Below are 228,624 nucleotides of genomic sequence, written 5' to 3' on the forward strand. Positions count from 1 at the left end.
GCAGTCACTGGCGACCTTGGGGTAGAAATACATGTCGGAGAAGCAGGTGATGCCGCCCTTGAGCTGTTCGGCGATGGCCAGGTCGGTGCCGTCGCGTACGAAGGCTTCGTCGACCCACTTGGCCTCGGCGGGCCAGATATGTTTTTCCAGCCAGGTCATCAGCGGCAGGTCGTCGGCCAGGCCCCGGAACAGGCTCATTGCCGCGTGCCCGTGGGCGTTGATCAGACCGGGGCTGAGCAGCATGCCGGGCAGTTCGCGCACTTCGTTGGCTGAAAGCTTCAGCGCTGCGGCCCGTGGGCCGATAAACGCAATGCGCCCGTCGCGGATGCCCAGACCGTGCTCCTTGAGCACCACGCCAGCGGGTTCGACCGGTACCAGCCAGGTTGGCAGCAACAATAAGTCGAGCGGGGCGGCAGTGGCAGTCATCGCAGGCTTCTTCCCAGGCAGCTATAAAAGAAGGGCGAAGTATACCCGAGCGTCCTGGCTGGCGGATCGCTATAATCGGCGGCTTTGTTTATGAGTGCGGAGTAAGGGATGCGCGATCGACTGTTGGCAGCGGAGAAAGTGAAGGCCATCGATTGGCGTGATGGCGCGCTGTACCTGCTCGATCAGCGTGCCTTGCCGTCCCGGGAAAGCTGGGTGGCCTGCGTGACGGTCGATGAAGTGGCGGCCGCCATTCGTTCGATGGTGGTGCGCGGTGCGCCGGCCATTGGCATCAGTGCCGCCTATGGCTTGGTGCTGGCCGCCCGTGAGCGCATCGCCGAGGGTGGTGACTGGCAGGCCGCATGGGAAGACGACTATGCACTGCTGGCCGATACCCGACCCACCGCGTCGAATCTGTTCTGGGCGTTGAAACGCATGCGCGACCGCCTGGACCGCGTCAAAAAACACGCCGATCCGCTGGCGGTGCTGGAGGCGGAAGCGATTGCCATCCATGAAAGTGATCGCGAAGCCAACCTCACCATGGCGCAGTTGGGTGTCGAGCTGATCCGCAAGCACCAGGGCAATGCCCAGGCCATCCTCACTCACGGCAACGCAGGCGCCCTGGCGACCGGCGGTGTCGGTACGGCGCTCGGGGTGATTCGTGCGGCCTATCTGGAAGGCATGGTCGAGCAGGTCTACGCCAATGAAACCCGGCCCTGGCTGCAAGGTTCGCGGCTGACCGCCTGGGAGCTGGCGGGCGAGGGCATTCCGGTGACGGTGAATGCCGACTCGGCCGGCGCGCACATCCTCAAGACCAAAGGCGTGACCTGGGTGATCGTCGGCGCCGATTGCATTGCCGCCAATGGCGATGTGATCAGCAAGATCGGCACCTACCAGTTGGCCGTGTGTGCAATGCACCACGGCGTGCGCTTCATGGTGGTGGCGCCGAGTTCGACCCTGGACCTGATGATGGCCACTGGCGATGATGTCGCCCTGGAAGAGCGCGATACCGGCGAGTTGCTGGAAGTCGCCGGCCAGCGTTTCGCAGCCGATGTGAGCGCCTACAATCCGGTGTTTGACGTGACTCCGGCCGACCTGATCGACGTGATCGTGACCGAAAAAGGCGTGGTCGAGCGGCCGGACACCGCCAAGCTGGCCAAGTTGATGTGCCGTAAGCGCCTGCATTAAGCCAATTTGCCTCCGGAAACGGGCATGGATCCAGCTCTGAGCCCCTCTCGTCGCCCTCAAGCCTGTCACCCGTCAACTTACTATGCTCCATGCGCATCAGGGGGATAGGTGCGTGGCGGCGATTGTGATAACATCCGGCGGTTTCCAGGGTTGCCCCGAGGGGTGGCCTATAACGTGCAGATCCGTGTCATAACTCGTTGATTTGTCGTAAGTCGTTGTCAGGCACTCTGCCGGCAGCGGCGAGCTTCGTTCGTCCCATATGGATGTGACGAGGTTTCACCCGAAAAAGGAATCAGGCTTCTCATGGGCGAACTGGCCAAAGAAATCCTCCCGGTCAATATCGAAGACGAGCTGAAACAGTCCTACCTCGACTACGCGATGAGCGTAATTGTCGGTCGGGCACTGCCTGATGCGCGCGATGGCTTGAAGCCCGTGCACCGGCGTGTGCTGTTCGCGATGAGCGAGCTGGGTAACGATTGGAACAAGCCGTACAAGAAATCTGCCCGTGTTGTCGGTGACGTGATCGGTAAGTATCACCCCCACGGCGACACTGCGGTGTACGACACCATCGTTCGGATGGCCCAGCCGTTTTCCCTGCGCTACCTGCTGGTAGACGGCCAGGGTAACTTCGGTTCGGTCGACGGCGACAACGCCGCGGCCATGCGATACACCGAAGTGCGCATGACCAAGCTGGCGCACGAGCTGCTGGCCGACCTGCATAAAGAAACCGTGGACTGGGTGCCGAACTACGACGGCACCGAAATGATCCCGGCGGTCATGCCGACCAAGATCCCCAACCTGCTGGTCAACGGTTCCAGCGGTATCGCCGTGGGCATGGCGACCAACATCCCGCCGCACAACCTCGGTGAAGTCATCGACGGTTGCCTGGCGCTCATCGACAACCCTGAGCTGACCGTTGATGAGCTGATGCAATACATTCCTGGTCCGGACTTCCCGACCGCGGCGATCATCAACGGTCGCGCCGGCATCATCGAAGCCTACCGCACCGGTCGTGGCCGCATTTACATGCGCGCCCGCTCGATAATCGAAGACATCGACAAGGTCGGTGGCCGCCAGCAGATCGTCATCACCGAACTCCCGTACCAGTTGAACAAAGCGCGTCTGATCGAAAAGATCGCCGAGCTGGTCAAAGAGAAGAAGCTCGAAGGCATTACCGAGCTGCGCGACGAGTCCGACAAAGACGGTATGCGCGTGGTGATCGAGCTGCGTCGTGGCGAAGTGCCTGAGGTGATCCTCAACAACCTCTACGCCCAGACCCAGTTGCAAAGCGTGTTTGGTATCAACGTGGTTGCGCTGATCGACGGCCGCCCGCGCATCCTGAACCTCAAGGATCTGCTGGAAGCCTTCGTCCGTCACCGCCGCGAAGTGGTCACCCGCCGTACCGTGTTCGAACTGCGCAAGGCCCGCGAGCGTGGGCACATCCTGGAAGGTCAGGCTGTGGCGTTGTCGAATATCGACCCGGTTATCGCCTTGATCAAGGCTTCGCCAACCCCGTCGGAAGCCAAGGAAGCGCTGATCAGCACGCCTTGGGAATCCAGCGCCGTGGTGGCCATGGTTGAACGTGCCGGCGCCGATTCGTGCCGTCCAGAGACCCTGGACCCGCAATACGGTCTGCGCGAAGGCAAGTACTTCCTGTCGCCAGAGCAAGCCCAGGCCATCCTGGAGCTGCGCCTGCACCGCCTGACCGGCCTGGAGCACGAAAAGCTGCTGGCCGAGTACCAAGAGATTCTCAACCAGATCGGCGAGTTGATCCGCATCCTCAGCAGCGCCGTGCGCCTGATGGAAGTGATCCGCGAAGAACTGGAAGTGATCCGCGCCGAATACGGCGACGTGCGTCGCACCGAGATCCTTGATGCCCGCCTCGACCTGACCCTGGGTGACATGATCCCGGAAGAAGAGCGCGTGGTGACCATCTCCCACGGCGGTTATGCCAAGACCCAGCCATTGGCTGCGTACCAGGCCCAGCGCCGTGGCGGTAAAGGTAAATCGGCTACCGGCGTGAAGGATGAGGACTACATCGCTCACCTGCTGGTCGCCAACAGCCACACCACGCTCCTGCTGTTCTCCAGCAAGGGCAAGGTGTACTGGCTGAAAACCTACGAGATCCCGGAAGCGTCCCGCGCTGCCCGTGGTCGTCCGCTGGTCAACCTGCTGCCGCTGGACAGTGATGAGTACATCACCACCATGCTGCCGGTCGAGGAATACACCGAAGGTCACTTCATCTTCATGGCTACCGCCAAAGGCACCGTGAAGAAGACCCCGCTGGAATCCTTCAGCCGTCAGCGCAGTGTGGGCCTGATCGCCCTGGAGCTGGACGAGGGTGACGTACTGATCTCCGCTGCCATCACTGATGGCGAGCGTGAAGTCATGCTGTTCTCCGACGGCGGCAAGGTCACGCGCTTCAAGGAATCCGACGTTCGCGCCATGGGCCGTACCGCTCGCGGTGTGCGCGGCATGCGCCTGCCGGAAGGGCAGAAGCTGATTTCGATGCTGATCCCGGAAGAAGGCAGCCAGATCCTCACCGCTTCCGAGCGTGGTTATGGCAAGCGTACAGCCATCAGCGAGTTCCCGGAGTACAAGCGTGGCGGCCAGGGCGTGATCGCCATGGTCAGCAACGACCGCAACGGCCGTCTGGTCGGCGCGGTCCAGGTGCTCGATGGCGAGGAAATCATGCTGATTTCCGACCAGGGCACCCTGGTACGTACCCGTGTGGCCGAAGTGTCGAGCCTGGGCCGTAACACCCAGGGCGTGACCCTGATCAAGCTGGCCAAGGACGAGAAACTGGTCGGCCTGGAGCGTGTCCAGGAGCCGTCGGAAGTCGAAGGCGAGGAGCTGGAAGGTGAGGAGTTTGACGGCGAGGTGATCGCAGCCGGCGATGACAACGTCGACGAGCCCACCCTCGATGCTGCCGCAGACGAAGAAGAACCGCAGGAATAAGCGGACACACAGGGGGCGGATGAAGATTCGCCCCCTTGTTGTTTGTCCCCTTTGAAACATGTGGAAGCTGGCTTGCCTGCGATGGCATCACCACGGTATCACTGACGTACCGAGGCGCCTGTATCGCAGGCAAGCCAGCTCCCACAACGGTCCGCTCCGGAAACAGAGCGTTACCGAACATGATTGCAGCCCCACCAGATCAGAGTGAGATTGGATGTGAGCAAGAGAGCCTATAACTTCTGTGCCGGTCCCGCGGCGCTTCCTGAAGCAGTCCTGCAGCGTGCGCAGGGTGAACTCCTCGACTGGCATGGAAAAGGCCTCTCCGTGATGGAAATGAGCCATCGCAGCGATGAGTTCGTGTCCATCGCCACCAAGGCCGAGCAGGATCTGCGCGACTTGCTGGACATCCCATCCAACTACAAAGTGCTGTTCCTGCAGGGCGGCGCCAGCCAGCAGTTCGCCCAGATCCCGCTGAACCTGCTGCCGGAAGACGGCACGGCTGACTATATCGACACGGGCATCTGGGGCCAGAAGGCCATTGAAGAGGCTTCCCGTTACGGTCACGTGAACGTCGCGGGTACCGCCAAGCCTTACGACTACTTCGCCATTCCCGGTCAGAACGAGTGGAAGCTGTCGAAGGACGCTGCCTACGTTCACTACGTTGCCAACGAAACCATCGGCGGCCTGGAGTTTGACTGGGTGCCGGAAGTGGGTGACGTGCCGCTGGTGTGCGACATGTCCTCGGACATCCTCTCGCGTCCTATCGATGTGTCCAAATACGGCATGATCTACGCCGGCGCGCAGAAGAACATCGGTCCGAGCGGCATCCTGGTCAACATCATCCGTGAAGATCTGCTCGGTCGCGCCCGTTCGCTGTGCCCGACCATGCTCAACTACAAGGTCGCGGCCGATAACGGCTCGATGTACAACACCCCGCCGGCGTTCGCCTGGTACCTGTCCGGCCTGGTCTTCGAGTGGCTGAAGGAGCAGGGCGGCGTCGCCGCCATGGGCAAGCTGAACGAAGAGAAGAAGCGCACCCTGTACGACTTCATCGACGCCAGCGGCCTGTACAGCAACCCGATCAATCTGACTGACCGCTCGTGGATGAACGTGCCGTTCCGGCTGGCTGACGACCGTCTGGACAAGCCATTCCTGGCCGGTGCCGACGAGCGTGGCCTGCTGAACCTCAAGGGTCACCGTTCGGTCGGTGGCATGCGCGCGTCCATTTACAACGCCGTCGACATCCACGCGATCAACGCGCTGGTTGCCTACATGGCGGAGTTCGAAAAGGAACACGGCTAATGTCTGAGCAAGAACTCAAGGCGCTGCGCGTACGCATTGACAGCCTGGACGAGAAAGTCCTGGAACTGATCAGCGAGCGCGCGCGGTGCGCCCAGGAAGTGGCACGGGTGAAGATGGCGTCCCTGGCTGAAGGCGAAGTGCCGGTGTTCTACCGTCCGGAGCGTGAAGCCCAGGTGCTCAAGCGTGTCATGGAGCGCAATAAAGGCCCGCTGGGCAACGAAGAGATGGCGCGGTTGTTCCGTGAAATCATGTCTTCGTGCCTGGCCCTGGAGCAGCCGCTGAAAGTGGCTTACCTCGGTCCTGAGGGTACTTTTACCCAAGCGGCGGCCATGAAGCACTTCGGCCACGCGGTGATCAGCAAGCCAATGGCGGCGATCGACGAAGTGTTCCGTGAAGTGGCGGCCGGTGCGGTGAACTTTGGCGTGGTGCCGGTGGAAAACTCCACCGAAGGCGCGGTCAACCACACGCTGGACAGCTTCCTCGAACATGACATGGTGATCTGCGGCGAAGTCGAGCTGCGTATCCACCATCACCTGTTGGTGGGCGAGAACACCAAGACCGACAGCATCAGCCGTATCTACTCCCACGCCCAGTCCCTGGCCCAGTGCCGCAAGTGGCTGGACGCGCATTACCCGAATGTCGAGCGCGTGGCGGTCTCCAGCAATGCCGAGGCGGCCAAGCGGGTCAAGGGTGAGTGGAACTCGGCGGCCATCGCCGGTGATATGGCAGCGGGCCTGTATGGCCTGACGCGCCTGGCCGAGAAAATCGAGGATCGCCCGGACAACTCCACGCGTTTCCTGATGATCGGCAGCCAGGAAGTGCCGCCAACGGGCGACGACAAGACGTCCATCATCGTCTCCATGAGCAACAAGCCCGGCGCGCTGCATGAGCTGCTGGTGCCGTTCCACGACAACGGGATTGACCTGACGCGCATCGAGACTCGTCCTTCGCGCAGCGGTAAATGGACTTACGTGTTCTTTATCGACTTCATCGGCCACCACCGCGACCCGCTGGTCAAAGGTGTGCTGGAGAAAATCAGTCAGGAGGCCGTGGCACTCAAAGTGCTGGGCTCTTACCCGAAAGCGGTTTTGTGAGGCTTTAACATGAGTGGCAACTTCCTCGCCCTGGCTCAGCCGGGCGTGCAACAACTGTCGCCTTACGTTCCGGGCAAGCCTGTGGACGAGTTGGCGCGTGAGTTGAACCTGGATCCGGCGAACATCGTCAAGCTGGCCAGCAACGAAAACCCGCTGGGTCCGAGCCCTAAAGTGTTGGCGGCGATTCGTGAAGAGCTGGCTGAGCTGACCCGCTACCCCGATGGCAACGGTTTTGCCCTCAAGTCGCTGTTGGCGCAAAAGTGCCGGGTCGAGTTGAACCAGGTCACCTTGGGCAATGGCTCCAACGACATTCTTGAGCTGGTGGGTCGTGCGTACCTGGCCCCAGGCTTGAATGCGGTGTTCAGCGAGCACGCGTTTGCGGTCTATCCGATCGTGACCCAGGCGGTCGGTGCTGATGCGCGCGTTGTTCCTGCGAAGGATTGGGGGCACGACCTGCCAGCCATGCTGGCGGCGATCGACGCCCAGACCCGCGTGGTGTTTATCGCCAACCCGAACAACCCGACCGGCACCTGGTTCGATGCGCAAGCGCTGAATGACTTCCTGCAAGACGTGCCGGAACACGTGCTGGTTGTGCTGGACGAGGCCTACATCGAATACGCCGAAGGCAGTGATTTGCCGAACGGCCTGGATTACCTGGCGGCGTACCCGAACCTGCTGGTCTCGCGTACGTTCTCCAAGGCGTATGGCCTGGCGTCGCTGCGGGTCGGCTATGGCCTGTCCACCGCTGTAGTTGCCGATGTGCTGAACCGTGTGCGCCAGCCGTTCAACGTCAACAGCCTCGCCCTGGCGGCGGCCTGTGCGGCGGTGAAGGATGCCGAGTACCTGGAAGAAGGTCGTCGCATCAACGAAAGCGGCATGTTGCAACTGCAGGAAGGCTTCCGTGAGTTGGGCCTGGGTTGGATTCCGTCCAAGGGCAACTTCATTTGTGTCGACCTCGGCCAAGTGGCTGCGCCGGTATTCCAAGGGCTGTTGCGCGAAGGCGTGATCGTGCGTCCGACCGCCAACTACGGCATGCCGAACCACCTGCGCATCACCATCGGCCTGCCGGCAGAAAACGCCCGCTTCCTGGAGGCACTGGCCAAGGTTCTGGTCCGTGGTTGATGTCACTGCATTGCAACCTGCTGTGCCTATGATCGGTCGCCTGGTGGTGGTCGGTCTGGGATTGATCGGCGGCTCCTTTGCCAAAGGCCTGCGTGAAAGCGGGCTGTGTGGCGAAGTGGTCGGTGTGGACCTGGACCCACAATCGCGCAAGTTGGCGGTTGAGTTGGGCGTGGTGGATCGCTGTGAGGCGGACCTGGCGCTCGCGTGCCAGGGCGCAGACGTGATTCAGTTGGCCGTTCCGATCCTGGCCATGGAGAAATTGCTCGCCGTACTGGCGGGTATGGACCTGGGCCAGGCGATCCTGACGGACGTCGGGAGTGCCAAAGGCAATGTGGTGCGCGCGGCGCAACGGGCCTTTGGTGGTATGCCGGCGCGTTTTGTGCCCGGGCATCCGATTGCCGGCTCCGAGCAGAGCGGGGTGGAGGCGTCCAATGCGCAGTTGTTCCGTCGCCATAAAGTCATCCTGACGCCGCTGGAGCAAACCGATCCGGCTGCATTGGCGGTGGTGGATCGTTTGTGGCGTGAGTTGGGTGCGGATGTCGAGCATATGCAGGTCGAGCGTCATGACGAAGTGCTGGCCGCGACCAGTCATCTGCCGCATTTGCTCGCATTCGGCCTGGTGGACTCCTTGGCCAAACGCAACGAAAACCTCGAGATTTTCCGATACGCCGCCGGTGGCTTCCGTGATTTCACGCGTATTGCCGGCAGCGACCCGGTGATGTGGCACGACATCTTCCTCGCCAATCGCGAAGCGGTGTTGCGCACCCTGGACACCTTCCGCAGCGACCTCGACGCCTTGCGCGACGCGGTTGATGCCGGAGATGGCCATCAATTATTGGGTGTGTTCACCCGTGCGCGGGTGGCGCGTGAGCATTTCAGCAAGATCCTGGCGCGCCGGGCCTACATGGAAACCGCAGTGAACGCTGATGAGTTGACCTTCCTCGCCGAACCGGGTGGCCGCTTGAGCGGGCGTATTCGGGTGCCGGGCGACAAGTCAATCTCCCACCGTTCGATCATGCTGGGTTCGTTGGCTGAGGGTGTGACTGAGGTCGAAGGTTTCCTTGAAGGTGAAGATGCCCTGGCGACCTTGCAGGCATTTCGCGACATGGGCGTGGTGATTGAGGGCCCGCACCATGGGCGCGTGACCATTCATGGCGTAGGGCTGCATGGCCTGAGACCGGCGCCGGGGCCGATTTACCTGGGTAACTCCGGCACTTCCATGCGGCTGCTGTCGGGTTTGCTGGCCGCGCAGAGTTTCGACAGTGTGCTGACTGGCGATGCGTCCCTTTCCAAGCGCCCGATGAATCGCGTAGCCAAGCCCCTACGGGAAATGGGTGCAGTGATCGAGACCGGGCCAGAAGGGCGTCCGCCGCTGACCATTCGTGGTGGCCAGTCGTTGAAAGGCCTGGCTTACGCGATGCCGATGGCCAGTGCCCAGGTCAAATCCTGCCTGTTGCTGGCCGGGTTGTACGCTGAAGGCAAAACCGCGGTGACCGAGCCTGCGCCGACCCGCGACCATACCGAGCGCATGTTGCGTGGCTTTGGCTATCCGGTGGCGGTGGAGGGCGCGACGGCATCGCTGGAGTCCGGTCATGCGCTGACGGCTGCCCATATAGAAGTGCCGGGGGATATTTCTTCTTCGGCGTTCTTTCTGGTGGCAGCTTCGATTGCCGAGGGTTCTGAGTTGCTGCTGGAGCATGTGGGTGTCAATCCGACGCGTACCGGCGTGATCGATATCCTGCGGCTGATGGGCGCGGATATCACCTTGGAAAACCAGCGTGAGGTGGGTGGAGAGCCTGTCGCGGATCTGCGCGTAAGAGCGGCAGCGTTGAAGGGTATCGAGATTCCTGAAGCGTTGGTGCCGTTGGCGATCGATGAGTTTCCAGTGTTGTTCGTCGCCGCGGCCTGTGCCCAGGGACGAACGGTGTTGCGTGGCGCTTCAGAGCTGCGTGTGAAGGAGTCCGACCGTATCCAGGTCATGGCCGACGGTCTGTTGGCGCTGGGCGTTAAGTGTGAACCGACCCCTGATGGGATTATCATTGAGGGTGGCCTGATGGGCGGTGGTGAAGTGCATGCCCATGGTGATCACCGGATTGCCATGGCATTCAGCGTGGCTTCCCTACGGGCGGCGGCGCCGATTCGTATCCGTGACTGCGCCAATGTTGCTACGTCTTTTCCGAATTTTCTTACACTGTGTGCCCACGTCGGCATCCGTGTTGCCCAAGAGGCTCAATTGTGAATATCAAAGCACCGGTGATTACCATCGACGGGCCAAGCGGCTCGGGCAAAGGCACGATCGCCGGCATCCTGGCCAAGCGCCTGGGCTGGTGCCTGCTGGATTCTGGCGCGCTGTACCGCCTGCTGGCGTTCGCCGCGCGCAACCATGGCGTCGACCTGACCAACGAAGAATCCCTGAAGCTGCTGGCGGCGCATCTGGATGTGCAGTTTGTCGGCGCGACGGAAGGTCATCCCCAGCGCATCATCCTTGAAGGGGACGATGTGACGGATGACCTGCGCAACGAGCAGGTCGGCTCGTGGGCGTCCCAGGTTGCCGCGCTGCCGGCCGTGCGTGATGCGCTGCTGCAGCGTCAGCGGGCTTTTCAAGAGCCGCCGGGCCTGGTGGCTGATGGCCGTGATATGGGAACCGTAGTGTTTCCCGAGGCGCCATTGAAGATTTTCCTGACCGCCAGCGCCGAGGAACGGGCTCGCCGCCGCTACTTGCAGTTGAAGGGCAAAGTCGATGGTGTTAGTCTGTCGAGTCTGCTAGATGAGATCCGTGCACGCGATGAGCGTGATACCCAGCGCGCAGTAGCCCCGCTCAAACCGGCGGCTGATGCCATACAGCTGGATTCCACGGAGTTGTCCATCGAGCAGGTGCTGGAACGCATCTTGAGTGAAATCGCCATTCGCGATATCACCGGGTGATCAAGAAGGCCGCAGGGGACCAGTCATAGTCCTGCGGTGGCTTCTTTTAACTGAAACTGACCCACACCGTCTGGGGTGTGGAGATGGGCGTATTCTTCGCCCTTATCAACAGGAATTAAAATGAGCGAAAGCTTTGCGGAACTCTTTGAAGAAAGCCTAAAAACCCTGAACCTTCAGGCAGGCTCCATCATCACCGGTGTTATCGTTGATATCGATTACCAAGCTCGCTGGGTAACCGTTCACGCTGGTCTGAAGTCTGAAGCTCTGATCCCGCTGGAACAGTTCTACAACGATGCTGGTGATCTGACAATCAATGTCGGTGACGAAGTTCACGTTGCTCTGGACTCGGTTGAAGACGGTTTCGGTGAAACCAAGCTGTCCCGTGAAAAAGCCAAGCGCGCTGAATGCTGGATTGTTCTCGAAGCAGCCTTCGCAGCTGAAGAAGTGGTCAAGGGCGTTATCAACGGTAAGGTTAAAGGCGGCTTCACTGTCGACGTTAACGGCATCCGTGCGTTCCTGCCAGGTTCTTTGGTCGACGTTCGTCCTGTGCGCGACACCACGCACCTGGAAGGCAAAGAACTCGAATTCAAGGTCATCAAGCTCGACCAGAAGCGCAACAACGTTGTCGTTTCCCGTCGCAGCGTCCTGGAAGCAGAGAACTCCGCCGAGCGTGAAGCTCTGCTGGAATCCCTGCAGGAAGGCCAACAAGTCAAAGGTATCGTCAAAAACCTCACCGACTACGGCGCATTCGTCGACCTGGGTGGCGTGGATGGCCTGCTGCACATTACCGACATGGCTTGGAAGCGTATCAAGCATCCTTCCGAAATCGTCAACGTTGGCGACGAGATTGATGTCAAGGTTCTGAAATACGATCGCGAGCGCAACCGTGTTTCCCTGGGCCTGAAGCAACTGGGTGAAGATCCATGGGTTGCTATCAAAGCCCGTTACCCAGAAAGCACTCGCGTTACCGCGCGTGTTACCAACCTGACCGACTACGGCTGCTTCGCTGAGCTGGAAGAAGGCGTGGAAGGCCTGGTACACGTTTCCGAAATGGACTGGACCAACAAAAACATCCACCCTTCGAAAGTCGTACAAGTCGGCGACGAAGTGGAAGTTATGGTTCTGGACATCGACGAAGAGCGTCGTCGTATCTCTCTGGGCATCAAGCAGTGCAAATCTAACCCATGGGAAGATTTCTCTGGCCAGTTCAACAAGGGCGATAAAATCTCCGGCACCATCAAGTCGATCACCGATTTCGGTATCTTCATTGGTCTGGACGGCGGCATCGACGGCCTGGTTCACCTGTCCGACATCTCCTGGAACGAAGTGGGCGAAGAAGCTGTTCGTCGTTTCAAGAAGGGCGACGAGCTGGACACCGTTATCCTGTCGGTTGACCCAGAGCGCGAGCGTATCTCCCTGGGTATCAAGCAACTGGAAAGCGATCCGTTCTCCGAGTACGTTCAAGAGAACGACAAAGGCGCAATCGTTAAAGGCACTGTGAAAGAAGTTGACGCCAAAGGCGCCATCATCGTTCTGGCCGACGATATCGAAGCGACTCTGAAAGCCTCCGAAATCAGCCGTGACCGCGTTGAAGATGCGCGTAACGTTCTGAAAGAAGGCCAGGAAGTAGAAGCCAAGATCATCAGCGTTGATCGCAAGAGCCGCGTAATCCAACTCTCCATCAAGTCGAAAGACGAAGTTGAAGAGAAAGAAGCTATTCAGAGCCTGAAATCTGCTCCGGAAGCTGCACAAGGCGAGACCACCATGGCCTCCCTGCTGCGCGAAGCAATGGCTAAGCAGAACTAAGTTCTGTAAAGCTGTAGAAAAAGGGCGACTTCGGTCGCCCTTTTTTGTGCTTGAAATTCGTTGAATCAACAACCTAGAACCAAGGCGTTCAGCTCAGTGTCAGAACTGGCTATAGTCTTAAGAAAAAAGCGGTTCCCGTGTTGTAGCTTCAGTAAGGATTTGAATGAACAGGCTTATCGTAGTACTCGCCGTGGTAATGCTCGCAGGCTGCTCCGCTACCAGCGCCAAGACCCATGCCAAGCGCGGCGTCAGTGGCATCGAGATCGACTGCTCAGGGCTTGGCAACAACTGGCAGAAGTGCGAGAAGCGCGCCACTCGAGAGTGCAAGATGCAGGGCTACAAGGTCATCACCAGGTCCAGTGATGCCCAGGATGAAGAGGGTGACTCTCTCTTCGGCTGGAACCCCGCCGGTGCAGTGACGCGGACGATGCTGGTGATCTGCAATTGAACGAATAGCACCTTCAATGCGGGGGTTTATTCAACCGGCAGATAAGTTTATGCATGGGCTGTTCAAATTCATCAAGTCATGCTAAAACCTTCGGAGCGCTTTTCCTAGCTGCTTGAAAAAGAAGGGAAAAATATGACGAAGTCGGAGTTGATCGAACGAATTGTCACCCATCAAGGGCTGCTCTCATCCAAAGATGTCGAGCTGGCTATCAAGACCATGCTTGAGCAAATGTCCCAATGCCTGGCGACCGGGGATCGCATTGAGATCCGTGGGTTTGGGAGCTTTTCCCTTCACTATCGCGCGCCGCGTGTGGGCCGTAACCCGAAAACCGGCCAGTCCGTCAGTCTTGACGGCAAGTTCGTACCTCACTTCAAGCCGGGTAAGGAATTGCGTGATCGTGTGAACGAAGACGAGGAAGAAGGCGTCTGATCGACTTTCAGGAGAATGTTATGTCTAGACTTGCGCGCTTTGCATCGATTGTATCTGTTTTGTTCTTCGCGCTCGTTGTCGTTTTTTTTGTGCTCGAGAATCAGCAAGGTGCGACACTGTCGTTTTTAGGCTGGTCCACGGTTGAGCTACCTGTTTCAGTTTTCACCTTACTGGCGTTACTCGTGGGAATGATTGTTGGGCCTGCACTAGGTGTGGTGCTTGGCCGTAAGAGAATACGTCAGAAGGCCTGATCGATATGTGCTTTAGGGCTGCCGTAGTCTTATGCTCGAACCATGCGGCATTTTATCCTCTCGGCAAGCGAAGCCTGACATAAGGGCGAGCTAGTCCTCCTATTTTAAGGTGGGGCTTTTTACTGCTCTGACGAAGTCTTTAAGCGCTTATCTGTATGAAATCTTCCGTCATGTCACTTCAATAACCAGTCAGCGTTAATCTCCCTAGGGTGTCGAGTCTGGTGCCCATCCTCTCATTGCCGTTTGGGCATGTCCTCACGCATCCGTGTTCGCTTTTGACTTTAAGGATGCAGGCCTTAAAATAGCCACCAATTTCCATGCCCTTCATCTTTAACTGCACCACACCAAGCTTATTTTTCGGGCTGTTTGCTAACGAGCTTCGACGTTTTCCTTGAACCTCTTCACCGTTGAGCATTCCGGGGCGGCAGGTTGGCTTTGTTGGTCTGCAGGCATTGAGGTGAGTGGCCGACTAGAAGCTTGTCGTGATGTGCGCGTTGCTTTAGGACTTACTATGTTCAGCGGAAAAACGCTTCTAATCACCGGTGGCACCGGTTCATTCGGCAACGCCGTCCTCAAGCGTTTCCTCGACAGTGGTATCGCAGAAATCCGCATCTTCAGTCGCGACGAGAAGAAGCAGGACGACATGCGTAAGCGTTATGCCGACACCAAGCTGAAGTTTTACATAGGTGATGTGCGCGACTACCAGAGCGTTCTCAATGCCACGCGCGGCGTGGATTACATTTTTCACGCTGCTGCTCTGAAACAGGTGCCTTCCTGCGAGTTTCATCCCATGGAGGCGGTCAAGACCAACGTTATTGGCACTGAGAATGTCCTGGAAGCCGCTATCCAGAATTCGGTCAAGCGAGTGGTTTGCCTGAGCACCGACAAGGCTGTCTACCCGATCAATGCCATGGGTATCTCCAAGGCAATGATGGAAAAAGTCATGGTTGCCAAATCCCGTAACGTGGATGATGCCAAGACGGTTATCTGCGGTACTCGCTACGGTAACGTCATGGCTTCACGAGGTTCTGTGATTCCTCTGTTCATCGAACAGATTCGTGCAGGTCAGGCATTGACGTTGACTGATCCGAGCATGACGCGCTTCATGATGACGCTGTCGGACGCCGTGGACTTGGTGTTGTATGCTTTCGAGCACGGCTGCAATGGTGATCTTTTTGTTCAGAAGGCACCAGCGGCGACAGTTGAAACCCTGGCCAAGGCTTTGACCGCAATGGTCGGTAAGCCTGAGCATCCTATCCAGGTCATCGGTACTCGTCATGGCGAAAAGCTGTTTGAAGCGCTGCTGAGCCGTGAAGAAATGGCTTGCGCTGAAGACAGGGGCGATTACTACCGCATTCCGCCCGACCTGCGTGACTTGAACTACTCAAAATTTGTAGAGCAGGGCGAAGAAAAAATCTCTCGCACAGAAGACTACAACTCTCATAACACTGAGCGGTTGGATGTGGCCGGCATGCAACGGCTGCTGCTCAAACTCGAGTTCATGAAGGCAATCCAGCGTGGCGAACTCGCTACGCCGGAGGAGTGAGTGATGAAGGTACTGATCACCGGCGCCAACGGGTTTGTCGGTAAGAACCTGATAGCGCATTTAAGTGAGCGCAGTGATATCGACGTGGTTGCCTTTACCCGTGATAACAACATCGCTCAATTGCCCGCGCTGGTTGCCGAAGTTGATTTTGTCTTCCACCTTGCGGGGGTTAATCGTCCGCAATCGTCCGAGGAGTTCAAGGTTGGCAACGCTGATTTGACCCTGGCTCTGTGCGACGCAATCAAGATGAGTGGCAAGCCCACTCCCGTGCTTTATACCTCCTCGACCCAGGCTGATCGCGATAATCCCTACGGCATCAGCAAACTGGCTGCTGAGCATGCATTGCATGATCTACAGGCGAGCCACGGTTCCAGGGTTCATGTTCTGCGCCTGCCCAACGTGTTCGGAAAATGGGCGCGGCCTGATTACAACTCGGCCGTGGCGACTTTCTGCCATAACATCACCCGAGGCCTGCCGATCCAAGTCAATGATCGACACGCGATGGTCAGCCTGGTTTACATCGACGATGTGGTCGACTATTTCACCCAGCTAATGGACACGGGCTCGCCTCACGATTCAGTTGATCAGGTGGCCCCGGTGTATAGCATTTCTGTGGGGGAGTTAGCGGATCAGCTGCATGCGTTTCGCGACAGTCGCGACACGCTGATCAGCGAGGCCGTTGGCACAGGCCTGGTGCGAGCACTTTATTCCACCTACGTCAGTTACCTGCCGGTCGAGCAATTTACCTACGACGTTCCGAAGTACGGTGATCCACGCGGCGTTTTTGTTGAAATGCTGAAGACCCGGGACAGTGGGCAGTTTTCCTATTTCACCGCCCACCCTGGCGTGACACGGGGCGGTCATTATCACCACTCCAAGACCGAGAAATTCCTGGTAATCAAAGGCAAGGCCTGCTTTCGCTTTCGCCATATAGTATCTGGGGAGTTTTATGAGCTGCTTACTGAGGGTGAGCAACCGCGGATAGTGGAAACGGTGCCTGGCTGGACTCACGACATTACCAATGTCGGGGAGGAAGAGATGATCGTCATGCTCTGGGCCAATGAGATCTTTGATCGTGAGCGCCCGGACACCTTTGCAATGCCGGTGGGTACTCAAGCCTGAGCATGGGCGCGTCAGGCAATGCATGGGGCGGACGGCTCCGATGCCAATGATTCTGGAAGAGTGTTGAAATGAAAAAAATGAAAGTTGTCACGGTTGTGGGGACGCGCCCTGAAATCATTCGCCTGTCGCGGGTGATAGCCAAGCTTGACGAGCACTGTGAACACATCCTGGTGCATACCGGGCAGAACTACGATTACGAATTGAACGAGATTTTTTTCCAGGATCTTGGCATTCGCAAGCCTGACCATTTTCTCAACGCTGCCGGCGCAAGTGGTGCGCAAACGATCGGCAACGTGATCATTGCGGTGGATCAGGTGCTGGAGGACGTGAAGCCCGAAGCCCTCCTGATCCTCGGTGACACCAACAGCTGCATGGCTGTGATTCCGGCCAAGCGCCGCAAGATCCCGACATTTCACATGGAAGCCGGCAATCGCTGTTTTGACATGCGCGTGCCTGAAGAAATCAATCGCCGCATCGTTGATCATACCGCTGACATCAACCTGACCTACAGCAGCATTGCGCGTGATTATCTGTTGAGCGAAGGGCTGCCGCCGGACAGGGTGATCAAGACGGGCAGTCCTATGTTTGAAGTGCTCAATTACTACCGCGATGGCATCGAGGCCTCGGATGTACTGGAGCGGCTTGGCCTGGAGGCCGGCAAGTTTTTCGTCGTGAGTGCGCATCGCGAAGAGAATATCGATTCCGACAAGAACTTCCTCAAGTTGGTCGAAGTGTTGAACACCGTCGCTGCCCATTACGACTTGCCGGTGATCGTAACCACTCACCCTCGTACGCAAAAGCGCGTCGATGCCATGGGTGTGAAGTTCCACAAGAATGTGCAATTGCTCAAGCCGTTGGGGTTCAAGGATTACAATAAGTTGCAACTGACAGCCAAAGCGGTGCTGTCGGACAGCGGCACCATCAACGAAGAGTCATCGATTCTCAATTTCCCCGCGCTGAATCTGCGAGAAGCCCATGAGCGGCCGGAAGGGATGGAAGAGGCGGCTGTCATGATGGTCGGCCTGGAGGTCGAGCGTGCCATGCAAGGCTTGCAGCTTCTGGAAAGCCAGGCATCGGGGCAAGAGCGGACGCTACGGCTTGTCGCCGATTACAGCATGCCCAATGTCGCTGAAAAGGTCGTGCGGATTATCCATAGCTACCGTGACTACGTCATGCGCACCGTATGGAAGCAATATTGATTGGACAGGCTCTCCCAGGAAAAGCCACTCAAGATATTGGTGGTGACCCAATACTTTTGGCCCGAAAACATGCGCATCAACAACATGGTCGAAGGCTTTGTCGCCAAAGGCCATGAGGTGACGGTGCTCACCGGCTTGCCTAATTATCCGGAAGGGCAGGTCTTTGCTGATTTTCGGCGTGATCCCACGCAGTTCTCCAGTTATCGGGGGGCTCGCGTTATCCGAGTGCCGATGCTGGCGCGAGGCAAGGGCAACTTCACGCTGGCCATGAATTACCTCTCGTTTTTCAGCAGTGCCTCTATCGTTGGCAGTTACAAACTGCGCGGCCAGTCGTTCGATTCGATCTTTGTATATGGTGTGTCGCCAATCATGGGGGCAATCCCAGCCCTGGTGCTGGGTCGCTTGAAAAAGGCCCCGGTGTTCATCTGGGTACTGGACCTGTGGCCGGAAAGTCTCAGGGCGGTGGGGGTTATCGAAAGCCCTCGGCTGCTTAGACTGGTTGGCAAGGTGGTCTCCTGGATCTACAACCGTACCGATTACTTGCTGTTGCAGTCACGTTCGTTCGACGAGAACGTCAAGCAATACTGCACGCGTGCGATGGGCACAGATCGGTTGGTGTATTTCCCCAGCTGGGCCGAGGATGATTTTTCGGGGGAGGTGCAAGCGCCTTCTGAGCTGCTGCAGCGCGACGATACGGTGTTTACGATCCTCTTTGCCGGCAACATTGGTGACGCGCAGGATTTTCCAGCGATCATGGCGGCAGTCAATGCGGTCAAGGCGGACCTGCCTGTGCGCTGGGTGATTGTGGGGGATGGCCGGGCCAGTCAATGGCTGACCAAGCATGTGGCGGAGAACCGAATGGATAACGTCCTGCTGCTCGGAAGGCATCCGCTGGAAAAAATGCCGGCACTGTTCGCCGCTGCGGACGCTTTGTTGGTGTCGTTGAGGACTAATGACGTTTTCGAGAAAACCATCCCGGGTAAGGTCCAGGCTTATCTGGCATCGGGAAAACCCGTGATTGCCATGATTGACGGCGAGGCGGCCAACGTTGTTGCCGGGTCGGGAGCTGGCATGGTGTGTGGTTCTGGCGATGCCCTGGGACTCGCGAATATTGTGCGCACCATGGGGGCGTTGCCCAAGCCCGAGCTCGAGAGTATGGGCTTGTTGGGCAGACGTTATTATCTTGAGCATTTTTCCAAGGAGACCTTGTTCGACCGTCTTGAGGCGCTTTTCCGGAAGGCTACCCTGAGGCGCAACGAAAAATGACCGCAAGCCTTCATTCATCGATGCCGTTCCTGGCTGTGCTGCCTGAACGATGTCGAGTACCAGGCAGTGCCGACCAGTGATGAACGCTGAACCCTTTTGCCCGCATCTGTTTCAGGAACTGTTTCCTACATGACCATTTGGTTGGTGTTTTCCGCGGTGCTTTCAGCATCGCTTCTATTGACTTGGGTCCTACGCCGTTATGCCTTGTCGCGTAGTTTGATGGACATTCCCAATGGCCGCAGTTCGCACTCTGTACCGACGCCACGAGGTGGTGGTGTCGCAATCGTACTGACGTACCTGGTGACGTTGGTGCTGGTGGCGTTTGCTGGTTGGGTCAGTTGGAGTGCCGCATTGCCATTATTGGGGGCTGGGGCGTTGATCGCGGTCGTTGGTTTTCTCGACGATCATGGTCATATCGCAGCACGCTGGCGTCTATTGGCCCACTTTGGCGCAGCCCTCTGGGCGTTGCTCTGGATGGGAGGGCTTCCCACGATCAGCCTCGTCGGCGTTGAGGTGGACCTTGGCTGGTTGGGTCACGTACTGGCAGCCTTGTATCTGGTCTGGATGCTGAATTTGTACAACTTCATGGACGGTATTGACGGCATTGCTAGCATTGAGGCCGTGTGCGCTTGTGCTGGCGCATGCCTGGTGTACTGGCTGACGGGTCATGAAAACCTCATGATTGCACCGATGCTGTTAGCGGTCGCGGTGCTTGGGTTTTTATACTGGAACTTCCCTCCTGCCCGCATTTTCATGGGCGATGCTGGGAGTGGCTTCCTGGGGGTAGTGATTGGCATCCTGTCGCTTCAGGCTGCGTGGGCGGCACCTGAGATGCTTTGGGTCTGGTTGATTTTGCTGGGTGTATTCATCGTTGATGCGACCTTCACCCTGGGGCGACGCCTGTTGCGCGGAGACAAGGTGTATGAAGCGCATCGAAGTCATGCCTATCAATATGCATCACGCCTGGCGGGGCGTCATTTGCCGGTTACGCTGACGGTGATGGCTATCAATCTGTTGTGGTTGTTGCCCATCGCGCTCTTTGTCGGCCTAGGGTTTGACGGCGTTCTGGGCTTGATGGTGGCCTATATTCCATTGGTGTTGCTCGCGATTAAGTTTCATGCGGGTGAGCTTGAAAAAGCGTGATAATTGATGGGCAATGGAGATTCAAGGGTTTGTTGCACACTCACATGACTGTCATTTTTTTGCTGGCAGTGCTAGGGACTGAGGTATAAAAGGGTTTATGGATAGTTTACGTACCCGGTTGGTGGGCTTGCCGCGCAGGCATAAACGTTTCTTGCAAGTGGCGACCGACATCGTTCTGGTATGGACGGCGTTGTGGTTGGCATTTGTTGTGCGCCTGGGGTTTGATGACCTCAACAACCCCTTTGTAGTCCATTTGTGGCTGTTTCTCAGTGCGCCGGTGATTGCCATCCCGCTTTTTATCCACTTTGGCATGTACCGGGCAGTGATGCGTTATTTCGGCAATGATGCGCTGATTGCAATCATCAAGGCCGTCAGCCTCTCCGCATTGTTGCTGGCTCTGGTGGTGTATTTGTACAGCAATCATCAGACGGTGGTGCCCCGTTCAATCGTATTCAACTATTGGTGGCTGAGCATGGTCATCATTGGCGGCTTGCGCTTGGCGATGCGTCAATACTTTCAGGGGGACTGGTTTACCGCCGCGCAGCATGTGCCTTTCACCAGTCGTGATGATGGCCTTATCAAGGTGGCTATCTACGGGGCCGGGGCGGCGGGCAATCAATTGGTAGCGGCCTTGCGCATGGGCCGGGTGATGCGTCCGGTGGCTTTTATCGATGACGACAGCGGCATCTCGGATCGCATCATCTCAGGGCTGAAGGTCTACAAGCCTAAGCGCATCCAGCAGATGATCGATGAGACCGGTGCTGAAGAGCTGCTGCTGGCAATACCGTCATCCACACGATCTCGCCGTAGAGAAATACTGGGTTATCTGGAAGGATACCCGTTGCATGTGCGCAGTGTTCCCGGATTCATGGACCTGGCCAGTGGTCGAGTCAAAGTCGATGATATCCAGGAAGTGGACATCGCCGACCTGCTCGGTAGAGATCCGGTACCTGCGCAGCCTGAGTTGCTGGAGCGATGCATCAAGCACCGTGTAGTGCTGGTTTCCGGTGCGGGCGGTTCGATTGGATCGGAACTTTGTCGTCAGATCCTCACGCTGGAACCCACCAGCCTATTGTTGTTCGATCATAGTGAGTACAACCTTTATTGCATCCTGTCCGAACTTGAACAGCGTGTTGAATCAGAGTCGTTGAATGTAACGCTGCTGCCGATCCTTGGTTCGGTGCGACATCCCGGCAAGCTGTTGGAGGTTATGAATACCTGGTCAGTCGATACGGTTTACCATGCAGCAGCCTACAAGCACGTACCCATGGTGGAGCACAATATTGCCGAGGGTATTCTTAATAATGTGATCGGCACCCTCAATACCGCGCAGGCTGCACTGCAGGCAGGTGTCGAGAACTTCGTGCTCATTTCGACCGACAAGGCTGTGCGGCCAACCAACGTGATGGGCAGCACCAAGCGGCTGGCGGAGCTTGTATTACAAGCTTTGAGCAAGGAGTTGGCGCCGAGGTTGTTTGGTGATGCGTCAAATATCTCGCGGGTCAATAAAACCCGTTTCACCATGGTTCGATTTGGTAACGTGCTGGGCTCGTCAGGTTCGGTTATCCCGTTGTTCCATAAGCAGATCCAGGCGGGTGGGCCGCTGACGGTGACCCACCCGAAAATAACCCGCTATTTCATGACGATACCTGAAGCGGCGCAGTTGGTTATCCAGGCGGGTTCGATGGGGCAGGGGGGAGATGTCTTCGTGCTCGATATGGGCGAGCCTGTGAAAATCGTGGAGCTTGCCGAAAAGATGATTCACTTATCAGGCCTGAGTATCCGCTCCGAGAAAAACCCGCACGGAGATATCCTGATCAATTTCAGTGGGCTGCGTCCGGGTGAAAAGCTCTATGAAGAGTTGTTGATTGGCGACAACGTCGCTGCCACGAGTCATCCGATGATCATGCGAGCCAATGAGGAACTCTTGGACTGGGAAGTGCTCAAGGGCCGGTTGCAAGGCTTGTTGGCGGCTGTTGAGGAGGGGGATTTTTCGCTCGTCAGGCAGCTGTTGAAAGACACCGTCAGCGGCTACGCCCCAGAGGGTGAGATCGTTGACTGGGTGCATATTCAGCGACACCGCGAAGTCTGATCAGCGCATTGCCGCTCTGATGGACCTGTTTGCCGGTTCATCAGAGCTCGCAATAGGGCCTTGTATTAGAGCTTCCAGAGCTTCTTGTTCAGCCTGAAGCTCGAGAGGTAGACAAACAGTCTCGATATGTTCATGAACCGGTTGGGGCCTACAACGTAAAGAATCCCCTTTAGCACTGAGTTAATGATCTGGAGCTTTCCAGAGTGAGTTTGCGCATCACCAAACCCGGCCGGTTTGTATTGTCCGCCCGCCTCGAACAAGAAGTTCTTCCTGGCAAAAGTATAAACGGGGCCGCTGGCATCAAAAGGGTCATGGCCGGCAGGTAACTCATCCAGCACGCTGGCGTAGGCCCTTCTCAGCGTAGGCGATATGTATTTTCCATCGCTCATGTAATCAAATGCATAGGCGGCGCTGGAAGGGAAGGATGAGAAGTTGGAGAGTCGTTCCTTGTAATAGAAACTGACTTCCTGAAGGTCCTCACGTTGTTTCTCTCTTCCCGCAAATGCACGCTTGCTCAACAGTGCCGGGTTCTTCTCATCAAACGAACTGAAGTGGAAGAAAACCAATGGGCACTCCCCGTTTACCGTATAGCCACCCTGGCCGTCAGGCGAGAGGGTTCGCTCATGGCTATTCCAAAAAGCTACGTTGTAGCCAAGATTGAACGATACGTGCAGGGTCGGGAAGAAGCAGGGAGCAATACTGACCCATTTCTGATCAGTCGAAAGTCCGAATTGCGTTTCGAAATAGCAGTGCTCCAGGCAGCGCTCATTCCACCACTGAAGAAACCGTATGCCTTCTGAGGTATTGGAAACTGCGTAGAAGCCCAGGTTGAAGGAGCCAAAGCGCAGCATCCCGATATCACCTTCAACATGAGGCGTGACGTAGTGGGGCGTTAGAATGATGTCGCGCGTGTCGAGCTCGCCCCATAAACCATCGAGGCGGCTGAACACGCAGGTATCCGGGTCCAGGAACACCACCTTATCGTGCTGCTCAAGGAGCTTTAAGGTGATCCAGGGCTTGAGGCTGGTACTGAACTCGACGATGTCGTATTTGAAGGCGTAGTGCCGGACGTCAGCCAATCCGATCTCTTCAACCCAATAGAACTCTGCCAGGTCGGTCGGGAGGTCCATTTCGACCTTACGATCAAAAATATAGATCTTCAGTTTCGGCTGGTCGAATTTTACCAATGACTCGGCCAGCACCAGCGCCTTTGATAAGTAAGCCAGGTTGCACACGGTAAAAATGGCTGAGCGCTCGCCGGTCATGCCTTTTTCATCAGTCACGTTTAAAAATTCCTAATGTATTGATTACCCTGACGAGGATCTGAGAGGCGCAATAGAGCGTCAGTAGTCTTGTTATTCTGAGCGCGAAGCCAACCTGGCGGCTCTTGAGCGCAGAAAAAATAAGTTTGAGATTCGACGAAACAGTGTCTTTTATTCTGGAACCTGAATACGCCCGCATTGAATACGTACGACCCGCGATGCGATAGCGACTATCAGCCTGCTCCGTGACATGATCGAACCCCGGTGTGGCACCACAGGCGCCAATGCGATAGCCCTTATTTAACGAGTCCAAACACAGCTTATAATCCACACTGTCAACGAAATAGCTGCAGTCCATCCAGTCAAGGGCTTTGAGTTTGTCCAGGAAATAAAGGCTGCCACTGTTGATCAGTAAAGGCACATCCTGTACCTGAGCATTTCCGCCGGCTTTGAAGGCGATTGCGCTGAACTCGTTGTATGCGTCGCTGTTGTCGGCATAGTTATTCTCTATGTAAGACAGTGTTTCGCTGCTGAATCCGGTGTCCTGATCAAAAAACAGAAGTGCTGAGTGGCCCTGTTGATAGGCATTGGCACACACTGTTGAAATGCCGATGCCCAATCCCAGATTTTTGCCACAGGTAAAATAGTGGATGCGCGGGTCAAGCTCCGCGAGTTCTCGCACGTTGGTAACGTCAGGTGAGTTGTCGAATACGTAGACTTCAAATCCATCCGACGACGTTAATTCGAGCCTACGCAATAACTCAGCACCTGCGTGATAGACAACAATACCTACTGCAATCTTACGCGTCATGCCATGCCTTTGATGTGTGGAGCCGCCCATGCTGAGTCACGTTTAAATATTTAACCATTTGCTCTCTTTATCGCTCCAGACTTTCACTACCCTGGCAGGGCAGCCCACGGCAATGACGTTACTGGGGATATCTTTGGCGACAACGCTGTTGGCGCCGATGATCGCCCCATCGCCGATAGAGGTGTTCGGCAGTACGACGACATTGTCCCCGATCCATACATTATCGCCAATGGTCACGGGGCCGCTGCTGGCCAGTTTTCGTTCAAAAGGTGTTTCGTAGGGGCTGGATTGGTTTTCCCCCGAGTAGTCGCCGTGGGAGTGGTCGGTGATGTGAATCTTGCTGCCCATCAAGACATTGCGGCCAATCGTTATTCTGTTGCAGCACGCTATATGCAAATGGTCGCTGGCGGAAAAGTTCTCACCAATGTCGACCTGCGGCTGATACATGAACTTGAGATATTGAGAGACCGCGTGCAGCCAGAGCCCTTCACCTACTCTGAAATTATTACCCAGCGTGATGTGTTCCAGGCCAAAGACCTTGGGCGCACGACCAAGATAGGCACGTTTCCCGGGGGCAGGGAGCGCTCTGAGGTGAATAAAGGCTCGCCATACAAACAGAAATTGCCCGATCACCATGGGGACGATGAAGACGTGATGTTGCTTAAGTTTTTTAAAAAAATAGGACACCGCGGTCTACTCGTGTTGGCGTATGTAAACAGGTGGAAGCAAACTAGTGGTCTGCCACCGGTAGAGTGCGTGCGCGTTTGAGGTACAGGTTGACTGCCTTACTGAGCATCGATCTTGGAATGACTGATATCACCATGACGATCCAACTAGGGTAGCCCACGGACAGCCTGAGATCCGTTCGGTACGCTTTATAGACGCCGTAGTTTAACAACCCTCTGGCCCTCAGAGACAGCATGCCTTTGATCGTGAACGCGCCGGATACTTCGCCAAAACGGGTGCAGGCTTTAAGTTTTCCTTTCAGCGAATAGCTGACGGGTAACGAAAATATAAAGTTAACCCAGCAGGTCAGGCCGATCTTGAATATTTTGTCTGTGTGGGCCCAACTGGTTTTCGTGAGATGTGGGCTTTCAAGGGATGTGACGGATGCCTGGGGTAGCCAATGAATTTGAAAGGGGCGGTTCGCAATAGACTCGAAGAGGATGCCTGTTTGTATGAAGTTAGAATTGTGATAGCGGGAAAAGTCTGCATCATTTATCAGCGCTTTGCTATAGATCAAGCAGCTCATGCAGCTCATGAGCCCTGCGAGATCTTCCAGTAATGCATTGGCGTCTTGATAGGTGGCTTCCGGCGTTTCAATCTTGTTTACGAGGTTTACCAATACGGCGTCATAAGGGATGTTTGTTTTTAAAAGATTCAATACCTTGTCGAGATCGTCGGCACAGAATTGTGAAGTGTCGCCCAGTAGCCATGTGTATGCGGTGTCCGATAAAGACAGCGCTTTTTCAAAGTTTAAATCCGCGCCCAGATTTTCGTGGTTGCGCGAGTAGTGCAGCAGCGGGTATTCCGCTTTCCATTTTTCGACAATCTTGAAGGTTTCATCTGTCGAGGCATTGTCGGAAATGAAAATTTGAATGTTATGGCGCCTTAGTATCGGCAGGTGCGCCGCTAGCGAGCTGTCAAGGAAGTCCGCTCGATTGTAGGTAGGCAGTGCAATGGACAATACAGGATTAGGCTGAAAACTCATGATGAACGCCTTTTGAAAGATCTAAAAATCCAATAAACCCATGGTAAGACCAATACGTACGCACTTGTAAAACCAGAAAAAAGGTATTCGAACGGAAGGTACTTCGCGGCCAGCAAAGTTGTGATCGCAACATACAGCCCATTGAGGACCGATACCACGACCAGTGGCTCTTTTTTATAAGCCCTCATATAGATCGCCATTGCATTGATGATCAGCTGCATCAGCCATCCTATGCTGACCATCAACAGAGGGAGGGTCGGCAGCAGGCGGTTCTCTATCAAGGGGTGGCCCTCCATCAGCCAGAGGCCGGTGAAGAGCGCTACCATGCCCGCGGCATAAGTGGCTATTGCCAGCGCTACGCCTTTTCTGAAGGCTTGATCGAGCGCAGTGGTATTACGATGGGCCGCATACATATTTATTTTTGGGGTGATAATGGTTATCCAAATGTTGGCGATACTGAACATTGCCATGCAAATGGCCATTGAGAAGCCAACTTGGCCTGCTTGTACGGCCCCGTGATAGCTGAAAGAGAGAGGGGTGAATATAGACAGTACAAAATAGCCGCTGACCCAACTCAATGCGAAACGCCAAAGGAGCGGCATTATTTCCTTGAACCAAGGGTGGCTGTTGAGTTTTGTCAGTTTATAAAGCTGTCCCAGCACGGCTTTGTAGCGATGAAGGATTATTGAGGTGCCTGCCAGTGCGCCGGCTAATAATGAAAAGGCCAGAGCATACAGATCTGCGCCGCTGATCAGCAGGATAACGGTCACGCATACACTGATCACGCTGACATGGAAACGAATTTTCTGAACGTCACCCACGCTGTCGCATCCTTCTATGAAGGACAGTGCAATGCTATTGATGAATACAATGACGGATGCCACACCGTATACCAGCCACGGAAGTTGCCAGTTTATCTGGGACGTCTTGCCATTCAGTATGAAATACCCGATCAAGAGCACGGCCGGGAAAACAACGAGCGCCATGCCGCTGGCCCAGCGCATGGCGAAAGATAATAACGTCGCCAGTCGACTGATGTGCTCAGGTGCGCCGCAAAGTTCTTTCTGATTATTGAACTTGAGGTGTGCAAATTCATGCGAGGCGAACAATAGCAGCACGGCAGAAAACCCCATGTCTGCGAACACCGCGAGTGCGGCCATGCTGATGAAGGTGTACCAGTATCCTTGGGCTTCGGATGACAGGTAAAGGGGGACCAGGATGAGCAGGGCAGGTCCCGAGAGTAATCGCCATAACTGATTTATTGCAGTGTTGCGAAAGTCGTGATTGAATATTTTTCTATAATTCATTTAATGAATTGACATCTTTCGATTTCATGAGTCAATCCTTCAATGGAGTTGAAGTGTGGTGCGTAGCCCAATGTCGATGCCATTCTGTTTTCGGAATAATAGTGCTGTTTAGCACCTGTTGCATTGATGTGTTGAGTGGTTTTTTCGACGGTGAATTGTAGGCCGAAATTGTTCCGAAGATGATCGAGTATTGAAAACTTGTCGGTTGGGGCATTGGTATAGCAATCGACAGCTACGTTGAGGTCTCCGTTGAATGTCAATGCTTTTGATATAAGCGTGTAAAAGTCCAGGGGCGTTATGTAGTCACGAAACATGTTCGCGGGAGACGTCGTCAGAACGGTGTTGTCCTTGATGGCGCGGACAGCGTCGGTTATAAAATAACGTGCGCTCAAATCTTGTGTGTGACTGAAGTAGTTGAATACCCGGATATCCACGATGCTAAGGCCCTGATGCGCTCGGTGCCTCGCCTCTGCGTAAAACTTTGCGGCAGCGTACCAATCCGTTGATTTCAAGTTGTTTATGTCAAACGTGGCGAGGGTCTGAGCCTGTGCGGGGGTTGCGAAATCACCGCCATAGGCAGCACCACTGCTCAGGAATATATAGCGGCACTCGGTGTTGGCTTTAAGGTATTCAAGTGCGAGCTTGTCATACTCATAGGTGATGTCGAAAATGGCAGATCCCATTCTCGATGCCATTGCGGGGTCGCCGACCCCTACAAAGTTGATGATTGCATCGAACGGAGTGTTTTGATCGAACTTGGCGTACTCAAAGATTTTGATACTTCGCTGTTCTGCGGATATCAATGCCGATATGTCGAGTTTGTTTTTGTCCCGCACAAACAGGCTCAGCTCGAATGTTCGAGCTGCGGCGAGTGAACGTGTCAGGTCTTGGGCAATTTGGCTGTTCGCGCCGAATATTGCGATGTGCATCAGCGTGATGTCCGCGTTTTTTCAGGCAACTGCTGATCAATCGAGCGACCAAATTCTAGCCGTGGACGGCATTCTCGGGCGTCAGGCATCATCAGTTCGATCAGCGCGGGACGGGGTGATTCAATGAACATTCTGACCTGCGTCGCAAATTCATCATGGGTGCTCACGACCGCGGAGTTGATGCCGTAGGCCTCACCAATGGCTTTGAACTGTGAGGTGTAGCCATTCCAGTAGGTCGAAGAGTTGCGTCCCTCGAAGTACATTTCCTGGAACCCGCGGACCATTCCCAGGGAGTGGTTGTTAAGCACAATGATCAAGACGGGCAGTTGGTCGCGGGCGATGATATCCAGTTCCTGGATATTGAGCTGAGCCCCGCCGTCACCTGTAATGACAATGACAGGCTTGTTGCCCGCGTTGCAGGCGCCAATGGCCGCCGGGATCGCGAACCCCATGGTGCCGAGACCGCCGGAATGGTGCATGGATTGACCCTGGCTCAATCGCAACGTATGCGCCGCCCACATCTGATTGTTGCCGACGTCGGCAACAAAATCGACAGCACGCCCTCTGGTCAAAGCACTCAGGGTTGAGCAGATGACGAAAGGGCTCACCGACCAATCAGTGTACTCATCGACGAAGCTCTGATCGAAATCAGCTCGTAAATCAGCAGCCCAGGTAGCCCATGCCGTATTTTCTTGCACTTTGGAAAGAGGGAACCGTGCGAAAAACGTGTTCAGTTCCATCACGTAGGAAGAATGCGCCTTAACGCGGTTGTTCAGTTGCCCCTCCATCAGGTCGATCTGGAAAACCTGGGCTTTGCGGGCAAAATCTTCGGGTTTGGCACCGGTTTGTCGAACATCCAGGCGGCTACCCAGCACCAGCAGGAAATCGCAATTCTGCACGGCATAGTTGGCGGTACGCGTTCCGTAGGCGCCGAGCATGCCCAGGTAGTTCGCGCTCGCCGGGACCTTTTCTGCTCCCTTCAGACTGGCGACGTAAGGTATGCCCGACGCTTCCAGTTGATCGAGCCACGGTGTGAAGTTACGTGCGTTGACAGCCCCTCCACCCAACAGAATCAAAGGATTTTGGGCAGATGCCAGCGCGTTTTTGATCGCTTCCAGGTCGGACTCCTGTAAGGAAGCCTCGACCCGCTCCGGCTGTGGTACCAAAAGCGCGTGTACGACGGCGTCATCAATGTCGCTTCGCTGGATATCCATAGGGATGTCCAGCAGAACCGGGCCTGGGCGTCCCTCTCTGGCAGTGTCGATCGCCTTTTGCAGGCACGGGAGCAACTCGTCCACGTGCCTGATCTGGTAGGCATATTTGGTAATACTGCTGACCAGCGCCACGCTATCAAGCTCTTGGAAACCCTGTTGGCGGATATTCCTGTCGCCCTTGAGTTCGTAGGTATTCACCTGGCCCGTCAGGAAAAGGCAGGGATGGCTATCAAGCCAGCAGTCAGCAATACCGGTAATCAGGTTGGTTGCGCCAGGGCCGCTTGTGCCCAAGGCGACACCAAGTACCTCATGGTGTGTCGCGCGAGAAACCGCGGATGCAGCAAACGCTGCCCCTTGCTCATGGTGGACCGAGACTAGCTTGGTCTCACCCAACTGATTGATGCTGTCAACCAGGTGGGTGATCATCCCTCCGATCAACTCGTAGCCATACAACACCTTGTTCTGAGCAAGAACTAACGCAACCGCATCCGATGCTTTCATTGTTTAGAAACCAATCCCAAAGAATTCTTCCAGCTTCTCACCGACAAACTCAAAATGCTCCTGGCCTAGCGACGGCTGTACGCCGAGCCAGAAAGTCTGGTTCATGGTGCGGTCGGTATTCGTCAATTCACCCACTACACGGTACTCCAGGTTCTGGAAGTACGGTTGGCGAGTCAAATTGCCTGCAAATAGCAGGCGTGTGCCGATTTTGTGCTGGTCAAGGTACTTCAACAAATCAACACGGTTGACGCCACTGCTTTCCTTGAGTGTCACCGGGAAGCCGAACCACGATGGGTCACTGTTGGGAGTTGCTTCGGCGATTTCGAGGAACTCGGACAGGCTGGACAGTCGGTCCTTGAGCAGTTTGAAGTTGCGCTTGCGAGTATCGATGAAGTCTTGGGCTCGTTCGAGTTGGGCCAGGCCGCAGGCGGCTTGCATGTCGGTGATTTTCAGGTTGTAGCCCAAATGCGCGTATACGTACTTGTGGTCATAACCTTGAGGCAGGCTGCCATATTGCTGGCCGAAACGGTCGCCGCAAGTGTTGTCGCAACCGGGTGCGCAGTAGCAATCGCGGCCCCAGTCGCGGAACGACTCGGCAATCACCTTGAGCATCGGGTTGTTGGTGAACACTGCACCACCTTCACCCATGGTGATGTGGTGCGCAGGGTAGAAGCTGAGGGTGGCGATGTCGCCGAAAGTACCTACCAGCTTGCCGTCATACGTCGCACCGAGGGCGTCACAGCAGTCCTCCACCAGCCACAGGTTGTACTTTTCGCACAGCGCCTTGACCTTGCCCAGGTTGAACGGGTTGCCCAGGGTGTGGGCCAGCATGATCGCCTTGGTTTTCGGTGTGATGGCCGCTTCGATCAGGTCAGCGTTGATGTTGTGGGTAGCCATGTCAACGTCAACGAACACCGGGATCGCGCCAAATTGAACGATTGGGTTGACCGTGGTTGGGAAGCCCGCGGCCACGCCAATCACTTCATCGCCTTTCTTGATCGCGCGCTCACCGAGTTTGGGTGAGGTCAGCGTGCTGAAAGCAACCAGGTTGGCGGAAGAGCCGGAGTTGACCGACAGCAGGAATTTGACACCGAGGAATTCTGCCAGCTTTTTCTCGAATTCGGCATTGAAACGGCCAGTGGTCAGCCAGCCATCCAGGGAGGCTTCGACCATCAACTGCAACTCACGCGCACCGATCACTTTGCCGGACGGCGGGATAATGGTTTCGCCAGCCACGAACGGCTTGCTCGCCAATGCAACGTTGGCGTACTGCTCGACGAGCTTGCTGATTTCCTGGCGGAGCATATCGGGGGTCATGAAAAATCCTGCTAAAAAATAGAGTTAGTTGTTGCCGGCCTGCATGGCGAGCATGTAGGCATTGATTTCTTCCAGGCAATGGGCCTGCATGTCGTTGCCGCTCAACCAGGCGCGATGCCAGTTAACTATTCGGGCGAGCGTGGTCTCGAGGTTCCAGCTGGGTGCCCAGTGCAAGTGGGCGCGCGCCTTGGAAATATCCAGCTTGAGGTAGTTGGCCTCATGCGGTTGCGCGTCCTGATCCAGTTGCCAATGGGCGTCTTTACCCCAAGCCTGCACCATGTGGTCAAGGATCCACTCCACTGGGCGTGCGTCTTCATCCTTGGGGCCGAAGTTCCAGCCCTGGGCAAAACGATGCCCATGGGTCCAGAGATGTTCAGCCAACACAAGGTAACCACTCAGCGGTTCCAGCACGTGTTGCCATGGCCGGGTCGATTTTGGATTGCGTATTGTGACGGGTTGACCTTTCTCGAAGGCACTGAGGATATCAGGTATCAGCCGGTCCTCTGCCCAATCGCCGCCGCCAATCACGTTGCCGGCCCTGCCGGACGCCAGCGCGGTACCTTGCGGGTTGTTGAAAAACGATTTGCGGTAGGCGCTGGTGATCAGTTCCACGCACCCCTTGCTGTTGCTGTACGGGTCATGGCCGCCCATGGGTTCGTCTTCACGATAACCCCATTCCCATTCACGGTTTTCGTAGCATTTGTCGGTGGTGACGTTGACGATAGCCCGCAGGTTCGGGCATTGGCGGGCGGCTTCCAGCACATGCAGGGTGCCCATCACGTTGGTAGCGTAGGTCTCGACCGGTTCGCGGTAGGACAAACGGACCAACGGTTGCGCTGCCATATGGATCAGCACGTCGGGGTTAAAGCTCACCATGCTTTGGGCGATTACCGCGCGATCACGAATATCGCCTTGCTCCGACTCCATGCCTTGGGCCACCTTGGCCTCGACGAACAGGGCAGGGTGGGTCGGTGGTGCCAGGGAAAAACCTTTCACCTGTGCGCCCATGCTGGTCAGCCATAAAGACAGCCAACTGCCCTTGAATCCAGTGTGGCCGGTCAGGAAGACTTTTTTGCCTCGCCAAAAGGCTGGGGAAACGGTCGACGTCATGTTCAAGCCCAGGTTTTCCAAGGGGCTTTGCCGGACTGCCAAAGCTCTTCCAAGTAGTGTTTGTCGCGCAGCGTGTCCATCGGTTGCCAGAACCCTGGGTGTTCATAGGCCATCAGTTGGCCCTCTGCTGCCAGGTTCATCAGTGGTTCCTGTTCCCAGGTCGTACTGTCGTCCTTCAGGTACTGGAGTACTTCAGGCTTCAACACGAAAAAACCGCCGTTGATCAGTGCGCCATCACCTTTGGGTTTTTCCTTGAAATTCATCACTTGGCCCTGCTGGATATCCAAGGCACCGAAACGACCAGGCGGATAGGTCGCGGTAAGTGTCGCGGCCTTGCCATGTGACTTGTGGAAGTCCAGGGTGGCGCTGATATTGATGTCGCTGACGCCGTCACCATACGTGAAGCAAAAAGCTTCTTCGTCCTTGACATAGTCGGCGACACGACGCAGGCGACCACCGGTCATGGACTCGTCGCCGGTGTCGACCAGAGTGATGTTCCAGTCTTCAGCACGTTGGTCGTGCACCTTCATGGTGTTGTCGCGCATGTTGAAAGTGACGTCGGACATGTGGAGGAAGTAGTTGGCAAAGTACTCCTTGATCACATATCCCTTGTAGCCACAGCAGATAATGAAGTCATTGATGCCGTGTGCGGAGTACATCTTCATGATGTGCCAGAGGATAGGCTTGCCGCCGATTTCCACCATTGGTTTTGGGCGCAAACTGGTTTCTTCGCTGAGCCGTGTTCCCAGGCCACCGGCCAAAATAACTGCTTTCATGCTGTCTCCGGTTCAATTCGAGCTTACAAAGGCATCAGAATGGAAATGTTTGAGGGGCAGGCCAGCCTGTGTCAGCACTTCGCGCGCCGTATGAATCATGGCTTCAGAGCCACACGCGTAGACCGAGGTATCCGCGAGGTCAAGGTTTTCTGCAAGTACTGCTTGTTGGATGTAGCCCGTTGCACCTGACCACTGTGCATTCGCACGAGAAAGAGTGGGCCGGTAGATCAGGTCCAGTGTCGGGAAGTCGAGGTGCCAATACAGGTCTGCCTCCGTGCGACCGCCCCAATATACATAGATACGCTTATTGCTAATTGATTCAGGCGCGGCCGCCAATGCTTCGAGCATGGCCTTGACAGGTGCAATCCCCGTTCCGGTAGCCATGAACACCAGGTTCGTAGTCCGGGCATCGCGCAGGCAGAACGTTCCCAGAGGGCCTTCCAGCCGCAGTAGATCGTTGGCTTGGGCTTCGTCAAACCAATATTGACTCATGACCCCATTGGCGACTTGGCGAATATGCAGTTCGAGCTTGGCATCCTCACGGACGGCGTTGGCAATGGAGTAACTACGGCGTACGCCGTCCTTTCCAATGACATCGATGTATTGCCCGGGAAGGTAGAACAACGCACTTCTGGGCGGTGTTCTAAGCACTACTCGTACGACATCGTCTGCAAGGCGTTCCAAGGTGTCGAGGCGACAAGGCATGGTTTTGATCTGAATATCAGCCAATAACCCAAGGTCTTCGATATCCAGTTCAACGTCGGTGATCGCGGCTCGGCAGCATGTCAGGATGGTTCCCGAAGAACGCTCTTCTTCCGTCAGTGCCAGTTCGGGCTGAACCAGCTCAGTTTCGCCCTGGATAACGTTAGCCTTGCATACGCCGCATCGACCGTTACGGCAGCTATACTCGAGTACAGTCCCTTGGGACTTCGCACAATCCAGAAGGCTTTTTCCGGATTCCGCCGTAAATGTCTTGTGGTTCGAGAGCGTGACAATCGACATGTGTCAGACACCACGCTCGGGGAGGGCGTCATAAGAGATCCGTCCATCCCATTGGACGTAGGCTCTTGCACACACCTGCGACATACTTTTGATACCCATGTACGTTTACATCTCCTCTCGTCGTTGCGCTGAAAGTGCGAAGGCATAAGGCATTCAGCGCGCAGACTACATACCCAGGCCTAGGGCATTTTTGATATAGGTTAAGGCAGAAAACCAGGCTGCCCGGGAACGGTTGTTCCATGGCGGCATTTGGCCGTCAGTGTACTGTCCGACGGACGGTGTTTTTAATGTGCCTAGCGCCGGATATTCAAACGCCCGGCTGCCAGAAGTAATAGGTTTCAAGATCAGCACGATCGCACAAGGGGGCAATTTTCATGTGCGTTCGAGCTGATTTTTCCGTAAGTAATCGCGATTCTACCTGCTTGGGGCCTTAACTGGAAATGCAGGCTCTACTGACTGCAGGGTCGGCAGAGTAATACCCAGTAATCTTCCCATTTTTGACTCGTCCCAAACATGACCTAACGTAGAAAGGCAGCTTCGGAAAAGCTGCTTTTCTCTTATCGATGTCATGGAGCGTCACCAATGCAAAACATCTATATTTCCTCCCTTATCTTTGCCTTTCTCACCAGCATCTCCGTAGCCACCACCGCAGCGCCGTCCATCAAGCCTGAAGCGCCAGCCCCCCTCTCCGCGCAAACGCGTCAGGCCGAGCAATCCGCCAAGGTCAACCTGAACGCCGCCGATGCTGAAACCCTGCGCCGTGATCTCTTCGGCATCGGGGCTGCCAAGGCCAAGGCGATCATCGCCTATCGCGAAAGCAACGGTCCGTTCACCGCGGTGGACGAGTTACTGGAAGTAAAAGGTATCGGCAAGGCTTTGCTGGAGAAGAACCGCGAAAGGATCGTGATCAAGTAAGGCAAGAAACGAGGCCGGTCATTGATCGGCCTTTTCAACATTGTGCACTTGCGTCTTCAAGCTTTCCCGCACCACGTCCATGATGCGCGTCGCCAACTCTGTGCTTTTGACACTTCTAGCCAGCACCAATGCACCCACCAGCGTCGACATCATTACCAGGCTCTGCCGATCGGCATTCGGGTTTTCCAGCGCGGCTTCAATCTGATTCAGTCGAGCCTTAAGCACCGCATCCGTCGTCGGACTGTGCTGGCCCCTCAGGCCCAGTTCGGACGACATGGTCGGCAGCGGGCAGCCTTGGTCTGGAGACGTCAGGTGCCATTCCGAGAGGTAACTGTCAATAAATGCTTCCAGCGGCCGTTCCTGGCTGAACAGCATTTCGCAATGGGCATCCAGCTCTGCCGCAGCCGACTGCAGCGCCTTCTCCACCAACTCATCCTTGGATTTGAAATGCGCATAAAACCCACCATGAGTAAGGTTCAGCGCCTTCATCAGCGGCTGTAAGCCAGTCGCGCAAATACCGTCGCGACGAAAGCGGACGGAGGCTTCTTTGATTATGCGTTGGTGAGTCTGGGCTTTGTGGTCGGATGAATAACGCATGGGGTGGCCTCGGTTACAGGCTGGCATCTTAACCAACTTGGGCCTTTTTTCATCCATGCACATTGGCATGAAACGTGATTACCTCTAACGCAGAAGATTGTTCAACAATCGCGAGGTGGTCATGACACTCAGCTTGTCTTTAGCCGACCAGATCGCCCTGGAGCTGCGTGCTGACATCATCGGTGGGCGGTTGCTGCCCGGCATGCCGTTGGTCGAAGTGGAGCTGGTGAAGGCCTACAACGCCTCACGCAACACCATCCGCGAGGCGTTGCACCGTTTGGGGCAAGAAGGGTTGACCCGCTATGTGCGCAACAAAGGGGTCATGGTCCGACGACTGGAACGAGAGGAAGTGCGTGATTTGTTCGTAGTCCGTCGCACCTTGGAACTGCAGTCCATCGCCCAAAGCGGTCCTTTGACAGCGGCCCAATCCGAACACATGCAAAACGCCATCGACGCAACCACCCTGGCCCGTGAGCGCGAGGACTGGCGTGCGGTCGCCACTCACAGCCTGGTGTTTCACCAGCAGATTGTCGGGTTGATGCGCAGCCCTTTGTTCGATGAGTTTTTTGCCCAAGTCATCGCTCAACTGCGTCTGGTGTTTTGCGCCGCGCCTGATGAACAGCGTTTTCAATCACCGTGGTTGGAGCGCGATCGTGAAATTTTTACCTTATTGGCCCAGCAGGATAAACCGGCGGCAGGGGAGGCAATGAGCCTGTACCTGGATGATTCGGAACGCCTGTCTTTAACCGCCCCTGATTGAGGATCTGCACCATGTACAAAGACTACCCGGCCGCGTACCAAGTCAGTAAAGGTTCGGCGCTGCAGGTCGACACGGCGTTTTACGAGCGTATTCGTGATCGAAAACAGCAACGCACATTGATCGAGCAGTTCGAAGTGCCGATCCGTACGGGCAGGGCGTGGAAAGTGCCGGCCGGGCACGTGTTCCGCGTGACCACGCCGGTCGGCCCGCAGGTGGGTGATTTCAATGTTTGGAACGCCAACGACCCTCGCGAGCGATTGTGGGCTGCACGTACACGCCAATTGCAGGGCGCCCATGTCAGCACCCATGACCGGCTATGGTCGAACCTGCCATTTCTGCGGCCTTTGGTGACAATCACTGACGATAGCCTGGCCAGCTACGGTATAGACGAACATGGCGGGCGCTTGCACGACTTGCTGGGTACGCGTTGCGATCCCTATGTGAACCGCATGCTCACCGGCGAAGACTTCCACCACCATTGCCATTCGAACCTGACCCGCGCGGTTTTGCCCCACGGTCTGACCGAGTTCGACGTGCATGACGTATTGAATATTTTCCAGTGCACCGGCCTCAATCATGACGACATGTATTTCATGAAGGCTTGCCCGGCACAGAAGGGCGATTACCTTGAGTTCTTTGCCGAGATTGATTTGCTGTGTGCGTTGTCGACGTGCCCCGGCGGGGACCTGTCGCTGCCGATGTGGGGGCCGCAGGCACAGGATCCGCTGACGGTGTGCCGTCCGCTGGGGGTTGAGATATACAAGCTGGAGGATGAGTTGCTTAACGGCTGGAGCCAGCCGGAACGTGCCGCCTATAAGGGGCAGCACGGGTTGCATATTGCCAAGGCGGCTTGGGAGTAACCCAAGGTTCAGCGGTCCTGCGCGTCCTTGGCATCCGCCTGGGCGTTGCGCTCGGCCACGCGCTTGCGCTGTTCGTCGGTGAGTTCGACTTTGTTGGCGCTGTCTCGCAGCATCATCAGCCCACCGACGATCGATCCGATCGCAACTACCATAATCAACCACGCATACCACGGCATAAGGCTCTCCTTGAGGCAGATTGCCGTGGGAGAACTTTCCCACGGGAATAACTGCTTTGAGTGACGGGCTTTCTTACTAGTTCAGTGTAGGCCCGTTCTGCCTCTCAGTAGATCAGAGCCCGGTCAACATCGCATCTGCCGGCGCATCGGCACGGTCTTGCGCAGTCATCTGGAAGTAGGCAAACCCCACCACCATAAAGCCCAGGAAGATCAGCCCGATCAGCGCGTTGAACCAGGCCATGGCTACCAGGCACACCACCGCCAGTACCAATGCAATGCCCGGCACGATGGGGTAACCCGGTGCGCGGAAGGTACGCTCCAGCAGCGGTTCGCTCTTACGCAGTTTGAACAGGCTGAGCATGCTCATGATGTACATCACGATGGCGCCGAACACTGCCATGGTGATCATCGCTGCGGTCAACGTCATGCCGCCCAGGTTGATCAGGCCGTCGCTATAGATCGCTGCGATGCCGACCACGCCCCCGGCGATAATTGCCCGGTGCGGTGTCTGAAAACGCGACAGTTTGGCGAGGAAAGACGGCAGGTAGCCGGCGCGTGCCAGGGCGAAGAACTGCCGCGAGTAGCCGAGGATGATGCCGTGGAAACTGGCTACCAGGCCAAACAGGCCGATCCACACCAGCATGTGCAGCCAGCCGGAGCTGTCACCCACCACGGTTTTCATGGCTTGTGGCAAGGGATCGTTGATGTTGGACAGGGTGCGCCAGTCGCCCACGCCGCCCGCGAAGAACATCACGCCCATGGCCAGGATCACCAGGGTCAGGATGCCGCTGATGTAGGCTTTTGGAATGGTGCGCTTCGGATCTTTCGCTTCTTCAGCCGCCATGGCCGCGCCTTCAATGGCGAGGAAGAACCAGATAGCGAACGGAATCGCGGCAAACATTCCGGCAATCGCGGGTGCGCCAAAGGAGTCTGAGCCGGCCCAGCCGTTCAGGGCGAAGTTGCTGAAGCTGAACGCAGGTGCGACGACGCCCATGAACACCAGCAACTCGGCGACGGCGAGCACACACACCACCAGTTCAAAGGTGGCGGCGAGTTTGACGCCGAGGATGTTCAGGCCCATGAACACAATATAAGCACCGACGGCCGCATGTTTCGGGTCCAGCGCCGGAAATTGCACATTAAGATAGGCGCCGATGGCCAAGGCGATCGCAGGTGGTGCGAAGACAAATTCGATCAAGGTTGCGAGTCCCGCGATCAGTCCGCCTTTTTCACCAAAAGCGCGACGGCTGTAGGCAAAAGGCCCTCCTGCGTGAGGAATCGCCGTAGTCAGTTCGGTGAAACTGAAGATAAAGCAGGTATACATCGCAGCGACCATCAAGGACGTGACCAGAAAGCCCAGGGTCCCTGCGACGCCCCAGCCATAGCTCCAGCCGAAGTATTCGCCGGAAATCACCAGCCCGACGGCGATGCCCCATAAATGCAGGGTGCCCAAGGTGGGTTTGAGTTGTGTATTCATTGTGTTGCTCCCTGAACGGTTTGGAATGATTCAAGGTGTTGCAGCGTGCATGCCAGCCTGAGAATCATTGTCGTAAAGCGGAGCAACTGTCGTGTGGGGGATGGTTTAGCGTTTGAATCTTTCCAGCCTTGCACCAGTTGAGTGCGGTGGTGTTGCAACTGTCGTCATCGCGGGCAAGCCCGGCTCCCACACTTGAGCGCATTCCGCTGTGGGAGACGGGCTTGCCCGCGATGAGGCCTTCCCATCCACTACAAATCTCCCTGTAAACCCCGCATAAACCCACTCTTTACGCCGTCTTTACGCCCCGCCCATACCCTCGCTCTCGTTCCTTTACACCACTCCTGCCGACAATTGCCACACACGCGGCACTCGCCGCTAAACGGAGAGACTTCCATGAGCGTTCTGGACGGGGTGTCACTGCTATTGGCCGTGGCGCTGTTCATTTATCTGCTGGTTGCGCTATTACGCGCGGATCGGAACTAGGAGCGGGCCATGCACAGTTATGACTATTGGCTGATCATTGCCTTCTTTGCGGTGGTGCTGGTGCCGGCCCCGTTCCTGGGGCGGTTCTATTACAAGGTGATGGAAGGGCAGCGCACCTGGCTCACGCCGTTATTTGGCCCGGTGGAGCGTGCCTGTTATCGCCTGTCCGGCGTGGATGAGCATCAAGAACAAAGCTGGCAGAAATACATGCTGGCCTTGCTTGCGTTCAACCTCGCAGGCTTTGTGCTGTTGTTCGCGATCCTGTTGTTCCAGGACTATCTCCCACTGAACCCGCAGAAATTGCCAGGTCAGGAATGGACCTTGGCCTTCAACACGGCGGTCAGTTTCATGACCAACACCAACTGGCAGTCCTACAGCGGTGAGGCGTCCCTGAGTTATCTCAGCCAGATGGCGGGCCTGACCGTGCAGAACTTCGTCAGTGCGGCCACCGGTCTGGCAGTGCTGGTCGCTTTGTGTCGTGGGATCGGTCGCAAATCCACCAAGACCTTGGGTAACTTCTGGGTTGATATGACACGCGCCACCCTCTATGGCCTGCTGCCGTTGTGCCTGGTGCTGGCGTTGTTCCTGGTGTGGCAGGGCGTACCGCAAACCTTCGCTCACTATGTAGATGCCGTGACGATGCAAGGTGCGGATCAAGTGATCCCCCTGGGCCCGGCGGCCAGCCAGATTGCGATCAAGCAATTGGGCACCAACGGCGGTGGCTTCTTTGGCGTCAACTCGGCGCATCCGTTTGAAGACCCGACTGCCTGGGCCAACCTGTTCGAGCTGGCCGCAATCATCCTGATCCCGGTGGCCCTGGTGTTCACCTTCGGCCACTACGTGAAGGACCTGCGCCAAAGCCGCGCGATCCTTGGCTGCATGCTGGCTCTGTTCCTGATTGGCGGCGCGACCTCGCTGTGGGCCGAATACCAGCCCAACCCGACCCTGAACAATCCCGCCGTGGAGCAAACCGCGCCGCTGGAAGGCAAGGAAGCACGCTTTGGCACCACCGGTACGGTGCTGTGGTCGGTGACCACGACGGCGGCGTCCAACGGTTCGGTCAACGGCATGCAGGACAGCCTCAGCCCCCTTAGCGGAATGGTTGCGCTGGTCAACATGATGGTCGGCGAAGTGATCTTTGGCGGCGTCGGCGCAGGTATGTACGGCATGTTGCTCAACGTGCTGATCGCGGTGTTCCTCGCCGGCCTGATGATTGGTCGCACGCCGGAATACCTGGGCAAGAAACTGCAGGCCAAGGAAGTGCAATTGCTGGTGGTGACCTTGCTGGTCATGCCGGTGGGCGTGCTGGTGCTCGGCGCCATTGCCGCGAGCCTGCCAGGTCCGGCCGGTGCCATCAGTAACCCTGGCCCTCATGGTTTCAGCCAGTTGCTTTATGCCTACACCTCGGCCAGTGCCAACAACGGCTCGGCGTTCGGCGGCTTCAGTGCCAACACGCCGTTTCACAACTTGATGTTGGGCCTGGGCATGTTGATCGGCCGCTTCGGCTACATCCTCCCGGTACTGGCCCTGGCCGGCAGCCTGGCGATGAAGAAGACCGCACCGATTGGCCAGAACAGCTTCCCAACCCACGGCCCGCTGTTCGTGACCCTGTTGACCGTGACCATTTTGCTGGTGGGCGGCCTGACCTTCCTGCCGACGCTGGCACTGGGGCCAATTGCTGAACACTTGAGCATGGCTGCTCCTAAATAAAGAGCTAAAGGGGATATGAAAATGAATATGCCTGCAAAAAATGCGGCTCCGGTGCAAACCCAGGAGCCTGCCAAAACTGCCATCTCCGCCCTGTGGCGTCCGGCGCTGGTCCAGGCGTTCGTCAAGCTGGATCCGCGTCAACTGCAACGCTCGCCGGTGATGCTGGTGGTCGAGTTGACGGCCATTCTCACCACCGTGCTGTGCTTCGTGCCTGACACCGCCGTGCCCACCTATGTCGCGGTGCAAATCGCGGTCTGGCTGTGGTTCACCGTGCTGTTCGCCAACTTCGCCGAAGCCTTGGCCGAAGGGCGTGGCAAGGCCCGTGCCGACAGCCTCAAGGCTGGCAGTGAAGGCCTGAGCGCTCGCCGCAAAGAGGCCGATGGCAGCTTCAAGGTCGTACCGGCCACCAGCCTGCGCAAAGGCGACGTGGTGCGCGTTGCCGCCGGGGAAATGATCCCCGGTGACGGCGAAGTCATCGAAGGGATCGCGGCGGTCAACGAAGCGGCGATCACCGGCGAATCCGCACCGGTGATCCGCGAGTCCGGTGGCGACCGTTCGGCCGTCACCGGCAACACCCGCCTGGTGTCGGACTGGCTGCTGATCCGCATCACCGCCAACCCGGGTGAGTCGACCCTGGACCGCATGATCGCCTTGGTGGAAGGTGCCAAACGCCAGAAAACCCTTAACGAAGTCGCGCTGGATATCCTGCTGATCGGCCTGACCCTGATCTTCCTGTTGGTGGTGGTGACCCTGCAACCCTTCGCCCACTTCGCCAATGGCAGCTTGCCCCTGGTGTTCCTAGTCGCACTGCTGGTCACGCTGATTCCTACAACCATTGGTGGTTTGCTGTCGGCCATCGGCATCGCCGGCATGGACCGCCTGGTGCGCCTCAATGTGATCGCCAAGTCCGGCCGCGCCGTGGAAGCGGCGGGTGACGTGCATGTGTTGCTGCTGGACAAGACCGGCACTATCACTTTTGGTAACCGTCGGTGTGCGGCGGTGGTCGCAGCGCCTGGCGTCACCGGCAAGGAAGTGGCCGAAGGCGCGTTGTTTGCGTCCTTGGCGGATGACACGGCGGAAGGTAAATCCATTGTCGAATACCTGCGCGCCTTGCATCCGCAGGCCGAGCCCTCTGCGGATGAGCTGACCGCTGTGCCGTTCAGTGCGGAAACCCGTTTGTCCGGGGTCGACTACCAGGGCCGTGTGTTCCGCAAAGGCGCGGTGGATTCGCTGCTGGCGTTCATCGGTCAGCAACGGCGCGACTTGCTGCCAGCACTGTCGCGGGAAATCGACAAGATCGCCCAAAGCGGCGGTACACCGTTGCTGGTGTGTGCTGATGGCAAGTTGCTCGGTGCGATTCACCTGAAGGACGTGGTCAAGCCCGGCATCCGTGAGCGTTTCGCCGAGCTGCGCAAGCTGGGCATTCGCACCGTGATGGTCACTGGCGACAACCCGCTGACCGCTGCAGCGATTGCTGCCGAAGCGGGCGTCGACGACGTGCTGGCCGAAGCCACCCCGGAGAAAAAACTCGCGCGCATTCGTCATGAACAGAACGACGGCCGCTTGGTGGCAATGTGTGGCGACGGCGCCAACGACGCCCCGGCGCTGGCCCAGGCTGACGTCGGCATGGCAATGAATGACGGCACCCAGGCCGCCCGCGAGGCCGCCAACATGGTCGACCTCGACAGCGATCCGACCAAGCTGCTGGACGTGGTGCAGATCGGCAAGGAATTGCTGGTGACCCGTGGCGCGCTGACCACCTTCTCCATTGCCAACGACGTGGCCAAGTACTTCGCGATCTTGCCGGCGCTGTTCGCCTCGATCTACCCACAATTGGGCGTGCTCAACGTGATGCACCTGCAGAGCCCACAGAGCGCGATTCTCTCGGCCATTGTGTTCAACGCATTGATCATCGTGGTGCTGATTCCGTTGGCGCTGCGCGGTGTGCGTGTGCAAGCGGCGAGTGCGGCGGCGTTGCTGCGCCGCAACCTGCTGATCTACGGGCTGGGCGGGATCCTGGTGCCATTCGTGGGCATCAAGGCGATCGACATGCTGCTGACTGCGTTGCACCTGGTTTGACCCGAATCCTGTGGGTGCCAGCTGGGTGCCCACAGGTTGCAATGACCGAATTGAGGAATCCGAAATGTCCAACATGATCCGCCCGGCCCTGAGCCTGCTGGTACTCATGACCCTGATCACCGGCGTCGCCTACCCACTGGTCGTGACTGGCGTCGCCCAAGTCGCCTTCCCGGACCAGGCCAATGGCAGCCTGGTACGCGATGACAGTGGCAAGGTGCGCGGCTCCAGCCTGATCGCCCAGGATTTTACCGGTGACAGCTGGTTCCACCCACGCCCATCTGCGGGCGCTTACGCGACGGTTTCCAGCAGTGCCAGCAACCTTGGTCCCAGTAACCCGGCGCTGGCGACGCGCATCTTCGATGACGCAAACAAGCAGTTGGTACCCGGCCAGGGGCCCGTACCTTTGGCGTCGCTGACTACCTCTGGCAGCGGTCTTGATCCACACTTGCCACCACAAGCGATTGGCTATCAACTGGCGCGGGTGGCGGCGGCACGGAATGTGCCGGTGTCGACCTTGCAGCGCTTGCTCGATGAGCATATCGAAAGCCCGTTGGTGGGGCCGCCGGTGGTGAATGTGCTGGCGCTGAACATGGCCCTGGAAAAGCTGTAACCCGATCAATACCTGAAGGACACTGCCCGCATGAGCGACTCCGGCCGCGCCGATGCCTTGTTAGCCGATCTGCCACGGGACGGCCGTGGCCGGCTCAAAGTCTTCCTCGGGGCCGCACCGGGGGTGGGCAAGACCTACGCCATGCTCCAGGCTGCGCACACTCAGTTGCGCCAAGGCGTGCGGCTGATTGCCGGTGTGGTCGAGACCCATGGCCGCGCCGAGACCGAGGCCTTGCTCAGCGGCCTGCCGCAACAGCCTTTGCTGCGCAGCGAATACCGTGGCGTGATGCTTGAAGAAATGGACCTCGACGGCCTGCTCGCCGCCAAGCCCAAGCTGGTGCTGGTGGACGAGCTGGCCCACAGTAACGCGCCCGGTAGTCGCCATGAAAAGCGCTGGCAAGACATTCAGGAACTGCTTGCCGCCGGCATCAACGTATTCACCACGGTCAACGTCCAGCACCTGGAAAGCCTCAACGACCAAGTGCGCGGCATTACCGGCGTGCAGGTGCGTGAAACCCTGCCGGACTGGGTGTTGCAAGAGGCTGACGAACTGCTGCTGATCGACCTGCCTTCCCGCGAGCTGCTGGAGCGCCTGCGCGACGGCAAGGTCTATGTGCCCGAACAGGCCCGCGCGGCCATCGATGCGTTTTTCACCCAGACCAACCTCATGGCCTTGCGCGAGTTGGCGATGCAAACCGCCGCCGCCCATGTGGATGACGATTTGGCCCAGGGCTATCGCCAACTCGGCCAGGCCGCTCCGGCGGTGCGTGGTCGCTTGTTGGTGGGGGTGGATGGCGATGCACAGGCCGAGCGCCTGGTGCGGCATGCCAGCCGGGTTGCCCAGCGTCGGCATTTGCCGTGGAGCCTGGTGCATATCGATAACGGCCGTGCGCGCGATGAGCAGTCCCGGTTGCGTTTGCAGAATGCTCAGCAACTGGCCGAGCGTCTAGGGGGCGAGGTAGTGCTGCTGCGGGCGGGGGAGGTGGCCAAGACGCTGATCCAGCACGCCGCTGAACGTCGCGCCAGCCTGTTGCTGGTGGGACAGTCGCGGATGCGTTGGCGGCGTCGCTTGTTTGGCGGTGGCTTGGCTGCGCGGTTGTTGCGCAATGCACGCGGCCTGGAAATCAACGTCCTCGACAGCGATGACGTCCCGGCACCGCCGCGCTTGCCGGATGTACGGGGGCTGGTGTGGTTCGACTATGCACTGGCGATCGTAGCGACGGTGGTGGCGGCTGCGGTGGCGTGGGCGGTGTCCAGCGTCTTGCCGCTGCCGAATATCTCGCTGGTGTTTCTCGCCGCCGTGTTGCTGGTGGCGGTGCGCAGTAGTTTGGGGCCATCGCTGGTGTGCGCGGCGTTGTCGTTCCTGACCTATGACTTTCTGTTTATCCCGCCGAATTTTTCCTTCGCCATCCAGCGTGAAGAAGACGTATTGACGCTGTTGTTCTTCCTGCTGATGGCGGCGCTGACTGGCAACCTGGCCGCGCGCCAACGCCGCCAATTGCAGGCGTTGCGCGACACTCAGGAAGAAACCAGCGAGCTGCTCGACCTGTCGCGCAAACTCACCGCTGCCACCGATCGCCAGGCGGTGGTCAGCGCGGCTGCGCATCATTTGGAAGGCTGGAGCGACCTGGACCTGTGCCTGGTCAATCGTGATGGGCAGGGTGGTTGGACGATCGAAACTGGCGGCCCGCTGACCCTCACCGAGGCCGAGCGCGCCGCGGCTGATTGGGCTTGGCAGCATGATCAGCCGGCGGGTATGGGCACCGGCACCTTGCCGTTCGGGCGTTGGTGGTGGTGGCCGTTGTCGGGCGAAGAGGGCCCGCTGGGGTTGCTGGGCGTCAGTCCAAAACCCGGCCTGGAGCTGAGCGGACAACGTCGTCGATTGCTCACGGCCTTGAGCCAACCGCTGGCCCAGGCTCTGGCGCGTGCGCAACTGGCCCAAGAGCTGGAATCCGCTCGATTGCACGGCGAAACCGAGCAACTGCGCAGTGCCTTGCTGGCCTCGGTGTCCCACGATTTGCGCACGCCGCTGACGTCCATGCGCGGTAGCATCGACAGCCTGCTGGCGCTCGGTGAAGCCATCCCGCTGGAGGATCGCCGCGAGTTGCTTGAAGGCACCCGTGATGAGGCTGAGCGCCTGGACCGCTATATCCAGAACTTGCTCGACATGACACGCCTCGGCCATGGCGCGTTGAAACTGGCACGGGACTGGGTGTCACCGGGCGATATCGTCGGCAGCGCCCTCGGCCGTCTGCGTGCGGTGCTGGCGCCGTTGCAGGTGAGCACCGATGTGCCACCTGAGTTGCCCTTGTTGTATGTGCATGCCGCGTTGATCGAGCAAGCGTTGGTCAATGTGCTGGAAAACGCCGCACGTTTCTCACCCCCGCAAGGCCGCTTGCAACTGAGCGCCGGCGTTACGGAAAATCAGCTGTTTTTTGCCGTGGCCGATGAGGGGCCAGGCATTCCCGAGGAAGAACGGGCAAAGATCTTCGACATGTTCTACACCGCCGCCCGTGGCGATCGTGGTGGGCAGGGCACGGGCCTGGGCCTGGCGATCTGCCAGGGCATGGTCGGGGCCCACGGCGGACATATCAGTGTGGCCGACGGTATCGACGGGCGTGGCACCTGCATCACCTTGTTCCTGCCGCTGCCGACGCAGCCTGGCCTGGAGCGCGAGGCATGAGCTACCCTGTTTTCTTCACGGATTTTGATGGGACACCATGAGCCAGACCGCGACGATTTTAGTCATTGATGACGAACCGCAGATCCGCAAATTCCTGCGCATCAGCCTGGCCTCCCAGGGTTACAAAGTGATCGAGGCTGGCACTGGCAACGAAGGCTTGGCCCAGGCCGCGTTGAGCAAACCGGACCTGCTGGTGCTCGACCTCGGCCTGCCGGACATGGATGGCCAGCAAGTGCTGCGTGAATTTCGAGAATGGTCGACGGTGCCGGTGCTGGTGCTGTCAGTACGCGCGAGCGAAGTGCAGAAAGTCGAAGCTCTCGACGGTGGCGCCAATGACTACGTCACCAAACCCTTCGGCATTCAGGAGTTTCTCGCCCGCGTGCGCGCCTTGCTACGCCAGGCGCCAGCGGGCGAAGCCCAGGAAGCGGCCTTGCGTTTTGGCCCGCTGACGGTAGACCTGGCTTATCGCCGCGTGCTGCTGGACGGTGCCGAAGTGGCGCTGACCCGCAAGGAGTACGCGGTGCTGGCGCAATTGGCGCGGTATCCAGGGCGGGTGATTACCCAGCAACAATTGCTCAAGGACATCTGGGGGCCGACTCATACCGAGGACAGCCACTACCTGCGCATTGTCGTGGGCCACCTGCGGCAGAAACTGGCAGATGATCCGACCCAGCCGCGGTTTATCGTGACCGAGGCGGGAGTGGGGTATCGGTTGTTGAGTGCTTAGCTTGTAGGCGTCTGGGCGGGCCTCTTTGCGAGCAAGCCCGCTCCCACATTCGACCGAGTTTCTTCAGGCTGTACGCGGTCAACTGTGGGAGCGGGCTTGCCCGCGAAGAGGCCATCAGCAACACCAACTCTTTCAGCTCTGCTCACTTTCATACCGGTCCAACGTGTCACTGGCGATTTCCCGCCCGAGCGCGATCAGCTCCGGCGCTTTGTAGAACTCGAAAAACCGACAGACCCGCTTCGGTACGTTGATCAGCACGTCGGGTGGGTAGCCGGCAATCTTGTACTGCGCCAGCGACGTCTGCATCACCTCGAAGCTCTGGTTGATCAAATCCAGCAGTGACGCCGGGCCGACGTTATCGATGATGAACGAGCCGGTCGCTGATTTTGGTGCTCCCGGCTTTTCCGGTGCGGCGGCGGGTTGTTGGGATTCCGGCTCGGCCGACTCCAACCACGGGTTGATCTCCGCCGCTTGGGCTTCTAAGGCTTCCTGCTCCAACTTCATTAATTGTTCGGCCTGTTTGCGGCGAAATGGCAGGTGCGAGCCGAGTGATTTGGCCAGGTTATTAAAGCGGCTCTTGAAGGCGGGCGGGCGCTGGATCACCGGCAGATGGTAGTGCTTCTGGTTGGTGGCGTTGAGGTTGACCGCGATGATCAAGTCGCAATGGCTCGACACCACCGGCACGATGGGCAGCGGGTTGAGCAGGCCGCCGTCGACCAGCATGCGGTTGCCTTGCATCACCGGGGTGAACAGGCTGGGAATCGCCGCCGAGGCGCGCATGGCCTGATGCAGGCAACCTTCCTGGAACCAGATTTCCTGCTGGTTGGTCAGGTCTGTGGCGACGGCGGTGTAGGGAATGCGCAGCTCTTCGATGTTGATCTCGCCGACAATCTTGCGGATCTGCCCGAATACTTTCTCACCGCGAATCGCCCCCAGGCGAAAACTCACGTCCACCAGGCGCAGCACGTCGAGGTAATCGAGGCTTTCAATCCAGTTCCGATAATCATCCAGCTTACCGGCGGCGTAGATCCCGCCGACCACGGCTCCCATGGAACAGCCGGCGATACAAGCGATGTCGTAGCCGCGCCGCTCGATTTCTTCGATCACGCCGATGTGGGCGTAGCCCCGGGCCCCGCCGGAACCCAGCACCAAGGCAACACGCTTCTTCATGGTCCATGTCCTCCCCAAGGCAGGGTCTCACAATGCACCCATTGAGGGGGCGGCTTCAATCTTCGCGGGCGACCTGCGAAATTTTTCCAGAATAGCCACGGTGCTCGGGTATGCTCTGGTCTGTAGGTACAATCGATTTCAGGCTAAGGACAGGCACTTTTCCATGTAGGCAACGTCTACAACGTACGACTGTTTTTTTCTTTTTGAGGTGTCATCGATGAAAGCCTGGATGTGTGTACCTGTGATCATGCTGGCCCTGGCCGGTTGTGCCGGGAAGACCGCATACCGCGACAGCTGCGGCAGCCAATTGGACGCTGCCTGGAAGGAGCTGGATCTTGCCAAGGCTGAAGGCTTTGCTGGCACGGTGAGCTACTCTAAAGCCTTGTCGCTGCTGACGGGCGCCAAGACCCAGCAACAGTTTGAAGCGTTTGAAGGCTGCTCCAACAAAGCCGAGAAAGCGCGGTTCTATATTCGTGAGTCTCGCGCCGGGCGTTGACCTGCAGCAGCGAGTAGGATTTTTTATCAGGCAGTGAGGGCAGGATGTCAGCTTTGGTCGATCAGTTAGTCGCTCAGGTCATTGGCCTGGAAGTAGGGTTACTGAGCTGCCAGGCTCGCCTCGCCGCCGTCACCGACGATGAAGCCTTGCATGACCTGCGCACCACCGTGCGCCGTCTGCGCAGCTTGTTGCGCCCCTTGCGGGGGTTGCCAGGGGTGGAACAGCTTGAGTTGGCCGCCAGCACTGTCGGCCAATTGACGACGCCGCTACGTGACCGTGAGGTCCTGGCGGCGTATTTGCACCAGCATGGTCATCACGAGGCCGCCAACCGGCGCCTGCGTCTGCAATCTGAGGCCTATCGTCAGGTAGCGCAAAGCCCGGAGCTTGCGCATTTGCTGCTGATCCTAGATGCCTTTCCGCGTTTCATCCGTGCATCTGAACATCAGAGATTGCTCAAAGGCCTGCGCCCACGCATTGAAAAACGTCTGGCTAAACAATGGCAGAAACTCGGTGAGGCCTTGAAAGACCCTGATCATGACCGACACCGCCTGCGGTTGTTGATCAAGCGGGTGCGTTATGCCGCCGAAGCCTATCCCGAATTGGATAAGTTGCCGGCCAACGCGATGTCGCGCCTGAAAAAAGCCCAGGGTGCTTTAGGAGATTGGCACGATTGCTGGCAATGGTTGGTCCAGGCCGAGCATCAGGCGGACCTGCAACCTTGTGTTGCGGTGTGGCATCGCACCATGGCCAAGGCAGAAGGGCAGGCGGACCGCGTGCTGGACAAACTCAGCGCCGATTGTTTCTAAACCGGTCCGGCTTTTGGCCGGAATAGGCGCTGTACCTGGCTGGCCCGATGGTTAAGATTCCTCACCTGTTTCTTTTGATGTGAGACCGCCATGCGCTTTAGTGATTTGCTCGACGCCGCCCGCAGCAACCCGCTGGATGTCACCATCCCCGCCGAATGGGCCCAGGGCCGCGCGACCTTTGGTGGCCTGGTGGCTGCGTTACAATACGAAGCCCTGCGCGCCCAGGTGCCTGCCGATCGTCCGCTACGGTCGCTGGCTATCACCTTCGTCGGCCCTGTAGCGCCAGACGTTCCTGCCTGTTATCAAGTCGAAGTGTTGCGCGAAGGCAAGGCCGTCAGCCAATTGCTTGGCCGTGTGGTGCAGAACGGTGAAGTGGCGACACTGGTACAGGCCAGTTTCGGTGCGTCCCGCGAGTCGGAAATCGCGGTTGAAAGCGAAGCGCCGCCGGTGTTCAAACATTGGGATGAATGCCAGGAACTGCCCTATATAAAGGGCGTTACCCCCGAGTTCATGCGTCATTTGGCGATGCGCTGGAGTGTCGGCGGCTTACCCTTTACCGGCAATAAATCCCGAGACATGGGCGGTTGGGTTCGCTTACGCGGCGATGTCAAAGAAGAGCCACTGACTGAGGCGCATATCCTCGCCCTGGTTGACGCCTGGCCCCCAGCCTTGCTGCCGCACCTGAAAAAACCAGCACCCGGCAGCACCCTGACCTGGACCATCGAATTCATCCAGCCCTTGCAGGATCTGACGACCCTCGACTGGTGCCAGTATTACGTCAACATCGAACACGCCCGCGATGGCTACGGCCATGCCGCTGCCGCCCTTTGGAGCCCGGCCGGCGAGTTGATCGCCATCAGCCGCCAGACCGTGGTGGTCTTCGCCTGACCTCAATGTCGGTGGCGCTGCCGCCAGGCGCGCCACCAGCCGCCGCTTAGTACAAAGCGCGGAAAAGTCACGAACTGCTCGACCACCAGGCGCTGCACCGCATCTTTACGGTCACTGAACGGCTCACTAGCCTGGGCTTCCAGGCTATGGCCATGACGCTGCAACGCCAAGCCGGCCAGGATCCCGACCACACCCACGGCAAAACTGGCCAGGCTCAGGCTGAAAACCCCGGACACGATCAACAGAAACCCGATGATGAACAGCGGCACGGCAATCAGGTGCAACGCCAGGTTGGTCGGGTGTTGGTGGTTCTGCGGGTAGTTACGCCATTGCCAGGCGGGGAGATTGGGGTGACGTTTGCCCATGATGGTGAATCCTCTGTCCGTTGAAATAGCATGGAGAGAGTTTAGGTGGGGTTGGGGGGAGGGGCGAATTGGGGCTGGCTATTGGGGTCATAGAAGGCAATTTGTGGCAGTCACGCTCATGCCCAAATAACGCAGTCATGATCGTCCATGTGCACTAGAAACGTGAGGTCCTGATCGGTTACCCAGAATGGGTATCCGGTCGTTTCACCCAGAATCTCTGCAACGTCTTGTGCATCATGGATTTTCCATGCCCGGTATGCCGAGTCGAACACCAAGAACACCAGGTTTTCTTGACTAACCCGATGCTGTATTTCCTGCCAAAAGTTAGGGTTGTGTTCTGTGCTTTTTTCGTTCAGTTCGACTGGGTCGAGTACGTTGCTTTCTGACGTGAAGAACTTCTTAGTCAGAGAGTTAATCAAAGTTGCGAGTTCGGACGATTCTATTTTTTAGCGTGGATGTCTAAGATTTTGAATGAGCTGTCTATCTCTTTTTCAAGATGATGCATTAGGTAGCACCGCCTAGGGGTATCCTTGGGGAGTATTTATATTGGTTTTGGCTTGTTTAGAAGTAATAGTCATCCGGATCGTTAATGTAAGCATTTGGCCCGTTAAGTGAAATGAATTTTGCGTTGAATTCTATAGATGCATTTTCGCTGGTAGCTTTAAAAGTAAAGTAGTCTGTTTTTTTATTGTTTTTTACTGTAAATACCTCATGCGCAGGAGTGTTAAGGGTTTTCAGATTATCAATGTCGTTGCAAGTTACTCCAAGCCTGCACATGTTATATCCTTTTTTTTCCATTTTTCTGGCAAATTATCTGGAAATTCGGGTATGTCGAAACCTATTCCAACACACGGTTGATCATTTTCTACCCTTAATGAAAAAAGAGCTATTTTTCTAATTTCAACAGGATGGCTGAAGATTTTACTGAGAAATATACTTCCGTCTAACTCGTTCCAGTATTTTATTTTTTCTGGTGGGCGTATGTTTTTTGTTATTGATGCCATCATTCTAAAAGTTATCATCGTTTCCTTTGATGTAAATATTTGGGTCGCAAAGTGAAATCGACTGTGCTTTAAATTCGACTAAGGAGTCATTGTTGGTAGCTTGGAATAGAACGTGGTTTTGCTCTTTTGTTATTTTTACATAAAGCTTTTTGTGGGTCGGTATATTCAGTATTTTAAGATCTCTAATTTCGTAGCAGTCAATGCCAAATCTACAAACGTTGTAGCCTTTGTTCTCCCATTTTTTCGGTAGTCTATCTGGGAATTCAGGTATGTCGAAACCAACTCCTAGGCTCGGGCGGTCATTATCTATCTGTAGAGAGGTTAGAGTGATTTCGCCGATTTCAACAGGCTGGCTGAAAATCATCTCAAAAAATATATTCTTATCGAGTTCGTTCCAGTATTTCATTTTTTTCTCCTGAAGAAATAATGTGATTCAGCATCGATGAATTTGCCGTTTCGGGGTTGTTCAATTGGTCGTAAGTTGAAGTGTGTTGTTTGATCTCCAACGCCATCTGCTCTGCCGAATTTGTGCCCTGCTGAGTGATCCTGGATAAGTACTTGTGAACCATCCTCTCTTGTGAACTGATATACCCTAGTCGCTATCGGTTGGCCGGCGGCATTGAGTATTTTTTTGTTACTTTTATCAGTCATTGGTTCTATTTTGTACTGTGTCGCTCGTCCTGTTTTCGGGTGGGTAGACACATCAGGGCTTTGATTCATCGGTATATGGGCGTCCCTTTTAGCTTGCCTGAACGCCCCCTTTCGAGAAACTTCCGGGACGTCCGGTTCACTTGGAGTAGAACAAGCAGGATTTTTCTTTATCGATCCAGGGCAGTTTGCGTTTAGCCCTAAAGGATCGACCCATCCCGTCGGGTTGGGCACGTACTGGTACGCATTGATCCCACCCGCCAACTTTACCGGGTCCGGCGTCAGGTAGCGGCCAACATCCGGATTGTAGTAGCGATGACGGTTGTAGTGCAGTCCGCTTTCATGGTCGAAGTATTGGCCTTGGAAGCGCAGCGGGTTGTCGATTTTTCCTATGTCGAGGCGGCTGATTTCGCCGTATGCGCGGTAGTGGGCGGACCAGACGATTTCGCCATCGGAGGCGGTGAGTTCCTGTGGGGTGCCAAGGTGGTCGAGTTGGTAATGGTAGGGCTTGATTTCCTTCGGGCCGAAGCCTTCCAGTAAGGCCAACGGCCGGAAGGTGTCGGGTTCGTAGAGATAGCTGCGATGGCGCTCCGCGTGGTGTTCGGCGATGAGCTTGTCGCCCTGCCAGAAGAACTCGGTGGACACGCCGTCCACGGTTTTGCTGATGCGACGGCCAAACGGGTCGTAGCGATAGCTGGCGGTCTGGCCGTTGGGTTGGGTGATGCCGATCAAGCGGTGCTGGCAGTCGTAGCGGTATTCGGTGACGAGTTGATGGCCTTTGCCGCGTCGTTCGCGGATGAGGTTGCCGAAGGCGTCGTAGTCGTAATGGTTGTCGCCTTGGATCATCAGGCGGTTGCCGGCCACGATGTCGGGGCCGGGGCGGTTTTGCATGAGCAGGTTGCCGGCCGGGTCGTGGCCGAAGCGTTCTTGCTCGCCTTGGGAGTGGTCGGCGCGGGTGAGGCGGTTTAGCGGGTCGTAGTGGTAGTGCTGTTCGCCTTTGCGGGTGTCGAGCAGGCGGGTGAGGTTGCCGGATTTGTCGTAGTCGTATTGGCGTTGGTAAAGCGTGTGTTGCTGTTGGGTAACGGCGTGGGCGTGCAGGCGTTGTTGATCGTCGTAGTGGTAGTGGCTGATCAGTTGGCCTTGTTGGCGTTGGTGTTCCTGGCCGGCTTTGAACAGGTGGGAGGTAAGGGTTTCACTGTTCAGTTCGACGGTGGCGAGGTGGCCGCCTTTGCCGTGGTTGAACGCCACCCGATTGTTGTCGGGCAGGCGCAGGTTTTGCAGGTGGCCGCAGGCGTCGTAGCCATAGCGCAGCGTGCCCCAGCCTTGGTGTTCGGCGGTGAGGCGGTTTTGGCTGTCGTACTCGTAGGCCAACGCCCAGTGGCCATCTTCGACGCTTAAGAGATTGCCCTGACGGTCGTAGGCGTAATCGACCAGGTTGCCGTCGGGCAGGGTTTTTCTTACGAGTCGTCCGGCGTAGTCGCGCTCGTAACGGGTAACTAACTGACTGCCATCATCGCCATGCTCGGTCTTTTCCTGCAGGTTGCCGTTGAGGTCGTAGAGGTAAGCTGTGCGCTGGCCATCAAAGCCGATTTCTTGCTGGATCAGGCCGTTGCTGTGGTACTGGAGCCGGTAGGTCTCGCCCACCTCATTTTCGATCTCGGTCAGCAATAACCGCACATTGTCGTAACGGTATTTGACCTGGGTGCCATCAGCGTTGATGCGGCGGCTGATCAGGTGCAGGCCGTCTGCGTATTCGTAGCGGGTGACGTGGCCGAGCTCATCGCGCTCGGAGGTGATTTTTCCGTAAGCGTTGTAGCTGTATTCCCGTGTGGCACCGCCGGGCTGAGTCAGTTTCAGCAAGCGGCCTGCGGCGTCCCATTGATACTGGGTCAGCGCGCCATGTTCATCCTCGTGGACAACCTGTTGCCCCAGATCGTCATAGCGATAACGCTTGACTCCGCCATTCGGCAACTGTTCCTCAAGCAATTGCCCACGCTCATTCCAAACCAGCCGATGACAGCTGTGGTCCGGCAGCCAAACCTGCGTCAGTTGCCCGCGTTTGTTGTAGCTGTACTCAGTCGAATGGCCGTCAGGATCGGTCCTACGCGTAACGTCGCCCTGGTCATTACGCTCATACTTCCAAACCGACTGACCCCGCCTTACAACCCGTACGAACCCGTTGTCATGCTCGTAGGTCGTCGGCTCATCATCCCCAGGAAACACCGCCACCAAACGTCCGGCTTCGTCGTACTGGTAGGCTGTGATCGCCCCCAACGGATCTTGCTCAACCGTCAGCCGGCCTTTCTCATCGTAGGATTTGAAGTGCTCAGCACCGTCAGGATCCACCCGCTGCACCAGCCGCGCCCGCTGGTCATGCACATAGACTTCCTGGCTGCCATCGGCGTTAAACACCGTGACCTGCCCGTTATCGTCCCAGGCATAGCGTGTGTCCATCTGCGAAAAACTGGCCCAATGCCGGACACATCGCGCCGCCTTACCAGACCTTTCCCACTCCCAAAAGAAACTCGCGCCACCGGCCAAGCCACGCTCAAGAATGACGTGTTGCTCGTCGTACCGATAAACCTCGCTTTCGCCTACCGCATTGGTCGCAGAAACCAACCGACCCGTCGCGTCATAGGCGTAGGAAACAACGTTCTGCTCCGTCACCCAGACAAACGGACCGTCATCGACGGCCCGCTCAATCTGGTAGTCCACCGCCACAATGCGACCCAACGCATAGCGCAAAAACAACGAGCGCCCGACGCCGTTATCCAGCCGCTCAATCTGCCCCAGATAATTCCGGGAAATGCGCAACCGGTTGTCATACGCATCGCTGATCGCCGTCAGCACACCGTCGCGAAAATGGTAGAAGCGCGCCCCTTGCGACAGGACTAACTCATCGGGCAACGACCCCAAGTAGATCGCCGCTTCGGCCAGGCTGTTGGTAATCGCCGGTCGAGAGTCAGAAGGCAGGGGCAGGGTAGTCGACCGATTCTCATGATCCGTCCACACCACCGAATCCCCGGAAACACTCAGCCGATGCGCCAGCGAGTGACTCCAGCCAAACCCCAACCCACAATCCACTTCCACCGCGCTGGTGCGATACAACCGGGTCCACTCAAACGGCAAGATCCCATCCAGCGCGCCATCGGTGAGCGTCAGCAACTCCTCGCCCGTGACCATCGACACCGGGCAGCCGTTAGTGGCCGTCTTGTCCGACGACGCCGCCGCATCCCCAGCCGGATTCTTCCCAACAGCAGGCGCATCATCCACATGTTCCTGGCGCACCAACACCGTCCGCTGGGACTTGTCCCGCACCACCGGCACCGCGTTGGAAACCACCTGATCCCCAGCCTTCAACGGCACATCCGGAACCGTCCGAATCGGCGTCGCCGAGCTACCCAACAACATGGGCTTGGCCGTTTCGACATGCACGTCCAACCGAGGCCCGACCAACTGATCGGCCAACATCGCCAGCCACTTGCGCACCCGACCCGACTTGATATGCCCCAACACCTGCATACCCAGCCGAACCTGCACGCCCATGCCCCGTGTCGCCCAGATCAAAAACAGATTGATCAGAATCTCGCCGGTAATCTCGCCCACCAGTTCATACATATCCGGCGGCGGTAGCATGCGTGTCCAGGCGACCATTGCCGACAGATAGATGAACAGCAGCGGCTCATCGCTGAGCACCAGCAGGCCATGGGCGATGGCGTCCTTGCCCAGTTTCAGTAGCTCGTCCAGCTCGACCTGGGTGATGTACTTCAGCAACTTCTCGCTATTGGCCTCGAGGTCCGCCAACAGGTCGTACAGCTGTGTGACGTTATCCCAGAGGTTATAGAGCGCCTTGCCAATCCCACCCGCCAACGCCACGCCTTGCATCGCACTGCGCTCGAACGGCGTGGCGTTGGCGAAGTCCTTCCATCGCGGTTTGAAGGTCTTCGTCCATTCATCACGCAAACGCTCTTCCAGCCCGGCGATCACCGACTGATAAGACGCATACAGCGCTTTGACATGTGCCTTGGAAACGTTGGGGTAAAAAGTGATCTGGTAACGCTGGTCGCGGATGCAATCGTTGACTTCAAGAATGCCGCTGGCGTCGATGGTTCGACGGATAGGGTCTCCGAATGGCGTGCCGTCCGACCCGATGGTTTGCAGCATCACCGGCGTATTGCCGATGGGCACAAACCGCGTACTTTCAAACATATGCACCAGGGTCAACGAGCCCTGGGCCTTGCAAACGGCCACGGTGCGATTGGGTTTTTTGGAAGACGCGGGAGCGACGAGGGAAACTTCCTGGCCGACCTTGAACACCTGCTCCACGTCCAGCGCCGAGCCGCTCCAGAAGCTCTCGGCCCATTCGTCAAATGAGCTCAAGCACGCGCTGAAGTCACGAAAGACGCTTTCCACGTCCGGCTTTTCGGCATTCATGGGTGACAGGACGAACTGCGCGATAACCGGAATCATGAAACGACCCCATTGGGTGGGGCACTGATAGAAAGGTGCATCGGCGGTCCCTCGCGCTGATTGGTCAGGCGAGAGACTTTGGAGAGGTTGGCTGAGAAAAGAAGTCGGCGTTATTCGCCGGGAGGGCTAGGAAGTTTCGCCAAAACTTCGGGCAAACCGAGGCTATGTTGTAGGCGGTGGATTACAGGGTGAACAGTCCTACAGCTTCAACTGCCCAATCGCTTTGCTCAACTCCCCGGCCAGGGTGGCCAGTTCATTGCTGGTGGTCGCCGAGTCAACGGTCTGTTGCACGGTGTTCTCTGTTACGTCGCGAATGCTGACGACCGCGCGGTTCATTTCTTCGGCTACGTGGCTTTGCTGTTCGGCGGCGACAGCGATCTGGGTGTTGCTTTCGCGCATCTGCGCCACGGCACCGGTGATTTCGGCGAGGGCGGCGCCCGCTTCCTGGGCCTGCTGCACGCAGTCGTCGGCCTTGAACGAGCTTTCCTGCATGAAGTCCACCGCGTCGCGGGTGCCGGCTTGCAGGGCCGAGACCATGCGGGTGATTTCGTCGGTGGAACTTTGCACGCGCTTGGCCAGGTTGCGCACTTCGTCGGCGACCACGGCAAAGCCACGGCCCATTTCCCCGGCGCGGGCGGCCTCGATGGCGGCGTTGAGGGCGAGCAGGTTGGTTTGCTCGGCGATGCTGTGGATCACGCTGACCACGCCGTTGATTTTCTGGCTGTCCTCGGCAAGCTTCTGAATCATTTCGGCGGTTTGTTGCACACCGGTGGACAGGCCGGCAATCGAACGTTGCACGCGGGTGACCACTTCCTGGCCGCTACCGGCAAGGGTGTCGGCGGTCTGGGACAGATCCCTTGTGGCGCCTGCGTGCTGGGCAATGTGATAAACCGTTGCAGTCATTTCGTTGATGGCGGTGGCGGCCTGGTCGGTTTCGCTTTGCTGGCCGAGCATGCCGTGTTGCACCTCGTTCATGCTGCTGGCGAGGCGCGCGGCGCCGTCGTCCAGCTGTTGGGCAGTACGCGCTACGGTGCTGACCACTCTCTGGTAGCCGGCCTGCATTGCGTTGAACGCGCTGGCCATCTGGCCGACTTCGTCCTTGCACGCCAAAGGCACGCGGGCCGACAGGTCGCCGGTTTTCTCTACGTGCAGCATCACGTCCTTGAGAGTGTTGAGTTGGCTGAGCAGGAAGCGGATCAGCAATTGCGAGGCACCGAGCATCGCCAGCATCAGGATCATGACCGCCACCGCATAGTTGGCGAAGCGCTCTTCGAACACCTGGCTCAGGCTGGGCGCGTAGGCAAGGACGGCAGCATATTGACCATCAGGGCGGGCGACGACTTCGGCGCCCATCAGCGGGTTCTCGCCGAACACAGGCATGTGATTGAGCTCGATCCAGCCCGTGGCGCTGCCAAGGGCTGACAGATCCTGGTCGGCCAGTTGTGGGACTTGGCCGCGTTTGAACGTCAGCCAGTGCTCGCCCTTGGGCAGCGCTTCCCCAGCCGGCCAGGCGCCAAGCAGCCGCGCTTGTGCCTGCGCCGAGGCGTGGGAGGCTGTGCTGCGCGCCTGTTGTTCAAGCTGCACGGCATACAGCACCAGCAGTAGGGTCGTAATGAACGCGACCGCGTTGACGGCCCAGAATTTATATTTCAGCGAGATATTGCTAAGCCAGGCACCCATGGAAGGTTTTCTCTGATAGCGGAAACAGCATTGGCAAGGTGCCATTATTGTGCCGCTATTCAGGGAGACGGTTTTGACGTGGGTCAATGCGCCGCATCAAACCACTTCAGGCAGCCCAAAGAAGCGGCGGGCGCATGCCGTGCTGTTACGGGCGAGGTCTTCCATGCTTTCGTTGCGGTGCAGGGCGACTTCGCGCAGGACTTCCGGCAGATATGCCGGCTCATTCCGGCCATTTTTCGGCTTGGGGCGCAGGGTGCGCGGCAGCAGATAGGGGGCGTCGCTCTCCAGCATCAGACGGTCACGGGGAATTTCCCTGACCAGTGGATGCAGGTGTGTCCCACGGCGTTCGTCGCAAATCCAGCCGGTGATGCCGATGTACAAGTCGAGGTCGAGGTAGCTGAACAACGCCGCCTGTTCACCGGTGAAGCAATGCACCACGGCGGCGGTGAGGTGGTCGCGGTAGTCCTTGAGAATTTCCAGCAGGCGCTGGTTGGCGTCACGTTCGTGGAGAAACACCGGCAATTTCAGCTCGACGGCCAGGGCCAAGTGTTCTTCCAGGACTTTTTCCTGCTGCGGGCGCGGGGAAAAGTCCCGGTTGAAGTCCAGCCCGCATTCACCCACCGCACGCACGCGGCTTTCGCTGAGCAAAGCGCGCAGACGCTGGGCGCTGTCGCCGTTCCAGTCGCTGGCGGAGTGGGGGTGGATACCGGCGGTGCTGAACAGGCGTTGGCCGCTGTCATCGAGTTTTTCGCACAACGCCAGGGCCTGTTCGCTGCCCTCGATGCTGGTGCCGGTGAGCACTAATTGCTGTACGCCGGCAGCATAGGCGCGGTCGAGTACCGCTTGGTGCTTCTCGTCGAAACTGGGGTTGGTCAGGTTGACGCCGATATCAATGAGTTGCATGGTGCTATCTCCGCCTGCGGCCGGAAAGCATATCAGAGCTGTAGATTTATAAGAAAAACGAAGAACTACAACGAGTTATAGCTGTCTTTGAACGTCGCAAGTGACATTGTGGTCGGCCAGCCGCCTTTCACCCTGCCACCGTTGCGCGCCTTGCCAGCGCATAAAGCGCTCTGTTTCTGACTCCCACCGCCTCGTTTTTCGCGAGGGCGTTGGCCAGTATTCTTTTCCGGAGAGCGGATGATCCGACCCTCGGCGTTGCTTATGTTGTGCCTGACGTTGCTGCTGCCCATGGCGGCGGTCGCGCGTCTGGACGGGCCGCTGGAAGTCACCAAGCCCAGCAAGGTTCGCGACCTGGCGGAGATTCGCTCCAGCCGCACCCTGCGCGTATTGGTCAACCAGAGCCGTAACAGTTCCGGCGAGGTCCAGGGCCAGGCTATTGGTGTCGAATACCATCGCCTGCGCGCTTTCGAGCAATACCTCAATGGTCATGCCCGCGATGGCCAGGAAATCAACCTCAAGATCATTCCCAAGGCCAAGGACCAGTTGCTCGGCGCGCTGGCCCGTGGCGAAGGCGACCTAGTGGCGCCGGGTGAATTGCTCGATGTGAAGGCTGCGCACAAGATCAGCGCCAGCGACCCGATTGTCAGCGATGTACCGCTCTGGCTGGTGGGTGTGAAGGGCGAGCGGCGGTTTACCAAATTGGAACAACTGTCCGGTCGCACCCTGGCATTGACCACCGGCAGCGCGGCGGCGGACGCCATCAGCCAGGTCAACCAGAAACTGGCCCTGCACAAGCAACCGCCGGTGAAAGTGGAGTGGGTGGACCCGACACTGGCGGTGGAAGACGTACTGGAAATGGTCCAGGCCGGCATTTTTCACCTGACGATTGTTGAAAAGCCGATTGCTGAACGCTGGTCGAAAATCCTGCCCAAGTTGCGCTTCGATAAGCAGGTGGCGATCAGCGAGCCGGGCGACGAGTACTGGTTCGTGCGCCAGGATGCCTCAATGCTGCGGGCCAGTATTGATCGATTCCTCAAGACCTACCGGACGCCTTCCGACCAGGATGTGGCTTTCCAACGTATCTACCGTCGCCTCTATCAAGTACGCAATCCACTGGCCCGCGTCGACCGTCAGCGCCTGGAAAAACTGCGCCCGGTGTTGCAAAAGCACGCCCGTGAGCAGGGCATGGATTGGCTGAACCTGGCGGCACTCGCTTTCAAAGAGTCGGCGCTTGATCCTGGCGCCCGCAACAGTGGCGGTCCCACCGGCCTGATGCAGATCACGCCCTCGGCAGCGCAGCGAGTGGGAGTCAACAATATCGAGAGCCTCGACAGTAACGTGCAGGCGGGCGCGCGCTACTTGGCGATGATCCGCCGCAAGTTCTTCGCCAGCCCCAAGCTCAACGAGCGCGAGCGCATGGCGTTCGTGCTGGCGGCCTACAACATGGGGCCGGAGCGGGTGCAGGGTATGCGCACCGAAGCCAAGCGCCGGGGGCTGAACCCCAATCAGTGGTTCTTCCAGGTTGAGCGTATTGCCATGGAGCAGGTAGGGATGGGCGGCGTCAGCTATGTTAATAGCGTCAACAAGTACTATTTGGCGTTCGATCGGGAGCGGGAGTCTCTGGAGCCGCCAACGCCGAAAATCGCCTCACGGAAGTAATCGATTTTATCGATGTTAATCAGGCATTTTTTCGGCTTTTATCATTGCCTAAACTGATTAATATAGCGGCCAACCAACCCCTACTTAGAAAAGGATTATCACGATGAGCCCACTGATCAAAAGCATCCTGTCCACCCGCGCCGGTTACGGCCTGACCATTCTGCGCATCGTTGTCGGCATAATCTTTGCCGCCCACGGTTCGCAAAAACTCTTTGGCTGGTTTGGCGGCTACGGCCTGGCGGGTACTGCCCAGTGGATGGAAAGCATTGGCCTGGCGCCAGGCACCCTGATGGCATTGCTGTCGGGCGGCACCGAATTCTTTGCTGGTTTGGCTTTGATCATCGGCCTGCTGGCCCGGCCTGCGGCATTGGGCCTGACCATTCTGTCGCTGGTGGCGATCTTCTCGGTGCACATCCATAACGGCCTGTTCATGGCCAACAACGGTTATGAGTTCGCCCTGGCCTTGCTCGGTGGCTCGCTGGCGGTACTGCTGGAAGGTGCCGGCAAGCTGTCTGCGGATCGCGTCATCGCCAACTGATCCCCGTAGAACCTTCAAGAGGCCCGCCCTGTGCGGGCTTTTTGCTGATCGGGATTCTTGACACCGCCCCACCGGCTTCTCTAGGATGCCGCTCATGCGCCGATTTAAACAGCTAATTGCGGGGCGCCATGGGTGATCGTTATCGGTCCCGACAGAAGCATGTTCCATGCTTCGAAATTCCGCTAAAGCGCTGGTTCGGTGTTGCCTCTCACCTGCCCGCAGACTTTTGAGGCAGAGACACGACACGATGAATGCACTACGCCCCCTGATACGCCTGGCCCCGATCACCGCGGACCTCACTCAACGCAATCCTAAAATTCTCTTGGGCGGCAAACACCAGCCGACGCTGTTGCGCTACCTGGACGGCTGGCCGCGTCGTACGGGCCGACCATCCGCGTTCCTGATCCAGTTTGTCGAAGATGGCGATTCTCTTGCGCGGTTTGCCAGCAACAGTTTTGACCTTGCGGTTATCCAGGCGCCCAGTGCTGGCGACGCCGATGAGGTCATCCGTCAGTTGACTCGCATTGCCCGGCAAGGGCTGATCGCCCGTCGTTGAGCGTTCAGTGAATGAGGTTGCCGGCTTTCAGCCGGCGACGGCGTTGGCCCAGAAAGACCAGCCAGGCGATCAGGCATAAGGTCACGGGTATCGCAAAGGTCACCGTCAGTTTTATAACCCACTCCAATCGACGCACCTGGGCATAGGCTTCGTGCTCCAGGGTATGCAGTTCCATGGGCAAGCGCAGACGTTCCTTGTTGAGTGCCTGCAGCTGAGTGGTGGTGTCCACTGGCTGGGTGCCAAGGGCGGTTGTCCACGGACTAAGCCGCTGCCATTCCTGCTCAGTGCGTTGCAGGCGCCGCTCCAGCTCGCCGGCTTTCAGACGATAGGCCTGTTTCGCGACGTTGCGCATGCGCTCCAACCTGTTTGGCGACGTTTCCTGAGGCGCGCGCGGGCGAATGGCGGCGAGTGTGTCGGGGACGGACAGATTGTCGAGGGTATTCAAGACAAACAGCGCGTTGCCGTCGGGCGCCGAATCGTTGACCTTATCCATGAGCATGTCCGTATCGGCAACCACTACACCATGAATCTGTGCCGCTTTCTGCAAACCGGGCGGCTGCCCCTTGATGCCATCGGGAAACACCGAATAGCTCGGCCCCTCGATACGCGCAGCAATCACATGCTGTCGTTCCTGCTTCGATGCCTCTTCAATCAATGCGTCGATCGCAGCCGCGCTTGTGAGGCCATTAACGTCCAACAGGACAGACTGTTCGGAACTGTGCAGGAGCGGGGTGAAGGTCGTGCGGCTCTTGCTCAAGGGGGAGAGGGCGCCACTGCTCGATACCGTCACCCTGCTGAGGTTCCATGTGCTGATGTCATGGGTGTTCATTGCCTGGCGAGGCAGGTTCAATCGGACCTGATTGGGCGCACCCTGTGTCTCCCTTGGCGTGTAGACGTCGTCCACCACCAGCTGGTCCGCCGGCATCTGGATACCCCAGGCGGCCAGTAACTCGCTCAGCCGAGTGTTGCCTGAAGGGAGGTTTGGGCGTTGTTCAGTCAAAGGGTCGATAAACATCATCAACCTGCCGCCCTTCAATACAAATTGTTCAATGGCATACACAGTTCGCTCAGGCAACACCTGAGGATGCACGACCATCAGTGTTTTGATCTGCTGGGGGACGGATGCGGCAGCCGGTTCCAGATTGACCAGGTCGAATTCCTGCTGCAGTTCCTGCAACAGCCGGCTTGCGGATTTGTCCATCGCTAATCCCGACAATAGCGCGATGACCGGGCGCTCGGGGTGCTGCAATTTATACAGCAGATGGCCGATTTCATACTCAAGCAAGGGCTCCTGGTCGAGGCTGAAGGAGCCAATACGTCGTACACCGTGACCAACACGGGTGCCGATAAGGCCGAGAAACCCAGCATTGTCGTCTAGCCCGGACAGTCGGGCCTTGTAGGCATCCTCCGAAAAAGGGGCCGGCTCAATAAGGTGCAGGTTAATCATGCCGTTGGCCGTTTTCTCGTACTCCTTGAGCAGGTCTTCAATACGCTTGCTGTAGCGTTGCACCGCGTATCTTCTTTTCGGGTCGTTGCTGGAGTTGAAGTAATACAAGTCCACTGGGTCTTCCAGCGTAGTGAGCAGCTGTTTTACCGCAGGCGCGAAGGTATGAATTTTGTGTTCAGAAAGATCCCACCGTATATCAGGAAGTTTGCCTATCCAAACCAGGTTGAACGCCAGGAAAAGCAGGAAGGTGACGGCGAGTGTCATGCTGGTGCGCAGCGAGGACCGCATTGAGGATTTCCCTTCTCAGCTGTGTGTATAGTTGAGTTTGACTATCGTCGCAGTGAGAAAGGCGAGGATCATACTGATGAAGTAAAGCGTGTCACGAAGTGTGAGTTTCCCATCATCAATGCTGCTGAATCGCATAGTAGGGCTGAGGGCGGCCAAGCTGTCGATCAATCCGATAGGCGCTTGATGTTCAAGTGAGTCCAAGATGGAAGAAAGACCACTGGCTGTCAGAAGCAGGCCCAGGGTCAGTACGAAGATAACTGTGCGCTGGCGTACAAGCGTACAGATAAAACAACCGACCGACAGATAACTGCCCGCCAGCAACCAACTTGCGAAAAATTGCGAAGCAATAACACTGTTATCGATCTTGCCCAAGTAATTGGCAATGATGACGAGAGGAAGCATCAGCAATAGGGCTGTGCCTACCACCAGCCAGGCAGCGAGGAATTTTCCAATCACCCATTCATAGGTAGTGATGGGCATGGTTTTCATCAGCCCGAGAAACCCTGCACTGCACTCATCCGCCCAGAGTCGCGTGGCCAAGGCGGGAATCAGCAATAAGTACAACCAGGGGTGAAATTGGAAGAATACCTGCAAGTCACTGCTGTTCTGTTCCGGCCACGGGCTCACGTATCTTGCCAATGTCACTGACAGGATGAGAAAGGCGGCAATGTGCAGGTAAGTACTGGGTGTGCAGGCATAGCTGGCGAGCTGGCGCTTTAAAATGATGGGCAGTAGTTTCAAAGGGGCGCCTCCTGGCTCAGGTGGTGGACCACATCATTCAGGCGACCTGGTTCCAGGCTCAATGAGTTGATTTTCCAGCGGCGACTGGCAATCAGCGTGTTGATATGGGGATAGATGGTGTGCCCCGGCATGGCGAGTACCGTCACTGTACCGGGTGCATGTCGATGCTCTTCGATGCCAGCCACGCCGGGCAGTACGGCCAAGGCCAGCAGATCCAGTGGAGTGTCCGCGGCCAGGGTCACTGCCTGGAAATGACGTGAGTCGCGTTGTAGATCGGGCAGTGGGGTGTCGGCGACCAGGCGACCGCCCGCGATGACGAGTGCGCGTTTGCACAACTCGGACAGTTCATCGCAGTGACGAGAGGCGATGATCACTGTCATTTCTTGCGTCAATGACTGGATAAGTGCCCTGAAGGAATGCTTCTGTTCAGGTGCGAGCCCTTCGGTTGGCTCATCCAGCAGCAACAAGGCAGGGTTATGCAGGACGGCCTGGGCGATGGCGACTTTGCGTTTCCAGCCGATGGAGAGGGCATCGAGGGGGGCATCGAGCACCGGAAACAGATCCAGTCGCGCGACAGCCTGCTCCAGCCGCGCGCGTTTTTCGGCGCCGTGGAAGCCGCGAACGGCGGCGATGAATCCAAGGAACACTTTGACGGACATCGTGGGATGGCCAAGGTCCATGGACAGTTGATAGCCAACGAGTTGCTTTGCTTTAAGTGCACGGGTTTGGATATCCAAACCCTGGATGTTTATATAACCGCTGGACGGCTGCGTTGAACCTGCCATTAGGTCGAGCAGAGTTGTTTTGGCCCTATGATCCTTTCCGAACAATCCCAGGCATTCTTGTTGATTGGCGCTGAATGAAAGGTCGCTGAGTATAGTTGTGTTACCCGTGTGTTTTGTCAGATTGCTTATTTCGATCATTTTTTTACCGAAAAAGTTTGGCATGACGTAGGGGGCGTTAAAAAAGGGTACGGGTAATGGCCGTTTTTGGGAACGCCGATAACTCTTAATAAGAGAAGTCCTACGCGCCAGTTGGGCAGGCCGCTGAAACAATGTGATAGGTTGCGGAATGTCAAATTTTTGAATGTTTATCTGTTATTTAGATAAATTTCTGCCCTGCTCAGTGAGGTCTAATAGCATGATGCTGCTACGTACCCTTGTTCTTGAACGCGATGGCCAAGATGCTCCGGTTAACGGTGCATTGCTCTGTGGCTTTGCCATAGGTCAGACGGCCTCCAACTTTCTTGTCTATAGTCTGGATGAGGAAGTTGAACCGGAAAGTTCCAGGGTTTATATCGCCTCGTTACGTAAGAAAGTTGACCGATACTTCCTGGGTGGAGTTGAGTCAAGAGAAGATTTGCAGTTGGCATTGCATGTGTTTAAGCAAATTCTGACGTTGGCCGCTTCGGGGATGAAGGCGGGCGGAGTGACGGAAACCCAGGTGCCCTATCATTTTGTCGATTTGAAAGGTTGCAAGCTGCCGCCTGCCAGGCCCGAGGACCATCATTCGGTAATCATCAAGAAGGCGCTGGTGATGAAATTGATCACCCTGGGCATGTCTGCGCCGACACTGCCGGCGATTGAAAACGCCTCAGTGATCGTGCCGTCCATTCGTTTCTCGTCGCAAATGACCTCTCCTCCTGCTAGACGGGGCAGCGCATCCGAGACTCCCCATATGCCTGTGGATGAACATCCCGTTGAGGAGATTCGACAGAGGCCTGTCGAAGCGCCCATCGTCAGGGCGCACGCCTCACCCGCTATCCAGCCTGAACTCGATGTACCTGCGCCACCGAAGCGCTCGCCAGCCGCGGACCACAGCACGTTGTTCGAAGTGGACAGCACGTTGACCAACCTTGCCCGTGTAGCCCAAGAGTTGACCCAGCAAAAACTCGCGGCAATCGAACGGGAGACGGCACTTGAGGAATGGCAGGCGCGATTGCAGCAGGAGCAAGGCCAGTTGGAAGAGAAGGTTCGAGCACTGGAGCAGCGCATCACTCAACTGCAAGAACAGTCGCTCGCGGTCAGCCAGAGAACAGAGTCTTTGAAGGTGATGACGTCGCACGTGTCGGGCTTGCGACAGAACCTGCGGGGCATTCTGCTTGAGCTGGACCAGGTGTTGGATAACTAGACTGGTCTGGCTACTTTCACGGGTTCATTTATCATCAACGCCAGCCAGCCGAAGGCCAGGTTTGAAATCCGGGCGTATCGGCACCTGTGGACACTGCCTGGGGATGTGAGCGTTTGAGTACCAAGCTGATTACCAAAGAAGGTCATGAAGCGCTGAAGAAGGAGCTGGATTACCTGTGGCGCGAAAAGCGCCCGGACACCACGCGCAAAGTGACCTGGGCGGCCTCGCTGGGAGATCGCAGCGAAAACGCCGATTACCAGTACAACAAGAAACTGTTGCGTGAGATCGACCGTCGCGTGCGTTACCTGCGCAAGCGCCTGGAAGACATGCGGGTGGTGGAGTACATGCCCGAGCAAGAGGGCAAGGTGTTCTTCGGCGCCTGGGTGGACATCGAGAACGAGCAAGGTGAGACCAAACGTTTTCGCATCGTCGGATATGACGAAATTTATGATCGCATGGACTACATCTCCATCGACTCACCCATGGCCCGCGCGTTGTTGCGCAAGGAAGTAGACGATGAGGCCATCGTGCAGACCCCGGGTGGAGAAGTGTGCTGGTGGATCACCGGCATCGAGTATGTGAAGTGAGCAAAATCGGTCCGCGTTCAGTGATGAACGCGGACCGACTGTTTCATCCTTCGCGTAGCACGGTCAGCGGGCTGGCGTTGAGTGCGCGGCGAGTGCCGAATACACCGGCACCGCCGATCAATACGGCACCGATTACCGGCAGCAACAACAGCCACGGATGAGGCTGCCAAGCCAGGTCAAACGCATAGCGATACAGTACAAAGGTCACCAGTTCGGTCCCCAGCGCTGCGAGCAGGCCACTCACGGCACCCAGCAAACCGAACTCAATACGCCTGGCCTTGACCAGCAGCTTGCGTTCCGCGCCCAGTGCACGTAACAGCGCCCCTTGGCGGATACGCTCATCGAGGGTGGCTTGGAGGCCGGAGAACAGCACCGCCATCCCCGCCGCCAAGACAAACAGCAGTACGTATTCCACCGCCAGGGTCACTTGGGCGAGGATGCTGCGCAATTGTTCCAAGAGTGCTTCGACTTGCAGGATGGTCACCGCCGGGAAAGCACGGGACAGGTCGACGATCTGCTGGTCGTGCCCAGGCGCCAGGTAAAAGCTGGTCAGGTAGGTGGCGGGCAGGTCCTTCAAGGTGCCTGGTTGGAAAATCATGAAGAAGTTGGGCTGGAAGTTATCCCAGTTGATGGTCCGCAGGCTGGTCACCCGCGCTTCACGGTTTTCGCCGCCTACCGTGAACACCAGGTGATCATCGAGTTTGAGCTTGAGGCTTTGCGCCACCTTGGCCTCGACCGATACGCCGGGGATTTCATCGGTGGGTTGCTGTGACCACCACGAACCGGCGGTCAGGGCGTTGCCTGGTGGCAGGTCGGCAGCCCAGGTCAGGCTCAGGTCACGTTGTACCGCGCGATCGCCGCTGGAGTCCTTGCTGACGATTTCCTGCACGGGCTCGCCATTGATACTGATCAAGCGACCTGGCACCACCGGATACAACGGCGCGGACTGTGCCTGCAGTTCCAGCAGGCGGGCGCCGAACGCGTCCTTGTCGGCCGGCAGGATATTCAAGGCGAAATAGTTGGGAGCGTCCTTGGGCAGTTGGTTTTGCCAGGTGTCGAGCAGCTCGCCACGCAGCAGGGCGATCAAGCCCATGGAGAGCAGGATCAAACCGAATGCCAGGGATTGACCGGCTGCCGCCAGTGGATGACGCAACAGTTGGCCCAGGCCCAGTCGCCACGGCAACGAGGCGCGCGCCAGCAAGCGACGCAGGCTTTGCAACAGCAGCAGGAGCAGGCCGCCGAGTACCAGCGCAGCCACCACGCCGCCGCCGAGCAGGGCGAAGGTCAGCACCAGGTCGAGGCTCAGGCGCCACATGATCAGGCCCAAGGCAAACAGCGCCGCGCCATAGACCATCCAGGTACTGGAAGGGATCGGCAGCAGGTCGCGCCGCAAGACCCGCAGCGGTGGCACGCGACCCAGCGCAGCCAGGGGCGGTAGGGCGAAGCCGGCGAGGGCGACCAGCCCGGTGCCGATCCCGGCGATTGCCGGTAGCAGCCCGCCGGGAGGTACGTCTGCCGGCAGCAGGTCATGGAGGAAATAGAACAGGCCAAACTGCGCCAGCCAGCCGAGCAGGGCGCCGGTGAGGCTCGCCAGCAGTCCCAGTACGCTCAGTTGCAGGCTGAACAGCAACATGGCTTCACGTCGCGACAATCCCAGGCAACGCAGCAAGGCACTGGCGTCGAAGCGTCGGGTGGCGAAGCGATTGGCCGACAGCGCCACGGCCACACCGGCCAACAGCACTGCCACCAGGCTGGCCATGTTCAGGTAACGCTCGGCCTTGCCCAAGGCACCGCCGATCTGCTGGTTGCCGTCCCGCGAGTCCTGCAAGCGTTGGTTTGCGGCGAGCCCCGGCTTGACCAGGTCACGATAGGTTTGCAGCACGGTGCTGCCCTGTGGCCCGCGCCACAGTTCGCGATAACTCACGCGGCTGCCGGGCTGCACCACACCGGTGGCGTCCAAGTCTGCCAGATTGATCATCACCCTCGGTGTGAGGCTGTAGAAGTTGCCGGCACGGTCCGGCTCGTAGGTCAGCACGCGGGCCAGGCGCAGTGTCTTCATGCCCACATCGATGCTGTCGCCGACCTTGAGGTCCAGTGCCGTCAGCAGTCGCGCTTCCACCCAGGCTTCGCCGGGTTTCGGTCCGCCGCCTGGAGTTTCATCACCAAAGGGCGCAGCCGCGCTTTTCAGTTCGCCACGCAGCGGGTACTGCTCGTTGACCGCCTTGATGCTGGAGAGCTGGATGCCGTTATCGGTGGCAATGACGCTGGAAAATTCCACGACGCGGGCGTGATCCAGGCCCAGTTCAGTGCCTGAGCGGATTTGCTCTGGCCGTGCTGGCGAGCTGCCTTCAAGTACCAGGTCGGCGCCGAGGAACTCGGTGGCGCGCAACAGCATCGCACCATTGAGGCGCGCACCGAAATAGCCGATGGCGGTGCTGGCGGCCACGGCCACCAGCAAGGCGAAGAACAACACGCGCAATTCGCCGGCGCGGGCGTCGCGCAGCAGTTGGCGCATGGCAAGGCTGAACAGGCGCAATAGCGGCAAACGTGCCATCAAGGCTCCAGGGGCGCGACCATCAGGCCGGCTTCAAGGCGGATCAGGCGTCGGCAACGATGGGCCAGGCGCTCGTCGTGGGTGACCAGCACCAAGGTCGTGCCGCTCTCTTTGTTGAGTTCGAACAACAGGTCGCTGATGCGCTCGCCGGTGTGGCTGTCGAGGTTGCCGGTGGGTTCATCGGCAAACAGCACGTCCGGCTCCGCGGCAAAGGCGCGGGCAATGGCTACCCGTTGTTGCTCGCCACCGGAGAGTTGGCGTGGCGAGTGAGTCAGGCGTTGGCCCAGCCCGACACGCTCCAGCAGGTGCCGGGCGCGTTCGCGGGCATCTTTGCGGCCGTCCAGCTCCAGCGGCAGCATGACGTTTTCCAGGGCGTTGAGGCTGTCGAGCAGTTGGAAGGACTGGAACACGAACCCTACGTGCTCGGCACGGATGCGCGCGCGCTGGTCTTCGTCGAGGGTACTGAGCGCCTGTCCAGCCAGGGTGACTTCGCCGCTACTGGGCAGGTCGAGGCCGGCCAGCAGGCCGAGGAGGGTGGATTTGCCGGAGCCGGAGCTGCCGACGATAGCCAGGCTATCGCCCTTGTTCAGTTCCAGGCTCAGTTCGTGCAGGATAGTCAGTTCACCTTCCGCGCTGGGAACCACTTTGCTAAGGTTCCGCGCGGTGAGAATGCTTGCGCCCATGGAGAATCCGATGCGAATGTGGTTTTTGAGTGCTGGCCTGGCCTTGATGTGCATGGCCCAGAACGCAGCGGCGGGTACAGTCCTGATCGTTGGCGATAGTATCAGTGCCGGTTTCGGCCTGGATACCAGCAAAGGGTGGGTTGCCCTGTTGCAGCAACGGCTCAAGCAGGAAGGTTTCGACGATAAAGTGGTCAATGCTTCCATCAGTGGCGATACCAGTGCCGGAGGCCTGGCGCGGCTGCCGGCGGCGCTTGCAGAGCATAAACCGGACGTGGTGGTGATCGAGTTGGGCGGTAACGATGGCCTGCGCGGGCAGCCGCCTGCGCAATTGCAACAAAATCTTGCGTCGATGATTGACCAGTCCAAGGCCGGTGGGGCGAAGGTGTTGTTGTTGGGGATGCAGTTGCCACCCAATTATGGCCCGCGATACACCACTGCATTTGCCGAAGTCTATGGTGTGCTGGCCAAGGAAAAAAACGTTCCACTGGTGCCGTTTTTTCTGGATGGCGTGGGTGGCCACCCGGACCTGATGCAGGCCGATCAACTGCACCCGGCGGTCGGCGCTCAGAGCAAGTTGCTGGAAAATGTCTGGCCGACGCTAAAACCGCTGCTATGACGCTTTTCTACCGGCAGGCTTTCGGCTAAGGTGGCGCCCCCCCGATTTGGAGCCCCTGATGTCGCGTCCTGCCTGGTCCCTGTTTAACTACCAACTGATCGAGCCGGACGAGCAGCTGGATCTGTTCGCCTGCCAGGAAGTGCGGGTGCATCTGGTGGCGCGTCAACTGGAACTGGGCGGCTCCATTGATCGCACACTGTGCGGCACATTATTGCCTGCGCAACCGCGTTGGTCGCGGGTCGATCGTTCGATCTTCCAGGACCAGCGCCTGTGCCCTTTGTGCCGCGCCATCCTGGAGTCCCAGAAGCGGGGCACGCCGCCGATCTGGCCGGAGCTGCGTTTCGAGTTGTAGGGGGCAGCTAGAAGCGCGCTTCACGTATACAATCGATGTTTACCTACCCGTCGTTCTGCGAAGGATTTACCGGATGTTGTCGCGCCTTTCCGTCGTCACCTGCTGCCTGTCTCTCGCTGCACTCTGTGCGGCCGGTTCTGCGTCAGCCCTGCAGTTGCCCTTGCCACCACCAGGTGAAGACATCGTCGGCCAGGTCCAGGTGATCAAGGCCAAGTACGAAGACACCTTTGCCGACCTGGGCACCGCCTATGACCTGGGTTACTCGGAGATGGTCGCGGCCAACCCAGGCGTGGATGCCTGGTTGCCGGGAGCGGGCACCGAGATCGTATTGCCGACGCGCTTCATCCTGCCGCCGGGCCCGCGTGAAGGCATTGTGATCAACCTGGCGGAATATCGACTCTATTACTTCCCCAAGGGCCAGAACGTGGTCTACACGTTCCCTCTGGGGATCGGTCGTGAAGGCTGGGGTTCGCCCATCGCCCACACCAGCATCATTGCCAAGACACCCAACCCGACCTGGACGCCGCCTGCGTCGATCAAGGCCGAGCACGCCGCCAACGGCGACCCGCTGCCCAACGTGGTGCCGGCCGGTCCGGACAACCCGCTGGGCCCGTTCAAGTTCACCCTGGGTACGCCGGGTTACCTGATCCACGGTTCCAACATGAAATTTGGTATCGGCACGCGTACAAGCCACGGCTGCTTCCGCATGTTCAACAACAACGTGCTGGAGATGGCGGGCATGGTGCCGGTGGGGACGTCGGTGCGCATCATCAACGACGCCTACAAGTTCGGTCGCAGTGGCGGCAAGGTCTACCTTGAAGCGCATACGCCGTTGAATGATGACGGGACGCCGTCGGTGGTCGACAAACACACCGCCGTCATCAACGCTTTGCTCAAGCGTGAAGACTTGGCCAACCAATTGCGCGTGAACTGGGATCAGGTGCGTGACGTGGTTGCGGCGGAAGACGGCTTGCCGACGGAAATCGGCGTGCCTGGCGCAGCCTCGGTGGCCGCCAGTGCGCCGATCGATCTGCAGCAGTAACGCTGTTTGATCAACAGCCCGCTACGGCGGGCTTTTTATTGCCCGCGATTCGGGCACAAACCCCAGGCAATAAAAAAGCCGACCCATAAATGGATCGGCTTGATAACAACCCCGAAGGATTATTACTTGCGGCTAGCTTTTTCAAGCATACGCAGAGCGCGCTCGTTAGCTTCGTCAGCAGTCTGTTGTGCTTTTTGAGCAGCAGCCAGAGCTTCATCAGCTTTACGGTAGGCTTCGTCTGCACGGGCCTGGGAGCGAGCTGCTGCGTCTTCAGTTGCAGTCAGACGAGCTTCGGTTTCTTTGGAGACGCTGCTGCAACCGGTAGCCAGAACTGCGGCCAGAGCCAGAGCAGAGAATTTCAGAACGTTGTTCATCGTGTTCCCCTTCAAGGACTTTCTATTAGATGGCTAGTTCGCCCAGAGTGAGCCAATAGCCGGCGTACATACTACCCATTACTTGTAGTAAGTAAACTGACGTAGCGCAAGAAGCAAAAAAAATTCTCGCGCCGAATCTATTTTGGCTAATCTTTTGGAGGTTTGTATAAAAACCGTCCAATTTTTTTCAAACAGGCAAGAATTGGATCCAGGCTGAAAGGGCCGGCCCGCATGTGTTAAGCCTTGTAAACAGATGAAAGTTTATATATCCACGCTGACACTTTCGTTCAGCCTGGCTTTGCGTTGCCCAGCATCTTTTACGCATGTAGAGGTGACTTTAAGAGCGCCTGTTCGTCTTAAGGTTCAACTGCCGGCAATGTTCAGGCTTTCGATCCCAGGTTGATCGGAGCCCTTTCTATATCCACCAGCGGTAGGGGATGACGAGTGCGCCTTGAGCAATTGCAGGATTGGTGCCTACTATTCCCTACGTGCTGGTTGTAAGCGCTCAGGGTTTTCTCGTTGTCGAAACCGGCACGGGGTGGCGTAGATGTTCCTTCGCCGGAAAAACATCGGTAAGGTAGGGGTCAGAAACCAAGACCCGCGAGGAGTAGTGATGAGCGAGGCGTTGTCCATCCACCATGACCAGGCTGGTCATCAGTTCGAGACCAATGTGGACGGTCATCGTGCCTATCTGACCTATATGGACCTCGGCAAACAGACCCTGGATATCTATCGGACCTTCGTGCCTAACGCACTGCGGGGCCGGGGGATTGCGGCGGCACTGACCGAGGAAGCCTTGAAGTTCGCCGAAGAGGCTGGCTACACGGTGATCCCGTCCTGCTCCTATGTCGAACGCTACATGGAGCGCCATCAGCGCCATGCAGCGAAGCTGTAAACCGTAAACAACACCATGAAAAACGCCGGGCTTAGCCCGGCGTTTTTGTGTGCGCAGTTTAAAGTCAGGTGCGTTTGCGTTTAGGCAGAACGTCCTTGAGCTTGGCATGCATGCTGCGCAGCGTGTTTTCGGTGGCGGCCCAGTCGATGCAGGCATCGGTGATCGACACGCCATACTGCAAGTCGGCCAGGTCTTTAGGAATCGCCTGGCAGCCCCAGTTCAGATGGCTCTCGACCATCAGGCCGATGATCGACTGGTTGCCTTCCAGGATCTGGTTGGCGACGTTCTCCATCACCAGCGGCTGCAGGGCCGGGTCCTTGTTGGAGTTGGCGTGGCTGCAATCGACCATGATGTTCGGCTTGATCTTGGCCTTGTTCAGTGCCTGTTCGCACAGCGCAACGCTGACCGAGTCATAGTTGGGCTTGCCGTTGCCGCCGCGCAGCACCACGTGACCGTAGGCGTTGCCCTTGGTGGTGACGATGGACACGCCACCTTCCTGGTTGATACCCAGGAAACGGTGCGGGCTGGAGACCGATTGCAGCGCGTTGATCGCCACGGTGAGGCCACCGTCGGTGCCGTTCTTGAAGCCCACTGCCGAAGACAGGCCGGACGCCATTTCACGGTGAGTCTGGGATTCAGTGGTGCGTGCGCCGATGGCCGACCAACTGATCAGGTCCTGCAGGTACTGCGGGGAGATCGGGTCCAGGGCTTCGGTGGCGGTGGGCAGGCCCATCTCGGCCAGGTCCAGCAACAACTGACGACCAATGTGCAGGCCGTCCTGGATCTTGAACGAGTCGTCCAGGTACGGGTCGTTGATCAAGCCTTTCCAGCCGACGGTGGTGCGTGGTTTTTCAAAATAGACGCGCATCACCAGGTAGAGGGTGTCGGACACTTCCGCCGCCAGCACTTTGAGGCGCTCGGCGTACTCGTGGGCAGCCTTGAGGTCGTGGATCGAGCAAGGCCCGATGACGACAAACAGGCGGTGGTCGGTGCCGTCGAGAATGTCACGGATGACTTCGCGGCCCTTGGTGACGGTCTGCAGGGCAGCGTCGCTCAGAGGGATCTCGCGCTTGAGCTGATCGGGCGTGATCAGAGTCTCGTTGGATTCGACGTTTAGGTCATTGATCGGTAAATCAGCCATCGTGTTACTCGTCAGGGTCACGGGTGCCGGCCGCCAGCCATCCCCGTGCGGCGGAGCACAGCATGATTTGAATGCAGGGGGGAGGAACCTTAGCGCGTAACACGGGCCCGCGACAATGGGCAAAGCCCGCTTTAATCCAGCGCTGGCGCCACAAAGGCCTCATGGGAGAACTCGCTGGCATGGCGCGATACCCACTCGCGGGCCAAGGCTTCGAGTTGCTGGGGAGTGGGTTTGGCGTCTTCGTGCTGGCGGCAGTAGCGCTCTATCCGGCATGCTTGTTCACCCATGCGTGCACCAAACAGCGCATGTTCATCGGTAAACGAGACACCCACACGGTAGCCGTTCTCCACCTTGCGGCACCATGCCACGTAGCCCGGATAACGCGCGCTGGCGCCGAGGGAGGGAATATGCAGATCAACCGCCGTGCCTTCGCGCCAGGCACGTGGCCAATGGCAAGCGATGCCGCCCAAACCGGCCGTGTGCAGGCGTTGGCGGGGGATGGCAGGAGAGGGACGTTGGATTAACTCGACAGCGACATCATCAGGGTGAGGTAAAAAACGACCCATGTACACGGACTCCGAGCACCGTCCAATTGACGGCGGTGGCAGCAGTATAGTGAAGGAACTGGAATTGACCGACCTGGATATTGACCAGCAATTGCTGGGATTGCCAGGTATTTCGCTGGTTGTGTTTACGAGCCATGGGTGTTCCAGTTGCCGGTGGGCGCGCCAGCAGTTGCCGGGGTGGCCGTTGCCAGTGGACCGGGTGTGTTGGGTGGACGCCGGGCATAACGGTGGGGCGGTCGAACGCTACCAGATCTTTCATTTGCCGGCGCTGTTCGTGGTGTGCGAGGGTCAATTCCTTGGGCAATTACAGACGCGTCTTACACCTACCGATCTAAACGACTCCATCCATCAAGCGCTTACCCGCACTCCAGAGGATCTGCCATGACCGCACAAGCCCCCCGCATTGGCATCATCGGCACCGGCGCCATCGGTGGTTTTTATGGATTGATGCTGGCGCGTGCCGGTTTCGATGTGCACTTCCTGTTGCGCAGTGAATACGCGGCGGTCAGCGAGCACGGCCTGCAACTGAATAGCACGGTGCATGGCCCTTTGCACCTGCACCCGGTGCAGGCATATGCCCGCGCCGCCGATATGCCGTCGTGCGACTGGTTGCTGGTGGGCACCAAGTCCACCGGCAATGTCGACCTCGCCCCCACCATCGCCCAAGTGGCGGCGCCGGACGCCAAGGTGGTGCTGCTGCAAAACGGCCTCGATGTCGAAGACAGTCTGCGTGAACACCTGCCAGCGTCGCTGCACCTGCTTGGCGGCCTGTGCTACATCGGCGTGCACCGCTCTGCCCCCGGCGTGATCGAGCACCAGGCGTTAGGCCGGGTCAACCTGGGTTATCACAGCGGCACGGCGGCCAATCATGAGGATGCGCAAAAGGCGATTGTCGAAGCCGGGGCAGCGCTGTTTCACGCGGCCGGCATCGAGTCCCAGGCCATGGCCAATGTGCATCAGGCCCGTTGGCACAAACTGGTGTGGAACGTGCCCTACAACGGCCTCTCCGTGTTGCTCGGGACAGGCACCACGGCGATGATGGCTGACGAATCCAGCCGCGAGCTGATCCAGGCGCTGATGGCTGAAGTGGTTCAGGGCGCTCACGCCTGCGGCCATGAAATCCCCAAGAGTTACGCCGAGCAGATGTTCACCATGACCGAAACCATGAACGACTACCTGCCGAGCATGTATCACGACCACGTGCACAAGCGCCCGCTTGAACTGGAGGCGATCTACGCAAGGCCACTCGCTGCCGCCAAGGCTGCAGGTTGCGAACTGCCGCGGATGCAGGCGCTGTACCAGGCCTTGAGTTTCATTGATCGGCATAACCGCTGAGTCGGGGGGGACACGTTATGGCAAAGGGTTTGGGCGACAAACTGGTGCTGGCGATTTCATCGAGGGCACTCTTCGATTTGAGTGAAAGCCACAAGGTCTACCTGGCCGAAGGGGTCGAGACCTACCGCCAGTACCAGATCGAACACGAGGAGGAAATCCTCGAGCCCGGTGACGCCTTCCCGCTTGTCAAGAAGCTGCTCAGCCTCAATGCCAGCCTCGGCCGTGCCCGGGTCGAAGTAGTGCTGGTGTCGCGCAACAGCGCGGACACCGGCCTGCGCGTGTTCAATTCAATCCAGCATTACGGCCTGGACATTTCCCGCGCCGCTTTCGTAGGCGGGCGTAGTCCTTATCCTTATCTGGCGGCGTTTGGCTGTCATCTGTTTCTCTCGACCCATGCTGAAGATGTGCGCAGTGCCCTCGATGCCGGGTTTGCGGCGGCGACGATTCTGTCCGGCGGCCCGAACCGCGCCTCCAGCGAAGAACTGCGCATTGCCTTCGACGGCGACGCGGTGTTGTTTTCCGATGAGTCCGAACGGGTCTATCAGGCTGGCGGACTGGAAGCATTCCAGGCCAATGAACGGGAGTCGGCGCGCCAGCCTTTGCATGGCGGCCCTTTCAAAGGTTTCCTGGCAGCGCTCAACCTGTTGCAGCGCGAGTTTGCGGACGAAGCCTGTCCGATCCGCACCGCGCTGGTCACGGCCCGTTCCGCGCCGTCCCATGAGCGGGTGATTCGCACCTTGCGCGAGTGGGATATCCGCCTGGACGAATCGTTGTTCCTCGGTGGCCTGGAAAAATCCGCATTTTTGGAAGCCTTCGCCGCCGATGTGTTTTTTGATGACCAGGCCGGGCATTGCGAGAAGGCCATGGAGTTCGTCGCCACCGGGCATGTTCCCCATGGCATCAGTAATGAGGTGAAGTGCTAAGTCAGTCGAAGTCAGCAAGGCACTGCTAAGCTGATTTCATCTCCGCCATCCTGGCAGTTCCAGGGGGTTCTATGATCCGTTCGATGCTGTACGCCACAGACCTCGGTCTGTACGCGCCTTATGTGATGCAACATGCGCTGGCGCTGGCCCGAACGTTCAAGGCGGACCTGTATGTGATCCATGTGGTCGAGCCCATTGGGCTGTTCGCCGAATCGGTGCTACAGAGCTACCTTGATGAGAAGGCCCTGAATGAGTGGCAGAGCCAGGGGCTGACCACGGTGATGGCGACGATCGAGCAACGGGTGCTGGACAGTTTTCGCGAGGAGTTGGGGGAAGGCGAGCAAGACCTGAAGTTGATTCGCTCGGTACGGGTGATCCAGGGGGATCCGTGCGAGGTGATTCTCGACCAACTGCGCAAACTTTCCGTGGACCTGTTGATCGTCGGCAGTCATAGCCATGCAACCGCAGCGGCTACCCCGTTGGGGCGCACCGCTGCACGGGTGCTGCAGCTGTCTACGGTGCCGGTTTACCTGGTGCCTTCATTGCAACGTCGCCGCAGTGATGACGTGTGATGGGTGAAAACGATAAAAAGTTCTAGATTTATCCATCGAACCTTTAATATAGTTATATACCGTCGCTGATACCCGTGGCGTCTATCTGCTTTGAGGGACACATATGAAGCTTCAACAACTGCGCTACATCTGGGAAGTGGCGCACCACGACCTCAACGTTTCCGCTACCGCTCAAAGCCTGTACACCTCGCAACCCGGTATCAGCAAGCAGATTCGCCTGCTCGAAGACGAGCTGGGCGTCGAAGTGTTCGCGCGCAGCGGCAAGCACCTGACCCGCGTCACCCCGGCCGGTGAGCGCATTATCACCACCGCTGGCGAGATCCTGCGCAAAGTCGAAAGCATCAAGCAGATCGCCCAGGAATTCTCCAACGAGAAGAAAGGCACCCTGTCCATCGCTACCACCCACACCCAGGCGCGTTATGCATTGCCGCCGGTGATCCGCGATTTCATCAAGCAGTACCCGGATGTGGCGCTGCACATGCACCAGGGCTCGCCGATGCAGATCGCCGAGATGGCCGCTGATGGCACTGTCGATTTCGCCATCGCCACCGAGGCCTTGGAGCTGTTCGGTGATCTGGTGATGATGCCGTGCTATCGCTGGAACCGTTGCGTGGTCGTGCCTCAAGGTCATCCGTTGGCCAAGCTGCCGAAGTTGACCCTGGAAGCCTTGGCTGAATACCCGATCGTGACTTATGTGTTCGGTTTCACTGGCCGCTCCAAGCTCGACGAAGCCTTCAGCCATCGCGGCCTTACGCCTAAAGTGGTGTTCACTGCGGCCGACGCCGACGTGATCAAGACTTACGTGCGCCTGGGTCTGGGCGTGGGTATCGTCGCCAAAATGGCGGTCGACACGGCGCTCGACAAAGATCTGGTGGTGCTGGATGCCAGCGAACTGTTCGAGTCCAGCGTGACCAAGATCGGTTTCCGTCGTGGCACCTTCCTGCGTGGATTCATGTGCGATTTCATCGAGAAATTTGCGCCGCACCTGACCCGTGAAGTCATGGCCAAGGCGATCCAGTGCCACAACAAGCAGGAACTGGAAGCGTTGTTTGATGGCGTTGAGCTGCCCGTTCATTAAGTGAATGAATGCGCTCCTACAGGTTATTTGGCGTCGGTAACCGTGAAGTGTTGCCGAGCGCCCGCCACCAGAATCTCCACCTCATCGCCTTCGAACTTGCCCAGCAGGCTTTTGCCCAGCGGCGAGCGCGGGGTGATGACGGTGACCGGTTGCCCGACCACATCCACTTTCAAACCTGCCGCATCTGGCGCCAAAAACAGCCATTGCTGGCGACCGTTCTCGTCTTCCAGCCCCAGTAGCGCGCCAATTTCTATACCGCGTTGATCATCAAAGGCCCGCAGCTGCATGCTCTGGCATAACGCCAACGCCTGCTTGATCTCCTCCACGCGTTTGGCTTGCCCCGCCGCCAGGTAGGAAGCCTCCAACCCCAGGGTGTCGTATTTGTTCTCCGCGATGTTTTCTTCGTGGGTCGCGGTTTCGTAAGCGGTCTGCGCTGCGCGTAGGGCAATATCGAGATCGAGGGCGAGCTTCTCTAATACAAGCTGGTGTACGGCATGTTTATTCATTGGTCATCAATCGCAGAATTGCAGGACATTGGCCCGGGTCTTTTCGTTGGGGGCGTTCTGGTCCTGTTGCAGCCAGAACTGGCATTTGGGGTTGGACAGGTTGCGCGCATTGTTGCGGGCCTGGTCCAGGGTTTGCTGCTGTTCCTGCTTCTGCAGGTTCTGCTGGTACTGCTCGAACATGCGGTTTGGCGGTTCAGGTGCCACCACCGCAGGCTTGCCCAATTGCTGCACGGCCTGGGCCACCGGCGCCAGGCTTTGCGGGAACAGGTAGCGCGAGGCCAACCAAGCCGTCAGCGCGAGGGCGATAAACCCCAGCCACACGCCAAACGCGATAGCAGCGCTTAGCTTGAACAGCGATAACGGACGATCGGACATGATGGCCTCCTGGCGGGCATAAACGGCGTGGCGGCGATTGTCGCACAGCCACCGTGCAGAATAATCGCGATCAAGCCTTCTGCATCCGCGCATTTATGCGGACAATCGAGCCTTTGAGCATTGGAGCCCGGAATGAAAGCCCGCTGGGATATTTTTTGTAGCGTCGTCGACAACTACGGCGATATCGGCGTGACCTGGCGCCTGGCTCGGCAATTGGTGGCGGAGCACGCCTGCGATGTGTGCTTGTGGGTCGATGACCTGCGGGCATTCGAGCGCATGTGCCCGCAAATCGATGTGCAGCAAGACCTGCAATGGCAGGAAGGCGTCGAAGTGCGCCACTGGCCCGCCAAGTGGGTGAAGGTGCCGGCAGCCGACGTAGTGATTGCCGCGTTCGCCTGTCAGTTGCCGCCCGACTATATGGAAGCCATGGCCGAGCGCGAACGTGTGCCGTTGTGGATGAACCTGGATTACCTGAGTGCCGAAGACTGGGTGGTGGGCTGTCATCGACTGCCGTCGGTGAAATTCAAGGGCGTGCAGAAGTACTTCTTCTTTCCTGGGTTCCGACCCGGCACCGGCGGCCTGTTGCGTGAGGCGGGATTGCTGGAGCGGCGTAGGGCGTTTCAGCAGGATGCCGGCGCGCAGCGAGACTTCCTGCAAGCCTTGGGCATAGTTCCCGCACTGGATGCGCGGCTGATCTCACTTTTCGCCTACGAAAACGCGGGGCTCGCCAGTTGGCTGGATGTGTTATCGACGGACGGGTGTGCCACTCATCTGTTGGTCCCCGAGGGACGTATCCTGGGCGACGTGCAGCGCTGGCTCGGTGTGGACCGGCTGGTCGCAGGGGATATCCAGCAACGCGGATCGCTGACGGTGCAGGTCATCGCTTTCGTGCGCCAGGAACAATACGACCGCTTGCTGTGGTGCTGCGACTTCAATGCCGTGCGCGGCGAAGACTCGTTCGTGCGTGCCCAATGGGCCGGGCGTCCGCTGCTCTGGCACATTTACCGACAGGACGAAGACATCCATCTCGACAAACTCGATGCCTTCCTGGAGCTGTACACCGCCGACTTGTCTCCAGCGGCAAGCGCTGCTTTGATCGGTCTCTGGCAGGCCTGGAACACGGAGGGCGACATGGCCCAACCGTGGAAAATGCTGCTGGAACACTGGCCGGAAGTGAATCTGCACGCCGAAGCATGGTGTCTGGAACAGGGTTTGCAGGCCGATCTTGCGACGGCGCTGGTGCAGTTTTATGAAAGTTGGATATGATACGCCACCTTGAATTTTGTAAATCCCATCCAAATTTCGGATATATGCAATGAAAACTGGTAAAGAACTGAAACCCGGTACAGTGATCCGTCTCGAAAACGACCCTTGGCTGGTTCAGAAAGCTGAGTTCACCAAGTCTGGTCGTAACAGCGCAATCATGAAGACCAAGCTGAAGAACCTGCTGACCGGTTACAAGACCGAGATCGTATACAGCGCCGATGACAAGCTGGACGACGTGATCCTCGACCGCAAAGAAGCGACCCTGTCCTTCATCAGCGGCGACACCTACACGTTCATGGATACCACCGACTACACCATGTACGAGCTGAACGCTGAAGATATCGAAGCCGTTCTGCCGTTCATCGAAGAAGGCATGGAAGACGTCTGCGAAGCTATTTTCTTCGAAGAGCGCCTGGTTTCCGTAGAGCTGCCGACCACCATCGTGCGTAAAGTGGCCTACACCGAAGGTTCCGCTCGCGGCGACACTTCGGGCAAAGTCATGAAGCCTGCCAAGCTGGCTAACGGCACCGAGCTGCAAGTCGCTGACTTCATCGAAATCGACGACCTGATCGAGATCGACACCCGCGAAGGCGGTTCGTACAAAGGTCGCGCCAAGAAGTAATTCTGGCCCTGCCGATACGAAAAAAAGCCCGACCTTGAGTCGGGCTTTTTCGTGGGCGTTACGTTTTACTTCAGGTGTTGCTTCAATTCATCCGAGGCCTGGAGCAGTGCCGAACGCACCGCTGGGACTTGGCTGACCACGTTGAGCAAACCGTAGTCGTGGATCATGCCGTTGTAGCGCACGGCGGTCACCGGCACACCGGCGGCGTCCAGCTTGCGGGCGTAGGCTTCGCCCTCATCACGCAGCACGTCGGCGCCGGCGGTCTGGATCAGGGCGGGCGGCAGGCCCTTCAACTGATCAATGCTGGCCCGCAGCGGCGAGGCGTAGATCTCGGCGCGTTGCTTGGCGTCGGTGGTGTAGTTGTCCCAGAACCACTTCATCATGTTGCGGGTGAGGAAGTGACCTTCGGCATATTGGTTGTAGGAACCGGTGTCGAAGTTGGCGTCGGTCACTGGCCATAACAGCACTTGGAACTTGATGGCCGGGGTGCCCTTGTCCTTGGCCATCAGGCTGACCACCGCTGCCATATTGCCGCCGACACTGTTGCCCGCGACCGCCAGGCGCTTGCCATCGACGTTAATCTCTTGGCCATGCTCGGCCACCCATTTTGTGGCGCCGTAGGCCTGGTTGATCGCCACCGGATAATGCGCTTCCGGCGAAGGCGTGTAATTGACGAACACCGCCACCGCCCCCGAACCCACGACCAGGTCCCGCACCAGGCGTTCATGCGTCGGGTAATCCCCCAGCACCCAGCCGCCGCCGTGGAAGAACATGAACACAGGTAAGGTGCCCTTGACCCCGGCCGGACGCACGATGGTCAGGTCCAGCGGCTTGCCATCGACCTGGATGGTCTTCTGGCTCACATCTGCGGCTGGCAAGGTCAGCTTCACACCCGCCTGGGCGCCGGTCAGAACAGCACGGGCGTCCTTGGGCGTCAGTTGTTCCATCGGTTTGCCGGTGCCGGCGTTCAACACATCCAGAAAGGCTTGGGTGTTGTGTTCAACTTCACCTGGCGCCGCAAAGGCGTGGGTGACGGACAGGGCGAGCAGGGTGCCGGTGAGTGCTTTACCAATTGTGTTCATTGCGTTCTCCAGGGGCGGCCGAGGTCATTTAGACAGTCACGTGCAGGCGTACATCGACGTTGCCACGGGTGGCGTTGGAGTACGGGCAGACTTGGTGAGCGGCGTCGACCAGGCTTTGCGCGTCGTCTTGAGCCAGTCCGGGCAGGCTGATGTGCAGGTCAATATCCAGGCCGAAACCACCGGGGATCTGGCCGATGCCGACGTGGGCAGTGATCGAGGCGTCATCCGGGATTTTGCGTTTGGTCTGGCTGGCGACGAATTTCAGAGCGCCGATGAAGCAAGCCGAGTAGCCGGCAGCGAACAGTTGTTCAGGGTTGGTGGCCTGGCCACCGGTACCGCCCAGTTCTTTGGGGGTGGAGAGCTTGACGTCGAGGATGTTGTCGCTGGAAACAGCACGACCATCACGGCCGCCGGTGGCGGTAGCTACTGCGGTATAGAGCGTTTGCATGGTGTTTTCCTTTTTGGTTATTAGCGCTAAATGTTTGCGCGCTAAGTAGTTGGTGAGACGAATGTATAGCGCTAATGTTTTGCGCGCAAGATAAATTTATAGAAATATTCTGAGGCGGGGACGAACGGTCATTTTCTGCGGGCGCTGCGGACGCGACGCCCTTGATGGGAGAGGTTAAATGTTGCCTTGCAGGTTGGCGCGCAAGGCAATCAGGTCGCCCTGCAACTTGCGCAATTGCTCCAGCTCCAGGCCGCTGGCGCCGAGGATGCACTGGGGTATGCCCATGGCCTTGTCCTGCAGGGCGCGGCCGGCGTCAGTCAATTCCACGACCACCACGCGTTCATCTTCGCGGCTGCGGGTGCGACTGAGCAGGCCTTCAGCTTCCAGGCGCTTGAGTAGCGGCGTGAGCGAACCCGGATCGGTCAGCAGGCGACTGCTGATTTCGCCGACAGTCAAACCATCCTCTTCCCACAGCACCATCATGGCCAGGTACTGCGGGTAGGTCAGGCCGAGTGCTTGCAGCAGTGGCTTGTAGACCTTGGTCATCAGCAGCGAGGTGGAGTGCAGGGCGAAGCACAGCTGGTTGTCCAGCATCAGGGATTCGCACGGGTCGGGATTTTTGCTCATGGCGGTGCCTCCGGAAAACGTATCTGTGCTGGAATCTAGCGGGCAAATCTTTAATGCGCCAGATAATTCTGTCCGAGCGGTCAGACCAAGCCACTTTGCAAGGCCAGGTCCCAGGGCGGCACGGGGCTGAAACGGGTTTTGAGGTATTCCAGCAACAAGCGGCTGCGTGCGTTGGGTTGCTGTTCCAGGCGCAGCGCATAGATCCCGGTGGTTTCCGGGCTAGGCAGGCCATTTTCGCAAAACAGTGGTAGCAATTCGCCGCGCACCAGGTATTCACTGGCCAGCCACGTGGGCAGGTGGGCAATGCCCAGTCCGGCCAGGGCGCCGGACAGCAAGGCTTCGGCGTTGTTGGCACTCATGCGGATGCGACGTGGACGATAGGTCGCGCGGCGTCCATCCAGCTCGAAGCGCCAGGCGAACGTGGGCGCCAGGCCATCCCAGTCCAGCCCGTCGTGCTCGCTCAGCTCCCGAGGGTGGTTTGGCGTGCCACGGCTTTTCAGGTAGGCCGGGCTGGCACAGGCGATACGCACGATGCTCGCCAGGGGCGTGGCGATCAGCCGCGTGTCGACGAGATGCCCGGCACGCAGCACCAGATCAACCTTGCCCAGGTGTGCGCCTTGCATGTCCACAAAGCTGTCGATCAGATGCAGGTGCACGTCCAGCCCGGGGTACACATTCAGGAAGTCGGCAATCACTGGCGCCAGGTGCCGTCGACCAAATGCTGCCGGCGCATCCACCCGAATCAGGCCCTCCGGGGCATGGCTCAAAGACACCGCCTCGGCTCGCGCCAACTGCAATTCGCTGACGATCCGCCGCGCCCGCTCGGCAAAGGCCAAACCCGCCGGGGTCGCCACCACCGCGTGGGTGCTGCGCTGGAACAAGCGGCTGCCCACCGAGCTTTCCAGGCTGTCGATACGCCGCGCCACGGCAGAGGGCGTCAACGGATGACGGCGTGCGGCAGCGGAAAAACTGCCGGTTTCCAGCACGTCGAGAAACAGGCTCAGTTGATCAGTCAGGGTATTCGGGTTCATCGAAAGATCGCTTATGCGAGATTGGCACAACCATTGTGCGTTGCTGTGCGTTTCCGTGCCAGCGTCGACTGCGTAGCATGCAATTCCTGGGATTGTGGAGTGACAAGCGGTGTTGGATTTAGCGATGTACCTGGTATTGGGCGCTGCCCTCGGCACGGTGGGCGGCCTGTTTGGCATTGGCGGCGGGCTGATCGCGATCCCGGTGCTGGGCGTGTTGTTCGGCCTGGATCAGCAGTTGGCCCAGGGCACGGCGCTGGTGATGGTGGTGCCTAACGTAATGCTGGCGCTGTGGCGCTACCACCAACGCAACCGTATCGAACTACGCCATGCGCTGCCGTTGGGCGTCATGGGATTTAGTTTCGCCTGGCTCGGGTCGATCTGGGCGGTAGGCCTGGACGCTGGCGCGATGCGCATTGGTTTTATTGTCTTCCTGATGACGCTTTCGGCCTACAACCTGGTGCGCATGTTCACCCGCAATGCGCCACCAACGGCGCAGATGCGTTACTCCTGGCCATGGCTCGGGGTGCTGGGGGCGGCGTCCGGCTCCATGGGCGGTCTGTTCGGTGTGGGTGGCGCAGTGGTTGCTACGCCCGTGCTGACCAGTGTGTTCGGCACCACCCAAGTGGTTGCCCAAGGCCTGTCCCTGGCCCTGGCATTGCCGAGTACCGGCGTGACACTGGTGACCTACGCTTGGCACCAGGAAGTGGATTGGATGATCGGCGTGCCCTTGGCCGTCGGTGGTCTGCTCAGTATCAGTTGGGGCGTGAAAGTCGCCCATGCCCTGCCAGAGCGCGTACTGCGCGGCCTGTTCTGCGGCTTCTTGGTGGTGTGCGCGGTGATGCTGACCTTTAAAGTCTGAAACCTTCGATGATGTAGTCCGCCAGGCAATCGGTGATGGGCGAATTCATCCGCGTGTTACGCAGCAAATGCAGATTCATTGACGGCAATGGCGGGAAACCCTCGTCGCGGCCGAGTATGCGCAGGTCATCGGTCACCAGGCTCTCCATGCTGACCATCACCGCCAGGCCCGCATTGACCACGGCCTGGATCGCCGACACGTTGGAGCTGTGGTAGGCCAGGCGGTAATCGCGCCCGGCCGCGTCCAGTGCCGAGCGGGCCCACTGGGTGTACAGGCAGTCGGCGCCGGACATCGCCAGGGGCAGCGAGTCGTGCTCATCGCTGCAGAAGCACGGCGCTGCCGCCCACACCATGCGCTCGGTGCGCAACAGTTCACCGATCTCATTGCCAGGCTCGCGACTGACAACGGTCAGTGCCAAATCCCGGCGCTGCATCAAAACCGTGGACGCCTCGCAGTGCATCTCGATCTGGATCAGCGGGTACGCCTTGGAAAACTGCTTGAGGATGCCCGGCAGGAACCGCATCACGTAGTCGTCTGGTGTACCGATGCGCACCAATCCCACCATGTGCGGCTCACGCAGGGTATTGAACACCTCGCTGTGCAGTTTCAAGATGCGCCGCGCATACCCCAACAACACCTGGCCTTCGGGTGTCAGCCGAACCTGCCGGCCATCGCGCTCGAACAGCTTGCGCTGCAATACGTCTTCCTCCAGGCGCTTCATCTGCATGCTCACCGCCGACTGGGTGCGGTTTACGAGTTCGCCAGCGCGGGTGAAACCGCCTTGGTCGGCGATGGCGACGAAGGTGCGCAGGACTTCAGTGTCGATGCTCGGGAAGCTGGACAATTGATCAATCTCTGAGATGTATTGCATAAGAAACATTCGTTGGATTGATCTTAAGCCCAGGCACACACTTGCGCCATCCCCACTGGAGGGCGAGAAGATGAAAGGTCAAAGAGGTTTTGTGTTGATGGCGAAACGTCCGTTTGCCGGGCTGGTTCACAAGATTGTCCGGTGGCAGGCGCTGCATGAGGAGCGCCAGATGCTGGCGACCTTGAGTGATGATGCGCTCAAGGATATCGGCCTCAGCCGCGGCGATGTCGAGCACGAGCGCCACCTGCATTTCTGGCAGGATCCGCTGCGAAAATGATCGCGGATGCAGTAGGGTAGTCGGCGAGCCCACACGGAGAGCCCCATGCCCGCCGATCTGTCTTTTTCACTCAAGCAAGCTCGACGCATGGCGCTGGCGGCCCAGGGATTTTCCGGGCGCCAGGCGCCGGCACTGATCAAGGCTGTGCACCTCAACCGCATGATCGAACGCCTAGGGGTGTTGCAGATCGATTCGGTCAATGCCGTGGTACGTTCCCATTACCTGCCGCTGTTTTCCCGCTTGGGCAACTACTCCCCGTCGATCCTTGAGCAGGCTGCCTGGAGCCAGGGTCGACGGCGTTCCCTGTTTGAGTATTGGGGGCATGAAGCCTCTTTGCTGCCGATGGCGTTGTACCCGTTGATGCGCTGGCGTATGCAGCGGGCGCAGCAGGGGCGGGGCATCTATTCGCAAATGGCGCGTTTTGGCCGTGAGCAGCAAGCCACCATTCAGCGGGTGTTGCAGACGGTCGAGCAGCAAGGCGCATTGGGGGCTGGTAGTTTGTCGACCCGTGAGGAGCGCGCCGGTCCGTGGTGGGATTGGAGCGATGAAAAACATGCACTGGAATGGCTGTTTGCCGCCGGCTTGGTGACGGTCGCCGGCCGACGCGGTTTTGAACGGCTATACGACTTGCCGGAGCGGGTCATCCCCAGCGATATCCTTCAAACCGCTGTGACTGAAGCCCAAGCCCAGCGTGGTTTGTTGCTGCACAGCGCCACCGCGTTGGGCGTGGGGACTGAAAAAGACCTGCGCGACTACTTCCGCCTCGATCCGGCCGACAGCGGCATTCGTCTTGCCGAACTGGTGGAGGACGGTCAACTGCGGGTTTGCCAAGTGCAAGGCTGGAAACAGCTGGCTTACTGCCTGCCCGATCCGAAAGTGCCGCGCAAAGTGCCGGCCAGTGCGTTGCTGTCGCCGTTCGATTCGTTGGTCTGGGAGCGCAGCCGTACTGAGCGACTGTTCGATTTCCGCTACCGCCTCGAGATCTACACCCCACAAGACAAGCGGGTGTACGGCTACTACGTGCTGCCGTTTCTGCACAACGAGCGGATTGCTGCGCGTGTGGACCTGCGCGCCGAACGCGCCAATGGGCGCCTCGCGGTGCACGCCGTGCATGAGGAGGAACCGGGATTGGATGATGAGGGGATGGCGGCGCTGGCGTCGAACCTGTTGCAAATGGCCGACTGGCTTGGACTGGAACAGGTCCAGCTCAATTGCCAGCGGCCAAGTGCCGACAGGTTGCGGGTGGCAATGTTGCTGTGAGCGGGCTTTTTGTGGTGAGCGGGCTTGCCCCGCGCTGGGCTGCGAAGCAGCCCCAGTAAGACCCCTAAATTTCTTCAGATAGAACACAGTGACTGGTTTGGGGCCGCTGCGCAGCCCAGCGCGGGGCAAGCCCGCTCACCACAAGAGGCCCGTTCGCTCAAAGGTCAGCGCTTGACTTGCTTTAGTGTCTCGGCAATCAGAAACGCCAATTCCAGCGACTGATCGGCATTCATCCGAGGATCGCAGTGGGTGTGATACCGATCCGACAAGCCATCTTCGGTGATCGGTCGCGCGCCGCCGATGCATTCGGTGACGTTCTGCCCGGTCATCTCGATATGGATCCCGCCGGCATATGTGCCCTCGGCCTGATGCACCTGGAAGAAATCCTTCACTTCACCCAGGATCTGCGCAAAGTCGCGAGTCTTGTAGCCGCTGCTGGCCTTGATGGTGTTGCCGTGCATCGGGTCGGAACTCCATAGCACCTGCTTGCCTTCGCGCTGCACGGCACGGATCAAGCCTGGCAAATGATCACCGACCTTGCCCGCACCCATGCGCGCAATGAGGTTGAGGCGGCCAGGGTCGTTGTCCGGGTTGAGGATGTCGATCAGGCGGATCAGGTCATCCGAGTTCATGCTCGGGCCGACCTTGACCCCGATCGGGTTGTTTACTCCGCGCAGGAACTCGACGTGGGCACCGTCCAGTTGGCGGGTGCGGTCGCCGATCCAGAGCATGTGCGCCGAGCAATCGTAGTAATCGTTGGTCAGGCTGTCGCGGCGCACAAAGGCTTGCTCGTAGTTGAGCAGCAGCGCTTCGTGGGCAGTGAAGAAGCTGGTTTCGCGCAGTTGCGGCGAGCTGTCCATGCCGCAGGCGCGCATGAAGGCCAGGGTTTCGTCGATACGGTCGGCCAGTTGGCTGTACTTCTCGGCCAGAGCGGAGTTGGCGATGAAATCCAGGTTCCATTTGTGCACCTGGTGCAGGTCGGCAAAACCGCCTTGGGCAAAGGCGCGCAGCAGGTTGAGGGTGGCGGTGGACTGGTGGTAGGACTGCAACAGGCGGTCCGGGTCCGGCACACGGCTTTTTTCGTCGAAACCAATACCGTTGACGATGTCGCCACGGTAGGCGGGCAGGGTGATGCCGTCGATGGTTTCATCGTTGGCCGAGCGCGGCTTGGCGAACTGGCCCGCCATGCGCCCGACTTTCACCACCGGGCAGCCGGCGGCAAAGGTCATCACGATCGCCATCTGCAGCAGCACCTTGAAGGTGTCGCGGATCTTCGCCGCAGAGAACTCGGCAAAGCTCTCGGCGCAATCGCCGCCTTGCAGCAGGAACGCACGGCCCTGGGTCACTTCGGCAAACTGACGACGCAACTCGCGGGCTTCCCCGGCAAACACCAGTGGCGGGTAGCTGGCCAGGTTCTGCTCCACTTGCAACAAGTGCGCAGCGTCCGGGTACTGGGGTTGTTGCTGGATCGGCAGGGCGCGCCAGCTGTCGGGGCTCCAGGGTTGGCTCATCATGAACTCGATTGGCTGATTGACGGTGGGGCGCCAATGTTATCAGCAATTAGTGCGTGACCTGTTGCCGCCGGTTGGCCGACAATCGCGCTTTTGCCGTGCGGTAAACCCTTTAGGAGTAGTGATGACCGAGGAGCGTGTCGAGCGCCTGCTGGCTGAAGTCCATGATGACTTCGGCATGATCCGTGTGCTCGAAGTGGCCGATTACCGTTTTCTCGAGTTCGGCGATGCCATCGAGCAAAGCTGTGTGTTCACTGCTGACCCGAGCTGGCTGGAGTACGACTACACCCGTGCCATGCTGATCGGCGCGTTGTGCCATGAACAGCCGGAAAGCGCGCTGTTCCTCGGCTTGGGGGCCGGCACGTTGACCCAGGCGTGCCTGAAGTTCCTGCCGTTGGAGGACGTGGAAGCCATCGAGTTGCGCCCCGACGTGCCGCGCCTGGCTATCGAGTACCTGGGGCTGGACGACGACCCGCGTTTGTACATCCGCATTGGCGATGCCCTGCAATTGCTCGACAGTGCCGAATCGGCCGACCTGATCTTCGTTGACCTCTATACCGACGTCGGTCCCGGCGTCGGGCACCTGGCCTGGACCTTCCTGGAAAGCTGCCAGAAAAAGCTCAACCCCGGTGGCTGGCTGGTGATCAACCAGTGGGCCACCGATGATGGCAAGCCTCTGGGCGCCGCGTTGTTACGTGGCTTGTATCACCGGCATTATTGGGAACTGCCGGTGAAGGAGGGCAATGTGATTTTGCTGGTGCCGTCGGAGCTGGATCAGGCGCTGGACCTGGAGTCGCTGTCCGCTCGCGCTGAAGCCTTGGCACCGCGCCTTGGGTATTCGTTGCAACCGCTGATCAAGGCGATTCGGCCGGCGACTTAGTCGCCTGTCACGACGATGGCGTTGGTACTGCCAACTCAAATACCTTTGAATACGCCGGGCCGCTTCTCGATCATCGCCCGCACGCCTTCCTTGGCATCTTCGCTGTTGAGCAGTTTATCCACCATCGGCGGCAACGCCGCTGCCGCCACGGTTTCGCCTTCCATCCGCGCCAACCGCGCCGACATCAACGTGGCTTGAACGCCCAGCGGCGCCTGGCGGGCGATGCGGTTGGCCAGTTCGACGGCACGGGGCAGCAGGTCTTCGCTGGCCATTACTTCCTGCACCAGGCCCAGGCGCAGGGCGTCATGGGCGTCGAATTCATCGCCGGTCAGCAGCCAGCGCATCGCGTTGCCCCAGCCGGCAATCTGATGAAAGCGCAGCGTCGCGCCGCCAAACGGAAAGATCCCACGCTGTACTTCCATCTGCGCAAAACGCGTGTTGCTGGCGCAGAGGTTGATGTCCGCGGCCAGCATCAGCTCAATCCCGATGGTCAGGCAGTAACCCTGGGCCGCGACGATCACCGGTTTGCTCACACGCGGGCCGGCAAATACGCCCCAGGGATCGCAACCTCCCAACGGCGGCTGCCAGCCACCGGCCATCACACCGCTGACATTGGCCAGGTCGAGCCCGGCGGTGAAGTGGTCGCCATGGGCAAACACCACCGCGACCCGCGCGTCGGTATTTCGATCAAATTCGCCATACGCCAGGCTCAGCTCATTGAGCAGGTCCAGGTCGAACGCGTTGCGTTTGGCGACCCGGTCCAGACCCAAAAGCAAGACATGACCCTGGAGTTCACGGCTGACGCGGCTGCTACTGGCTTGATTCATCGGGTGTGCCCTCGGGCGCGGGAAAAGGTTTCGGACCAAAGGTCTGAGATGTCAGGTGAACCGTTTAAGCGTTATGACCAGCAGGGCCGGGCCTTTGAAAAATAGACCTTGCCGGTGTTATCTGCAAAGACTGTGACACAGCGCGGTTTATCGGTACTTTCCGATAAAAAAAGCTCCCTTTTTCAGCTATTTCCGGTATAGTGCGCGCCGGCCTTTAACCGGGCCGCGTTTAGGTAGCGCAATTCCCCGAAGTCAGCTTCGGCTGCACGTCCGCACAGCGGACTCTCCCTTGACGAATCTTTTTCATTCATTCGTTTTCGCAAATCCCCGCCGACAAAGCAGCCAGGGCGACTCTTGAGTCTCAACACGGCATGCGCAGCTTTGGAGCATGGGTCTTTGCGGATGCACTTAGAGGCAGACCCATGACCCAGGAAACCGGCGGCTTCGCCGCTTTTAATCTGAACCCGAATATTCTTGCAGCCGTCGCAGCGACTGGCTACGAAGAGCCTTCGGCGATTCAGCAGCAATCGATCCCGATCATCATGGCCGGTAAGGACATGATTGGCCAGGCGCAAACCGGTACCGGCAAAACTGCCGCGTTCGCTTTGCCAATCCTGCACTGCATCGATCCTGCCAAGCGCGAACCGCAAGCCCTGATCCTGGCGCCAACCCGTGAGTTGGCGCTGCAAGTAGCAACCGCTTTTGAAACCTACGCCAAGCAAATGCCAGGCGTAACCGTTGTGGCCGTTTACGGCGGCGCGCCTATGGGCCCACAACTCAAAGCAATCCGTAATGGCGCACAGATCGTTGTTGCCACCCCGGGCCGTCTGTGCGACCACCTGCGTCGTGACGAGAAAGTCCTGTCGACCGTGAACCACCTGGTTCTGGACGAAGCTGACGAAATGCTCAAGCTGGGCTTCATGGATGACCTGGAGGTCATCTTCAAGGCACTGCCACCAACCCGTCAAACCGTACTGTTCTCGGCTACCCTGCCACAGTCGATCCGTGCCATCGCCGAGCGTCACCTGCGCGATCCTGAGCACGTGAAGATCCAGACCAAGACTCAGACCGTTACCGCGATCGAACAGGCTCACCTGTTGGTTCACGCTGACCAGAAGACCTCGGCTGTATTGAGCCTGCTGGAAGTCGAAGACTTCGACGCCCTGATCATGTTCGTGCGCACCAAGCAAGCGACCCTGGACCTGGCCAGCGCCCTGGAAGCCAAAGGCTACAAAGCCGCTGCGCTGAACGGTGACATTGCCCAGAACCAACGTGAGCGCGTGATCGACTCCCTCAAGGATGGCCGTCTGGACATCGTTGTGGCGACCGACGTTGCTGCCCGTGGCCTTGACGTTCCACGTATCACCCACGTGTTCAACGTTGACATGCCTTACGATCCAGAGTCCTACGTTCACCGTATCGGCCGTACCGGCCGTGCGGGTCGCGAAGGTCGTGCACTGCTGCTGGTGACTCCACGTGAGCGCCGCATGCTGCAAGTGATCGAGCGTGTAACCGGTCAGAAAGTTGCCGAAGTCCGCCTGCCGGATGCCCAGGCCGTTCTCGATGCGCGCATCAAGAAACTGACCAACAGCCTGTCGCCGCTGGTGGCTGACGCTGAATCGACCCACGGCGACCTGCTGGACCGCCTGACCGCCGATATCGGTTGCACCCCGCGTGCCCTGGCTGCAGCCTTGCTGCGTAAAGCCACCAACGGTCAAGCATTGACGCTTGCAGCCATCGAGAAAGAACGTCCACTGGTTCCGAACAGCGCGCCACGCGGTGATCGTCCAGAGCGTACTGGCGACCGTCTAGACCGTGGTGATCGTGAGCGTCGCGCTCCGGTGCCATTGGCTGAAGGCCGTGCTCGTTGCCGTACCGCGCTGGGCGCGCGTGATGGTATCGCTGCCAAGAACCTGCTGGGCGCTATCCTCAATGAGGGTGGCCTGGCACGCGAGGCCATTGGTCGTATCCAAGTCCGTGACAGCTTCTCCCTGGTGGAGCTGCCAGAAGACGGTCTGGAAAAACTGCTGGCCAAGCTGAAAGACACTCGCGTTGCCGGTAAGCAGCTGAAGCTGCGTCGCTACCGCGAAGATTGATCTGCCCTTGGGCTGATTGATCGCAAGTAAAAAATCCCCGACTGGTTCGGGGATTTTTTTTGGCTGGCGTTCGGTAGGCGCGCAAGGGCTGCTCACGTGGTGGGGTAGCGCTTCATATGAGGCGTACTCTGGTGACGCAGTTCAGAAAGGTCGGTTTTCGTTGTCAGGTAATGATCAAATCAGGTTTAAGTAAATTCCGAGCGCATGAGTGACCTGTCTGACAGTCTGCTTGTAAGTGAGTCACTACTGTTGAGTGATGTTTGAACTCACTGGAAAGAGGCTGCAGCTGTTATGCGCATTGATTACACACTCCGTCCCCCATCAAGAATGCCTGAGCCTGATATTCATCCTCCTGTGCAACCGTCCATTAATAGGAAGGACGAGCCACGTGTTGATCACTTCCAAGAAGATGAAAATAGTCTTCCGTCGTCAGGGAGGGCTAGCCTATTGAGTGATGCACTAGTGCGTCTGAAAAAAGAAACCAGCCCAGGCGCTGTACCATCATCGATCACAAGCCATAACTCAGCGCTTGATAAGGTGAGCGATCCAAAACTCGAAATCAAGAAAGAAGCCACAGCACCGAATGGGCTGTATGGTGTGAGTTACTCACTTCCCGCACCATCCCCTGGGTTAAACAACATTACGTTTCCAATGAGTATCGATGAAGGCCTTCAAAGAAAAACAGGCAAGGATGCGGGTATTTATTACGCGATGATGTTTGGACTCAATGACGACAGTGGTAAGCCTCTCGGCCGTGGCTATATAGGGCTGCAGCCACGTGGGGACGGCAAAGCGTTGGTGGTGTTTTCTGGACACGGTCCGCATTTCAAAGCGCCACAGGGTCGCGCTGAGTTTGATGGGGAAAAGGGTGCCAGCAATAGCACATTGGTCGATTTCAAGTTTGGGCATAAGTATAATCTGACGATAGTGCGAGACCCTGAAGATCCCCAGAAGTTGAGCGCTTATATCCAGGATGTCACGGATCCGAATAATCCGGGTCCCAAACAGCACGTCAAAGATCTTTATGTCGACAGAAAGGTTGCGCTGGCCGGTAGAGACACTGGGTTTGTCGAACACTATGGCGCAAAGATAAACAAAAGTTCACAGATTGCTCCAACGACCGGCAGTTTTTCAGCGCCCTTTACTACAGATGATAAGGGCGCTGTTAAAGTGGGCGAAATCAACAGTAGCGGTTTATACGGTAGGTATAAGAACTCGATAGTAGGTACCCAGCAGATTACCAAAGACTCGGGTGTAGGAAAGGAAATCCACTTCTCCTTAAAAGGAGTGGGTTATGAGAAGAAGGCCTAGGCCGCGGACTGGGTAGTTGCCGGGCTAGCGCATTAGTGCCTATCACCTGCGGACTGTCCCATTCCTGCGATGGGCGCTGTTAGCCGAAGCGGTAGATATCCATGCCTAGTGCGCCCAGGGTGAAACCTTGGTGCGCGATGCTGAAATCACCACCGGCTCCACGTGCAAAGTACAACGGCAACAGGTGCTCATCACTGGGATGGTTGCGCACGGCATTCGGCGCCTGGCGGCGGTAGTCGTGCAGCGCCTTTTCATCGTCGGCGGCCAGCTTATCGACCACCCAGTCCCGGAAGTCTCGCGCCCAAGGCTCGATGCTCTCGGGCCCCGCACGCCAGTCCAGCTCGCCCAGGTTGTGGGTGATGCTGCCTGAGCCGATCAGAAGCACGTCATGCTCGCGCAGGCTGGCAAGGGCGTGCCCGACGCGGGTCTGCAGGGCAGGGCCCATGCTACTGGGCAACGACACCTGCACCACCGGGATATTCGCCGCCGGGTACATCAGCGACAGCGGCACCCAGGTGCCATGGTCGAAGGGGCGACGGTCATCAGTGCGTGCATTCAAGCCGTCGGCCTTCAACAACTCGACAATTTCAGCGGCCAGTTGCGGGTCACCCTGTGCCGGGTACTGCACGGCAAACAACTCGCGGGGGAAGCCGCCGAAGTCGTGCCAGGTTTCGGGCGCGGCGCTGCCGCTGACCAGGAGTTCGTGACTTTCCCAGTGTGCCGACACCACCACGATTGCCTTCGGGCGTGGCATCTCGGCAGCGAGTCGCTGGAGGGCCGGGCCGCTGGCGCCGGGTTGCAGGGCAAGCATGGGCGAGCCGTGGGAGATAAACAGGCTGGGGAGCATAAGGGGGGTCCTGAGCGTTAACATGGGCCCATCTTCAGTCAGATCATTGATCTAAATCTAATATAAGTTTTAGTACCATTTGATCGAATTTTATGGAGGATCTATGGAGCCTGAGTTTTGGCAGGAACGCTGGGCACGCAATCAGATCGGCTTTCATTTGTCCGAGGTCAACCCTTACCTGCAACGACATTGGCCGCAACTGGCGGTTGCTGAGGGCTCCAAGGTGCTGGTGCCCTTGTGTGGCAAGAGCCTGGACCTGGTGTGGCTGGCCAGTCATGGGCTGCGGGTTATGGGCGTGGAGCTGTCAGAGCAGGCCGTCGAGGCGTTTTTCAGCGAGCAGAACCTCGTGCCACTTATCACTCGGCGAAGTGCCTTTACGGTGTACCAGGCTGATTTGATCGAAGTGTGGTGCGGCGACTTCTTCGCCCTGGATGCCGAAGCTTTGGTGGGTTGCGCCGCGTTGTATGACCGCGCCGCCCTGATCGCCTTGCCACCGCTGATGCGGGCGCAGTATGCCGAGCATTTGAGCCGCCTGCTGCCGTCGGGTTGCCAGGGGCTGCTGATCACCCTTGATTACGATCAGACGCAAAAGGCCGGGCCACCGTTTGCAGTGACTAATGATGAGGTGAAGGTGTTGTTCGGTTCGGACTGGACCTTGCGGGCGCTGCAAGAGCAAGACGTCTTGGAGGAGAGCTGGAAGTTTGTGCAGGAGGGTGTCACGCGGCTCGATGAGCGGGTTTATCGGCTGACCAAGGCCTAAATTGTGTCCACAAAAAAGGGGCGATCCAATCGCCCCTTTTTTTGCCTTGCGGGTTATCAGCCCATGCGACGCAGTGCGTCGATACGCTCTTCCAGCGGTGGGTGGCTCATGAACAGGCGAGCCATGCCCTGCTTGATGCCGCCGTTGATGCCGAAGGCGGTCAGGCTGTCCGGCATGTGCACCGGCAGGCCTTGCTCGGAGCGCAGGTGTTGCAGCGCCGCGATCATCGCCCCGGTACCGGCCAGGCGGGCACCGGCTTCATCTGCACGGAACTCTCTCTTGCGAGAGAACCACATAGTGATTGCACTGGCCAGGAAGCCCAGCACCAACTCGGCGAAGATGGTCGCCACGAAGTAGGCAATACCGCGTCCACCTTCGTTCTTGAAGATCACTTTATCGACAAAGTTGCCGATGATCCGCGCAAAGAACATCACGAAGGTGTTCACCACGCCTTGTACCAAGGCCAGGGTGACCATGTCACCGTTGGCCACGTGGCCGATCTCGTGGGCCAGCACGGCCTTCACTTCATCGTACGAGAAGCGTTCCAGCATGCCCTGGCTCACCGCAACGAGCGCGTCGTTCTTGTTCCAGCCGGTGGCAAAGGCGTTGGCTTCATAAGCCGGGAAGATCCCGACTTCAGGCATTTTAATGCCGGCTTGGCGGGATAGCTCCTCGACGGTCTGCAGCAACCATTGTTCATGCCGGGTACGGGGTTGGGTGATCACCTGGGTGCTGGTGCTCATCTTCGCCATCCACTTGGAGATGAACAGCGAGAACAGCGAGCCGGCAAAACCAAAGACCGCACAGAAAACCAGCAGCTGATTGAGGTTCAGGTCAACCCCGTTGGCCGCCATGAACCCATTGAAGCCGAAAAGGCTCAAGGTGATGCTGGCAATCAGCACGACCGCAAGGTTAGTGGCCAAGAACAGCAGGATGCGCATCATGGTTGTAGAATTCTCCTCATGCTTAATATATCGCGTACTGCGGGGTATATAAGGTGCGGCATGGGGTGATTCAACCGAGCGACTATTTCAAACTGTGTCCTACAGCCTGAATGTAGAGCCTTGAAGGGCATTTCCGATAGGGAAAACAGGGCTGAATCGGTTCGCCGGTACCTCGCTGTCCCGTGAATACAGGGGGTCGCTGGCGTTTTCAGTGACGGCGAAGGGCCTGTACGGGGAAAAGCCAGAGAAGTGTTGCTAGATACTCGCTGTACGACCGATTGTCGGCCGTACAGCGTCGTTCGCGTTACTGGCGATAGGACTTGAGGAAGTTGCCGATGCGACCAATGGCCATGTCCAGGTCATCCACGCGTGGCAATGTCACTACACGGAAGTGATCTGGCCACGGCCAGTTGAACGCCGTGCCTTGCACCACCAGCAGCTTTTCCGACAGCAGCAGGTCGAGCACGAATTTCTCATCGTTGAGGATCGGACACACTTTTGGGTCGATCCGCGGAAAGGCATACAACGCACCCATGGGTTTCACGCAGCTCACGCCGGGAATGGCGTTGAGCAGTTCCCAGGTGCGATTGCGCTGTTCCAGCAAGCGGCCTTGAGGCAGGACCAGGTCATTGATGCTCTGGTAGCCGCCCAAGGCGGTCTGGATCGCGTGCTGGCTCGGCACGTTGGCACACAGGCGCATGTTGGCCAGCATGTCGATGCCTTCGATGTAGCTCTGGGCGTTGTGTTTGGGACCAGAGATGGCGATCCAGCCCGAACGGAAACCCGCCACGCGGTAGGACTTGGACAGGCCGTTGAAGGTCAGGCACAGCAGGTCCGGCGCCAGGGAGGCGGTGCACACGTGCACGGCGTCGTCGTAGAGGATCTTGTCGTAGATCTCGTCGGAGAACACCACCAGGTTGTGCTGGCGCGCCAGTTCCAGCATGCCCAGCAGGACTTCCTTGGAATACACCGCGCCGGTCGGGTTGTTCGGGTTGATGATCACCAGGGCCTTGGTGTTCGGGGTGATCTTGGCCTTGATGTCGGCCAGGTCCGGGAACCAGTCCGCGCCTTCGTCACACAGGTAGTGCACCGGGTGGCCGCCTGCCAGGGTCACGGCGGCGGTCCACAACGGGTAATCCGGCGCCGGCACCAGCACTTCGTCGCCGTTGTTGAGCAGGGCCTGCATGGACATCACGATCAGCTCGGACACGCCATTGCCCAGGTAGATGTCTTCGATGCCGACACCTTCGACCTGCTTTTGCTGGTAGTACTGCATCACCGCCTTGCGCGCGCTGAACAGGCCTTTGGAGTCGCTGTAGCCCTGGGCGGTGGGCAGGTTGCGGATCACGTCCTGGAGGATTTCGTCCGGCGCTTCGAAACCAAAGGGCGCCGGGTTGCCGATGTTCAGCTTGAGGATGCGATGGCCTTCCTCTTCCAGGCGTTTGGCGTGCTTGAGCACTGGGCCGCGAATGTCGTAGCAGACGTTGGCGAGCTTGTTCGATTTGCTGACCTGCATGGCGATGTGATCCTGAAAATGAACGATCCAGACGGTGGGGACACTACCGTACTGCGAATCCTGCGGGGCCCGCACCCATAAATACGTTTGAATGCCGGTAGCGCGGGTGCCAGACTGGCGTTTTGAAGAGGCGCAATCATACGTGCCGCCTGATCCATGGAAAAGACACAGATCAGGCTTTTTTAGTTGCCGAGGTGTACCGATGGAAAAGTTGCAGAAAACCGTTGATGAGTGGAAGGCGATGCTCGATCCAGAGCAGTACAACGTATGCCGTCTCAAGGGCACCGAGCGTCCTTTCAGCGGCAAGTACAATGCCACCAAGACCGACGGCGTGTATCACTGCATCTGCTGCAATGAGCCGTTGTTCGACTCCAAGACCAAGTTCGACTCCGGCTGCGGCTGGCCGAGCTTCTACGCGCCAATCGCCGACAGCGCGATGATCGAGATCCGTGACGTCAGCCACGGCATGATCCGCACCGAAGTGACCTGCGCCAAATGCGATGCTCACTTGGGGCACGTGTTCCCGGATGGTCCGCCGCCGACCGGCCTGCGTTACTGCATCAACTCGGTGTGCCTGGACCTCGTTCCGCGATAAACATATCTTCTGTGGCGAGGGAGCAAGTTCCCTCGCCACAGAAGCGGTTATCGTTTGATATCGGCCTATCATTCTGGTCAATTAAATTGCACGCAATTGAATTGACCACTATGTTTATCCTTTCTTTCCGTTATCGAGACACTGCCATGAGCAACAACCTGCTGAGCATCCCTTGCACCACCATCAAAGGTGAGCAAAAGACCTTGGCCGATTTCGCCGGCAAGGCCATCCTGGTGGTCAACACCGCCAGCAAGTGCGGCTTCACCCCACAGTACAAGGGCCTGGAACAGCTCTGGCAGCAGTACAAGGACCAGGGATTGGTGGTGTTGGGCTTCCCCTGCAACCAGTTCGGCAAGCAGGAACCCGGTAACGAAGGCGCGATTTCCGAGTTTTGCGAGCTGAACTTCGGTGTCAGCTTCCCGCTGTTCAAGAAGATTGACGTGAATGGCAGCGATGCCCACCCGTTGTTTGTGCAACTGAAACAACAGGCGCCGGGTTTGCTCGGTTCCAAGGGTATCAAGTGGAACTTCACCAAGTTCCTCATCGGCCGCGACGGCCAGGTAGTCAAGCGCTTTGCGCCGACCACCAAGCCGCAGGACCTGACCCAAGAGATCGAAGCCCTGCTCAAATGACCGTCTCCCTGGCGCTCGATAATCAACTGTGTTTCAAGCTTTACGCCGCCTCCAGGGCGGTGACCCGCGCGTACAAGCCGATGCTCGATCAGTTGGGTCTGACCTACCCGCAATACCTAGTGATGCTGGTGTTGTGGGAGTGGCACGCCACAGCGCCGGCGCAGCCCACGGTCAAGGCGTTGGGGGAGCGCTTGATGCTGGATTCGGGCACGTTGACGCCGCTGCTCAAGCGCCTTGAGCAACTCAGTCTGGTCAAGCGTCAGCGCAGCGCCAAGGATGAGCGGGAGGTGCACCTGAGCCTGAGCGAAACCGGTGTGCGGCTGCGTGACCGGACCCATGGCCTCAAGACCCGGCTGCTGTGCGACAGCGGCATCGACCTGAACCAGGCTGACGCCTTGCGCGCGGGCTTGGACCAGTTGCTTCGACAGATCAGAGAGTTGTCGTCTTCGGCACCCACAGCTCAAGCAGACCACTGAGTTCCTCACGACGGAACGGCTTGGCCAGGTAGTCATTCATGCCCGCGGCCCGGCAACGCTCGCGCTCTTCGGAGAGCGCGTTGGCGGTCAAGGCAACGATCGGCAGGTCCGGCCAGCGCCCGCTGCGACGGATCTGCCGACTGGCCTCGTAGCCGTCCATCACCGGCATATTGCAGTCCATCAACACCAGGTCGAAGCGTTGTTCCTCAAGGAGTTTGAGCGCCTCGCCACCATGGGCTGCGACGATTACCTCACATCCCAGTTTGCTGAGCATGCCCTTGGCCACCAGTTGGTTGACCGGATTGTCCTCCACCAGCAGGATGCGCGCCCTGTGCGCCAGGGGCGCGGCTTCCATCTGGATCGGGTCGAGGACCAGTTGCGTATCGCTGCGCAGGTTACGGTGCAGGATCTGATACAGCGCATTGCGGCTCAGCGGTCGCGCCTGTTGTTGCAGCGGCGCGAGTGCGGCGACTTCCTCGCTGGGCATGAAGTTGCCATAGGCGGTCACCAGCAGGATTGGCGCGCTGAGGGTGGGGCGCAGGCGAAACAGGCATTCCGGGCAGTCGGTGATCAGCAGGTCCGGGGTTTGCCCGCTCACGTCATCGTCTTGCGAGTAGCAGCGGGGTGTCAGCCCCCAGTGAGGCAGCAGGGTGGTAAGCAGTTCGGTGAGGCCGCTGCCGGCATGGGTAATGGCGATGACCTCACCCTTGAGCGGCAGTGGCTGGACGGCGGGCAAATGGGTTGGCAGCGGCAGATCGGCGCAGAACTGGCTACCGAAGCCCACTTCCGAGCTGATGCTCAGTCGGCCTTTCATGGCTTCACACAGGTTGTGCGTCAGCGCCAGGCCCAGGCCCGTGCCGCCGAACTGGCGAGTGATGCCGGCACCGGCCTGGGTGAAGGGCTGGAAGATCTTTACCTGGGCTTCCTGCGCAATGCCGATGCCGGTATCGCAGACCTCGATGCGTACCTGGCCCTCCCGCGCGCTGAGGCGAACATCTACCCGTCCGAAGCGCGTGAATTTGAGGGCGTTGGACAGCAGGTTGCTGACGATCTGTCGCACACGGGTCGGGTCGCCCAGGACCTGGGCGGGAAACTGCGGGTCGATCAGGCACGTCAGTTCGACGCTCGGCGCGGCGTTCTGCGACAACAGGTTCGCGGTGTCTTCCACCAGAGAACCCAGGTCGAACGGGATGCGCTCCAACTCCAATTGGCCAGCGTCGAACTTGGACAGGTCGAGGATATCGTTGAGCAACTCCACCAGCACTTTGCCCGAGTCATGGGCAATGGACAGTTGCTGACGCTGCTCGGCGTTGAGTGGGCTGTCGAGTGACAGCGCGATCATCCCCAGCAGGCCGTTGAGCGGTGTGCGGATTTCGTGGCTCATGTTGGCCAGGAATGCCGCCCGTGCTTGGGCCATGCCAAGCGCGTGGATCTTCGCCGCTTCCAATTCATCGTTGGACTGGCTCAGCCGCTGGTTGCTGGCCTTGAGCTCCAGGGTGCGTGCGGACACGATGTCCTCCAGTTGCCCCAGGTATTCGGTCAGCCGATCTTCGGCGTGGCGGCGTTGCTGGATCTCCGTCTCCATGTTTTCGAATTGCTGGTTGGCAACGTTCACCAACACGCCGATTTCATCGTGCTCGTGGCCGGGCGGGCAGTCCAGGCGTGCCTGTCGGCGGTTGCTCAGCTCGCGGATGATGCGCACCAACGGCTGGGTCAGCATCACGTAGAACAAGCCCAACAGAATGCCGGTCAGCAACAGGCTGCGGACGAAGCCGTTTAGCAAGGTGATCTCGGCACGGCGCAGGAAGCGACTGCCAAAGGCATAGGTGTCCACGTCCAGGCGCAGCACACCGAGGGACTCGTTGGGCATGTGGCTGAGGAACAACCGGTCTTCAAACTGACGGTTGGCGCCGAAGAGGAAATCGCTGACGGGGCGGTAAGTGCTTTCTTTACGCGGGCGGTCGACATCGGCCAGCACCACGCCGTTGTTGTCGATCAACTGGGCATGAATGATGGCGGGGGAGTGCAGCAGGCCCAAGGTCAGTTCCTGGGCCAGTTCGGCGTCGATGTTATAGGCGATGCGTGAGGCGGGGTTGTGGCTGATTTCGATCAGCGAGCGAATTTCACGGTTGATGGATGCGTCTTCGCTGGCATAATCAATGCCGATTTGGATCAGGCTGAGCAAGGTTCCCAAGACGAAACCGACCAGCACAGTCAATCTGGCTTGTTTATAAGACAAGCGGTGGGCGAACTTGATATCCATTGAGTGTCGAACCACTTCACGTTTCCCTTCGCCCGGCAAGCATAGCTGAACATCCACAGGCTCTGGCTTACCCGGCATGAATCGTTTTTTTACGCAGCCTCGTGCGGTCTGCCGCAGGGTTGCCAATACGCCATCTTTTGCAAGAACTTGCCAGAGGAATAATTGTGGATTCTCGATTGAGTGCTTTTCTTGAGCGAGCCGATGCAGTGCTCGCCCGCCTGGAACCCCTGTTGCCCGCGCCCCGCCAAACCATCGATTGGAACCAATGCCTGGCTGCCCGCTGGCAGCGTGAAGGGCGCAGTGGTTTCCTGCTGCCGCTGGACGTGAGCCTGGAGATGCGCCTGTCCGACCTGATCGGCGTGGACAAACAACGTGAAACACTGGCGCGCAACACCCAGCAATTCATCGACGGTCTGCCCGCCAACCATGCACTGCTGTGGGGGTCGCGGGGCACCGGTAAATCGTCCATGGTGCGCGCCTTGCTGGCCCAGCACGCCAAGGCCGGTTTGCGCCTGATCGAAATCGAGCGCGACCATTTGGCCGACCTGCCGCGTGTGGTCGAGCAACTGGTCAAGCTGCCGCAGCGGTTTATCCTGTTCTGCGACGACCTGTCGTTCGAGGCCGGCGAAGGTGATTACCGCGTGCTTAAAAGCGTGCTCGACGGCTCCCTGGAGCAAGCCCCGGAAAACGTGCTGTTGTATGCCACCTCCAACCGCCGCCACCTTGTGCCGGAAAACCAGAGTGACAACGATAACTGGAAGCGCGTGGATGGCGAGTTGCACCCAAGCGAAGCGGTGGAGGACAAGATTGCCCTATCCGACCGTTTTGGCTTGTGGCTGTCGTTCTACCCCTTCACACAAGAGCATTTCCTGGATGTGGTGGAGCACTGGATCGGCGAACTGGCGAACAAGGCTGGTTTGCAGTGGCAGCGCGATGAAGCCCTCGACATCCTGGCCGTACGCTGGGCCACCGGTCGCGGCAACCGCAACGGCCGTTGTGCTTATCAGTTCGCTCGTTACTGGGTGGGCCTCAAATTGCTGGAGCGTCAATCATGATCGACCTACAAAGCGCCGGCACGGGCCTGGACGGCTATGCCATGCTCTGCGCGCAGTTGGAGTCGCTGCTCGCCGATGAGCGGGACTTCATCGCCAATAGCGCGCAGTTCTCAGCGTTCCTGTTCAACCAGTTGGATGACTTGAATTGGGCCGGCTTCTATCTCAATCGCAATGAAGAACTGGTGCTCGGCCCGTTCCAGGGCCAGATCGCCTGTGTGCGCATTCCGTTTGGCCGTGGAGTGTGCGGTGCCGCGGCCGCCTCGCGGCAGACCCAGCGCGTGGAGGATGTGCATGAGTTCCCAGGGCATATCGCCTGTGACAGCGCGTCCAACAGCGAGCTGGTGGTGCCCCTGGTCAAGGACGGCAAACTGATTGGCGTCCTTGACCTCGACAGCCCGTCGCTGGCGCGTTTTACCCTCGAGGATCAGACCGGTATTGAACAACTGGCGACGATTTTCCTTCGCTCGACCGACTGCTGATCATGGGAGGGGCGGTTCCCGCCCCTCTACTGTCCCTTCAGACCGTGAAGTTGCATTTTCAGCAACCTCTCCAATTCCAGCATGAGCTTTTCCAGGGATTTCGCGCCGGCTTCGATCAACGCCCAGTCATCGCCGCGGGTACACGCCTGTTCAAGGGTTTCGCACTGCCTGGCAAGGGGACCTGCCTGGACAATGCGTGCAGCACCCTTGATTTTGTGAGCCTGTTCGGTGATCTCCTGAAGCGGGGCGTGAGCGCTGATCAGCGCCGTCATTTCCTGGCGATCGTGCTGACTGCTGCTCAACAGTTCTTGCAGTAAACGCCAGCTCAACTGCGGGTCGCCGCCGGTCAGCGCCTCGAAGTTGCCAAGGTCCAGGTGCAGGTCAGTGGCTTGCGGGGCTATCTTCGCCAGTTGCCGTTCCAGTGCCGTGAGGCTGATCGGTTTGAACAGGCAGTCGTTCATGCCTGCTTCGGCGCAGCGTTGCTTCTCTTCAGGTTGGGCATTGGCGGTAAAACCCAGTACCACACAGGACGCCAGTTGCTCGCGTTGTTCGAACTCGCGGATCGTGCGACTCAGCTCGTAGCCATTCATGATGGGCATGTTGCAGTCGGCGATCACCAAATCGAAGTGTTCCTGGCGCCAGGCCTGGAACCCGGCGGCACCATTCTGGGCGGCGGTGAACTGATGTCCCAGGTAGCCTAGTTGCTGACACATCAGCAGTCGGTTTGCGGGGTGGTCGTCCACCACCAGCACGTTGAGTACGGGCGCCACTACGGGCGCCTCGGGTTTCTGCTCAGCCGCTGGCTGTTCCGGCTGCAGGCGGGTCATGTTGAGGCTGACATGCGCCTGGGTGCCCACCATGGGCACGCTGCTCAGGCTTAACTGCCCACCCATCATTGCGCAAAGACTGCGGCAGATCACTAGCCCCAGGCCTGCGCCACTCCTGGCCAGTTGTCCGGAGTTGTCGGCTTGGGCAAAGGGTTCGAACAGGCGCAACTGATCATCCCGGCTGATGCCTATCCCGGTATCCTCGACCACCAGTTTCATCTCGACCTGCTGCGCCAAATCGGTAGGCAATACCTGCACCTTGATTTTCACCTGGCCGCGCTCGGTGAACTTGATCGCGTTGCTGACCAGGTTCGACAGTACTTGCTTGAAGCGCAGCGGGTCGATCAGGACCTCGGTGTTATCCAGGTCAGGTAGGAACTCAAGGGACAGGCTGAGGGTTTTCTGACGTGCCAGGCCATCGAAAACACGCACCACCGACTCGATCACTTCTCGCAGATTGACACGCTCCGGCGCAAGGCTCAGGCGGCCTGACTCGATGCGTGCGATGTCGAGGATATCGCCGATCAGCTCTAGCAGGTCCTTGGCCGAGTTGTATGCCACCTCGATAGCGGGGCGATCAAGATGGCCCTGATCGGCTCGCTTGAGCGTCAGTTCGAGCATGCCGATCACTGCGTTCATCGGCGTGCGAATTTCATGACTCATGGTGGCGAGGAACGTGCTTTTGGCTCGATTGGCTTCATCGGCGCGTTCTTTGGCGGCGCGGATTTCATCGAACAGCTGGCGTCGTTCGCTGATGTCGATCCAGCCGCCAATGATGCCTTGCACTTCCCCGGTAGAGTCACGGTAGGGCAGGATCCAGTGGTAGATCGTCAGTTTCTTCCCCTGGATATGCAGGGTGCGGTCCAGGATCAGCGGGTTGCCCTCAGCCATCACCCGCTGGTAATCGGCATGGTACTGCGTCGCGTCGGTTTCAAGGGCCGTGCTCATCTGGAGGGCGTTTTTGCCGATCACGTCTTCGCGCTTGACGTTGAACACCTGCAAGTAGCTGTCGTTGCAGGTCTGCAACAGGCCTTTGCGGTCACGTACATAGATCGGGTGTGGGGTTTCATTGACCAGCGCACGCATGAACTCGAATTGGTCACTGAGGGCGCGCTCGGCCATCTTGCGGTGCTTGATCTGGCGGCGCATGTAGGCGTTCCAGCTCAGGGATATCAACAGTAAAAGCCCGGTGCCGATGATGATACGGGCGATCAATTGGTGATAGTTGCGCCAGTAGCTATCGGAGGCTGCCGTATAACCTCGCCAGCGACTGTTGATGATGCCCAATTCATCCGGAGCGATACTCAGCATGGCCTTGTCGAGAATTGAGCTGAGTTCGGTGGCGTTGCGCGAGGTAGCCAGTGAATAGGTAGCGGGCATCGTGCCGATACTGAAGCTGATCTGGACCTTATCCTGAAAAATGGAGGAAGAGAGGTAATAGTTGGCGATCACCAAGCTGTTTACCGCGCCGTCGACCTGCCCTTGCACCAACAACTCGGCGGCCTTGAAATTGTCGCCTGTTTCCACCAATTGAATCGTTGGTAAGTTCTCGCGCAGGAACCTTGCCATTGGGCTGCCTTGGGTGACGGCCACACGTCTGCCTTCCATTCCCTCCAGACTGGTTGGTGCCTGGTTTTCCTTGCGTGTCAACATCACGTAGGAGTTTTCCAGATAGGGGCGACTGAAGTTTAACTGGGCCTCCCGTTCGGCGGTGGGAATGATAGCGCCGATGATGTCGGCCTTGCCGGCGTCGACCTGTTCGATCATTGACTGAACGACGCGCTCACGCTGGATCTCGAAACGTAACCCTGTACGCAGGCGAACCAGTTCCAGCAAGTCAGCGGTGATGCCGCGAAAGTTGCCGTCGGCATCGAAGAACGTCAGTGGCGCGAAGGTTTCGTTCACGGTCACCTTGACCACCGGGTGGTCCTTCAGCCAGCGCTCCTCACGCGCGGTCAATTGCAGCTTCTGGTCAGTCAGTAGGATATCGCTGCCAGCGCTCCAACGTTTGGCGATCGCTTCCCGTTCGCTGGTGGGCACGGCCGTCAGCACGGCGTCGACAATACTCAACAGCGTCTGCTGGTGCTGGGGCATGGCAAAGCTGAATCCATAGGCCTCATGCTTGCCGAAATTGGCCATGCGGATGTTCTTCAGGTAGCCCTTGTTGATCATGTAATGGGTGGAAATGGTATCGCCCAGGAACACATCCGCCTGGTCGAATGCCACCGCATTCAAGGCATTTTGATAAGAAGGGTAGATGCGGATGATCGCCTCGGGGTACAGCTTTTCCACCTCGCTCAGCGGCAGGTAGTGGTAGACCAGCGCCAGGCGCATCCCGGCCAACCCATTGTTCAGGCTGCGGGTCTCACCTTCGCGGGTGACCAGGACCGGCTGGTCCACTGCGTAGGGCTCGGACAACGTGAGGTTCGGGTTTTCCGCCTCAAAACCGTTGGAAGATCCCAGCAAATCGATATCTCCCGCTTCAAGCGCGCGGATCGCGGCCTCTCGGGAGGGGTAGCGCAAGACTTTCACCGGCAAGGCCAGCGCCTTGGCCAGCAGGCCGGCGTAATCGGCGGTGATCCCCTCATAGTCGCGACCGCTGGAGGTGAGGTCGAAAGGGGGATAATCAGGCGCCGCAGTGCCCAGCACCAACGCGCGCTTGTTTTGCAACCATTGGCGTTGAGCCTTGTTCAGGTGGGTTTCCAGTTGAACCGAGCCTGCACGGCTCAACAAGGAGAAATGTTCCGAGCCCGTCGGCTGGTTCGCAAGTACGACGGCGCTGAAGCACAAGCCGGCACTTAATGTAATCAGATAGTCCTTTATACGCCTGGGCATCCGCTTTCTCACACTAGCGCGTTTCGTTTTGCCATCTCGATAAGTTCTACCAAGGATTTGGCTTGAAGTTTCTGCATCAGCCTTTTTTTATAAGTGCTTACTGTTTTGTTACTTAAAAACATGCCTTTGGCAATTTCCTTGTTGGTTCGCCCTTGTGCAAAAAGTTGCAAGACCATGAGTTCCCGGTCATTGACGGTTTTGAATAATTCAAGTTCTTGGGATTCCACGCCGTCTGCACCATTGGTATTCAGTGCCTGGCTGGGAAAATAGTTGTAGCCGGATAATACCGCGCGAATGGCGCTCAGCAATTCACTCAGGTCGCCTTCCTTGCACACGTACCCGTCCGCGCCGGAGCGCATGCAGCGTGTAGCGAACAGGGTCGGTGACTGGGCTGTCAGGATCAGGGTTTTCATCGGCGTGTTCATGGCATTGAAGCGGCAGAGCACCTCGAGCCCATCCAGCTTGGGAATGCTGATATCCAGAATAATCAGGTCAGGCAGGCATTCGCGGACCATTTGTATGGCGTCGCACCCGTTATCTGTTTCGCCCACTACTTTGTAGCCTTCGTGCTCCAATAACATTCGAATGGCGAGCCGTATAACCGGGTGGTCATCGATAATAAAAACTGAGTTCATGATCACATTCCGTACAAGTGCAAATAAAGCGGGCACATTAGCTCAGAAGAGGAGGGAGGAGCATGAGTCAAGGGCTGAGTAGATATAAAACAGGAAAAGTCCTACATCAAAAAAGGTAACGGCCTACTAGTTTGCGAGGCTTAGTGAAGCGCTACCTCACGGCTTTGGACGTGAACAAGCTAGAGGCTGCCGTTGTGGATTTAACTGGCTCTTTGCAGTCATATTTCGTCTGCACATGATGTTTAATTCCTACATTTTTAATTTGAAGAGTGGACGGAGCAAGTGCGCAAACTCTTCCTTGTTCAGCGGTTTTGATAAATAACCGAGTAGAGGCAGGCCACGTTCCATGGCTTGGGTTATCAGGCCGGCAAGTTCTGTCACCGGTAAACCACTCAACAGGATGGCGGTCGTGGTAAGGCGTCGGCGACTGGCGATTTCAATCAGTTCGAGCCCCGGTAAGTCGGGTAGGCATTGGTCACACAAGATAATGTCGAAGGGCACTTCGGCCTGCGACATCAAGCAGATTGCCTGCTCGGCGCTTTCGGCCGGAGTCAGTAGTGCGAACCCGAAGCTTCTGAGCAGGCATTGGGTGGCGAGGAGTTGAAACGGATGATCCTCAACCAGCAGGATACGGAGCGGGTAACTGGGCATTGGGGCCACACGGTGAGTCAAGCATCGAGGGAGGGCGTGTAGGAACAGTTGGCCCGGATCGCCCAGAGCGTGCGTGATTATTCATCGGGTGGTTGTGCGAATTCGATCAGGCTGCTCTGTTACCGTCGTAGGTCGATTCTCCATTAAGGGGCAGGCAGCTTGATCGTGTTCGTTATTGAGGACTGGAACGCCCGGTCATTTCCCGCGCCATTTCGGTTGCATAGCTGTCGGTCATGCCAGCGATGAAGTCGATCATGCGCAGGAACGAAGTGTGCAACCGCCATTCGGGGTTCGGCGCGTTGTTGCCCAGCAGATCGAGAATACGTCGGTTCTTGAACGACGGCGTGCGTCCGCCATGCTGCTCCAGTGCCGCACCGCAGAACGCATTCAAGAGAATTTCCAGGGTGGTGTAGGCGCCAATCTCATGCAAGGTCTTGCGCTTGTCCTGGAAGATCTTCTTGCGCGCCATGTCTTTGGCATCCAGCACACAGCGCTTGGCTGGGCCATGCATGTGTTCAACCAGGTCGCCGGGCAGTGTGCCGGCGAGCAAGGCGTCCTGTTGCTCGACGAAGGCGCTCGCTGCGGCGTTGGTCAAATGTTCGATGGCCTTGCCACGCAGGATCGCCAGCTTGCGTCGGCGCGAGTCCTGGGCGCCGAGTTGACGATAGGTCTGGGGTAGGTCATCGCCCACCAGGTTGAGCAGCAGCGACTCGACTTCGGCGTACTCCAGCAACTCCATTTCCAGGCCGTCTTCCAGGTCGATCAGGGCGTAGCAGATGTCATCTGCCGCCTCCATCAGATACACCAGCGGGTGCCGGGCCCAGCGTTGCTCTTCGAGTTGCGGCAGGCCGAGCTTGTGGGCGATCTGCTCGAGGATTGGCAGTTCGCTCTGGTAGCAGCCGAACTTGTGCTTCTTGTAACCCAGGGAGTCGGCGTGCCGGGCAGTCCAGGGGTATTTCAGGTAGGTGCCCAGGGTGGCGTAGGTCAGCCGGGTGCCGCCGTCGAACTGGTGGTACTCAAGCTGGGTCAGCACCCGAAAGCCCTGGGCGTTGCCTTCGAAGTTCAGGAAGTCATTGCGCTCGGCGCTGCTCATGTCATCCAGCCAGCCACGTCCTGCTGCTTGTTGGAACCAGTGGCGGATGGCGTCTTCGCCGGAGTGCCCGAATGGTGGGTTGCCGATGTCATGGGCCAGGCAGGCCGACTGCACCACCATGCCCAGGTCGCTCGGGTCGCACCAGTCGGGCAGGGCGCTGCGCAGGGTTTCGCCGACGCGCATACCGAGGGAGCGACCTACGCAGCTCACTTCCAGGGAATGGGTCAGACGCGTGTGAATATGGTCGTTGCTGGAGACCGGGTGCACTTGGGTCTTGCGGCCCAGGCGACGAAACGCGCCGGAGAAGATAATACGGTCATGGTCTTTGTGAAACGGGCTACGCCCCAGTTCTTCCGGGCTGTGCAGCGGTTTGCCAAGACGTTCGCGAGTCAACAGGGTGGGCCAATCCAAGGCGGGTACTCTCCGTGCGGTGAATGACCCTCCCAGCTTCCCGGTTCAGCGCGGCCTGGGCAAGCGAAAATCTACAGCCCGGCCGCATCGATATCGATTAACAGTAAGCGCTGACCGTTATCGAAGAATTGTCCGGCGGTGAGGCAATACTGGTTGGTGGTGGCGTCGCGGTAGGTCGAGGACAGGGTCAGGCGGCGCTCTTCCCAGCCCTCGGCCAGCAGATGATAGAAGTACGGGCGCCACGACCAGTTGTGACCCAGGTAGCGGCTGTCGGATTGCCACGCGTCCTGGCGCCACTCGAAGTTCGGTGTGAGTTGGGTGCCATGCCGGTCGCACTGATAGAAGCGCAGCAGCCAGGGAAACGCCGGCAGTTGCGGCAGTTGGTTCAGCGGCGATTGCCCCTGGGCCCAGGTTTGCAGGATCTTCATCAGTTCGGCCAATTGTTGGCGCAGTTGCATGACGCGCCCGCGTTCCGCCAGCTTCTGCTGGACGTAGGTTGTGCGCAACTGGGCGAAACGCGGCACGAAGGCCTCGGCGGCGAACCAGTCCAACTGCGCCTGGGCAAACAGATAGCCCTGCACATAGCGCGAGCCGCACTCCAGGGCGAAGCTCAACTGGGCCTCGGTTTCCACGCCTTCGGCAATGATCCAGCAGCCGGTCTTCTCGGCCATCTGCGCCAGGGCTCGCACCACTTCACTGCTCGGCCCACCACGCGCGGCGTCCTGGAACAGGCGCATGTCCAGCTTGAGGATATCCGGCTGCAACGCCAGCACCCGGTCGAGCTGGGAATAGCCGGCGCCAAAGTCGTCGATGGCGATGCGCGCACCGGCTTCGCGGTAGCGCGCCACCACGTCTGCCAGGCGCCGGATGTCGCCACCCAGTTCGGTGATCTCGAACACAATGCGCTGCGGGTCGACGCCATGGTGGTGGATCTGTTTCAGGCTTGGCAGGGCTTGACCTGGACGCAGCCGATTGATCCAACGCGGCGAGATGTTCAGGCTCAGGAACCAGTCTTCGGGCGCTTCGTGCAAGCGGCTCAGCGCATTGTCGCGAATCTGCCGGTCGAGCCGGCGCAAGGTTACGCCCGGCGTGCGCGGGTCAGCGAACAGCGGACCCACGGATTGCAGGCGGCCGTCAGCCTGGCGCAGACGGCCCAGGGCCTCGACGCCGGCAATGCGGCCGGTGGCGGTGTCGATAAACGGCTGGAAGCAGGCGAGCGGTTGCCCGTCGATCACGGGGCCTCCTTAAGAACGGTGGCGAAAAAAGGCCCGGCCCTCGAAAACGAGGGCCGGGCCGATTCTGTTAGCAAGAATGCAGCCAGCCAGGCTCAACTTTTACGCGAAGAGCCCTGCATGGCCAGTTTGATCAGTGGGATCAAGCCGGCGCCTAGGCGCACCAGGCGCGTCAGGCTGCTGATGCCGCCGCCCTTGGCGCCTTTGCCGGTAAAGAAACCCATCAGCGTCACCGCGGCCACGCCCCACAGCGGCGCGTGCTTGATGCCCAGGCTGTCCTGCCAGTTGCTCCCCAGGTTGCGCACCTTGTTCAGGGGCAGCATCAGTTGCTGGGACTCGTGGCGGATCTCCTGACGGTGCATTTCCATGCGCAGGCGGATCAACGCCTTGCGCATTTCCCGGCGGGAAGTGGTTTGCGGGATTTCAGTGATGCTCATGGCAGCAGGCGCTCCCGGTCATTGGCCAGCTCTTCGAGGGTGGCGTGGAACGGCGTGGATTCATCGAACACCGCCGCCTTCAAGCGCACCCCGCAGAACGCGGCGGCCAAGCTGTAGAACACGCAGAGGCAGATGATCCCGGTCAGTCGGTAGCCGGTGTCCCACACCAGGATCATCACCAGGGTCGACAGCCCCACCAGCAACAACAGCGCAAACACTAGTGCCAGGCCGGCAAACAGCAACAGGCTGACGGTGCGGGCTTTCTGTTCCTGCAATTCAATGCCAAACAATTCGACGTGGCTATGCAGCAAGCCCAGCACGGCCGCGCCCAGACGTCTTGAGGTGGTGCCCGTGGACGAGCCCGTTTCGCCGATAGACATGATTAGCGCCTTGTGGCCAGCAGGCCGATCAGAAAGCCCACGCCGGCAGCAATGCCCACCGACTGCCAAGGGTTGGCCTGCACATAATCTTCGGTCGCAGTGACCGCCGCCTGACCGCGTTCGCGCAGCGAATCTTCGGTCAGTTGCAGGGTTTCGCGAGCCTTGAGCAGGCTTTCGTGGATCTTGCTGCGCAGCTCGTCAGCTTGGTCACCCGCCAGCACCTTGGTGTCATCCAGCAACTTTTCGGTGTCGCTGACCAGGGTTTGAAAATCCGCCATCAGTATTTCTTGAGCAGTCTTTGCAGTTCTTCTGGCCATGGTTATCTCCGTGATTGGCTGATCTGTAGGTTTCGAGTCACCGGCTTCGGTGAAGGTTCAGTGCAATTGTGTGGTACAGCTTTTGCTTTGCCTTGGTGCGCAGGCCCGAAGGCTTGCGCTGAATCTGGGCGGTCAGGCAGGAAGCCTTGAAAAACCTTACCCTAAATAACTGAAATTCGCGGAAAAACCCTATCGGCAACGGCCTGTTGTGTTGATCGCTGCGCTAAAGCGGTTCACGCCCTCTAAAGAGGGGGGGGGCCGGCGGTGCCAATTTAGTGCGCGCAATTGAGGCTTGAACCGCTTTGGTGCTTTTTGCCTTTATCGCAGGCCTGCCAATCTCCATGGAAAATGTGCAAAGTGCAGTGGACACCCTCGTCCATAGTTCCAATACCCTGTTTATCCTGATCGGCGCGGTCATGGTCCTGGCCATGCACGCCGGCTTCGCCTTCCTCGAAGTCGGTACGGTGCGCCAGAAGAATCAGGTCAACGCCTTGTCGAAGATCCTCAGCGACTTCGCCATCTCCACTCTGGCCTATTTCTTTATAGGCTATTGGATCTCTTATGGCGTGAGCTTCATGCAACCGGCGGCGGTGATCAGCACCGATCACGGCTATGGCCTGGTGAAGTTTTTCTTCCTGCTGACCTTTGCGGCGGCGATCCCGGCGATCATTTCCGGGGGCATTGCCGAGCGTGCAAGGTTTGCTCCACAGCTCTGCGCGACCGCGTTGATCGTGGCGTTTATCTATCCGTTTTTCGAAGGCATGGTGTGGAACGGCAATTTCGGTCTGCAGGCCTGGTTGCTCGCGACCTTTGGCGCCAGCTTCCATGACTTCGCGGGTTCCGTGGTGGTGCACGCCATGGGGGGATGGCTGGCGTTGGCGGCGGTGTTGCTGCTGGGCCCGCGCAACGGGCGTTATCGAGAAGGGCGCCTGGTGGCGTTTGCACCTTCGAGCATTCCATTCCTGGCGTTGGGGTCGTGGATCCTGATCGTCGGCTGGTTCGGCTTCAACGTGATGAGCGCGCAGACGTTGAACGGCGTCAGCGGCCTGGTCGCCGTCAACTCGCTGATGGCCATGGTCGGAGGTACGGTTGCGGCCCTGATCATCGGCCGCAACGACCCAGGCTTCCTGCACAACGGCCCGTTGGCCGGGTTGGTGGCGATTTGCGCCGGCTCCGACCTGATGCACCCGGTAGGCGCGCTGGTCACGGGTGCCATCGCTGGTGGCCTGTTTGTGTGGTTTTTTATTGCAGCCCAAGACCGCTGGAAGATCGACGATGTGCTGGGTGTGTGGCCCCTGCACGGTCTGTGCGGAGTGTGGGGCGGCATCGCCTGCGGCATATTTGGCCAGACCGCCCTGGGTGGCCTGGGCGGCGTGAGCCTGATCAGCCAGTTGATCGGCACCGCCCTCGGCGTGCTGGTGGCGCTGGCCGGCGGCCTATTGGTGTATGGCGTGATCAAGCGCGTCACCGGGCTGCGCTTGAGCCAGGAGCAGGAGTATTACGGCGCGGATCTGTCGATCCACAAGATCGGCGCGGTCAGTCAGGATTGATCGGCTCGTCTACCTGCCGATAAAAACCGTGCAGCAGGCGATAGCGGTTCTGCCGCACTTCATCCACCCGCGCCTGCACCTGTTGGTCCGGCAGGCCCAGCAGGATCAGGGCGTGGGAGGCGAGCATCAGGCTCGACTCCAGCAACTCGGGCACTACTTCACTGGCGCCCGCGGCTTTCAGTTCAGCTAACTGGCTGTCATCGCGGGTGCGCACCAGGATCGGCACGTCGGCGTTGATCCGACGCGCTTCCTTCAACACCACCAGTGCGACATCGGTGTTGTCCACCGCAATTACCACCAATCGCGCACGTTCCAGGCCTACTGCGCTGAGCAATGCGCCACGCCGACAATCGCCGTAATGCACGCTGCTGTCTTCGGTGGCGGCTTCCTGCACGCGTTCCGGGTCGTCGTCCAATGCAATGAACACCTGTTGCTCTTTGCGCAGAAAACGTCCGATGGATTGGCCGACGCGTCCATAGCCACAAATCACCGCGTGCCCGCGCAACTCAGCGTTGAGCGCGGTGATTTCTTCCAACTGCACCTGCTGGTTGGGCTTGCGATGCAGCCGCAGGGCGATGCCGGGTGCGGCGCGCAACAGCAGCGGTGTGAGCAACATCGAGCAAAAGGTGGCCGCGAGCAGCAAGCCGTTGAATTCGTCAGGTATCAACCGGCTCTGCTGCATCTGTGCCATCAACGCAAAGCAGAACTCGCCGCCCTGGGCCAGGGCCAGGCCGCTGCGCCAGGCGGTTTCACTGTCGCTGCCGCGCAACTTGACCAGCACGGCGACCACACAACCTTTGACCAGCATCAGCGTTAGCGTTAGCCCGAGGATCAGCAGGCTATGGCTGACAAACAATTGCAGGTCGATCAGCATGCCGATGCTGACAAAAAACAACCCCAGCAGGATGTCGCGAAATGGCCGGATATCCGCCTCGATCTGGTGGCGGTAGTGGCTTTCGCCCAGCAGCATGCCGGCCAGGAAGGCCCCCAGAGCCGGGGAGAGCCCTAGCAGGTGAGTGAGCCAGGCGGTCAACAACACAATCACCAGTGCCAGCAGCACGAACAGCTCCGCTGAATGGGAGGCGGCCACTTCATGAAACAGGCGCGGCAACAACCAGCGACTGGCCAATAGCAGGCCGACAAACAGCACCACGGTCTTGCCCAGTGTCAGGGGCAGCGCCCAATACCAGGCTTGCTCGCCAGTGCCAGCGAACACCGGCACCAGGGTCAGCAGCAATACTGCCACCACATCCTGGAACAGCAACACGCCAATCGCGTTCTGGCCATGGCTACTGAAGATTTCCCCGAGGCTGGTCAGCTCCTTGCTGACGATGGCTGTAGACGACAGTGCCAGTCCTGCACCCAGCAATAATGCGATCCCAGGCGCCACCCCCAGGACCATCAACAAAAGTCCCAGCAACACGCCGCAGCCCAGCACCTGCAAGCTGCCCAGGCCAAACACCACACGGCGCAAGGCAAGCATCTTGGTCAGGGAAAACTCCAGGCCCAGGGAAAACAGCAGGAACACCACGCCCAGTTCGGCCAGGTCGGGCAGTTCTTCGCTGTCATTCACCCAATCCAATGCAGTGGGCCCCACGGCCAGGCCGACGCACAGGTAGCCCAGCACGGGTGGCAATTGCAGGCGACGAAACAGCGCAATCACCACCAAGGATGAGGCCAGGATAATCAGCAGGTTGGCAAACACACGCATCTCCGTTGCAGGTGGGCAGGCAAAAAGCCGCGAGAATCGCTGAAACAGTTATAGGCCATGGTGACCTGGGTCAGGGTTTATAGAGTGGGCTTCGGCGGTCACCGGGCTTAGAATGTGTGCCTGTTTTCTGATCAGGTCCATTCGTCATGCTTCCTGAATGCCAGTTGTTCGGCACCCTGGGTTGCCACCTGTGTGAGATTGCCGAAGTCGAAATCATGCCGCTCGTCGAACACGGGTTGCTGGTGGAATTGGTGGACATCACCGATCCCGAGGACCTGACCGATGCCTACGGCCTGCGGATTCCGGTACTTCGCCGAATAGACACCGGGGCGGAACTGGATTGGCCATTCGACACACAACAGGTTGTTGCCTTCCTTCGTTAGGTTTATGCGATGGCAGGTTTCCAAATATTAAGTTACTGTATGTTTGTACAGCGATTGAATTGAGGGAACGCCCGTGGTGAATGTCGAACAACTGAAAAGCAGCGTCAATCGCATGTCCGCCAACGTCGTGCGCGACGCGGTGAACGAGCTGCGCCTCGATGGCTTGGTCACGGAAGGCAAGACGCCGTTTAACAAAGTGCATTTCAATACCTGCTTTGCCGAGATCGAGGCGCTGTTCCAGCGCGCCGGTTACCACAAGCAGTTGGATGTGGTGGGTTACCAGGGCTTGTTGTACGCGTTGTACGATCCGGGCCGCTGGGAAGCGGTTGACGTGTTGCGTTGGCTCAAGGAATTCACCGAGGCCGCCAGTGCCTCGAAGATTCTGCGCGCAGAGTTGGCCAAGGCCTGAGATCCGCCCTAGGCTCAATCCCGCGCAATGCGGGATAATGCCCGCCTGTTAGGTCAAAGGCTTTGAGCATTTCATGTCCACCTCCGGTTTTTCCGCGTCCCAGCACCAAGCCAGCACCTTGTATCTGCCGCCCGGCCCTTGGGCGACAGTGCTGGATTGTCTGTGCGAGCACTTCACGGCGATCAGCCGCGAACACTGGCTGGACCGCATCGCCCGGGGGCGGGTGCTGGATATCAACGGCAACCCGATCAGGCTGGACCTGGGCTACAAGGAAGGCCTGTGCATTTATTACTTCCGCGAAGTGCCGAATGAGAAAGTCATCCCGGTGCAGGAAACCATTCTGTATGCCGACGAGCATCTGCTGGTCGCTGATAAACCACACTTCCTGCCGGTGACTCCGGCAGGCGAGTACGTCGAGCAAACCCTGCTGCGCCGCCTGATTCGTCGGCTGGATAATCCCTCACTGGTGCCCTTGCACCGCATCGACCGGCACACGGCGGGGCTGGTACTGTTTTCGGTCAATCCGGCCAGTCGTTCCGCGTATCAGCAACTGTTTCCCACGCGTCAGATCGATAAATTCTACGAAGCCATCGCCCCAGCGTTGCCTGACCTGACCTTTCCCAGGGTGCATAAAAGCCGACTGGTCGATGGCGAGCCGTTCTTTCGCATGCAGGAAGGCCCTGGCACCGCCAACACCGAAACGGCGGTGGAGGTGCGCGAGAAAAACGGCGATCTGTGGCGCTACGGCCTGTTCCCGGTGACCGGCAAGAAGCACCAGTTGCGTGTGCACATGAGCGCCCTCGGCGCGAGTATTTGCAACGACCCGTTCTACCCCGGCGTGATCAAGGATGCGGTAGACGACTACGCCAACCCCCTCAAACTCCTCGCCCAGGGAGTGCGGTTCATCGACCCGGTTACGGGTGAAGAACGCAGTTTCCGCAGCCAGATCACCCTCGACTGGTAACCGCCAGAAACGACAAGGCCCGCGCGAGGCGGGCCTTGTTGGCAAACGCTAAGATTTACAGGTCTTTAACGGTGCGAACCTGATCTTTGTTGATGCGGGTGCGCTTGCCGTCAAGTTGTTCGAATTCGTAGAAACCCGAATCTTCGTTGTATTTCGGGGTGTCGACGGCCTGGATTTCGCGACCGTCATTCAGGGTGATCACTGTTGGCGAAGCGCAACCGGCGAGGGTGGCGAGGCCCAGTGCAAGCATGAGAGCGGCGATGGTCCGTTGAGTCATGAGTTTGTCTCCGAGAGAATACTTTTTAATTGCTGACATTGTGACGCGCGGGGCGCCGACAAAGTTCCTTGTGCGAGGTTCATTCTGACACGCCCGACGGCGTCTGTAACAGCGCTGGCGTATTAAGGTTGGCCAGGCGCGGGTCATCTGCCGGGCACTCCAAGCCTACGCCGCCCAGTTGCAGGAGGACCTTGCGCGGGCTGCGCTCGCCGGCGTGCCAGGCCCTGTCCACCGCATCGCGCAGGCCGGTGGGGACGATGCAGATCAACGGTTCCCAGTACGCACCATGGCGCACCATCACCGGCAGCAGCGGGTTGCGTTGCGCGGTCTCACGCAGCGCCTGGATCAGCCCCGCGTCGATAAGCGGCACATCGCACGGCAAAATCAGCAGGTGCGCATGGCGTGCGGCGGCGAGTCCCGCACGGATACCGGCGAGCGGGCCGGGAAAGTCCGGGCTGTCGTCATTCACCAACTGGTCGGCATAGAGGGCATAGTGCTCCGTGTTGCGGTTGCACGAGATGATCAGGTCATCCGTGAGCGGCCGCACCAGGCCCTGTAAATGTGCAATCAACGGCTGGCCGCGCCATTCCAGCAGGCCTTTGTCCTGGCCGCCCATACGCTGGCCGCGCCCACCGGACAGCAGCAAAACCGAACAGGGCAGGGGGGACGAATCGATAGGCATGGCAGTTCCGCAGCGGCAGCAAAAGGGGGGGCTGTGATATAACATCGGGCTGTTCCTTCGACAACCGGACCGTGCCATGAAAGCCAAGGCAGATGCGCCCTTCGTACCCCTGAATATCGCGGTATTGACCGTCAGCGACACCCGCACCCTCGAAACCGATACCTCCGGCCAGGTCTTCGTTGACCGACTGACAGCCGCCGGCCATAACCTGGCCGAGCGCGTGCTGCTCAAGGATGACCTCTACAAAATTCGCGCCCAGGTCGCCCACTGGATCGCCGAAGATGTGGTGCAAGTCGTGCTGATCACCGGCGGCACCGGTTTCACCGGCCGTGACAGCACCCCCGAGGCGGTGAGCTGCCTGCTGGATAAGCAGGTCGACGGCTTTGGCGAACTGTTCCGCCAGATTTCCGTGGCCGACATCGGCACGTCCACTGTGCAGTCCCGCGCCCTGGCCGGTCTGGCCAATGGCACCCTGGTGTGCTGCCTGCCGGGCTCTACCAATGCGGTGCGTACCGGCTGGGACGGCATCCTCGCCGAGCAACTGGACAACCGTCACCGCCCATGCAACTTCGTCCCGCACCTGAAACAGGCCGAACCCTGTGAATCCCGTGGGTAAGCCCGGCAAGACCGGCGCGCTGCTGCCGGTGGAGGACGCTTTGGCCCAACTGCTGGCCATGGCCGAAGCCGCGCCGATTCGTGAGCAGGACGCCCTGCTGCTGGCGGAGTGCGACGGCCGTGTACTGGCGCAAGACTTGATCTCAACCCTCGACCTGCCGCCGTGGCCAAACAGTGCCATGGACGGTTATGCCGTGCGCCTGGCGGATTGGACCGGCGAACCGCTGGTGGTCAGCCAACGCATTTTCGCAGGCCAGGCGCCACAACCCCTGGCCGCCGGCACCTGCGCCCGCATCTTCACCGGCGCCCCGGTACCGGAAGGGGCAGACTGCGTGGAAATGCAGGAGAACGCCGTGGTCCACGCCGATGAGCGCGTGAGCTTCACCGAGCCCCTGCACCTCGACCAGAACATCCGTCCCCAGGGCCAGGAAACTACCGTAGGCGAGTTGGTATTGTCGGCCGGCACGCGTCTGGGCCCGATTGAACTGGGACTGGCGGCGTCCCTCGGCCATGATCGCTTGGCGGTGATACGTCGCCCGCGCGTGGCGGTGTTGTCGACCGGCGATGAATTGATCGAACCCGGCTTACCGCTCGGGCCGGGGCAGATCTACAACAGTAACCGACGCGTGCTGTGCTCATGGCTTACGCGCATGGGGTGCGAAGTGATTGACGCTGGCATCCTGCCTGACGACCTGGAGCAAACCCGCGCGCGCCTGGGCGGTTTGGGCCGTGTCGACTTGATCCTGTCCACGGGCGGTGTGTCGGTGGGCGAGGCGGACTTCCTTGGGATCGCCCTGCGTGAAGAGGGTGAGTTGGCGTTGTGGAAACTCGCGATCAAACCCGGCAAGCCGCTGACCTTTGGCCACTTCCGTGGCGTGCCGGTGATCGGCCTGCCCGGCAACCCGGCGTCGACGCTGGTCACGTTCGCACTGCTGGCACGCCCTTATCTGCTGCGCCGCCAAGGGGTGCAAGACGTCGAGCCGCTACGCTTTGAAGTGCCGGTAGGATTCGAGTGGCCCAAGCCAGGCAACCGCCGTGAATACCTGCGCGGTCGCGTCGAGCAAGGCAAAGCGATCATCTACCGCAACCAGAGCTCCGGTGTGCTGCGCAGTGCGGCGTGGGCGGAAGGGTTTGTGGAGGTGTTGGAAGGCACGACGCTGGCTATCGGCGATCGGGTCAACTTCATTCCGTTGAGTGAGGTATTTAGCTGACACACAATTCACCGGTGGCGGGGGCACAGTCAAGATAAGTCCTATGAGCCATCCAGAACGGGCAGGTTAATTTTCTGGGTCTTGGTTACTGGAGGCCTGACGATGACTATCCAACCTGCTACTTCCGTTCCTGGCGTGGCGGCACCCGCTCTCGCCGAACCCGGCTTGCCCACTGCAGCGTCGATCAACTCAAGCACTGCACGTGGGGTTTTGAATCAACTGATCGGCACGCCGCTTTCCGAGAATACTTATCGGGAGCGGCTTGCCTGCATGATCGCCGATCCGAGCATTACCTCCTGGCAGGCGCTGACGCGTGATCCTGGGCAGTTGCAACGATTGCAGGACAATGAACGGCTGCGGTGGGCCGACCCGGCTGCGGCTGACGAAACCTTGCCGACACTTGCACAGGCTCTGGGCAAGAAAAATGTCTGGCTGCCCGAGGTGGATAGCCTCAATGCCAACATCCTGAAGCACCTGACCGCACAGGTGGCAGAAAAATACCTGACGCAATTCCAGTCCATTCTTCAAGACCCGGCACCTGCCTTGTCGCAGGATGTCTCGATAGTTCGGGGTGCGCCATCAGCGGGTAAAACCACCTTTCTCACCGGCCAGTTCGCGCTCAACACCGATGTTGTCAAGAACATGATCCAAAACCGCATGCCCGGCACGAGCATGTTGCAGGTGCACGACCAGGGCGCGGCGTTGGTTCAGCAGTTCATGAGCCCCATGGAAAAGCGCCTGGGGCAGCCACTGACGCGGGATGCGTTGTACCTGTGGCCAAACGATTTCAACCAGAAAATCGCCGATATCGCACGCTTGAGCCAGGAACCCAAGTTGCATTTCCACGATATTCAGGTGGACCTCGCGACTTTGTGCTGTCGGATTCTCAAGCGCGGCACCGATGAGGCGGTGATGGACTTCAATGTCCTGAGCCAGTTTTTCAGTGCCGGTCTGGAGCATCGTGGCCCGAGTATCGAGTCGGTCAAGAACAGTCAGGACAGGCTTAAGGAGTATTCACTGTCGGCCTGGAACGGTCAGCAGAATGTGCTCGTTGCTCAACGCGCACCCGGTGCCAAGGATTTTGTGATCAAGGATCAAGCCCTGTTCGATAAGGTCACTGCCCGGGATAGCCGTTCCGTACAGGCAGAGGTAGAGCGTGTTCGCAACACCGTGATTGACGCGCCGTTCATCGAGGCCTTCAGCGCTCCACTTACGCCTGCGCAGGCGAGTGCGTTTGGTGCGGCATTGCGGCGGTATGAGGGGCAGACGTTCGAGCAGGCGTTGAAACAGCACGCTCAGCGCAAGCCGGTTGCCACCTCGGTAGCGGCCCGCGTGTTGGCCAGTGTGGTGCCGGGCTGATTCAGTAGTCATCCCCGCGTTCGGTCACGTCGCGCTCTACCGGCGCGGCGTGCGGGTCATACCCCACCGGGAACTTGCCCTTCAGCGTCCAGGCAAACGCAATGATCTCGGCAATCGTGCGGTACAGCTCTTCCGGGATACTGTCGCCCAGCTCCATCCGCGCCAGCAGCTTCACCAGCTCGGCGTTTTCATAGATCGGCACTTCATTTTCCCGCGCCAGCTTCAGGATGGCTTCGGCCAGGGCATCGTCGCCCTTGGCGGTCAGGGTCGGCGCCTGCTGGCCGTCGTACTTGAGGGCAATCGCCTGGCGCGGTGGGTTGGCATTTTTCATGCAGTTTCATCCACCCAGCGTTGCTCCAGTCCGGTCTTCGGCCCGCGCGGCGGCGTGCCGAGGTGGCAATCGAGGTCGCCGACATTGATGCCCGATGTCACCAGGCGCTCGCGCAAGCTGCCCAAGTGACTCTCGATCAAACTGGCGGTGAACGGCCGCGAGGCCCATAGCTGGCTGGACAGTTTGCCCTGGCTTAATTGCGCCTGCACCTGCAGCGGCCCCAGCGGCTCCATGTCGAAAGCCAGTTCGACGCGCCAGAGCATCTGCTTGGCGTCCTTTTTCTCTTTGCGCTCAGGCTGATCCTTGTCCGGCGCCGGCTCTTCGCGCTGGAACTTGACCTGCAACGGCACGATGTCTTGCAACGTGCGCATGGGGATCTCCAACTGCCAGGTGGTTTGCAGGCGGCCATCGGCGGTGGTGCCGGTCTGTTCCAGGCTCGACAGCTGATGGCTCTGCAACCGCGAGATGGCACCAGCGGCCAGGCGCAGCAGGTTTTCCAGGTCGCCTTCGCCTTCCAGTTTCGCCATCAGCCGCTCGGGTAGCGGGAAGCCTGCGGGTATCTGTCGGGCGCTGACCTGGCCGAGGGTGCTCAAAGGGCTGCGCACGAAGTTGGGCAGCACTTGGGCCAGGGTGTTGGCAGCGAGGATGGCATTGATGTTGGTGCTGGCGGGCAGGGCCGGCAGCAAGTCGGCGACCAGGCGCAGCAAGGCGCCTTTCATGTCCAGCGGTGGGATTTGCGGGTTTTGCCCGGCGAGTAGCTTGGCTTCCAGAAACGCACCGCTGTTCTGGATGACTTGCGCCAATACCTTGGGATTGCTGACCTGCGCCAGGTCGGGCAGGGCAGCGAGTAAACGCTCGGCGGCGCCGCGCAGCTCGGCGGAAGTACTGTCGCCGCGTGGCAGGTTCTGCAGCGCAGTGAAGACGGCATCCAGCGAGCCCTGGCGACTTTGCTGGGTCGACAGTTGTTGGGTGACGGCCAACTGATCCTTGAGTCCGCTCAACGGCACAAAGCTTAAAGTCTGCGCGTTCTGTACCACGGCACTGAGCAGGCTGCCGACGCGCAACGGCTGCGGGCTCTCCACGGTCAGGGTCGCGCCGGTCAGTGCGCTGTTGAGCACGGTCACCAGCGAGCGATAGATCGCCGGTTGCGCCGTGCCCTGGGGCAACATCTGGGTGGTCAGCACCTTGGCCTGAAGCAGCGTGCCCACCGGCATCTGGTTCGTGTCGATGCGGGTGAGGGCGGCGACATTGGCGCTCAAGGCCTGTTGCAGGCTGAGGGTCAGGTTGCCGGTGGGCGTCTGGCTCACCGCCACATTGCTGCCCAACGGCAGCGGCTGTGGGCTGCTGGCCTGCACCAGCGTCTGACGGCCGCCTTCAAGGGTCAACTTGAGCAGCAACTGAAAGGCTTCACCGCCTTGTTTCAGGGCGATGACTTCGGCGTTCGCGGTTTTCCCAGGGTCGATCAGGCCGATCTGCGGCTCCAGCAGTTTCAGCAACTCACCGGCCGCAGGCGCAGGGCCGGGCCCGGCTGCCGGGGCGGGTGGAAGCGTAGGAAGGTTGATCTCACCGGTCATCGCGCGCATGGTCTCTGGGGAAATTGCCCTCTTTAGAGTAGGGCATCACATGTATAATGCCGCCCGTCTGCAAAGAGAGCGGTAAAAACCTCACAACTATTTGATCCAGCTCTCTAAAATCGGTCGCCAAAGCCGTTATTGTGCATTTCTCTTTAACGGCCGCTGCACCGCCGACTTGAACCGTAAAGGCCCGCGATCTTTTGACCAGCCCTCTTCTTGAAGCCGTAGCGCTCTCCTGTGAACGCGACCTGCGCCTGCTGTTCGAGCACCTCGAACTGCGGCTGGCGGGCGGCGACATGGTGCAGGTCAGCGGCCCCAACGGCAGCGGCAAGACCAGTTTGCTGCGCCTGTTGGCCGGGCTGATGCAGCCGACGGCAGGCGAAGTTCGGCTCAATGGCAAGCCCCTCCACGAACAACGTACCGAACTTGCGCGCAACTTGATCTGGATCGGCCACGCCGCCGGCATCAAGGACGTGCTCACCGCCGAAGAAAACCTCAGCTGGCTCAGCGCCCTGCATCATCGCGCGTCGCGCGACGCCATTTGGCAGGCTCTGGCCGCTGTCGGCCTCAAGGGTTTTGAAGACGTTCCCTGCCACACCTTGTCCGCCGGCCAGCAGCGCCGCGTGGCCCTGGCACGTCTGTATCTGCCGGGCCCGCCGTTGTGGATTCTCGACGAACCGTTCACCGCCCTCGACAAACAAGGTGTGGCTCAGTTGGAAGAACACCTGGCCCAACATTGCGAGCGGGGCGGTCTGGTCGTTCTCACGACCCACCACACGTTGACGCGTATGCCCGCCGGCTATCGTGATCTTGACCTGGGGCGGTGGTCGGCATGAGTGTATTCGCCCTGTTAGTCGCTCGTGAAGCGCGCTTGCTCTGCCGTCGCCCGGCTGAACTGGCCAACCCGCTGGTGTTCTTCGCGATTGTCATCGCGCTGTTCCCGTTGGCGGTCGGCCCCGAGACTAAACTGTTGCAAACCTTGTCCCCAGGACTGGTGTGGGTGGCTGCGCTTTTATCGGTCCTGCTCTCGCTGGACGGGCTGTTTCGCAGTGATTTTGAAGACGGTTCCCTGGAACAGTGGGTCCTTTCGTCGCACCCTCTGCCACTTCTGGTACTGGCCAAGGTACTGGCACACTGGGCTTTTTCCGGCTTGGCGCTAGTCTTGCTCTCGCCGCTGCTGGCGATGATGCTGGGCTTGCCCGTCGAATGCCTGCCGGTGTTGCTCCTGTCCTTGTTGCTCGGTACGCCGGTGCTCAGCCTGTTGGGGGCGGTGGGCGCAGCGTTGACCGTGGGCTTGAAGCGGGGTGGCCTGTTACTGGCCCTGTTGATTCTGCCTCTGTATATCCCGGTGTTGATCCTGGGCAGCGGTGCTTTGCAGGCCGCGCTCATGGGCATGCCGGCGACCGGTTACCTCTTGTGGCTTGGTAGCCTGACCGCCCTGGCGGTAACCCTGACACCCTTTGCTATAGCGGCCGGCCTGAAGATCAGCGTCGGCGAATAATGAGGTCTGGTTAAGCGTTGTCTTAACCAGTAAAGACCCTAAGCTTTTCGCAACGACGAAAAGCTACCGTGATGGAAACAGCAATGAACTGGACCTGGTTTCACAAGCTCGGCTCGCCCAAATGGTTCTATGGCATCAGCGGCAAGCTGCTGCCGTGGTTGAGCGTCGCCGCCGTGTTGCTGATTGGCATCGGCCTGGTCTGGGGCCTGGCCTTCGCGCCGCCGGATTACCAGCAAGGCAACAGCTTTCGCATCATCTATATCCACGTGCCTGCCGCGATGCTGGCCCAGTCCTGCTACGTGATGCTGGCGGTGTGCGGCATCGTCGGCCTGGTGTGGAAGATGAAGCTCGCGGACGTGGCCCTGCAATGCGCCGCGCCCATCGGTGCGTGGATGACCGCCGTGGCGCTGGTCACCGGTGCGATCTGGGGCAAACCCACGTGGGGCTCGTGGTGGGTGTGGGATGCACGACTAACGTCCATGTTGATCCTGCTGTTCCTGTACTTCGGTCTGATTGCCCTGGGCAACGCGATCAGCAATCGTGACAGCGCGGCCAAGGCTTGCGCGGTGCTGGCGATTGTCGGCGTGATCAACATCCCGATCATCAAATACTCGGTGGAGTGGTGGAATACCCTGCACCAGGGCGCCACCTTCACCCTCACCGAAAAACCGGCGATGCCGGTAGAGATGTGGGCGCCGCTGCTATTGATGGTGCTGGGGTTCTACTGCTTCTTCGGCGCCGTGCTGCTGATGCGCATGCGCCTCGAAGTGCTCAAGCGTGAAGCCCGCGCCAGCTGGGTCAAGGCCGAAGTGCAAAACAGCCTGGGAGCGCGCGCATGAGTTTTGCTTCTTTCAGCGAGTTTCTCGCCATGGGCCATCACGGCCTCTATGTCTGGACGGCCTATGGCATCTGCCTGGCGGTGCTGGCCCTCAACGTCGCCGCGCCGATCCTGGCCCGCAAGCGTTACCTGCAACAAGAGGCGCGTCGTCTGCGCCGGGAGACCGATAAGTGAATCCGCTGCGTAGAAAGCGTCTGTTGATCATCCTTGCCATCCTGGCCGGCGTTGGCATTGCCGTGGCCCTGGCCTTGAGTGCCCTGCAGCAGAACATCAACCTGTTCTACACCCCGACCCAGATCGCCAATGGCGAAGCCCCTGTCGATACACGGATTCGCGCCGGCGGCATGGTGGAGCAAGGCTCGCTGAAGCGTTCCGGTGATTCCCTCGACGTGACCTTTGTTGTCACCGACTTCAACAAAGCCGTGACCATCACCTATCGCGGCATCCTCCCGGACTTGTTCCGCGAAGGCCAAGGTATCGTCGCCCTGGGCAAGCTCAACGCCGACGGCGTGGTGGTGGCCGATGAAGTGCTGGCCAAGCACGATGAGAAATACATGCCGCCGGAAGTCACCAAGGCCCTGAAAGACAGCGGCCAATCCGCGCCAACGCCTGCCAAGGAGGGCTAAGCCATGACGTCCGCACTGTTTATTCCGGAGCTGGGCCAGTTGGCGATGATCCTCGCCCTGTGCTTTGCCGTCGTCCAGGCCGTGGTGCCGCTGCTCGGCGCCTGGCGCGGCGACCGCCTGTGGATGAGCCTGGCGCAACCGGCGGCCTGGGGCCAATTTGCGTTCCTGTTGTTCGCCTTTGGCTGCCTGACCTACGCCTTCATGACTGACGATTTTTCCGTCGCCTACGTGGCCAATAACTCCAACAGCGCGCTGCCCTGGTACTACAAGTTCAGCGCCGTGTGGGGCGCCCACGAAGGTTCGCTGCTGCTGTGGGCGCTGATTCTCGGCGGCTGGACCTTTGCCGTGTCGGTGTTCTCGCGCCAACTGCCGCAAGTCATGCTGGCGCGGGTGCTGGCGGTGATGGGCATGATCAGCATCGGCTTCCTGCTGTTCCTGATCATGACGTCCAACCCGTTCAGCCGCATCCTGCCGCAGATTCCTACGGACGGGCATGACCTCAACCCGCTGCTGCAAGACATCGGCCTGATCGTGCACCCGCCGATGCTCTACATGGGTTACGTCGGTTTCTCGGTGGCCTTCGCCTTCGCCATCGCCGCCCTGCTCGGCGGGCGTCTCGATGCGGCCTGGGCGCGCTGGTCGCGGCCGTGGACCATCGTCGCCTGGGCGTTCCTCGGGATTGGTATCACGCTTGGCTCCTGGTGGGCTTATTACGAACTCGGCTGGGGCGGCTGGTGGTTTTGGGACCCGGTGGAAAACGCCTCCTTTATGCCATGGCTGGTGGGCACGGCGCTGATTCACTCGCTGGCCGTCACCGAAAAACGCGGCGTGTTCAAAAGCTGGACCGTGTTGCTGGCCATCGCGGCATTTTCCCTCAGCCTGCTTGGCACTTTCCTGGTGCGTTCGGGCGTGCTGACCTCCGTGCATGCGTTCGCCTCCGACCCGGAACGTGGTGTGTACATCCTGATCTTCCTGCTGTTTGTGGTCGGTGGCTCCCTGACGCTGTTTGCCCTGCGCGCGCCAGTGGTCAAGAGCCAGGTCGGTTTCAACCTGTGGTCGCGGGAAACCCTGTTGCTGGGCAATAACCTGGTGCTGGTAGTGGCCGCGTCGATGATCCTGCTCGGCACGCTGTACCCGTTGGTACTGGATGCCCTGAGCGGCGCCAAACTGTCCGTCGGCCCGCCGTACTTCAACGCGTTGTTCATTCCATTGATGGGCTTGTTGATGGTGGTGATGGCCGTCGGCGTGCTGGTGCGCTGGAAAGACACCCCGGTGAAATGGCTGGCGGGCATGCTGATGCCGGTGCTGCTGGGCAGCGTGGTTTTGGCGGTGTTCGCCGGGTTTGCCTACGGCGACTTCAACTGGGCCGTACTCGCCACCTTCCTGCTCGCCGCCTGGGTATTGCTGGCCGGCGTGCGCGACCTCTTCGACAAGACCCGCCACAAAGGCCTGATCAAAGGCCTGCCAACCCTGACCCGCAGCTACTGGGGCATGCAGATCGCCCATATCGGCATCGCCGTGTGTGCCCTAGGCGTGGTGCTCTCCAGCCAGAACAGCGCCGAGCGCGACCTGCGCCTGGCGCCGGGTGAGTCCATGGACCTGGCCGGTTACCACTTCATCTTCGAGGGTGCCAAGCACTTCGAAGGGCCGAATTTCACGTCGGACAAAGGCACGGTGCGCGTCGTCCGTAACGGTAAGGAAATCGCTGTGCTGCACCCGGAAAAACGCCTGTACACCGTGCAGAGTTCGATGATGACCGAAGCCGGCATCGACGCCGGTTTCACCCGCGACCTGTATGTGGCGTTGGGCGAACCCTTGGGCGACGGCGCCTGGGCCGTGCGCGTGCACGTCAAACCGTTCGTTCGTTGGATCTGGTTCGGCGGCCTGCTCACCGGTTTCGGTGGTTTGCTGGCCGCGCTGGACCGGCGTTATCGGGTCAAGGTCAAGAGCCGGGTGCGTGAAGCGCTGGGCCTGCAAGGAGCGGCGGTATGAAGCGTTGGTTGATGGTTGTGCCGCTGGCGATGTTTCTGCTGGTGGCCGTGTTCCTTTACCGCGGTCTGTACCTGGACCCGGCCGAGCTGCCTTCGGCGATGATCGGCAAACCGTTCCCAGCGTTTTCGTTGCCGGCCGTGCAGGGCGATAAAACCCTTACCCAGGCCGACCTGCTGGGCAAACCGGCACTGGTCAACGTGTGGGGCACCTGGTGCATCTCCTGCCGCGTCGAACACCCGGTGCTGAATAAGCTCGCTGAGAAGGGCGTAGTGATCTACGGCATCAACTACAAGGACGACAATGCGGCGGCCTTGAAGTGGCTGGCCGAGTTCCACAACCCGTACCAGCTGGATATCCGTGATGAAGACGGCAACCTCGGCCTGAACCTCGGCGTCTATGGCGCCCCGGAAACCTTCTTCATCGATGCCAAAGGCGTGATCCGCGACAAGTACGTCGGCGTGATCGACGAGGTGGTGTGGCGCGAGCAACTGGCCGCCAAGTACCAGGCGCTGGTCGATGAGGCCAAGCCATGAAGCGTCTGTTAGCCGCTGCGGTGCTGGCGCTTGGACTGGTCGGCGTCGCCCACGCCGCCATCGACACCTACGAATTCGCCAAGGACGGTGACCGCGAGCGCTTTCGCGAATTGACCAAGGAACTGCGCTGCCCCAAGTGCCAGAACCAGGACATCGCCGACTCCAACGCACCCATCGCCGCCGACCTGCGCAAAGAGATTTTCCGCATGCTGGGGGAGGGCAAGGACAACCAGCAGATCATCGACTTCATGGTCGACCGCTACGGTGATTTCGTGCGCTACAAACCGGCCCTCACCGGCAAGACCGCGCTGCTGTGGTTCGGCCCTGCCGGACTGTTGTTGGCGGGCGTGGTGGTGATGGCGGTGATCGTGCGCCGCCGCCGCGCCGCGCCGACTGACGGTTCCGACGCGCTGTCCTTAGATGAGCGTAAACGCCTCGACCAATTGCTGGACACCAAGACTGATGATTGATTTCTGGCTCGCAGCCGGTTTGCTGCTTCTGATTGCCCTGAGTTTCCTGCTGATCCCTGTACTGCGCGGCCGTCGTGCCCAGCGTGAAGAGGATCGCACCGCGCTGAACGTTGCGCTCTACCAGGAACGTGTGGCCGAGTTGCAAGTGCAGCAGGATGAGGGCGTGCTCAACGCCGCTCAACTCGACACGGGCCGCGCCGAAGCCGCCCGCGAATTGCTGGCCGACACCGAAGGCGTGGAAAAACCCCGCGAATCGCGCCTGGGCAAGCCATTGCCATTTTTGGCGGCGTTTTTGGTGCCTGTCCTGGGCGTTGCGCTGTACCTGCATTACGGCGCCAGCGACAAGGTTGAACTGACCCGCGAATTCTCCCAGCCGCCAGTGTCTATGGAAGACATGACCCAGCGCCTGGAACGCGCCGCCGCCGCCCAGCCGGACTCGGCGGAAGGCCTGTACTTCCTCGGTCGCGCCTACATGGCCCAGGACCGTTCCGCCGATGCGGCCAAAGTGTTCGAGCGCACCGTCGCCCTGGCCGGTCGCCAGCCGGAACTGCTCGGCCAGTGGGCCCAGGCGCAATACTTTGCCGACAATAAACAGTGGTCGCCCAAGGTTCAGGCGCTGACCGATGAAGCGTTGAAGCTTGATCCGAAGGAAGTCACCAGCCTCGGCCTGCTCGGTATCGCGGCGTTTGAAGGCCAGCGTTATCAGGAAGCGATCGACTACTGGAACCGGCTGTTGGCGCAACTGCCACCGGAAGACAATTCCCGTGCAGCCCTGCAAGGTGGCATTGATCGCGCAGCTGAGAAGCTGAAAGAAAACGGCGGCACTGTCGCCCCTCAAAAAGCCGCGATGAAAGTTCGGGTGGATCTGAGCGCCGACGTGAAGGCCAAAGCCCTGCCCACTGACAGCGTATTCATCTTCGCCCGCGCGGTCTCCGGCCCACCGGCGCCATTGGCGGCCAAGCGCGTCACCGTCGCCGAGCTGCCGATCACCGTCGAACTCGGCGATGCCGACGCGATGATGCCGCAATTGAAACTGTCCAACTTCCCCGAAGTCCAACTGGTTGCGCGCATATCCCGGGCTGGTGTTCCGACCGCTGGCGAATGGATCGGCCGCAGCCAACCCTTGGCCAGCAGCACCACTGCCGTGCAGCAGCTGACCATCGACAGTCCGGACAAGTAATCGAGGAAACGCCTATGACCGCATTTGCACGCATCACCTTGCTCAGCCTGGTACTCGGCCTGAGCGCTTGTGCGGTCCACCGCCCACCTCCCGCGCCCACCGGCCCGACCATTCCTCCGTCAGGCCCGTCGACCCAGCCGAGCACCAAGCCCTCGGGCCCGGTGACTCCAGCACCGAAACCCGTGCCGACCAAATCGCCGACCTTCGCCCCACCACCGGGCGCTGCCAGCCACTGGGACGGCAAGATGCAGGTGTATGTGCTGGAAGAACAGCCCGACACCTTCTACCGCCAGCGCACGTATTACCGCTGGAGCAACGGTTGGAGCCGCTCGATCAGCCCGAACGGGCCGTGGGAAGAGACCGACGTGCAAGGCGTGCCGCCGGGACTGAGCAAGCAATACGCACAATGACAAAAGGCGACCTTCGGGTCGCCTTTTTCATGCCTGTGAAACACGTTCTCCAATCCAATGAAGATCACCTGTGGGAGCCGGGCTTGCCCGCGATGGCGGCGTGTCAGGAACCGAATCTGCGCGACGGCAAGATCGTCGACCTCGCCGAAGGCCGTAGCCAGTTGCTCCAGGCCCAAGACCTGGGCGGCGATTTCCTCTTGCCGGGCCTGGTGGAGCTGCACACCGACAACCTGGAAAAACACATGACCCCGCGCCCCGGCGTGGACTGGCCGTCGACCTCTGCCGTGCTCAGCCACGATGCGCAGATCATCGCAGCGGGCATCACCACGGTGCTCGATGCCATCTCCCTGGCGTACAGCGACCGTTATCGCGCCGCCATCGTCGAGCATTGCCTTGCGCGCGGCCTGTCCGTCGCCAGCCACGACGATGCGACATTGGCCCATGTGCAAGAGTCGGCGCGCTACGGCATGACCATCGCCGAATTCCCCACTACCCTGGAAGCGGCGAAGGGCTGCCAGGCGCTGGACATGAAAGTGTTGATGGGCGCGCCGAACGTGGTGCGCGGCGGGTCGCACTCAGGTAATGTGGCCGCCGCCGGCCTGGCGGCCGAGGGATTGCTGGATATACTTTCCAGCGACTATTACCCGGCCAGCCTCTTGCAGGCAGCCTTCGTGCTGGCGGACCAGCAGGACGACGGCGACCTGTCGCGAGCGGTCAAGATGATCAGCCTGGCGCCGGCAAAAGCTGCCGGCCTGGGCGATCGCGGCGAAATCGCCATCGGCCTGCGTGCCGACCTGGTCCAGGCCCGCAGCCGCGAAGGGCTGCCTGTGGTGCAACAAGTATGGCGACAAGCGAAGAGGGTGTTTTGATGGCAGGCAGGTTGATCTATCTCATCGGGCCCTCCGGCTCGGGCAAGGACAGCCTGCTGGATGCTGCACGCCCACGCCTGGCCGAGCGCGGTTGCCGCGTCGTGCGCCGCGTTATCACCCGCTCGGCGGAAGCGGTGGGCGAGGCGGCGCAAGGGGTCAGCCCGGAGCAGTTCGCCGCGCTGCAGGCCGAGGGTGCATTTGCCCTCAGCTGGCAGGCGAATGGCTTGTCCTATGGCATTCCCAAGGAGATCGACGAGTGGCTGGCGGCGGGGGACGACGTGCTGGTCAACGGTTCGCGCGCGCACCTGGCACAGACGCGCGCGCGTTATCCGACGTCGCTGGTGTTGCTGTTGACGGTAGATCAGGCGGTGTTGCGCCAGCGTTTGATCGCACGCGGGCGTGAGGCCCTGGCGGATATCGAGGAGCGTCTGGCACGCAATACGCGGTTCACCGCTGAGTTGATCGCGGGGCATGGGGCGGGGTTGTTCATACTGGACAACTCCGGGCCGCTGGAACATACGGTCGAACGCCTGTTGTGCTGCCTCGACCACGGGCACTCGGCATGCGCCTGACGCTGCTCGGCACCGGTGACGCGCGGCAAGTCCCGGTGTACGGCTGCGAATGCCCCGCGTGCGGTCTGGCGCGCAGCGACGAAAGCCTGCGCCGCCGCCCGTGCAGTGCGCTGATCGAATGCGGCGACCAGCGCTGGCTGATCGACAGCGGTTTGCCCGACCTCACCGAACGCTTCCCGCCGCGCAGCTTCAGCGGGATTTTCCAGACCCACTACCACGCCGATCATGCCCAGGGTTTGCTGCATCTGCGCTGGGGGCACGGGCTGGTGATTCCGGTGCACGGCCCAGCGGATCCGGAGGGGTTGTCGGACTTGTACAAGCATCCGGGCATCCTGGATTTCAGCCAGCCCTTTGCCGAGTTTGAAACACGCCAATTTGGCGAGTTGAGCGTCACAGCGTTGCCGTTGCAGCATTCCAAGCTAACCCTGGGCTACCTGCTGGAAGGCGAGGGGCGACGCATAGCCTACCTCACCGACACCGTCGGCCTGCCACCGAAGACCCTGGCCTGGTTGCAACGCGAACCGCTGGACGTGCTGGTGCTGGATTGCTCCATGCCGCCGCAGCCGCAAGCGCCGCGAAATCACAATGACCTGACGCTGGCGTTGCAGAGCATTGAGGAAACCGGTGCGCAATTGGGGGTCCTGACCCATGTGGGGCATACGTTGGATGCGTGGTTGCTGGAGCATCGCCACGCGTTGCCACGGCATGTCACGGTCGGCCGGGATGGCCGGATCATCTGAACACCCTCCAACCCCGCAGGAGCCGGCTTGCCGGCGCTACACCATTAAACCTTCAACGTATTCGATAAACGCCTTGGCCTTGGCACTCGGCATTCGACCCGTCGGTAATACCGCCCAGAGATCCTTCGGCGGGAGTTCCCAGTCGGTCAACACGGCCTTCACCTCACCCCTGGCCAATTCCGGGCCGAACATCCATTCGGACGTCATCGCCAGGCCGTGGTGGGCGAGCACGCCAGCGCGCAAGCCTTCGGAAGAAGTGACGCGCAAGCGCCCGCGAGCAGCTATGGCCTGCTCGTGAGGGCCTTGTTTGAAGGGCCAGAGCGGGCTCTCCCCGAGGCTGTAGATCACGGCCTGGTGGTTGAGGATATCCGCCGGGCTTTGTGGCTCGCCGAAACGTTCGAAGTAGGCTGGTGTGCCGAACACCCGGCTTGGGCTTTGGCCAAGCCGGCGAGCAGTAAGACCGGAGTCACTCAGGTTGCCGATACGCAGGGCGACGTCGATGCCGTCTTCAACCAGGTTGAGGATGCGGTCGTCGAGCAACACGTCGATGTTCAGGCCAGGGTGCTGGTCAAGGAAGGGTCCCAGGTTGGGAATGATCCGCATACGGGAGAATGTCACGCCGGCGCTGACCCGCAGGTTGCCCGTTAATCCTGCGCCCGCTCCCCGGGCGGCCTCGTCAGCTTCGTCGGCTTCGAAAATCGCGCTCTTGGCTTTTTCGAAAAACGCCAGGCCTGCCTCGGTGGGCGTCAGACCCCTGGTCGAACGCAGCACCAACCGCACGGCCAGGCGTGCTTCCAATTGCGCGATGCTTTTGGACACGGCGGGTTGGCCGATGCCCAGGCGCTTGGCAGCGGCCGAGAAGGAGCCGGTCTCCACGACGTGAACGAAGGTTTCCATGGCAGTGAGACGGTCCATCGGGTGTTCCTGTTGGCTGGGCGGCGCTCAAGCCTAAGGCGATGGGCTGCCGGTGTCATGCGTTTCCCGTGTTGTACTTTCAATATTCAGTAAAACAGCCGTCAGTCAGGGGTGTGAATTTTGTGCTTGAGTAAAGATAACTCTAGGGTTACTTTTATTCAGGCCAAGCCAAGGAGGCTCGGGTGCAAAGCAGGTTATTGATCAAGGAACTGCAAGAGGCAGGTTGGGTGCTGGATCGGGTCACGGGAAGTCATCATATTTTTACCCATCGCTATAGCCCGTACACCCTTCCAGTGCCCCATCCAAAGAAAGACTTGCCGCTGGGCACCGTCAGAAGCATCAGGAAACGCGCCGGCTTGTTTCAGTTTTAAGGAGAACATTCATGCAATACCCAATCTGTATCGAATGGGGCGATGACTTCACCGCCACCGGTATCCAGATCCCCGATATCCCAGGCGCAGTCACCGCCGGGGACAGTTTTGAAGAGGCCTACAACGCCGCAGTCGAAGTCGCGCACATCATGCTTCAAGAGATTGCCGCAGAAGGCGGGCCGATTCCGATGCCGACGTCGGTGGCCAACCATCACGCGCACGAGGACTACGCTGGCATGGGCTGGGGGATGTTGGAGTTGGACATCTCGCCCTACTTGGGCAAGACCGAGAAGGTCAATGTGACCTTGCCCGGTTACGTCATCCAGCGCATCGACCGGTATGTGCGTGAGCACAAGGTCAAGAGCCGCTCCTCCTTCCTGGCGGATGCCGCGCTGGAGAAGCTGGTGCGGTCCTGAGGGAGCGTTAAGGGATATGTCCTGACCGTTGGGAAAATCGCGTAGTTGAGCGAGAGGTGCTGTTTTAGATTTTGTTTTTCTCTCGTCAAAACAACGCGATGCCGCCCGGGCTTTGTGTTGTCGAGTGTTTCAATTACAAAGGAATTCCGGTCCCTCAAGCAGTGGCAACCGTGGCCTGACGTGAAGCACTCACGAACCGCAGCAGCGCGATCAAGGGGAACGCGCTGCCCACCAGCATCACGCCCAGCCAGCCGCCGTGTTCATACACGCTGCTGGCAATTGCGGAGCCGAAGGCGCCACCAATGAAGATGCTGGTCATGTACAGCGCGTTCAGGCGGCTGCGGCTGTTGGCGTCGAGCGCGTAGATGGCGCGTTGGCCCAGCACCATATTCATCTGCACGCAGAAGTCCAGGACCACTCCGGTCACGGCCAGGCCAATCACGCTGTACAACGGGTGCACGAAGGCCGGCAGAAAACTCAGCGCCGCAAACAGCATGGCCAGCAACGACGCGCGGTGGGTATGGCCGGCATCGGCCAGGCGGCCGGCGATGGGCGCGGCAATGGCGCCCAGCGCGCCGACCAAAGCAAACAGCGCGATCTCGCTTTGGCTCAATCCGTGGTTGCGCGCCAGCTCCAGTGGGGCAGCGGTCCAGAACAGGCTGAAGGTGGCGAACATGCAACCCTGATAAAACGCCCGTTGGCGCAATACCGGTTGCTCACGCAACAAGGTGCCGAGGGAGCGCAGCAACTGGCCATAGGTGGCACTGTGGTCGGGCTGGCGCTTGGGGATGGTGATCAGCAACACCACACTGATAAACGCCATCAACGCCGCCGCCGCCATGAACATCGCGCGCCAGCCGAAGTGGTCCGCCACCACGCTGGACACCGGCCGAGCCAACAGGATGCCGAGCAACAGGCCACCCATAATGCTGCCGACCACGCGGCCACGGGATTCGGCGGGCGCCAGGTGCGCAGCCAGCGGGATCAGGATCTGCACCGACACCGAACTGAAGCCGATCAGCAGCGATACCAACAGGAACAGATTCGGCTGCTCGGTAAACGCCGCACCCAGCAGACTGGCGATGGCCAGTACGGTGGTGGCGATCATCAGCTTGCGGTTTTCCAACAGGTCACCCAGTGGCACCAGGAAAAACAGGCCCAGGGCGTAACCGATCTGCGTCAAGGAGACGATCAGGCTGGCCATCGCAGGCGTAAGGCCGATGTCCGGCGCGATCAGCTCGATGATCGGTTGTGCATAGTAGATATTGGCGACAATGGCACCGCAGCAAAACGCAAACAGCATCACCATGCTCCGGGTCATGGTGGTTGTAGCGTGGGAGGTAGCGTTCATGGTGTTCTCATAAATGCGAAGGAAAGTGGGGCGAGCCTAAAGACAACACCGTAGCCCGGGTAGGCCGCTGGCAGTGATAACACTCATGCCCGGTAATGATGAGTGAATCGTTAACTTTCTGCGCGAAGGGTAATGATACATTCAGAAACAACTGCCGAAACAGGAAATCCCATGAAGATCACGTTGAACAAGATGCTCCTGGCTTCCACCCTGGCGGCTGCGATGGCCGTAGGCCTGGCCCAGGCTGCCGAGGCTCCCCGCGTGGGCGTACGCGGGGCCATTACCGCGATGGAAGGCGACGCGATGCACGTCAAGGTCAACAGCGGCGAAGACGTCATCGTGCACCTGACCCCAAGCACTCAAGTGCGCGCGGTTACCCTGGCCAAGATCGATGAGATCAAGCCGGGCAGCTATATTGGCTCCGCCGCCATGCCCAACGCCGATGGCACTCTGACCGCGCTGGAAGTGCACGTCTTCCCACCGGCCATGGCCGGCACGGGCGACGGGCATCGCGCGTTCGACCTCAAAGAAGGCAGCAGCATGACCAACGGCACCGTCGGCGACCTGGTCGTGAGCAACGGGCGCACCTTGACCGTGAAGTACAAAGGTGGCGAACAGAAGATCGTGGTGCCGGAGGATGTGCCGATCGTCAACCTGGAGCCGGGGGATCGCAGTTTGCTCAAGGCGGGGGTAAAGGTGGTGTTGTTCGCGGCGCAGGGGGCGGATGGGACCATTACCGCGCAGGCCATCTCAGCCGGTAAAGATGGTGTGACACCGCCAATGTAAAGTCTGGCGCAGAACCAAATGTGGGAGCGGGCTTGCTCGCGAATGCGGTGGATCAGCCAATGAATCTGTTGACTGACACACCGCATTCGCGAGCAAGCCCGCTCCCACTGTTTTACCGCGTTTATTCAGTTATTGACCGGAGTAGATCTGGTCAAACACCCCACCATCATTGAAGTGGGTCTTCTGCACCGTGCGCCAGTCACCAAAGGTCTTCTCTACCGACAGGAAGTCGACTTTCGGGAAGCGGTCGGTGTACTTGGCCAGCACCTTGGGATCACGTGGACGCAGGTAGTTGTTCGCCGCAATTTCCTGGCCTTCCGCCGACCACAGGTACTTCAGGTAGTCTTCAGCCGCCACGCGGGTGCCTTTCTTCTCGACCACTTTGTCGACCACCGATACCGGTGGCTCGGCTTCGGCGGAGACGCTTGGGTAGATCACTTCGAACTGATCCCGGCCGAATTCACGGGCGATCATTTCCGCTTCGTTTTCAAAGGTCACCAGCACGTCGCCGATCTGGTTGGTCATGAAGGTCGTGGTAGCGGCACGGCCGCCGGTGTCCAGCACCGGTGCTTGTTTGAACAGCTTGCCGACAAAGGCCTTGGCCTTGTTTTCGTCGCCGCCGTTCTTCAGCACATAGCCCCAGGCCGACAGGTAGGTGTAGCGGCCATTACCCGAGGTTTTCGGGTTGGGCACGATCACCTGCACGCCGTCTTTCAACAGATCCGGCCAGTCTTTCAGAGCTTTCGGGTTGCCTTTGCGCACGATGAATACGGTGGCGGAGGTGAACGGTGCGCTGTTGTTCGGCAGGCGGGTGACCCAGTTGTCCGGCACCAGTTTGCCGTTGTCGACCAACGCGTTGATGTCGGTGGCCATGTTCATGGTGATCACGTCAGCCGGCAGACCGTCGATCACCGAGCGCGCTTGTTTGCTGGAGCCGCCGAAGGACATCTGCAGGGTCAGTTTGTCGTTCGGGTGCTCGGCTTCCCAGTGCTTCTGGAACGCAGCGTTGTAGTCCTTGTAGAAATCGCGCATCACGTCGTAGGAGACGTTGAGCAGTGTGACGGGGGCGGCCTGGACGGCGCCCGCCAGGGCAAGGCCGGCGGCCAGGAGGGAGGCGCTAACGAGTTTTTTCACTGCTCATTCCTTGTTGTTCGAGAAGGTGGTCGATTGAGTAGGGGCAATTTGCCAGCGACTATAGCGGGCGCCGCATAGACGTTTAAAGATTAAAACGTACTTTGCTTATTCCACTTTACGGAAAAGGTTACTCCCGCAGCGTGAGCAGAAGGCGGCATTCGGCTCATGGCTGTTCTTCTTGCACACTGGGCAGTCGGTTTGCAGCTGTTCGCCGCGCATGGCACTCGCCAGTTCAGCGGTGAAAATCCCGGTGGGCACGGCAATGATCGAATAACCGGTGATCATCACCAGCGACGAGATCACCTGGCCCAGCGGCGTCTTTGGCACGATGTCGCCAAAGCCCACGGTGGTCAGGGTCACGATGGCCCAGTAGATGCCCTTGGGAATGCTGGTAAAGCCATGCTCCGGGCCTTCGATCACGTACATCAAGGTGCCGAACACGGTCACCAGGGTGCACACGCTGACCAGGAACACCACGATCTTCTGCTTGCTGCCGCGCAGCGCCGCCATCAGGTAGTTGGCCTGCTTGAGGTACGGGCTGAGCTTGAGCACGCGGAAGATCCGCAACATCCGGATGATGCGGATGATCAGCAGGTACTGCGCGTCGCTGTAATACAGCGCAAGGATACCGGGGACGATGGCAAGCAAATCCACCAGCCCATAAAAGCTGAAGGCATAGCGTAACGGCTTCGGCGAGCAATACAGGCGCAACCCGTATTCGATCAGGAAGATCAGCGTGAAGCCCCATTCGATATAGGCCAGCACATCGGCGTAGTTCTGGTGTATCTGGTCGATGCTGTCGAGCATCACGATCACCAGGCTGGCGAGGATGATCAGCAGCAAGATGCCGTCAAAGCGCCGCCCGGCGACCGTGTCACTTTGAAAAACCATGACGTAGAGCCGCTGGCGCCAGTCGTTGTTGCTGTCCATAAATCCCGCCTGAAACGAAGTTCGAGCAAGCCTAGGGGGATTCGAATGGCCTGTCCATGCGGGGTTTCTGAAGCACGCGACCGCCTGCGCGCACCAGCCAGCAGGCGAGGATGAACGGTGCGGTCAATGCCGGCAGGTGCAGGGCGGCGAAGCCTGGGGTGAGAAGGATTGCCAGCAGGATGCCGAGCAGCGGCAACCAGGGGTGGCGACGCACCTGGCTCAGGGCCAGCGCCGCCAATGCCGGGTTGTAGCTGTGCAGGCCGAGCAGGGCGCTGGCGGGTTCTTGCAGCCACAGCGCTATCAGCACGCCGGCAGTGGAGCCGACCAAGGCCCATACGGCGGCGCGGCGGTTGGCCAGCCACAGGCCCAGTGCAATCAAGGCACCGGCCACTGGCTGGTTCAGCAGCATGATTTGCGCCAGCCCGGTGAAGGGCGCGGTGAGCGCGGCCAGGGTGTCGGGTTCGCTCAGGCTTAAGGTGCTGTCAGGCACTGTGCCTATCAGCAACCAGCCGAGCAGGACAAACGGCGCGGTATAGGCCGGCAAGTCATCCGGCTGGCTGGCGTGCTTCAACCATTGCCGCGTGAGGATCGCACTCAAGCCGCCGCCCGCCAGGATCAGCGGCGGCAGCAAGGCCGACCAGGCGAAGTGCTGGCTGATCAACAAGCCCAGCAGCACGCCGTTGTAGCTATACAACCCGGCCTGGCGCTCGGCCTTGGGATAGCCCCGGCGCTGGGCCGTGAGCAAGCCCGCGACGCCACCCAACAAGGCGCCGCCGAGCAAGGTCGGCGCGCCGATCAGGATCGCCAGCAGGCACAGCAGGCCGCACAGCGGCTGGCGTTGCAGGAAGATCTGGCTGAAGCCGTTGAGCAGCGCTTCGGCCCAGTCGGGGCAGGTGGGGTTGTGCATGGTGGTTAATCAGTGAGACTGAGTTGCCCCCATCGCAGGCAAGCCAGCTCCCACATTTGACTGTGTTCGCAGATCAAAATGTGGGAGCCGGGCTTGCCCGCGATGGGGCCCGAACAGGCGCTAGATCAATGTCTCTATACGCAAAGAGTTCGTCGACCCCGGCTGCCCAAACGGCACTCCGGCGGTAATCACCAACGTATCCCCACGCTCCGCCATCCCCTGTGCCTGGGCAATCTCCAGCGCGGTGGAACACACCTCATCCACCTGGCGCAGCCGATCATTGACCACCGAATGCACGCCCCAGGCCACGCTCAACCGCCGCGCCGTGGAGAGGTTGGGCGTGAGGTTGAGGATCGGCGCTACCGGCCGTTCCCGCGCCGCGCGCAGGCTGGAGCTGCCCGACTCGCTGTAGTTCACCAGCACCGCCACCGGCAGGATGCTGCTGATACGGCGGATCGCGCAGCTGATGGCGTCCGATACCGTGGCATCCGCCTTCGGTCGGCTGACATCCAGTTGTGCCTGGTAATCCGGGCCGTTTTCCACCTGGCGGATGATCTTGCTCATCATCTGCACGGCTTCCAGCGGGTATTCGCCGGAGGCGGTTTCCGCCGACAGCATCACCGCGTCCGCGCCTTCGGCCACGGCATTGGCGACATCGGTGACTTCGGCACGGGTTGGTGCAGGCGAGAAGCGCATCGACTCCAGCATCTGCGTCGCCACCACCACCGGTTTACCCAGTTGGCGGCAGGTGCTGATGATGTCCTTCTGGATCTGCGGCACGCTCTCGGCGGGCACTTCAACGCCCAGGTCGCCTCTTGCAACCATGATCGCGTCGCTCAGTTCGGCGATTTCCTGCAGGCGCTGCACGGCCGAGGGTTTCTCGATCTTGGCCATAAGGAACGCCTTGTCGCCGATCAGCTCGCGGGCTTCGCGAATGTCTTCCGGGCGCTGCACGAACGACAGCGCCACCCAGTCCACACCCAGTTCCAGGCCGAAGCTCAGGTCGCGCCGATCCTTGGCGGTCAGTGGGCTCAGTTCCAGCAGTGCTTGTGGGACGTTCACGCCTTTGCGGTCCGACAATTCGCCGCCATTCAGCACGGTGGTGTCGATGGCGTCGGCATGTTTGGTGATCACCCGCAGGCGCAATTTGCCGTCGTCCAGCAGCAGGTCCATGCCGGGCTCCAGCGCCGCGATGATTTCCGGGTGAGGCAGGTTGACCCGCCGCTGGTCGCCCGGTGTTTCGTCCAGGTCCAGGCGCAACGCCTGGCCGCGCACCAGTTGCACCTTGCCCTCGGCAAAGCGTCCGACGCGCAGTTTCGGCCCTTGCAGGTCCATGAGGATGCCCAGCGGATAATTCAGCTGGCGCTCGACCTGGCGAATCCATTGGTAGCGCTGGGCATGGTCGGCGTGGTCGCCGTGGCTGAAATTGAGCCGGAAGATGTTCACCCCGGCTTCCACCAGCTCGCGGATGTCGTCGATACCGTCGGTGGCGGGGCCCAGGGTGGCGAGGATTTTGACCTTCTTGTCAGGCGTCATGTTTGGCAGTCTCAAGGATCAGGATGGCGCGGAAGTCGTTGACGTTGGTGCGCGTGGGCTCGGTGATGATCAAACCGTCGAGGGCGGCGAAATAGCCGTAGCCGTTGTTGTTATCCAACTCATCGCTGGCCGACAGTCCGAGGGCTTCGGCGCGCGAATAGCTGCACGGCGTCATGATCGCGCCGGCGTTGTCTTCCGAGCCGTCGATACCGTCGGTGTCACCGGCCAGGGCGTACACGCCGGGCAGGCCCTTGAGGCTGTCGGTGAGGCTCAACAGGAATTCCGCATTGCGCCCGCCACGGCCATTGCCGCGCACGGTCACGGTGGTTTCGCCGCCGGAGAGGATCACGCACGGCGCCGCCAGCGGCTGGCCGTGCTGCACGATCTGCCGGGCGATGCCGGCGTGTACCTTGGCCACGTCCCGTGCTTCGCCTTCCAGGTCGCCGAGGATCAACGGGCTGAACCCGGCCTGGCGGACTTTTACCGCCACCGCTTCGAGGGATTGCTGGGGGCGGGCGATCAATTGGAAGTGGCTGCGGGCGAGCACCGGGTCGCCGGGCTTGACGGTTTCCGAGGCCGGGTTCTGCAACCAGCTGCGCACCGAGGCGGGGGCGTCGATGTGGTAGCGCTTGAGAATCGCCAGGGCTTGTTGCGAGGTGCTCGGGTCGCCGACCGTGGGGCCGGACGCGATCACCGTGGCTTGGTCGCCGGGCACATCGGAAATCGCGTAGGTATAGACCGTCGCGGGCCATGCCGCTTTCGCCAATCGGCCTCCCTTGATGGCCGAGAGGTGCTTGCGCACGCAATTCATCTCGCCGATGGTCGCGCCGGATTTGAGCAGGGCTTTGTTGATGGCCTGTTTGTCGGCCAGGGTGATGCCTTCGGCGGGCAGCGCCAGCAGCGCAGAGCCACCGCCGGACAACAGGAAGATTACGCGGTCGTCTTCCGTCAGGTTGCTGATCAGTGCCAGCACGCGCTGGGCCACGGCCAGGCCGGCAGCATCGGGCACTGGGTGAGCGGCTTCGACCACTTCGATTGTCTTGCACGGCGCGCCGTGGCCGTAGCGGGTGACGACCAGGCCGGTGACTTCGCCCTGCCAGCAGTTCTCCACGACCAGCGCCATGGCGGCGGCGGCTTTGCCGGCACCGATCACGATCACACGGCCGCTGCGGTCGGCGGGCAGGTAGGGTTCAAGGACTTGCCGGGGGTGGGCGGCGTCGATGGCTGTGGCAAACAGCTCGCGAAGCAGATGTTGCGGATCGACCGACATAAGCGGGCTCCCGGGGATTCTTGTTATTAGGGGTGAGACTTGGAATAGGGATTAAAGGTGGGAGCTGGCTTGCCTGCGATAGCAGTGTGTCAGGCAGCAAATCTCTAGCTGGAAGACCGCTATCGCAGGCAAGCCAGCTCCCACACTGGATTGCATTTCAAGTGAACACTTACTTATCGCGAATCGAGAAATTCGCCATATGCTCCAGGCCTTTGATCAGCGCCGAATGGTCCCAGTTTCCGCCACCAATCGCCGTGCAGGTGCTGAACACCTGCTGCGTACCGGCGGTATTCGGCAGGTTGATCCCCAGTTCCTTGGCACCGGCCAACGCCAGGTTGAGGTCCTTCTGGTGCAGGTTGATGCGGAAGCCCGGGTCAAAAGTGCCCTTGATCATGCGCTCGCCATGCACTTCGAGGATTTTCGACGAAGCAAACCCACCCATCAGCGCTTCACGCACCTTGGCCGGGTCGGCGCCGTTCTTGGCGGCGAACAGCAACGCTTCGGCCACCGCCTGGATGTTCAGCGCGACGATGATCTGGTTGGCGACCTTGGCGGTCTGGCCATCACCATTGCCGCCCACCAGGGTGATGTTCTTGCCCATGGCCTGGAACAGCGGCAAGGCGCGTTCAAAGGTCTGCGGCTCGCCGCCGATCATGATGCTCAGGGTGCCGGCCTTGGCGCCGACTTCACCACCGGACACCGGTGCATCCAGGTACTGCGCGCCGGTCTCGTTGATCTTGGCGGCGAACGCCTTGGTGGCGGTGGGGGAGATCGAACTCATGTCGATCACCACCTTGTTCGGCGACAGGCCGGCGGCGACGCCGTCTTTGCGGAACAGTACGTCGTCGACCTGCGGGGTGTCCGGGACCATCACAATGATGAACTCGGCTTCCTGCGCCACTTGCTGCGGGCTGGCCAGGGCCACGGCGCCTGCGTCGATCAGCGCTTGCGGCGCCTTGCCATGGTGCTCGGAGAGGAACAGTTGGTGACCTGCTTTCTGCAGGTTCGCGGCCATGGGTTGGCCCATGATGCCAGTGCCGATGAATCCGATTTTAGCCATGAAAGAATCCTCTTTTATTAGATGGCGTTGTGGGTCTTCAACCAACCCAAACCCGCTTCGGTGGTGGTCAACGGCTTGTATTCACAGCCGACCCAACCCGTGTAGCCGATGCGGTCCAAATGTTCGAACAGGAAGCGGTAGTTGATCTCACCGGTACCCGGCTCGTTGCGCCCTGGGTTGTCCGCCAACTGGATGTGGTTGATCTCACCCAGGTGCGCGGCCATGGTGCGGGCCAGGTCGCCTTCCATGATTTGCATGTGATAGATGTCGTACTGCAGGAACAGGTTGGCGCTGCCCACCTGTTCGCGAATCGACAGGGCTTGCGCCGTGTTGTTCAGGTAGAAGCCTGGGATGTCGCGGGTGTTGATCGCTTCCATCACCAGCTTGATGCCCACCGCTTGCAGTTTTTCAGCGGCGTACTTGAGGTTGGCGACGAAGGTTTTTTCCAGGGTTTCGTCGTCAACGCCTTGTGGCCGGATGCCCGCCAGGCAGTTGATCTGGGTATTGCCCAGCACCTGGGCGTAGGCGATGGCCAGCTTGACCCCGGCACGGAATTCTTCGACCCGGTCCGGGTGGCAGGCCAGGCCGCGTTCGCCCTTGGCCCAGTCACCGGCCGGCAGGTTGAACAGCACCTGGGTCAGGCCGTGGGCGTCGAGTTGCGCCTTGATTTCGGCAGAGCTGAATTCATAGGGGAACAGGTACTCGACACCTTCGAAGCCCGCATCGGCGGCCGCTTTGAAACGGGCAAGAAAGTCCTGTTCGGTAAACAGCATGGACAGGTTGGCGGCGAAACGCGGCATAAGGTTCTCCTTAATCGAGCAGGGAAATGGCAGTCGGCGCATCGTTGCCGACCAAGGCCAGATCTTCGAATTCGTTGACGGCGTTGATCTCGGTGCCCATGGAAATATTGGTCACGCGCTCCAGAATAATCTCAACGATTACCGGAACCTTGAATTCTTCGATCATTTCCTCGGCGCGGCGCAGGGCCGGCGCGATCTGGCTCGGCTCGAACACACGCAAGGCCTTGCAACCCAGGCCTTCGGCAACGGCCACGTGGTCCACGCCATAGCCATTGAGTTCCGGGGCGTTGAGGTTGTCGAAGGACAGTTGCACGCAGTAGTCCATTTCAAACCCGCGCTGAGCCTGGCGGATCAGGCCGAGGTAGGAGTTGTTCACCACCACGTGGATGTACGGCAGCTTGAACTGTGCGCCCACGGCCAGTTCTTCGATCATGAACTGGAAGTCGTAGTCGCCGGACAGCGCCACCACTTTGCGGCTCGGGTCAGCCTTGACAACGCCGAGGGCGGCGGGGATGGTCCAACCCAACGGGCCGGCCTGCCCGCAATTGATCCAGTGGCGTGGCTTATACACGTGCAGGAACTGCGCGCCAGCAATCTGCGACAGGCCGATGGTGCTGACGTAGCAGGTGTCTTTGCCGAACACCTGGTTCATTTCTTCATACACGCGCTGTGGCTTGACCGGCACGTTGTCGAAATGGGTCTTGCGGTGCAGGGTGGCTTTGCGTTGCTGGCAGTCATTGAGCCAGGCGCTGCGGTCCTTGAGCTTGCCGGCGGCTTTCCACTCGCGGGCCACTTCAATGAACATCGTCAGCGCGGAACCGGCGTCGGACACGATACCCAGGTCCGGGGTGAAGACGCGGCCAATCTGGGTCGGCTCGATGTCGACGTGAATGAACTTGCGGCCCTCGGTGTACACCTCGACCGAACCGGTGTGGCGGTTGGCCCAACGGTTACCGATGCCCAGCACCACGTCCGACTTGAGCATCGTCGCGTTGCCATAACGGTGGGACGTCTGCAGACCGACCATGCCGACCATCTGTGGGTGATCGTCCGCAATGGTGCCCCAGCCCATCAGGGTCGGGATCACCGGGATGCCGGTCAGTTCAGCGAATTCAACCAGCAGCTCGCTGGCGTCGGCATTGATTACGCCACCACCGCTGACCAGCAGTGGGCGCTCGGCCTGGTCCAGCAGCGCCAGGGCTTTTTCCACCTGCACGCGGGTTGCCAGCGGCTTGGCGAGGGGCAGGGGTTGGTAGGCGTCGATGTCGAATTCGATCTCGGCCATCTGCACGTCGAACGGCAGGTCGATCAACACCGGGCCTGGGCGGCCGGAGCGCATTTCATAGAAGGCTTTCTGGAAGGCGTACGGCACTTGGCCAGGTTCCAGGACGGTGGTTGCCCACTTGGTCACCGGCTTGACGATGCTGGTGATGTCCACGGCCTGGAAGTCTTCCTTGTGCATCCGGGCGCGGGGCGCTTGACCGGTGATGCACAGGATCGGGATCGAGTCGGCCGACGCGCTGTACAGGCCGGTGACCATGTCAGTGCCTGCCGGGCCCGAGGTACCGATGCACACGCCGATATTGCCGGCCTTGGTGCGGGTGTAACCCTCGGCCATGTGGGAGGCGCCTTCAACGTGGCGAGCAAGGACGTGATCGATGCCACCCACTTTCTGCAAGGCCGAATACAGCGGGTTGATCGCGGCGCCTGGGATACCGAAGGCGGTGTCCACACCTTCGCGACGCATCACCAGGACGGCGGCTTCGATTGCTCTCATTTTGCTCATGATATTGGTGCCTCTTGCGTTTTGTAATTGTATACAAGTGGTGTCTGGACAAAGTGTATTCACGGCGAGCGGCGTAGGTCAATGCATTTTATAAACTGGCCTATGCGTTCGTCGGAACGGCTTTTTTCGACGTATGGAGCCTTTGTGCGAAAATATTGTATACAAAATTAAAAGTCATTGTGTTCTATTTGTTTGATCGAGCATCTGATCATTCAGACCTCCATCGCTTTCCCAATAACAAAAGAAGGACGGCACCATGAGCGCTTTAACCTTGAAACTCGCTACCCAACTGGCCAGCCAGGCCCTCAGTGCAGGGCGTACCATCTGCGCTGCACCGCTGACCATCGCCGTGCTCGACAGCGGCGGCCATTTGATCACCCTGCAACGCGAAGACGGCGCCAGCCTGCTGCGCCCGCAAATCGCCATCGGCAAGGCCTGGGGCGCAATTGCCCTTGGCAAGGGCTCGCGCCTGCTGGCACTGGACGCGCAGCAGCGACCGGCGTTTATCGCGGCGTTGAACAGTTTGGGGCAGGGCAGCGTGGTGCCTGCGCCGGGTGGGGTATTGATTCGAAATCAGGAAGGCGCGGTGCTGGGGGCGATCGGGATCAGCGGGGATACGTCGGACATTGATGAGCAGTGTGCGATCACGGCGATCGAGGAGATCGGGCTGTTGGCAGACGCCGGCGTATCAGCCTGACACCACCCTTTGTAGGAGCCGGCTTGCCGGCGATGGCGCTCGAAAGAGCGCCGCAGAATATGAAAGTCTCATCGCCGGCAAGCCGGCTCCTACCAAGGTCAGTCCGGCTCGCAGCCTTTGAGCACCAGCCGGATGATCGTCTGCGCCGCCGCCTCGTAATCCGCCTCATCCAGCTTGGCCTTCCCGGTCACCGCCGAGATCTGCCAGTCAAAATCCGCATAGGTCTGCGTCGCCGCCCAGATGGTGAACATCAAGTGATTGGGTTCAATCGGCGCAATCAGGCCGCGATCTACCCAGTCCTGGATGCAGGCGATGTTGTGCTTGGCCTGGGCGTTGAGCTGTTCGACTTGGTCGGCGCTGAGGTGCGGGGCGCCGTGCATGATTTCGCTGGCAAAGACCTTGGAGGCAAATGGCAGGTCGCGGGAGATACGGATTTTCGAGCGGATGTAGTTGCTCAGTACTTCCTTGGGCGCGCCGTCCGGGTTGAACGGCGTGGAAGCGGCCAGGATCGGCTCGATAATGCTCTCGAGCACCTCGCGGTAGAGGTTGTCCTTGGACTTGAAGTAGTAATAGACGTTGGGCTTGGGCAGCCCAGCCTTGGCTGCGATGTCGCTGGTTTTGGTCGCGGCGAAGCCCTTGTCGGCAAACTCCTCGCTGGCCGCCCGCAGGATCTTTTCTTTGTTGCGCTCGCGAATGGTGCTCATAAACCTGGAGTTTCCTTGCCAAGACTGGCGGTTGCGCATGGTAGCACCGGCCATCTGCGAGCCTCAACAATCTGCCCGCCGGGCCTTGCGCCGCGCTATGCTCGCGTCATCCCACTCTTACGGAAGCGCGATTCATGGCAGGAAGCAGCTTGTTGGTGTTGATCGACGATATCGCCGCAGTACTCGATGACGTTGCCCTGATGACAAAAATGGCGGCAAAGAAGACCGCTGGCGTCCTGGGTGATGACCTCGCCCTCAATGCCCAACAGGTCTCCGGCGTGCGTGCCGAGCGGGAAATTCCCGTGGTGTGGGCGGTGGCCAAGGGGTCCTTCGTCAACAAGTTGATCCTGGTGCCAGCGGCTTTATTGATCAGCGCGTTTGCACCGTGGGCGGTGACGCCGTTGTTGATGCTCGGCGGTGCCTACCTGTGTTTCGAAGGGTTCGAGAAGCTGGCGCATAAATTCCTGCACAGCAAAGATGAAGACCATGCGCAACATGTGCAGTTGGTCGAGGCCGTCTCGGACCCGGCAACCGACTTGGTAGCCTTCGAAAAGGATAAGATCAAAGGCGCCATCCGTACCGACTTCATCCTCTCCGCCGAAATCATCGCCATCACCCTCGGCACCGTGGCCGATGCGCCCTTGATGCAGCAGGTGATCGTGCTGTCCGGCATTGCCATCGTCATGACCGTGGGCGTGTATGGCTTGGTGGCAGGTATCGTCAAGCTGGATGACCTGGGCCTGTGGCTCACCCAGAAACCTGGCCAGGCGGCGCGCAGCATCGGTGGTGCCATCCTGCGTGCGGCGCCGTACATGATGAAGAGCCTGTCGGTGATCGGTACGGCGGCGATGTTCCTGGTGGGCGGCGGGATTCTCACCCACGGCGTGCCGGTGGTGCATCACTGGATCGAGACGGTCAGCCAGGGTGCAGGCGGGGTGGCGTGGTTGGTGCCGACGCTGCTGAATGGCGTGGCGGGGATCATTGCCGGGGCGGTGGTGTTGGTCGTCGTGCAAGTAGTTGGCAGGGTATGGCGAGCCGTTAAGCGCTGATTAGTTCGCAGCGAATACAGACTGAAAAGTTGTTTAAGCTTAATCCTACAGTTCGGTTTTCAAGGCATTTATAGGATGCGTCGCGTGCCTTCCCGTGAAGTCACGCACTAAGAAAACGGATCGAGTAGGGAGTTAAGGATGAACTGGTGTTTTCAGGCGATAAAAAACTATGCCAACTTCAGCGGGCGCGCTTGTAGAAGGGAGTATTGGGCGTTTGCAGTTTTAGACTACCTGCTGATGTACGGCTCAATTGTAGTAGCAGGCTGGGCCGGGGTTGCCTACAGCAAGTGGTTTTATATCCCGCTAGGCGTTTACGTTGTACTTACGATCATCCCCCGGCTATCTGTAACATTTAGGCGGCTTCACGATGTGAACACGACTGGCGCTTATATCCTGTGGTATGCGCTACCGTTCGTGGGTTTATTAGTTGTGACCATCCGACTGCTTAGAAAAGGCGACAAGGGGGAGAATAACTACGGATTGCCTTGCCGTGATGTCGAACATTCTTAACAGACCGGGCTTACCGTAACCGCAATAAAAAAGGCCATTCAATCGAATGGCCTTTTTTGTGGGCGTTTACTCGGCAATCTGCAGCTTTCGCGATTCCGTATAGATGTAGCGCACCTTCTCGTACTCGAACGGCGAGTTCATCTGGCCATACCGGAAGCTGGTCTGATAACGCTTGTCCACTGCGCGCAATGCCCAGATTTCCGGGTGGTTGGAGCTGACTTCGGACACATTGAGGAAGTTGATCTGGGTTTCGGCACCGTAGTCGACGATCAGGCCGGTGGTGTCGCGCAGGTTCGATGGGCCGAAGATCGGCAGCACCACATACGCGCCGCCGGGTACGCCGTAGAAGCCCAGGGTCTGGCCAAAGTCTTCGCTCTGGCGCGGCAGGCCCATGGCGGTCGCCGGGTCCCACAGGCCGGCGATGCCGATAGTGGTGTTGACCAACAGGCGGCCGGTGGTTTCCAGGGAGCGATGCCCCTTGAGTTGCAGCAGGCTGTTCAACAGGTTGGGCACGTCGCCCAGGTTGTTGAAGAAGTTGCTCACGCCGGTGCGCAGGAAACTCGGGGTGACGTAGCGGTAGCCGTCGACCACCGGCAGGAACACCCATTGGTCGAAGCGGTAGTTGAAGTGGTACACGCGACGGTTCCACGATTCCAGCGGGTCATACACGTTGAGTGCGGTGAGCGATGAGCGCTCGAACTCACGCTGGTCCAGCCCTGGGTTGAACTTGAGCTTGGTCAGCGGCTCCTTGAAACCGTCGGCGCCGACATTGACCGGCTCGTGGGCCTTGCTGTTGTCGGCATTGGCCACGCCTGCGCACATCAGGGCGGCAAGCAGCAGAAGATATTTAGCCACGGAAGAACTCCAGCATAGCGTCGGCGTTGACGCGGTAATTGAGGTTGCCGCAATGGCCGCCCAGCGGGTAGACGGTCAAGCGATCGCCGAAGGTTTTACGCAGGAAGCCGAGGTCGCCAGGGCCGAGGATCACGTCGTCGGCGTTGTGCATGACGGCGATCTTCGGGTTGGTGTGCAGGTAGTCCTTGAGGGCATACAGGCTGACCTGGTCGATCAGTTGCAGCAGGCTGCCGCCGTCGGAACGGGCGCGCCACATTGGGATCACTTGTTCGGTGAGGTAGCAGTCGAAGTCGCACTGCAGTGCACGCTTGAGGAATGGCGTGAGGCTGGTGCCTTCGGTAATCGGGTACTTCGGCGGGATGATCAGTCCGCGGCGGTTGATCAGGTCCGAGGTAAAGGCGATGTCGGCTGCCGAGAAGCGGAACGAGGTGCCGATCAGCATGGCCATCTGTTCGTTGGTCAGGTGCTGCTTGGATTGCTGGAAGTCGTAGAGCAGGGCGTCGTTCAGGTCGATGTAGCCCTTTTGCTGGAAGTAGCGGGTCAGCTTGTTCAGCACCAGCTCATAGAAGGTGGTGGTGTTGTTGATGCCTTTCACCTCGGTCTGCACCAGCTTGTCGAGGTTGGTGATCGAGGTGTAGAGGTTGACCGGCGGGTTCAGCAACAAGACTTTCTTGAAGTTGAAACTGCGGCGCGTCTCGTCGAGCTTGCTGACGAACGCTGCATCCAGGGCACCGAGGCTGTAGCCGGTGAGGTAGAAGTCAGTCACTGGCAACGAAGCGTTCTGCGCGCGCACGGCTTGCATCACGCGGTACATGTCTTCGGCGTCTTCCTGGGTGATGCCCGGCGTGGCGAAGCGCGAGGCGGCACTGATGAAGTCGAAGCTGGTGGGCGACGACAGTTGCACCACGTGGTAGCCGGCCTGGTAATACAGCTTTTTCAGGTATTCGTTGATGCTGCTGTCGAAGCGCGCACCGGTGCCCGCGATCAGGAAGATCAGCGGCGCGGCGCGGTCCTGCTTGGCGATGCGGTAGGTGAGTTTCTTCACCGCCCAAAAGTTGTCCGGCAGGCTGAATTCGCGCTCGGGGCGCATGTTCAGGGTGTAGTCGGACTGATTGATCTCGTCATCGCTCGGCAATTTCGGCCGAAGGTCAGGCGGCGTGGTGGCGATGGTGGCTTCAAACGGGTTGGTCAAAGGGTAGCCATAGCTGGCTTGGTCAATGTCGACGGCCAGTGCTGACGCACTCAGAAAAAGGCTGCCCAGCAAGGCAGCACAGCGCAAGGAACGGAGCATGACTTAATCCCTAGGAGGAAACGTACTTAATGAAGTTCGCAGGCTATGACCGCCGTCCAGTCGCCGAAGTGCCATCACGCGGCACGAAATGTCGGAAAAAAACGTCGGAATCGGGGTAATAGTAGCCAGACGATACACTTTGCCACGCTTTGGTGAACACTAATTGTGTGTATGCGCCTTGCTAACGGCTGCCGGGGCATTAAGCTGAGCGCCGTTTTTGCCTATCGGAGTACCCCATGTCCCGTCGTTTGCCGCTGATTTTGCTGCTTATTGCACTGCCGCTGTGGCTGGCCGCCAGTTACGGTGCGCGCTATGGCTTTATGGAAGATAGCCAGTGGGTGGGCCTCTGCGCGGACGAGGCGAGCCGCTGGGAATGCCAGCTGCGTTCGAACCTAGGGTTGATGATCCACTTCAAGGTGCTTGGCTGGACGGCGTTGATCACGTCGGTGCTGGCGTTTTTCGTGCCGGGTCGGGCGGGGTGGGGGTTGGCGGTGCTGGGGATGATGTTCGGGTTGCCGGCACTGGCGTTGTACAACACCACGTTTGCGGTGTTTGCCGTGGTGATTGCGGGGTTGCGGTTGGTCAGGAAGCCCCGCGGCGCCTGATAGGGCCTCTTCGCGAGCAAGCCCGCTCCCTCATTTGACCGAGTACATCCTTGGAATGCGGTCGAATGTGGGAGCGGGCTTGCTCGCGAAAGCGGTCTTAAGTCTTGCGTACCCGCAAGCAGCGCCACAAGGCTGCCGTCATGAGCAGGCTCACTACCGCCCAGCCCCAAGCCTGCTGGTTCAATAACCCCTCACGGTACAACTGCGGCGCAATGCCCGCACCGATGATAAAGGCCAGCAACGCAATCTCCCGACGCGGTCCCGTCACCGGACGTATCACGTATACCAGGGCCGGCAACACCAGCGCCGCGCTCGGAAAGCTGCGGTAGCGCGGGTCGAAGACCAATGCCAGCATCATTACCGCTCCGGCAAACCCGGCAATCGCCACCAGCCAGCCTGCGCGTTGCTCCAGCCAGTTGAACGCTCGCTCACGCCAACCTTCCTGTGCACTCAAGGCCAAGGCCGCATGGGCCAGCACCAGCAGGTTCAACACCAGCAGCAACCCAGCCCACACCCATTCATCATTGAAGCGCGCCGTCACACGGGTCAGCTCGGCCCAGGTGCCAATGGAGCAGGCTGCAACGGCGCCCACCAACGGCAGGGCAAGCGCGGCGCGCGTGCTGCGTACGCGACCACCCAATGCCAGGGTGCCCAGCAGGATAATCCCGCCGACGCCCAACCACAGCGGCCAGTACGGCACATTGGTCACCGGCCCGGCGAGGATGCCCTTGTCCTGGCGATCGGCATCAAACAGGCCCCAGTAACCACCCACGGCGCCTTCACTGGCACGCTTCCACGGCTGGTCAAAGGCTTCGATCAGGTTGTAGTGCCAGCCATTGGCCTCGGCCATGGCAACAAAACCGCGCATGAACTTGGCCTCGTTGACCCGGCTCGGCACGGCCGTTTCGCGCTGGCGGCCTTCGCTTGGCCAGCCGGTTTCACCGATGAGTATGTCCTTGGGCGCAAACTTGTTGCCGAAGGTCTGGCGCACATCGCCCACGTGCTTGATGGCCTGGTCGATGCCCGACGGGTCATCTTCCCAGTAAGGCAACAGGTGGATGGTCAGGAAATCCACCGCCGGGGCGATTTCCGGGTGCTGCAGCCAGAACTCCCACACATCCGCGTAGGTCACAGGCTGCTTGATCTGGCTCTTGACCGTCTGGATCAGCGCCACCAGCTGCTTGGCGGTCACTTCCTTGCGTAGCAATGCTTCGTTGCCGACGATCACCGAGGTTACGACATCCGGGTGGGCGTTGGCTGATGCGATCAATTCGTTGATTTCTTTTGCGGTCGCCACCGGATCACTGCTGACCCAGGCCCCGGCCATTACCTTCAGCCCGTGCTTGCGCGCCATCTCCGGCAAGGCTTCCAGGCCGGTCATAGAGTAAGTGCGAATGCACTCGAAGCGCGTGGCCAGCAGGGCGAGATCAGCGTCCATGCGCTCCGGACGCAGCGTGAATGGCTGGTCGAACGGCGATTGGTCTTTATCGAACGGTGTATAGGACGCGCACTGCATCTTGTGCGTGGCGCTGGCGACGTCGGGCAGCACCACGGGCCGGCCGAGGCCATACCAGTAAGCGAACAGGGCCAGCAGGCCGAGGATCAAGGCGAAGCAATAGGGCAGGGCAGGGAAGCGGGCAGTCGCGGGCATGGTCGGCTTATCTGGAAGAGCAAAGGCGCGCATCTTACCCGGATTTGGCCCGACTCAGTGGGGCTGCATAATTTTGACATGCAAAGTTCGGGCGGGATTTTGGCGTCAAGTCCTACAAAACATCCTACTGGCGATGTGATGTCGTTCCTTGCTTGTAGGATGTCGCTGACAGAGCAGGTCCAACACCCGAGCAGGTTGATGATCGAAGTGTCAGTACTCCGCTGACGGCGCACTACCGTGATCGATGCGCGTGAAGGGGGCGCGGTGCACCACATAACAACAGGTTGACGTCGCTCGGCATCCGCCGGGCGCAGCACTTTCGGGGAAGTACTATGAAGATGCGACGACTCTTGGGCGCAGCTGCCACTCTGGTAGTTGCGATGAGCTCCACACTGGCCAGCGCCGACAGCAAGACCCTGAGCATCGGCTATGTGGACGGCTGGTCCGACAGCGTGGCTACCACCCACGTGGCTGCAGAAGTGATCAAGGCCAAGCTCGGTTATGACGTGAAACTGCAAGCCGTCGCCACCGGGATCATGTGGCAGGGCGTTGCCACCGGCAAGCTCGACGCCATGCTCTCCGCCTGGCTGCCGGTCACCCACGGTGAGTACTGGGCCAAGAACAAGGACAAGGTGGTCGACTACGGCCCCAACTTCAAGGACGCGAAGATCGGCCTGATCGTACCGGAGTACGTCAAGGCCAAGTCCATCGAAGACCTCAAGACCGACACCACCTTCAAGAACAAGATCGTCGGCATCGACGCAGGTTCTGGCGTGATGCTCAAGACCGATGAAGCGATCAAGCAATACGGCCTCGATTACAAGCTGCAAGCCAGCTCGGGCGCGGCGATGATCGCCGAGCTGACCCGTGCCGAAGACAAACAGGAATCCATTGCGGTCACCGGTTGGGTGCCACACTGGATGTTCGCCAAGTGGAAACTGCGTTTCCTGGACGATCCAAAAGGGATTTATGGTGCTGCTGAAACCGTCAACAGCATCGGCAGCAAGGGCCTGGAGAAGAAAGCGCCGGAAGTCGCGGCCTTCCTGAAGAAATTCCAATGGGCCTCCAAGGATGAAATCGGCGAAGTCATGCTGGCGATTCAAGAAGGCGCCAAGCCTGATGCCGCCGCCAAGGATTGGGTCGCCAAGCACCCTGAGCGTGTCGCCGAGTGGACCGGTAAATAACACCCGAAGCGTCTAGACAGCACCTTGCAAGCCCGCCTGGCGTTTTCGTCAGGCGGGCTTTGTCGTTTTTGTGCCAAAGGCTGTCAATTCGATCAGTTCAAAACTGGCGACAACGCCTATGTCGTTCTAATACTAAGGTCGTCTGGAACCCTTTGTGCAGCCGCATACAGTGGATACGTTCCAATAATAAAAAAGCTGTGCTGCGAGGATAAAAACAATGAACGACAGCATTTACCTCTCGATTCAAAACAGCCCGCGTTTCAAGGAGCTGGTGAGAAAAAGGGAAAGGTTCGCCTGGATTCTCTCGGCGATCATGCTAGGGCTTTACTCCGCTTTCATCCTGTTGATCGCCTACGGGCCACAAGTACTGGGGGCCAAGATCAGCCCCGGCTCGTCGATTACCTGGGGCATTCCCCTGGGCGTCGGGCTGATTGTGTCCGCCTTCATCCTGACCGGCATCTACGTGCGCCGGGCCAATGGCGAGTTTGACGACCTGAACAATGCGATTCTCAAGGAGGCTGCGCAATGATCCGGCGTCTACTGGCAATATTCGGCGCTTCGCTCTTTGCCCCGGCCGTTTGGGCGGCGGATGCATTGACCGGTGAAGTGCACAAGCAACCCCTGAACGTTTCGGCCATCGTGATGTTCGTCGCGTTTGTCGGCGCCACCCTGTGCATCACCTACTGGGCCTCCAAGCGCAACAAATCGGCGGCCGACTACTATGCGGCCGGCGGCAAGATCACCGGTTTCCAGAACGGCCTGGCGATTGCCGGTGACTACATGTCGGCGGCGTCCTTCCTGGGGATTTCCGCGCTGGTCTACACCTCTGGTTATGACGGCCTGATCTACTCGATCGGCTTCCTGGTGGGCTGGCCGATCATTCTGTTCCTGATCGCCGAGCGCCTGCGTAACCTGGGCAAGTACACCTTTGCCGACGTGGCGTCCTATCGCTTGGGCCAGACCCAGATTCGCAGCCTCTCGGCCTGTGGCTCGCTGGTGGTGGTGGCGTTCTACCTGATCGCGCAGATGGTCGGTGCGGGCAAGCTGATTCAGCTGCTGTTCGGCCTGGACTACCATGTTGCGGTGATCCTGGTCGGTATCTTGATGGTGATGTATGTACTGTTCGGCGGCATGCTGGCGACCACCTGGGTACAGATCATCAAGGCTGTATTGCTGCTGTCCGGTGCCTCGTTCATGGCACTGATGGTGATGAAGCACGTCAACTTCGACTTCAATGCCCTGTTCTCCGAGGCGATCAAGGTTCACCCTAAAGGTGAGGCGATCATGAGCCCCGGCGGCTTGGTGAAAGACCCGATTTCCGCGTTCTCCCTCGGGCTTGCGCTGATGTTCGGTACGGCTGGCCTGCCACACATCCTGATGCGCTTCTTTACCGTCAGCGACGCTAAAGAAGCGCGTAAGAGCGTGTTCTACGCCACCGGTTTCATCGGTTACTTCTACATCCTGACCTTCATCATCGGCTTTGGCGCGATCCTGCTGGTCAGCACCAACCCGGCGTTCAAGGATGCGGCAGGCGCCTTGCTGGGCGGCAACAACATGGCGGCGGTGCACCTGGCCAACGCGGTGGGTGGCAGTATCTTCCTGGGCTTCATCTCGGCCGTGGCCTTCGCCACCATCCTCGCGGTGGTTGCCGGCTTGACCCTGGCCGGTGCGTCGGCGGTGTCCCATGACCTGTACGCCAGCGTGATCAAGAAAGGCAAGGCCAACGACAAGGATGAGATTCGCGTTTCGAAAATCACCACCGTTGCCTTGGGCGTCCTGGCGATTGGCCTGGGTATCCTGTTCGAAAGCCAGAACATCGCGTTCATGGTTGGCCTGGCGTTCTCCATTGCCGCCAGCTGTAACTTCCCGGTGCTGCTGCTTTCCATGTACTGGAAAAACCTCACCACTCGTGGCGCGATGATTGGCGGCTGGCTGGGCTTGATCAGTGCCGTTGGCCTGATGGTGCTGGGCCCGACCATCTGGGTCTCGATCCTGCACCATGAAAAAGCCATCTTCCCTTATGAGTACCCGGCACTGTTCTCGATGATCATTGCGTTCGTCGGCATCTGGTTCTTCTCCATTACCGACAAGTCGGCGGCGGCAGAGAAAGAGCGTGCGCTGTACTTCCCGCAGTTTGTGCGTTCGCAAACTGGCCTGGGGTCGAGTGGGGCGGTTTCTCACTAAGGTTGTAGCTGGATAGGAAAATACCCCGGTCGAAAGGCCGGGGTATTTTTTTGTCTATAAATTAGGGATTGATCTGACAAAACTGTTTCTCAAATCCTGCACAAATAAAAACGGCCTCCACTAAGGGAGGCCGTTTTCAGTGCAACTAAGCGATGCTTACTTGCGATCTTCCAGCTGGGTGATGTCACGCGACTCGTAGCCGGTGTACAGCTGGCGCGGGCGGCCAATCTTGTACGGGCTGGAGAGCATTTCTTTCCAGTGGGAGATCCAGCCCACGGTCCGCGCCAGGGCGAAGATCACGGTGAACATGCTGGTTGGAATGCCGATTGCCTTGAGGATGATCCCCGAGTAGAAGTCGACGTTCGGGTACAGCGAGCGTTCGATGAAGTACGGGTCGGTCAAGGCGATCTCTTCCAGGCGCATGGCCAGTTCGAGTTGCGGATCGTTCTTGATGCCCAGTTCCTTCAACACTTCGTCGCAGGTCTGCTTCATCACGGTGGCGCGTGGGTCGCGGTTCTTGTAGACGCGGTGACCGAAGCCCATCAACTTGAACGGATCGTTCTTGTCTTTGGCCTTGGCGATGAACTTGTCGATGTTCGAGACATCGCCGATTTCATCGAGCATGGTCAATACGGCTTCGTTCGCACCGCCGTGGGCAGGGCCCCAGAGTGCGGCGATACCGGCGGCGATACAGGCGAACGGGTTGGCACCCGAAGAACCTGCCAGGCGGACGGTGGAGGTGGAGGCGTTCTGCTCGTGGTCGGCGTGGAGGATGAAGATCCGGTCCATGGCCTTGGCAAGCGTCGGGCTGATCGGTTTGATCTCGCACGGCGTGTTGAACATCATGTGCAGGAAGTTTTCCGCGTACGTCAGGTCGTTGCGCGGGTACATCATGGGTTGACCCATGGAGTACTTGTAAACCATTGCGGCCAGGGTCGGCATCTTGGCAACCAGGCGGATCGCGGAGATTTCGCGATGCTGCGGGTTATTGATGTCGAGGGAGTCGTGATAGAAGGCCGACAGGGCGCCGACCACGCCGCACATAACGGCCATCGGGTGGGCGTCGCGACGGAAGCCGTTGAAGAAGGTCTTCAACTGCTCGTGAACCATGGTGTGGTTCTTCACGGTGCTGACGAACTGGGCTTTTTGCTCGGCTGTTGGCAGCTCGCCATTTAGCAGCAGGTAGCAGGTTTCCAGGTAGTCCGATTTCTCAGCCAGTTGCTCGATCGGGTAGCCGCGATGAAGCAGAATGCCATTATCACCGTCGATATAGGTGATCTTCGACTCGCAAGAGGCGGTCGACATGAAGCCTGGGTCGAATGTGAAACGGCCCGTGGCCGTCAGGCCCCGTACGTCGATAACATCGGGACCAACGGTGCCGGTTAAAATGGGCAGCTCGACGGGGGCTGCGCCCTCGATGATCAACTGCGCTTTTTTGTCAGCCATGTGGCCTCCTATTTATGCTTCAAATCATCAGACAGACCCCCCACGCAGGGCCCGCACCACTATATTGATATAAATCCAGATGTCAATTTGCCTAAAGTCTTGCAGCAGAAGGCTTTAACCGTACTTTTTCCTCGAAATTGCCTGCCATTTACGCCTTTTATTCCCCCAGCGCAATCCGCTATTAGGGTGAGGAGTGCGCGTTGTCATTAGTAACCTAACTGTCTATACTCGGCCACCGACCGCCAAGGGCTTTTGGGCTTGCTTTCATTGGGGGTCGCACTCCCTGGGTGGTGCTTACCTGACCAGTGCACTCCCCAACAACTTTGCCCTGATTGTTAGGGGCTCTTCAGTGTGAAAAAAAGCCGTGAATAGCCAACGACCTGTAAACCTAGACCTAAGGACCATCAAACTCCCCATCACCGGCGTTACGTCGTTCCTGCACCGTGTTTCCGGCATCATCCTGTTCCTGGGCTTGGGCATCATGCTTTATGCATTGAGCAAATCCCTGGGTTCCGAGGAAGGATACGCCGAGGTGAAGGCATGCTTGACCAGCCCGCTGGCCAAGTTCGTAGCATGGGGCCTCCTGTCTTCTCTTCTGTATCACCTGGTAGCCGGTGTGCGCCACTTGATCATGGACATGGGCATCGGTGAGACGCTGGAAGGCGGCCGCCTGGGCTCGAAAATCATCATCGCCATTTCCGTGGTGCTGATCGTTCTGGCAGGAGTTTGGATATGGTAACCAGCGTTACGAACCTTTCGCGTTCGGGCCTCTATGACTGGATGGCACAGCGTGTGTCTGCGGTCGTTCTCGCGGCTTATTTCATTTTCCTGATCGGATACCTCGTCGCAAACCCGGGCATCGGCTATGAGCAATGGCACGGCCTGTTTTCCCACAATGCGATGCGAATCTTCAGTCTGCTGGCCCTTGTTGCCCTGGGCGCACACGCCTGGGTAGGCATGTGGACCATCGCGACCGACTACCTGACGCCGATGGCGCTGGGCAAGTCCGCGACTGCAGTACGTTTCCTCTTCCAGGCAGTATGCGGCGTCGCGATGTTCGCTTACTTCGTCTGGGGTGTGCAGATTCTTTGGGGTATCTGATTCATGGCTAACATTCCAACTATTTCATTCGACGCCATCATTATTGGTGGCGGCGGTGCTGGCATGCGCGCTGCGCTGCAGCTGGCCCAGGGCGGTCACAAGACTGCCGTGATCACCAAGGTGTTCCCGACCCGTTCCCACACCGTATCGGCCCAGGGTGGCATCACCTGCGCCATCGCCTCCGCCGACCCGAACGATGACTGGCGCTGGCACATGTACGATACCGTCAAGGGTTCCGACTACATCGGTGACCAGGACGCGATCGAATACATGTGTCAGGAAGGCCCGGCCGCGGTGTTCGAGCTGGACCACATGGGTCTGCCGTTCTCCCGTACCGAGCAAGGCCGTATCTACCAGCGTCCATTCGGCGGCCAGTCGAAGGATTACGGTAAAGGCGGGCAGGCTGCCCGTACCTGCGCCGCGTCCGACCGTACCGGTCACGCGCTGTTGCACACCCTTTATCAGGGCAACCTGAAAGCCGGTACCACGTTCCTGAACGAGTACTACGCGGTCGACTTGGTGAAAAACGCCCAGGGCGAATTCGTCGGTGTAATCGCCATCTGCATCGAAACCGGTGAAACCACCTACATCCGCGCCAAGGCTACCGTGCTGGCGACCGGCGGTGCAGGCCGTATCTACGCGTCGACCACCAATGCCCTGATCAACACCGGTGACGGCGTCGGCATGGCACTGCGTGCTGGCGTACCGGTGCAAGACATCGAAATGTGGCAGTTCCACCCGACCGGTATCGCTGGCGCTGGTGTACTGGTTACAGAAGGTTGCCGTGGTGAAGGCGGTTACCTGATCAACAAGCACGGCGAGCGTTTCATGGAGCGTTATGCTCCGAACGCGAAAGACCTGGCGGGTCGTGACGTTGTGGCTCGTTCGATGGTTAAAGAGATTATTGCCGGCAACGGCTGTGGCCCGAATGGCGACCACGTACTGCTGAAGCTCGATCACCTGGGCGAAGAAGTACTGCACAGCCGTCTGCCAGGTATCTGTGAGCTGTCCAAGACCTTTGCTCACGTTGACCCGGTGGTTGCTCCGGTGCCGGTTGTTCCGACTTGCCACTATATGATGGGCGGCGTGCCGACCAACATTCATGGCCAGGCGATCACCCAGAACGCCGAAGGCGAGGACGAGATCATCCACGGTCTGTTCGCTGTAGGCGAAGTGGCGTGCGTATCGGTTCACGGCGCCAACCGCCTGGGCGGCAACTCGCTGCTCGACCTGGTGGTCTTCGGCCGTGCTGCCGGCCTGCACCTGGAAAAGGCGCTGACCGACGGCATCGAATACGACGACGCTACCGACGCCAACATCGAGGCCGCCCTGGCGCGCCTGAACGCTCTGAACGAGCGCACTGATGGCGAAGACGTGGCTACCCTGCGTCGCGAACTGCAAAGCTGCATGCAGAACTACTTCGGTGTATTCCGTACCGGCGAATACATGCAGAAGGGTATCGCCCAGCTGGCTGACCTGCGCAAGCGCATCGCCAACGTCAAGATCAACGATAAGAGCCAGGCGTTCAACACCGCTCGTATCGAAGCCCTTGAACTGCAAAACCTGCTGGAAGTGGCCGAAGCGACTGCAATCGCCGCCGAGGTTCGTAAGGAATCCCGTGGTGCCCACGCCCGTGAAGACTTTGAAGATCGCGACGACGAAAACTGGTTGTGCCACACCCTGTACTTCCCGGGTGACAAGCGCGTGACCAAGCGTGCCGTGAACTTCTCGCCGAAGACGGTTCCGACGTTTGAACCGAAAATTCGGACTTACTAAGGGTGGCTGCCATGTTGAAAGTCAGTGTTTACCGCTACAACCCTGATCAGGACGCCGCGCCGTTCATGCAGGAATTCCAGGTCGATACCGGTGGTAAAGACCTGATGGTGCTGGATGTATTGGCACTGATCAAAGAGCAGGACGAAGGTTTCTCCTATCGTCGCTCTTGCCGTGAAGGTGTGTGCGGTTCCGACGGCATGAACATCAACGGCAAAAACGGCCTGGCGTGCATCACGCCGCTGTCCGCCGTGGTCAAAGGCAACAAGCTGATCGTTCGTCCACTGCCAGGTTTGCCGGTTATCCGTGACCTGGTTGTCGATATGAGCATCTTCTACAAGCAATACGAGAAAGTTAAGCCGTTCCTGCAGAACGACACGCCGGCTCCGGCCATCGAGCGTCTGCAGTCCCCGGAAGAGCGCGAGAAGCTCGACGGTCTGTACGAGTGCATCCTGTGCGCTTGCTGCTCGACTTCGTGCCCGTCCTTCTGGTGGAACCCGGACAAGTTCCTGGGCCCTGCTGCCCTGCTGCAAGCGTACCGCTTCCTGGCAGACAGCCGTGATACCAAGACGTCCGAGCGTTTGGCTTCGCTGGATGACCCGTTCAGCGTATTCCGCTGCCGCGGGATCATGAACTGCGTCAACGTATGTCCCAAAGGCCTGAACCCGACTAAGGCCATTGGTCACATCCGTAACATGCTGCTGCAGAGCGGCGTGTAACTGACGTTGTAGTAAAAGCAGGACCGTTGTGCCCGTAAATGCTACGGCGCAGGCTTCAACCGGCGCCGTAGTTTTAACTTGAGCAGCGACTTACAAAGCCGCGGCTCTTATTTTGAAGAAATGAGACAAGCAGGGGCATTCGGGTTGGTACCCGAACTATCAGCGTGATCCTAAGTGGCTTGTTTTGGTCGCTGCACTTGGCCGTTTGCAAGCAAACTCGGTGTTTTCGCCGGTGGTGTCCCCAAATCGAGGGTGACCAAGCATGCAAGAAAGCGTGATGCAGCGCATGTGGAACAGCGGCTATCTTTCAGGTGGTAACGCTGCCTATGTGGAAGAGCTTTATGAGCTCTACCTGCACGACCCTAACGCTGTGCCAGAAGAATGGCGCACCAAATTTCAGACGTTGTCTTCAGACGGCAACGCTGCCACCGATGTATCGCACGCAACGATTCGCGATCAATTTGTGCTGCTGGCAAAGAACCAGCGCCGCGCCCAACCGGTTTCCGCCGGGAGCGTGAGCAGTGAGCACGAGAAGAAGCAAGTTGAAGTATTGCGACTGATCCAGGCCTACCGGATGCGCGGCCACCAGGCGGCCCAGCTTGACCCGCTGGGGCTCTGGAAGCGTCCTGCACCTGCTGACCTGTCGATCAATCATTACGGCTTGACCAATGCCGATCTTGATACGACCTTCCGTGCCGGCGACCTGTTCATCGGCAAAGAGGAAGCGAGCCTACGCGAAATTCACGAAGCGTTGCAGCAGACATATTGCCGCACCATCGGCGCTGAGTTCACGCACATCACCGATTCCGAGCAACGCCACTGGTTCCAGCATCGCCTGGAAGGTGTGCGTGGTCGTCCGGTATTGTCCGCTGACGTACGCAGCCACCTGCTTGAGCGCGTAACCGCTGCCGAAGGCCTGGAAAAATACCTGGGTACCAAATACCCGGGCACCAAGCGTTTCGGCCTGGAAGGCGGCGAAAGCCTGATCCCGATGCTCGACGAGCTGATCCAGCGTTCCGGTTCCTACGGCACCAAGGAAATCGTGATCGGCATGGCCCACCGTGGTCGCCTGAACGTGTTGGTCAACACCTTCGGCAAGAACCCGCGTGAGCTGTTCGACGAGTTCGAAGGCAAGAAGAAGGTCGAGTTGGGTTCCGGTGACGTTAAATACCACCAGGGCTTCTCGTCCAACGTGATGACTACCGGCGGTGAAGTTCACCTGGCCATGGCCTTCAACCCATCCCACCTGGAAATCGTTTCTCCAGTGGTCGAGGGTTCGGTCCGTGCTCGCCAGGATCGTCGTAACGACACCACCGGTGAAAAAGTTCTGCCAATTTCCATCCACGGTGACGCGGCATTTGCCGGTCAAGGCGTGGTCCTGGAAACGTTCCAGATGTCGCAGACACGCGGCTTCAAGACTGGCGGTACGGTTCACATCGTCATCAACAACCAGGTAGGTTTCACCATCAGCAATCCGCTGGACGCGCGCTCCACCGAGTACGCGACCGACGTTGCCAAGATGATCCAGGCGCCGATCCTCCATGTGAATGGCGATGATCCGGAAGCTGTGCTGTTCGTGACCCAACTCGCCATCGACTACCGCATGCAGTTCAAGCGTGACGTCGTGATCGACCTGGTCTGCTACCGCCGTCGCGGTCACAACGAAGCTGACGAACCAAGCGGCACCCAGCCGTTGATGTACCAGCAAATCACCAAGCAGCGCACCACCCGTGAGCTGTACGCCGAAAGCCTGACCAAGGCCGGTGTGGTTGACGATGCGCGTGTTCAGGCCAAGGTCGATGAATACCGCAACGCGCTGGACAATGGTCTGCACGTAGTGAAAAGCCTGGTTAAAGAGCCGAATAAAGAGCTGTTCGTGGACTGGCGTCCGTACCTGGGCCACGCCTGGACTGCGCGTCACGACACCTCGTTCGATCTGAAAACCCTGCAGGAATTGTCCGCCAAGCTGTTGGAAATTCCAGAAGGCTTTGTGGTTCAGCGCCAGGTGGCGAAGATCTACGAAGATCGTCAGAAGATGCAAGCCGGCGGCCTGCCGATCAACTGGGGTTACGCCGAAACCATGGCGTACGCGACCCTGGCGTTCGAAGGTCACCCGATCCGCATGACCGGCCAGGACATCGGTCGTGGTACGTTCTCGCACCGTCACGCGGTATTGCACAACCAGAAAGACGCGGGCACCTACATCCCGTTGCAGAACCTGTACGAAGGCCAGCCACGTTTCGATCTGTACGATTCGTTCCTGTCCGAAGAAGCGGTTCTGGCGTTCGAATACGGTTACTCGACCACCACGCCAAACGCGCTGGTGATCTGGGAAGCCCAGTTCGGCGACTTCGCCAACGGCGCCCAAGTGGTAATCGACCAGTTCATCACCAGCGGCGAGCACAAGTGGGGTCGCCTGTGCGGTCTGACCATGCTGCTGCCACACGGTTATGAAGGTCAGGGTCCTGAGCACTCCTCGGCCCGTCTGGAGCGTTACCTGCAGCTGTGCGCCGAGCACAACATCCAGGTGTGCGTGCCGACTACCCCGGCCCAGATCTACCACTTGCTGCGTCGCCAGGTGATCCGCCCGCTGCGCAAGCCGCTGGTAGTGCTGACACCGAAGTCGCTATTGCGTCATAAATTGGCCATCTCGACCCTGGAAGATCTGGCTGATGGTTCGTTCCAGACTGTTATTCCAGAAATCGACACGCTGGACGCAGCCAAGGTGACTCGCCTGGTCCTGTGCAGCGGCAAGGTCTACTACGACCTGCTGGAAAAACGTCGTGCCGAAGGCCGCGAAGACATCGCCATCGTGCGTATCGAGCAGCTTTACCCGTTCCCGGAAGACGACCTGATGGAGGCCATCGCGCCTTACACCAACCTCACCAACGTGGTGTGGTGCCAGGAAGAACCGATGAACCAGGGCGCGTGGTACAGCAGCCAGCATCACCTGCGTCGCAGCATGGGTAACCACAACAAGGCGCTGAACCTGGAGTACGCCGGTCGCGATGCTTCTGCTGCACCTGCATGTGGTTATGCGTCGATGCACGCCGAGCAGCAGGAAAAACTGCTGCAAGATGCTTTTACTGTTTAACGCCTTCGCGCTGACTGAAACCGAATTTTAAGGACACACAGATAATGGCTATCGAAATCAAAGCCCCGTCATTCCCGGAATCGGTTGCCGATGGCACCGTTGCCACTTGGCACAAGAAACCAGGCGACGCTGTAAAGCGTGACGACCTGATCGTTGACATCGAGACCGACAAAGTCGTGCTGGAAGTATTGGCCGAAGCTGACGGCGTGCTGGGCGCAATCGTTGCCGAAGAAGGCGCTACCGTTCTGTCGAACCAGGTACTGGGCTCGATCGAAGAGGGCAGCGCTGCTGCCGCTGCTCCTGCTGCTGCACCGGCAGCCGCCGCTGCTCCTGCCGCCGCTCCGGCTGCTGGCGCTGAAGACCCGATCGCTGCACCGGCTGCCCGTCAGCTGGCTGAAGAGAACGGCATCAACCTGGCGTCCGTCAAAGGCACCGGCAAAGACGGTCGCATCACCAAGGAAGACGTGGTTGCTGCTGTTGAAGCCAAGAAAAACGCTCCAGCTGCCGCACCTGCCAAGGCTGCTGCCCCGGCCGCCGCTGCTCCTGTGTTCGCCGCTGGCGACCGCACCGAGAAGCGCGTTCCGATGACTCGCGTACGTGCCACCGTGGCCAAGCGTCTGGTTGAAGCCCAGTCGAACATGGCGATGCTGACCACCTTCAACGAAGTCGACATGACCGAAGTCATGGCCCTGCGTTCGAAGTACAAGGATCTGTTCGAGAAGTCCCACAACGGCGTGCGCCTGGGCTTCATGTCCTTCTTCGTGAAAGCGGCCACCGAAGCGCTGAAACGCTTCCCGGCAGTCAACGCTTCCATCGACGGCAACGACATCGTTTACCATGGCTACGCCGACGTCGGCGTTGCCGTGTCCAGCGACCGTGGCCTGGTGGTTCCAGTACTGCGTAACGCCGAACTGATGAGCCTGGCTGAAATCGAAGGCGGCATCGCCACCTTCGGCAAGAAAGCCCGTGACGGCAAGCTGACCATCGACGAGATGACCGGCGGTACCTTCACCATCACCAACGGTGGTACCTTCGGTTCGATGATGTCGACGCCGATTGTCAACCCACCACAAGCGGCAATCCTGGGCATGCACAACATCATCCAGCGTCCGATGGCCATCAACGGCCAAGTCGTGATCCGCCCAATGATGTACCTGGCGCTGTCGTACGATCACCGCCTGATCGATGGTAAAGAAGCCGTGACTTTCCTGGTGACCATCAAGAACCTGCTGGAAGACCCGGCTCGTCTTCTTCTGGATATTTGATTGAAGCAGCTTCAAGTTGCGAGCTACAAGCTGCAAGTAAACGCAGTTTGGCTTGCAGCTTGAAGCTCCGAGCTTGAAGCTTGAAGCTAATAGAGGATCTATTTTCATGACACAGAAATTTGACGTCGTAGTGATTGGTGCAGGTCCTGGCGGCTACGTTGCTGCCATCAAGGCCGCACAACTGGGCCTCTCGACTGCTTGCATCGAAAAATACACCGACAAGGAAGGCAAACTGGCACTGGGCGGTACTTGCCTGAACGTCGGTTGCATTCCTTCCAAGGCGCTGCTGGACAGCTCCTGGAAATTCCACGAAGCCCAAGACGGCTTCGCGATCCACGGCATCAACCATGCTGGCGTGACCATGGACGTGCCAGCAATGGTCGGCCGTAAAGCCAACATCGTTAAAGGCCTGACTTCCGGCGTTGCCACCTTGTTCAAGGCCAACGGCGTGACTTCCCTGCAAGGCCACGGCAAGCTGCTGGCTGGCAAGAAAGTTGAAATCACCAAGCCAGACGGCTCGACCGAAATCATCGAAGCCGAGAACGTGATCCTGGCCCCAGGTTCGCGTCCAATCGACATCCCGCCTGCTCCAGTTGACCAGAACGTGATCGTTGATTCGACTGGCGCCCTGGAATTCCAAGCAGTACCTAAGCGTCTGGGCGTGATCGGCGCTGGCGTAATCGGCCTGGAGCTGGGTTCGGTATGGTCCCGCCTGGGTTCCGAAGTCACCGTGCTGGAAGCCCTGGACACGTTCCTGCTGGCTGCCGACACCGCTGTGTCGAAAGAGGCGCTGAAAACCCTGACCAAACAAGGTCTGGACATCAAGCTGGGCGCTCGCGTGACCGGCTCGAAAGTCAACGGTGAAGAAGTTGTCGTCAACTACACCGACAAGGATGGTGAAAAAACCATCACTTTCGACAAGCTGATCGTAGCCGTGGGTCGCCGTCCAGTGACCACCGACCTGCTGGCAGCTGACAGCGGCGTGACCCTCGACGAGCGCGGTTATGTGCACGTTGACGATCACTGCGCGACCACCGTGCCTGGCGTCTACGCCATCGGCGACGTGGTGCGTGGCATGATGCTGGCGCACAAGGCTTCCGAAGAAGGCATCATGGTTGTCGAGCGCATCAAGGGCCACAAGACCCAGATGAACTACGACCTGATCCCATCGGTTATCTACACCCACCCGGAAATTGCATGGGTCGGCAAGAACGAACAGCAGTTGAAAGCTGAAGGCGTTGAAGTTAACGTCGGCACCTTCCCGTTCGCCGCTTCTGGCCGTGCCATGGCAGCCAACGACACCGGTGGTTTTGTCAAGGTCATCGCTGATGCCAAGACTGACCGCGTATTGGGCGTCCACGTGATTGGCCCAAGCGCTGCAGAACTGGTTCAGCAAGGCGCGATCGGTATGGAATTCGGCACCAGTGCCGAGGATCTGGGCATGATGGTCTTCTCCCATCCGACCCTGTCCGAAGCGCTGCATGAAGCCGCGTTGGCAGTGAATGGCGGCGCCATCCACATCGCCAACAAGAAGAAGCGCTAAGCGAGATAATAAGAAACCACGGCGGAGTTGCCCGTCGTGAGCCTTGCGCGCAAGACTCACCGCGGAATATCCGCTGGACGCAGTCTTGCGCAGCTTTACGGGCCTTGAGCCCCGCAAGTTGCGCAAGCAGCAGTCACAGGTGGCGCGGCACTCATAATGAGCGCAGCGCCGAATGCGCAGTACCTAACGAAGACGGTAAAAAGCATGAATCTTCACGAGTATCAGGGTAAGCAGCTGTTCGCTGAATACGGCCTGCCAGTTTCCAAGGGCTACGCAGTAGACACCCCGGAAGCAGCAGCAGAAGCTTGCGACAAAATCGGCGGCAGCGAGTGGGTTGTCAAAGCCCAGGTCCACGCCGGTGGTCGCGGTAAAGCGGGCGGCGTTAAGCTGGTTCGCAGCAAAGAAGACGCCAAGGCCTTCGCACAGCAGTGGCTGGGCAAGCGTCTGGTGACTTACCAGACTGATGCCAATGGCCAGCCAGTCACCAAGATCCTGGTTGAATCGTGCACTGATATCGCTAAAGAGCTGTACCTGGGCGCTGTCGTTGACCGTTCGAGCCGTCGCATCGTGTTCATGGCTTCCACCGAAGGTGGCGTGGACATTGAGAAGATCGCCGAAGAAACCCCAGAAAAAATTCTGAAAGCTACTATCGATCCACTGGTTGGCGCTCAGCCATTCCAGGGTCGCGAGCTGGCTTTCCAGCTGGGCCTGGAAGGCAAGCAAGTTGCCCAGTTCGCCAAGATCTTCGTCGGTCTGGCCAAGCTGTTCCAGGATCACGATCTGGCCCTGCTGGAAGTGAACCCGCTGGTGATCAAGGCTGACGGCGATCTGCACTGCCTGGACGCCAAGATCAACATCGACGCCAACGCCATGTACCGTCAGCCTAAGCTGAAGACTTTCCACGATCCGTCGCAAGACGATCCGCGCGAAGCGCACGCTGCCAAGTTCGAACTGAACTACGTAGCCCTGGAAGGTAACATCGGCTGCATGGTCAACGGTGCTGGCCTGGCCATGGGTACCATGGACATCGTCAACCTGCATGGCGGCAAACCAGCCAACTTCCTCGACGTGGGCGGTGGTGCTACCAAAGAACGCGTAACCGAAGCTTTCAAGATCATCCTGTCCGACTCCAACGTCGCTGCAGTACTGGTCAACATCTTCGGCGGCATCGTTCGTTGCGACATGATTGCCGAAGGCATCATTGGTGCAGTGAAAGAAGTCGGCGTTAAAATCCCGGTTGTTGTTCGCCTTGAAGGTAACAACGCTGAACTGGGCGCTAAAGTACTGGCAGAAAGCGGTTTGAACATCATCGCGGCTACCAGCCTGACCGACGCTGCTCAACAAGTTGTCAAAGCTGCGGAGGGCAAATAATGAGCGTCCTGATCAATAAAGACACCAAAGTTATCTGCCAGGGTATTACCGGTTCGCAAGGTAGTTTCCACACCCAGCAAGCCATCGAATACGGCACCAAGATGGTTGGCGGCGTAACACCTGGTAAGGGCGGCACCGAGCACCTGGGTCTGCCAGTGTTCAACACCGTGAAAGACGCTGTAGCTGCCACTGGCGCCACCGCCAGCGTGATCTACGTTCCAGCTCCTTTCTGCAAGGACTCGATCCTGGAAGCAGCATTCGGCGGCATCAAGCTGATCGTCTGCATCACCGAAGGCATTCCTACCCTGGACATGCTGGACGCTAAAGTTAAGTGCGACGAGCTGGGCGTAGTCCTGATCGGCCCTAACTGCCCAGGCGTGATCACTCCAGGCGAATGCAAGATCGGCATCATGCCAGGTCACATTCACTTGCCAGGCAAGGTCGGTATCGTTTCCCGTTCCGGCACCCTGACCTACGAAGCTGTGAAGCAGACCACTGACGCCGGTTTCGGTCAGTCGACTTGCGTCGGCATCGGCGGTGACCCGATCCCAGGCTCGAACTTCATCGACATCCTGAAACTGTTCCAGGAAGACCCGAAGACCGAAGCGATCGTAATGATCGGTGAGATCGGCGGTTCGGCTGAAGAAGAAGCGGCTGCCTACATCAAGGCACACGTGACCAAGCCGGTTGTTTCCTACATCGCTGGTGTGACTGCCCCTGCTGGCAAGCGCATGGGCCATGCTGGCGCAATCATCTCTGGCGGCAAGGGCACTGCAGACGAGAAGTTTGCTGCCCTGGAAGACGCAGGCGTTAAAACCGTGCGTTCGCTGGCAGACATCGGCAAGGCTTTGTCCGAGCTGACCGGTTGGGCTGTCAAGTAAGCCTCGCGCTTAACTGACGCTTCACCAACACAAAGGCCACCTTCGGGTGGCCTTTGTGCTTTCTAAGTAACCACATTTTCTGTAGGAGCCGGCAAGCCGGCTCCTACAGTTTTTTGAATGGCATGGCTGAGTAACTTATCTGCATTGCCAGATTAAGTATGAAAACGCGACATAGAGATGTCGCTTATCGGACAGTCCGCCCCGCAACAGTGCGTTCGTCAGCCAATTTCTGTACCCTAGCCGCCTCTTTATGCGTGCGCATCCCAAAAGGAAGCCCCGCGCTAGACCGGTCGGCTCCCATAAGGGCCGGCAGTATTTCCCTCATCCATAGGGAATCCCTCTCTAAATTCCGATTCAGTAGTGTGGTATTTCCCGAAATGAAAGTGTTGAAAAGCCAGGATATCCTGGCGTTGGGCTTTATGACGTTTGCCCTGTTCGTGGGCGCCGGCAACATCATCTTCCCGCCTATCGTTGGTTTGCAGTCCGGACCTCACGTCTGGATGGCAGCGCTGGGCTTTCTGATCACGGCCGTCGGCCTGCCGGTGGTCACTGTGATCGCCCTGGCCAAGGTCGGCGGCGGTATGGACGCGTTGAGCAGCCCGATCGGCAAGATCGCCGGTGGTCTGCTGGCGGCGGCGGCGTATCTGGCGGTAGGGCCGCTGTTCGCCACCCCGCGTACCGCCACCGTGTCCTTTGAAGTGGGCCTGGCGCCGTTGACCGGCGAAAGCCCGCTGGCGTTGTTCCTCTACAGTTCGGTGTATTTCCTGGTGGTGTTCTTTGTCTCCCTGTACCCAGGACGACTGCTGGACACCGTGGGGCGCTTCCTCGCACCGCTGAAGATCATTGCGCTGGCCATCCTCGGTATCGCCGCCTTTGCCCTGCCGGCCGGTGAAGTGGGTGTCGCCACCCCAGAATACGTGGCTGCGCCGTTCTCCCAAGGTTTCATCAATGGTTACCTGACCATGGATACTCTGGGGGCACTGGTGTTTGGCATCGTGATCGTCAATGCGATCCGGTCCCGTGGTGTTGAGTCGCCGAAGCTGATCACCCGCTACGCGATCATTGCTGGCCTGATCGCCGGTGTGGGCTTGGCCCTGGTGTACATCAGCCTGTTCCGCCTCGGCTCTGGCAGCCACGCGGTTGCCGCCGGTGCAAGCAACGGCGCGGCGGTGCTGCACGCTTATGTGCAACACACCTTCGGTTCCCTGGGCAGCGGCTTCCTGGCCGTGCTGATCTCCCTTGCATGCCTGGTCACCGCCGTAGGCCTGACCTGCGCCTGTGCCGAGTACTTCAGCCGTATCCTGCCGCTGTCCTACAAGACACTGGTGGTGATCCTGGCGCTGTTCTCGCTGTTCGTGTCCAACCTGGGCCTGACCAAGCTGATCGCGTTCTCGATCCCGGTACTCACGGCGATCTACCCGCCGTGCATCGTGCTGGTGGCGTTGAGCTTCTGCAAAGACTTCTGGCTGGAGCAGGGGCGCATCGTCGGTCCGGTGATGCTGGTGTCGTTCATCTTTGGTTGCATTGATGCGCTCAAGGGCGCTGGCCTCGCGGATTGGATGCCTGCGCAATTGGCCAACCTGCCGCTGAGCGAGCAGGGCCTGGCGTGGCTGGTGCCGTCGGTGATGACACTGGCTGTGGCGTTTGTGGTTGATCGTATGCTCGGCAAGCGTAGCGAAGCTATCGCTTAAACAAGCGGGTTTACGTTACAAGGAAATGCCTCGTATCAATCGATACGGGGCATTTTTTATGCTTATAGAACACGATCCTGTAGGAGCTGGCTTGCCAGCGATAGCGGTGTGTCAGCCAACGTATTCCGTGATTGATATGCTGCCATCGCCGGCAAGCCAGCTCCTACGATCGCTCGTGTTTGCCAAATCGCCGCTTAATAGGACCCGCATGTCGTTTATCGAGACCAATCAAATCCACCTGCTTGCCGCCCTCTGGTTCGTCCTGTGCTGGGGCGGCTACACCCGCTATGCCACCTGGAAAGCCCGCGACACGGCCTGCCTGGCCAGCGTGCTGCATCTGTATCGCGAGGACTGGATGCGCCGCATGCTGCTGCGCGACAACCGCATCGCCGACGCCAGTGTGATCGGCAACCTCGAGCGCAACGCCTCGTTCTTTGCCTCCAGTACCCTGATCATCCTCGCCGGTATTCTCACCGTGCTCGGGGCCTCGGAGCGCGCGGTGTCGTTGCTGGCGGATATCCCCATGGTGCAGCAGGCGTCCCAGGGCATGTCGGAGATCAAGTTGTTGTGCCTGGCGCTGGTGTTCGTCTACGCGTTCTTCACATTCAGCTGGTGCATGCGCCAGTACAACTTCGCGGCGGTGCTGGTGGGTTCGGCGCCGATGATCGGTGAGCGGCATGTGTCGGAACAGGAGCGCAATGCGTTTGCACTGCGCGCGGCGCGGGTGATCTCCATGGCCGCTAACCAGTTCAACTTCGGCCTGCGCGCTTATTACTTCGGCATGACGATGCTGGCGTGGTTTGTCAGCCCCTGGTTGTTCATGTTGATGAGCAGCGGGGTGGTGTTGGTGCTGTACCGTCGGGAGTTTCATTCCGACGTGCTGCAAGTGATGGTGTATACGCAAACGGACGCGCCGCCGCCGGAACCGGCTAAAGAAGTGGGCTAACTAAGGCCTCCAAATAGAAACCCAGACAAAGTAAAGCCCGCTATCTAAGCGGGCTTTCTTTTTGCAGCCAGGCTATTTCAAGCCGCGGTCTCAAGAACCGGTGGCTGGGGTAGCAGGTGCTGCTTCTTTTGCGGCGGCTGCGTTCGATTCAGCCTGAGCTTTGGCAGCATCGGCGTTTTCTTTCGCAGCGTCGTTCACTTTATCCTGAGCCTTCGCCATATCTTTCTGAGCTTGCTCAGAGTGCGCGGCGGCGTCTTGGGCTTTGTCTTCGGATTTCTTGTCGCAGGCAGCGAGACCGAGGGCAGCGGCGAGCATCATGGAAATAGCTAAAGTCTTGCGCATGGGTGTTTCTCCTTATTGAAGATATCTACTGGCCTTTCGAGCATGGCGGTTCGGCATTAGTTCCTTTTATTCCATAGATATATAAATCGCTGACTAACCGGAACTTTTGCCCACCCACCCCTTCCGCGAATTAACACTAATAAGAGTCTGGAACGAATGACCGAAAATCCCCTGTTAGAGCGCGCGACGCGCTTTGTTTCGGCCTTGCGCCATTGTCAGGTGCTGGGCATTACCGCTCATCAGGCCAGCGAGGAGGGCATCACCTTGATCATGCCCTACGCCACGCATTTAGTGGGTGATCCCCAGTCGGGGGTGATCCATGGCGGCGCGCTGACTTCTCTGATGGACACCGCCTGCGGCATGGCCACCCTGTGTGTGCTGCCGGAATTCGAAGTGTGCCCGACCCTCGACTTGCGCGTTGACTACATGCATCCCGCTGCGCCCCACAAACCCGTGTATGGCTTCGCCCAATGCTACCGGGTGACCACCGACGTCATCTTCACCCGCGGCTTTGCCTTCCAGGATGACCCCCAGCAACCCATCGCCCATGTGGTGGGCACGTTCATGCGCATGGGCAAACGCCTCAGGGGCACACAAGGATTGGGCAGCGCGATAAAGGGAGAACAGGCATGACGCACCGATTCAAGACCCGCCTGGAACAGGCCCATGAGCGCGGTGATTACGAGGCGCTGCTCAACCTCATTCCTTACGCCAAGCTCATCGGCATTGAATGCACGCGACTGGGGGATGAATTGCTGTTCCGCCTGCCGGCCAACAAGGACAATATTGGTAACCCCATATTGCCAGCGCTGCACGGTGGCGTGATTGCGGGCTTCATGGAGCTGTCGGCGGCGCTGCACCTGCTGGTGTTCACGGGCGCGCCGGGCATCCCGAAAATCATCGACTTTTCCCTGGATTACCTGCGCGCCGGGCAGTTTCGCGACACCTATGCCAAATGCCAGGTGTGGCGCCAGGGTCGACGGGTGGCGAACGTGGCTATCACCGCCTGGCAGAGCACGGCCGCAGAACCTATCGCCACCGCCCGCGCGCATTTCAAGATCGAGGAACAGAGCCGCCCTTGAAATCCTGGTCTTAGCCCCCAACTTTGATGACAACCCGCCGCCAACCCTCAAGGGCGCGGCCACTGCCATCCAATTGGAGTTTGATGACCATGAGTGTGGAAACTCAAAAGGAAACCCTGGGCTTCCAGACCGAGGTGAAGCAACTGCTGCACCTCATGATCCATTCGCTGTATTCCAACAAGGAAATTTTCCTTCGTGAATTGATCTCGAACGCCTCTGACGCTGTCGACAAATTACGTTTCGAAGCCCTGTCCAAGCCCGAGTTGCTGGAAGGTGGTGCCGAACTGAAAATCCGTGTGAGCTTCGACAAGGACGCCAAGACCGTCACAATCGAAGACAACGGTATCGGCATGAGCCGCGAAGATGCGATCACCCACCTGGGGACCATCGCCAAATCCGGTACTGCCGACTTCATGAAGAACCTGTCGGGCGACCAGAAGAAGGATTCGCACCTGATCGGCCAGTTCGGCGTGGGCTTCTACTCGGCCTTCATCGTCGCCGACCAAGTGGAAGTGTTCAGCCGCCGTGCCGGCCTCGACGCCAGCGAAGGCGTGCATTGGTCGTCCAAAGGCGAGGGCGAGTTCGAAATCGCCACTATCGACAAGGCCGACCGTGGTACCCGCATCGTCCTGCACCTGAAATCCGGTGAAGACGAATTCGCCGATGGCTGGCGCCTGCGCAACATCGTCAAGAAGTACTCCGACCACATCGCTTTGCCGATCGAGCTGCCGAAAGAACAAGCGGCCGCCGAAGGCGAAGAGGCACCTGCCCAGGAATGGGAAGTGGTCAACCGCGCCAGCGCGCTGTGGACCCGTCCGCGTACCGAGATCAAGGACGAGGAATACCAGGAGTTCTACAAGCACATCGGTCACGACTACGAAAACCCGCTGAGCTGGAGCCACAACAAGGTCGAAGGCAAGCTGGAATACAGCTCGCTGCTCTATGTACCGGCCCGCGCTCCGTTCGACCTGTACCAGCGTGAAGCGCCGAAAGGCCTGAAGCTGTACGTACAGCGCGTCTTCGTGATGGACCAGGCGGAATCGTTCCTGCCGTTGTACCTGCGCTTCATCAAAGGTGTGGTCGACTCCAACGATTTGTCTCTGAACGTGTCGCGGGAAATTCTGCAGAAAGACCCGATCATCGACTCCATGAAGTCGGCGCTGACCAAGCGTGTACTCGACATGCTGGAAAAACTGGCGAAGAACGAGCCTGAGCAATACAAAGGCTTCTGGAAAAACTTCGGCCAGGTCATGAAAGAAGGCCCGGCGGAAGATTTTGCCAACAAAGAAAAAATCGCTGGCTTGCTGCGTTTTGCTTCGACTCACGAAGAAGGCGGCGAGCAAGTGGTGTCCCTGGCCGAATACCTGGCACGCGCCAAGGAAGGTCAGGACAAGATCTACTACCTGACCGGCGAAACCTACGCTCAGGTCAAAAACAGCCCGCACCTGGAAGTCTTCCGCAAGAAAGGCATCGAAGTGCTGCTGCTGACCGACCGTATCGATGAGTGGCTGATGAGCTACCTCAACGAGTTCGACGGCAAATCCTTCGTCGACGTGGCCCGCGGTGACCTGGACCTGGGTAACCTGGATTCCGAAGAAGAGAAGAAAGAAGCCGAAGAAGTCGCCAAGGCCAAAGAAGGCTTGGTTGAGCGTATCAAGGCGTCCCTGGGCGATGCGGTCAGCGAAGTGCGGGTTTCCCACCGTCTGACCGACTCCCCGGCGATCCTGGCCATCGGCGAAGCGGACTTGGGCATGCAAATGCGCCAGATCCTCGAGGCCAGCGGCCAGAAAGTGCCGGATTCCAAGCCGATCTTCGAATTCAACCCGGCTCACCCGCTGATCGAGAAACTCGACGGCGAGCAAAGCGAAGAGCGGTTTGGCGACCTGTCGCACATCCTCTTCGACCAAGCGGCCCTGGCCGCTGGCGACAGCTTGAAAGACCCGGCCGCCTATGTGCGCCGCCTGAACAAGCTGTTGGTTGAACTGTCGGTTTGACCCTGACGTAGAAAAACCCGCTTCGGCGGGTTTTTTCGTTCTAGCGCTTAACTGTAGGAGCGAGCTTGCTCGCGAAAAACGTCAACGATAACGCGCCTATCCTGGGTAAACGCGGTGCCCTTGAGTTTTTCGCGAGCAAGCTCGCTCCTACAGAAGGCAACATTGTGAGTGCACCTCAACTGGAGTAAATGATGAGCCAAGTCACAGTACGTTCCGTGGTCTATCAGATTGATGGCCAGTCTTACGAAAGCCGTCTCGCGTTCGATGCCAGCCACAAGGGCCCGCTGCCGGGCCTGCTGATGGCGCCGAACTGGATGGGAGTGAGTGCGGGTGCCGAAGAGATCGCCAAGAGCGTCGCCAGCAAGGGCTATGTGGTGCTGATTGCCGATTTGTACGGGCAGACCGTGCGTCCGTCGAATGGCGATGAAGCCGGTGCGGCGATGATGCCGTTGAAGAACGACCGTGCGTTGTTGAACAAGCGTATGCAGGCGGCCTTCGAGCAGTTGCAGGGCCAGACTGAGGCAGCGGTTGATACCTCGAAACTGGCGACCTTTGGTTTCTGCTTCGGCGGGTGCTGCTCCCTGGAGCTGGCGCGTACCGGTGCGCCGGTCAAGGCTGCCATCTCGTTCCACGGCACCCTCGACACGCCGAACCCGGCGGATGCGAAGAACATCAAGGGCTCAGTGCTGGTGCTGCATGGCGCTTCTGACCCATTGGTCCCTAAAGAGCAACTGCCGGCGTTCGAAGATGAAATGAACGCGGCCGGTGTGGATTGGCAATTGCTGAGCTACGGCGGCGCGGTGCATTCGTTCACCGACCCGCATGCGAATGTGCCGGGCAAGATGATGTACGACGCGAAGACGGCCAAACGGGCTTTCCAGTCGATGCATAACTTGCTGGATGAAGTGTTCAAGGGCTGATTTTTCAGCGCCTGTTTTGGCCTCTTCGCGAGCAAGCCCGCTCCCACATTTGACGCTGTTCACAAGTCAAAATGTGGGAGCGGGCTTGCTCGCGAATGCTACCTCACCGGCAACTCAATTCTTTCAGACTCACCCGGCACCGTCGGCCAATCCCCAGCCGCCCACCGCTGCCTGGCCTGTTCGATCACCGCTGGATCACTCGCGACAAAATTCCAATTGATCCGCCGAGGCCCATCCAGCGGCGCGCCGCCAAACACCACCAGGTGGCAATCGCTTTCGGCAAACAGTGTCATCTCCTGACCAGCCGGCAGCACCACCAGGCTGTGCACTTCAAGCGTCTCGCCGTCCAACTGCGCTTCCCCCTCCAGCACATACACCGCGCGTTCCTCATGCTCATCCGGAATCAGCAGGGTTGTGGCCGTTTGCATCTGCACCTCGGCATACAGCGTGGGCGACAGCACCGGCACCGGCGATTTGAGGCAGAACCCATCGCCCGCGATCAGGCGTATCTGCACGCCCAGATTGTCACTCACCGGCAGGCTGGCTGCCGGGTGATGGCTGTAATGTCCCGGCCCGGTCTCGTGGTCCTTGGGTGAGGCCAGCCACACTTGCAACCCATGCAGGCTAAAACCGCTGGCCTTGAGCGGCTCAGGGGTGCGTTCGACATGGGCAATCGCGCTGCCGGCCGTCATCCAGCTCACATCACCGGCCTGCACCACCTGATCCGAACCCAGGCTGTCCTTGTGCTGCAGCGCACCTTCAAACAAATAGGTGAGGGTCGACAGCCCGATATGCGGATGCTGGCGGATATTCATGCCATCGCCCGGTGCGTAACGAGTGAGCAGCATATGGTCGAAGAACACAAAAGGCCCGACGCTGCGGCATTCCCGCGACGGCAGCGGGCGCAGGATCGGTTGGCCTTCGACATCTTCGGGGCGAGGGCGGATCACGGTGAGGGTGGTCATGGTGCGTCCCAGTCTGAGCGGGTTAGATGCTGCTGAGCATAACCCGCTCGGTAGGATCTTGCCGCTATTGGCTGAAGGCGCCTTCCGACAGCTTTGTCTCGATGGTGACGTCGGCGGTGGTCATCAGCTTGTGCACCGGGCAGCGATCTGCCACACGGTGCAGTTCGTCGCGTTGCTCGTCGGTGAGCACGCCCTTGAGCGTCAGCTTGACGTTGAGCTTGTATTTGCCCTTTTGCTCTTCGGTGGCGTCGTGGGTGACTTCCACAGTCACGCCGGTCAGCGGAATGTCTTTCTTCTGCGCGTAGAGCTTGACCGTCAGCGCTTTGCACGACGCCAGCGCGGCATCGAAGTAGTCATGGGGGGAGGGCGCCGAATCGTCGCCGCCCAGGCTTTTAGGCAGGTCGGTAAACAACTCATGGTTATTGATATTGACGCTATGACGGAAGTTGTCCTGGTTCAGGGTATTCACGGTAACAGGCATGGTAAACCTCACAGGGTGGCAGGATGAAGGTCATGCAGTTATAGAGCATGCTGGCACTTCGGTGTTCCGCGTTTTTTGCCGGATGAACCCTGGCAGCCTGAGCAAGGTCTACCCGTATCAGCCCTTATCGAGGTTTTATCGTGCCGTTGACCCGCCTGACGCTTGCCCTGTTGCTCACCGCCAGCAGCCTTGCTGCGCAGGCCCGCGACTATGCCTACAGCGACGCGCACCTGCATTACGTGGATTTCTTCCAGGAAACCGCGGGCATGGACAAGCTGCTCAAGGCCATGGCCGACAGCCGCATCGAGCATGTGATGATTTCCGGCATCCCGGTCGCCAAGAAATGGCACGAAGATGAACCCAAGCGGCCGCGCTACTACGCCGGTGACGATGCCGATGCCTACTGGTACAGCGCCACCGATGTGATTGTGGCCGCAGCGGTCAATAAACTGAGCCCAGAGCAACGCCAGTATTTTCATCCGTTCCTGTCCGGCTTCAACCCCAACGACAAGAACTCGGCCGCCCATATCCAGCGCATGCTCGACCTCAACCCAGGGCTGTGGCAAGGCATCGGTGAGGTCTTCACCCGCCATGACGACCTTACCGCCATCACCGCAGGCGACACCCCGCGTGCCAATAACGAAGCCATGACCCGCATCTATCACCTGGCGGCAGAAAACGACCTGCCGGTGATGCTGCACTCCAACATCACCTCCAAGCGTGAGCGCAATCCGCTGTACCTGGCTGAAGTGGAAGAGCCGCTGCGCAACCATCCGCACACCCGCTTTATCTGGGCCCACGCCGGCACCAGCAAGGAAATCCACCGCCATCAGGTGCAGATGGACTTTTTGCTGCCGACCCTGAGCCGCCTGCTGGAGGCTTACCCCAACCTGTACATCGACCTGTCCTGGAGCATGCTCACGCCGTATTTGCTGGATGACGCAGGGCAGCCGCGCCCGGAGTGGGTCAAGCTGGTGGAGCGTTTCCCGGAGCGGTTTATGCTGGGCTCGGACGTTGTAGGGCGGTTCAACAAGCTCGGTAAGGAAATGCGCCGCTTCGACCCGTTCCTGGATGCCCTGCCGGAGGACGTCGCTCGCAAAGTCGCACGGGACAACTTTTTGGCGATCCTGCCTAAAGCGCCCCGCGATGGTATAGCACGTTGATATCGCGTTTTCGTCTTACGCAAAACGAGCAATAGGCCGATACCTTTCAAGAGCCAGCTGCAAATGGATGCAGCGCAATTGGAAGGAGCCAAGGCATGAGTATCAGAAGTCTGAATATCGCCCCGCGCGCGGGCTTGGGGTTTGGCCTATTGGCGTTGATGGTATTTGCCCTGGGCGGCTTTGCCCTGTTGCAGATGGCCAATATGCGCCAGCAATCGGACCAGGTGGAGAATAACTGGCTGCCCAGCGTGATGGCGGTGGGGCAGATGAGTCAGGACTTGCTGCGTGTTCGGGCGCTGACCTTGCGCCTGCTGGTCAACCGCGATTCGCAGGCGCTGGCGCAGAACGAACAGAAACTGGGCGAGCTGAAAAGCGGCCTGCATCATGCGCAGACCCTCTACGAGGCGCTGATTGTGCTGCCCGAGGAACGCACGCTGTTTGATCGCTTCAAGGCCCAGGAGCAGCAATACCTGCAACGCCAGGAGCAGGTCATGGGGTTTTCGAAGGCCAACCAGCTGGAAGACGCGATCAGGGTGGTCAATGGCGAGATGAACCAGATCGCCGATGAAATGGCCACGACCCTGCACGAACTGGTCAACCTCAACAAAGCCAATGCCAATCAAGCTGCAAGCTTGGCGCAAAGCGTGTTCAGCCAGTCGCGCAGCTGGGTGGTCGGCATGATCGTGCTTACGGCGCTGATTACCATCGGCCTGGCAGTGTGGCTGACACGCAGCATCGTGTTGCCCCTGGCCCAGTCTCTGAAAGTCGCCCAGGGCGTGGCCAGTGGCGATCTGACCGGCGAGATCCATGTGAGTGGCAATGATGAGCCGGCGCGTCTGCAGCAGGCGCTCAAGGGTATGCAGGAGAACCTACGCGATACCATCCGGCGTATCTCCGAGTCGTCGAACCAGTTGGCGTCCGCCTCGGAGGAGCTTAGCTGCGTGACTGAAGACGCCACCCGTGGTTTGCACCAGCAGAATCAGGAAATCGAGCAGGCCGCCACGGCGGTGAACCAGATGACGGCAGCCGTGGAGGAGGTGGCAAGCAACGCAGTGGCCACGTCCCAGGCGTCCCGCGAGTCCGACCGCATTGCCCAGCATGGGCGCGAGCAAGTGCATCAGACTGTGATGTCGATCGAGGCGCTGGCCACTGACGTGACCGACAACGTGACGCAGGTCGAGGATCTGGCGCAGAAGGTTTATGGCATCAGCAAGGTGCTGGACGTAATCCGCTCGATTGCCGAGCAGACCAACTTGCTGGCGTTGAACGCGGCGATTGAAGCGGCGCGCGCCGGGGATGCTGGGCGTGGGTTTGCGGTAGTAGCCGACGAAGTGCGGGCTTTGGCTCATCGCACCCAGCAGTCGACCCAGGAAATTGAGCAGATGATCAGCGGGATCCAGCAAGGCACCGATCAGGCGGTCAGCTCGATGCAGCAGAGCAATACGCGAGCACGCTCGACCTTGGATATCGCCAAGTCGGCGGGCACGGCATTGGAGGAAATCGCCTCGGCGTTCACCTTGATCAACGAACGCAACCTGGTGATCGCCAGCGCATCCGAGCAACAGGCGGCGGTGGCGCGGGAGGTGGATCGCAACTTGATCAACATCCGCGACCTGGCGCATCAGACATCGACCGGGGCGAATCAGACCAGTGCGGCGAGCCAGGAGTTGTCGCGCTTGGCGGTGGACCTGAACACGATGGTGGCGCGATTTTCGGTGTAGGGCCGGGTACCGAGTTGGCGCTATCGCAGGCAAGCCAGCTCCCACAGGGGAATGCGTTTCAAATGTGGGAGCTGGCTTGCCTGCGATGAAGCCGACTCGGTCTCAAATCCATTACCCACAAAAAAGCCCCGAACCAGTCGGGGCTTTTTCATGCAATCAAGCTACAGGTCTTACTGACCCTGCCAGCGTTTCAGCACCAGGGTAGCGTTAGTGCCACCAAAGCCGAAGCTGTTGCTCATCACGGTGTCGATTTTTGCATTCTCAACGGTCTTGGTCAGGATTGGCATGTCAGCCACCACCGGATCAATCTCGTCGATGTTCGCCGAACCGGCCATGAAGTTGCCTTCCATCATCAGCAGGCAGTAGATCGCTTCGTGAACGCCAGCGGCGCCCAAGGAGTGACCGGACAGGCTCTTGGTAGAGCTGATGGCCGGAGCCTTGTCGCCGAATACCGCACGCACGCCTTCCATTTCCTTGGCGTCGCCGACCGGAGTCGAGGTGCCGTGGGTGTTCAGGTAGTCGATTGGGGTATCTACAGTGGACATGGCCATCTGCATGCAACGGATGGCGCCTTCACCGCTTGGGGCAACCATGTCGTAGCCGTCGGAAGTGGCGCCGTAGCCGACGATTTCCGCGTAGATCTTGGCACCACGGGCCAGAGCGTGTTCCAGCTCCTCGACCACCACCATGCCGCCACCGCCGGCGATGACGAAACCGTCACGCTTGGCGTCGTAGGCGCGGGAGGCCTTTTCCGGGGTTTCGTTGTACTGGGTGGACAGTGCGCCCATGGCGTCGAACAGGAACGATTGGCTCCAATGTTCTTCTTCACCGCCGCCGGCGAACACGATGTCCTGCTTGCCCAACTGGATCTGCTCAACCGCAGTACCGATGCAGTGTGCACTGGTGGCGCAGGCGGAGGAGATCGAGTAGTTCACGCCCTTGATCTGGAAAGGCGTGGCCAGGCAGGCCGACACAGTGCTGCCCATGGTCCGCGTGACACGGTACGGGCCGACACGCTTCACGCCTTTTTCGCGCAGGATGTCCAGCGCTTCCATCTGGTTCAGGGTCGATGCGCCGCCGGAGCCGGCGATCAGGCCGGTGCGTACGTTCGAGACCTGGTCTTCGCTCAGGCCGGAGTCGGCGATTGCGTCTTTCATCGCCAGGTAGGCGTAGGCGGCAGCGTGGCCGACGAAGCGATAGATCTTGCGATCGATCAGCTCTTCGAGGGGCAGGTCGATGGAGCCGGAAACCTGGCTACGCAGACCCATTTCGGCATATTCCGGGTTGAAGCGGATGCCAGGGCGACTTGCACGCAGGTTAGCGGTGACGGTCTCTTTGTCATTGCCCAGGCAAGAAACAATGCCCAGACCAGTGATAACGACGCGGCGCATGCGGATAACCCTTAAAAGTTGTCAGTGGATGTGAATACGCCGACCCGAAGGCCTTCGGCAGTATAGATCTCGCGACCGTCGACGCTCACCGAACCATCGGCGATGGCCAGGTTCAGCTTGCCCTTGAGGACGCGCTTGATTTGAATGTTGTAGGTGACTTTCTTGGCGGTCGGCAGGACCTGGCCAAAGAACTTCACTTCGCCCGAACCCAGGGCACGACCGCGGCCCGGCAGGCCTTGCCAGCCGAGGAAGAAACCGACCAGCTGCCACATGGCGTCAAGGCCCAGGCAGCCTGGCATCACAGGGTCGCCTTCGAAATGGCAGGCGAAGAACCACAGGTCCGGGGTGATATCCAGCTCGGCGACCAATTCACCTTTGCCGTACTTGCCACCCTCTTCGCTGATATGGGTGATGCGATCCACCATCAGCATGTTCGGGGCGGGCAGTTGCGCGTTACCTGGGCCGAACAGCTCACCGCGACTGCAGCGCAGCAGGTCTTCCCGAGTAAAGGCGTTTTGTTTGGTCATGCGAGCTCCTCAATAATCCCATGCGGCAGGGTAGGGTAAATCTTCCCGAACCGAATGAAGCGTTCATGCCTCATGTCGGCAGCCTACACATAGACTATTGCGTTGTAGTGAAAGTCACAGCGGCAAGGCACTGAATGTACACTTGTTCACTGAAATTTTAAACCGGGCCTGTTTATGGGCCCGTTCGGGTGCCTAAGACTGCCGCACTTTCGCCTTTCACGCCAGTCGGAGTTGGCTGATGGCGCGGCGCTATTGCACCCAACGCTGCAGGATTTGCTGCAAATCCGTGCGTTTGAACGGCTTGGCCAGGTAATCGTTCATTCCCGCTGCCAGGCAGGCTTCACGGTCGCCCTGTAAAGCGTTGGCGGTCAGGGCGATGATCGGCAGATCGGCACAGCCCGGTAACTGACGGATTTGCCGGGTGGCTTCATAGCCGTCGATGACCGGCAGCCGACAATCCATCAGGATTGCGGTGAAAATCAGGCTCTCGGCGCTGCGGATCGCTTCGGCGCCGTCGGTGGCCAGGCTCACTTCGAAGCCCAGGCTGCGCAGCATGGCCTCAACCACCGTGCGGTTGACCGGGTTGTCTTCCACTAGCAGCACATGACGACCATCACCCGCGCCGGCTTTGCCGTCGGCGTCGCTGGCAATCGGCGGCACGCTGTGCTGGTCGATGGCCAGGGGAATTTCCAGGGTAAACACCGAGCCGCGGCCTTCTTCGCTTTGGGCACGCAGGGTGCCGCCCATGCGTTCGGCCAGGGTGCGTGCGATGGGCAGGCCCAGGCCGGTGCCGCCGTAACGTCTTGAAATGGAACTGTCAGCCTGCTGGAACGCGTCGAACATCGCCTCCAGGCGTTCGGCGGAAATGCCTATGCCGCTGTCACGCACGGTGCACGTGAACCACACCAGTTCATGGTCGAGGGTCTGCCAGTGGGGCTCGACACTGACGCTGCCGTGCTCGGTGAACTTCAAGGCGTTGCCGATCAGGTTCACCAGGATCTGGCGGATCCGCGTCGGGTCTCCCTGCACCTGCAAGGCGTCCATCCCCAGCGGGATCGCCAGTTTCAGCGCCAGCCCACGTTGCTGGGCGCTGTGCTGGAAGGCCTGCGCGCAACTGTTGATCAGGTCCGCCAGGTTGAACGGAATATGCTCCAGTTCCAGGGCGGCGCGTTCGATACGCGAGAAGTCGAGGATATCGTTGATCACCTTGAGCAAATGCTCGGTGGACTCCGAAGCCAGTGCCGCGTACTCGGTCTGCTCCTCGGTCATCTCCGTGGTTTCCAGCAACTGCAACATGCCCAGCACGCCATTCATGGGCGTGCGCAGTTCATGGCTCATCATCGCCAGGAACTCCGACTTGGCGTTGTTAGCGCGCTCAGCTTCTTCGCGGGTCTGGATCAACTGGGCCATGGCCTGCTGTTGTTCGCGACTGGCCTGGTTGAGGCCTTCGGCAAGGTTGTTGATATGCCGCGACAGGTCGCCCAGCTCCGAGTCATCCACAATCGGCAGCGGCGTCTGGTAGTCGCCTTGCTGGATCGCCTTCACCGCATGGCCCATGGCGCTGATCGGCTGGGACAGGCTGGCGGCCAGGCGCCGCGCGAGCAGGAAGGTAAACAGCAGGGCAAACAGCGCGAGGATGCCGGCCTTGAACAGGATCTCCTGCTGGCGCTGGCTGAACGCGTCGTTGGACATGCCGACGATCACCCGGCCCAGGTAATCGGCGCGCGGTGCCTTGGATTCGTTGAGGTTGTCCTGGAAGAAATCGTTACCCAGTTGAATGTGTTGCAGACGAATCGGTGCCTGGAACACTTTGACCGACAGTGAGCGGTCGTGCTTCTCCGACGGTTGCTCGACATACACCAGGATATTCTCGCTGCTGTCCTGGATCTCCAGGAAGCGCACGTGCGGCGTGGCCAGCGTCGCGCGCAACAGGCTGTCGAGCACGTCATTGTTGCCGGAAATCACCCCGTATTCGGTGGCCGGCGCCAGTTGGTTGGCGATCAGTTGGCCGGTGTGGTCCAGTTCCTGGCGCAAATCCTGGATACGCACGAAGGTGAAGAAGCTGATCAACAGCAACGTCAGCAACAGCGCCGGGCCCAGGGTGATGAGCTGGGTACGGGTGTTGATGTCCCAACGACGACGCAAGGTCATGGGCGTTTTTCTCCTTCGGCCAATCGGGTGGCGACGCTGGCTTCGTCCACCTGTTCGATCCCCAGTGAGCGCGCGACTTGCGGGTTGCCCACGACTTTGAAGCGATCCGGGTACAGCGAGCGCGGCCAGTTGGCCGGCGAGTGGTCGAGTAGACGGTCAAGCACGGCCAGCCAGTCAGCCTGATCGCTGTAGGTGCTGGCCAGGCTGCCGGCTCGTACGAAGCCCGCGTTCGGGCCTATCAGCGGCAATTGCTGGGCGTAACTGCTCAGCAACAGGTTCTTCGCGGTTTTCGGGTTGTACAGCTGCGGGTCGTCGAGGCCGAGCAGCACATCACTGTTGCGGAACAGGATTTGGAGCGGTCGACTGTCATTAATGTTGTCCCAGAGCTGGGGCACGATCTCCAGGCCTAGCGAGGTGGAGTGCTGTTTCAGCTCGGGCAGCAGGAATTCGCTGTCGGCGCCATAAAGCACGCCGATACGCCGCGCCTGCGGCAGGATGCCCGCGATCAGGCGCAATTGGCGATCCAGCGGCGGGTCGCTCCACAGCAGGCTAATGCGTGGGTGCGGCATGCTGCCCAGGCGCTGATGGGCTTGCAGGCGGCTGATGCGCAGCACCAGGGTCGGTGGGCCCTGAGGCTCTTGCAGGCGCCAGTCGAGGCCGGGCAGGTCCAGCAGGATCAAGCGCGTGGTTGCCGGCAGGCGGCCGGGTGCCGGCAAGTCTTTGAGGGCTGTAAAGGTGACACGGTCTTCGGGGCGTTGCTGTGCCAGGGCCTGGGCAAAGGCTTGCACACCGGCGCCGTCTTCAGCGGCGGTCAGCAGGATATCGGCACTCCACGCCGGTGCGGCCAACAGCAGGCAGGCGAGCAGCACGGCACGCCGCCAAAGCCGAGTGATCAACACGCCAGTCATCCGTGACGAGTCGCCCATGTCAGAACTCTAGCTCGGCACTGAAGTAGAGCACGTGGCGATGGTCATAATTGTTGTCGGCCCAGGTGGTGGGCTGGTTGTCGAGGCGTTCTTGCAACATGCCGGCCAGCTCCACGTTGGCTTTGCCCAGGGCAATGCGCTTGGCGACCCGCAGGTCGACCCGTTCGAAGCGATATTGGTTGAGTGCGTCATCGCCATAGTAGAACAGCGCGCTGGACCAACCCTGGCCCCACTCACGCAACCAGCCGGCGGAGCCACTGTTGCGCGCGGTCTGGGCTTTGTCCAGCGGGTTGCTGGTGCTGGCGTCGACGTAAGCATAGGTGAGCCGCAGGCGGTCGGCGTTGCTCACACGCCAGTCGAATTGGGACTCTGCGCCGGTAAACCGGGCGCTGTTGGCGTTGCTGGCAATGTACTGGTTATTGCGCAGCGGCGAGCTGATCATGTCGGTGATCTCGTCGTAGAACAGTTTCACGTCCATGTTCAGCCCGATGTCGGCAAAGAAGCCGTTGTACCCCAGTTCCCGTGACTTCATCATCTCTTTATCGAGGTTACCCGGGCCCCGGGTCTTTACGAAGTATTGCCCGGTGGTCTGCCCGTAGGCCGGGGAGCTGAGGTTGGTGACGCGGTAGCTCCAGTTGACGTTGTTCTCGAACATGTCCGGCGAGCGGATCGCTTCGGAGTACACCGCACGCAGGCCGTGGCGCGGGTTGATCAGGTAGTTGACCGCCACCCGTGGCGTCAGCGAGTTGCCGCTCAGGTGGGTGTCTTCATACATGGCGCCGCCTTGCAGCAGCCAATGCTCGCTGGCGCGCCACTCCAACTGGCCGAACAGGCGCCAGGTGGTGTCGTCCAACGTGCCGTTGAAGTAAGTGTCGGAGTCGGCGCGGTCGTAGCGGTAGTTCATGCCGCTGACCAGGCGCAGGCTGTCGGACAGGCTGAGGGTGTCTTGAATCTCCAGGTCGTAGCGGCTTTCGCGGGTGCTCTGGTCGATGTCGCCGCACACGCTTTGACTGGCACCGTCGCGCCACTGTTGCAGCACCTGGTTGGCCAACGCCTGCTCGGCTGCGCTGCCCGGTGGTGCGCTGCCCTGGCTGTAGGTGTCCATGTGCCGGGCCAGCAGTTCGGCGTAGTTGGGATTCATCTGCCACAACTGGGTCAGCTCGGGGCTGAACGAGACCTTGGCGTCACATGCCTTCCAGATTTGCTGGCGGTCCCACTGCTGGGCGGAGCCCTGGATATACAGACTGTGATCCGGGTTGAAGTCGAAGTTCCAGCGCAGGGAGCCGGCATAATCCTTGGCGGTGACGTCGGAATTGTTACCGCCCTCGGTAATCCCGGCGAAGACCGGGCTGTAGGTATACGGTCGCTGGTTTGTGCCTTCTTTCGCATCCAGTTGCAAGTCGATGCTTTGCTGCGTGTTCAGCGTCTGGCTGATCGCCAGGCTGAAGCGGCTGAGGCGGCGGCTGTCACGACGGTCGGCCCCGGATGCATCGCTGTCGAAGCCGTCGTCTTGCTGCCCGGACAGGGACAGGCGCAAGTCGCCGGTTTCCCAGCCCGCGCCCTGGCTGGCATAGAAATCATTGATGCCGCGTTCGCCGCGTACCACTTTTACCCGCGTGCCGTGGCTGTTGGCCGGCGAGCGCGTAAGAATGTTCACCACCGCCATCAAGGCATTGGCGCCGTAGCTGACGGTATTGGGGCCACGGAACACTTCGATGCGCTCGATATCCTCCATGGCCACCGGAATGTCGCTCCAGTCCACGGTGGCCAGGCCCGCGCGGTACACCGAGCGGCCGTCGATCAACACCTGCATGCGCCGCGCATCGCTGGCACTGGTGCCGTGGTAGTTCACCGCCGCCTGATTGCCGCTGGTGTAGCCAACCATCATCCCCGGCACAAGGCGCAGCAACTCACTGATATCCCGCGCGCCACTGGCTTTGATCAGCTCGCTGTCGATCACGGTCATGCTGCCGGGCACGGCGGCGGCCGATTGCTTGAGGCGCGTGGCCGTCAATACCTGGGGCAGCGGCTGGCTGTCGAGGAACAGGTCGTCGGCCATGGCAGGCGTGCAGCACAACAGCATCAGCCACAGAGATGAACGGGGAGGAGGGCCCAAATACACGGCACGGCCTTGATAATTGCGGATAGCCGCCCATGTTAACTGAGGTGGGGCCTTTTGCCAGTCGCCGGACTTGCAATTACTCCATGTAAATGTGGCATTTTCCGACAAACGCACGAATTGATACGGGGGCTGGCCGCCAGCGGGTCGGCCCGTATAATGCCGCCATCGCCACTGGTATGGATTAACGGATTGCATATGACTGAACAGCGCCCTATTGCGGTCCTGGGAGGCGGAAGTTTTGGTACCGCCGTGGCAAACCTGCTGGCCGAGAACGGCCACGCTGTGCGCCAGTGGATGCGCGACCCCGAACAGGCCGAGGCCATTCGGGTGCACCGGGAAAATCCGCGTTACCTCAAAGGCATCAAGATTCATCCGGCGGTCGAGCCGGTCACCGACCTGCTCGAAACCCTCACGGCGTGCGACCTGTGCTTCGTCGCGCTGCCCTCCAGCGCCTTGCGCTCGGTGCTGGCGCCCCACGCCGAGCGTCTGGCCGGCAAGTTGCTGGTCAGCCTGACCAAGGGCATCGAGGCGCAGACCTTCAAGCTGATGAGCGAAATCCTCGAGGAAATCGCTCCCCAAGCGCGCATTGGCGTGCTGTCCGGGCCGAACCTGGCACGGGAAGTGGCCGAACACGCGTTGACCGCCACCGTAGTCGCCAGTGAAGACGAAGAACTCTGCGAACGTGTCCAGGCCGTGTTGCATGGGCGCACTTTCCGCGTCTATGCCAGCAGCGACCGTTTTGGCGTCGAGCTCGGCGGTGCGCTGAAAAACGTCTACGCGATCATCGCCGGCATGGCCGTCGCGCTGGGCATGGGCGAAAACACCAAGAGCATGTTGATCACCCGCGCCCTGGCCGAGATGACCCGCTTTGCGGTGAACCAGGGCGCCAACCCAATGACCTTCCTGGGTCTGGCAGGCGTGGGCGACTTGATCGTCACCTGCTCCTCACCGAAAAGCCGCAACTACCAGGTGGGTTTCGCCCTTGGCCAGGGCCTGAGCCTGGAAGACGCGGTCACGCGCCTGGGCGAAGTCGCCGAAGGGGTCAACACGCTCAAGGTGCTCAAGGCCAAGGCCCAGGAAGTCGGTGTGTATATGCCGCTGGTCGCCGGGTTGCACGCGATCCTGTTTGAAGGGCGCACCTTGGACCAGGTCATCGAGTTGCTGATGCGTGCCGAGCCGAAAACCGATGTCGACTTTATTTCCACCAGTGGTTTCAACTGAGGAACGCGTCATGAACGATCCGAAAGCAGCTCCCAAGTACGAATCCATTGGCCTGCGCATTCTGTGGATGCTGGTGTTTGCCCTGGTGTGGCAAGTGGCGCAGTTCCTGCTCGGCGCGCTGGTGGTGGTGCAGTTGATCTACCGCCTGGTCTACGGCGCCCCGAACCTGGGCCTGATGAACTTTGGCGACAGCCTCAGCCAGTTCCTGGCGCAGATCGGCCGCTTCGGCAGCTTCCACACCGACCAGAAGCCGTGGCCGTTCGCCGACTGGCCGACCCCGCGCGCACCCGAGGGCGAAGCCGCCCACAGCGTGCCGCCGGCGCCACACCCGGTGCGCGATGAAGAGCCGAAACTGTGAAGCTGTGGATCCTGCGCCACGGTGAGGCCGAAGGGCAGGCGCGTACCGATGCCGAGCGCAACCTCACTGAGCATGGTCGTGGTGAAGTGTTGCGCAGTGCTGCGCACCTGATCGGCCAGCCCCTCAGCGCGATCATCGCCAGCCCCTATGTGCGGGCGCAACAGACCGCACACCTGGTGCGTGAGGCGTTGGGTTTTGAGCCGCAGATTCGCACGGTGCCGTGGCTGACACCGGAGGGCAACCCGCAGCTGGTGCTGCAAAACCTCGACACCGATGACAACGTGCTGCTGGTCAGCCATCAACCGTTGGTGGGCAGCCTGATCAGCTTTCTGCAGCACGGCCACCAGCGCCAGCCGCAGCCGATGCACACCGCCAGCCTGGCGGAACTGGAAGGGGATTTCCCGCTGGCGGGGCTGATGAGCCTGGTCAGTGTGAAGAACCCGTAGGCTTTATCGCGGCTTTGTGTGTGCTATATAGTCAACCAAGCAAGTGCTTGGTTGGCTATCGTCGGACCACAAAGGAGCGCGTCCCATGCCCGTCGCTTTTCGTTTGCCGTTGCAGGTCTTCTTCGAACGTGAAGCGCGACATCCGCGCCAAACCTTTCTGGTGCAGCCGGTCGGTGGTGGCGACGTGCAAAGCCTCACCTGGGGCGACGTCGGCCACCAGGCCCGCTGCGCCGCGCACTGGCTGCGCGCCCGGGAGTTGCCTCCCCGCTCGCACATTGCGCTGATTTCGAAAAACTGCGCCCACTGGATCATTGCCGACCTGGCGATCTGGATGGCCGGGCATGTCTCGGTGCCGTTGTATCCCAATCTCACCGCTGATTCCGTCGCTCATGTGCTGACCCATTCCGAGGCGGCGCTGGTGATTATCGGCAAGCTTGATGATTGGCCAGCCATGGCGCCCGGCGTGCCTGCGGATGTGCCGACCATCAGCCTGCCGTTGTGCCCAGCGGGCGAATTCGATTTCAGTTGGGCCGATCTGCAAGCCTGCTCGCCGATCCAGGATGAGCCGGCACCTGCGGCCTCGGACCTGGCCACCATCATTTATACCTCCGGCACTACCGGCCTGCCCAAGGGCGTGATGCACACCTTCGGCGCGTTGGGGTTTGCCGCCACCCGTGGTACGGAGTTGTTTGGCTTGGGTGAGGGCGACCGGTTGTTGTCCTACCTGCCGCTGTGCCATGTGGCGGAGCGGATGTTTGTCGAGATGGCCTCGATCTATACCGGGCAAACCGTGTTTTTCGCCGAAAGCCTGGAGACGTTTCTGACGGACCTGCGTAGGGCACGTCCGACCGCGTTGTTTGGCGTGCCGCGTATCTGGACCAAATTCCAGATGGGCGTCTACGCCAAGATTCCCGCAAAGCGCCTGGACACCTTGTTGCGCCTGCCCTTCATCGGTAAGCGTGTGGGCCACAAGGTACTCGCCGGCTTGGGCCTGGACGCGTTGCGTATCGCGCTTTCGGGAGCGGCGCCTGTGCCTGAGGCGTTGCTGCGCTGGTATCAACGCCTGGGCCTGGATGTGCTTGAGGTGTATGGCATGACCGAGAGTTGCGGCTACTCCCATGTCTGCCGCCCCGGCCAGCAGACCCTCGGTTGGATCGGCTTGCCGTGCCCCGGGGTGGAAGTGCGTATCGACCCGACAGGCGAAGTCCAGGTCCGCAGCGGCGCGACCATGCTCGGCTACTACAAGGACCCGCAGAAAACCGCCGAAACCATCACCGCCGAGGGTTTCCTGCGCACGGGCGACAAAGGCGAGCAGGACGCCGAGGGGCGTTTGCGCCTGACCGGACGGCTCAAGGAAATCTTCAAGACCAGCAAAGGCAAATATGTGGCGCCGGCGCCGATTGAAAACCGCTTGGCCGAGCATCCGCGTATCGAGCAGGTGTGCGTGGTGGGTGATGGATTGATCGCGCCGATAGGCTTGTGCGTGTTATCGGCAATGAGTGAGGACTTGCCAACCCTGCGTGCCAGCCTGGAGCGCTGGCTGGAACAGGTCAACCGGGCGCTGGATAAGCATGAGCGCCTACGCCAATTGGTGGTGGTCAAAGACAGTTGGGCGGTAGAGAACGGCTTCCTGACGCCGACCTTGAAGATCAAGCGCAACGTGATCGAATCGAGTTACGGCGAATATTTCCAGACATGGAGCGAGCGTTCCGAAACCGTTCTGTGGCAGGATTAGGGTCGTAATAAAACCAATAAGGACACTCTCCATGAGCCTGTGGCGCACCCAACCGAATATCGAGCAACTCAACGCAATCCAGAAAAACACCATCGGTGAACTGCTGGACATCCGTTTTGAAAGCTTCGACGACGAATCCCTGACCGCGAGCATGGTGGTCGACCATCGCACCCATCAGCCCTACGGCTTGCTGCATGGCGGCGCCTCGGTGGTGTTGGCCGAGAGCGTCGGCTCCATGGCGGCCTATCTGTGTATCGACCCGAGCAAGTTTTATTGCGTGGGCCTGGAGGTCAACGCCAACCACCTGCGCGGTGTGCGCAGCGGGCGGGTGACAGCGGTGGCCAAGGCCGTCCATATTGGCCGCACTACCCAGGTCTGGGACATCCGCCTGACCAACGATGAGGGCAAGGCCAGTTGCGTGTCGCGCCTGACCATGGCCGTGGTGCCGCTGGGCGAGAACCCGCCGGCACGATAGGTGTGGCGTGAGTGTCATCATTCCTGGCAGTTACAGTCATTGCTGTGCCGGCCGGGCATGGTGACAATCAATCTCTGTTTTTGTAAATGGATCCGGTATGTCGCAGCACGTGTTTTTTGCTCACGCCAATGGCTTCCCCTCGGCCACCTACGGCAAGTTGTTCGCCGCTCTGGCTCCGGAGTACGCGGTGGCTCATCTGCCACAGCACGGTCACGACCCCCGGTTTCCGGTGGACGATAACTGGCAGAACCTGGTGGACGAGCTGATCCACCACCTGGAGCAGCAACCGGAACCAGTGTGGGGCGTGGGCCATTCCCTCGGCGGTGTGTTGCACCTGCACGCGGCCATGCGCTGCCCGCAGTTGTACCGTGGCGTGGTCATGCTGGATTCGCCAGTGCTGACCCGCGCCGACCGTTGGGTGATTCGCGCGGCCAAGCGCTTCGGGTTTATCGACCGGCTGACCCCGGCCGGGCGCACCTTGGGCCGTCGAGAAGAATTCAGCGACCTGGACGCGGCGCGCAGCTATTTCTCCGGCAAAACCCTGTTCCGTGGCTTTGACCCCGAATGCTTTGACGCCTACCTGCAACACGGCCTGCTGCAAGTGGGCGATCGCCTGCGGCTGCGTTTCGATCCGGCCACCGAAATCAGCATCTACCGTGGCGTGCCCCACACCAGCCCGGGCCAAGTGCGCCAGTTGAAGGTGCCACTGGCGGTGGTGCGCGGCCGGCAGAGCAGGGTGGTGATGCGTCACCACGCCAGCGGCGTCGGGCGCCTGCCCATGGGCGAAATGCTCACCATGCCCGGCGGCCACATGTTTCCTCTTGAACGGCCCCAAGACACCGCGACGCTGATCAAGAACCTGTTCTCCCGCTGGGAAGCCCGCGAGCGCAACTGCGCATGAGCACCCCGGTTGAAGAAGTGCGCCTGAGCCTGCCCCATATCGAACTGGCGGCCCATTTGTTCGGGCCCGAGGACGGTTTGCCGGTGATCGCCCTTCATGGCTGGCTGGACAACGCCAACAGCTTTGCGCGGCTGGCGCCAAAACTTCAGGGGTTGCGCATCGTTGCGCTGGATATGGCTGGGCACGGGCATTCGGCGCATCGTCCTACCGGTGCCGGTTATGCCTTGTGGGATTACGTCTTTGACGTGCTGCAAGTCGCTGAACAACTGGGTTGGAAACGTTTTGCATTACTTGGCCATTCCCTCGGCGCCATCGTGTCCTTGGTGTTGGCCGGCGCGTTGCCGGAGCGTGTGACGCACCTGGGATTGATCGACGGTGTGATCCCGCCGACCGCCAGCGGTGAGAATGCCGCCGAGCGGCTGGGCATGGCCTTGCAGGCGCAATTGAACCTGCAGGACAAGCGCAAGCCGGTCTATAGCACCCTGGATCGCGCGGTCGAGGCACGCATGAAAGGCGTGGTGGCTGTCAGTCGCGAAGCCGCCGAACTGCTGGCGCAGCGCGGTTTGATGCCGGTGCCGGGTGGTTACACTTGGCGTAGCGACAGCCGTTTGACCCTGGCCTCACCGGTTCGCCTGACTGAGGAACAGGCGATGGCTTTCGTGCGACGCGTGAGTTGCCCTACCCAGTTGGTGGTCGCTGCCGACGGCATGCTGGCGAAACATTCCGAATTGCTTTCCCAGTTACCCTTTACCGTAACCACGCTGCCAGGCGGCCACCATTTACACCTGAATGAAGAGTCCGGCGCGGTCCTTGTTGCAGACTGTTTCAATCGGTTCTTCTCCGCGCCTTGACTTGGGGCGGTCAACTGCCGAGGCTGGGCGGATTGAAAGGGAGTCAACCATGAACAAACTCAACACCGCTGCGACCTCCGATGGCCAGGGCTCGTTGATCTTATGAGCGTGCGTAAAGGATGTATCCGTATCCTGGGCTTGAGCCTTTTGAGCCCACTGGTATTCGCCGCCGACGTACCAGGCAGCCAGGACCTGCCCACCGTGGCCCGTCAGGTCGACTCGCAAATCGTCGACTACCGCCCCGCCGAAGAAAAAGAACGTATCTACCCCATGGGCGCGATCCGCAAGATCAGCGGCCAACTGCGTTATGAAGGCCAGGCCATCGCCCGCGGCCAGACCACCGCCATCACCTATGAACTGCCCGCCGAACACAGCTCCAGCGCCGCGTTCACGGCCACGCGTGAAGCCTTGCAGGAGAAGGGCGCGCAGTTATTGTTCTGGTGCCAGGCACGGGATTGCGGTGAAAGCAGCCTGTGGGCCAATGAAGTGTTCGGCAACGCCAAGCTGGTCGGCGCCGACGGCCAGCAGGAATACCTGCTGCTGCGCCTCGCGGCGCCGCAGGAAAACTCCCTGGTGGCGCTGTACGGCATCACCCGTGGCAACCGCCGCGCCTATTTGCATGTGGAGCAATTGGATGCCAGCGCGCCGCTGGCCGAGCTGCTACCCACCTCGGCGACCCTGCTGCGTGAATTGAAAAGCACCGGCGAACTGGATTTCCCTGCATTGGGCGGCGACCCTGACGACACCTGGCTGACACTGATTTCCCGTGGCCTGAACCTGGATGCCACGTTGCGCGTCAGCCTGACTGGCCCGACCGCCGAAGCCTGGCGCCAGGCGCTGGTCGACAAAGGCGTGCGCGCTGCACGCATGGAAACCGGCACGGGTGACGCCAAGGGCCTGCACCTGCATCTGATACGCTAGGCGTAACAGGGCGAACGGACCCGCGCCGTTCGCCTAAGCTGTCTTCCTACAGTCTTCCTTTCGAGATCCTACATGCTCAATAACGATCGCCTACTGGTGCAAATCCTGCTGCTGGTGCTGTTCGGTGCCAGCTTCTGGGTGATGGCGCCGTTCTGGTCGGCGCTGTTCTGGGGCGCGGTGCTGGCGTTTGCCAGTTGGCCGCTGATGGTCCTGCTGACCCGCTGGCTGGGTGGCCGGGAATCCTTGGCTGCCGGCATCCTGACGTTGGGTTGGATGCTGCTGGTGGCGCTGCCGCTGGTGTGGCTGGGTTTCAACCTTGCGGACCATGTGCGCGATGCAACCGCATTGATCAAGGATATTCAGGTCGATGGCTTGCCGGAAGCGCCTACCTGGCTCGGCTCGATCCCCTTTGTCGGCGAGCGGCTGGTGGGCATGTGGGACAGCATTGATCAGCAGGGTGCAGCGTTGATGGTCAGCATCAAGCCGTACCTGGGGCAGGTCGGCAATTGGTTGCTGGCGCGCAGTGCGCAAATCGGTGGGGGGATTCTGGAACTGACCCTGAGCCTGGTATTCGTGTTCTTTTTCTATCGGGACGGGCCGCGCCTGGCGATGTTCGTGCACCGTCTGCTGGAACGCTTGATCGGCGATCGCGCCGGCTACTACATCGAACTGGTGGCCGGCACGGTGCAACGGGTGGTCAACGGCGTGATCGGCACCGCCGCCGCGCAAGCCCTGCTGGCGTTGATCGGCTTCTGGATCGCCGGCGTGCCGGGTGCGTTGGTGCTGGGTATCGTCACCTTCCTGCTCAGCCTGATCCCTATGGGCCCGCCGCTGGTGTGGATCCCGGCCACGGCCTGGCTGGCCTGGAAGGGCGACTACACCTACGCGGTGTTCCTCGGCGTATGGGGCACGTTCATCATCAGCGGCGTGGACAACGTGCTCAAGCCCTACCTGATCAGCCGTGGCGGCAACCTGCCGCTGGTGATCGTGCTGCTTGGGGTGTTTGGCGGCTTGATCGCCTTTGGGTTCATCGGCCTGTTTATCGGCCCGACCCTGCTGGCGGTGGCCTACAGCCTGTTGATGGATTGGAGCGCGACCCAGGCCCAGGGGCGACGGGAAGACAAACCGCTTTAAGCCCTGGGCAACCACATCACGGCGGTCAAGCCACCGCCGGGGGTTTCTTCCAGGTGCAGCCGACCCCCGAGGCGTTCGGCCGCTTCTTTGGAAATCGTCATGCCCAGGCCGACCCCGCCAGAGTTGCGATTGCGTGAGCCTTCCAGCCGATAGAACGGCTCGAACACCGCCTCACGCTTGTCGGCGGCGATGCCGGGGCCGTGGTCGATCACGCGGATCACCAAGGCCTCGCGGCTGTCCGTCAGCTCGATGCGCGCCGTACCGGCATAGCGCAGGGCATTGTCGATCAGGTTGTTGAGGCACGAACGCAAGGCCATCGGCTGCACCTGCAGCGGCGCGCAGGTGCCGGCGAATTGTACGTCGGAGCCTTGGTCCTGGGCGTTTTCGCTCATGGACTCGACCAACGCTTGCACGTCCAGCCAGTGTCGGGTTTCGCTGGTGCGTTGTTCGTGCAGGTAGCTCAGGGTGGCGTCGAGCATGCCGATCATGTCGTCCAGGTCCTGGCGCATCTGGCCTTGCAACCGGGTGTCTTCGATCTGTTCCAGGCGCAGTTTCAAGCGTGACAGCGGCGTGCGCAGGTCATGGGAGACCGCGCCGAGCATGCGCGCGCGTTGGCTGACCTGTTCGCGGATGCGCCGTTGCATCAGGTTGAAGGTCGACGCGGCTTGCTGTGCTTCACGCGGTCCCGACTCGTCGAGGGGCGGGCTGTCGAGGTCCAGGCTCAAGCGCTCGGCGGCTTCGCTCAGGCGCTGAATCGGCCGGCTCAGCAGCTTGGCGCCGTACCAGGCGGCGATGATCAACGAGATGAACTGGAACGTCAGCGGCACCACCGGGCCGCCAAACCACGGTCGCTTGTGCTTGGGCAGGGGCTTCATCGTGCCGTCAGGCTGTTCGACAAAGGTTTCCTGTGGCGGCGGCGGGGGCGGGCCGTAATAGCGAAACCAGGAGATCGCCAGCACGTGGGCCAGCACAATCGCCACCAGCAACACGCCAAACAGTCGACCGAACAGCGTGTTGAAGGCGTTGCGCATCAACCGATATCCCGCGCATCGAACAGGTAGCCTTCGCCGCGCACGGTCTTGATCAGTTGCGGGGCCTTGGGGTCGTCCCCGAGTTTTTGCCGCAGGCGCGACACCAGCAAGTCGATGCTGCGATCAAAGGCTTCAATGGAGCGGCCACGGGCGGCATCCAACAATTGTTCGCGGCTCAACACCCGGCGCGGGCGCTCGATGAAGACCCACAGTAGGCGGAATTCCGCGTTGGACAGCGGCACCACCAGGCCATCGTCGGCCACCAGTTGGCGCAATACGCTGTTGAGACGCCAATTGTCGAAGCGGATGTTGGCGCGCTGTTCGGTGCGGTCATCGCGCACACGGCGCAGGATGGTCTGGATGCGCGCTACCAGCTCACGCGGCTCGAACGGCTTGGACATATAGTCGTCGGCGCCCAGTTCCAGGCCGATGATGCGGTCCGTCGGCTCGCAGCGGGCGGTGAGCATCAGGATCGGAATGTCCGACTCCGCGCGCAGCCAGCGGCACAGCGAAAGGCCGTCTTCACCGGGCAGCATCAGGTCGAGCACCACCACATCGAAGGTTTCAGCCTGCATGGCCTGGCGCATGGCGGTGCCGTCGGTGACGCCATGCGCCAGGATGCCAAAACGGGCGAGGTAGTCGATCAGCAGTTCGCGGATCGGTACATCGTCGTCAACGATCAGCGCGCGGGTGTTCCAGCGCTTGTCATCGGCGATCACTGTGCCTTTTTGCTCGTCGTTCACAGAGACGGAAGGGGTCTGCATAATGCGATCATCTGCCTGGTCGTTGCGGTCAGCATAGGCGTCCAGCCCCATGGCTGGAAGTGCTGGTCGGTGGGTCGTGCGAGCGAGGCTAGCGGTGGGGCGTGTTGGGGGCATGTCGTGAATGTATCAGCTTTGAAATAATTGCCCGTAAATGCCTGCCCGATGGCGCTTGGTCAGTATTTACCGATCATCGGATCCCGCAACGCCGCCGCTTGCGCTACAATCCGCGCCGATTTCGACTTGCCTGAGAGCCCATTCCAATGTCCGTCTGCCAGACTCCTATCATCGTCGCCCTGGATTACCCCACTCGTGACGCCGCACTGAAGCTGGCTGACCAGTTGGACCCGAAGCTTTGCCGGGTCAAGGTCGGCAAGGAACTGTTCACCAGTTGCGCCGCAGAAATCGTCGGCACCCTGCGTGATAAAGGTTTCGAGGTGTTCCTCGACCTGAAATTCCACGATATCCCGAACACCACCGCCATGGCGGTCAAGGCCGCTGCCGAAATGGGCGTGTGGATGGTCAACGTGCACTGCTCCGGTGGCCTGCGCATGATGAGCGCGTGCCGTGAGGTGCTGGAACAGCGCAGCGGTCCCAAGCCTTTGTTGATCGGCGTGACTGTGCTCACCAGCATGGAACGTGAAGACCTGGCCGGCATCGGTTTGGACATCGAGCCTCAGGAGCAGGTGCTGCGACTGGCGGCCCTGGCGCAGAAAGCCGGTCTCGACGGCCTGGTGTGCTCGGCGCTGGAAGCCCAGGCCTTGAAAACCGCGCACCCGTCGCTGCAACTGGTGACCCCGGGGATTCGTCCGGCGGGCAGTGCCCAGGATGACCAGCGCCGTATTCTGACGCCGCGACAGGCGCTGGACGCGGGTTCCGATTACCTGGTGATTGGCCGTCCGATCAGCCAGGCGGCCGATCCGGCCAAAGCGTTGGCGGCAGTCGTTGCCGAGATCGCCTGAACAACACCCCCTGTAGGAGCCGGCGTGCCGGCGATAGCGGCCTTGAGATCAATGCTCAAGGGCCTCATCGCCGGCAAGCCGGCTCCTACATAAGCTGGGGGTCAGTTGACCTTCAGCACCAACTTGCCGAAATTCTCGCCGTTGAACAGCTTCATCAACGTCTCCGGGAACGTCTCCAGCCCCTCCACGATATCTTCTTTGCTCTTGAGTTTGCCTTGGGCCATCCAGCCGGCCATTTCCTGCCCGGCAGCGGCGAAGCCTGCGGCGTGGTCCATCACTACGAACCCTTCCATGCGCGCGCGATTGACCAGCAGTGACAAGTAGTTGGCCGGACCTTTCACGGCTTCCTTGTTGTTGTACTGGCTGATGGCGCCACAGATGACCACGCGGGCCTTCAGTGCCAGGCGGCTGAGGACAGCGTCGAGAATATCGCCGCCGACGTTATCGAAATACACGTCCACGCCCTTGGGGCACTCGCGCTTGAGGGCAGCGGGCACGTCTTCGCTTTTGTAGTCGATGGCGGCGTCGAAGCCCAATTCATCTATCAGGAACTTGCACTTGTCGGCGCCGCCGGCAATGCCCACCACGCGGCAACCCTTGAGCTTGGCGATCTGCCCGGCAATGCTGCCCACGGCGCCCGCCGCGCCGGAGATCACCACGGTTTCGCCGGCCTTGGGCGCACCCGTTTCCAGCAGCGCAAAGTAGGCGGTCATGCCGGTCATGCCCAGCGCGGACAGATAGCGCGGCAAAGGCGCCAGTTTCGGATCAACCTTGTAGAAGCCACGTGGCTCGCCGAGGAAATATTCCTGCACGCCAAGGGCGCCGTTGACGTAGTCGCCGACAGAGAATTTCGGGTTGTTTGACGCAATCACCTCTCCCACACCCAGTGCGCGCATTACCTCACCGATGCCGACAGGCGGAATGTAGGACTTGCCTTCATTCATCCAGCCGCGCATGGCTGGGTCGAGGGACAGGTATTCGTTGCGCACCAGCACCTGGCCCTCCTGGGGCGTGCCCACCGGGACTTCCTGATAAGTGAAGGTGTCCCGGGTGGCTGCGCCGACCGGGCGCTTGGCGAGCAGGAACTGGCGGTTGGTCTGGGCGGTCATGGCAGCGACTCTTCTGGAAATGAACCTGAAGTGATAGACCTTCAACGGGTAGGGAGCAAGGTTCACCGAGAGCGCGAATGCCGGTCGATAGGTGGTGTTGATAGTTGACCTATGTCTCTTATCACTGCGATCCATGCAGCGCCAACCGGCGGTTTGATAGTGCTGACGCGTCCAAGGCGGCGTTGGCTAGACTCGACCCACGGCTATTTTCTCCCACAGGACATCTTCTATGAGCATGACGTTTTCCGGCCAGGTCGCCCTGGTGACCGGCGCCGCTGCCGGTATTGGCCGCGCCACCGCGTTGGCGTTCGCCGCCGAAGGCTTGAAGGTCGTGGTTGCCGACTTGGACGCGGTGGGCGGCGAAGGCACCGTCGCCCTGATCCACCAGGCGGGTGGCGAAGCGCTGTTTGTGCGTTGCAACGTCACGCTGGAGGCGCAAGTGCAGCAATTGATGGCCCAGACCATCGCCGCCTATGGTCGCCTGGACTATGCATTTAATAACGCCGGGATCGAGATCGAAAAGGGCAAGCTGGCCGACGGCAGCCTGGATGAGTTCGACGCAATCATGGGCGTTAACGTCAAAGGCGTGTGGTTGTGCATGAAGCACCAGTTGCCGCTGTTGTTAGCCCAGGGCGGCGGCGCCATTGTCAACACCGCCTCGGTCGCGGGCCTGGGGGCTGCGCCGAAGATGAGCATTTATGCGGCCTCCAAACATGCGGTGATCGGCCTGACCAAATCGGCGGCCATCGAGTATGCGAAGAAGAAAATCCGCGTCAACGCAGTCTGCCCGGCGGTGATCGATACCGATATGTTCCGGCGCGCCTATGAGGCCGACCCACGCAAGGCTGAATTTGCCGCCGCCATGCACCCGGTCGGGCGCATCGGCAAGGTCGAGGAAATCGCCAGCGCGGTCCTATACCTGTGCAGTGATGGCGCCGCATTTACCACAGGCCAAGCTTTGGCGGTGGACGGTGGTGCGACCGCTATCTAGGACCTCACGCCGCCCTTCATTCGAAAAGGTTTGGGGGGGTGTGGGGCGTTTCCATAGCTGGCACCGTGCCCTGTCAGAATGTGTATCAATAGGTAAATAATTCAATAAAATCAATACTTTAATAAGACTTGGCGCGCGGTCGAAATGCGCTTCTGTGCTTAACTGTTCTGGGTTGAATATCAGTCAGTTGAAGTGAGTGGCGCATGGATTTAGGGATCGATCGACAAGCCCTTGTACCGGTGGTGCAGCAAATTATCAGCGCTGTGGCGCAATGGATTCGCATGAGTGGGGTGAGCCCCGGCACACGCTTACCGTCCGTTCGACAGGTGGCCCTCGATAACCTGCTCAGCCAATCCAGCGTGATCGAGGCGTTCGAGCGGATGGTCGCCCAGGGATTGCTGGTTTCCAAGCACGGTTCGGGTTTCAGCGTGGCCCAGCCGTCAACGTTGTATGAGGGCCAGTGGTATGAAGGCGCGGAGCGGGAGTGGGGCGCCTTCGTCGATAGTCCGCTGGGCGAGTTGAAGCTGGGCTGCGGTTGGTTGCCCGATGCCTGGCGTGAAAGCGATGACATCAGTTACGCGATTCGTGAAGTCACTCGAACCGACACCGCCGGCCTGTTCAATTACAGCACGCCATTGGGGTTGCCGGCGCTGCGCGAGCAAGTGTTCAAGCGTCTGAGTCGAATCCACATTGCCGCCCACCAGGACCGTATCCTCATCACAGCGGGCGCGAGCCATGCCCAGGACCTGCTGATACGCACGTTGCTCAAGGCCGGCGACTGCGTGGTGGTCGAAACACCCGGGTACGGCAACCTCTATCGGCAATTAGGCTTCCACGGCGTGCAATTGCTGCAAGTGCCGCGAACGCCTGGTGGCCCTGACATTCCGGCGCTGGAAGCGCTGCTGCAGCAGCATCGGCCCAAGTGCCTATTCGTCAACAGCCTGTATCACAATCCCACAGGCTCCAGCTTGAGTCGTACCGTGGGCGAGCGTTTGCTGGCGCTGGCGCAGCGCGACAACTTCCTGATCATCGAAGAGGATGTCCTCGGCGACCTGCAGCACCCCAGTTGTACGCGCCTTTCGGCGTTACCCCATGATGATCGGGTGATCTACGTCGCCAGCTTTTCCAAGACCTTGAGCAGTGCCTTGCGCGTGGGTTACCTGAGTGCCAGCGCCGCAATCATCGCGCAGTTGGCCAGCCTCAAGACCCTGACCGGTTTTGGCACCTCACGCTTCGCCGAATCGGTGGTGGCCACGCTGCTGGCTAATGGCACTTATCGCAAATGGGTACAGCGCTTGCGCAAGCGGCTGAATACGCAAATGACGGCTACGCTGCAGGTACTGGAGGACGAGGAGTGGGAGGTGTTCGCCGCACCTGCTGGCGGCATGTTTTTGTGGGCGCGACCAAGGGCAGGCGATCCATCGCGGTTGCAGGCATGCGCCCGCAGACTCGGGGTTTTATTGTCGTCGGGAGCGCTATTCAGTCCAACCAGCGAGCCCAGTGAGTGGTTGCGTATCAACGTGGCCTATGCCGATGATCAACGGGCCTTGGCGTTGTTCCGTGCCATGGGACCCGCCAGATCGACCTCGACCATTCTGAAAACGACGGGCGTGTAGCTTTTTGCCATTATTGTGGCGCCAACGACTTGTGTTCAGTGCCTTGTGGTTGCGAATCTCGCCTGTGTAAACCGGGCTTGATGGCAACCGCCATTGCAAGAGGATTCAAGTGCAATGATTTCGGCCGTGCAACGACAATTCGCCAACCTCGGTATGGCGAAAAAACTGGGCTTGGGTTTCACCCTGGTATTGCTGCTGACGGCCTTGGTCGCGGCGATCGGTGTGTGGTCCCTGCAAACCGTTGGCCAGCGTTTCGAAGGGCTCAAGGCCATGTCGTCGCTTAACAGCGGCTTGCTCAAGGTGCGCCTGATCGAGCAGGACTACGCGTTGCATGCCGACCCCAAGGCCGTTGACGCCCTGCACGAAAGCGTCGATGCCCTGGCGGCTCTCGCGACCAGTCTCAAGTCCCAGTCGGCGGCCAACGTGCCGGTGATGACCGATGTCGAACAGGCCTTGGCGGCCTACCGCAAGGCGTTCGATGAGTTTGTCGAATTGACCCAGACCAAAGACCTGGCGTTGGAAATGGCCAGTTGGTCGGTGTCCAGTGTGGCCAATAACCTCGACGTGTTGCAGGCCGGGCTGGCGGACGACGGCGCCTATGGCTTGAAGGAAAGCCAGGGCAAGGAAGGCGCTGAGTTTATCGAGCAGGCGGGGCAGGTCAGCCAGGTGTCGCGCCTGATGCTGCAAGCAATGAATGAAGCCCATGTACGGCTCGACCAGAGCCGCAAGGCCGATCAAGACGACGCAGAGCAGGGCAAGATCGAGCAGGCTGACCAGGCTCTTGCCCAGGTCGAGCAACTGAAGACCTCAGTCAAGGACTCCGGCTACCAGACCGTACTCAATGAAGTTTCCGGGCATATCGCCGCGTTCAGTGAAAAACTCGGCGAGTACACCGGGCTGCTGGCCCAGGAAAAGGTGGTCTACAAGCAGCTGCATGACAGGGCGGAACAGGTCGTCAGCCGGGTCAACCAGGCCTACGACGCCGAAGACCAGTCGATGCAGGCGCAGTTGAAGAAAAGCGCAATGCTGATCATCGGCTCTTCGGCCTTGGCGTTGTTGGTGGGTTTGATTGCGGCCTGGGTGATCACCCGCTTGATCGTCGCGCCGCTGCGCAGCGTGATTGCCGTGGCCCAGCAGATTGCCGCCGGCGATTTGAGCGGGCGCATGGAGGTCAGCCGTCGTGATGAAATCGGCCAGTTGATGCAGGCGATGCAACAGATGGGTAATGGCCTGAGCCAAATGGTCAGAGGCCTGCAAGCCGGTATCGAGCAACTGGCCAGTTCGGCGCATTCATTGTCCAGTGTCACCGAGCAGACCAACGTCGAGGTCAGCAGCCAGAAAGAAGAAACCGAACAGGTCGCCACGGCGATGAACCAGATGACTGCCACCGTGCACGACGTGGCTCGCAACGCCGAAGAGGCCGCGCAAGCCGCACAGACGGCAGATGATAAAGTCGACAGCGGCCAACAGGTGGTGCGCCAGAGTTTGCAGCGCATTGAATTGCTGGCCACATCCAGCACCTCTGCCAGCGCCAGCATCGAGAGCCTGAGCGCTGAAATTCAAAATATCGGCACCGTGTTGAGTGTGATCAAAAGCGTGGCCGAACAGACCAACCTGCTGGCCCTTAACGCCGCCATCGAAGCCGCCCGCGCCGGCGAGCAGGGCCGAGGTTTTGCGGTGGTCGCCGATGAAGTACGGGCCTTGGCCAAGCGTACCCAGCAATCCACCGAGGAGATCGAACGACTGGTCAGCACCTTGCGCAGCGCTGCGCAATCATCTGTGCAGCAGATCCAGCAAAGCGGGGAGTTGGTGAAGCTGGCGGTAAGCGATGCCCTGGAAACCGAAAGTGCCTTGGGCAGCATCGCAGTGGCAGTGTCGCTGATCCAGCAGATGAACCAGCAGATTGCCGCGGCGGCCGAGGAGCAAAGTTCGGTGGCCGAAGAGATCAACCGCAGCGTCACCAGCATCCGCGCCAGTGCCGATCAGTCGGCGCTGAGCATGCAAGGCAACGCCGCGTCGAGCATTCAACTGGCGCAGTTAGGCGCGGAACTCAAGGGCATGGTGGGGCACTTCCGCCTGTGATCGCCGCGCGTTGGCAGCGACCACAGGGGAGGGTGGTCAGGCGTTGTTGGCGAGGAAGGTCAGCAGGGCTTCGTTGACGAAGTCCGGGTTTTCCCTGGCGCTGATATGGCCGGCTTCGGGAATCAGGATCAGGCTGCAACCGATCAGGCCCGCCATCTCCTTGGACTCGGCGGGAGGGCGCGGTTTGTCCTGCTCGCCGCACATCAGCAACGTGGTGTCGGCGTCCAGGCGCGGCAGTCGCTCCAGTACGTCTTCGCGACTGAAGATCAATCGACCCAAGGGCACGATGCTCTGCAACAGACGTTCTTTCGAGTAACCCTGCAGTTGCCGGCGGAAATCCTGGTACAGCGCTGATTCGCGGTCGATACCCGGACGGAAGAAGATCGGCGCGACCACATCCAGCAACGGCTCGGGGATGGCTCCGGCGTCTTCAATCATCTTGAACAGCGAGAAGTAATACTGGCGCGTGGCCTCGGGCTCGGCGCCCAGGTAGGTGTCCATCAGCACCAGGCTGTTGATCCGCTCGGGCGCCAGCAGTGCCAGGCGTGCGCCCCACATCCCGCCGACCGAGAGCCCCACCAGGTTGATCGCTCGGATATCCAGCTGGTCGAGCAGGGCCAGGGCTTGGCGCGCGAGGTCGTCCAGGGAATGGGTTTGCGCGGGCAATGCACCGGATTCACCATGGCCCCACAGCTCGGGCACGATCACACGGTATTGTTGCGACAGCGCTTCGATCTGCGGCGCCCACATGTCGGCGTCCCACAGGTAGCTTGAGCCCAGCAGTACGACCGGGCCGGTGCCCTGGTCCAAGTAGTGCAGCGGTTGTCCATCAATGACGGCGACAGGCATAACAGGCCTCTGACTTCACGGAGTAAGGGGCACTTTTTTACGCTAGTCGGGGGCGGGGGGATAGATGCAAAGTGATGGCATCTTGTGAAGCGGTAGGTTGTTTGTACAGACCTGGACTTGTAGTGAGCGGGCTTGCCCCGCACTGGGCTGCGTAGTAGCCCCAATAAAAACCCCTCGTTCTGGCAGACAGATCGGGGGGGTAGGTTTTAGGGCCGCTGCGCAGCCCAGCGCGGGGCAAGCCCGATCACCACAGGCCCGCCCAACTACCGCGCAATCAGTCGTAGATGACTTTCTTCTTCCACTCGGCGTCGGTATCCACCACTTTGAGGCCTTCGGTCAGTTCGTTGACCTCGTCTTCGGCGGGCTTGCTGTTGGTCAGCACCGTGGAGTTGGCGCGGGCAAGCTGGGCTTCCAGTTGTTGCAGCTGTGCGCTGTAGATCACCGGCTCCGGCTGTTTACGCAGGTATTGCACGCCACGCTCGAACGCCAGGCGTGCCTGGCCCGGCTGGCCTTGTTGCAAGGCGTGCTGGCCGAGGTTGTTGAAGAACTCGATGTGCAGCAACACCAGGATATGGCGGATTTCCCGGATCCAGTGCTTGGCCTCGTTGGCCGGCAGGAAACCGTCCTGGGCGGCGCGTGTGACCTGGCCGTGCAGGGCTTCGAGCAGGAAGCGCACATCCTTTGCCTTGGCTTCGGTCTGGATCGGCGCGGGCGGATTGTTCACCGGGATCGATTCGCCTTGGGCCACCAGCGTATTCAGCTCGGCGATGCGAGCCTTGAGCGGTGCGCTGCCTTTGTTGAGGTTCAACAGGCGCTGGTTGACGTTGAGTTCCAGGCGGGTCATCAACAGTTTGAGCGCCGGGGTCATCAACTGGCCGGGGAAGGTCTCGGTGATTTCACCGCAGCGACGCAGGCGATCGTTAAGCTCGATCTCGGTGCGCTTCTTTTCCAGCTTGTTGTTTTCCACCACGTGGTTCATGTAGCCAATGGCGATCAGTATTACGATCCCGGCTATTACCAGCAGGGTGATCATGAGTGGTGTCACCGGTGTGACCTCTTTATAGGGTTTACAGTGGAGTGTAGTGACTGGGCCATCCGGCGGATAGGACTGATCGACCAGTTGCCCGGGTAGTTTGCTTCTATATATAGATAGGCGCTCCCTGCATGGATGCACATTGCCATCATTTGCTGGAGCGAACTATAGCGTCTTGTCGGGCGCCAGAATATAGGCGTCAAAGCCCGGACACGCACAATTCGCCTTCAGGCCCTGAAAGCAGGTCGAAGTCATTGATTTTAATAAATTTATCCTTGGGGGTTGACGACCTTTCAATCCATCCATAGAATGCGCGCCACTTAACGCGTAAAGCACACAGCGAAACGCAGCTAAGTAGTGAATGTTGTACGTGTGTCCCCTTCGTCTAGTGGCCTAGGACACCGCCCTTTCACGGCGGTAACAGGGGTTCGAGTCCCCTAGGGGACGCCAATATGCGGGAATAGCTCAGTTGGTAGAGCACGACCTTGCCAAGGTCGGGGTCGCGAGTTCGAGTCTCGTTTCCCGCTCCAAGTTTAAGCAGTGTGGCTCTCGGGCGGCACTGAGTGAAACCAGGGCATGATCTTCGGATCTAACCTCTGGACACTGAAATACACACCATGTGTTTCAGTTGTGTGTCCCCTTCGTCTAGTGGCCTAGGACACCGCCCTTTCACGGCGGTAACAGGGGTTCGAGTCCCCTAGGGGACGCCATTTGCGGGAATAGCTCAGTTGGTAGAGCACGACCTTGCCAAGGTCGGGGTCGCGAGTTCGAGTCTCGTTTCCCGCTCCAATTTAAGCAGTGTGGCCTTCGGGCGGCACTGAGTGAAACCAGGGCATGATCTTCGGATCTAACCTCTGGACACTGAAACACACACCATGTGCTTCAGTTGTGTGTCCCCTTCGTCTAGTGGCCTAGGACACCGCCCTTTCACGGCGGTAACAGGGGTTCGAGTCCCCTAGGGGACGCCATTTGCGGGAATAGCTCAGTTGGTAGAGCACGACCTTGCCAAGGTCGGGGTCGCGAGTTCGAGTCTCGTTTCCCGCTCCAAATATCGATCTACAGAGTTCCATGGAAGTCTGTAGGTTATTGAAAATAGACGCTTAGGCGTCTTTTTTCGTTCCAGTGCGATCAGCCGAGAACCATCGGTATCTCGACGTTTTCAGTCCAGAAATGAGTCCATGAAATCCGAATGGTCGCGATAGCGTTTGTCGCTGGAGAGGAGCGTTTGCGGGTACGGGCATCTTTCCCTGAATCCTATTCAGGAACTCGTACTATGGCACCTTCCACGCGCAGCGGTTCGCCAGTTCAAGGCGACCGGCAAACACTAAACCCTCGGTGATATGGGTCGACAGCTCGGCATTTTCCCCACGCATATATAGCGTCCCACGGACACTTGATCCTCCTAGACTGGTTTTTTCACCGCCCCGTCTCAAGGAGAAGCCGATGTCCGAGAACAATCCACTTTTGCAGCGGTATGACTTACCACCATTCTCTGCCATACGAGCAGAGCATTTGATACCGGCTGTCCAGGCGATCATTGCTGAAAGTCGTGTCATGACCACAGAGATCATTGCCAGCCAGAAATCCTTCCCAACATGGGACGATCTCGTGCTCGCCATAGATGAGTTGGAAGCACGCCTGGACGGCACCCTCACTATCCTCCAGCTACTGGGTTCCGCCCGCATAGCGCCGGTCTGGCAGGAAGCAATTACGCGCTGTCAGGAGCTGGCAGAGCAGTACAAGCGTGAGCAGGCACAGAACAGCGAGCTGTATCAGCTGTATCGGCGGCTCGCCGATAGCCCGATTGCTGCGCTGTTCAATGAAGAGCGTAAACGTGCACTGCATAAAATCTTGCGCAAGTACCACTTGGCCGGCCTTGATCTGTCGTCCGAGCAGCAGTTGCAACTGACAAGCCTGAACATGGAAATCAGCAAGTTTCAGTTCGAGTTTCTGGCACGGGTGGAGGATTCGAACACGGCATGGAGCAAGCACATCGAAGACAGATCGTTGTTGATCGGTTTGCCGAACGCTGTGCAGGCACGCATGGAGGTCGCGGCTCAAGCAGCAGGGTTGACGGGTTGGTTGCTGACCCTTTCAACTCAATCCTATCGCGACATTGTGAACTATGCGGACAACCGGGACCTGCGTCGGGAAATGATGGCTGCTTACTACAGCCGTGCTTCTGGCACAGGTCCTGATGACCTGATTACCAACAACGAACGGGTGTTGACGGTACTGCTTGATGATCGCCATAAAAAAGCGCAGCTCTTGGGTTATTCCAACTTTGCCCAACTGGCGGTGGCGGATCAGATGGCGGACACGACCGAGCAGGTCGTCGACTTTTTACATCACCAGATCGAGTTGTCGCGAAGTCTGTTTGCCCAAGATGCGGAGCAGGTTGAGGGCTTCGCTGCACAGCATGGAATTACGGATGTGAAGCCTTGGGACATTCATTATTTCGCTGAAAAAATTCGCCAGGACGTGGCAGGCATTTCCCAAGAGGCATTTCGCAACTACTTCCCCTTGGAGACGGTGTTGCAACGATTGTGCGCCTTCACAAAAACGCTGTTCGGTGTTGATCTGATCGAACACGCGGCTGCCGATACCTGGCATGAGGATGTGCGGGTATTTGAACTCAGAGAGTATGCGGAGCCGATCGGATATTTGTTCATTAACCCCTATCGCCGACAAGAAGCAGCGGGATTTGGTGATGCTTCAGGCTTACGTAACCGGCGGATCACCGCCGAAGGCAGGCCACGAAGCCCCTTGGTGGTGCTGAACAGCCGGTTGCAGCCCCCCACCGAGACCCAGCCCTGCTTGCTTGATCATTTGCAACTAAGGGTCTTGTTGCACGAGTTTGGTCATTGTCTGCAGCATCTGTTAACCGTCGCACCGTATCGGGCGATATCAGGCATCGGTCAATTGAGCCATGACTCTTCGGAGTTCGTCAGCCAGGTTCTGGAACAGTTTTGCTTCAAACAGTCGTTCCTGATTTGGCTATCAGGGCATTTCCAGACTGGACAACCCCTGCCTGACGATATCGCCTATAGGGTGAAGCGATTTGTCCATACTCAAACCAGTTGGGAAACGGCCTCTCTCTTGCTCGCCGGGCTCGTCGACTTCGAGTTGCACCGGACTTACGGCGACGGTCGAACACCTCATGATGTCTTCACCAGTGTCAATGCAGAAGTCGGGCTCTTGCATTGGCCTGGTGATACCCGTCCAGTCAACAGTTTCGAACCGTTGGGGAGTGACTATGGGGCCAGAACTTATTCCTACAAGTGGTCGGGTGTACTCGCCAGGCAGGCGTTTGAACGTTTTGAGCGCGAGGGGCTGTTCAACCCTACTACCGGCAAGGCATTCCGTGATGCGTTCATCACCCAGGGTGATACCCGACCACTGATGACGTCACTTGAGCTTTTTCTCGGTCGCTCATAGAACGAGTCCAGTCTGTCCCATCAATTGGACGTGTCGAGTCAATTTGGCATTTACCACTGCTGCCATTCTCCGAGACCTATTATGTTATATCGGCATTTCATCCCCTTTTTATTACTTGCTTTGTATTGTGTTACCGGTCAAATCCATGCCAGAGATTTGACTGAAGGAATGACTGATCAAACCTCATCCGTGACATTGCTTAACCACGACCAGCGTTACTCGCTATGGTCTGGCATCGGTCATTTGAAAAACGCCATCGGCCAAACCTGCAATGCGATATTACTGGATACCCGAAACCGTCAGGATAATGCCGTCGGCCCAGCCTATGTGCTGACCAGTGGGCACTGCGTGTTCTTTAGCTACGGCACGGCATATATCAACCAAACCATTGAAGCGAGTATCACCTTCAGATACTTCCACGATACACCTGCACAGCACCGGACTTTCCGGGTTAAAACTGCCCATTGGAGCAGCATGGTCGGCACCGATTTGGCGGTTCTTGAACTTGATACGCCACTGACCACACTCATCTCAGAGGGAATCATGCCACTCAAGCTCGCGACTCATCGCCATTCAGGCGAGCGTGAAGTGATCAATGTGGGATCCCCGATTGGGTTTCGACAGAACGGGCTGCGCATGAGCGTCTGCAAAGAAACGGGGGTAGACAGTTTTGTCGAACATCCTGGCGTATTTCCTGGCGCGATAAAAAACCGTTGTCGAGATCTTCAGTCCGGAAGTTCCGGAAGCCCGATGTTGGATCGCAGTACCAATGAAGTGACAGGCATTGTCAGCAAAGTAGCAGCGGTCATTAAAAACGACGTCCTTAACAACTGCCAAAACAACTCGGCGTGCGAAGCGGCCAAGTTCAACTACAGCTATCCAGCCAACGACCTGCATCATTGTTTTGTTGATGGTCAATTCTTGAACAATACGGTGGATTGTCAGCTGAAAGCCGTCGAGATCATCATTGAAGAACCGTGGAAACTGAATCCTTATGTGCATAAGCAGCAGGACGTGCTTGGACGAAACGTCCGGCCCACCTGGAATATCAGATTCTCGCTCCAAAATGCTTACTATCGATTCAAGGCAGTACATGACGTTAAGGAATGTAGGTTTCCCAACGATTATCACAGCGCGATAGCGTCAACCGATGGCTATATCAATCAAGAGATCGGGCCGGCGCTAGGGGCTCATGTGTTGTGCATTGTAGGGATAGATAGCCAGAACGAAGCCCTGACGCCTGCCTTGCTCCACAATGTATTCACGCACTCCGTGTTCTTGACCGCTCCAGCGCCGACACCTCGGATCAACCTGAGTTACAGCATCGATTGGGACAACCAACACACAGATTTCACGCACCACTACTTCTATATGGACGCTTCGAATGGCGCTTCTTGCCAAGACATCGACGATGTCCGTTATGCGCTTTCCTCCGGCAGTTCTACCTATCGGGTATCTCAGCTACCCATCACGTTGTGCAGCTATGCACGCAACCTTGCGGGCCAACCATCCGCCGTACGTACGGATGTGATCGAAAGATCAATGTTTTTCCCGCCCATACAAGCGAAGAAGCCATCGCCACGACTGTAATAAGGCCTCATCATGGAAGATAACCCTCCCTATTTTTTCACCGAAACACTTGCAGTAAGAGAACAACTGACGGAGCGCCAGCGCGCGCGAGCGTTCACCCTTGAGGATCTCGACTGGCTCGACGCGGTGTATTCCGCCACCCACGCTGCGCGCATGGCGCACAAACCACCCATGCAAGTTGAAAGCCTTCATTTGACCACGCCCGGAAAACCGTCAATCGAACTCGCCGGTGCGTTCATGATGAGACCTGCGCCCGGTGGTGGCGCGTTCCTCTACACACCGTGCCGGGGCCTGGAAAGATTCGATAGCGTTGCCAGCGTAAAATCGACAATGAGTACCTGGTTGGAGGTATCCGAACAACGAGAAGCGTTGTTTCGTTACCTGTCTCTCTCTCAGAGAGCGGCGTTGAGCACCCACGAAACACTCACGCTCACCACTGTATCCGTAGCCGGCGCCGTTTTTGAAGAACAACAGCGCGCACTCCAAAATAACCTGCGCAACAATGCTCAGGGCATGCTTGAGGAGCTGTACTCAGCGCCAAGTTTGACGTCAATGCTGGAACAGGCGATCAATACGGCGCTGGCTGCACACTTTCCGGGCTTGAATCAGCGCGATACACGCGTGAGCTGCCACATAGCCGAGACATCCCAAACCACAACTCGCTCATTGAGCGAAACCGTGCTTGCCTACTTCGTCGACAACAGTTGGCCTGCAGGCGAAACCCGGCAATACAGTAACCTTGGCAGAGCCCCCGACCCTCAGCAGTCAAACCGTGCGGCGGACGATCAGTTGCATTGGGAGAGGTCTGTACAAACGCTGGCCCAAGGGTTGATGGAGCAAATAAAAACCCAGCTTTCACTATTTTGGCAGGCGGCGAGCCGAGCAGGGCCCTCGCGCCTGGATTACTTTGCGGCGGCCATGAGCGACAGGTTCCGGGTCAGCCTGCTTGATCAGCAGCAACAGGCGAATATTTCCACGGACCAAAGTCTTGAAATCCAGACACGCCTGCTGACCTCCGATGCACTCTCTTCTGACAGTGCCAGCGCCCTGCGCGTCGAAAAAGTACTGTTGGGCGAATCAGATGTCTCCTTTGTTGAACTGGCCGGCGCCCTCATGATCCGTCCAATAGAAAGCGAGACAGATGCACAGGCCATTCTTTTTACCCCCAGTGAAGGCGTACTGGCGGACCCTGATGTGGAAGAGTTGAAAACCCGTCTTCAGGAGAGAGTGAACTCACCGAAGCAGCCTGACGACTGGAAGAACTACCTGTCTCGACCGCAACGTTATTTCGATATCAGCTTCAGTACCTCAACGGTCATTACGAGCCCTCTCACAGGAGCGGTGTTCCCGGGCCTGATGCGTACGGTCATCGAAAAACAGGCTCAGAACCTGGAGTATGGCCTGGAAATGTACCGTCAGAGCAAAGGCACCATGGACATCGACGCGCTGATTGACCATCTGCTTGATGTTCGCGCGATGATTGATCCAGCGTTACGGGGATTGGATGCCAAAGGACGTTGGAGCACTCAGTTGGCGGCGTCCTGGTACCCCTCTGCTGATCTTCCGCAAGGAGGGGAGTCAGCCCTGCAAACGGTTCGCACTGAACTGCGAGAACTCGAAAGTCTGCATACCGAACTGGAGGGCAGACTGGCAACTCGCCCGACTCTCTACCGTTCCGCCATCGCACAACTCAATTCTGAACTCTCCAGCACAGAAGAAGCCTTTCGCGATGCCGCGAATATTTTTATAAATACCTACAGCAGTCCTCCCGGTGATACCGAACGTCGTACACCGGTATCGTCGGTCAATATGGTCGACCATTTTCTGGCACGGTTCTGCGGGGAGTCGGAGGTCCTCACGCTTTCGCCCAACAGCGGATTCTTTTCAGTAGCCTCCGAGGGTGTTGCTAAAAAGGTGCCCGATCTGGAATTACCCGCCTTCAACACAATCATCGAAACCTCGCTGAAAGGCTTTAAAGGCCACCTGCGTCTGGTGGACCAACGGGTTCCCGACCTGCGGCTTCTGCTCGAGAGGGCGATGACCATTGGATTGAAGGCGGAAGCAAAGCTCAGGGTCCTGGACAATTCACTACGGCCCAGCGACCGGGCAATCATCCTGACGGTCCTTGACAGTTACAAACGTGATACGCGACGTAGCATGAACGCTTTCCGACCCGATGCCTTGTCACTGACGCTGACGACTGCCGAGCGGGACGTCAGCGCCGCATTGAGCAACTGTTTTGTGCTAACCGAACGAGGGGGACAAGATCCCGAATATTCCGGCAAAACCATTCTTTGGAGCCCAGCGCTGGGGTTGGAGGTTTTCAGTTCATTGGCCGCCCTCAGAACCACGTTGAACCAGCGCTTGCTTGAGCCCGAAGAGCGCATTGCACTGCTGGAAAACCTCCCTCGGTCCGAACGCCTCCTGCATCAGGTCTATACCGTTGGGTCTTTCGAGTTGATCGAAGACGGCTTGGTCGCATACCTGCACCGGCACTACGAGCAGCAAAGAAAAGCCGAGATCACTCACCTGCTTAGCCCGAAGCTACCCGCCCAATACCTGCAGGACATTTGGCAGGTCCAAATAACGCAGACACTCGCACCGACTAACGTGGAGCGCTCTACGGCCATCGCCCAGGCACTGATCCTGCGGCACTCATTACCTGAATGGGTGGCCAACGCTCCCGTAGCGGACCAGCAACTACAGGTTGAACTGCTGGAGCAGTATCGAAACAGCGTGGAAGCGGACAAAGACTACCTTCATGGTATCGACTCACTGGCCGATTTCACGCGCAACAAACTGTCAACGTTGTTACGCACGCTCGACAACCAGAACCGCGTCACCCCCGATCAGATTGAAGTCACCGTCCCTGCACACAGGAGCGCTGTCGAGAAGACGTTGACCCTGGTCGATTATGCTACGAGCCATCGAGATGAATGGGGAACTGAAGCACCGCGCTTTACTTCGAGGGGGTCAGCGTTGCTCTCCAGCCAGCTGGACGCAAAAACCCTTACCACACACATCCAGGCGCTGAACATCAGTGGCACCTATCAAGACTATCTACGAGGGCTCTTCACGGCTGCTAACCCCGACCTGCTTGAGCGTCAACAGCGGTTCGCCCGGCAATTACCCTGGCAACTGATGCAACATGCACATGCCCAATTCCTGGCAAAGCAAATGACTGCAACAGCGTTCGGTTATATCCAGCAGATCATGGACATGCCGGATTCGATTGCCCGTGCTGCCGTTACAGGTGCCAATGCCACCATCCGCCCGCTTGAACTGCTGACCTCCATAGGCGCCACAGCGGTCAAAGCCGTGGGCATTTACGTGATCAGCCCTGCATCAGGTCAGGGGCCTCACGTTCTCTATGCGCCTTACAGTCAAGGTCACTGCCTTAAGGAATATGCCGACGAAGCGAGTTTACTGACAGAACTCTGGTCACTTGGCCCGCTACAAAGTTGGGTGCTCAGGTTGCTTCCGCAGGCAGCACAATCGGCAATCACGACGTTTTTCAACCCGAACAATGCCTCCAGAAGCTCGTTGCAACTGGCCTCAAATCCCATCGTCGGGTGCTTGTTCAAACAGCTATTTGCAGACAACTTCGAGCTGTTGTTGAAATTGTTGGGATGCCATTCCATCTCCAACGCCGTTGCCTATTGGAACCTGGCGAAGAGCGTTTTCTCCAGCGGTATATACCAAGGCATTCCGTTTCTGGCCGCAAAGCTGGAATACCCGTTGCTCGTCTGGCAGAGCTACAAACTGTTCAAGGCTTCTGCCGACGCGTTGCAAGATCATCATTGGCGCACGGCAATCTCGCAGTTCGTGAGTGGCGTTGCGCAAATGGCATTGCTTCGCCGGTCAATGCCAGAAATTTCAGAGCAGACGTTACCTGTGCAACCTGATGCCATTACGTCCGAAGCCGTTGCAACATGGCCCGCCATCGACATCACCGCGCCTGAAAGAACCCGGTTGCAACCCCATGAGGTAACCGATCTCGCGCTACAGGAGATGAACCGCGTTGGCGATCTTGGGCTCTACCAATCAGCTCAGAAACGCCACTATGCGCCCGTCGAAGGCAAAGTCTTTCAAGTCAAACAACAGGGTGAGCACTGGCGTATTTTCAGTTCCCTTGGAGATGGACCGCTGATACGAAAAAACACCCGCCAACAATGGATGCTCAGTAGCCAAGTTCCGTTACTGCATGCTCGACGAGCCCTCGCTAAACTGAGCAATCAATTTTATTCATGCCCGCTAGCTCGTGAAGGTATGAACATCGAAGCATCCGGTATGGAAGCCATCCGAACCCTCTATCCCAAACGGGGTTTGATGATCACTGAAGCATTGGCCATGGCGACCTACTATACAAAAAACGCGCAGGAGAACTTACGTCTGGTTGCCGCTACCCTACAAGCCTCCACTCCCACGCTCGCAGTTATCAAGGAGACCTTCGATTTACAAGTCGTAGAAATGAAACATATCGAGAAAATACAGTCAGTGGTTGACAAGGTATTCAACGCTCTCACAGCCCCTTCACTCAATACCTTGAACTCAGAACGCTTCGTCGTTGGGGTTTCGCGCGGCACCCCGCCCCCTGGTAATACGGCTGTCATGGCGTTTGTCGTGGTGCCTGACGCAGACCAGGTCATTTATTTAACCCAGGAGTTTTTCAAGCCTACGTTGGAGTACAAGCCGTTTCTAACCAAGCCGTTTTATGTCAACGTCCATGCCCGTGCTATCGCTCTCATCCATGAACTCTCTCATCATGTGTGCGCAACGGAGGACATTGCCCGCCTGGATGCCTCTCATCCATTTCTCGATCTTATCAGGAATGACACTCCGGATAACCGGGCCTTCAAAGCACGCCTGAAACAGCGCCAGACTGAACGCCTGTGTCTCTTTACGCCGTTCACGGAACTGTTCCAGATCGTGAAGAATGTAGATCCACAAGACAGCCTTTTACAGCATATTTTGTCGGTTACCGGGGGAGATGCACTCGACGATGCTCGGCGAATATTTCGCAGTGACCCTCTCAAGAGAATGGATACGATTTTGAGCAACGCTGACTCCGTGGCGCTGCTGATCAGTCGACTTGGACGTCAGCTTGACCTCTCTCCCAGCGCAGGGGAGTCCGTCTACAGCGTAGATGATGCTTCTATGAAGAAAGGACCCGTGCGGCGAACCGCATCGTAGTCTTGAAGGTCCTATCGTTCGTCACGGGGCGGGTCCGGCAATGCCCTCCTGCCCAGGCAGGAAAAACCGCGCAAACAACTCGGACTGAGACTTGATGCTCAGCTTGTTGTAAAGGTTGCGACGGTGAACTTTGATGGTCTCGGTCGACAGATTCAGCTTGCCGGCGATCTCTTTGTTGGAAAAACCGCTCAACAGCAGCCGGAGCACATCTTTTTCGCGCGCTGTGATTTGTGCGCCAAGTTGCATGATCGCCTCAGACCACGGTGGCGGCTCGGCTTGGCTTTTTTCCGCATCACCCTCAAAGCACATGCGTTGATGCATCAATGCCATCACCCAGGGCTTGATCATGTCCAGCGTCGTGATCTGCTGCGGGCTGTATCGCACGTTGCTGCCAAATGACATGCACAGCGTCCTGTCAGCGTCGAGTTGTACGTTGTATTGCACCTCGTCCACGCTGACGTACTGGGCGAAATACTGGTGGTAATACTCGGTGGTCAGAAAGTGCTCCGGCGCGATGTCGGACAGATGGAAAAAACCACTCTGCGGGTTCTCCCGGTTGGCGATGTAAAACGGGTCCAGCAGGTACAGCCCTTTTACATAGCGCTGGGTCAGCGCGTCCACTTCGTCTGCATCGGCGACTTCGGTCAGGCTGATGACCCGCACCTGTTGGTCGCTGAAGATCAGCACAACCCAATTGTCGATCTGGACATATTCCTTTACCACGCGAACCAGCGAACTCCAGAACGCCGGGCGGTTCAGCTGCATGATCAGCGTTCCGGCGGACCGATGCCAGGCCAGGTTGTGAAGGTCGAGCGACATTTACTACCCCTTTAGGGTTAGGTATTCATGGGGCTGGGCTAAGTACTTCTGGGTATTTACTAATCGGGCGTGCCGAGTATATTCACCCTCCAGTGGATGCAGGCCATGATGGCCTGTCGTTTTGACAAGGATAGCGAGATGAGTCAACCCCAGTTGCGCGCCATTTTTATGGCTGCGCTGGTGTCTGTGTGTGCCAGTGCGCCGGTCTCGGCGGCCGAACCCCGGGTCAATCTGTATAACTGGTTCGGGCTGATCGCGCCGGAGACGCCCAAGGAATTTGAACAGAAAACCGGTACCCGGATGCACCTGGATGCCTTCGACAGTGCCGAGATCATGCAGAGCAAGGTCATGGCCGGGCGCACCGGTTATGACGTTGTCGTCGCCACCTCGAATGTCTTGCCCAGCCTGATCCAGGCCGGTGTGCTTGCGCCGCTGGACCGTTCCCAACTGAGTAATTTCTCGCACATCGATCCCGAAATGCTGGCGCTGCTGTCCGCCAACGATCCGGGTAACCGGTATGCCGTGCCGTATTTGTGGGGCACCACCGGCATTGGTTATGACGTGGATAAGGTCAAGGCCGCCCTGGGTGACAATGCCCCGGTGGACAGCTGGGACCTGATCTTCAAGGAAGAGAACATCAGCAAGCTCAAGTCGTGTGGCGTGGCGATGCTCGACTCGCCGAGCGAAATCATTTCGATCGCCTTGCATTACCTCGGGCTGCCGAGCAACAGCCAGAACCCTGAGGATTACCAGAAAGCCCAGGCGCTGCTGTTGAAGATCCGTCCTTACGTCCTCTACTTCGACTCTTCCAGGACCGACGCTGATTTTGCCGACGGCAATATTTGCGTGGTGGTGGGTTGGGCGAGCGGAGCGCTGACGGCGCAAGCCATCAATGAGAAAAACAACACCGGCCGCAAGATTGCCTACAGCCTGCCGCGTGAAGGCGGGCTGGTGTGGTCGGAAAACTTTGTGCTGCTCAAGGATGCGCCGCATGCCAAGCAGGGGCTGGCGTTCATCAACTACATGCTCGACCCGCAAGTGATTGCCAAGAGTTCCAACCACACGCTGTACCCCAACGCCAACAAGGATGCCACCGAGTTGGTCGAGCAGAAGTTGCGCGACAACCCCTGGATTTACCCGTCCAAAGAGACGATCGCCACCTTGGTTCCCCTGGAACCGTTGCCCTTGAAATTGGAGCGAATCCGCACGCGGGTGTGGACCAAGGTGAAGAGCGGGACCTGATCGGGTGAATGAATAGGCGGTCCGGGCTGCAGCAGACGTGTCAGTGAAGGAGAACCATCATGGGCCAAGCCGAATATCAGCGCGACGTGAAGTCGGACGATGACAAGGCGTACAAGGACATCGAGGAACAGATCGGCCACTGTACGCCCGAACAAGCCTGGGCCATGTATTACGTCTCCACGGGCATGGTGCGTGAGTACATTACGCGGGCTGTGATGGAGCATATCGGCCGGGGCAACCGGGCGCTGCTGCTGGAGTTCCCGGAGCTTGCCCGGACCGAGGAGCGATCACGCTTCCTGCTGCCGCTCTAACCGAATGCCGATCAGTGATGATCGGCATTTTTATGTGCGTGCGGGCTTGCCGCTTGGGCCAGGCGTAATGTGGCCTCGCGGATCTCTTCCTGGTTCAGCGAGGCGAACCCCAGGCGCAGCGCATTTTCTGCTTGGTCCATCGGTGAGAACTGCCGGCCGTTGCGTACGACCAACCCGTGGTCTAGGGCCGCGCTTACTATCTGGTCAACATCGATTGCATCGTCGAAACGCACCCACAGCGCCAGGCCGCCTTCGGGCTCGCGCACTTGGATCCGATCACCGAACGCCGCCTGCAGGCAGTCTTGCAAGGTCTCACGGCGGGCGCGGTATTCCTTTGATACCCGGCGCAGGTGCTTCTTGAGTTCGCCATCGTTGATCAAGTCGGCAAGCATCTTCTGCGCGACTGCGTCGGCATCGCCCAGCATCAGTGCGGCATTGCTATGCAGGGCTTCGACCACCTGCGTGGGAGCCACCACATAACTGCAGCGAAACGTCGAGCCGAGGACCTTGGACAACGAACCGACATAGATCACATGTCGCTGCGCGCGATCGCTGGCCAGGGGCAGGTAGGGGCGCCCGCTGAAGTGAAATTCGTGGTCGTAATCTTCTTCGATGATGCAGAAGTCATGCAGCGCCGCCAATGCCAGCAACTGTTGCCGCCGCGCCGCGTGCAGGCTCACGGTGGTGGGGAACTGGTGGTGTGGCGTGAGGTAGATCATCCGCACCTTGTGTTCGCGACACAGGCGATCGATCTGGTCCGTGCGACAGCCTTCTTCGTCGATGTCCACCGTGACCAGTTGCGCACCCAACCTGCGGAAAATTTCCCATGCTGGCGGGTAACTCAGGCGCTCCACCAGCACTACGTCGCCGGGTTTGAGCAACAGGCTGGCGGTCAGGTACAGCGACATCTGGGTGCCTTGGGTCAGGCAGATGTTTTCGGCGTTGACCGTCAACCCACGGTTGTTGCGCAGCATCTCGGCCAGCGCGCAGCGCAGATGATAGCCGGTGCCCTCGCTGCCGTAGCGCAGGGTGTTGGACGCAAAGCTGTTACGCAGGGCATTACGGTAGTAGCGGTGCAGCACGGCTTGGGGCAGCAGGCGGTGGTCGCTGGTGCCGTTGTCGAAAAACAGCGCGTCATGCCGATGATTCAGCGCTGTCACCTGAGCGTTCTGGGCGAAATAGGGCGCGGTTGTCTGCGCCAGGATGGGCGGCGCGAAGGGCGCCTGCGCGCGGCTCGGCAGTTGCTTGGCCGTCAACTGCGCATTGACGAAGGTCCCGCGTCGCGGCTCGCTGACCAGCCAGCCTTTGGTCATGGCCTCTTCGTAGGCCAGGATAACGGTCTTGCGGTTGACGTCGAGCAACTGCGCCATCTCCCGGGTGCCCGGCAGCAAGGTGCCGGGTGGCAATCGACCGTCAACGATCGCGGTCACCAGGCCTTCGGCGATCTTGCGGTAAGACGCTTGGCTTGCACTGTCGTCCAGCTTGAGCAGCGGGCGCCATTTTCGCATCTGGACCATCTAAAGTATCCAAAACTGGAGGTTTTAATGGGCCTAGTCTAGCGCAACAATCACGGCTCACTCACCCCGAGGTTGTTATGAATACACGTCATGTCATCGAACTGTCCCCCTCGGGGAAAACCTTTGAGGCCGGTGACGAACTCTTGCTGGATGCGATGCTCGCCAACGGCCTGTCTGTGCCGTTTTCTTGCCGACGCGGAGCCTGTGGCTCCTGCAAGGTGGTGGTCGCAGAGGGGGCGTACCGGGCCAAGCAACTGGCGCCGGATGCCCCCGTACCCTGCTATCCGTTGGCAGCCAATGAAATGCTGTTGTGCCAGAGCCACGCCTGCGGCGACATGCGCCTGGAAATCCCCGGTTGGTCGCTGGATACACCCGCGCTGGTGGTCGAGGCGCAGGTCGTGAGCAAACGCGCACTGAGCCCCGACATCATTGAGTTGGTGGTGATGCCGGACAGACCGCTGGCGGTGCGGGCGGGCCAGTACCTCAAGTTCCGCCTGGTCGACGGCGACTCGCGGTGTTTCTCGATCGCCAACCTGCCGGCCGAAGATGACGGGCGCCTGGTCTTTCAGATTCGCCAGGTGAGCGGCGGGCTGTTTTCCGAGACCCTGCTGGGCGGCCTGGAGGCCGGCGATCTGTTGCAACTGGAAGGACCGTTTGGCGCCTGTACCTGGCAGGACAATGACAATGCGCCCGTCGTCTTGTTCGCCACGGGCACCGGCTACGCGGGTATCAAGCCCATCCTGCTGACGGCGTTCACGCGCGATGTGGATGTGACCTTGTACTGGAGCGGCGGGCAGCCAGCAGATTTCTATGACCGCGCGTTCCTGGATCAATCGGTCATTGATCACCCACGTTTTCACTGGCACCCGGTGTTGGCTTCCCAAGGGCGAGTGCAGGAAGTTGCCTTGAGCCATGGGCATGACTGGGAAGCTGCCCAGGTGTATGCCTGCGGTAATGGCGCAATGATCAGCCAGGTGCGCACGGAGTGTCTGCACGCCGGCTTGCCCGGCCATCGATTCGTCGCGGAGGCCTTTGTGCCCAGTGGCCGGTCGAGTGCCGGCACGACACCCAAGGCGCTGCACCCGATCTTGGAGAAAGTCGGCCCACGTTATTCACTGGACGGCATGCTGGCCGCGCGTGATCAGTCAATCCGTGCCTTGGCGGCGATTGCCAGCCGACTGCAGGTGGGCATGACCACCGGCGAAGCCCTCGACATGGCTGCTGACCAACTGCAAGCCATGGGCGCTTCCCACACCTGGCACCCGACCTATATCCGCTTTGGCGACGACACCGTACGCCCACCGCGCGAAGGCATTGACCGCCAGCGCAGGCTGCGCGCCACCGATATCGTCGTGGTTGATTTGGGCCCGGTGTGGGACGGTTACGAAGGTGACTACGGCGATACCTTTGTGTTCGGTGACGCGCCGCTGCACCTGGCGTGCAGGACCGCACTGCATGAGGTGTTCGACGAAACCCGCGACGCCTGGCTGAAGGGGCTTACCGGTCGTGAACTGTATGACTTCGCCGAGCAGAGCGCCGTGGCAAAAGGCTGGAGGCTGGCGCGTAATCTCGCAGGGCACCGCCTTGCGGATTTCCCCCACGCGTTGTTCGAGAGCAAGGTGCTGGCGGACCTGGAGATCCCGCCGAGTGAAATGGCCTGGGTCCTGGAAATCCAGCTGTGCCATCCCACGGAACCGGTCGGTGGTTTTTTCGAGGATATGTTGATGTTGCAGGCCTGAAGAGCCCGCCGTTGCGGCGGGCTGCTTTTTATCAGAGCTTCGGCAGTTGGCCGATACGGCCCATCATTTCGGTGACGATCTGCAGGTCCAGCAGGAACTGGTCAACCGTCTTGAACTCGTTGTCGGTGTGCCCTGTGTACTTCACTTCCGGGCGCGCCAGGCCGAATTGCACGCCGTTGGGCAGTTCATGCACGGAGGTTGCGCCGGCCGAGGTGCCGAACTTGTGCTCCATACCCAGATTTTCACTGGCCACGGCCAGTAGGGCTTTCACCCATTCACCTTCCGGGTTGCGGTACATCGGCTCGGCCACCGAGTAGGTGAAGCCCACCTTGACCTTGGTTTTCTTGTCCCAGGCGCTCAATTTTTCGGCGATCTCGGCTTTGAGTTTTTCCGGTGACTTGCCCTTCGGCACGCGCAGGTTCACCGCCAGTTTGAAGGCCTTGTCATCCAGGCCGACAAAGGTCAACGAAGTAGTCAGCGGCCCCATGAAATCATCCGAGAAGCCCACACCCAACTTGCCGCCCAGGTAATCCAGGCCCCAGTTGTCGGACGCATAACGTGCAGCATCCGTGATGTGGTTGTGCTTGAGGGCGATCTTGCCATCGACGCTATGGATCAGCTCCAGCATGCGCGCCACCGGGTTGACCCCGGACTCCGGCTCGGACGAGTGCGCGGACACGCCGGTGACGGTCAGCTTGACGTCTTTGCCGTCGACCTTGGCGGCCACTTCAAAATCGCCACCGTTGTTCTTGGCGTATTCAGTACCGGCCTGTTGCAGGCTGGCAGCCAACTCGGCAGGCTTGTCGCTGACAAAAGTCGCCACTGACGCCGACGGAATCTGGTTGGTCGCCATGCCGCCGGTCATCGAAATGATTTCCGCGCCTTTGCCTTCACCCTTGCGGCGTGGGAAGGTGCCCATCACCGTGCCGTAACCTTTCTCGGCGATCACCACCGGATAGCCGCCATCCAGCGCCAGGTTGTATTGCGGTGTCGGGTTCTTTTCGAAGTAATACGGAATTGCGTCGCCGGAGGTTTCTTCGGTGGTGTCCACCAGCAGCTTGAAATTGCGTGCCAGCGGCAGTTTCTCTTCCTTGATCACCTTCATGGCATACATCGCCACTACGATGCCGTTCTTGTCATCCTCGGTGCCACGGCCGTACATGCGGTCACCGATCAGCGTGACCTTGAACGGGTCGAGCTTGGTGCCGTCTTTCAACACCCAGTTTTCCGGTGTCACTGGCACCACGTCGGCGTGTGCGTGGATACCAACCACTTCATCACCGCTGCCTTCCAGGGAAATTTCGTACACACGGTTGTCGATATTGCGGAAGGTCAGGTTAAAGGCCTTGGCCAGTGCCTCGATCTTGCCGGCGATCTTGATGAATTCCGGGTTCTTGTACTGCGGCAGGCCGTCCACGTTAAAGGTCGGGATTTCCACCAGTTCGCGCAGGGTTTCGGTGGCGGCCTTGCCGTACTTCACTCGGGTGTAGATACCGAGCAGGCGATTGATCTCGTTCTGCTGATCCGCGCTCAAGGTTTTGTTATCAAGAAACGCACTGATCGCCGGGCCGACATCGCTGGTCTTGCCCAGGTCGCCCTTGGCCAGGGCGCCGAGGAAACCACGGAAATCGGTGACGGACGTTTCGTTGAAATGCTTCAGAATCGCTGTGCTTTGGTCCGGAGTGATGTTGGCGAAAGCGGGGCTGGAGATGGCCGAAAGGCTCGCCGCGAACAGGGTGGCAGCCGCCAATTGCTTGAGTGGAAAGTGCATGAAGGGACGCATTCCTTTGCAGGTAGTGAGTAGGACGTTTCTGATCAATCTGTCAGAAACATTTCCACACACTACCACTACTCAGGTGCCTCTGGTCAATGCTGGCCAGGGTGGGGCTCGGGGTACTCCTCGGTTAAGTTCAAGGCTCTAGCGTAGGGTCCGTCCCACAGTTGCTCATGCAATGCCCCGACACGCTTGGCCATCGCTTCGCTGCGCATCACCACCTCCAGATTGCGCGAATTATCCAGATACCCGCCCAGCCAGTTGCTGGTGCCGATCCAGGCAACCTGTCCGTCGATCTCCATGGTCTTGCTGTGGATTACCCGCGCATACGGGATAAAACCTTGCTTGGCCTCGGGGAGGGTGACGATTTTGATCTGGACGTTAGGCAGCACCGCCAAGCTTTTGAGGTAGGGCAGTTCCAGCTTGTCGGTATTCCAGTTGGACACCATCAGCTTGATCGACACCCCACGTGCCGCCGCCGCACGGACGGCATTGTCGATCACCGCGTAGTACGGGCGGGTCTTGTCCGGGCCGTAGGACAGTGGTGCGTAGTCCAGCAGTTGCACGCGCACTTCGTGTTTCGCTTCGCTCAGTAAACGCGGCAGTTCCAGCTGTGAATCGCCTACGCCCGGTGGGTTGTAGCGTTGCGGGCTGGCCACCAGGTAGTTACCGGTGCGCGGTGGTGCGTTGCTCACGGCAGGCAGTGGTACCGGTTGGTTGTCGGCCAAGGCCTGCTGGGCTTTCCAGTCCTGTTCGAAGATTGCCTGCACCTGGCTCACCACGGTCGGGTCGGTGATACGCAGCCCGGTTTCGTGGATATGTTCCAGCGAGCGCCAATCGAAATTCTGGCTGCCGACAAACGCCTGCTTGCCATCCACCACCAGGTATTTGGCGTGGATGATCCCACCGCTCACGCGTGCGTAGGGCAGCACACGAAAGGTCAGGTTGGGGATTGCGCGCAGGCGTTCCAGGGTGGACGCTTCCGACAACTTGATGCCTTTTTCTTCCAGCAAAAAGCGAATCTTCACACCGCGTTTGCCGGCGGCTTCCAGGCGTTCGATCACACGGTCCATCACGGAGCCTGGATGATCGGCGGCGTAGAACTGGCCAATGTCGATACGGTTTTTTGCGCCGTCAAACAGCTCGCTCCACACTGGGCCGGGTTGGCGCAAGTCGTCGGTGCCGAGGGCGGTATCCAGCGGTACGGTATGCACCAATTCAAAACCCGGAATCGAAAAGTCCGCCTGGGCCAGCGGACTCATGAGCAAGCCTGCCAGGCCAGCGATGCGCAATTTCAAGGAAACGGACATGACACTCTCTTCAACTGATGTGGTGAGCGGGGCAAGCCCGCTCACTACGGGGTTACGCCGTGCGGCTGTGCAGCGGCGTCGGCACCAGGTGCGGTACTTCACTCTGCACGCGGGCGCCGGTGGCGGCGCGGATCAGCAGGATTTTCAGCTGATCGTTGATGCGTTCCAGGCTGTCCTGGAAGAAGTTATGGAACACCACGCAGAACAGCGCGATGGCGATGCCCAGGCCGGTGGCGAACAAGGCCGTGCCGATACCACCGGAAATCTGCCCTGGGTCGGACACGCCCGCCGTCGCCAGCGCCTTGAAGGTGTCAATGATGCCGAGGATGGTGCCCAGCAAACCCAACAGTGGCGCGGCAGTGGTGATGGTTTCGATGATCCACAGGCTGCGGGCCAGTGGTGCACGGGTGGTCAGGTACTGGGTTTCGATGACGTCATCCAGGTCCTTGCGCGAACCTTGTGAGGCTTTCTGCGCCAGCACCGGCAACACCATGCTCAGCGGCAGGCTGTCACGGCGGGTCAGACTTTCCGGCAAGTCGCGTTCGCTGTGCACATTGGCGCCCAGTACCTCGGTCAGCGCGCGGGCTTGGCGGCGTACATACGCGAAATAAATCCCGCGCTCGATGGTGATAAAGATCGCGATGGCCATCGCGGCATACATCACATAAAAGGTGATGTCGTGGAGCAGGTTCATGTCCATGTTCAGTTACCTCGCAATTAGAAGTTGGCTTCCAGGGAGA

Annotated in this window: 213 protein-coding genes, 6 tRNA genes and 2 pseudogenes (2 of these 221 cut by a window edge); 131 read left to right on the forward strand and 90 right to left on the reverse strand. The window is 59.2% G+C overall.

The annotated features are described in order from the left end of the window. Positions 1–426, reverse strand: the start of a protein-coding gene (locus RB216_RS08210; protein WP_028619467.1) for a TRZ/ATZ family hydrolase. The gene continues 906 nt to the left of window position 1, outside the view; 426 of the gene's 1,332 nt are visible here — the first part of the coding sequence; the start codon lies at positions 424–426; its stop codon lies off the left edge, out of view. 108 nt (positions 427–534) lie between these two features. On the opposite strand from RB216_RS08210, the gene mtnA reads away from it, so the two are divergent. The 17 genes from mtnA to RB216_RS08295 all read left to right on the forward strand — a co-directional run bounded on the left by mtnA (position 535) and on the right by RB216_RS08295 (position 22,314). Next, on the forward strand, positions 535–1,611 hold the full coding sequence (mtnA, locus tag RB216_RS08215; protein WP_308908542.1) for an S-methyl-5-thioribose-1-phosphate isomerase: 1,077 nt from the start codon (positions 535–537) through the stop codon (positions 1,609–1,611). Positions 1,612–1,914: 303 nt separating this feature from the next. Further along, a complete protein-coding gene (gyrA, locus tag RB216_RS08220) occupies positions 1,915–4,569 on the forward strand; it encodes a DNA gyrase subunit A (protein ID WP_028619469.1) in 2,655 nt (884 codons plus the stop codon). A 216-nt stretch (positions 4,570–4,785) separates the two neighbouring features. Then, a complete protein-coding gene (gene serC / locus RB216_RS08225) occupies positions 4,786–5,871 on the forward strand; it encodes a 3-phosphoserine/phosphohydroxythreonine transaminase (RefSeq protein WP_028619470.1) in 1,086 nt (361 codons plus the stop codon). Further along, positions 5,871–6,965, forward strand: coding sequence for a prephenate dehydratase (gene pheA, locus RB216_RS08230; protein ID WP_003172650.1), 1,095 nt, complete (start codon positions 5,871–5,873; stop codon positions 6,963–6,965). The genes serC and pheA overlap by 1 nt, the downstream gene beginning before the upstream one ends. A 9-nt stretch (positions 6,966–6,974) precedes the next feature. Beyond that, positions 6,975–8,087 (forward strand): histidinol-phosphate transaminase, encoded by a 1,113-nt coding sequence (gene hisC, locus RB216_RS08235; RefSeq protein WP_308908543.1) that lies wholly within the window; start codon positions 6,975–6,977, stop codon positions 8,085–8,087. Between the two features lie 28 nt (positions 8,088–8,115). Beyond that, a complete protein-coding gene (locus tag RB216_RS08240; RefSeq protein WP_028619472.1) occupies positions 8,116–10,326 on the forward strand; it encodes a bifunctional prephenate dehydrogenase/3-phosphoshikimate 1-carboxyvinyltransferase in 2,211 nt (736 codons plus the stop codon). Continuing rightward, a complete protein-coding gene (gene cmk, locus RB216_RS08245) occupies positions 10,323–11,012 on the forward strand; it encodes a (d)CMP kinase (RefSeq protein WP_028619473.1) in 690 nt (229 codons plus the stop codon). The genes RB216_RS08240 and cmk overlap by 4 nt, the downstream gene beginning before the upstream one ends. Positions 11,013–11,132: 120 nt before the next feature. Then, positions 11,133–12,818 (forward strand): 30S ribosomal protein S1, encoded by a 1,686-nt coding sequence (gene rpsA, locus RB216_RS08250; protein WP_016975322.1) that lies wholly within the window; start codon positions 11,133–11,135, stop codon positions 12,816–12,818. 163 nt (positions 12,819–12,981) lie between these two features. Beyond that, a complete protein-coding gene (locus RB216_RS08255) occupies positions 12,982–13,266 on the forward strand; it encodes a hypothetical protein (RefSeq protein ID WP_028619474.1) in 285 nt (94 codons plus the stop codon). A 132-nt stretch (positions 13,267–13,398) separates the two neighbouring features. Beyond that, entirely contained in the window at positions 13,399–13,695 is a 297-nt protein-coding gene (gene ihfB / locus RB216_RS08260) for an integration host factor subunit beta (RefSeq protein WP_003218804.1), read from the forward strand. Between the two features lie 20 nt (positions 13,696–13,715). Then, complete coding sequence (locus RB216_RS08265) at positions 13,716–13,946, forward strand: lipopolysaccharide assembly protein LapA domain-containing protein (RefSeq protein WP_028619475.1); 231 nt, start codon at positions 13,716–13,718, stop codon at positions 13,944–13,946. 511 nt (positions 13,947–14,457) lie between these two features. Further along, on the forward strand, positions 14,458–15,492 hold the full coding sequence (locus RB216_RS08270; RefSeq protein ID WP_016975325.1) for a polysaccharide biosynthesis protein: 1,035 nt from the start codon (positions 14,458–14,460) through the stop codon (positions 15,490–15,492). A 3-nt stretch (positions 15,493–15,495) separates the two neighbouring features. Further along, positions 15,496–16,614 carry a UDP-2-acetamido-2,6-beta-L-arabino-hexul-4-ose reductase gene (gene wbjC / locus RB216_RS08275; RefSeq protein ID WP_028619477.1) on the forward strand — a complete coding sequence of 373 codons (1,119 nt, stop codon included), beginning with the start codon at positions 15,496–15,498 and terminating at the stop codon, positions 16,612–16,614. 68 nt (positions 16,615–16,682) lie between these two features. Then, positions 16,683–17,813 carry a non-hydrolyzing UDP-N-acetylglucosamine 2-epimerase gene (gene wecB / locus RB216_RS08280; protein WP_308908545.1) on the forward strand — a complete coding sequence of 377 codons (1,131 nt, stop codon included), beginning with the start codon at positions 16,683–16,685 and terminating at the stop codon, positions 17,811–17,813. Next, a complete protein-coding gene (locus tag RB216_RS08285; RefSeq protein ID WP_028619479.1) occupies positions 17,814–19,079 on the forward strand; it encodes a glycosyltransferase family 4 protein in 1,266 nt (421 codons plus the stop codon). A gap of 129 nt (positions 19,080–19,208) precedes the next feature. Beyond that, positions 19,209–20,222 carry an MraY family glycosyltransferase gene (locus tag RB216_RS08290; protein ID WP_028619480.1) on the forward strand — a complete coding sequence of 338 codons (1,014 nt, stop codon included), beginning with the start codon at positions 19,209–19,211 and terminating at the stop codon, positions 20,220–20,222. 97 nt (positions 20,223–20,319) lie between these two features. Continuing rightward, a complete protein-coding gene (locus tag RB216_RS08295) occupies positions 20,320–22,314 on the forward strand; it encodes a polysaccharide biosynthesis protein (protein ID WP_028619481.1) in 1,995 nt (664 codons plus the stop codon). A 65-nt stretch (positions 22,315–22,379) separates the two neighbouring features. Here the strand turns inward: RB216_RS08295 and RB216_RS08300 are convergent, their stop codons facing one another. The 11 genes from RB216_RS08300 to RB216_RS08350 are packed head-to-tail and all read right to left on the reverse strand — an operon-like array spanning position 22,380 to position 34,254. After that, a complete protein-coding gene (locus tag RB216_RS08300; RefSeq protein WP_028619482.1) occupies positions 22,380–23,597 on the reverse strand; it encodes a glycosyltransferase family protein in 1,218 nt (405 codons plus the stop codon). After that, entirely contained in the window at positions 23,590–24,387 is a 798-nt protein-coding gene (locus RB216_RS08305; RefSeq protein ID WP_308908547.1) for a glycosyltransferase, read from the reverse strand. The genes RB216_RS08300 and RB216_RS08305 overlap by 8 nt, the downstream gene beginning before the upstream one ends. Positions 24,388–24,429: 42 nt before the next feature. After that, positions 24,430–25,074, reverse strand: a complete 645-nt coding sequence (locus tag RB216_RS08310) for a DapH/DapD/GlmU-related protein (RefSeq protein WP_308908549.1) — start codon at positions 25,072–25,074, stop codon at positions 24,430–24,432. Between the two features lie 43 nt (positions 25,075–25,117). Beyond that, positions 25,118–26,098, reverse strand: coding sequence for a glycosyltransferase family 2 protein (locus tag RB216_RS08315; protein ID WP_028619485.1), 981 nt, complete (start codon positions 26,096–26,098; stop codon positions 25,118–25,120). Continuing rightward, the gene (locus RB216_RS08320) at positions 26,095–27,405 is read right to left on the reverse strand and encodes a hypothetical protein (RefSeq protein WP_122686646.1); all 1,311 of its coding nucleotides are present in this window, start codon (positions 27,403–27,405) and stop codon (positions 26,095–26,097) included. Before RB216_RS08320 ends, RB216_RS08315 begins: the two co-directional genes overlap by 4 nt. Then, complete coding sequence (locus RB216_RS08325) at positions 27,402–28,334, reverse strand: NAD-dependent epimerase/dehydratase family protein (protein ID WP_308908551.1); 933 nt, start codon at positions 28,332–28,334, stop codon at positions 27,402–27,404. Before RB216_RS08325 ends, RB216_RS08320 begins: the two co-directional genes overlap by 4 nt. Next, entirely contained in the window at positions 28,334–30,049 is a 1,716-nt protein-coding gene (locus tag RB216_RS08330; protein WP_308908552.1) for a thiamine pyrophosphate-binding protein, read from the reverse strand. The genes RB216_RS08325 and RB216_RS08330 overlap by 1 nt, the downstream gene beginning before the upstream one ends. A 3-nt stretch (positions 30,050–30,052) precedes the next feature. Next, positions 30,053–31,366, reverse strand: coding sequence for a lipopolysaccharide biosynthesis protein RfbH (rfbH, locus tag RB216_RS08335; RefSeq protein ID WP_028619489.1), 1,314 nt, complete (start codon positions 31,364–31,366; stop codon positions 30,053–30,055). A 24-nt stretch (positions 31,367–31,390) separates the two neighbouring features. Further along, a complete protein-coding gene (gene rfbG, locus RB216_RS08340; protein WP_308908553.1) occupies positions 31,391–32,476 on the reverse strand; it encodes a CDP-glucose 4,6-dehydratase in 1,086 nt (361 codons plus the stop codon). 2 nt (positions 32,477–32,478) lie between these two features. Continuing rightward, entirely contained in the window at positions 32,479–33,252 is a 774-nt protein-coding gene (gene rfbF / locus RB216_RS08345; RefSeq protein WP_028619491.1) for a glucose-1-phosphate cytidylyltransferase, read from the reverse strand. 12 nt (positions 33,253–33,264) lie between these two features. Next, complete coding sequence (locus RB216_RS08350; protein WP_028619492.1) at positions 33,265–34,254, reverse strand: FAD-binding oxidoreductase; 990 nt, start codon at positions 34,252–34,254, stop codon at positions 33,265–33,267. 582 nt (positions 34,255–34,836) lie between these two features. Here RB216_RS08350 and RB216_RS08355 point away from each other — a divergent pair. Continuing rightward, complete coding sequence (locus tag RB216_RS08355) at positions 34,837–35,169, forward strand: ComEA family DNA-binding protein (RefSeq protein WP_028619493.1); 333 nt, start codon at positions 34,837–34,839, stop codon at positions 35,167–35,169. A gap of 18 nt (positions 35,170–35,187) precedes the next feature. On the opposite strand, the gene RB216_RS08360 is transcribed toward RB216_RS08355, so the two are convergent. Further along, entirely contained in the window at positions 35,188–35,766 is a 579-nt protein-coding gene (locus RB216_RS08360) for a TetR/AcrR family transcriptional regulator (RefSeq protein ID WP_236320841.1), read from the reverse strand. 121 nt (positions 35,767–35,887) lie between these two features. Between RB216_RS08360 and RB216_RS08365 the strand changes: the two genes are divergently transcribed. Both RB216_RS08365 and RB216_RS08370 read left to right on the forward strand, forming a co-directional pair. After that, positions 35,888–36,526, forward strand: a complete 639-nt coding sequence (locus RB216_RS08365; RefSeq protein ID WP_308908554.1) for a GntR family transcriptional regulator — start codon at positions 35,888–35,890, stop codon at positions 36,524–36,526. An 11-nt stretch (positions 36,527–36,537) separates the two neighbouring features. Beyond that, complete coding sequence (locus RB216_RS08370) at positions 36,538–37,386, forward strand: urea carboxylase-associated family protein (RefSeq protein WP_028619496.1); 849 nt, start codon at positions 36,538–36,540, stop codon at positions 37,384–37,386. 8 nt (positions 37,387–37,394) lie between these two features. Here the strand turns inward: RB216_RS08370 and RB216_RS08375 are convergent, their stop codons facing one another. Next, on the reverse strand, positions 37,395–37,562 hold the full coding sequence (locus tag RB216_RS08375; RefSeq protein ID WP_003172675.1) for a DUF2897 family protein: 168 nt from the start codon (positions 37,560–37,562) through the stop codon (positions 37,395–37,397). 112 nt (positions 37,563–37,674) lie between these two features. Continuing rightward, the gene (gene eat / locus RB216_RS08380; protein ID WP_068934625.1) at positions 37,675–39,039 is read right to left on the reverse strand and encodes an ethanolamine permease; all 1,365 of its coding nucleotides are present in this window, start codon (positions 39,037–39,039) and stop codon (positions 37,675–37,677) included. 393 nt (positions 39,040–39,432) lie between these two features. Here eat and kdpF point away from each other — a divergent pair, with 393 nt between their 5' ends. From kdpF to RB216_RS08410, 6 genes are all read left to right on the forward strand, one after another. Then, positions 39,433–39,522 (forward strand): K(+)-transporting ATPase subunit F, encoded by a 90-nt coding sequence (kdpF, locus tag RB216_RS08385; RefSeq protein WP_003218754.1) that lies wholly within the window; start codon positions 39,433–39,435, stop codon positions 39,520–39,522. 9 nt (positions 39,523–39,531) lie between these two features. Beyond that, complete coding sequence (kdpA, locus tag RB216_RS08390) at positions 39,532–41,232, forward strand: potassium-transporting ATPase subunit KdpA (protein ID WP_028619497.1); 1,701 nt, start codon at positions 39,532–39,534, stop codon at positions 41,230–41,232. 21 nt (positions 41,233–41,253) lie between these two features. Next, positions 41,254–43,311: a potassium-transporting ATPase subunit KdpB gene (gene kdpB / locus RB216_RS08395; RefSeq protein WP_308908555.1), complete on the forward strand. Its 2,058-nt coding sequence runs from the start codon at positions 41,254–41,256 to the stop codon at positions 43,309–43,311. 64 nt (positions 43,312–43,375) lie between these two features. Beyond that, the gene (gene kdpC, locus RB216_RS08400; RefSeq protein ID WP_122686654.1) at positions 43,376–43,921 is read left to right on the forward strand and encodes a potassium-transporting ATPase subunit KdpC; all 546 of its coding nucleotides are present in this window, start codon (positions 43,376–43,378) and stop codon (positions 43,919–43,921) included. A gap of 30 nt (positions 43,922–43,951) precedes the next feature. Then, positions 43,952–46,603, forward strand: coding sequence for a DUF4118 domain-containing protein (locus RB216_RS08405; protein ID WP_028619500.1), 2,652 nt, complete (start codon positions 43,952–43,954; stop codon positions 46,601–46,603). Between the two features lie 37 nt (positions 46,604–46,640). Continuing rightward, positions 46,641–47,330 carry a response regulator gene (locus tag RB216_RS08410; RefSeq protein WP_308908556.1) on the forward strand — a complete coding sequence of 230 codons (690 nt, stop codon included), beginning with the start codon at positions 46,641–46,643 and terminating at the stop codon, positions 47,328–47,330. A 132-nt stretch (positions 47,331–47,462) separates the two neighbouring features. Here the strand turns inward: RB216_RS08410 and RB216_RS08415 are convergent, their stop codons facing one another. After that, positions 47,463–48,500, reverse strand: coding sequence for a patatin-like phospholipase family protein (locus tag RB216_RS08415; RefSeq protein WP_028619502.1), 1,038 nt, complete (start codon positions 48,498–48,500; stop codon positions 47,463–47,465). A 217-nt stretch (positions 48,501–48,717) separates the two neighbouring features. Here RB216_RS08415 and RB216_RS08420 point away from each other — a divergent pair, with 217 nt between their 5' ends. From RB216_RS08420 to RB216_RS08430, 3 genes are all read left to right on the forward strand, one after another. Further along, positions 48,718–48,996, forward strand: coding sequence for a hypothetical protein (locus RB216_RS08420; protein ID WP_003172685.1), 279 nt, complete (start codon positions 48,718–48,720; stop codon positions 48,994–48,996). Positions 48,997–49,040: 44 nt separating this feature from the next. Further along, complete coding sequence (locus tag RB216_RS08425; RefSeq protein ID WP_028619503.1) at positions 49,041–49,802, forward strand: CHAD domain-containing protein; 762 nt, start codon at positions 49,041–49,043, stop codon at positions 49,800–49,802. Between the two features lie 90 nt (positions 49,803–49,892). After that, positions 49,893–50,690, forward strand: a complete 798-nt coding sequence (locus RB216_RS08430) for an acyl-CoA thioesterase (RefSeq protein ID WP_028619504.1) — start codon at positions 49,893–49,895, stop codon at positions 50,688–50,690. A gap of 2 nt (positions 50,691–50,692) precedes the next feature. Here RB216_RS08430 and RB216_RS08435 read toward each other — a convergent pair whose 3' ends face one another. The 6 genes from RB216_RS08435 to RB216_RS08460 form a co-directional block, all read right to left on the reverse strand. Next, positions 50,693–51,055, reverse strand: coding sequence for an Mpo1-like protein (locus tag RB216_RS08435; protein ID WP_010566540.1), 363 nt, complete (start codon positions 51,053–51,055; stop codon positions 50,693–50,695). A 758-nt stretch (positions 51,056–51,813) separates the two neighbouring features. After that, a complete protein-coding gene (locus tag RB216_RS08440; RefSeq protein ID WP_308908557.1) occupies positions 51,814–52,062 on the reverse strand; it encodes an Imm50 family immunity protein in 249 nt (82 codons plus the stop codon). Between the two features lies 1 nt (position 52,063). Further along, positions 52,064–52,465 carry an Imm50 family immunity protein gene (locus RB216_RS08445; protein WP_236320216.1) on the reverse strand — a complete coding sequence of 134 codons (402 nt, stop codon included), beginning with the start codon at positions 52,463–52,465 and terminating at the stop codon, positions 52,064–52,066. Beyond that, positions 52,462–57,177, reverse strand: coding sequence for an RHS repeat-associated core domain-containing protein (locus RB216_RS08450; RefSeq protein WP_308908558.1), 4,716 nt, complete (start codon positions 57,175–57,177; stop codon positions 52,462–52,464). The genes RB216_RS08445 and RB216_RS08450 overlap by 4 nt, the downstream gene beginning before the upstream one ends. Before the next feature lie 198 nt (positions 57,178–57,375). Then, positions 57,376–58,857, reverse strand: a complete 1,482-nt coding sequence (locus RB216_RS08455) for a methyl-accepting chemotaxis protein (protein ID WP_308908559.1) — start codon at positions 58,855–58,857, stop codon at positions 57,376–57,378. A 96-nt stretch (positions 58,858–58,953) separates the two neighbouring features. Continuing rightward, positions 58,954–59,760, reverse strand: a complete 807-nt coding sequence (locus RB216_RS08460) for a TatD family hydrolase (RefSeq protein ID WP_028615627.1) — start codon at positions 59,758–59,760, stop codon at positions 58,954–58,956. A 237-nt stretch (positions 59,761–59,997) separates the two neighbouring features. On the opposite strand from RB216_RS08460, the gene RB216_RS08465 reads away from it, so the two are divergent. From RB216_RS08465 to RB216_RS08475, 3 genes are all read left to right on the forward strand, one after another. After that, positions 59,998–61,419, forward strand: coding sequence for an MltF family protein (locus tag RB216_RS08465; RefSeq protein ID WP_028615628.1), 1,422 nt, complete (start codon positions 59,998–60,000; stop codon positions 61,417–61,419). A gap of 103 nt (positions 61,420–61,522) precedes the next feature. Then, entirely contained in the window at positions 61,523–61,957 is a 435-nt protein-coding gene (locus RB216_RS08470; RefSeq protein ID WP_308908560.1) for a DoxX family protein, read from the forward strand. Between the two features lie 247 nt (positions 61,958–62,204). After that, positions 62,205–62,513 (forward strand): hypothetical protein, encoded by a 309-nt coding sequence (locus RB216_RS08475; protein ID WP_016975361.1) that lies wholly within the window; start codon positions 62,205–62,207, stop codon positions 62,511–62,513. A gap of 4 nt (positions 62,514–62,517) precedes the next feature. Here the strand turns inward: RB216_RS08475 and RB216_RS08480 are convergent, their stop codons facing one another. The 3 genes from RB216_RS08480 to RB216_RS08490 are packed head-to-tail and all read right to left on the reverse strand — an operon-like array spanning position 62,518 to position 65,912. Then, the gene (locus tag RB216_RS08480; RefSeq protein WP_308908561.1) at positions 62,518–64,248 is read right to left on the reverse strand and encodes a Gldg family protein; all 1,731 of its coding nucleotides are present in this window, start codon (positions 64,246–64,248) and stop codon (positions 62,518–62,520) included. 15 nt (positions 64,249–64,263) lie between these two features. Beyond that, positions 64,264–64,989 (reverse strand): ABC-2 transporter permease, encoded by a 726-nt coding sequence (locus RB216_RS08485; protein WP_305384283.1) that lies wholly within the window; start codon positions 64,987–64,989, stop codon positions 64,264–64,266. Then, entirely contained in the window at positions 64,986–65,912 is a 927-nt protein-coding gene (locus tag RB216_RS08490) for an ABC transporter ATP-binding protein (protein WP_028615632.1), read from the reverse strand. Before RB216_RS08490 ends, RB216_RS08485 begins: the two co-directional genes overlap by 4 nt. A gap of 217 nt (positions 65,913–66,129) precedes the next feature. Here RB216_RS08490 and RB216_RS08495 point away from each other — a divergent pair, with 217 nt between their 5' ends. Both RB216_RS08495 and greB read left to right on the forward strand, forming a co-directional pair. Further along, entirely contained in the window at positions 66,130–67,119 is a 990-nt protein-coding gene (locus RB216_RS08495) for a hypothetical protein (RefSeq protein ID WP_308908562.1), read from the forward strand. Positions 67,120–67,232: 113 nt separating this feature from the next. Then, complete coding sequence (greB, locus tag RB216_RS08500) at positions 67,233–67,706, forward strand: transcription elongation factor GreB (protein WP_016972352.1); 474 nt, start codon at positions 67,233–67,235, stop codon at positions 67,704–67,706. Between the two features lie 43 nt (positions 67,707–67,749). On the opposite strand, the gene RB216_RS08505 is transcribed toward greB, so the two are convergent. Together RB216_RS08505 and RB216_RS08510 are read right to left on the reverse strand one after the other, a co-directional pair. Continuing rightward, the gene (locus RB216_RS08505) at positions 67,750–70,260 is read right to left on the reverse strand and encodes an ABC transporter permease (RefSeq protein WP_028615634.1); all 2,511 of its coding nucleotides are present in this window, start codon (positions 70,258–70,260) and stop codon (positions 67,750–67,752) included. After that, entirely contained in the window at positions 70,260–70,943 is a 684-nt protein-coding gene (locus RB216_RS08510) for an ABC transporter ATP-binding protein (RefSeq protein WP_005786391.1), read from the reverse strand. The genes RB216_RS08505 and RB216_RS08510 overlap by 1 nt, the downstream gene beginning before the upstream one ends. 10 nt (positions 70,944–70,953) lie before the next feature. Between RB216_RS08510 and RB216_RS08515 the strand changes: the two genes are divergently transcribed. From RB216_RS08515 to RB216_RS08525, 3 genes are all read left to right on the forward strand, one after another. Then, positions 70,954–71,559: an arylesterase gene (locus RB216_RS08515; RefSeq protein ID WP_308908563.1), complete on the forward strand. Its 606-nt coding sequence runs from the start codon at positions 70,954–70,956 to the stop codon at positions 71,557–71,559. A gap of 58 nt (positions 71,560–71,617) precedes the next feature. Beyond that, positions 71,618–71,911 carry a hypothetical protein gene (locus tag RB216_RS08520; protein ID WP_010211879.1) on the forward strand — a complete coding sequence of 98 codons (294 nt, stop codon included), beginning with the start codon at positions 71,618–71,620 and terminating at the stop codon, positions 71,909–71,911. Positions 71,912–71,984: 73 nt separating this feature from the next. Next, the gene (locus tag RB216_RS08525) at positions 71,985–72,953 is read left to right on the forward strand and encodes a L,D-transpeptidase family protein (RefSeq protein WP_308908564.1); all 969 of its coding nucleotides are present in this window, start codon (positions 71,985–71,987) and stop codon (positions 72,951–72,953) included. Positions 72,954–73,075: 122 nt separating this feature from the next. On the opposite strand, the gene oprI is transcribed toward RB216_RS08525, so the two are convergent. Next, positions 73,076–73,327, reverse strand: coding sequence for an outer membrane lipoprotei OprI (gene oprI / locus RB216_RS08530; protein WP_003172710.1), 252 nt, complete (start codon positions 73,325–73,327; stop codon positions 73,076–73,078). Between the two features lie 613 nt (positions 73,328–73,940). On the opposite strand from oprI, the gene RB216_RS08535 reads away from it, so the two are divergent. Continuing rightward, the gene (locus tag RB216_RS08535; protein ID WP_003189869.1) at positions 73,941–74,222 is read left to right on the forward strand and encodes a GNAT family N-acetyltransferase; all 282 of its coding nucleotides are present in this window, start codon (positions 73,941–73,943) and stop codon (positions 74,220–74,222) included. Between the two features lie 64 nt (positions 74,223–74,286). Here RB216_RS08535 and RB216_RS08540 read toward each other — a convergent pair whose 3' ends face one another. Next, the gene (locus tag RB216_RS08540; protein ID WP_016975370.1) at positions 74,287–75,363 is read right to left on the reverse strand and encodes a 3-deoxy-7-phosphoheptulonate synthase; all 1,077 of its coding nucleotides are present in this window, start codon (positions 75,361–75,363) and stop codon (positions 74,287–74,289) included. 131 nt (positions 75,364–75,494) lie between these two features. Continuing rightward, positions 75,495–75,929 carry a PilZ domain-containing protein gene (locus RB216_RS08545; protein WP_028615637.1) on the reverse strand — a complete coding sequence of 145 codons (435 nt, stop codon included), beginning with the start codon at positions 75,927–75,929 and terminating at the stop codon, positions 75,495–75,497. On the opposite strand from RB216_RS08545, the gene RB216_RS08550 reads away from it, so the two are divergent. The 5 genes from RB216_RS08550 (at position 75,928) to cysB (ending at position 79,837) form a co-directional block, all read left to right on the forward strand. After that, positions 75,928–76,314, forward strand: coding sequence for a YbbN family protein (locus RB216_RS08550; protein ID WP_068932282.1), 387 nt, complete (start codon positions 75,928–75,930; stop codon positions 76,312–76,314). The genes RB216_RS08545 and RB216_RS08550 overlap by 2 nt on opposite strands. Beyond that, complete coding sequence (locus RB216_RS08555) at positions 76,311–77,264, forward strand: putative 2-dehydropantoate 2-reductase (protein ID WP_305384293.1); 954 nt, start codon at positions 76,311–76,313, stop codon at positions 77,262–77,264. Before RB216_RS08550 ends, RB216_RS08555 begins: the two co-directional genes overlap by 4 nt. A gap of 17 nt (positions 77,265–77,281) precedes the next feature. Next, a complete protein-coding gene (locus tag RB216_RS08560) occupies positions 77,282–78,187 on the forward strand; it encodes a 5'-nucleotidase (RefSeq protein WP_068932284.1) in 906 nt (301 codons plus the stop codon). A gap of 71 nt (positions 78,188–78,258) precedes the next feature. Beyond that, positions 78,259–78,759: a universal stress protein gene (locus tag RB216_RS08565; protein WP_028615641.1), complete on the forward strand. Its 501-nt coding sequence runs from the start codon at positions 78,259–78,261 to the stop codon at positions 78,757–78,759. Positions 78,760–78,862: 103 nt separating this feature from the next. Further along, positions 78,863–79,837: an HTH-type transcriptional regulator CysB gene (gene cysB / locus RB216_RS08570; protein WP_010211864.1), complete on the forward strand. Its 975-nt coding sequence runs from the start codon at positions 78,863–78,865 to the stop codon at positions 79,835–79,837. 23 nt (positions 79,838–79,860) lie between these two features. On the opposite strand, the gene RB216_RS08575 is transcribed toward cysB, so the two are convergent. Then, the gene (locus RB216_RS08575; protein WP_308908565.1) at positions 79,861–80,343 is read right to left on the reverse strand and encodes a GreA/GreB family elongation factor; all 483 of its coding nucleotides are present in this window, start codon (positions 80,341–80,343) and stop codon (positions 79,861–79,863) included. 6 nt (positions 80,344–80,349) lie between these two features. Further along, entirely contained in the window at positions 80,350–80,718 is a 369-nt protein-coding gene (locus RB216_RS08580; RefSeq protein ID WP_028615644.1) for a hypothetical protein, read from the reverse strand. A 132-nt stretch (positions 80,719–80,850) separates the two neighbouring features. On the opposite strand from RB216_RS08580, the gene earP reads away from it, so the two are divergent. Both earP and RB216_RS08590 read left to right on the forward strand, forming a co-directional pair. Continuing rightward, a complete protein-coding gene (gene earP / locus RB216_RS08585; protein ID WP_028615645.1) occupies positions 80,851–81,984 on the forward strand; it encodes an elongation factor P maturation arginine rhamnosyltransferase EarP in 1,134 nt (377 codons plus the stop codon). A gap of 49 nt (positions 81,985–82,033) precedes the next feature. Then, positions 82,034–82,606, forward strand: a complete 573-nt coding sequence (locus RB216_RS08590; protein ID WP_028615646.1) for an elongation factor P — start codon at positions 82,034–82,036, stop codon at positions 82,604–82,606. Between the two features lie 65 nt (positions 82,607–82,671). On the opposite strand, the gene RB216_RS08595 is transcribed toward RB216_RS08590, so the two are convergent. From RB216_RS08595 to RB216_RS08610, 4 genes are all read right to left on the reverse strand, one after another. Beyond that, entirely contained in the window at positions 82,672–83,688 is a 1,017-nt protein-coding gene (locus RB216_RS08595; protein WP_028615647.1) for an alpha/beta hydrolase, read from the reverse strand. Positions 83,689–83,716: 28 nt separating this feature from the next. Next, entirely contained in the window at positions 83,717–84,136 is a 420-nt protein-coding gene (locus RB216_RS08600; RefSeq protein WP_308908566.1) for an organic hydroperoxide resistance protein, read from the reverse strand. Positions 84,137–84,310: 174 nt separating this feature from the next. Then, complete coding sequence (locus RB216_RS08605; RefSeq protein WP_028615648.1) at positions 84,311–84,763, reverse strand: MarR family winged helix-turn-helix transcriptional regulator; 453 nt, start codon at positions 84,761–84,763, stop codon at positions 84,311–84,313. A gap of 80 nt (positions 84,764–84,843) precedes the next feature. Further along, positions 84,844–85,794, reverse strand: coding sequence for a LysR family transcriptional regulator (locus tag RB216_RS08610; RefSeq protein ID WP_028615649.1), 951 nt, complete (start codon positions 85,792–85,794; stop codon positions 84,844–84,846). A gap of 109 nt (positions 85,795–85,903) precedes the next feature. Between RB216_RS08610 and RB216_RS08615 the strand changes: the two genes are divergently transcribed. Further along, positions 85,904–86,653 carry a sulfite exporter TauE/SafE family protein gene (locus RB216_RS08615; RefSeq protein ID WP_028615650.1) on the forward strand — a complete coding sequence of 250 codons (750 nt, stop codon included), beginning with the start codon at positions 85,904–85,906 and terminating at the stop codon, positions 86,651–86,653. Here RB216_RS08615 and RB216_RS08620 read toward each other — a convergent pair. Then, positions 86,643–87,524: a LysR family transcriptional regulator gene (locus tag RB216_RS08620; protein ID WP_068932289.1), complete on the reverse strand. Its 882-nt coding sequence runs from the start codon at positions 87,522–87,524 to the stop codon at positions 86,643–86,645. The genes RB216_RS08615 and RB216_RS08620 overlap by 11 nt on opposite strands. 70 nt (positions 87,525–87,594) lie before the next feature. On the opposite strand from RB216_RS08620, the gene RB216_RS08625 reads away from it, so the two are divergent. Beyond that, positions 87,595–87,801 (forward strand): DUF1127 domain-containing protein, encoded by a 207-nt coding sequence (locus RB216_RS08625; protein ID WP_028615652.1) that lies wholly within the window; start codon positions 87,595–87,597, stop codon positions 87,799–87,801. A 45-nt stretch (positions 87,802–87,846) separates the two neighbouring features. Then, positions 87,847–89,061, forward strand: coding sequence for a winged helix-turn-helix domain-containing protein (locus tag RB216_RS08630; RefSeq protein ID WP_308908567.1), 1,215 nt, complete (start codon positions 87,847–87,849; stop codon positions 89,059–89,061). Positions 89,062–89,225: 164 nt separating this feature from the next. Here the strand turns inward: RB216_RS08630 and RB216_RS08635 are convergent, their stop codons facing one another. Then, positions 89,226–90,572 (reverse strand): class II 3-deoxy-7-phosphoheptulonate synthase, encoded by a 1,347-nt coding sequence (locus RB216_RS08635; RefSeq protein ID WP_308908568.1) that lies wholly within the window; start codon positions 90,570–90,572, stop codon positions 89,226–89,228. 124 nt (positions 90,573–90,696) lie between these two features. Here RB216_RS08635 and RB216_RS08640 point away from each other — a divergent pair, with 124 nt between their 5' ends. Next, the gene (locus RB216_RS08640) at positions 90,697–91,452 is read left to right on the forward strand and encodes a spermidine synthase (protein ID WP_068932292.1); all 756 of its coding nucleotides are present in this window, start codon (positions 90,697–90,699) and stop codon (positions 91,450–91,452) included. A gap of 35 nt (positions 91,453–91,487) precedes the next feature. Here RB216_RS08640 and RB216_RS08645 read toward each other — a convergent pair whose 3' ends face one another. After that, positions 91,488–92,279 (reverse strand): crotonase/enoyl-CoA hydratase family protein, encoded by a 792-nt coding sequence (locus RB216_RS08645; protein ID WP_122686705.1) that lies wholly within the window; start codon positions 92,277–92,279, stop codon positions 91,488–91,490. A gap of 422 nt (positions 92,280–92,701) precedes the next feature. Between RB216_RS08645 and RB216_RS08650 the strand changes: the two genes are divergently transcribed. Both RB216_RS08650 and RB216_RS08655 read left to right on the forward strand, forming a co-directional pair. Continuing rightward, positions 92,702–94,375, forward strand: a complete 1,674-nt coding sequence (locus tag RB216_RS08650) for a DEAD/DEAH box helicase (protein WP_308908569.1) — start codon at positions 92,702–92,704, stop codon at positions 94,373–94,375. A 447-nt stretch (positions 94,376–94,822) separates the two neighbouring features. Further along, positions 94,823–95,686 (forward strand): hypothetical protein, encoded by an 864-nt coding sequence (locus RB216_RS08655; protein ID WP_308908570.1) that lies wholly within the window; start codon positions 94,823–94,825, stop codon positions 95,684–95,686. 79 nt (positions 95,687–95,765) lie between these two features. Here RB216_RS08655 and RB216_RS08660 read toward each other — a convergent pair whose 3' ends face one another. Then, entirely contained in the window at positions 95,766–96,533 is a 768-nt protein-coding gene (locus RB216_RS08660; RefSeq protein ID WP_308908571.1) for a DODA-type extradiol aromatic ring-opening family dioxygenase, read from the reverse strand. Positions 96,534–96,636: 103 nt separating this feature from the next. Between RB216_RS08660 and RB216_RS08665 the strand changes: the two genes are divergently transcribed. Further along, positions 96,637–97,293, forward strand: a complete 657-nt coding sequence (locus RB216_RS08665; RefSeq protein WP_308908572.1) for a thiopurine S-methyltransferase — start codon at positions 96,637–96,639, stop codon at positions 97,291–97,293. 56 nt (positions 97,294–97,349) lie between these two features. On the opposite strand, the gene htpX is transcribed toward RB216_RS08665, so the two are convergent. Together htpX and RB216_RS08675 are read right to left on the reverse strand one after the other, a co-directional pair. Continuing rightward, positions 97,350–98,237, reverse strand: a complete 888-nt coding sequence (gene htpX / locus RB216_RS08670) for a protease HtpX (RefSeq protein ID WP_016978461.1) — start codon at positions 98,235–98,237, stop codon at positions 97,350–97,352. Between the two features lie 304 nt (positions 98,238–98,541). Further along, complete coding sequence (locus RB216_RS08675; protein WP_016978462.1) at positions 98,542–99,753, reverse strand: pyridoxal phosphate-dependent aminotransferase; 1,212 nt, start codon at positions 99,751–99,753, stop codon at positions 98,542–98,544. 202 nt (positions 99,754–99,955) lie between these two features. Here RB216_RS08675 and msrB point away from each other — a divergent pair, with 202 nt between their 5' ends. The 3 genes from msrB to RB216_RS08690 all read left to right on the forward strand — a co-directional run bounded on the left by msrB (position 99,956) and on the right by RB216_RS08690 (position 101,456). Then, positions 99,956–100,348: a peptide-methionine (R)-S-oxide reductase MsrB gene (msrB, locus tag RB216_RS08680; protein WP_308908573.1), complete on the forward strand. Its 393-nt coding sequence runs from the start codon at positions 99,956–99,958 to the stop codon at positions 100,346–100,348. Between the two features lie 146 nt (positions 100,349–100,494). Further along, positions 100,495–100,980, forward strand: a complete 486-nt coding sequence (locus tag RB216_RS08685) for a glutathione peroxidase (protein WP_033901385.1) — start codon at positions 100,495–100,497, stop codon at positions 100,978–100,980. Further along, positions 100,977–101,456 (forward strand): MarR family winged helix-turn-helix transcriptional regulator, encoded by a 480-nt coding sequence (locus tag RB216_RS08690; RefSeq protein ID WP_028615662.1) that lies wholly within the window; start codon positions 100,977–100,979, stop codon positions 101,454–101,456. The genes RB216_RS08685 and RB216_RS08690 overlap by 4 nt, the downstream gene beginning before the upstream one ends. On the opposite strand, the gene RB216_RS08695 is transcribed toward RB216_RS08690, so the two are convergent. Next, the gene (locus RB216_RS08695; RefSeq protein ID WP_308908574.1) at positions 101,410–103,719 is read right to left on the reverse strand and encodes a hybrid sensor histidine kinase/response regulator; all 2,310 of its coding nucleotides are present in this window, start codon (positions 103,717–103,719) and stop codon (positions 101,410–101,412) included. The genes RB216_RS08690 and RB216_RS08695 overlap by 47 nt on opposite strands. Positions 103,720–103,883: 164 nt before the next feature. Here RB216_RS08695 and RB216_RS08700 point away from each other — a divergent pair, with 164 nt between their 5' ends. Further along, complete coding sequence (locus RB216_RS08700; RefSeq protein WP_028615664.1) at positions 103,884–104,774, forward strand: ATP-binding protein; 891 nt, start codon at positions 103,884–103,886, stop codon at positions 104,772–104,774. Beyond that, complete coding sequence (gene msrC, locus RB216_RS08705) at positions 104,771–105,253, forward strand: free L-methionine (R)-S-oxide reductase MsrC (protein ID WP_028615665.1); 483 nt, start codon at positions 104,771–104,773, stop codon at positions 105,251–105,253. The genes RB216_RS08700 and msrC overlap by 4 nt, the downstream gene beginning before the upstream one ends. A 26-nt stretch (positions 105,254–105,279) precedes the next feature. Here msrC and RB216_RS08710 read toward each other — a convergent pair whose 3' ends face one another. The 8 genes from RB216_RS08710 to RB216_RS08745 all read right to left on the reverse strand — a co-directional run bounded on the left by RB216_RS08710 (position 105,280) and on the right by RB216_RS08745 (position 114,071). Next, complete coding sequence (locus RB216_RS08710; RefSeq protein WP_068935744.1) at positions 105,280–108,915, reverse strand: transporter substrate-binding domain-containing protein; 3,636 nt, start codon at positions 108,913–108,915, stop codon at positions 105,280–105,282. A gap of 8 nt (positions 108,916–108,923) precedes the next feature. Further along, positions 108,924–109,550, reverse strand: a complete 627-nt coding sequence (locus RB216_RS08715; RefSeq protein WP_028615667.1) for a response regulator transcription factor — start codon at positions 109,548–109,550, stop codon at positions 108,924–108,926. Between the two features lie 249 nt (positions 109,551–109,799). Next, positions 109,800–110,201, reverse strand: a complete 402-nt coding sequence (locus tag RB216_RS08720; protein ID WP_236318046.1) for a response regulator — start codon at positions 110,199–110,201, stop codon at positions 109,800–109,802. 172 nt (positions 110,202–110,373) lie between these two features. Next, positions 110,374–111,705: a deoxyguanosinetriphosphate triphosphohydrolase gene (locus tag RB216_RS08725; protein WP_308908575.1), complete on the reverse strand. Its 1,332-nt coding sequence runs from the start codon at positions 111,703–111,705 to the stop codon at positions 110,374–110,376. Positions 111,706–111,776: 71 nt separating this feature from the next. After that, a complete protein-coding gene (locus RB216_RS08730; RefSeq protein ID WP_028615670.1) occupies positions 111,777–112,940 on the reverse strand; it encodes an EAL domain-containing protein in 1,164 nt (387 codons plus the stop codon). A gap of 92 nt (positions 112,941–113,032) precedes the next feature. Beyond that, positions 113,033–113,374: a hypothetical protein gene (locus RB216_RS08735; RefSeq protein WP_028615671.1), complete on the reverse strand. Its 342-nt coding sequence runs from the start codon at positions 113,372–113,374 to the stop codon at positions 113,033–113,035. Then, a complete protein-coding gene (locus RB216_RS08740; protein WP_012723020.1) occupies positions 113,371–113,754 on the reverse strand; it encodes a phage holin family protein in 384 nt (127 codons plus the stop codon). Before RB216_RS08740 ends, RB216_RS08735 begins: the two co-directional genes overlap by 4 nt. Before the next feature lie 2 nt (positions 113,755–113,756). Beyond that, complete coding sequence (locus RB216_RS08745; protein ID WP_010211812.1) at positions 113,757–114,071, reverse strand: ElaB/YgaM/YqjD family protein; 315 nt, start codon at positions 114,069–114,071, stop codon at positions 113,757–113,759. Between the two features lie 341 nt (positions 114,072–114,412). Here RB216_RS08745 and RB216_RS08750 point away from each other — a divergent pair, with 341 nt between their 5' ends. Then, a complete protein-coding gene (locus RB216_RS08750; RefSeq protein WP_308908576.1) occupies positions 114,413–115,621 on the forward strand; it encodes an ammonium transporter in 1,209 nt (402 codons plus the stop codon). Here the strand turns inward: RB216_RS08750 and RB216_RS08755 are convergent. Further along, the gene (locus RB216_RS08755) at positions 115,608–117,332 is read right to left on the reverse strand and encodes a cation:proton antiporter (protein ID WP_084651046.1); all 1,725 of its coding nucleotides are present in this window, start codon (positions 117,330–117,332) and stop codon (positions 115,608–115,610) included. The genes RB216_RS08750 and RB216_RS08755 overlap by 14 nt on opposite strands. A 146-nt stretch (positions 117,333–117,478) precedes the next feature. On the opposite strand from RB216_RS08755, the gene RB216_RS08760 reads away from it, so the two are divergent. The 3 genes from RB216_RS08760 (at position 117,479) to RB216_RS08770 (ending at position 119,088) form a co-directional block, all read left to right on the forward strand. After that, on the forward strand, positions 117,479–117,715 hold the full coding sequence (locus RB216_RS08760; RefSeq protein ID WP_028615674.1) for a glutaredoxin family protein: 237 nt from the start codon (positions 117,479–117,481) through the stop codon (positions 117,713–117,715). Positions 117,716–117,788: 73 nt separating this feature from the next. Further along, positions 117,789–118,124 carry a hypothetical protein gene (locus RB216_RS08765; RefSeq protein WP_028615675.1) on the forward strand — a complete coding sequence of 112 codons (336 nt, stop codon included), beginning with the start codon at positions 117,789–117,791 and terminating at the stop codon, positions 118,122–118,124. Between the two features lie 73 nt (positions 118,125–118,197). Beyond that, complete coding sequence (locus tag RB216_RS08770) at positions 118,198–119,088, forward strand: pseudouridine synthase (protein WP_308908577.1); 891 nt, start codon at positions 118,198–118,200, stop codon at positions 119,086–119,088. A 55-nt stretch (positions 119,089–119,143) separates the two neighbouring features. On the opposite strand, the gene RB216_RS08775 is transcribed toward RB216_RS08770, so the two are convergent. Next, positions 119,144–119,365 (reverse strand): YgdI/YgdR family lipoprotein, encoded by a 222-nt coding sequence (locus RB216_RS08775; protein ID WP_010211805.1) that lies wholly within the window; start codon positions 119,363–119,365, stop codon positions 119,144–119,146. 79 nt (positions 119,366–119,444) lie between these two features. Continuing rightward, positions 119,445–120,047, reverse strand: a complete 603-nt coding sequence (gene mobA / locus RB216_RS08780) for a molybdenum cofactor guanylyltransferase MobA (RefSeq protein WP_308908578.1) — start codon at positions 120,045–120,047, stop codon at positions 119,445–119,447. A 76-nt stretch (positions 120,048–120,123) separates the two neighbouring features. On the opposite strand from mobA, the gene moaB reads away from it, so the two are divergent. The 3 genes from moaB (at position 120,124) to RB216_RS08795 (ending at position 123,232) form a co-directional block, all read left to right on the forward strand. After that, positions 120,124–120,663 carry a molybdenum cofactor biosynthesis protein B gene (gene moaB, locus RB216_RS08785; protein ID WP_025857889.1) on the forward strand — a complete coding sequence of 180 codons (540 nt, stop codon included), beginning with the start codon at positions 120,124–120,126 and terminating at the stop codon, positions 120,661–120,663. After that, positions 120,647–121,873, forward strand: coding sequence for a molybdopterin molybdotransferase MoeA (locus tag RB216_RS08790; protein WP_122686718.1), 1,227 nt, complete (start codon positions 120,647–120,649; stop codon positions 121,871–121,873). The genes moaB and RB216_RS08790 overlap by 17 nt, the downstream gene beginning before the upstream one ends. 102 nt (positions 121,874–121,975) lie before the next feature. Beyond that, positions 121,976–123,232 carry a hypothetical protein gene (locus tag RB216_RS08795; protein ID WP_308908579.1) on the forward strand — a complete coding sequence of 419 codons (1,257 nt, stop codon included), beginning with the start codon at positions 121,976–121,978 and terminating at the stop codon, positions 123,230–123,232. 1 nt (position 123,233) lies between these two features. Here the strand turns inward: RB216_RS08795 and RB216_RS08800 are convergent, their stop codons facing one another. Beyond that, positions 123,234–123,563: an EscU/YscU/HrcU family type III secretion system export apparatus switch protein gene (locus RB216_RS08800; RefSeq protein ID WP_028615680.1), complete on the reverse strand. Its 330-nt coding sequence runs from the start codon at positions 123,561–123,563 to the stop codon at positions 123,234–123,236. Then, positions 123,560–125,137: a flagellar hook-length control protein FliK gene (gene fliK / locus RB216_RS08805; RefSeq protein WP_068935754.1), complete on the reverse strand. Its 1,578-nt coding sequence runs from the start codon at positions 125,135–125,137 to the stop codon at positions 123,560–123,562. Before fliK ends, RB216_RS08800 begins: the two co-directional genes overlap by 4 nt. Positions 125,138–125,337: 200 nt before the next feature. On the opposite strand from fliK, the gene ccmA reads away from it, so the two are divergent. The 13 genes from ccmA (at position 125,338) to phnP (ending at position 134,868) form a co-directional block, all read left to right on the forward strand. Further along, complete coding sequence (ccmA, locus tag RB216_RS08810) at positions 125,338–125,973, forward strand: cytochrome c biogenesis heme-transporting ATPase CcmA (protein ID WP_122686721.1); 636 nt, start codon at positions 125,338–125,340, stop codon at positions 125,971–125,973. Further along, the gene (ccmB, locus tag RB216_RS08815; protein ID WP_003189951.1) at positions 125,970–126,638 is read left to right on the forward strand and encodes a heme exporter protein CcmB; all 669 of its coding nucleotides are present in this window, start codon (positions 125,970–125,972) and stop codon (positions 126,636–126,638) included. The genes ccmA and ccmB overlap by 4 nt, the downstream gene beginning before the upstream one ends. An 83-nt stretch (positions 126,639–126,721) precedes the next feature. After that, positions 126,722–127,477, forward strand: coding sequence for a heme ABC transporter permease (locus tag RB216_RS08820; RefSeq protein ID WP_028615683.1), 756 nt, complete (start codon positions 126,722–126,724; stop codon positions 127,475–127,477). Further along, positions 127,474–127,650, forward strand: a complete 177-nt coding sequence (ccmD, locus tag RB216_RS08825; RefSeq protein ID WP_010211791.1) for a heme exporter protein CcmD — start codon at positions 127,474–127,476, stop codon at positions 127,648–127,650. The genes RB216_RS08820 and ccmD overlap by 4 nt, the downstream gene beginning before the upstream one ends. Further along, positions 127,647–128,102 carry a cytochrome c maturation protein CcmE gene (gene ccmE / locus RB216_RS08830; RefSeq protein WP_028615684.1) on the forward strand — a complete coding sequence of 152 codons (456 nt, stop codon included), beginning with the start codon at positions 127,647–127,649 and terminating at the stop codon, positions 128,100–128,102. The genes ccmD and ccmE overlap by 4 nt, the downstream gene beginning before the upstream one ends. A gap of 3 nt (positions 128,103–128,105) precedes the next feature. Next, positions 128,106–130,094: a heme lyase CcmF/NrfE family subunit gene (locus RB216_RS08835; RefSeq protein WP_308908580.1), complete on the forward strand. Its 1,989-nt coding sequence runs from the start codon at positions 128,106–128,108 to the stop codon at positions 130,092–130,094. After that, on the forward strand, positions 130,091–130,627 hold the full coding sequence (locus RB216_RS08840; protein ID WP_068935731.1) for a DsbE family thiol:disulfide interchange protein: 537 nt from the start codon (positions 130,091–130,093) through the stop codon (positions 130,625–130,627). The genes RB216_RS08835 and RB216_RS08840 overlap by 4 nt, the downstream gene beginning before the upstream one ends. Next, a complete protein-coding gene (locus RB216_RS08845; RefSeq protein WP_028615687.1) occupies positions 130,624–131,097 on the forward strand; it encodes a cytochrome c-type biogenesis protein in 474 nt (157 codons plus the stop codon). The genes RB216_RS08840 and RB216_RS08845 overlap by 4 nt, the downstream gene beginning before the upstream one ends. Then, the gene (ccmI, locus tag RB216_RS08850; protein ID WP_122686725.1) at positions 131,090–132,277 is read left to right on the forward strand and encodes a c-type cytochrome biogenesis protein CcmI; all 1,188 of its coding nucleotides are present in this window, start codon (positions 131,090–131,092) and stop codon (positions 132,275–132,277) included. The genes RB216_RS08845 and ccmI overlap by 8 nt, the downstream gene beginning before the upstream one ends. 14 nt (positions 132,278–132,291) lie before the next feature. Then, on the forward strand, positions 132,292–132,687 hold the full coding sequence (locus RB216_RS08855) for a hypothetical protein (protein ID WP_028615689.1): 396 nt from the start codon (positions 132,292–132,294) through the stop codon (positions 132,685–132,687). A gap of 92 nt (positions 132,688–132,779) precedes the next feature. Continuing rightward, entirely contained in the window at positions 132,780–133,556 is a 777-nt protein-coding gene (locus tag RB216_RS08860; protein ID WP_308908878.1) for an alpha-D-ribose 1-methylphosphonate 5-triphosphate diphosphatase, read from the forward strand. Beyond that, positions 133,556–134,128 (forward strand): phosphonate metabolism protein/1,5-bisphosphokinase (PRPP-forming) PhnN, encoded by a 573-nt coding sequence (gene phnN, locus RB216_RS08865; protein ID WP_028615691.1) that lies wholly within the window; start codon positions 133,556–133,558, stop codon positions 134,126–134,128. Before RB216_RS08860 ends, phnN begins: the two co-directional genes overlap by 1 nt. Continuing rightward, the gene (gene phnP / locus RB216_RS08870; RefSeq protein ID WP_236318029.1) at positions 134,119–134,868 is read left to right on the forward strand and encodes a phosphonate metabolism protein PhnP; all 750 of its coding nucleotides are present in this window, start codon (positions 134,119–134,121) and stop codon (positions 134,866–134,868) included. The genes phnN and phnP overlap by 10 nt, the downstream gene beginning before the upstream one ends. A gap of 36 nt (positions 134,869–134,904) precedes the next feature. On the opposite strand, the gene RB216_RS08875 is transcribed toward phnP, so the two are convergent. Beyond that, the gene (locus RB216_RS08875; protein WP_068935725.1) at positions 134,905–135,783 is read right to left on the reverse strand and encodes a LysR family transcriptional regulator; all 879 of its coding nucleotides are present in this window, start codon (positions 135,781–135,783) and stop codon (positions 134,905–134,907) included. A 182-nt stretch (positions 135,784–135,965) separates the two neighbouring features. On the opposite strand from RB216_RS08875, the gene RB216_RS08880 reads away from it, so the two are divergent. Together RB216_RS08880 and RB216_RS08885 are read left to right on the forward strand one after the other, a co-directional pair. Then, complete coding sequence (locus RB216_RS08880) at positions 135,966–136,154, forward strand: type II toxin-antitoxin system HicA family toxin (protein ID WP_073859991.1); 189 nt, start codon at positions 135,966–135,968, stop codon at positions 136,152–136,154. A gap of 11 nt (positions 136,155–136,165) precedes the next feature. Continuing rightward, positions 136,166–136,570, forward strand: coding sequence for a type II toxin-antitoxin system HicB family antitoxin (locus RB216_RS08885; RefSeq protein WP_016978509.1), 405 nt, complete (start codon positions 136,166–136,168; stop codon positions 136,568–136,570). Positions 136,571–136,724: 154 nt separating this feature from the next. Here the strand turns inward: RB216_RS08885 and RB216_RS08890 are convergent, their stop codons facing one another. After that, positions 136,725–137,921, reverse strand: coding sequence for an MFS transporter (locus tag RB216_RS08890; RefSeq protein ID WP_073859992.1), 1,197 nt, complete (start codon positions 137,919–137,921; stop codon positions 136,725–136,727). A gap of 171 nt (positions 137,922–138,092) precedes the next feature. On the opposite strand from RB216_RS08890, the gene RB216_RS08895 reads away from it, so the two are divergent. Further along, entirely contained in the window at positions 138,093–138,707 is a 615-nt protein-coding gene (locus RB216_RS08895; RefSeq protein WP_028615696.1) for a DUF5666 domain-containing protein, read from the forward strand. 129 nt (positions 138,708–138,836) lie between these two features. On the opposite strand, the gene RB216_RS08900 is transcribed toward RB216_RS08895, so the two are convergent. The 8 genes from RB216_RS08900 to gcl all read right to left on the reverse strand — a co-directional run bounded on the left by RB216_RS08900 (position 138,837) and on the right by gcl (position 148,130). Further along, positions 138,837–139,841, reverse strand: a complete 1,005-nt coding sequence (locus tag RB216_RS08900) for a sulfate ABC transporter substrate-binding protein (protein ID WP_016979582.1) — start codon at positions 139,839–139,841, stop codon at positions 138,837–138,839. Between the two features lie 105 nt (positions 139,842–139,946). Next, complete coding sequence (locus RB216_RS08905) at positions 139,947–140,771, reverse strand: ion transporter (RefSeq protein WP_028615697.1); 825 nt, start codon at positions 140,769–140,771, stop codon at positions 139,947–139,949. A 31-nt stretch (positions 140,772–140,802) separates the two neighbouring features. Next, positions 140,803–141,678, reverse strand: a complete 876-nt coding sequence (locus RB216_RS08910; RefSeq protein WP_308908581.1) for an urea transporter — start codon at positions 141,676–141,678, stop codon at positions 140,803–140,805. A 120-nt stretch (positions 141,679–141,798) separates the two neighbouring features. Next, positions 141,799–143,214, reverse strand: a complete 1,416-nt coding sequence (gene pyk, locus RB216_RS08915) for a pyruvate kinase (protein WP_016979579.1) — start codon at positions 143,212–143,214, stop codon at positions 141,799–141,801. Beyond that, entirely contained in the window at positions 143,204–144,484 is a 1,281-nt protein-coding gene (locus RB216_RS08920) for a glycerate kinase type-2 family protein (RefSeq protein WP_028615699.1), read from the reverse strand. The genes pyk and RB216_RS08920 overlap by 11 nt, the downstream gene beginning before the upstream one ends. 169 nt (positions 144,485–144,653) lie before the next feature. Then, positions 144,654–145,544: a 2-hydroxy-3-oxopropionate reductase gene (locus RB216_RS08925; RefSeq protein WP_068935715.1), complete on the reverse strand. Its 891-nt coding sequence runs from the start codon at positions 145,542–145,544 to the stop codon at positions 144,654–144,656. A gap of 17 nt (positions 145,545–145,561) precedes the next feature. Next, positions 145,562–146,344, reverse strand: a complete 783-nt coding sequence (hyi, locus tag RB216_RS08930; protein ID WP_028615701.1) for a hydroxypyruvate isomerase — start codon at positions 146,342–146,344, stop codon at positions 145,562–145,564. A 10-nt stretch (positions 146,345–146,354) separates the two neighbouring features. After that, on the reverse strand, positions 146,355–148,130 hold the full coding sequence (gene gcl, locus RB216_RS08935; RefSeq protein ID WP_028615702.1) for a glyoxylate carboligase: 1,776 nt from the start codon (positions 148,128–148,130) through the stop codon (positions 146,355–146,357). A gap of 256 nt (positions 148,131–148,386) precedes the next feature. Between gcl and RB216_RS08940 the strand changes: the two genes are divergently transcribed. Beyond that, a complete protein-coding gene (locus RB216_RS08940) occupies positions 148,387–148,827 on the forward strand; it encodes a GlcG/HbpS family heme-binding protein (RefSeq protein WP_068935712.1) in 441 nt (146 codons plus the stop codon). 98 nt (positions 148,828–148,925) lie between these two features. Here the strand turns inward: RB216_RS08940 and RB216_RS08945 are convergent, their stop codons facing one another. After that, a complete protein-coding gene (locus RB216_RS08945; protein WP_028615704.1) occupies positions 148,926–149,531 on the reverse strand; it encodes a TetR/AcrR family transcriptional regulator in 606 nt (201 codons plus the stop codon). Positions 149,532–149,665: 134 nt separating this feature from the next. Between RB216_RS08945 and RB216_RS08950 the strand changes: the two genes are divergently transcribed. Continuing rightward, positions 149,666–150,580: a DUF808 domain-containing protein gene (locus tag RB216_RS08950; RefSeq protein WP_028615705.1), complete on the forward strand. Its 915-nt coding sequence runs from the start codon at positions 149,666–149,668 to the stop codon at positions 150,578–150,580. 138 nt (positions 150,581–150,718) lie between these two features. Next, entirely contained in the window at positions 150,719–151,090 is a 372-nt protein-coding gene (locus RB216_RS08955) for a DUF805 domain-containing protein (protein ID WP_028615706.1), read from the forward strand. A 66-nt stretch (positions 151,091–151,156) separates the two neighbouring features. Here RB216_RS08955 and RB216_RS08960 read toward each other — a convergent pair whose 3' ends face one another. After that, positions 151,157–151,945 carry an MlaA family lipoprotein gene (locus RB216_RS08960; RefSeq protein WP_028615707.1) on the reverse strand — a complete coding sequence of 263 codons (789 nt, stop codon included), beginning with the start codon at positions 151,943–151,945 and terminating at the stop codon, positions 151,157–151,159. Further along, the gene (mlaY, locus tag RB216_RS08965; protein ID WP_028615708.1) at positions 151,938–153,236 is read right to left on the reverse strand and encodes a lipid asymmetry maintenance lipase MlaY; all 1,299 of its coding nucleotides are present in this window, start codon (positions 153,234–153,236) and stop codon (positions 151,938–151,940) included. Before mlaY ends, RB216_RS08960 begins: the two co-directional genes overlap by 8 nt. Positions 153,237–153,472: 236 nt before the next feature. Here mlaY and RB216_RS08970 point away from each other — a divergent pair, with 236 nt between their 5' ends. Next, entirely contained in the window at positions 153,473–153,841 is a 369-nt protein-coding gene (locus RB216_RS08970; protein ID WP_308908582.1) for a hypothetical protein, read from the forward strand. A 97-nt stretch (positions 153,842–153,938) separates the two neighbouring features. Here RB216_RS08970 and RB216_RS08975 read toward each other — a convergent pair whose 3' ends face one another. Then, positions 153,939–155,492 (reverse strand): glycoside hydrolase family 17 protein, encoded by a 1,554-nt coding sequence (locus RB216_RS08975; protein WP_308908583.1) that lies wholly within the window; start codon positions 155,490–155,492, stop codon positions 153,939–153,941. A gap of 332 nt (positions 155,493–155,824) precedes the next feature. Between RB216_RS08975 and RB216_RS08980 the strand changes: the two genes are divergently transcribed. From RB216_RS08980 to RB216_RS08990, 3 genes are all read left to right on the forward strand, one after another. Next, entirely contained in the window at positions 155,825–156,676 is an 852-nt protein-coding gene (locus RB216_RS08980) for a glycine betaine ABC transporter substrate-binding protein (protein WP_025857941.1), read from the forward strand. A 217-nt stretch (positions 156,677–156,893) separates the two neighbouring features. Then, entirely contained in the window at positions 156,894–157,205 is a 312-nt protein-coding gene (locus RB216_RS08985; RefSeq protein ID WP_003190001.1) for a DUF485 domain-containing protein, read from the forward strand. Beyond that, positions 157,202–158,860, forward strand: coding sequence for a cation acetate symporter (locus tag RB216_RS08990; RefSeq protein ID WP_028615711.1), 1,659 nt, complete (start codon positions 157,202–157,204; stop codon positions 158,858–158,860). The genes RB216_RS08985 and RB216_RS08990 overlap by 4 nt, the downstream gene beginning before the upstream one ends. A 156-nt stretch (positions 158,861–159,016) precedes the next feature. Here the strand turns inward: RB216_RS08990 and gltA are convergent, their stop codons facing one another. Further along, complete coding sequence (gene gltA / locus RB216_RS08995; RefSeq protein WP_028615712.1) at positions 159,017–160,306, reverse strand: citrate synthase; 1,290 nt, start codon at positions 160,304–160,306, stop codon at positions 159,017–159,019. Positions 160,307–160,670: 364 nt separating this feature from the next. Between gltA and sdhC the strand changes: the two genes are divergently transcribed. The 11 genes from sdhC (at position 160,671) to RB216_RS09050 (ending at position 174,690) form a co-directional block, all read left to right on the forward strand. Further along, the gene (gene sdhC, locus RB216_RS09000; RefSeq protein ID WP_003190005.1) at positions 160,671–161,045 is read left to right on the forward strand and encodes a succinate dehydrogenase, cytochrome b556 subunit; all 375 of its coding nucleotides are present in this window, start codon (positions 160,671–160,673) and stop codon (positions 161,043–161,045) included. Then, positions 161,039–161,407 carry a succinate dehydrogenase, hydrophobic membrane anchor protein gene (gene sdhD, locus RB216_RS09005; RefSeq protein ID WP_003172805.1) on the forward strand — a complete coding sequence of 123 codons (369 nt, stop codon included), beginning with the start codon at positions 161,039–161,041 and terminating at the stop codon, positions 161,405–161,407. Before sdhC ends, sdhD begins: the two co-directional genes overlap by 7 nt. 3 nt (positions 161,408–161,410) lie before the next feature. After that, positions 161,411–163,183, forward strand: a complete 1,773-nt coding sequence (gene sdhA / locus RB216_RS09010; RefSeq protein WP_010211741.1) for a succinate dehydrogenase flavoprotein subunit — start codon at positions 161,411–161,413, stop codon at positions 163,181–163,183. An 11-nt stretch (positions 163,184–163,194) separates the two neighbouring features. Beyond that, a complete protein-coding gene (locus tag RB216_RS09015) occupies positions 163,195–163,899 on the forward strand; it encodes a succinate dehydrogenase iron-sulfur subunit (protein WP_003172807.1) in 705 nt (234 codons plus the stop codon). Between the two features lie 262 nt (positions 163,900–164,161). After that, a complete protein-coding gene (locus RB216_RS09020) occupies positions 164,162–166,993 on the forward strand; it encodes a 2-oxoglutarate dehydrogenase E1 component (RefSeq protein ID WP_016979562.1) in 2,832 nt (943 codons plus the stop codon). Between the two features lie 44 nt (positions 166,994–167,037). Further along, positions 167,038–168,258, forward strand: a complete 1,221-nt coding sequence (gene odhB / locus RB216_RS09025) for a 2-oxoglutarate dehydrogenase complex dihydrolipoyllysine-residue succinyltransferase (RefSeq protein WP_122686743.1) — start codon at positions 167,038–167,040, stop codon at positions 168,256–168,258. Positions 168,259–168,364: 106 nt separating this feature from the next. Further along, positions 168,365–169,801: a dihydrolipoyl dehydrogenase gene (lpdA, locus tag RB216_RS09030; protein WP_028615714.1), complete on the forward strand. Its 1,437-nt coding sequence runs from the start codon at positions 168,365–168,367 to the stop codon at positions 169,799–169,801. Between the two features lie 204 nt (positions 169,802–170,005). Then, positions 170,006–171,172: an ADP-forming succinate--CoA ligase subunit beta gene (gene sucC / locus RB216_RS09035; RefSeq protein ID WP_016979559.1), complete on the forward strand. Its 1,167-nt coding sequence runs from the start codon at positions 170,006–170,008 to the stop codon at positions 171,170–171,172. Next, positions 171,172–172,053 (forward strand): succinate--CoA ligase subunit alpha, encoded by an 882-nt coding sequence (gene sucD / locus RB216_RS09040; RefSeq protein WP_003210566.1) that lies wholly within the window; start codon positions 171,172–171,174, stop codon positions 172,051–172,053. Before sucC ends, sucD begins: the two co-directional genes overlap by 1 nt. A gap of 377 nt (positions 172,054–172,430) precedes the next feature. After that, a complete protein-coding gene (gene brnQ / locus RB216_RS09045; RefSeq protein WP_028615715.1) occupies positions 172,431–173,744 on the forward strand; it encodes a branched-chain amino acid transport system II carrier protein in 1,314 nt (437 codons plus the stop codon). 208 nt (positions 173,745–173,952) lie between these two features. Beyond that, positions 173,953–174,690 carry a DUF599 domain-containing protein gene (locus RB216_RS09050; protein WP_028615716.1) on the forward strand — a complete coding sequence of 246 codons (738 nt, stop codon included), beginning with the start codon at positions 173,953–173,955 and terminating at the stop codon, positions 174,688–174,690. Positions 174,691–174,780: 90 nt separating this feature from the next. On the opposite strand, the gene RB216_RS09055 is transcribed toward RB216_RS09050, so the two are convergent. Next, positions 174,781–175,032 carry a hypothetical protein gene (locus RB216_RS09055; RefSeq protein WP_012723095.1) on the reverse strand — a complete coding sequence of 84 codons (252 nt, stop codon included), beginning with the start codon at positions 175,030–175,032 and terminating at the stop codon, positions 174,781–174,783. A 156-nt stretch (positions 175,033–175,188) separates the two neighbouring features. Here RB216_RS09055 and RB216_RS09060 point away from each other — a divergent pair, with 156 nt between their 5' ends. From RB216_RS09060 to RB216_RS09075, 4 genes are all read left to right on the forward strand, one after another. Then, on the forward strand, positions 175,189–175,665 hold the full coding sequence (locus tag RB216_RS09060; RefSeq protein ID WP_028615717.1) for a PaaI family thioesterase: 477 nt from the start codon (positions 175,189–175,191) through the stop codon (positions 175,663–175,665). Further along, entirely contained in the window at positions 175,662–176,114 is a 453-nt protein-coding gene (locus RB216_RS09065; protein ID WP_038850334.1) for a PaaI family thioesterase, read from the forward strand. The genes RB216_RS09060 and RB216_RS09065 overlap by 4 nt, the downstream gene beginning before the upstream one ends. A gap of 89 nt (positions 176,115–176,203) precedes the next feature. Continuing rightward, positions 176,204–178,108, forward strand: coding sequence for a molecular chaperone HtpG (gene htpG, locus RB216_RS09070; protein ID WP_028615719.1), 1,905 nt, complete (start codon positions 176,204–176,206; stop codon positions 178,106–178,108). Between the two features lie 191 nt (positions 178,109–178,299). Next, on the forward strand, positions 178,300–179,028 hold the full coding sequence (locus RB216_RS09075; RefSeq protein WP_308908584.1) for a dienelactone hydrolase family protein: 729 nt from the start codon (positions 178,300–178,302) through the stop codon (positions 179,026–179,028). A gap of 98 nt (positions 179,029–179,126) precedes the next feature. On the opposite strand, the gene RB216_RS09080 is transcribed toward RB216_RS09075, so the two are convergent. Next, positions 179,127–179,993, reverse strand: a complete 867-nt coding sequence (locus RB216_RS09080) for a pirin family protein (protein WP_122686747.1) — start codon at positions 179,991–179,993, stop codon at positions 179,127–179,129. 64 nt (positions 179,994–180,057) lie between these two features. Next, on the reverse strand, positions 180,058–180,474 hold the full coding sequence (locus RB216_RS09085) for an OsmC family protein (RefSeq protein ID WP_028615722.1): 417 nt from the start codon (positions 180,472–180,474) through the stop codon (positions 180,058–180,060). A 140-nt stretch (positions 180,475–180,614) separates the two neighbouring features. Between RB216_RS09085 and RB216_RS09090 the strand changes: the two genes are divergently transcribed. The 3 genes and pseudogenes from RB216_RS09090 to RB216_RS29800 all read left to right on the forward strand — a co-directional run bounded on the left by RB216_RS09090 (position 180,615) and on the right by RB216_RS29800 (position 183,358). Then, positions 180,615–181,637, forward strand: coding sequence for an amidohydrolase family protein (locus RB216_RS09090; RefSeq protein ID WP_308908585.1), 1,023 nt, complete (start codon positions 180,615–180,617; stop codon positions 181,635–181,637). A gap of 95 nt (positions 181,638–181,732) precedes the next feature. After that, positions 181,733–182,503: pseudogene (locus tag RB216_RS29795) on the forward strand (MCP four helix bundle domain-containing protein); the annotation flags it as partial. Beyond that, the gene (locus RB216_RS29800; RefSeq protein ID WP_372514801.1) at positions 182,495–183,358 is read left to right on the forward strand and encodes a methyl-accepting chemotaxis protein; all 864 of its coding nucleotides are present in this window, start codon (positions 182,495–182,497) and stop codon (positions 183,356–183,358) included. The pseudogene RB216_RS29795 and the gene RB216_RS29800, both read left to right, overlap by 9 nt. A 170-nt stretch (positions 183,359–183,528) precedes the next feature. Here the strand turns inward: RB216_RS29800 and fabB are convergent, their stop codons facing one another. The 5 genes from fabB to RB216_RS09120 form a co-directional block, all read right to left on the reverse strand. Continuing rightward, positions 183,529–184,749 carry a beta-ketoacyl-ACP synthase I gene (gene fabB, locus RB216_RS09100; protein ID WP_016979549.1) on the reverse strand — a complete coding sequence of 407 codons (1,221 nt, stop codon included), beginning with the start codon at positions 184,747–184,749 and terminating at the stop codon, positions 183,529–183,531. Between the two features lie 11 nt (positions 184,750–184,760). Next, the gene (gene fabA / locus RB216_RS09105) at positions 184,761–185,276 is read right to left on the reverse strand and encodes a 3-hydroxyacyl-[acyl-carrier-protein] dehydratase FabA (protein WP_010211704.1); all 516 of its coding nucleotides are present in this window, start codon (positions 185,274–185,276) and stop codon (positions 184,761–184,763) included. A 249-nt stretch (positions 185,277–185,525) separates the two neighbouring features. Next, positions 185,526–187,427, reverse strand: coding sequence for an ATP-binding protein (locus tag RB216_RS09110; RefSeq protein WP_028615725.1), 1,902 nt, complete (start codon positions 187,425–187,427; stop codon positions 185,526–185,528). Next, on the reverse strand, positions 187,424–188,353 hold the full coding sequence (locus RB216_RS09115; RefSeq protein WP_028615726.1) for an ABC transporter substrate-binding protein: 930 nt from the start codon (positions 188,351–188,353) through the stop codon (positions 187,424–187,426). Before RB216_RS09115 ends, RB216_RS09110 begins: the two co-directional genes overlap by 4 nt. Position 188,354: 1 nt before the next feature. Continuing rightward, a complete protein-coding gene (locus RB216_RS09120) occupies positions 188,355–190,475 on the reverse strand; it encodes a TonB-dependent receptor plug domain-containing protein (RefSeq protein WP_317135396.1) in 2,121 nt (706 codons plus the stop codon). Positions 190,476–190,670: 195 nt separating this feature from the next. On the opposite strand from RB216_RS09120, the gene RB216_RS09125 reads away from it, so the two are divergent. The 9 genes from RB216_RS09125 to RB216_RS09165 all read left to right on the forward strand — a co-directional run bounded on the left by RB216_RS09125 (position 190,671) and on the right by RB216_RS09165 (position 198,517). After that, positions 190,671–191,696 (forward strand): NAD(P)H-dependent glycerol-3-phosphate dehydrogenase, encoded by a 1,026-nt coding sequence (locus tag RB216_RS09125; RefSeq protein ID WP_028615728.1) that lies wholly within the window; start codon positions 190,671–190,673, stop codon positions 191,694–191,696. Positions 191,697–191,706: 10 nt separating this feature from the next. Continuing rightward, positions 191,707–192,054 (forward strand): DUF4389 domain-containing protein, encoded by a 348-nt coding sequence (locus tag RB216_RS09130; protein ID WP_028615729.1) that lies wholly within the window; start codon positions 191,707–191,709, stop codon positions 192,052–192,054. Then, complete coding sequence (gene sixA / locus RB216_RS09135; protein WP_122686755.1) at positions 192,051–192,500, forward strand: phosphohistidine phosphatase SixA; 450 nt, start codon at positions 192,051–192,053, stop codon at positions 192,498–192,500. Before RB216_RS09130 ends, sixA begins: the two co-directional genes overlap by 4 nt. Positions 192,501–192,585: 85 nt before the next feature. Beyond that, entirely contained in the window at positions 192,586–194,235 is a 1,650-nt protein-coding gene (locus RB216_RS09140) for an AMP-binding protein (RefSeq protein ID WP_122686757.1), read from the forward strand. 31 nt (positions 194,236–194,266) lie between these two features. Then, positions 194,267–194,710: a hotdog fold thioesterase gene (locus tag RB216_RS09145; protein WP_028615732.1), complete on the forward strand. Its 444-nt coding sequence runs from the start codon at positions 194,267–194,269 to the stop codon at positions 194,708–194,710. Between the two features lie 97 nt (positions 194,711–194,807). Next, positions 194,808–195,611, forward strand: coding sequence for an alpha/beta fold hydrolase (locus tag RB216_RS09150; RefSeq protein ID WP_028615733.1), 804 nt, complete (start codon positions 194,808–194,810; stop codon positions 195,609–195,611). Further along, positions 195,608–196,462: an alpha/beta hydrolase gene (locus tag RB216_RS09155; RefSeq protein WP_122686759.1), complete on the forward strand. Its 855-nt coding sequence runs from the start codon at positions 195,608–195,610 to the stop codon at positions 196,460–196,462. Before RB216_RS09150 ends, RB216_RS09155 begins: the two co-directional genes overlap by 4 nt. A gap of 102 nt (positions 196,463–196,564) precedes the next feature. Continuing rightward, positions 196,565–197,383 (forward strand): DUF4892 domain-containing protein, encoded by an 819-nt coding sequence (locus RB216_RS09160; RefSeq protein WP_305384384.1) that lies wholly within the window; start codon positions 196,565–196,567, stop codon positions 197,381–197,383. A 72-nt stretch (positions 197,384–197,455) separates the two neighbouring features. Continuing rightward, positions 197,456–198,517, forward strand: a complete 1,062-nt coding sequence (locus RB216_RS09165; RefSeq protein WP_016979537.1) for an AI-2E family transporter — start codon at positions 197,456–197,458, stop codon at positions 198,515–198,517. Here RB216_RS09165 and RB216_RS09170 read toward each other — a convergent pair. Both RB216_RS09170 and RB216_RS09175 read right to left on the reverse strand, forming a co-directional pair. Beyond that, complete coding sequence (locus RB216_RS09170) at positions 198,514–199,548, reverse strand: sensor histidine kinase (protein ID WP_068932539.1); 1,035 nt, start codon at positions 199,546–199,548, stop codon at positions 198,514–198,516. The two genes, RB216_RS09165 and RB216_RS09170, sit on opposite strands and share 4 nt — an antisense overlap. Beyond that, a complete protein-coding gene (locus RB216_RS09175; RefSeq protein ID WP_032864128.1) occupies positions 199,548–200,312 on the reverse strand; it encodes a response regulator in 765 nt (254 codons plus the stop codon). The genes RB216_RS09170 and RB216_RS09175 overlap by 1 nt, the downstream gene beginning before the upstream one ends. Before the next feature lie 260 nt (positions 200,313–200,572). Between RB216_RS09175 and pyrF the strand changes: the two genes are divergently transcribed. Beyond that, complete coding sequence (pyrF, locus tag RB216_RS09180; RefSeq protein ID WP_010211681.1) at positions 200,573–201,271, forward strand: orotidine-5'-phosphate decarboxylase; 699 nt, start codon at positions 200,573–200,575, stop codon at positions 201,269–201,271. Positions 201,272–201,372: 101 nt separating this feature from the next. Here pyrF and RB216_RS09185 read toward each other — a convergent pair whose 3' ends face one another. After that, a complete protein-coding gene (locus RB216_RS09185; RefSeq protein WP_308908587.1) occupies positions 201,373–202,380 on the reverse strand; it encodes an NADP-dependent oxidoreductase in 1,008 nt (335 codons plus the stop codon). Positions 202,381–202,609: 229 nt separating this feature from the next. Between RB216_RS09185 and RB216_RS09190 the strand changes: the two genes are divergently transcribed. The 4 genes and pseudogenes from RB216_RS09190 to RB216_RS29810 all read left to right on the forward strand — a co-directional run bounded on the left by RB216_RS09190 (position 202,610) and on the right by RB216_RS29810 (position 207,069). After that, positions 202,610–203,371, forward strand: coding sequence for an SDR family oxidoreductase (locus RB216_RS09190; protein WP_028615739.1), 762 nt, complete (start codon positions 202,610–202,612; stop codon positions 203,369–203,371). A 203-nt stretch (positions 203,372–203,574) separates the two neighbouring features. Further along, on the forward strand, positions 203,575–204,987 hold the full coding sequence (locus RB216_RS09195; protein ID WP_068932537.1) for an aminotransferase-like domain-containing protein: 1,413 nt from the start codon (positions 203,575–203,577) through the stop codon (positions 204,985–204,987). Positions 204,988–206,010: 1,023 nt separating this feature from the next. Next, positions 206,011–206,211, forward strand: a pseudogene (locus tag RB216_RS29805) (HAMP domain-containing protein); the annotation flags it as partial. A gap of 15 nt (positions 206,212–206,226) precedes the next feature. After that, a complete protein-coding gene (locus tag RB216_RS29810; RefSeq protein ID WP_372514802.1) occupies positions 206,227–207,069 on the forward strand; it encodes a methyl-accepting chemotaxis protein in 843 nt (280 codons plus the stop codon). Between the two features lie 36 nt (positions 207,070–207,105). Here RB216_RS29810 and RB216_RS09205 read toward each other — a convergent pair whose 3' ends face one another. Next, positions 207,106–207,918, reverse strand: coding sequence for an alpha/beta fold hydrolase (locus RB216_RS09205; RefSeq protein ID WP_308908588.1), 813 nt, complete (start codon positions 207,916–207,918; stop codon positions 207,106–207,108). Positions 207,919–208,192: 274 nt separating this feature from the next. Beyond that, positions 208,193–208,951: a hypothetical protein gene (locus RB216_RS09210; RefSeq protein ID WP_082461488.1), complete on the reverse strand. Its 759-nt coding sequence runs from the start codon at positions 208,949–208,951 to the stop codon at positions 208,193–208,195. Positions 208,952–209,325: 374 nt separating this feature from the next. Here RB216_RS09210 and RB216_RS09215 point away from each other — a divergent pair. The 9 genes from RB216_RS09215 (at position 209,326) to RB216_RS09255 (ending at position 219,172) form a co-directional block, all read left to right on the forward strand. Further along, a tRNA-Glu gene (locus RB216_RS09215) sits at positions 209,326–209,401 on the forward strand. A 4-nt stretch (positions 209,402–209,405) separates the two neighbouring features. Then, positions 209,406–209,481: transfer RNA gene (locus RB216_RS09220), tRNA-Gly, on the forward strand. Between the two features lie 104 nt (positions 209,482–209,585). Beyond that, positions 209,586–209,661 (forward strand) — tRNA-Glu (locus tag RB216_RS09225). A 3-nt stretch (positions 209,662–209,664) separates the two neighbouring features. Beyond that, a tRNA-Gly gene (locus tag RB216_RS09230) sits at positions 209,665–209,740 on the forward strand. A 103-nt stretch (positions 209,741–209,843) separates the two neighbouring features. Next, a tRNA-Glu gene (locus tag RB216_RS09235) sits at positions 209,844–209,919 on the forward strand. A gap of 3 nt (positions 209,920–209,922) precedes the next feature. Continuing rightward, positions 209,923–209,998: transfer RNA gene (locus tag RB216_RS09240), tRNA-Gly, on the forward strand. Between the two features lie 396 nt (positions 209,999–210,394). After that, the gene (locus RB216_RS09245; protein ID WP_308908589.1) at positions 210,395–212,389 is read left to right on the forward strand and encodes a M3 family metallopeptidase; all 1,995 of its coding nucleotides are present in this window, start codon (positions 210,395–210,397) and stop codon (positions 212,387–212,389) included. Between the two features lie 168 nt (positions 212,390–212,557). After that, on the forward strand, positions 212,558–213,979 hold the full coding sequence (locus RB216_RS09250) for a trypsin-like serine peptidase (protein WP_308908590.1): 1,422 nt from the start codon (positions 212,558–212,560) through the stop codon (positions 213,977–213,979). A gap of 12 nt (positions 213,980–213,991) precedes the next feature. Next, positions 213,992–219,172 (forward strand): DUF6543 domain-containing protein, encoded by a 5,181-nt coding sequence (locus RB216_RS09255; RefSeq protein WP_308908591.1) that lies wholly within the window; start codon positions 213,992–213,994, stop codon positions 219,170–219,172. A gap of 21 nt (positions 219,173–219,193) precedes the next feature. Here RB216_RS09255 and RB216_RS09260 read toward each other — a convergent pair whose 3' ends face one another. Continuing rightward, entirely contained in the window at positions 219,194–219,991 is a 798-nt protein-coding gene (locus tag RB216_RS09260; protein ID WP_028615746.1) for a response regulator transcription factor, read from the reverse strand. A gap of 138 nt (positions 219,992–220,129) precedes the next feature. Here RB216_RS09260 and RB216_RS09265 point away from each other — a divergent pair, with 138 nt between their 5' ends. Together RB216_RS09265 and RB216_RS09270 are read left to right on the forward strand one after the other, a co-directional pair. Next, on the forward strand, positions 220,130–221,233 hold the full coding sequence (locus tag RB216_RS09265; RefSeq protein ID WP_028615747.1) for a polyamine ABC transporter substrate-binding protein: 1,104 nt from the start codon (positions 220,130–220,132) through the stop codon (positions 221,231–221,233). Positions 221,234–221,292: 59 nt separating this feature from the next. Further along, positions 221,293–221,544 carry a hypothetical protein gene (locus RB216_RS09270; RefSeq protein WP_016979527.1) on the forward strand — a complete coding sequence of 84 codons (252 nt, stop codon included), beginning with the start codon at positions 221,293–221,295 and terminating at the stop codon, positions 221,542–221,544. A gap of 11 nt (positions 221,545–221,555) precedes the next feature. Here RB216_RS09270 and pdxR read toward each other — a convergent pair whose 3' ends face one another. Further along, a complete protein-coding gene (gene pdxR / locus RB216_RS09275; protein WP_308908592.1) occupies positions 221,556–223,061 on the reverse strand; it encodes a MocR-like pyridoxine biosynthesis transcription factor PdxR in 1,506 nt (501 codons plus the stop codon). Between the two features lie 77 nt (positions 223,062–223,138). Here pdxR and RB216_RS09280 point away from each other — a divergent pair, with 77 nt between their 5' ends. Further along, positions 223,139–224,800 carry a M24 family metallopeptidase gene (locus tag RB216_RS09280; protein WP_308908593.1) on the forward strand — a complete coding sequence of 554 codons (1,662 nt, stop codon included), beginning with the start codon at positions 223,139–223,141 and terminating at the stop codon, positions 224,798–224,800. Between the two features lie 31 nt (positions 224,801–224,831). On the opposite strand, the gene RB216_RS09285 is transcribed toward RB216_RS09280, so the two are convergent. The 4 genes from RB216_RS09285 to RB216_RS09300 form a co-directional block, all read right to left on the reverse strand. Further along, on the reverse strand, positions 224,832–226,571 hold the full coding sequence (locus RB216_RS09285; protein WP_308908594.1) for a dipeptidase: 1,740 nt from the start codon (positions 226,569–226,571) through the stop codon (positions 224,832–224,834). 95 nt (positions 226,572–226,666) lie between these two features. Continuing rightward, positions 226,667–227,884, reverse strand: a complete 1,218-nt coding sequence (locus RB216_RS09290; protein WP_308908595.1) for a phospholipase D-like domain-containing protein — start codon at positions 227,882–227,884, stop codon at positions 226,667–226,669. Positions 227,885–227,936: 52 nt separating this feature from the next. Then, the gene (locus tag RB216_RS09295) at positions 227,937–228,584 is read right to left on the reverse strand and encodes a MotA/TolQ/ExbB proton channel family protein (RefSeq protein ID WP_028615752.1); all 648 of its coding nucleotides are present in this window, start codon (positions 228,582–228,584) and stop codon (positions 227,937–227,939) included. A 17-nt stretch (positions 228,585–228,601) separates the two neighbouring features. Continuing rightward, positions 228,602–228,624 carry the 3' portion of a TonB-dependent receptor gene (locus RB216_RS09300; RefSeq protein ID WP_028615753.1) on the reverse strand. It continues 2,260 nt past the right edge of the window, so the window shows 23 of its 2,283 coding nt (coding positions 2,261–2,283); the start codon falls outside the window, past its right edge; its stop codon occupies positions 228,602–228,604.

It is taken from the genome of Pseudomonas canadensis (assembly GCF_030980095.1).
In the GTDB taxonomy this organism is placed as follows: Bacteria; Pseudomonadota; Gammaproteobacteria; order Pseudomonadales; family Pseudomonadaceae; genus Aquipseudomonas; species Aquipseudomonas canadensis.

Coding starts and splice junctions, on each gene's coding strand:
- mtnA (WP_308908542.1), top strand. CDS start 535: ATGCGCGATCGACTGTTGGCAGCGGAGAAAGTGAAGGCCATCGATTGG.
- gyrA (WP_028619469.1), top strand. CDS start 1,915: ATGGGCGAACTGGCCAAAGAAATCCTCCCGGTCAATATCGAAGACGAG.
- pheA (WP_003172650.1), top strand. CDS start 5,871: ATGTCTGAGCAAGAACTCAAGGCGCTGCGCGTACGCATTGACAGCCTG.
- hisC (WP_308908543.1), top strand. CDS start 6,975: ATGAGTGGCAACTTCCTCGCCCTGGCTCAGCCGGGCGTGCAACAACTG.
- RB216_RS08240 (WP_028619472.1), top strand. CDS start 8,116: ATGATCGGTCGCCTGGTGGTGGTCGGTCTGGGATTGATCGGCGGCTCC.
- rpsA (WP_016975322.1), top strand. CDS start 11,133: ATGAGCGAAAGCTTTGCGGAACTCTTTGAAGAAAGCCTAAAAACCCTG.
- RB216_RS08255 (WP_028619474.1), top strand. CDS start 12,982: ATGAACAGGCTTATCGTAGTACTCGCCGTGGTAATGCTCGCAGGCTGC.
- ihfB (WP_003218804.1), top strand. CDS start 13,399: ATGACGAAGTCGGAGTTGATCGAACGAATTGTCACCCATCAAGGGCTG.
- RB216_RS08265 (WP_028619475.1), top strand. CDS start 13,716: ATGTCTAGACTTGCGCGCTTTGCATCGATTGTATCTGTTTTGTTCTTC.
- RB216_RS08270 (WP_016975325.1), top strand. CDS start 14,458: ATGTTCAGCGGAAAAACGCTTCTAATCACCGGTGGCACCGGTTCATTC.
- wbjC (WP_028619477.1), top strand. CDS start 15,496: ATGAAGGTACTGATCACCGGCGCCAACGGGTTTGTCGGTAAGAACCTG.
- wecB (WP_308908545.1), top strand. CDS start 16,683: ATGAAAAAAATGAAAGTTGTCACGGTTGTGGGGACGCGCCCTGAAATC.
- RB216_RS08290 (WP_028619480.1), top strand. CDS start 19,209: ATGACCATTTGGTTGGTGTTTTCCGCGGTGCTTTCAGCATCGCTTCTA.
- RB216_RS08295 (WP_028619481.1), top strand. CDS start 20,320: ATGGATAGTTTACGTACCCGGTTGGTGGGCTTGCCGCGCAGGCATAAA.
- RB216_RS08305 (WP_308908547.1), bottom strand. CDS start 24,387: ATGACGCGTAAGATTGCAGTAGGTATTGTTGTCTATCACGCAGGTGCT.
- RB216_RS08315 (WP_028619485.1), bottom strand. CDS start 26,098: ATGAGTTTTCAGCCTAATCCTGTATTGTCCATTGCACTGCCTACCTAC.
- RB216_RS08320 (WP_122686646.1), bottom strand. CDS start 27,405: ATGAATTATAGAAAAATATTCAATCACGACTTTCGCAACACTGCAATA.
- RB216_RS08325 (WP_308908551.1), bottom strand. CDS start 28,334: ATGCACATCGCAATATTCGGCGCGAACAGCCAAATTGCCCAAGACCTG.
- RB216_RS08330 (WP_308908552.1), bottom strand. CDS start 30,049: ATGAAAGCATCGGATGCGGTTGCGTTAGTTCTTGCTCAGAACAAGGTG.
- rfbH (WP_028619489.1), bottom strand. CDS start 31,366: ATGACCCCCGATATGCTCCGCCAGGAAATCAGCAAGCTCGTCGAGCAG.
- rfbG (WP_308908553.1), bottom strand. CDS start 32,476: ATGACGTCGACCGTTTCCCCAGCCTTTTGGCGAGGCAAAAAAGTCTTC.
- rfbF (WP_028619491.1), bottom strand. CDS start 33,252: ATGAAAGCAGTTATTTTGGCCGGTGGCCTGGGAACACGGCTCAGCGAA.
- RB216_RS08350 (WP_028619492.1), bottom strand. CDS start 34,254: ATGTCGATTGTCACGCTCTCGAACCACAAGACATTTACGGCGGAATCC.
- RB216_RS08355 (WP_028619493.1), top strand. CDS start 34,837: ATGCAAAACATCTATATTTCCTCCCTTATCTTTGCCTTTCTCACCAGC.
- RB216_RS08360 (WP_236320841.1), bottom strand. CDS start 35,766: ATGCGTTATTCATCCGACCACAAAGCCCAGACTCACCAACGCATAATC.
- RB216_RS08365 (WP_308908554.1), top strand. CDS start 35,888: ATGACACTCAGCTTGTCTTTAGCCGACCAGATCGCCCTGGAGCTGCGT.
- RB216_RS08370 (WP_028619496.1), top strand. CDS start 36,538: ATGTACAAAGACTACCCGGCCGCGTACCAAGTCAGTAAAGGTTCGGCG.
- RB216_RS08375 (WP_003172675.1), bottom strand. CDS start 37,562: ATGCCGTGGTATGCGTGGTTGATTATGGTAGTTGCGATCGGATCGATC.
- eat (WP_068934625.1), bottom strand. CDS start 39,039: ATGAATACACAACTCAAACCCACCTTGGGCACCCTGCATTTATGGGGC.
- kdpF (WP_003218754.1), top strand. CDS start 39,433: ATGAGCGTTCTGGACGGGGTGTCACTGCTATTGGCCGTGGCGCTGTTC.
- kdpA (WP_028619497.1), top strand. CDS start 39,532: ATGCACAGTTATGACTATTGGCTGATCATTGCCTTCTTTGCGGTGGTG.
- kdpB (WP_308908555.1), top strand. CDS start 41,254: ATGAATATGCCTGCAAAAAATGCGGCTCCGGTGCAAACCCAGGAGCCT.
- kdpC (WP_122686654.1), top strand. CDS start 43,376: ATGTCCAACATGATCCGCCCGGCCCTGAGCCTGCTGGTACTCATGACC.
- RB216_RS08405 (WP_028619500.1), top strand. CDS start 43,952: ATGAGCGACTCCGGCCGCGCCGATGCCTTGTTAGCCGATCTGCCACGG.
- RB216_RS08410 (WP_308908556.1), top strand. CDS start 46,641: ATGAGCCAGACCGCGACGATTTTAGTCATTGATGACGAACCGCAGATC.
- RB216_RS08415 (WP_028619502.1), bottom strand. CDS start 48,500: ATGAAGAAGCGTGTTGCCTTGGTGCTGGGTTCCGGCGGGGCCCGGGGC.
- RB216_RS08420 (WP_003172685.1), top strand. CDS start 48,718: ATGAAAGCCTGGATGTGTGTACCTGTGATCATGCTGGCCCTGGCCGGT.
- RB216_RS08425 (WP_028619503.1), top strand. CDS start 49,041: ATGTCAGCTTTGGTCGATCAGTTAGTCGCTCAGGTCATTGGCCTGGAA.
- RB216_RS08430 (WP_028619504.1), top strand. CDS start 49,893: ATGCGCTTTAGTGATTTGCTCGACGCCGCCCGCAGCAACCCGCTGGAT.
- RB216_RS08435 (WP_010566540.1), bottom strand. CDS start 51,055: ATGGGCAAACGTCACCCCAATCTCCCCGCCTGGCAATGGCGTAACTAC.
- RB216_RS08440 (WP_308908557.1), bottom strand. CDS start 52,062: ATGATGGCATCAATAACAAAAAACATACGCCCACCAGAAAAAATAAAA.
- RB216_RS08445 (WP_236320216.1), bottom strand. CDS start 52,465: ATGAAATACTGGAACGAACTCGATAAGAATATATTTTTTGAGATGATT.
- RB216_RS08450 (WP_308908558.1), bottom strand. CDS start 57,177: ATGATTCCGGTTATCGCGCAGTTCGTCCTGTCACCCATGAATGCCGAA.
- RB216_RS08455 (WP_308908559.1), bottom strand. CDS start 58,857: ATGGGTGCCTGGCTTAGCAATATCTCGCTGAAATATAAATTCTGGGCC.
- RB216_RS08460 (WP_028615627.1), bottom strand. CDS start 59,760: ATGCAACTCATTGATATCGGCGTCAACCTGACCAACCCCAGTTTCGAC.
- RB216_RS08465 (WP_028615628.1), top strand. CDS start 59,998: ATGATCCGACCCTCGGCGTTGCTTATGTTGTGCCTGACGTTGCTGCTG.
- RB216_RS08470 (WP_308908560.1), top strand. CDS start 61,523: ATGAGCCCACTGATCAAAAGCATCCTGTCCACCCGCGCCGGTTACGGC.
- RB216_RS08475 (WP_016975361.1), top strand. CDS start 62,205: ATGAATGCACTACGCCCCCTGATACGCCTGGCCCCGATCACCGCGGAC.
- RB216_RS08480 (WP_308908561.1), bottom strand. CDS start 64,248: ATGCGGTCCTCGCTGCGCACCAGCATGACACTCGCCGTCACCTTCCTG.
- RB216_RS08490 (WP_028615632.1), bottom strand. CDS start 65,912: ATGATCGAAATAAGCAATCTGACAAAACACACGGGTAACACAACTATA.
- RB216_RS08495 (WP_308908562.1), top strand. CDS start 66,130: ATGATGCTGCTACGTACCCTTGTTCTTGAACGCGATGGCCAAGATGCT.
- RB216_RS08505 (WP_028615634.1), bottom strand. CDS start 70,260: ATGGCACGTTTGCCGCTATTGCGCCTGTTCAGCCTTGCCATGCGCCAA.
- RB216_RS08510 (WP_005786391.1), bottom strand. CDS start 70,943: ATGGGCGCAAGCATTCTCACCGCGCGGAACCTTAGCAAAGTGGTTCCC.
- RB216_RS08515 (WP_308908563.1), top strand. CDS start 70,954: ATGCGAATGTGGTTTTTGAGTGCTGGCCTGGCCTTGATGTGCATGGCC.
- RB216_RS08520 (WP_010211879.1), top strand. CDS start 71,618: ATGTCGCGTCCTGCCTGGTCCCTGTTTAACTACCAACTGATCGAGCCG.
- RB216_RS08525 (WP_308908564.1), top strand. CDS start 71,985: ATGTTGTCGCGCCTTTCCGTCGTCACCTGCTGCCTGTCTCTCGCTGCA.
- oprI (WP_003172710.1), bottom strand. CDS start 73,327: ATGAACAACGTTCTGAAATTCTCTGCTCTGGCTCTGGCCGCAGTTCTG.
- RB216_RS08535 (WP_003189869.1), top strand. CDS start 73,941: ATGAGCGAGGCGTTGTCCATCCACCATGACCAGGCTGGTCATCAGTTC.
- RB216_RS08540 (WP_016975370.1), bottom strand. CDS start 75,363: ATGGCTGATTTACCGATCAATGACCTAAACGTCGAATCCAACGAGACT.
- RB216_RS08550 (WP_068932282.1), top strand. CDS start 75,928: ATGTACACGGACTCCGAGCACCGTCCAATTGACGGCGGTGGCAGCAGT.
- RB216_RS08545 (WP_028615637.1), bottom strand. CDS start 75,929: ATGGGTCGTTTTTTACCTCACCCTGATGATGTCGCTGTCGAGTTAATC.
- RB216_RS08555 (WP_305384293.1), top strand. CDS start 76,311: ATGACCGCACAAGCCCCCCGCATTGGCATCATCGGCACCGGCGCCATC.
- RB216_RS08560 (WP_068932284.1), top strand. CDS start 77,282: ATGGCAAAGGGTTTGGGCGACAAACTGGTGCTGGCGATTTCATCGAGG.
- RB216_RS08565 (WP_028615641.1), top strand. CDS start 78,259: ATGATCCGTTCGATGCTGTACGCCACAGACCTCGGTCTGTACGCGCCT.
- cysB (WP_010211864.1), top strand. CDS start 78,863: ATGAAGCTTCAACAACTGCGCTACATCTGGGAAGTGGCGCACCACGAC.
- RB216_RS08575 (WP_308908565.1), bottom strand. CDS start 80,343: ATGAATAAACATGCCGTACACCAGCTTGTATTAGAGAAGCTCGCCCTC.
- RB216_RS08580 (WP_028615644.1), bottom strand. CDS start 80,718: ATGTCCGATCGTCCGTTATCGCTGTTCAAGCTAAGCGCTGCTATCGCG.
- earP (WP_028615645.1), top strand. CDS start 80,851: ATGAAAGCCCGCTGGGATATTTTTTGTAGCGTCGTCGACAACTACGGC.
- RB216_RS08590 (WP_028615646.1), top strand. CDS start 82,034: ATGAAAACTGGTAAAGAACTGAAACCCGGTACAGTGATCCGTCTCGAA.
- RB216_RS08595 (WP_028615647.1), bottom strand. CDS start 83,688: ATGAACACAATTGGTAAAGCACTCACCGGCACCCTGCTCGCCCTGTCC.
- RB216_RS08600 (WP_308908566.1), bottom strand. CDS start 84,136: ATGCAAACGCTCTATACCGCAGTAGCTACCGCCACCGGCGGCCGTGAT.
- RB216_RS08605 (WP_028615648.1), bottom strand. CDS start 84,763: ATGAGCAAAAATCCCGACCCGTGCGAATCCCTGATGCTGGACAACCAG.
- RB216_RS08610 (WP_028615649.1), bottom strand. CDS start 85,794: ATGAACCCGAATACCCTGACTGATCAACTGAGCCTGTTTCTCGACGTG.
- RB216_RS08620 (WP_068932289.1), bottom strand. CDS start 87,524: ATGCAATACATCTCAGAGATTGATCAATTGTCCAGCTTCCCGAGCATC.
- RB216_RS08625 (WP_028615652.1), top strand. CDS start 87,595: ATGAAAGGTCAAAGAGGTTTTGTGTTGATGGCGAAACGTCCGTTTGCC.
- RB216_RS08630 (WP_308908567.1), top strand. CDS start 87,847: ATGCCCGCCGATCTGTCTTTTTCACTCAAGCAAGCTCGACGCATGGCG.
- RB216_RS08635 (WP_308908568.1), bottom strand. CDS start 90,572: ATGAGCCAACCCTGGAGCCCCGACAGCTGGCGCGCCCTGCCGATCCAG.
- RB216_RS08640 (WP_068932292.1), top strand. CDS start 90,697: ATGACCGAGGAGCGTGTCGAGCGCCTGCTGGCTGAAGTCCATGATGAC.
- RB216_RS08645 (WP_122686705.1), bottom strand. CDS start 92,279: ATGAATCAAGCCAGTAGCAGCCGCGTCAGCCGTGAACTCCAGGGTCAT.
- RB216_RS08650 (WP_308908569.1), top strand. CDS start 92,702: ATGACCCAGGAAACCGGCGGCTTCGCCGCTTTTAATCTGAACCCGAAT.
- RB216_RS08660 (WP_308908571.1), bottom strand. CDS start 96,533: ATGCTCCCCAGCCTGTTTATCTCCCACGGCTCGCCCATGCTTGCCCTG.
- RB216_RS08665 (WP_308908572.1), top strand. CDS start 96,637: ATGGAGCCTGAGTTTTGGCAGGAACGCTGGGCACGCAATCAGATCGGC.
- htpX (WP_016978461.1), bottom strand. CDS start 98,237: ATGATGCGCATCCTGCTGTTCTTGGCCACTAACCTTGCGGTCGTGCTG.
- RB216_RS08675 (WP_016978462.1), bottom strand. CDS start 99,753: ATGCAGGTCAGCAAATCGAACAAGCTCGCCAACGTCTGCTACGACATT.
- msrB (WP_308908573.1), top strand. CDS start 99,956: ATGGAAAAGTTGCAGAAAACCGTTGATGAGTGGAAGGCGATGCTCGAT.
- RB216_RS08685 (WP_033901385.1), top strand. CDS start 100,495: ATGAGCAACAACCTGCTGAGCATCCCTTGCACCACCATCAAAGGTGAG.
- RB216_RS08690 (WP_028615662.1), top strand. CDS start 100,977: ATGACCGTCTCCCTGGCGCTCGATAATCAACTGTGTTTCAAGCTTTAC.
- RB216_RS08695 (WP_308908574.1), bottom strand. CDS start 103,719: ATGGATATCAAGTTCGCCCACCGCTTGTCTTATAAACAAGCCAGATTG.
- msrC (WP_028615665.1), top strand. CDS start 104,771: ATGATCGACCTACAAAGCGCCGGCACGGGCCTGGACGGCTATGCCATG.
- RB216_RS08710 (WP_068935744.1), bottom strand. CDS start 108,915: ATGCCCAGGCGTATAAAGGACTATCTGATTACATTAAGTGCCGGCTTG.
- RB216_RS08715 (WP_028615667.1), bottom strand. CDS start 109,550: ATGAACTCAGTTTTTATTATCGATGACCACCCGGTTATACGGCTCGCC.
- RB216_RS08720 (WP_236318046.1), bottom strand. CDS start 110,201: ATGCCCAGTTACCCGCTCCGTATCCTGCTGGTTGAGGATCATCCGTTT.
- RB216_RS08735 (WP_028615671.1), bottom strand. CDS start 113,374: ATGAGCATCACTGAAATCCCGCAAACCACTTCCCGCCGGGAAATGCGC.
- RB216_RS08740 (WP_012723020.1), bottom strand. CDS start 113,754: ATGTCTATCGGCGAAACGGGCTCGTCCACGGGCACCACCTCAAGACGT.
- RB216_RS08745 (WP_010211812.1), bottom strand. CDS start 114,071: ATGGCCAGAAGAACTGCAAAGACTGCTCAAGAAATACTGATGGCGGAT.
- RB216_RS08750 (WP_308908576.1), top strand. CDS start 114,413: ATGGAAAATGTGCAAAGTGCAGTGGACACCCTCGTCCATAGTTCCAAT.
- RB216_RS08755 (WP_084651046.1), bottom strand. CDS start 117,332: ATGCGTGTGTTTGCCAACCTGCTGATTATCCTGGCCTCATCCTTGGTG.
- RB216_RS08760 (WP_028615674.1), top strand. CDS start 117,479: ATGCTTCCTGAATGCCAGTTGTTCGGCACCCTGGGTTGCCACCTGTGT.
- RB216_RS08770 (WP_308908577.1), top strand. CDS start 118,198: ATGTCCACCTCCGGTTTTTCCGCGTCCCAGCACCAAGCCAGCACCTTG.
- RB216_RS08775 (WP_010211805.1), bottom strand. CDS start 119,365: ATGACTCAACGGACCATCGCCGCTCTCATGCTTGCACTGGGCCTCGCC.
- mobA (WP_308908578.1), bottom strand. CDS start 120,047: ATGCCTATCGATTCGTCCCCCCTGCCCTGTTCGGTTTTGCTGCTGTCC.
- moaB (WP_025857889.1), top strand. CDS start 120,124: ATGAAAGCCAAGGCAGATGCGCCCTTCGTACCCCTGAATATCGCGGTA.
- RB216_RS08795 (WP_308908579.1), top strand. CDS start 121,976: ATGACTATCCAACCTGCTACTTCCGTTCCTGGCGTGGCGGCACCCGCT.
- RB216_RS08800 (WP_028615680.1), bottom strand. CDS start 123,563: ATGAAAAATGCCAACCCACCGCGCCAGGCGATTGCCCTCAAGTACGAC.
- fliK (WP_068935754.1), bottom strand. CDS start 125,137: ATGACCGGTGAGATCAACCTTCCTACGCTTCCACCCGCCCCGGCAGCC.
- ccmB (WP_003189951.1), top strand. CDS start 125,970: ATGAGTGTATTCGCCCTGTTAGTCGCTCGTGAAGCGCGCTTGCTCTGC.
- RB216_RS08820 (WP_028615683.1), top strand. CDS start 126,722: ATGAACTGGACCTGGTTTCACAAGCTCGGCTCGCCCAAATGGTTCTAT.
- ccmD (WP_010211791.1), top strand. CDS start 127,474: ATGAGTTTTGCTTCTTTCAGCGAGTTTCTCGCCATGGGCCATCACGGC.
- RB216_RS08835 (WP_308908580.1), top strand. CDS start 128,106: ATGACGTCCGCACTGTTTATTCCGGAGCTGGGCCAGTTGGCGATGATC.
- RB216_RS08840 (WP_068935731.1), top strand. CDS start 130,091: ATGAAGCGTTGGTTGATGGTTGTGCCGCTGGCGATGTTTCTGCTGGTG.
- RB216_RS08845 (WP_028615687.1), top strand. CDS start 130,624: ATGAAGCGTCTGTTAGCCGCTGCGGTGCTGGCGCTTGGACTGGTCGGC.
- ccmI (WP_122686725.1), top strand. CDS start 131,090: ATGATTGATTTCTGGCTCGCAGCCGGTTTGCTGCTTCTGATTGCCCTG.
- RB216_RS08855 (WP_028615689.1), top strand. CDS start 132,292: ATGACCGCATTTGCACGCATCACCTTGCTCAGCCTGGTACTCGGCCTG.
- RB216_RS08860 (WP_308908878.1), top strand. CDS start 132,780: ATGGCGGCGTGTCAGGAACCGAATCTGCGCGACGGCAAGATCGTCGAC.
- phnN (WP_028615691.1), top strand. CDS start 133,556: ATGGCAGGCAGGTTGATCTATCTCATCGGGCCCTCCGGCTCGGGCAAG.
- phnP (WP_236318029.1), top strand. CDS start 134,119: ATGCGCCTGACGCTGCTCGGCACCGGTGACGCGCGGCAAGTCCCGGTG.
- RB216_RS08875 (WP_068935725.1), bottom strand. CDS start 135,783: ATGGACCGTCTCACTGCCATGGAAACCTTCGTTCACGTCGTGGAGACC.
- RB216_RS08885 (WP_016978509.1), top strand. CDS start 136,166: ATGCAATACCCAATCTGTATCGAATGGGGCGATGACTTCACCGCCACC.
- RB216_RS08890 (WP_073859992.1), bottom strand. CDS start 137,921: ATGAACGCTACCTCCCACGCTACAACCACCATGACCCGGAGCATGGTG.
- RB216_RS08895 (WP_028615696.1), top strand. CDS start 138,093: ATGAAGATCACGTTGAACAAGATGCTCCTGGCTTCCACCCTGGCGGCT.
- RB216_RS08905 (WP_028615697.1), bottom strand. CDS start 140,771: ATGGACAGCAACAACGACTGGCGCCAGCGGCTCTACGTCATGGTTTTT.
- RB216_RS08910 (WP_308908581.1), bottom strand. CDS start 141,678: ATGCACAACCCCACCTGCCCCGACTGGGCCGAAGCGCTGCTCAACGGC.
- pyk (WP_016979579.1), bottom strand. CDS start 143,214: ATGACGCCTGACAAGAAGGTCAAAATCCTCGCCACCCTGGGCCCCGCC.
- RB216_RS08920 (WP_028615699.1), bottom strand. CDS start 144,484: ATGTCGGTCGATCCGCAACATCTGCTTCGCGAGCTGTTTGCCACAGCC.
- RB216_RS08925 (WP_068935715.1), bottom strand. CDS start 145,544: ATGGCTAAAATCGGATTCATCGGCACTGGCATCATGGGCCAACCCATG.
- hyi (WP_028615701.1), bottom strand. CDS start 146,344: ATGCCGCGTTTCGCCGCCAACCTGTCCATGCTGTTTACCGAACAGGAC.
- gcl (WP_028615702.1), bottom strand. CDS start 148,130: ATGAGCAAAATGAGAGCAATCGAAGCCGCCGTCCTGGTGATGCGTCGC.
- RB216_RS08940 (WP_068935712.1), top strand. CDS start 148,387: ATGAGCGCTTTAACCTTGAAACTCGCTACCCAACTGGCCAGCCAGGCC.
- RB216_RS08945 (WP_028615704.1), bottom strand. CDS start 149,531: ATGAGCACCATTCGCGAGCGCAACAAAGAAAAGATCCTGCGGGCGGCC.
- RB216_RS08950 (WP_028615705.1), top strand. CDS start 149,666: ATGGCAGGAAGCAGCTTGTTGGTGTTGATCGACGATATCGCCGCAGTA.
- RB216_RS08955 (WP_028615706.1), top strand. CDS start 150,719: ATGAACTGGTGTTTTCAGGCGATAAAAAACTATGCCAACTTCAGCGGG.
- mlaY (WP_028615708.1), bottom strand. CDS start 153,236: ATGCTCCGTTCCTTGCGCTGTGCTGCCTTGCTGGGCAGCCTTTTTCTG.
- RB216_RS08970 (WP_308908582.1), top strand. CDS start 153,473: ATGTCCCGTCGTTTGCCGCTGATTTTGCTGCTTATTGCACTGCCGCTG.
- RB216_RS08975 (WP_308908583.1), bottom strand. CDS start 155,492: ATGCCCGCGACTGCCCGCTTCCCTGCCCTGCCCTATTGCTTCGCCTTG.
- RB216_RS08980 (WP_025857941.1), top strand. CDS start 155,825: ATGAAGATGCGACGACTCTTGGGCGCAGCTGCCACTCTGGTAGTTGCG.
- RB216_RS08985 (WP_003190001.1), top strand. CDS start 156,894: ATGAACGACAGCATTTACCTCTCGATTCAAAACAGCCCGCGTTTCAAG.
- RB216_RS08990 (WP_028615711.1), top strand. CDS start 157,202: ATGATCCGGCGTCTACTGGCAATATTCGGCGCTTCGCTCTTTGCCCCG.
- gltA (WP_028615712.1), bottom strand. CDS start 160,306: ATGGCTGACAAAAAAGCGCAGTTGATCATCGAGGGCGCAGCCCCCGTC.
- sdhD (WP_003172805.1), top strand. CDS start 161,039: ATGGTAACCAGCGTTACGAACCTTTCGCGTTCGGGCCTCTATGACTGG.
- sdhA (WP_010211741.1), top strand. CDS start 161,411: ATGGCTAACATTCCAACTATTTCATTCGACGCCATCATTATTGGTGGC.
- RB216_RS09015 (WP_003172807.1), top strand. CDS start 163,195: ATGTTGAAAGTCAGTGTTTACCGCTACAACCCTGATCAGGACGCCGCG.
- RB216_RS09020 (WP_016979562.1), top strand. CDS start 164,162: ATGCAAGAAAGCGTGATGCAGCGCATGTGGAACAGCGGCTATCTTTCA.
- odhB (WP_122686743.1), top strand. CDS start 167,038: ATGGCTATCGAAATCAAAGCCCCGTCATTCCCGGAATCGGTTGCCGAT.
- lpdA (WP_028615714.1), top strand. CDS start 168,365: ATGACACAGAAATTTGACGTCGTAGTGATTGGTGCAGGTCCTGGCGGC.
- sucC (WP_016979559.1), top strand. CDS start 170,006: ATGAATCTTCACGAGTATCAGGGTAAGCAGCTGTTCGCTGAATACGGC.
- sucD (WP_003210566.1), top strand. CDS start 171,172: ATGAGCGTCCTGATCAATAAAGACACCAAAGTTATCTGCCAGGGTATT.
- brnQ (WP_028615715.1), top strand. CDS start 172,431: ATGAAAGTGTTGAAAAGCCAGGATATCCTGGCGTTGGGCTTTATGACG.
- RB216_RS09050 (WP_028615716.1), top strand. CDS start 173,953: ATGTCGTTTATCGAGACCAATCAAATCCACCTGCTTGCCGCCCTCTGG.
- RB216_RS09055 (WP_012723095.1), bottom strand. CDS start 175,032: ATGCGCAAGACTTTAGCTATTTCCATGATGCTCGCCGCTGCCCTCGGT.
- RB216_RS09060 (WP_028615717.1), top strand. CDS start 175,189: ATGACCGAAAATCCCCTGTTAGAGCGCGCGACGCGCTTTGTTTCGGCC.
- RB216_RS09065 (WP_038850334.1), top strand. CDS start 175,662: ATGACGCACCGATTCAAGACCCGCCTGGAACAGGCCCATGAGCGCGGT.
- htpG (WP_028615719.1), top strand. CDS start 176,204: ATGAGTGTGGAAACTCAAAAGGAAACCCTGGGCTTCCAGACCGAGGTG.
- RB216_RS09075 (WP_308908584.1), top strand. CDS start 178,300: ATGAGCCAAGTCACAGTACGTTCCGTGGTCTATCAGATTGATGGCCAG.
- RB216_RS09080 (WP_122686747.1), bottom strand. CDS start 179,993: ATGACCACCCTCACCGTGATCCGCCCTCGCCCCGAAGATGTCGAAGGC.
- RB216_RS09085 (WP_028615722.1), bottom strand. CDS start 180,474: ATGCCTGTTACCGTGAATACCCTGAACCAGGACAACTTCCGTCATAGC.
- RB216_RS29800 (WP_372514801.1), top strand. CDS start 182,495: ATGCAGGAGAACCTACGCGATACCATCCGGCGTATCTCCGAGTCGTCG.
- fabB (WP_016979549.1), bottom strand. CDS start 184,749: ATGCGCCGCGTCGTTATCACTGGTCTGGGCATTGTTTCTTGCCTGGGC.
- fabA (WP_010211704.1), bottom strand. CDS start 185,276: ATGACCAAACAAAACGCCTTTACTCGGGAAGACCTGCTGCGCTGCAGT.
- RB216_RS09110 (WP_028615725.1), bottom strand. CDS start 187,427: ATGACCTTGCGTCGTCGTTGGGACATCAACACCCGTACCCAGCTCATC.
- RB216_RS09115 (WP_028615726.1), bottom strand. CDS start 188,353: ATGGGCGACTCGTCACGGATGACTGGCGTGTTGATCACTCGGCTTTGG.
- RB216_RS09125 (WP_028615728.1), top strand. CDS start 190,671: ATGACTGAACAGCGCCCTATTGCGGTCCTGGGAGGCGGAAGTTTTGGT.
- RB216_RS09130 (WP_028615729.1), top strand. CDS start 191,707: ATGAACGATCCGAAAGCAGCTCCCAAGTACGAATCCATTGGCCTGCGC.
- RB216_RS09140 (WP_122686757.1), top strand. CDS start 192,586: ATGCCCGTCGCTTTTCGTTTGCCGTTGCAGGTCTTCTTCGAACGTGAA.
- RB216_RS09145 (WP_028615732.1), top strand. CDS start 194,267: ATGAGCCTGTGGCGCACCCAACCGAATATCGAGCAACTCAACGCAATC.
- RB216_RS09150 (WP_028615733.1), top strand. CDS start 194,808: ATGTCGCAGCACGTGTTTTTTGCTCACGCCAATGGCTTCCCCTCGGCC.
- RB216_RS09155 (WP_122686759.1), top strand. CDS start 195,608: ATGAGCACCCCGGTTGAAGAAGTGCGCCTGAGCCTGCCCCATATCGAA.
- RB216_RS09160 (WP_305384384.1), top strand. CDS start 196,565: ATGAGCGTGCGTAAAGGATGTATCCGTATCCTGGGCTTGAGCCTTTTG.
- RB216_RS09165 (WP_016979537.1), top strand. CDS start 197,456: ATGCTCAATAACGATCGCCTACTGGTGCAAATCCTGCTGCTGGTGCTG.
- RB216_RS09170 (WP_068932539.1), bottom strand. CDS start 199,548: ATGCGCAACGCCTTCAACACGCTGTTCGGTCGACTGTTTGGCGTGTTG.
- RB216_RS09175 (WP_032864128.1), bottom strand. CDS start 200,312: ATGCAGACCCCTTCCGTCTCTGTGAACGACGAGCAAAAAGGCACAGTG.
- pyrF (WP_010211681.1), top strand. CDS start 200,573: ATGTCCGTCTGCCAGACTCCTATCATCGTCGCCCTGGATTACCCCACT.
- RB216_RS09185 (WP_308908587.1), bottom strand. CDS start 202,380: ATGACCGCCCAGACCAACCGCCAGTTCCTGCTCGCCAAGCGCCCGGTC.
- RB216_RS09190 (WP_028615739.1), top strand. CDS start 202,610: ATGAGCATGACGTTTTCCGGCCAGGTCGCCCTGGTGACCGGCGCCGCT.
- RB216_RS09195 (WP_068932537.1), top strand. CDS start 203,575: ATGGATTTAGGGATCGATCGACAAGCCCTTGTACCGGTGGTGCAGCAA.
- RB216_RS29810 (WP_372514802.1), top strand. CDS start 206,227: ATGGTCAGAGGCCTGCAAGCCGGTATCGAGCAACTGGCCAGTTCGGCG.
- RB216_RS09205 (WP_308908588.1), bottom strand. CDS start 207,918: ATGCCTGTCGCCGTCATTGATGGACAACCGCTGCACTACTTGGACCAG.
- RB216_RS09210 (WP_082461488.1), bottom strand. CDS start 208,951: ATGATCACCCTGCTGGTAATAGCCGGGATCGTAATACTGATCGCCATT.
- RB216_RS09245 (WP_308908589.1), top strand. CDS start 210,395: ATGTCCGAGAACAATCCACTTTTGCAGCGGTATGACTTACCACCATTC.
- RB216_RS09250 (WP_308908590.1), top strand. CDS start 212,558: ATGACTGATCAAACCTCATCCGTGACATTGCTTAACCACGACCAGCGT.
- RB216_RS09255 (WP_308908591.1), top strand. CDS start 213,992: ATGGAAGATAACCCTCCCTATTTTTTCACCGAAACACTTGCAGTAAGA.
- RB216_RS09260 (WP_028615746.1), bottom strand. CDS start 219,991: ATGTCGCTCGACCTTCACAACCTGGCCTGGCATCGGTCCGCCGGAACG.
- RB216_RS09265 (WP_028615747.1), top strand. CDS start 220,130: ATGAGTCAACCCCAGTTGCGCGCCATTTTTATGGCTGCGCTGGTGTCT.
- RB216_RS09270 (WP_016979527.1), top strand. CDS start 221,293: ATGGGCCAAGCCGAATATCAGCGCGACGTGAAGTCGGACGATGACAAG.
- pdxR (WP_308908592.1), bottom strand. CDS start 223,061: ATGGTCCAGATGCGAAAATGGCGCCCGCTGCTCAAGCTGGACGACAGT.
- RB216_RS09280 (WP_308908593.1), top strand. CDS start 223,139: ATGAATACACGTCATGTCATCGAACTGTCCCCCTCGGGGAAAACCTTT.
- RB216_RS09285 (WP_308908594.1), bottom strand. CDS start 226,571: ATGCACTTTCCACTCAAGCAATTGGCGGCTGCCACCCTGTTCGCGGCG.
- RB216_RS09290 (WP_308908595.1), bottom strand. CDS start 227,884: ATGTCCGTTTCCTTGAAATTGCGCATCGCTGGCCTGGCAGGCTTGCTC.
- RB216_RS09295 (WP_028615752.1), bottom strand. CDS start 228,584: ATGGACATGAACCTGCTCCACGACATCACCTTTTATGTGATGTATGCC.